Source organism: Rhizobium sp. BK251, from assembly GCF_004345245.1.
Classification (GTDB): Bacteria; Pseudomonadota; Alphaproteobacteria; order Rhizobiales; family Rhizobiaceae; genus Rhizobium.
Genome location: NZ_SLUQ01000007.1, coordinates 1 through 227,590, shown reverse-complemented (window position 1 = coordinate 227,590; position 227,590 = coordinate 1). Strand labels below are relative to the sequence as shown.

Annotated in this window: 222 protein-coding genes, 2 tRNA genes and 1 pseudogene; 131 read left to right on the top strand and 94 right to left on the bottom strand. The window is 61.7% G+C overall.

Features of this window, described 5'->3' with window-relative positions:
* Positions 1 to 5: 5 nt before the first annotated feature.
* Complete coding sequence (locus EV286_RS19095) at positions 6 to 836, bottom strand: enoyl-CoA hydratase (RefSeq protein WP_132958745.1); 831 nt, start codon at positions 834 to 836, stop codon at positions 6 to 8.
* 493 nt (positions 837 to 1,329) lie between these two features.
* Complete coding sequence (locus tag EV286_RS32015) at positions 1,330 to 1,536, bottom strand: hypothetical protein (RefSeq protein ID WP_165932880.1); 207 nt, start codon at positions 1,534 to 1,536, stop codon at positions 1,330 to 1,332.
* Between EV286_RS32015 and EV286_RS19085 the strand changes: the two genes are divergently transcribed.
* The 3 genes from EV286_RS19085 to rpsI all read left to right on the top strand — a co-directional run bounded on the left by EV286_RS19085 (position 1,504) and on the right by rpsI (position 3,099).
* Entirely contained in the window at positions 1,504 to 1,929 is a 426-nt protein-coding gene (locus EV286_RS19085) for a PaaI family thioesterase (protein ID WP_132958744.1), read from the top strand. The two genes, EV286_RS32015 and EV286_RS19085, sit on opposite strands and share 33 nt — an antisense overlap.
* Before the next feature lie 231 nt (positions 1,930 to 2,160).
* Positions 2,161 to 2,625, top strand: a complete 465-nt coding sequence (gene rplM, locus EV286_RS19080; RefSeq protein WP_132958743.1) for a 50S ribosomal protein L13 — start codon at positions 2,161 to 2,163, stop codon at positions 2,623 to 2,625.
* 3 nt (positions 2,626 to 2,628) lie between these two features.
* The gene (rpsI, locus tag EV286_RS19075) at positions 2,629 to 3,099 is read left to right on the top strand and encodes a 30S ribosomal protein S9 (protein WP_132958742.1); all 471 of its coding nucleotides are present in this window, start codon (positions 2,629 to 2,631) and stop codon (positions 3,097 to 3,099) included.
* Positions 3,100 to 3,173: 74 nt separating this feature from the next.
* Here rpsI and EV286_RS19070 read toward each other — a convergent pair whose 3' ends face one another.
* Positions 3,174 to 3,809, bottom strand: a complete 636-nt coding sequence (locus EV286_RS19070) for a DUF1109 domain-containing protein (protein WP_132958741.1) — start codon at positions 3,807 to 3,809, stop codon at positions 3,174 to 3,176.
* Positions 3,796 to 4,362, bottom strand: coding sequence for a sigma-70 family RNA polymerase sigma factor (locus tag EV286_RS19065; RefSeq protein ID WP_132958740.1), 567 nt, complete (start codon positions 4,360 to 4,362; stop codon positions 3,796 to 3,798). Before EV286_RS19065 ends, EV286_RS19070 begins: the two co-directional genes overlap by 14 nt.
* 225 nt (positions 4,363 to 4,587) lie before the next feature.
* Between EV286_RS19065 and EV286_RS19060 the strand changes: the two genes are divergently transcribed.
* The 5 genes from EV286_RS19060 to EV286_RS19040 all read left to right on the top strand — a co-directional run bounded on the left by EV286_RS19060 (position 4,588) and on the right by EV286_RS19040 (position 7,367).
* Positions 4,588 to 4,860, top strand: coding sequence for a DUF2282 domain-containing protein (locus EV286_RS19060; RefSeq protein ID WP_132958739.1), 273 nt, complete (start codon positions 4,588 to 4,590; stop codon positions 4,858 to 4,860).
* Positions 4,861 to 4,895: 35 nt separating this feature from the next.
* Positions 4,896 to 5,180, top strand: a complete 285-nt coding sequence (locus tag EV286_RS19055) for a DUF2282 domain-containing protein (RefSeq protein WP_132958738.1) — start codon at positions 4,896 to 4,898, stop codon at positions 5,178 to 5,180.
* Positions 5,181 to 5,252: 72 nt separating this feature from the next.
* A complete protein-coding gene (locus tag EV286_RS19050; protein WP_132958737.1) occupies positions 5,253 to 6,107 on the top strand; it encodes a DUF692 domain-containing protein in 855 nt (284 codons plus the stop codon).
* 8 nt (positions 6,108 to 6,115) lie between these two features.
* Entirely contained in the window at positions 6,116 to 6,892 is a 777-nt protein-coding gene (locus tag EV286_RS19045) for a DNA-binding domain-containing protein (protein ID WP_132958736.1), read from the top strand.
* Positions 6,885 to 7,367 carry a DoxX family protein gene (locus EV286_RS19040; protein WP_132958735.1) on the top strand — a complete coding sequence of 161 codons (483 nt, stop codon included), beginning with the start codon at positions 6,885 to 6,887 and terminating at the stop codon, positions 7,365 to 7,367. Before EV286_RS19045 ends, EV286_RS19040 begins: the two co-directional genes overlap by 8 nt.
* Before the next feature lie 190 nt (positions 7,368 to 7,557).
* Here the strand turns inward: EV286_RS19040 and EV286_RS19035 are convergent, their stop codons facing one another.
* Complete coding sequence (locus EV286_RS19035) at positions 7,558 to 9,534, bottom strand: acyltransferase family protein (protein ID WP_132958734.1); 1,977 nt, start codon at positions 9,532 to 9,534, stop codon at positions 7,558 to 7,560.
* A 334-nt stretch (positions 9,535 to 9,868) separates the two neighbouring features.
* On the opposite strand from EV286_RS19035, the gene speB reads away from it, so the two are divergent.
* Both speB and argC read left to right on the top strand, forming a co-directional pair.
* Positions 9,869 to 10,822, top strand: coding sequence for an agmatinase (gene speB, locus EV286_RS19030; RefSeq protein WP_132958733.1), 954 nt, complete (start codon positions 9,869 to 9,871; stop codon positions 10,820 to 10,822).
* A gap of 81 nt (positions 10,823 to 10,903) precedes the next feature.
* A complete protein-coding gene (gene argC / locus EV286_RS19025) occupies positions 10,904 to 11,827 on the top strand; it encodes an N-acetyl-gamma-glutamyl-phosphate reductase (RefSeq protein ID WP_132958732.1) in 924 nt (307 codons plus the stop codon).
* Positions 11,828 to 11,978: 151 nt separating this feature from the next.
* On the opposite strand, the gene EV286_RS19020 is transcribed toward argC, so the two are convergent.
* A complete protein-coding gene (locus EV286_RS19020) occupies positions 11,979 to 13,277 on the bottom strand; it encodes a condensation domain-containing protein (protein ID WP_165932886.1) in 1,299 nt (432 codons plus the stop codon).
* A 215-nt stretch (positions 13,278 to 13,492) separates the two neighbouring features.
* Between EV286_RS19020 and EV286_RS19015 the strand changes: the two genes are divergently transcribed.
* Positions 13,493 to 14,338, top strand: coding sequence for a methyltransferase domain-containing protein (locus EV286_RS19015; RefSeq protein ID WP_132958730.1), 846 nt, complete (start codon positions 13,493 to 13,495; stop codon positions 14,336 to 14,338).
* Positions 14,339 to 14,416: 78 nt separating this feature from the next.
* Here EV286_RS19015 and EV286_RS19010 read toward each other — a convergent pair whose 3' ends face one another.
* Positions 14,417 to 15,193 carry a pentapeptide repeat-containing protein gene (locus EV286_RS19010; protein WP_245500758.1) on the bottom strand — a complete coding sequence of 259 codons (777 nt, stop codon included), beginning with the start codon at positions 15,191 to 15,193 and terminating at the stop codon, positions 14,417 to 14,419.
* A 255-nt stretch (positions 15,194 to 15,448) separates the two neighbouring features.
* Between EV286_RS19010 and EV286_RS19005 the strand changes: the two genes are divergently transcribed.
* Positions 15,449 to 17,923 (top strand): glycosyl hydrolase family 28-related protein, encoded by a 2,475-nt coding sequence (locus EV286_RS19005; protein WP_132958729.1) that lies wholly within the window; start codon positions 15,449 to 15,451, stop codon positions 17,921 to 17,923.
* On the opposite strand, the gene EV286_RS19000 is transcribed toward EV286_RS19005, so the two are convergent.
* Positions 17,911 to 18,984, bottom strand: coding sequence for a diguanylate cyclase (locus EV286_RS19000; protein WP_132958728.1), 1,074 nt, complete (start codon positions 18,982 to 18,984; stop codon positions 17,911 to 17,913). The genes EV286_RS19005 and EV286_RS19000 overlap by 13 nt on opposite strands.
* 404 nt (positions 18,985 to 19,388) lie before the next feature.
* On the opposite strand from EV286_RS19000, the gene EV286_RS18995 reads away from it, so the two are divergent.
* Positions 19,389 to 20,180 carry a hypothetical protein gene (locus EV286_RS18995; RefSeq protein ID WP_207909888.1) on the top strand — a complete coding sequence of 264 codons (792 nt, stop codon included), beginning with the start codon at positions 19,389 to 19,391 and terminating at the stop codon, positions 20,178 to 20,180.
* 135 nt (positions 20,181 to 20,315) lie between these two features.
* On the opposite strand, the gene EV286_RS18990 is transcribed toward EV286_RS18995, so the two are convergent.
* Positions 20,316 to 21,419, bottom strand: coding sequence for a COX15/CtaA family protein (locus EV286_RS18990; protein ID WP_132958727.1), 1,104 nt, complete (start codon positions 21,417 to 21,419; stop codon positions 20,316 to 20,318).
* 128 nt (positions 21,420 to 21,547) lie between these two features.
* Here EV286_RS18990 and EV286_RS18985 point away from each other — a divergent pair, with 128 nt between their 5' ends.
* Positions 21,548 to 21,757: a DUF2842 domain-containing protein gene (locus EV286_RS18985; RefSeq protein WP_132958726.1), complete on the top strand. Its 210-nt coding sequence runs from the start codon at positions 21,548 to 21,550 to the stop codon at positions 21,755 to 21,757.
* Between the two features lie 134 nt (positions 21,758 to 21,891).
* A complete protein-coding gene (locus EV286_RS18980; RefSeq protein WP_132958725.1) occupies positions 21,892 to 23,154 on the top strand; it encodes a GNAT family N-acetyltransferase in 1,263 nt (420 codons plus the stop codon).
* 21 nt (positions 23,155 to 23,175) lie between these two features.
* On the opposite strand, the gene EV286_RS18975 is transcribed toward EV286_RS18980, so the two are convergent.
* On the bottom strand, positions 23,176 to 25,332 hold the full coding sequence (locus tag EV286_RS18975; RefSeq protein WP_132958724.1) for a Wzz/FepE/Etk N-terminal domain-containing protein: 2,157 nt from the start codon (positions 25,330 to 25,332) through the stop codon (positions 23,176 to 23,178).
* A 193-nt stretch (positions 25,333 to 25,525) separates the two neighbouring features.
* Between EV286_RS18975 and EV286_RS18970 the strand changes: the two genes are divergently transcribed.
* The 6 genes from EV286_RS18970 (at position 25,526) to EV286_RS32010 (ending at position 30,704) form a co-directional block, all read left to right on the top strand.
* Positions 25,526 to 26,101: a polysaccharide biosynthesis/export family protein gene (locus tag EV286_RS18970; RefSeq protein ID WP_132958723.1), complete on the top strand. Its 576-nt coding sequence runs from the start codon at positions 25,526 to 25,528 to the stop codon at positions 26,099 to 26,101.
* A 6-nt stretch (positions 26,102 to 26,107) separates the two neighbouring features.
* On the top strand, positions 26,108 to 27,259 hold the full coding sequence (locus EV286_RS18965; protein WP_132958722.1) for a glycosyltransferase family 4 protein: 1,152 nt from the start codon (positions 26,108 to 26,110) through the stop codon (positions 27,257 to 27,259).
* A gap of 76 nt (positions 27,260 to 27,335) precedes the next feature.
* Positions 27,336 to 28,904: an undecaprenyl-phosphate glucose phosphotransferase gene (locus EV286_RS18960; RefSeq protein ID WP_132958721.1), complete on the top strand. Its 1,569-nt coding sequence runs from the start codon at positions 27,336 to 27,338 to the stop codon at positions 28,902 to 28,904.
* Positions 28,901 to 30,151, top strand: coding sequence for an O-antigen ligase family protein (locus EV286_RS18955; protein WP_132958720.1), 1,251 nt, complete (start codon positions 28,901 to 28,903; stop codon positions 30,149 to 30,151). Before EV286_RS18960 ends, EV286_RS18955 begins: the two co-directional genes overlap by 4 nt.
* A 31-nt stretch (positions 30,152 to 30,182) precedes the next feature.
* Positions 30,183 to 30,476 (top strand): helix-turn-helix transcriptional regulator, encoded by a 294-nt coding sequence (locus tag EV286_RS18950; protein ID WP_132958719.1) that lies wholly within the window; start codon positions 30,183 to 30,185, stop codon positions 30,474 to 30,476.
* A gap of 78 nt (positions 30,477 to 30,554) precedes the next feature.
* Complete coding sequence (locus EV286_RS32010) at positions 30,555 to 30,704, top strand: hypothetical protein (RefSeq protein ID WP_165932885.1); 150 nt, start codon at positions 30,555 to 30,557, stop codon at positions 30,702 to 30,704.
* Between the two features lie 13 nt (positions 30,705 to 30,717).
* On the opposite strand, the gene EV286_RS18945 is transcribed toward EV286_RS32010, so the two are convergent.
* Positions 30,718 to 31,734 carry a PHB depolymerase family esterase gene (locus EV286_RS18945; protein ID WP_132958718.1) on the bottom strand — a complete coding sequence of 339 codons (1,017 nt, stop codon included), beginning with the start codon at positions 31,732 to 31,734 and terminating at the stop codon, positions 30,718 to 30,720.
* A gap of 298 nt (positions 31,735 to 32,032) precedes the next feature.
* Here EV286_RS18945 and EV286_RS18940 point away from each other — a divergent pair.
* Both EV286_RS18940 and EV286_RS18935 read left to right on the top strand, forming a co-directional pair.
* Positions 32,033 to 32,109 (top strand) — tRNA-Pro (locus EV286_RS18940).
* Positions 32,110 to 32,451: 342 nt separating this feature from the next.
* Complete coding sequence (locus tag EV286_RS18935; protein WP_132958717.1) at positions 32,452 to 33,894, top strand: amidohydrolase family protein; 1,443 nt, start codon at positions 32,452 to 32,454, stop codon at positions 33,892 to 33,894.
* Positions 33,895 to 34,041: 147 nt separating this feature from the next.
* Here the strand turns inward: EV286_RS18935 and EV286_RS18930 are convergent, their stop codons facing one another.
* Positions 34,042 to 35,577 (bottom strand): FAD-dependent oxidoreductase, encoded by a 1,536-nt coding sequence (locus tag EV286_RS18930; protein WP_348633563.1) that lies wholly within the window; start codon positions 35,575 to 35,577, stop codon positions 34,042 to 34,044.
* Positions 35,578 to 36,287: 710 nt separating this feature from the next.
* Here EV286_RS18930 and EV286_RS18925 point away from each other — a divergent pair.
* Positions 36,288 to 37,286, top strand: a complete 999-nt coding sequence (locus EV286_RS18925) for a glycosyltransferase family 2 protein (protein WP_132959039.1) — start codon at positions 36,288 to 36,290, stop codon at positions 37,284 to 37,286.
* A gap of 140 nt (positions 37,287 to 37,426) precedes the next feature.
* On the opposite strand, the gene EV286_RS18920 is transcribed toward EV286_RS18925, so the two are convergent.
* The 6 genes from EV286_RS18920 to EV286_RS18895 all read right to left on the bottom strand — a co-directional run bounded on the left by EV286_RS18920 (position 37,427) and on the right by EV286_RS18895 (position 44,473).
* Complete coding sequence (locus EV286_RS18920; RefSeq protein WP_132958715.1) at positions 37,427 to 38,194, bottom strand: SDR family oxidoreductase; 768 nt, start codon at positions 38,192 to 38,194, stop codon at positions 37,427 to 37,429.
* An 80-nt stretch (positions 38,195 to 38,274) separates the two neighbouring features.
* Complete coding sequence (locus EV286_RS18915) at positions 38,275 to 39,081, bottom strand: ATP-binding cassette domain-containing protein (protein WP_245500757.1); 807 nt, start codon at positions 39,079 to 39,081, stop codon at positions 38,275 to 38,277.
* Positions 39,078 to 40,100 (bottom strand): ABC transporter permease, encoded by a 1,023-nt coding sequence (locus EV286_RS18910; protein WP_207909885.1) that lies wholly within the window; start codon positions 40,098 to 40,100, stop codon positions 39,078 to 39,080. Before EV286_RS18910 ends, EV286_RS18915 begins: the two co-directional genes overlap by 4 nt.
* A gap of 1 nt (position 40,101) precedes the next feature.
* A complete protein-coding gene (locus EV286_RS18905; RefSeq protein WP_132958714.1) occupies positions 40,102 to 41,109 on the bottom strand; it encodes a substrate-binding domain-containing protein in 1,008 nt (335 codons plus the stop codon).
* A gap of 141 nt (positions 41,110 to 41,250) precedes the next feature.
* Positions 41,251 to 42,831: an FGGY-family carbohydrate kinase gene (locus EV286_RS18900; protein WP_132958713.1), complete on the bottom strand. Its 1,581-nt coding sequence runs from the start codon at positions 42,829 to 42,831 to the stop codon at positions 41,251 to 41,253.
* A gap of 4 nt (positions 42,832 to 42,835) precedes the next feature.
* Positions 42,836 to 44,473 (bottom strand): transketolase C-terminal domain-containing protein, encoded by a 1,638-nt coding sequence (locus EV286_RS18895; protein ID WP_132958712.1) that lies wholly within the window; start codon positions 44,471 to 44,473, stop codon positions 42,836 to 42,838.
* Between the two features lie 231 nt (positions 44,474 to 44,704).
* On the opposite strand from EV286_RS18895, the gene EV286_RS18890 reads away from it, so the two are divergent.
* Entirely contained in the window at positions 44,705 to 45,910 is a 1,206-nt protein-coding gene (locus EV286_RS18890; RefSeq protein WP_132958711.1) for an ROK family transcriptional regulator, read from the top strand.
* A gap of 127 nt (positions 45,911 to 46,037) precedes the next feature.
* Here EV286_RS18890 and cueO read toward each other — a convergent pair whose 3' ends face one another.
* A complete protein-coding gene (gene cueO, locus EV286_RS18885) occupies positions 46,038 to 47,609 on the bottom strand; it encodes a multicopper oxidase CueO (RefSeq protein WP_245500756.1) in 1,572 nt (523 codons plus the stop codon).
* Between the two features lie 362 nt (positions 47,610 to 47,971).
* Positions 47,972 to 49,048 (bottom strand): class I SAM-dependent methyltransferase, encoded by a 1,077-nt coding sequence (locus tag EV286_RS18880; protein ID WP_132958710.1) that lies wholly within the window; start codon positions 49,046 to 49,048, stop codon positions 47,972 to 47,974.
* 195 nt (positions 49,049 to 49,243) lie between these two features.
* Between EV286_RS18880 and EV286_RS18875 the strand changes: the two genes are divergently transcribed.
* The 3 genes from EV286_RS18875 (at position 49,244) to EV286_RS18865 (ending at position 51,043) form a co-directional block, all read left to right on the top strand.
* Positions 49,244 to 50,293: a helix-turn-helix domain-containing protein gene (locus EV286_RS18875; RefSeq protein ID WP_132958709.1), complete on the top strand. Its 1,050-nt coding sequence runs from the start codon at positions 49,244 to 49,246 to the stop codon at positions 50,291 to 50,293.
* A gap of 115 nt (positions 50,294 to 50,408) precedes the next feature.
* Positions 50,409 to 50,624 carry a hypothetical protein gene (locus tag EV286_RS18870; RefSeq protein ID WP_132958708.1) on the top strand — a complete coding sequence of 72 codons (216 nt, stop codon included), beginning with the start codon at positions 50,409 to 50,411 and terminating at the stop codon, positions 50,622 to 50,624.
* A gap of 206 nt (positions 50,625 to 50,830) precedes the next feature.
* Complete coding sequence (locus EV286_RS18865) at positions 50,831 to 51,043, top strand: hypothetical protein (RefSeq protein WP_132958707.1); 213 nt, start codon at positions 50,831 to 50,833, stop codon at positions 51,041 to 51,043.
* A gap of 36 nt (positions 51,044 to 51,079) precedes the next feature.
* Here the strand turns inward: EV286_RS18865 and EV286_RS18860 are convergent, their stop codons facing one another.
* On the bottom strand, positions 51,080 to 52,720 hold the full coding sequence (locus EV286_RS18860; RefSeq protein ID WP_132958706.1) for an ATP-binding protein: 1,641 nt from the start codon (positions 52,718 to 52,720) through the stop codon (positions 51,080 to 51,082).
* Between the two features lie 188 nt (positions 52,721 to 52,908).
* On the opposite strand from EV286_RS18860, the gene EV286_RS18855 reads away from it, so the two are divergent.
* Positions 52,909 to 53,268 (top strand): response regulator, encoded by a 360-nt coding sequence (locus EV286_RS18855; RefSeq protein WP_132959035.1) that lies wholly within the window; start codon positions 52,909 to 52,911, stop codon positions 53,266 to 53,268.
* On the opposite strand, the gene EV286_RS18850 is transcribed toward EV286_RS18855, so the two are convergent.
* From EV286_RS18850 to EV286_RS18825, 6 genes are all read right to left on the bottom strand, one after another.
* Positions 53,256 to 53,789 carry a MerR family transcriptional regulator gene (locus EV286_RS18850; RefSeq protein WP_132958705.1) on the bottom strand — a complete coding sequence of 178 codons (534 nt, stop codon included), beginning with the start codon at positions 53,787 to 53,789 and terminating at the stop codon, positions 53,256 to 53,258. The two genes, EV286_RS18855 and EV286_RS18850, sit on opposite strands and share 13 nt — an antisense overlap.
* A 198-nt stretch (positions 53,790 to 53,987) precedes the next feature.
* Complete coding sequence (locus EV286_RS18845; protein ID WP_132958704.1) at positions 53,988 to 54,326, bottom strand: integration host factor subunit alpha; 339 nt, start codon at positions 54,324 to 54,326, stop codon at positions 53,988 to 53,990.
* Between the two features lie 106 nt (positions 54,327 to 54,432).
* Positions 54,433 to 55,404, bottom strand: a complete 972-nt coding sequence (locus EV286_RS18840) for a beta-ketoacyl-ACP synthase III (RefSeq protein ID WP_132958703.1) — start codon at positions 55,402 to 55,404, stop codon at positions 54,433 to 54,435.
* 19 nt (positions 55,405 to 55,423) lie between these two features.
* Positions 55,424 to 56,470, bottom strand: coding sequence for a phosphate acyltransferase PlsX (gene plsX, locus EV286_RS18835; protein WP_132958702.1), 1,047 nt, complete (start codon positions 56,468 to 56,470; stop codon positions 55,424 to 55,426).
* 103 nt (positions 56,471 to 56,573) lie between these two features.
* Positions 56,574 to 57,134, bottom strand: a complete 561-nt coding sequence (locus EV286_RS18830; protein WP_132958701.1) for a DUF177 domain-containing protein — start codon at positions 57,132 to 57,134, stop codon at positions 56,574 to 56,576.
* Positions 57,131 to 57,796, bottom strand: coding sequence for a ubiquinol-cytochrome C chaperone family protein (locus tag EV286_RS18825; RefSeq protein WP_132959034.1), 666 nt, complete (start codon positions 57,794 to 57,796; stop codon positions 57,131 to 57,133). The genes EV286_RS18830 and EV286_RS18825 overlap by 4 nt, the downstream gene beginning before the upstream one ends.
* A gap of 167 nt (positions 57,797 to 57,963) precedes the next feature.
* Between EV286_RS18825 and EV286_RS18820 the strand changes: the two genes are divergently transcribed.
* Positions 57,964 to 58,470, top strand: coding sequence for an outer membrane protein assembly factor BamE (locus EV286_RS18820; protein WP_132958700.1), 507 nt, complete (start codon positions 57,964 to 57,966; stop codon positions 58,468 to 58,470).
* Positions 58,471 to 58,549: 79 nt separating this feature from the next.
* Here EV286_RS18820 and EV286_RS18815 read toward each other — a convergent pair whose 3' ends face one another.
* From EV286_RS18815 to ribH, 3 genes are all read right to left on the bottom strand, one after another.
* Entirely contained in the window at positions 58,550 to 60,685 is a 2,136-nt protein-coding gene (locus tag EV286_RS18815; protein ID WP_132958699.1) for a sodium-translocating pyrophosphatase, read from the bottom strand.
* A gap of 286 nt (positions 60,686 to 60,971) precedes the next feature.
* Positions 60,972 to 61,454, bottom strand: a complete 483-nt coding sequence (gene nusB / locus EV286_RS18810) for a transcription antitermination factor NusB (protein ID WP_132958698.1) — start codon at positions 61,452 to 61,454, stop codon at positions 60,972 to 60,974.
* 3 nt (positions 61,455 to 61,457) lie between these two features.
* Positions 61,458 to 61,913 carry a 6,7-dimethyl-8-ribityllumazine synthase gene (ribH, locus tag EV286_RS18805; RefSeq protein WP_132958697.1) on the bottom strand — a complete coding sequence of 152 codons (456 nt, stop codon included), beginning with the start codon at positions 61,911 to 61,913 and terminating at the stop codon, positions 61,458 to 61,460.
* A 187-nt stretch (positions 61,914 to 62,100) separates the two neighbouring features.
* Between ribH and EV286_RS18800 the strand changes: the two genes are divergently transcribed.
* Both EV286_RS18800 and EV286_RS18795 read left to right on the top strand, forming a co-directional pair.
* Positions 62,101 to 62,601: a cupin domain-containing protein gene (locus EV286_RS18800; protein WP_132958696.1), complete on the top strand. Its 501-nt coding sequence runs from the start codon at positions 62,101 to 62,103 to the stop codon at positions 62,599 to 62,601.
* 25 nt (positions 62,602 to 62,626) lie between these two features.
* Positions 62,627 to 63,160 (top strand): GNAT family N-acetyltransferase, encoded by a 534-nt coding sequence (locus EV286_RS18795; RefSeq protein ID WP_132958695.1) that lies wholly within the window; start codon positions 62,627 to 62,629, stop codon positions 63,158 to 63,160.
* On the opposite strand, the gene EV286_RS18790 is transcribed toward EV286_RS18795, so the two are convergent.
* The 8 genes from EV286_RS18790 to EV286_RS18755 all read right to left on the bottom strand — a co-directional run bounded on the left by EV286_RS18790 (position 63,123) and on the right by EV286_RS18755 (position 69,694).
* The gene (locus EV286_RS18790; protein WP_132958694.1) at positions 63,123 to 63,743 is read right to left on the bottom strand and encodes a riboflavin synthase; all 621 of its coding nucleotides are present in this window, start codon (positions 63,741 to 63,743) and stop codon (positions 63,123 to 63,125) included. The genes EV286_RS18795 and EV286_RS18790 overlap by 38 nt on opposite strands.
* Positions 63,743 to 64,927 (bottom strand): bifunctional diaminohydroxyphosphoribosylaminopyrimidine deaminase/5-amino-6-(5-phosphoribosylamino)uracil reductase RibD, encoded by a 1,185-nt coding sequence (ribD, locus tag EV286_RS18785; protein WP_132958693.1) that lies wholly within the window; start codon positions 64,925 to 64,927, stop codon positions 63,743 to 63,745. Before ribD ends, EV286_RS18790 begins: the two co-directional genes overlap by 1 nt.
* Positions 64,928 to 64,930: 3 nt before the next feature.
* On the bottom strand, positions 64,931 to 65,407 hold the full coding sequence (nrdR, locus tag EV286_RS18780; RefSeq protein ID WP_132958692.1) for a transcriptional regulator NrdR: 477 nt from the start codon (positions 65,405 to 65,407) through the stop codon (positions 64,931 to 64,933).
* A 3-nt stretch (positions 65,408 to 65,410) separates the two neighbouring features.
* A complete protein-coding gene (gene glyA / locus EV286_RS18775) occupies positions 65,411 to 66,709 on the bottom strand; it encodes a serine hydroxymethyltransferase (RefSeq protein WP_132958691.1) in 1,299 nt (432 codons plus the stop codon).
* 151 nt (positions 66,710 to 66,860) lie between these two features.
* Positions 66,861 to 68,159: a L,D-transpeptidase family protein gene (locus tag EV286_RS18770; RefSeq protein ID WP_132958690.1), complete on the bottom strand. Its 1,299-nt coding sequence runs from the start codon at positions 68,157 to 68,159 to the stop codon at positions 66,861 to 66,863.
* Positions 68,137 to 68,376 (bottom strand): hypothetical protein, encoded by a 240-nt coding sequence (locus EV286_RS18765; RefSeq protein WP_132958689.1) that lies wholly within the window; start codon positions 68,374 to 68,376, stop codon positions 68,137 to 68,139. The genes EV286_RS18770 and EV286_RS18765 overlap by 23 nt, the downstream gene beginning before the upstream one ends.
* A gap of 234 nt (positions 68,377 to 68,610) precedes the next feature.
* The gene (locus tag EV286_RS18760; protein ID WP_132958688.1) at positions 68,611 to 69,126 is read right to left on the bottom strand and encodes a MarR family winged helix-turn-helix transcriptional regulator; all 516 of its coding nucleotides are present in this window, start codon (positions 69,124 to 69,126) and stop codon (positions 68,611 to 68,613) included.
* A 130-nt stretch (positions 69,127 to 69,256) separates the two neighbouring features.
* The gene (locus EV286_RS18755; RefSeq protein WP_132958687.1) at positions 69,257 to 69,694 is read right to left on the bottom strand and encodes a DUF6163 family protein; all 438 of its coding nucleotides are present in this window, start codon (positions 69,692 to 69,694) and stop codon (positions 69,257 to 69,259) included.
* A gap of 137 nt (positions 69,695 to 69,831) precedes the next feature.
* Here EV286_RS18755 and hemB point away from each other — a divergent pair, with 137 nt between their 5' ends.
* The 6 genes from hemB to EV286_RS18725 all read left to right on the top strand — a co-directional run bounded on the left by hemB (position 69,832) and on the right by EV286_RS18725 (position 73,874).
* The gene (hemB, locus tag EV286_RS18750) at positions 69,832 to 70,848 is read left to right on the top strand and encodes a porphobilinogen synthase (protein ID WP_132958686.1); all 1,017 of its coding nucleotides are present in this window, start codon (positions 69,832 to 69,834) and stop codon (positions 70,846 to 70,848) included.
* A 70-nt stretch (positions 70,849 to 70,918) separates the two neighbouring features.
* Complete coding sequence (locus tag EV286_RS18745) at positions 70,919 to 71,377, top strand: RDD family protein (protein ID WP_132958685.1); 459 nt, start codon at positions 70,919 to 70,921, stop codon at positions 71,375 to 71,377.
* A 153-nt stretch (positions 71,378 to 71,530) separates the two neighbouring features.
* Positions 71,531 to 72,304, top strand: a complete 774-nt coding sequence (locus EV286_RS18740; protein WP_132958684.1) for an arginyltransferase — start codon at positions 71,531 to 71,533, stop codon at positions 72,302 to 72,304.
* A 2-nt stretch (positions 72,305 to 72,306) separates the two neighbouring features.
* Positions 72,307 to 73,194, top strand: coding sequence for a DMT family transporter (locus EV286_RS18735; protein WP_132958683.1), 888 nt, complete (start codon positions 72,307 to 72,309; stop codon positions 73,192 to 73,194).
* Between the two features lie 72 nt (positions 73,195 to 73,266).
* Positions 73,267 to 73,488, top strand: coding sequence for an AbrB/MazE/SpoVT family DNA-binding domain-containing protein (locus EV286_RS18730; protein WP_132958682.1), 222 nt, complete (start codon positions 73,267 to 73,269; stop codon positions 73,486 to 73,488).
* Positions 73,485 to 73,874: a type II toxin-antitoxin system death-on-curing family toxin gene (locus EV286_RS18725; RefSeq protein WP_281041094.1), complete on the top strand. Its 390-nt coding sequence runs from the start codon at positions 73,485 to 73,487 to the stop codon at positions 73,872 to 73,874. The genes EV286_RS18730 and EV286_RS18725 overlap by 4 nt, the downstream gene beginning before the upstream one ends.
* Positions 73,875 to 73,880: 6 nt before the next feature.
* Here EV286_RS18725 and EV286_RS18720 read toward each other — a convergent pair whose 3' ends face one another.
* From EV286_RS18720 to parC, 3 genes are all read right to left on the bottom strand, one after another.
* Complete coding sequence (locus EV286_RS18720; RefSeq protein ID WP_132958681.1) at positions 73,881 to 74,333, bottom strand: SRPBCC domain-containing protein; 453 nt, start codon at positions 74,331 to 74,333, stop codon at positions 73,881 to 73,883.
* Between the two features lie 138 nt (positions 74,334 to 74,471).
* On the bottom strand, positions 74,472 to 74,744 hold the full coding sequence (locus EV286_RS18715; protein WP_207909881.1) for a metalloregulator ArsR/SmtB family transcription factor: 273 nt from the start codon (positions 74,742 to 74,744) through the stop codon (positions 74,472 to 74,474).
* 174 nt (positions 74,745 to 74,918) lie between these two features.
* On the bottom strand, positions 74,919 to 77,174 hold the full coding sequence (gene parC / locus EV286_RS18710) for a DNA topoisomerase IV subunit A (protein WP_132958679.1): 2,256 nt from the start codon (positions 77,172 to 77,174) through the stop codon (positions 74,919 to 74,921).
* Positions 77,175 to 77,406: 232 nt separating this feature from the next.
* Here parC and EV286_RS18705 point away from each other — a divergent pair, with 232 nt between their 5' ends.
* Positions 77,407 to 78,603 carry a hypothetical protein gene (locus tag EV286_RS18705; protein ID WP_132958678.1) on the top strand — a complete coding sequence of 399 codons (1,197 nt, stop codon included), beginning with the start codon at positions 77,407 to 77,409 and terminating at the stop codon, positions 78,601 to 78,603.
* A 167-nt stretch (positions 78,604 to 78,770) separates the two neighbouring features.
* On the top strand, positions 78,771 to 79,025 hold the full coding sequence (locus EV286_RS18700) for a hypothetical protein (protein WP_132958677.1): 255 nt from the start codon (positions 78,771 to 78,773) through the stop codon (positions 79,023 to 79,025).
* An 89-nt stretch (positions 79,026 to 79,114) separates the two neighbouring features.
* Here EV286_RS18700 and aspS read toward each other — a convergent pair whose 3' ends face one another.
* Positions 79,115 to 80,905, bottom strand: coding sequence for an aspartate--tRNA ligase (aspS, locus tag EV286_RS18695; protein WP_132958676.1), 1,791 nt, complete (start codon positions 80,903 to 80,905; stop codon positions 79,115 to 79,117).
* 214 nt (positions 80,906 to 81,119) lie between these two features.
* Between aspS and EV286_RS18690 the strand changes: the two genes are divergently transcribed.
* The 5 genes from EV286_RS18690 to EV286_RS18665 all read left to right on the top strand — a co-directional run bounded on the left by EV286_RS18690 (position 81,120) and on the right by EV286_RS18665 (position 88,092).
* Entirely contained in the window at positions 81,120 to 82,355 is a 1,236-nt protein-coding gene (locus tag EV286_RS18690) for an MFS transporter (protein WP_132958675.1), read from the top strand.
* A 92-nt stretch (positions 82,356 to 82,447) separates the two neighbouring features.
* Positions 82,448 to 83,842: a multicopper oxidase family protein gene (locus EV286_RS18685; protein WP_132958674.1), complete on the top strand. Its 1,395-nt coding sequence runs from the start codon at positions 82,448 to 82,450 to the stop codon at positions 83,840 to 83,842.
* Positions 83,843 to 84,349: 507 nt separating this feature from the next.
* A complete protein-coding gene (gene rnd, locus EV286_RS18675; RefSeq protein ID WP_132958672.1) occupies positions 84,350 to 85,495 on the top strand; it encodes a ribonuclease D in 1,146 nt (381 codons plus the stop codon).
* A gap of 78 nt (positions 85,496 to 85,573) precedes the next feature.
* Positions 85,574 to 86,629 (top strand): adenylate/guanylate cyclase domain-containing protein, encoded by a 1,056-nt coding sequence (locus tag EV286_RS18670; protein ID WP_132958671.1) that lies wholly within the window; start codon positions 85,574 to 85,576, stop codon positions 86,627 to 86,629.
* 104 nt (positions 86,630 to 86,733) lie between these two features.
* The gene (locus EV286_RS18665) at positions 86,734 to 88,092 is read left to right on the top strand and encodes an esterase-like activity of phytase family protein (protein ID WP_132958670.1); all 1,359 of its coding nucleotides are present in this window, start codon (positions 86,734 to 86,736) and stop codon (positions 88,090 to 88,092) included.
* A gap of 358 nt (positions 88,093 to 88,450) precedes the next feature.
* Here the strand turns inward: EV286_RS18665 and ppx are convergent, their stop codons facing one another.
* The 5 genes from ppx to EV286_RS18640 all read right to left on the bottom strand — a co-directional run bounded on the left by ppx (position 88,451) and on the right by EV286_RS18640 (position 94,679).
* Positions 88,451 to 89,971, bottom strand: a complete 1,521-nt coding sequence (gene ppx / locus EV286_RS18660) for an exopolyphosphatase (protein ID WP_132958669.1) — start codon at positions 89,969 to 89,971, stop codon at positions 88,451 to 88,453.
* Between the two features lie 11 nt (positions 89,972 to 89,982).
* A complete protein-coding gene (locus EV286_RS18655; RefSeq protein WP_132958668.1) occupies positions 89,983 to 92,181 on the bottom strand; it encodes an RNA degradosome polyphosphate kinase in 2,199 nt (732 codons plus the stop codon).
* Positions 92,182 to 92,244: 63 nt separating this feature from the next.
* Positions 92,245 to 92,958, bottom strand: a complete 714-nt coding sequence (gene hdaA, locus EV286_RS18650) for a DnaA regulatory inactivator HdaA (protein ID WP_132958667.1) — start codon at positions 92,956 to 92,958, stop codon at positions 92,245 to 92,247.
* Between the two features lie 16 nt (positions 92,959 to 92,974).
* On the bottom strand, positions 92,975 to 94,099 hold the full coding sequence (locus tag EV286_RS18645; protein WP_132958666.1) for an AI-2E family transporter: 1,125 nt from the start codon (positions 94,097 to 94,099) through the stop codon (positions 92,975 to 92,977).
* 37 nt (positions 94,100 to 94,136) lie between these two features.
* A complete protein-coding gene (locus tag EV286_RS18640; protein ID WP_132958665.1) occupies positions 94,137 to 94,679 on the bottom strand; it encodes a CDP-alcohol phosphatidyltransferase family protein in 543 nt (180 codons plus the stop codon).
* A gap of 218 nt (positions 94,680 to 94,897) precedes the next feature.
* Between EV286_RS18640 and purM the strand changes: the two genes are divergently transcribed.
* The 3 genes from purM to EV286_RS18625 all read left to right on the top strand — a co-directional run bounded on the left by purM (position 94,898) and on the right by EV286_RS18625 (position 97,539).
* Positions 94,898 to 95,971 (top strand): phosphoribosylformylglycinamidine cyclo-ligase, encoded by a 1,074-nt coding sequence (gene purM, locus EV286_RS18635; protein ID WP_132958664.1) that lies wholly within the window; start codon positions 94,898 to 94,900, stop codon positions 95,969 to 95,971.
* Positions 95,968 to 96,639: a phosphoribosylglycinamide formyltransferase gene (purN, locus tag EV286_RS18630; RefSeq protein WP_132958663.1), complete on the top strand. Its 672-nt coding sequence runs from the start codon at positions 95,968 to 95,970 to the stop codon at positions 96,637 to 96,639. Before purM ends, purN begins: the two co-directional genes overlap by 4 nt.
* 420 nt (positions 96,640 to 97,059) lie before the next feature.
* Complete coding sequence (locus tag EV286_RS18625) at positions 97,060 to 97,539, top strand: DUF992 domain-containing protein (protein WP_165932884.1); 480 nt, start codon at positions 97,060 to 97,062, stop codon at positions 97,537 to 97,539.
* A gap of 79 nt (positions 97,540 to 97,618) precedes the next feature.
* On the opposite strand, the gene EV286_RS18620 is transcribed toward EV286_RS18625, so the two are convergent.
* Both EV286_RS18620 and EV286_RS18615 read right to left on the bottom strand, forming a co-directional pair.
* A complete protein-coding gene (locus EV286_RS18620; protein WP_132958661.1) occupies positions 97,619 to 98,215 on the bottom strand; it encodes an NUDIX domain-containing protein in 597 nt (198 codons plus the stop codon).
* Positions 98,212 to 100,401 carry a molybdopterin oxidoreductase family protein gene (locus tag EV286_RS18615; protein WP_132958660.1) on the bottom strand — a complete coding sequence of 730 codons (2,190 nt, stop codon included), beginning with the start codon at positions 100,399 to 100,401 and terminating at the stop codon, positions 98,212 to 98,214. Before EV286_RS18615 ends, EV286_RS18620 begins: the two co-directional genes overlap by 4 nt.
* Positions 100,402 to 100,417: 16 nt before the next feature.
* Here EV286_RS18615 and EV286_RS18610 point away from each other — a divergent pair, with 16 nt between their 5' ends.
* On the top strand, positions 100,418 to 101,269 hold the full coding sequence (locus tag EV286_RS18610) for a 23S rRNA (adenine(2030)-N(6))-methyltransferase RlmJ (RefSeq protein ID WP_132958659.1): 852 nt from the start codon (positions 100,418 to 100,420) through the stop codon (positions 101,267 to 101,269).
* 93 nt (positions 101,270 to 101,362) lie between these two features.
* Positions 101,363 to 101,958: pseudogene (locus tag EV286_RS18605) on the top strand (glutathione S-transferase).
* Between the two features lie 302 nt (positions 101,959 to 102,260).
* Here the strand turns inward: EV286_RS18605 and EV286_RS18600 are convergent.
* A complete protein-coding gene (locus EV286_RS18600) occupies positions 102,261 to 102,887 on the bottom strand; it encodes an outer membrane protein (RefSeq protein ID WP_132958658.1) in 627 nt (208 codons plus the stop codon).
* A 361-nt stretch (positions 102,888 to 103,248) separates the two neighbouring features.
* On the opposite strand from EV286_RS18600, the gene EV286_RS18595 reads away from it, so the two are divergent.
* The 5 genes from EV286_RS18595 to EV286_RS18575 all read left to right on the top strand — a co-directional run bounded on the left by EV286_RS18595 (position 103,249) and on the right by EV286_RS18575 (position 107,520).
* Positions 103,249 to 104,016, top strand: a complete 768-nt coding sequence (locus EV286_RS18595; RefSeq protein ID WP_132958657.1) for an SDR family oxidoreductase — start codon at positions 103,249 to 103,251, stop codon at positions 104,014 to 104,016.
* Positions 104,013 to 106,052, top strand: a complete 2,040-nt coding sequence (gene uvrC, locus EV286_RS18590) for an excinuclease ABC subunit UvrC (RefSeq protein ID WP_132958656.1) — start codon at positions 104,013 to 104,015, stop codon at positions 106,050 to 106,052. Before EV286_RS18595 ends, uvrC begins: the two co-directional genes overlap by 4 nt.
* A gap of 108 nt (positions 106,053 to 106,160) precedes the next feature.
* Entirely contained in the window at positions 106,161 to 106,748 is a 588-nt protein-coding gene (gene pgsA / locus EV286_RS18585; RefSeq protein ID WP_132958655.1) for a CDP-diacylglycerol--glycerol-3-phosphate 3-phosphatidyltransferase, read from the top strand.
* Entirely contained in the window at positions 106,748 to 107,002 is a 255-nt protein-coding gene (gene moaD, locus EV286_RS18580) for a molybdopterin converting factor subunit 1 (RefSeq protein WP_132959032.1), read from the top strand. The genes pgsA and moaD overlap by 1 nt, the downstream gene beginning before the upstream one ends.
* A gap of 32 nt (positions 107,003 to 107,034) precedes the next feature.
* Positions 107,035 to 107,520 (top strand): molybdenum cofactor biosynthesis protein MoaE, encoded by a 486-nt coding sequence (locus EV286_RS18575; protein ID WP_132958654.1) that lies wholly within the window; start codon positions 107,035 to 107,037, stop codon positions 107,518 to 107,520.
* Here EV286_RS18575 and EV286_RS18570 read toward each other — a convergent pair.
* Positions 107,510 to 108,406, bottom strand: a complete 897-nt coding sequence (locus EV286_RS18570) for a branched-chain amino acid ABC transporter permease (protein WP_132958653.1) — start codon at positions 108,404 to 108,406, stop codon at positions 107,510 to 107,512. The genes EV286_RS18575 and EV286_RS18570 overlap by 11 nt on opposite strands.
* A gap of 65 nt (positions 108,407 to 108,471) precedes the next feature.
* On the opposite strand from EV286_RS18570, the gene EV286_RS18565 reads away from it, so the two are divergent.
* Positions 108,472 to 109,023, top strand: a complete 552-nt coding sequence (locus EV286_RS18565) for a CGNR zinc finger domain-containing protein (protein WP_132958652.1) — start codon at positions 108,472 to 108,474, stop codon at positions 109,021 to 109,023.
* On the top strand, positions 109,020 to 109,529 hold the full coding sequence (locus EV286_RS18560) for a hypothetical protein (RefSeq protein ID WP_132958651.1): 510 nt from the start codon (positions 109,020 to 109,022) through the stop codon (positions 109,527 to 109,529). Before EV286_RS18565 ends, EV286_RS18560 begins: the two co-directional genes overlap by 4 nt.
* An 80-nt stretch (positions 109,530 to 109,609) precedes the next feature.
* On the opposite strand, the gene ndk is transcribed toward EV286_RS18560, so the two are convergent.
* Positions 109,610 to 110,032 carry a nucleoside-diphosphate kinase gene (gene ndk, locus EV286_RS18555; RefSeq protein ID WP_132958650.1) on the bottom strand — a complete coding sequence of 141 codons (423 nt, stop codon included), beginning with the start codon at positions 110,030 to 110,032 and terminating at the stop codon, positions 109,610 to 109,612.
* Positions 110,033 to 110,271: 239 nt separating this feature from the next.
* Here ndk and EV286_RS18550 point away from each other — a divergent pair, with 239 nt between their 5' ends.
* The 6 genes from EV286_RS18550 to EV286_RS18525 all read left to right on the top strand — a co-directional run bounded on the left by EV286_RS18550 (position 110,272) and on the right by EV286_RS18525 (position 116,614).
* A complete protein-coding gene (locus EV286_RS18550) occupies positions 110,272 to 110,784 on the top strand; it encodes a DinB family protein (RefSeq protein ID WP_132958649.1) in 513 nt (170 codons plus the stop codon).
* A 136-nt stretch (positions 110,785 to 110,920) separates the two neighbouring features.
* Complete coding sequence (locus EV286_RS18545; protein ID WP_132958648.1) at positions 110,921 to 111,967, top strand: GGDEF domain-containing protein; 1,047 nt, start codon at positions 110,921 to 110,923, stop codon at positions 111,965 to 111,967.
* Between the two features lie 118 nt (positions 111,968 to 112,085).
* A complete protein-coding gene (locus tag EV286_RS18540) occupies positions 112,086 to 113,969 on the top strand; it encodes an ABC-F family ATP-binding cassette domain-containing protein (protein ID WP_132958647.1) in 1,884 nt (627 codons plus the stop codon).
* Positions 113,970 to 114,054: 85 nt separating this feature from the next.
* Complete coding sequence (locus tag EV286_RS18535; RefSeq protein WP_132958646.1) at positions 114,055 to 115,011, top strand: endonuclease/exonuclease/phosphatase family protein; 957 nt, start codon at positions 114,055 to 114,057, stop codon at positions 115,009 to 115,011.
* Positions 115,012 to 115,094: 83 nt separating this feature from the next.
* Positions 115,095 to 116,021 (top strand): Gfo/Idh/MocA family oxidoreductase, encoded by a 927-nt coding sequence (locus EV286_RS18530; protein ID WP_132958645.1) that lies wholly within the window; start codon positions 115,095 to 115,097, stop codon positions 116,019 to 116,021.
* 44 nt (positions 116,022 to 116,065) lie between these two features.
* Positions 116,066 to 116,614, top strand: coding sequence for a GrpB family protein (locus tag EV286_RS18525; protein ID WP_132958644.1), 549 nt, complete (start codon positions 116,066 to 116,068; stop codon positions 116,612 to 116,614).
* A gap of 17 nt (positions 116,615 to 116,631) precedes the next feature.
* On the opposite strand, the gene EV286_RS18520 is transcribed toward EV286_RS18525, so the two are convergent.
* Positions 116,632 to 117,081 carry a DNA polymerase III subunit chi gene (locus tag EV286_RS18520; RefSeq protein WP_132958643.1) on the bottom strand — a complete coding sequence of 150 codons (450 nt, stop codon included), beginning with the start codon at positions 117,079 to 117,081 and terminating at the stop codon, positions 116,632 to 116,634.
* A 20-nt stretch (positions 117,082 to 117,101) separates the two neighbouring features.
* Positions 117,102 to 118,595, bottom strand: coding sequence for a leucyl aminopeptidase (locus EV286_RS18515; RefSeq protein WP_132958642.1), 1,494 nt, complete (start codon positions 118,593 to 118,595; stop codon positions 117,102 to 117,104).
* 223 nt (positions 118,596 to 118,818) lie between these two features.
* Here EV286_RS18515 and EV286_RS18510 point away from each other — a divergent pair, with 223 nt between their 5' ends.
* From EV286_RS18510 to rsmA, 7 genes are all read left to right on the top strand, one after another.
* Positions 118,819 to 119,601, top strand: a complete 783-nt coding sequence (locus EV286_RS18510) for a phosphatase PAP2 family protein (RefSeq protein WP_281041093.1) — start codon at positions 118,819 to 118,821, stop codon at positions 119,599 to 119,601.
* A 101-nt stretch (positions 119,602 to 119,702) separates the two neighbouring features.
* On the top strand, positions 119,703 to 120,881 hold the full coding sequence (gene lptF / locus EV286_RS18505) for an LPS export ABC transporter permease LptF (RefSeq protein WP_132958640.1): 1,179 nt from the start codon (positions 119,703 to 119,705) through the stop codon (positions 120,879 to 120,881).
* On the top strand, positions 120,878 to 121,969 hold the full coding sequence (gene lptG, locus EV286_RS18500) for an LPS export ABC transporter permease LptG (protein ID WP_132958639.1): 1,092 nt from the start codon (positions 120,878 to 120,880) through the stop codon (positions 121,967 to 121,969). The genes lptF and lptG overlap by 4 nt, the downstream gene beginning before the upstream one ends.
* A complete protein-coding gene (locus EV286_RS18495) occupies positions 121,970 to 124,342 on the top strand; it encodes an LPS-assembly protein LptD (protein WP_132958638.1) in 2,373 nt (790 codons plus the stop codon).
* A 243-nt stretch (positions 124,343 to 124,585) separates the two neighbouring features.
* Positions 124,586 to 125,533: a peptidylprolyl isomerase gene (locus EV286_RS18490; RefSeq protein ID WP_132958637.1), complete on the top strand. Its 948-nt coding sequence runs from the start codon at positions 124,586 to 124,588 to the stop codon at positions 125,531 to 125,533.
* 9 nt (positions 125,534 to 125,542) lie between these two features.
* Positions 125,543 to 126,568 (top strand): 4-hydroxythreonine-4-phosphate dehydrogenase PdxA, encoded by a 1,026-nt coding sequence (gene pdxA, locus EV286_RS18485; RefSeq protein ID WP_132958636.1) that lies wholly within the window; start codon positions 125,543 to 125,545, stop codon positions 126,566 to 126,568.
* Positions 126,568 to 127,395, top strand: coding sequence for a 16S rRNA (adenine(1518)-N(6)/adenine(1519)-N(6))-dimethyltransferase RsmA (rsmA, locus tag EV286_RS18480; RefSeq protein ID WP_132958635.1), 828 nt, complete (start codon positions 126,568 to 126,570; stop codon positions 127,393 to 127,395). Before pdxA ends, rsmA begins: the two co-directional genes overlap by 1 nt.
* 40 nt (positions 127,396 to 127,435) lie before the next feature.
* On the opposite strand, the gene gmk is transcribed toward rsmA, so the two are convergent.
* From gmk to fabD, 7 genes are all read right to left on the bottom strand, one after another.
* Entirely contained in the window at positions 127,436 to 128,098 is a 663-nt protein-coding gene (gene gmk, locus EV286_RS18475; RefSeq protein WP_132958634.1) for a guanylate kinase, read from the bottom strand.
* Between the two features lie 3 nt (positions 128,099 to 128,101).
* A complete protein-coding gene (locus EV286_RS18470; protein ID WP_132958633.1) occupies positions 128,102 to 128,989 on the bottom strand; it encodes a YicC/YloC family endoribonuclease in 888 nt (295 codons plus the stop codon).
* Between the two features lie 14 nt (positions 128,990 to 129,003).
* The gene (gene mltG, locus EV286_RS18465; protein ID WP_132958632.1) at positions 129,004 to 130,224 is read right to left on the bottom strand and encodes an endolytic transglycosylase MltG; all 1,221 of its coding nucleotides are present in this window, start codon (positions 130,222 to 130,224) and stop codon (positions 129,004 to 129,006) included.
* Between the two features lie 122 nt (positions 130,225 to 130,346).
* Complete coding sequence (fabF, locus tag EV286_RS18460; RefSeq protein ID WP_132958631.1) at positions 130,347 to 131,609, bottom strand: beta-ketoacyl-ACP synthase II; 1,263 nt, start codon at positions 131,607 to 131,609, stop codon at positions 130,347 to 130,349.
* Between the two features lie 111 nt (positions 131,610 to 131,720).
* The gene (locus EV286_RS18455) at positions 131,721 to 131,957 is read right to left on the bottom strand and encodes an acyl carrier protein (RefSeq protein ID WP_003547058.1); all 237 of its coding nucleotides are present in this window, start codon (positions 131,955 to 131,957) and stop codon (positions 131,721 to 131,723) included.
* A 289-nt stretch (positions 131,958 to 132,246) separates the two neighbouring features.
* Complete coding sequence (gene fabG / locus EV286_RS18450) at positions 132,247 to 132,984, bottom strand: 3-oxoacyl-[acyl-carrier-protein] reductase (RefSeq protein ID WP_132958630.1); 738 nt, start codon at positions 132,982 to 132,984, stop codon at positions 132,247 to 132,249.
* Positions 132,985 to 133,015: 31 nt separating this feature from the next.
* Complete coding sequence (fabD, locus tag EV286_RS18445; RefSeq protein ID WP_132958629.1) at positions 133,016 to 133,960, bottom strand: ACP S-malonyltransferase; 945 nt, start codon at positions 133,958 to 133,960, stop codon at positions 133,016 to 133,018.
* A 181-nt stretch (positions 133,961 to 134,141) separates the two neighbouring features.
* Between fabD and EV286_RS18440 the strand changes: the two genes are divergently transcribed.
* The 6 genes from EV286_RS18440 (at position 134,142) to rplI (ending at position 139,130) form a co-directional block, all read left to right on the top strand.
* Positions 134,142 to 135,185: an aldo/keto reductase gene (locus EV286_RS18440; protein ID WP_132958628.1), complete on the top strand. Its 1,044-nt coding sequence runs from the start codon at positions 134,142 to 134,144 to the stop codon at positions 135,183 to 135,185.
* A gap of 569 nt (positions 135,186 to 135,754) precedes the next feature.
* Entirely contained in the window at positions 135,755 to 136,369 is a 615-nt protein-coding gene (locus tag EV286_RS18435; RefSeq protein ID WP_165932883.1) for a DUF2272 domain-containing protein, read from the top strand.
* Between the two features lie 254 nt (positions 136,370 to 136,623).
* The gene (gene rpsF, locus EV286_RS18425; RefSeq protein ID WP_132958626.1) at positions 136,624 to 137,082 is read left to right on the top strand and encodes a 30S ribosomal protein S6; all 459 of its coding nucleotides are present in this window, start codon (positions 136,624 to 136,626) and stop codon (positions 137,080 to 137,082) included.
* 13 nt (positions 137,083 to 137,095) lie between these two features.
* Entirely contained in the window at positions 137,096 to 137,344 is a 249-nt protein-coding gene (gene rpsR, locus EV286_RS18420) for a 30S ribosomal protein S18 (RefSeq protein ID WP_034507767.1), read from the top strand.
* Positions 137,345 to 137,555: 211 nt separating this feature from the next.
* Positions 137,556 to 138,536 (top strand): DUF2232 domain-containing protein, encoded by a 981-nt coding sequence (locus EV286_RS18415; RefSeq protein WP_132958625.1) that lies wholly within the window; start codon positions 137,556 to 137,558, stop codon positions 138,534 to 138,536.
* Between the two features lie 18 nt (positions 138,537 to 138,554).
* A complete protein-coding gene (rplI, locus tag EV286_RS18410) occupies positions 138,555 to 139,130 on the top strand; it encodes a 50S ribosomal protein L9 (RefSeq protein ID WP_132958624.1) in 576 nt (191 codons plus the stop codon).
* Between the two features lie 99 nt (positions 139,131 to 139,229).
* On the opposite strand, the gene EV286_RS18405 is transcribed toward rplI, so the two are convergent.
* Positions 139,230 to 139,673: a MarR family transcriptional regulator gene (locus tag EV286_RS18405; RefSeq protein ID WP_132958623.1), complete on the bottom strand. Its 444-nt coding sequence runs from the start codon at positions 139,671 to 139,673 to the stop codon at positions 139,230 to 139,232.
* A 345-nt stretch (positions 139,674 to 140,018) separates the two neighbouring features.
* On the opposite strand from EV286_RS18405, the gene EV286_RS18400 reads away from it, so the two are divergent.
* Both EV286_RS18400 and alr read left to right on the top strand, forming a co-directional pair.
* The gene (locus EV286_RS18400) at positions 140,019 to 141,512 is read left to right on the top strand and encodes a replicative DNA helicase (RefSeq protein ID WP_132958622.1); all 1,494 of its coding nucleotides are present in this window, start codon (positions 140,019 to 140,021) and stop codon (positions 141,510 to 141,512) included.
* Between the two features lie 99 nt (positions 141,513 to 141,611).
* Positions 141,612 to 142,787, top strand: coding sequence for an alanine racemase (gene alr / locus EV286_RS18395; RefSeq protein WP_207909879.1), 1,176 nt, complete (start codon positions 141,612 to 141,614; stop codon positions 142,785 to 142,787).
* Here alr and EV286_RS18390 read toward each other — a convergent pair whose 3' ends face one another.
* Positions 142,788 to 143,423: a LysE family translocator gene (locus EV286_RS18390; protein WP_132958620.1), complete on the bottom strand. Its 636-nt coding sequence runs from the start codon at positions 143,421 to 143,423 to the stop codon at positions 142,788 to 142,790.
* Between the two features lie 235 nt (positions 143,424 to 143,658).
* On the opposite strand from EV286_RS18390, the gene radA reads away from it, so the two are divergent.
* The 4 genes from radA to EV286_RS18370 all read left to right on the top strand — a co-directional run bounded on the left by radA (position 143,659) and on the right by EV286_RS18370 (position 148,234).
* Positions 143,659 to 145,062, top strand: coding sequence for a DNA repair protein RadA (radA, locus tag EV286_RS18385; RefSeq protein WP_132958619.1), 1,404 nt, complete (start codon positions 143,659 to 143,661; stop codon positions 145,060 to 145,062).
* Positions 145,063 to 145,156: 94 nt separating this feature from the next.
* Positions 145,157 to 145,777: a CvpA family protein gene (locus EV286_RS18380; protein WP_132958618.1), complete on the top strand. Its 621-nt coding sequence runs from the start codon at positions 145,157 to 145,159 to the stop codon at positions 145,775 to 145,777.
* Positions 145,778 to 145,923: 146 nt separating this feature from the next.
* A complete protein-coding gene (gene purF / locus EV286_RS18375) occupies positions 145,924 to 147,414 on the top strand; it encodes an amidophosphoribosyltransferase (RefSeq protein ID WP_132958617.1) in 1,491 nt (496 codons plus the stop codon).
* 79 nt (positions 147,415 to 147,493) lie between these two features.
* Positions 147,494 to 148,234: an SDR family NAD(P)-dependent oxidoreductase gene (locus EV286_RS18370; RefSeq protein WP_132958616.1), complete on the top strand. Its 741-nt coding sequence runs from the start codon at positions 147,494 to 147,496 to the stop codon at positions 148,232 to 148,234.
* A 10-nt stretch (positions 148,235 to 148,244) separates the two neighbouring features.
* Here the strand turns inward: EV286_RS18370 and EV286_RS18365 are convergent, their stop codons facing one another.
* The gene (locus tag EV286_RS18365) at positions 148,245 to 148,991 is read right to left on the bottom strand and encodes a GH25 family lysozyme (protein WP_132958615.1); all 747 of its coding nucleotides are present in this window, start codon (positions 148,989 to 148,991) and stop codon (positions 148,245 to 148,247) included.
* Positions 148,992 to 149,333: 342 nt separating this feature from the next.
* Between EV286_RS18365 and cysS the strand changes: the two genes are divergently transcribed.
* The 7 genes from cysS to rarD all read left to right on the top strand — a co-directional run bounded on the left by cysS (position 149,334) and on the right by rarD (position 155,955).
* Positions 149,334 to 150,725, top strand: coding sequence for a cysteine--tRNA ligase (gene cysS / locus EV286_RS18360; RefSeq protein WP_132958614.1), 1,392 nt, complete (start codon positions 149,334 to 149,336; stop codon positions 150,723 to 150,725).
* 172 nt (positions 150,726 to 150,897) lie between these two features.
* Positions 150,898 to 151,371: a GFA family protein gene (locus tag EV286_RS18355; protein ID WP_132958613.1), complete on the top strand. Its 474-nt coding sequence runs from the start codon at positions 150,898 to 150,900 to the stop codon at positions 151,369 to 151,371.
* The gene (locus EV286_RS18350) at positions 151,371 to 151,856 is read left to right on the top strand and encodes a GFA family protein (RefSeq protein WP_132958612.1); all 486 of its coding nucleotides are present in this window, start codon (positions 151,371 to 151,373) and stop codon (positions 151,854 to 151,856) included. Before EV286_RS18355 ends, EV286_RS18350 begins: the two co-directional genes overlap by 1 nt.
* A complete protein-coding gene (locus EV286_RS18345; RefSeq protein ID WP_132958611.1) occupies positions 151,853 to 152,329 on the top strand; it encodes a GFA family protein in 477 nt (158 codons plus the stop codon). Before EV286_RS18350 ends, EV286_RS18345 begins: the two co-directional genes overlap by 4 nt.
* On the top strand, positions 152,326 to 153,285 hold the full coding sequence (pip, locus tag EV286_RS18340) for a prolyl aminopeptidase (protein WP_132958610.1): 960 nt from the start codon (positions 152,326 to 152,328) through the stop codon (positions 153,283 to 153,285). Before EV286_RS18345 ends, pip begins: the two co-directional genes overlap by 4 nt.
* Before the next feature lie 31 nt (positions 153,286 to 153,316).
* A complete protein-coding gene (gene cimA / locus EV286_RS18335) occupies positions 153,317 to 154,933 on the top strand; it encodes a citramalate synthase (RefSeq protein WP_132958609.1) in 1,617 nt (538 codons plus the stop codon).
* 110 nt (positions 154,934 to 155,043) lie between these two features.
* Positions 155,044 to 155,955 (top strand): EamA family transporter RarD, encoded by a 912-nt coding sequence (gene rarD / locus EV286_RS18330; RefSeq protein WP_132958608.1) that lies wholly within the window; start codon positions 155,044 to 155,046, stop codon positions 155,953 to 155,955.
* Between the two features lie 43 nt (positions 155,956 to 155,998).
* On the opposite strand, the gene EV286_RS18325 is transcribed toward rarD, so the two are convergent.
* Entirely contained in the window at positions 155,999 to 156,622 is a 624-nt protein-coding gene (locus tag EV286_RS18325) for a TIGR00730 family Rossman fold protein (RefSeq protein WP_132958607.1), read from the bottom strand.
* Between the two features lie 155 nt (positions 156,623 to 156,777).
* On the opposite strand from EV286_RS18325, the gene EV286_RS18320 reads away from it, so the two are divergent.
* From EV286_RS18320 to EV286_RS32005, 5 genes are all read left to right on the top strand, one after another.
* Complete coding sequence (locus EV286_RS18320) at positions 156,778 to 158,832, top strand: Ig-like domain-containing protein (protein WP_132959031.1); 2,055 nt, start codon at positions 156,778 to 156,780, stop codon at positions 158,830 to 158,832.
* A gap of 247 nt (positions 158,833 to 159,079) precedes the next feature.
* Positions 159,080 to 160,966, top strand: coding sequence for an ABC transporter ATP-binding protein/permease (locus EV286_RS18315; RefSeq protein WP_132958606.1), 1,887 nt, complete (start codon positions 159,080 to 159,082; stop codon positions 160,964 to 160,966).
* A 137-nt stretch (positions 160,967 to 161,103) separates the two neighbouring features.
* Complete coding sequence (locus tag EV286_RS18310) at positions 161,104 to 161,802, top strand: phosphatidylserine decarboxylase (protein ID WP_132958605.1); 699 nt, start codon at positions 161,104 to 161,106, stop codon at positions 161,800 to 161,802.
* Between the two features lie 14 nt (positions 161,803 to 161,816).
* Entirely contained in the window at positions 161,817 to 162,674 is an 858-nt protein-coding gene (gene pssA, locus EV286_RS18305) for a CDP-diacylglycerol--serine O-phosphatidyltransferase (RefSeq protein ID WP_132958604.1), read from the top strand.
* A gap of 273 nt (positions 162,675 to 162,947) precedes the next feature.
* A complete protein-coding gene (locus tag EV286_RS32005; RefSeq protein WP_165932879.1) occupies positions 162,948 to 163,091 on the top strand; it encodes a hypothetical protein in 144 nt (47 codons plus the stop codon).
* Here EV286_RS32005 and EV286_RS18300 read toward each other — a convergent pair.
* From EV286_RS18300 to EV286_RS18290, 3 genes are read right to left on the bottom strand one after another with little or no spacing between them, the layout of a single operon-like run.
* A complete protein-coding gene (locus EV286_RS18300; protein WP_207909904.1) occupies positions 163,088 to 163,705 on the bottom strand; it encodes a LysE/ArgO family amino acid transporter in 618 nt (205 codons plus the stop codon). The genes EV286_RS32005 and EV286_RS18300 overlap by 4 nt on opposite strands.
* Positions 163,706 to 163,748: 43 nt before the next feature.
* Entirely contained in the window at positions 163,749 to 164,513 is a 765-nt protein-coding gene (locus EV286_RS18295) for an SOS response-associated peptidase (RefSeq protein ID WP_132958602.1), read from the bottom strand.
* Positions 164,514 to 164,555: 42 nt separating this feature from the next.
* A complete protein-coding gene (locus EV286_RS18290; RefSeq protein WP_132958601.1) occupies positions 164,556 to 164,879 on the bottom strand; it encodes a YnfA family protein in 324 nt (107 codons plus the stop codon).
* Between the two features lie 130 nt (positions 164,880 to 165,009).
* Here EV286_RS18290 and EV286_RS18285 point away from each other — a divergent pair, with 130 nt between their 5' ends.
* The 8 genes from EV286_RS18285 to EV286_RS18250 all read left to right on the top strand — a co-directional run bounded on the left by EV286_RS18285 (position 165,010) and on the right by EV286_RS18250 (position 170,075).
* On the top strand, positions 165,010 to 165,429 hold the full coding sequence (locus tag EV286_RS18285; RefSeq protein ID WP_132959030.1) for an NUDIX hydrolase: 420 nt from the start codon (positions 165,010 to 165,012) through the stop codon (positions 165,427 to 165,429).
* A gap of 60 nt (positions 165,430 to 165,489) precedes the next feature.
* The gene (locus EV286_RS18280; RefSeq protein WP_132958600.1) at positions 165,490 to 165,933 is read left to right on the top strand and encodes a TIGR02301 family protein; all 444 of its coding nucleotides are present in this window, start codon (positions 165,490 to 165,492) and stop codon (positions 165,931 to 165,933) included.
* Between the two features lie 103 nt (positions 165,934 to 166,036).
* Positions 166,037 to 166,294, top strand: a complete 258-nt coding sequence (locus EV286_RS18275) for a hypothetical protein (protein WP_132958599.1) — start codon at positions 166,037 to 166,039, stop codon at positions 166,292 to 166,294.
* A gap of 51 nt (positions 166,295 to 166,345) precedes the next feature.
* Positions 166,346 to 167,059, top strand: a complete 714-nt coding sequence (locus tag EV286_RS18270; RefSeq protein WP_245500774.1) for a hypothetical protein — start codon at positions 166,346 to 166,348, stop codon at positions 167,057 to 167,059.
* A gap of 75 nt (positions 167,060 to 167,134) precedes the next feature.
* Positions 167,135 to 167,977: a folate-binding protein YgfZ gene (locus tag EV286_RS18265; RefSeq protein WP_132958597.1), complete on the top strand. Its 843-nt coding sequence runs from the start codon at positions 167,135 to 167,137 to the stop codon at positions 167,975 to 167,977.
* The gene (locus tag EV286_RS18260) at positions 167,974 to 168,594 is read left to right on the top strand and encodes an HD family hydrolase (RefSeq protein ID WP_132958596.1); all 621 of its coding nucleotides are present in this window, start codon (positions 167,974 to 167,976) and stop codon (positions 168,592 to 168,594) included. Before EV286_RS18265 ends, EV286_RS18260 begins: the two co-directional genes overlap by 4 nt.
* Positions 168,594 to 169,127, top strand: a complete 534-nt coding sequence (locus tag EV286_RS18255) for a tyrosine phosphatase family protein (protein WP_132958595.1) — start codon at positions 168,594 to 168,596, stop codon at positions 169,125 to 169,127. The genes EV286_RS18260 and EV286_RS18255 overlap by 1 nt, the downstream gene beginning before the upstream one ends.
* A 90-nt stretch (positions 169,128 to 169,217) precedes the next feature.
* Positions 169,218 to 170,075, top strand: a complete 858-nt coding sequence (locus EV286_RS18250; protein ID WP_132958594.1) for a mechanosensitive ion channel domain-containing protein — start codon at positions 169,218 to 169,220, stop codon at positions 170,073 to 170,075.
* Between the two features lie 33 nt (positions 170,076 to 170,108).
* On the opposite strand, the gene EV286_RS18245 is transcribed toward EV286_RS18250, so the two are convergent.
* Entirely contained in the window at positions 170,109 to 170,618 is a 510-nt protein-coding gene (locus EV286_RS18245; protein WP_132958593.1) for a superoxide dismutase family protein, read from the bottom strand.
* A 140-nt stretch (positions 170,619 to 170,758) separates the two neighbouring features.
* The gene (locus EV286_RS18240; RefSeq protein WP_132958592.1) at positions 170,759 to 171,103 is read right to left on the bottom strand and encodes a hypothetical protein; all 345 of its coding nucleotides are present in this window, start codon (positions 171,101 to 171,103) and stop codon (positions 170,759 to 170,761) included.
* A 544-nt stretch (positions 171,104 to 171,647) separates the two neighbouring features.
* On the opposite strand from EV286_RS18240, the gene EV286_RS18235 reads away from it, so the two are divergent.
* The 3 genes from EV286_RS18235 to EV286_RS18225 are packed head-to-tail and all read left to right on the top strand — an operon-like array spanning position 171,648 to position 175,154.
* Positions 171,648 to 173,579, top strand: coding sequence for an EAL domain-containing protein (locus tag EV286_RS18235; RefSeq protein WP_132958591.1), 1,932 nt, complete (start codon positions 171,648 to 171,650; stop codon positions 173,577 to 173,579).
* Positions 173,580 to 173,639: 60 nt separating this feature from the next.
* The gene (locus EV286_RS18230) at positions 173,640 to 174,293 is read left to right on the top strand and encodes an HD domain-containing protein (RefSeq protein WP_132958590.1); all 654 of its coding nucleotides are present in this window, start codon (positions 173,640 to 173,642) and stop codon (positions 174,291 to 174,293) included.
* A gap of 12 nt (positions 174,294 to 174,305) precedes the next feature.
* A complete protein-coding gene (locus tag EV286_RS18225; RefSeq protein WP_132958589.1) occupies positions 174,306 to 175,154 on the top strand; it encodes an MOSC domain-containing protein in 849 nt (282 codons plus the stop codon).
* On the opposite strand, the gene recO is transcribed toward EV286_RS18225, so the two are convergent.
* The 11 genes from recO to rpoZ form a co-directional block, all read right to left on the bottom strand.
* Positions 175,151 to 175,924, bottom strand: a complete 774-nt coding sequence (recO, locus tag EV286_RS18220; protein ID WP_132958588.1) for a DNA repair protein RecO — start codon at positions 175,922 to 175,924, stop codon at positions 175,151 to 175,153. The two genes, EV286_RS18225 and recO, sit on opposite strands and share 4 nt — an antisense overlap.
* A 76-nt stretch (positions 175,925 to 176,000) precedes the next feature.
* Positions 176,001 to 176,438, bottom strand: a complete 438-nt coding sequence (locus EV286_RS18215; RefSeq protein WP_245500755.1) for a response regulator — start codon at positions 176,436 to 176,438, stop codon at positions 176,001 to 176,003.
* Positions 176,439 to 176,601: 163 nt separating this feature from the next.
* Positions 176,602 to 177,354 carry a Crp/Fnr family transcriptional regulator gene (locus EV286_RS18210; RefSeq protein WP_132958586.1) on the bottom strand — a complete coding sequence of 251 codons (753 nt, stop codon included), beginning with the start codon at positions 177,352 to 177,354 and terminating at the stop codon, positions 176,602 to 176,604.
* A gap of 111 nt (positions 177,355 to 177,465) precedes the next feature.
* Positions 177,466 to 178,410 carry a GTPase Era gene (era, locus tag EV286_RS18205; protein ID WP_132958585.1) on the bottom strand — a complete coding sequence of 315 codons (945 nt, stop codon included), beginning with the start codon at positions 178,408 to 178,410 and terminating at the stop codon, positions 177,466 to 177,468.
* A gap of 8 nt (positions 178,411 to 178,418) precedes the next feature.
* The gene (gene rnc, locus EV286_RS18200) at positions 178,419 to 179,138 is read right to left on the bottom strand and encodes a ribonuclease III (protein WP_132958584.1); all 720 of its coding nucleotides are present in this window, start codon (positions 179,136 to 179,138) and stop codon (positions 178,419 to 178,421) included.
* Positions 179,135 to 179,878, bottom strand: coding sequence for a signal peptidase I (gene lepB, locus EV286_RS18195; RefSeq protein ID WP_132958583.1), 744 nt, complete (start codon positions 179,876 to 179,878; stop codon positions 179,135 to 179,137). The genes rnc and lepB overlap by 4 nt, the downstream gene beginning before the upstream one ends.
* Positions 179,879 to 179,991: 113 nt before the next feature.
* Positions 179,992 to 180,396, bottom strand: coding sequence for a holo-ACP synthase (gene acpS / locus EV286_RS18190; RefSeq protein WP_132958582.1), 405 nt, complete (start codon positions 180,394 to 180,396; stop codon positions 179,992 to 179,994).
* A gap of 43 nt (positions 180,397 to 180,439) precedes the next feature.
* Positions 180,440 to 181,027 (bottom strand): DUF2062 domain-containing protein, encoded by a 588-nt coding sequence (locus EV286_RS18185; RefSeq protein ID WP_132958581.1) that lies wholly within the window; start codon positions 181,025 to 181,027, stop codon positions 180,440 to 180,442.
* A gap of 141 nt (positions 181,028 to 181,168) precedes the next feature.
* Positions 181,169 to 181,318 (bottom strand): DUF3563 family protein, encoded by a 150-nt coding sequence (locus tag EV286_RS18180; RefSeq protein WP_132958580.1) that lies wholly within the window; start codon positions 181,316 to 181,318, stop codon positions 181,169 to 181,171.
* Between the two features lie 215 nt (positions 181,319 to 181,533).
* Positions 181,534 to 183,762 carry a bifunctional (p)ppGpp synthetase/guanosine-3',5'-bis(diphosphate) 3'-pyrophosphohydrolase gene (locus EV286_RS18175; protein ID WP_132958579.1) on the bottom strand — a complete coding sequence of 743 codons (2,229 nt, stop codon included), beginning with the start codon at positions 183,760 to 183,762 and terminating at the stop codon, positions 181,534 to 181,536.
* A gap of 97 nt (positions 183,763 to 183,859) precedes the next feature.
* Positions 183,860 to 184,264 carry a DNA-directed RNA polymerase subunit omega gene (gene rpoZ / locus EV286_RS18170; protein ID WP_132958578.1) on the bottom strand — a complete coding sequence of 135 codons (405 nt, stop codon included), beginning with the start codon at positions 184,262 to 184,264 and terminating at the stop codon, positions 183,860 to 183,862.
* A 299-nt stretch (positions 184,265 to 184,563) separates the two neighbouring features.
* Between rpoZ and EV286_RS18165 the strand changes: the two genes are divergently transcribed.
* Entirely contained in the window at positions 184,564 to 185,145 is a 582-nt protein-coding gene (locus EV286_RS18165) for an NYN domain-containing protein (protein ID WP_132958577.1), read from the top strand.
* Positions 185,146 to 185,260: 115 nt separating this feature from the next.
* Here the strand turns inward: EV286_RS18165 and smpB are convergent, their stop codons facing one another.
* A complete protein-coding gene (gene smpB / locus EV286_RS18160; RefSeq protein ID WP_132958576.1) occupies positions 185,261 to 185,740 on the bottom strand; it encodes an SsrA-binding protein SmpB in 480 nt (159 codons plus the stop codon).
* Between the two features lie 156 nt (positions 185,741 to 185,896).
* A complete protein-coding gene (gene dapA, locus EV286_RS18155; RefSeq protein WP_132958575.1) occupies positions 185,897 to 186,781 on the bottom strand; it encodes a 4-hydroxy-tetrahydrodipicolinate synthase in 885 nt (294 codons plus the stop codon).
* 219 nt (positions 186,782 to 187,000) lie between these two features.
* Here dapA and EV286_RS18150 point away from each other — a divergent pair, with 219 nt between their 5' ends.
* Entirely contained in the window at positions 187,001 to 189,073 is a 2,073-nt protein-coding gene (locus EV286_RS18150) for a lytic transglycosylase domain-containing protein (RefSeq protein ID WP_132958574.1), read from the top strand.
* 62 nt (positions 189,074 to 189,135) lie between these two features.
* Positions 189,136 to 190,032 (top strand): alpha/beta hydrolase, encoded by an 897-nt coding sequence (locus EV286_RS18145; protein ID WP_132958573.1) that lies wholly within the window; start codon positions 189,136 to 189,138, stop codon positions 190,030 to 190,032.
* 106 nt (positions 190,033 to 190,138) lie between these two features.
* On the opposite strand, the gene EV286_RS18140 is transcribed toward EV286_RS18145, so the two are convergent.
* Entirely contained in the window at positions 190,139 to 191,206 is a 1,068-nt protein-coding gene (locus EV286_RS18140) for a porin (RefSeq protein ID WP_132958572.1), read from the bottom strand.
* A 635-nt stretch (positions 191,207 to 191,841) separates the two neighbouring features.
* Between EV286_RS18140 and EV286_RS18135 the strand changes: the two genes are divergently transcribed.
* The 7 genes from EV286_RS18135 (at position 191,842) to EV286_RS18105 (ending at position 198,429) form a co-directional block, all read left to right on the top strand.
* On the top strand, positions 191,842 to 192,102 hold the full coding sequence (locus tag EV286_RS18135) for a CrpP-related protein (protein WP_132958571.1): 261 nt from the start codon (positions 191,842 to 191,844) through the stop codon (positions 192,100 to 192,102).
* Positions 192,103 to 192,355: 253 nt separating this feature from the next.
* Positions 192,356 to 193,024, top strand: a complete 669-nt coding sequence (locus EV286_RS18130) for a CerR family C-terminal domain-containing protein (RefSeq protein WP_245500754.1) — start codon at positions 192,356 to 192,358, stop codon at positions 193,022 to 193,024.
* Positions 193,021 to 194,037, top strand: coding sequence for a secretion protein HlyD (gene hlyD / locus EV286_RS18125; protein ID WP_132958569.1), 1,017 nt, complete (start codon positions 193,021 to 193,023; stop codon positions 194,035 to 194,037). The genes EV286_RS18130 and hlyD overlap by 4 nt, the downstream gene beginning before the upstream one ends.
* Positions 194,034 to 195,779, top strand: coding sequence for an ATP-binding cassette domain-containing protein (locus EV286_RS18120; RefSeq protein ID WP_132958568.1), 1,746 nt, complete (start codon positions 194,034 to 194,036; stop codon positions 195,777 to 195,779). The genes hlyD and EV286_RS18120 overlap by 4 nt, the downstream gene beginning before the upstream one ends.
* Positions 195,776 to 196,909: an ABC transporter permease gene (locus EV286_RS18115; RefSeq protein ID WP_132958567.1), complete on the top strand. Its 1,134-nt coding sequence runs from the start codon at positions 195,776 to 195,778 to the stop codon at positions 196,907 to 196,909. Before EV286_RS18120 ends, EV286_RS18115 begins: the two co-directional genes overlap by 4 nt.
* Positions 196,909 to 198,021 carry an ABC transporter permease gene (locus tag EV286_RS18110; protein ID WP_132958566.1) on the top strand — a complete coding sequence of 371 codons (1,113 nt, stop codon included), beginning with the start codon at positions 196,909 to 196,911 and terminating at the stop codon, positions 198,019 to 198,021. The genes EV286_RS18115 and EV286_RS18110 overlap by 1 nt, the downstream gene beginning before the upstream one ends.
* A gap of 153 nt (positions 198,022 to 198,174) precedes the next feature.
* On the top strand, positions 198,175 to 198,429 hold the full coding sequence (locus tag EV286_RS18105; protein ID WP_132958565.1) for a hypothetical protein: 255 nt from the start codon (positions 198,175 to 198,177) through the stop codon (positions 198,427 to 198,429).
* 42 nt (positions 198,430 to 198,471) lie between these two features.
* On the opposite strand, the gene EV286_RS18100 is transcribed toward EV286_RS18105, so the two are convergent.
* The 4 genes from EV286_RS18100 to EV286_RS18085 all read right to left on the bottom strand — a co-directional run bounded on the left by EV286_RS18100 (position 198,472) and on the right by EV286_RS18085 (position 204,203).
* Complete coding sequence (locus EV286_RS18100) at positions 198,472 to 199,479, bottom strand: tripartite tricarboxylate transporter substrate binding protein (protein ID WP_165932882.1); 1,008 nt, start codon at positions 199,477 to 199,479, stop codon at positions 198,472 to 198,474.
* Positions 199,480 to 199,580: 101 nt separating this feature from the next.
* Positions 199,581 to 202,448 carry a winged helix-turn-helix domain-containing protein gene (locus EV286_RS18095; protein ID WP_245500753.1) on the bottom strand — a complete coding sequence of 956 codons (2,868 nt, stop codon included), beginning with the start codon at positions 202,446 to 202,448 and terminating at the stop codon, positions 199,581 to 199,583.
* Positions 202,449 to 202,978: 530 nt separating this feature from the next.
* Positions 202,979 to 203,596, bottom strand: a complete 618-nt coding sequence (locus tag EV286_RS18090) for a pyridoxamine 5'-phosphate oxidase family protein (protein WP_132958563.1) — start codon at positions 203,594 to 203,596, stop codon at positions 202,979 to 202,981.
* Between the two features lie 52 nt (positions 203,597 to 203,648).
* Complete coding sequence (locus tag EV286_RS18085; protein ID WP_132958562.1) at positions 203,649 to 204,203, bottom strand: carboxymuconolactone decarboxylase family protein; 555 nt, start codon at positions 204,201 to 204,203, stop codon at positions 203,649 to 203,651.
* Positions 204,204 to 204,322: 119 nt separating this feature from the next.
* On the opposite strand from EV286_RS18085, the gene EV286_RS18080 reads away from it, so the two are divergent.
* The 7 genes from EV286_RS18080 (at position 204,323) to EV286_RS18050 (ending at position 210,980) form a co-directional block, all read left to right on the top strand.
* Entirely contained in the window at positions 204,323 to 205,243 is a 921-nt protein-coding gene (locus tag EV286_RS18080; RefSeq protein ID WP_132958561.1) for a LysR family transcriptional regulator, read from the top strand.
* Between the two features lie 139 nt (positions 205,244 to 205,382).
* Positions 205,383 to 205,874 carry a GAF domain-containing protein gene (locus EV286_RS18075; protein ID WP_132958560.1) on the top strand — a complete coding sequence of 164 codons (492 nt, stop codon included), beginning with the start codon at positions 205,383 to 205,385 and terminating at the stop codon, positions 205,872 to 205,874.
* A gap of 261 nt (positions 205,875 to 206,135) precedes the next feature.
* A complete protein-coding gene (locus EV286_RS18070) occupies positions 206,136 to 206,963 on the top strand; it encodes an oxidoreductase (protein WP_132958559.1) in 828 nt (275 codons plus the stop codon).
* A 371-nt stretch (positions 206,964 to 207,334) separates the two neighbouring features.
* Positions 207,335 to 208,030 carry an NAD(P)-binding domain-containing protein gene (locus EV286_RS18065; RefSeq protein ID WP_132958558.1) on the top strand — a complete coding sequence of 232 codons (696 nt, stop codon included), beginning with the start codon at positions 207,335 to 207,337 and terminating at the stop codon, positions 208,028 to 208,030.
* A gap of 152 nt (positions 208,031 to 208,182) precedes the next feature.
* Positions 208,183 to 208,953 (top strand): phosphate ABC transporter ATP-binding protein, encoded by a 771-nt coding sequence (locus EV286_RS18060; protein ID WP_132958557.1) that lies wholly within the window; start codon positions 208,183 to 208,185, stop codon positions 208,951 to 208,953.
* Positions 208,943 to 209,785, top strand: a complete 843-nt coding sequence (locus tag EV286_RS18055; RefSeq protein WP_132958556.1) for an ABC transporter permease — start codon at positions 208,943 to 208,945, stop codon at positions 209,783 to 209,785. Before EV286_RS18060 ends, EV286_RS18055 begins: the two co-directional genes overlap by 11 nt.
* Positions 209,786 to 210,071: 286 nt before the next feature.
* Positions 210,072 to 210,980: an aminoglycoside phosphotransferase family protein gene (locus EV286_RS18050; protein ID WP_245500752.1), complete on the top strand. Its 909-nt coding sequence runs from the start codon at positions 210,072 to 210,074 to the stop codon at positions 210,978 to 210,980.
* A 63-nt stretch (positions 210,981 to 211,043) separates the two neighbouring features.
* Here the strand turns inward: EV286_RS18050 and EV286_RS18045 are convergent, their stop codons facing one another.
* The 3 genes from EV286_RS18045 to EV286_RS18035 all read right to left on the bottom strand — a co-directional run bounded on the left by EV286_RS18045 (position 211,044) and on the right by EV286_RS18035 (position 213,263).
* Positions 211,044 to 212,357, bottom strand: coding sequence for a porin (locus EV286_RS18045; RefSeq protein WP_132958555.1), 1,314 nt, complete (start codon positions 212,355 to 212,357; stop codon positions 211,044 to 211,046).
* A 123-nt stretch (positions 212,358 to 212,480) separates the two neighbouring features.
* The gene (locus EV286_RS18040; protein WP_132958554.1) at positions 212,481 to 212,780 is read right to left on the bottom strand and encodes a hypothetical protein; all 300 of its coding nucleotides are present in this window, start codon (positions 212,778 to 212,780) and stop codon (positions 212,481 to 212,483) included.
* A gap of 392 nt (positions 212,781 to 213,172) precedes the next feature.
* A tRNA-Ser gene (locus EV286_RS18035) sits at positions 213,173 to 213,263 on the bottom strand.
* A gap of 415 nt (positions 213,264 to 213,678) precedes the next feature.
* On the opposite strand from EV286_RS18035, the gene EV286_RS18030 reads away from it, so the two are divergent.
* The 3 genes from EV286_RS18030 to EV286_RS18020 all read left to right on the top strand — a co-directional run bounded on the left by EV286_RS18030 (position 213,679) and on the right by EV286_RS18020 (position 216,416).
* Positions 213,679 to 214,431: an SDR family oxidoreductase gene (locus EV286_RS18030; protein ID WP_132958553.1), complete on the top strand. Its 753-nt coding sequence runs from the start codon at positions 213,679 to 213,681 to the stop codon at positions 214,429 to 214,431.
* A 56-nt stretch (positions 214,432 to 214,487) separates the two neighbouring features.
* Positions 214,488 to 214,901, top strand: coding sequence for a cupin domain-containing protein (locus EV286_RS18025; RefSeq protein WP_132958552.1), 414 nt, complete (start codon positions 214,488 to 214,490; stop codon positions 214,899 to 214,901).
* Between the two features lie 66 nt (positions 214,902 to 214,967).
* Complete coding sequence (locus tag EV286_RS18020) at positions 214,968 to 216,416, top strand: mechanosensitive ion channel family protein (protein WP_132958551.1); 1,449 nt, start codon at positions 214,968 to 214,970, stop codon at positions 216,414 to 216,416.
* A gap of 89 nt (positions 216,417 to 216,505) precedes the next feature.
* On the opposite strand, the gene EV286_RS18015 is transcribed toward EV286_RS18020, so the two are convergent.
* The 3 genes from EV286_RS18015 to EV286_RS18005 form a co-directional block, all read right to left on the bottom strand.
* The gene (locus tag EV286_RS18015; RefSeq protein WP_132958550.1) at positions 216,506 to 217,312 is read right to left on the bottom strand and encodes an HpcH/HpaI aldolase/citrate lyase family protein; all 807 of its coding nucleotides are present in this window, start codon (positions 217,310 to 217,312) and stop codon (positions 216,506 to 216,508) included.
* Positions 217,313 to 217,318: 6 nt separating this feature from the next.
* The gene (locus EV286_RS18010; RefSeq protein ID WP_132958549.1) at positions 217,319 to 218,536 is read right to left on the bottom strand and encodes an FAD-dependent oxidoreductase; all 1,218 of its coding nucleotides are present in this window, start codon (positions 218,534 to 218,536) and stop codon (positions 217,319 to 217,321) included.
* 158 nt (positions 218,537 to 218,694) lie between these two features.
* Positions 218,695 to 219,813, bottom strand: a complete 1,119-nt coding sequence (locus EV286_RS18005) for a Gfo/Idh/MocA family oxidoreductase (protein WP_132958548.1) — start codon at positions 219,811 to 219,813, stop codon at positions 218,695 to 218,697.
* Positions 219,814 to 220,037: 224 nt separating this feature from the next.
* On the opposite strand from EV286_RS18005, the gene EV286_RS18000 reads away from it, so the two are divergent.
* The 6 genes from EV286_RS18000 to EV286_RS17975 form a co-directional block, all read left to right on the top strand.
* The gene (locus tag EV286_RS18000; protein WP_132958547.1) at positions 220,038 to 220,913 is read left to right on the top strand and encodes a MurR/RpiR family transcriptional regulator; all 876 of its coding nucleotides are present in this window, start codon (positions 220,038 to 220,040) and stop codon (positions 220,911 to 220,913) included.
* Between the two features lie 187 nt (positions 220,914 to 221,100).
* Positions 221,101 to 223,035: a 5-dehydro-2-deoxygluconokinase gene (iolC, locus tag EV286_RS17995; protein WP_132958546.1), complete on the top strand. Its 1,935-nt coding sequence runs from the start codon at positions 221,101 to 221,103 to the stop codon at positions 223,033 to 223,035.
* A 24-nt stretch (positions 223,036 to 223,059) separates the two neighbouring features.
* Positions 223,060 to 224,910, top strand: a complete 1,851-nt coding sequence (iolD, locus tag EV286_RS17990; protein ID WP_132958545.1) for a 3D-(3,5/4)-trihydroxycyclohexane-1,2-dione acylhydrolase (decyclizing) — start codon at positions 223,060 to 223,062, stop codon at positions 224,908 to 224,910.
* 69 nt (positions 224,911 to 224,979) lie between these two features.
* A complete protein-coding gene (gene iolE, locus EV286_RS17985; protein ID WP_132958544.1) occupies positions 224,980 to 225,897 on the top strand; it encodes a myo-inosose-2 dehydratase in 918 nt (305 codons plus the stop codon).
* Positions 225,898 to 226,005: 108 nt separating this feature from the next.
* Entirely contained in the window at positions 226,006 to 226,803 is a 798-nt protein-coding gene (iolB, locus tag EV286_RS17980; protein ID WP_132958543.1) for a 5-deoxy-glucuronate isomerase, read from the top strand.
* A 161-nt stretch (positions 226,804 to 226,964) separates the two neighbouring features.
* On the top strand, positions 226,965 to 227,590 hold a 626-nt coding region (locus EV286_RS17975), incomplete at its 3' end, for a dihydroxy-acid dehydratase (protein ID WP_207909876.1).

The window sequence follows — 227,590 nt, the reverse complement described above, 5'->3', positions numbered from 1 at the left end:
GCGGCCTATTCTCCGGTCCACTCTGCGCGCCGCTTGCCAAGGAAGGCGCCGATACCCTCCTCGGCGTCCTTCGTCAGCATGTTTTCCACCATTACTCCGGCCGCATAGTCGTATGCGTCCTCGAGCGACATCTCGGCCTGCCTGTAGAAGGCCTGCTTGCCGATCTTCAGCGTCAGCGGCGATTTGCTCGCGATAACGGAAGCGTACTTCTGGACCACCTGCGTCAGATATTGCTTCGGCACGATGCGGTTCACGAGGCCGAAATCCTTGGCGGTGGACGCGTCGATCGTCTCGCCGGTCAGCAGCATCTCCATCGCCTGCTTGCGATGGGCGGCGCGCGATACGGCAACCGCAGGCGTCGAGCAGAAGAGCCCGATATTGACGCCCGGCGTGCAGAAGGTCGAGGTATCGGTGCAGATCGCAAGATCGCAGGAGGCAACGAGCTGGCAGCCGGCGGCCGTCGCCAGGCCGTCGATCTCGGCAATGACCGGCTTGGAGAGCCGGGTGATCTTCATCATGAGCTCGCCCGCCAGGCGGAAGGTAGTGTCGAAGAAGGCTCGGCCGCCATCCTCGTCGGCGCGGTGCGCGGTCAGCTCCTTCAGGTCGTGGCCGGCGGAAAAGACGGCACCGCTGGCGGCGATGATGATGACATGCACCTCGCTATCCGCCTCGGCCCTGTCGAGCCTGTCGCTCAGGGCCTGTTTCATGGCGATAGACAGCGTGTTGGCCGGCGGATTGTTGAGCGTCAGCCGCAGGACCTGGTCCTTCAGAGATGAAAGCACGATACCATGTTCATCCTTCGCCCCGTCCTTCCTGAAGGAAACAACCTCGGCCATCGTCTAACTCCCCCGCAGCAGCATTTGTGATAGTGCTTTTTGCCACAAAGCCGCTAGCAAGAGCAAACGCTTAGGGAGCCCGGATTTAAAGCCCACAAAACGCCACCGGCAACAATTGAGCTGGCACGTTTTGATATTCTCGAAAAGTCCGGGAAAACCTACTCGAACCCAAAGTGGTCTCGAAGAGCGTAGAAGAGTTGCCTTGCAGAATTTTCGTCAAACTGGAAAGTTTGCGAAACCTGCCCCGGCCTTTCTCTTCCTTCTCGACCATAGCTCGAAATTTGCAAGAGCCTACGGCCCTCGACTTCCTGCACGAAAATCGTCGCGTCGATCTCATCATGCAACTGCATGCGGTCCATATGACCGCGCTCAAAATTGACTACTCTAGCCATCGCCTATCTATTTCCATGCTCATGAAGTGTATTTTACGCAGCGCGTTAGATATCAACCAGTGCGCTATGAAATCAATCCACACACACCTTAAATAGGCAGTTCAACCTGGCAAGTTGGGGTCAGTATTAATTTCTGGCAAATCGGCAAATTTCGCCGACTTGTGAGTGAGTAGTATCCGCAGATCATCACCGCCCGCAGCAGCATTTGTGATAGTGCTTTTTGCCACAAAGCCGCTCACAAGAGCAAACGCCCGTCCATCGGAGTGCGCAAAAAAATGATGCCCGTCATGACGATCGATGAGGTTCACGCCTTCCTGGAAACCGATTTTCCGCAGATCCACACCGACGGGCGAGTCTTCTCGGTGACTGCGATCGAACCCGGGCGGATCGCCATGCAGCTCGATCCCTCGGACCGGCACCTGCGCCCGGGCGGCACGATCTCCGGCCCCACCCTCTTCACGCTTGCCGATGTCGCTGCCTATGTGGTCGTGCTCTCCCATATCGGGCCGGTGGCGCTTGCGGTCACCACCAGCCTCACCATCAATTTCCTGCGGCTGCCGCAGCCGAAGATGCTGACCTGCACCTGCCGGATCCTGAAACTCGGCAAGCGGCTTGCCGTCATCGAAGCCTCGATCTATCAGGACGATCCGGAGGAGATGGTCGCCCACGCGACGGCGACCTATTCGATCCCACCGCGCTGATTTTTTGTGGTATTATAATACCTCATATCTACGTATATGATTTTGCTTGGATATTTTTCAGACCGCCAACTTGGCCGATCTTGACCTTTAAAAGCTTCGCCCTTATAAGCCACCACGGATCGCAGCCTTTCCCGGCTGCTTTCTTTTTTGGCGCGGCTCCGGCCGGCTAAACCAAGCAACAAGAAACGCCCAAAAGCCTTCGGGCCAAGGGTCCAAAAGAGAGTAACAACAATGGCAACCTTCTCCCAGAAGCCTGCAGAGGTGGAGAAGAAGTGGGTTCTCATCGACGCCGAAGGTCTCGTCGTCGGCCGCCTCGCTTCTCTCATCGCCATGCGCCTGCGTGGCAAGCACAAGGCAACCTTCACGCCTCACGTTGACGACGGCGACAACGTCATCGTCATCAATGCCGACAAGGTCGTCTTCACCGGCAAGAAGTACGAAGACAAGGTCTATTACTGGCACACCGGTTATGCCGGCGGCATCAAGGAGCGCAGCGCGCGCCAGATCATCGAAGGCCGCTTCCCGGAGCGCGTCCTCGAGAAGGCCGTTGAGCGCATGGTTCCGCGTGGCCCGCTCGGCCGTCGCCAGATGAAGAACCTGCGTGTTTACGCCGGCTCCAACCATCCCCACGAAGCGCAGCAGCCGGCCGTCCTCGACGTCGCAAAGCTGAACAAGAAGAACGTAAGGAGCGCCTGATAAATGGCTGACCTCTCCTCCCTGAAGGAACTCGGCACCTCGACGGATGCTCCGGCCGCTCCGGTTCACGTCCGCAAGGTCGACGCCCAAGGCCGCTCCTACGCGACCGGCAAGCGCAAGAACGCCGTCGCCCGCGTCTGGGTCAAGCCGGGCTCCGGCAAGATCACCGTCAACGGCAAGGAATTCGCGACCTATTTCGCGCGTCCGGTTCTGCAGATGATCCTGCGCCAGCCGATCGTCGCAGTTGCCCGTGACGGCCAGTTCGACATCGACGCGACCGTTGCCGGCGGCGGCCTTTCCGGCCAGGCCGGTGCCGTTCGTCACGGCATCTCCAAGGCGCTCACCTACTTCGAGCCGGGCCTGCGCCCGGTCCTGAAGAAGGGCGGCTTCCTGACGCGCGACAGCCGCGTCGTCGAACGCAAGAAGTACGGCAAGGCCAAGGCCCGTCGTTCGTTCCAGTTCTCCAAGCGCTAATCGCTTACGGGAATACGGAAACCTTCAAGGCCGGGAGCAATCCCGGCCTTGTTTGTTGCCGGGTCGCGACAGGCCTACCAGCGCAGCGCCCGTCTTCCGATTAAGAAGCCCGCGACCGTCACGACGGCGATCGCCATTGCGTACCAGCTTGCCAGGAAAAGCGGACTGTCGTCGGGGCAGTGCCAGGCATAGATCGCGGCGGCGATGCCGCCCGCCGCCAGTCCGGCGACTGCGCCTGCAAGCCCCGGATTGCCGGGTGCGCCGTTGCGAAGCGCCAGCAGGAAACCCGCAAGCGGCGCCAGCGAAAGCACCGGAATGATCAGGAGGCAGTAGCCGGCATTGCGGCCGACCATGCTCGCGGCCCATTGCTGCTGGGGCACGACGATCAATTCTGCGCCGACACCGACGACCACCATGGCCGCAGGCAGGAGGAGTGCCATTGCCAGGGTTTTCAGCGGAACGCCGGGACGGCCGATCTGGAACACGAGGCGGCTGGCAGTGATCGCCAGGACAAGGGTCACGCAGATCTTGAAGAAGACGCGAGCGGTCTCGAAGACCGTCAGCATGTTGTGGCGGACGCCGATCGTCGAGATCATGAGCGCGGCAGAAACGCCGATGCCGATCAGCAGCGCCATCAGCATCATACGGCCGAGCCGCATGCGGACCGGGGCATCCTGCGCCATGAGATTGATCAGGTCATCCGTTTTCACTTCCGTCACTCCGATAAAGGGCCGCCAGCGATTTCAGCGCCCTGTGAAGGGCGACGCGCACCGCCCCTTCGCTCATCTTCAGCCGCTCGGCCGTCTCGCGCACACCGGCGCCCTGGATCGAGATCGAGCGTACGATATCGCGCTGCGGATCCTTGAGCCGCTCCAACATATGTTCGGCGTCCAGCCGATCCAAGGGGTCGACCTTCTCCTCGGCCTCCAGGGTTGCCACCACGTCCTCGATCGGAACGCTGACGTGGCGGCCGCGGCGCCTGAGGCTGTCGATCAGCTTGTTGCGCACGATGGTCGACAGCCACGGCCCGATCGGACGCGCCGGATCCCAGGTGCCGCGCTTCAAGTGAACGGCGAGCAGCACTTCCTGCACGACGTCCTCGGCTTCACTCGCCGGTGCTCCGAACTGGTCGCAGCGCCGGCGGGCCATGGCGCGCAGGTGCGGCGTGACCGCCGAAAGAAAGCGATGGTAGGCCTGCGTGTCGCCTTTCATGGCGCTGCGCATCCAGCCTGCCCATTCCTCTTCACGCGCCGAATGTTTCACCCGACATCATCCTCTACGCACGGGCACACATTTTTGTTACCGGCCCCGCGAAATTTATCGTCAGAGCGCGCAACGTCTTGCTTTGCAGGCTTTCTCACCCGCAGCGGCGACGACGGCAAGACCCATCCCGCAAAAAATAGATGAACTCGCTGTAACGAATCCAAATGTGCCTCCGTAGCCCCTGATGCAAGCCAATGACGGCTTCCCCGAAACGGAGACAGAACCATGAAGAACAGCATCGTCACCCTCGCCCTCGCCGGCTCTCTGGCATCTGCGCTTGCCGCTGTTGTCGCCGCACCAGCCTACGCCGCCGACGCGAAGGAAAAATGCTACGGCGTCGCACTCAAGGGCCAGAACGATTGTGCCGCCGGCAAGCATGACTGCGCCGGCAAGTCGATGACCGACTACGACAAGATGTCCTTCAAGCTCGTTCCCGCCGGCACCTGCACGTCCATGATGACGCCGGGCGGCGGTCATGGCTCGGCAACGCCCGCCTGAACCGCACTTCCTCGTTTCATCACCGGAGATCGAACATGACCATACGTTCCGCAACCGTCCTTGCTGCATCCGTCGCTACGGCGCTGACGCTGATCGGCAGCGTGCAGCCCTCGGCTGCCGCCGATGCGAAGGAGAAGTGCTACGGCATCGCGCTCAAGGGCCAGAACGATTGCGCCGCTGGTGCCGGCACCACCTGCGCCGGCACCGCAAAGATCGACTACCAGCAGAACTCCTGGAAGCTGGTTCCCGCCGGGACGTGCGAGGCTATGAAGACGCCGAACGGCCACGGCACTCTGATGCAGGGTCCGGCTCCCGCCTGAGCAGGCGACCGCCCCTGCATTCACGGACGGCGCATCCCCGGCGCCGTCCGTCCGACCTCAAGGAGATCCATCATGAAAGCGTCCGAACTGCCACGCCATGCCGGCGTCGGCTTCAAGCCCGAACATTTTGCCGAAATCATCAGCCAGCGGCAGCCGATCGGCTTCTTCGAAGTCCATGCCGAGAACTATATGGGCGCCGGCGGTCCGCCGCATGCCCAGCTCGGCAAGCTGCGCCAGGACTATGCGCTCTCCATCCACGGAGTCGGCCTTTCGATCGGCTCGATGCAACCGCTCGACAGAGAGCATCTCGCCCGGCTGAAGATCGTCTGCGACCGCTACGAGCCGGAAAGCTTCTCCGAGCATCTTGCATGGTCGACGCATGACAGCGTGTTCCTCAACGACCTCCTGCCGCTTCCCTATACCGAGGCCACGCTTGCCCGCGTCGCCGAACATGTCGACCAGGTGCAGGAGACGTTGAAGCGGCAGATGCTGCTCGAGAATCCCGCGACATACCTGCTCTTCGAGGAAAGCACGATCGAGGAGACCGAATTCCTCGCCGAAGTCTCCCGCCGCAGCGGCTGCGGCCTGCTGCTCGACGTCAACAACGTCTTCGTGGCCGCGACCAACCACCGCCTCGACCCAGCCGCCTATATCGCCCGCTTCCCGCTGGAAAAGGTCCGCGAAATCCATCTGAGCGGCCATTCCGAGACCGTCGACGATCTTGGCGCGCCGCTCCTGATCGACAGCCACGACACGCCGGTCAAAGATCCCGTCTGGGCGCTCTACGAAGACGTCATCGCGCGCACCGGTCCGGTCGCGAGCCTCGTCGAGTGGGACAACGACGTGCCAGAATGGACGGTCCTGCGCAGCGAGGCGGAGGCCGCCCAGTCCATCCTCGATGCCGCCGCTCGGCGGCGCGCCGCGTGAGGCTCGCCATGTCGGCCGATATACAGACACGCTTCGCCGCGGCGCTCGCGGATGCGGGGCTTCCCGTTCCGCCCGGCCTTGCGGCCTGGAACGGGCGCGAGCCGGAACGCCGCTTCGGCGTCTACCGCAACAATGTATCGACCGGCCTGACGGGCGCGATTGCATCGCGCTTCCCGGCCGCCGAACAGATCGTCGGGAAGGACTTCTTCGCGGCGATGGCACGGGCGTTCGTCCAGCTGCATCCGCCGCGCTCGCCGCTCCTTCTCTCCTATGGAGACAACTTCGCGGACTTCGTAGCAGGCTTCGAGCCGGCCCGGGCGCTCGCATACCTCCCCGACGTCATCCGGCTCGAGGCGGCACGGGGCCGCGCCTACCACGCGGCGGACGTCGAACCGCTCGATCCTGCAGAACTTGCGAAGGTCGGTCCGGGGGCGCTGGCCGGCCTTCGCCTGGTGCCGCACCCGTCACTGTCGATCCTGCATTCGACCCATCCCGTTGTCACCATCTGGGCAATGAATGCCGGAGAACTCGACGTTGCGCCGATCGATCCGTGGACGGGCGAAGATGCGCTGGTGGTTCGTCCCCACATGCTCGTCGAGGTCCACCGTCTTCCACCGGGCGGCGCTGCCTTCCTGCAGGCGCTTGCCAAGGGTGCGACGCTTGCCGCGGCCGCCGAAGGTGCTGTGCTCGCCGCTCCCGAATTCGACCTTTCGACCAATCTTGCCGGCCTCATCCAGTCCGGCGCCTTCACCACCATCCGCAAGGAAGGAGACACCGATGAATAGCGACATGAGCATGACCGTTCCCCCGCCGCGCACGACAGTCGAGCGTCTTCATGGCGCGCTCCGGCTCCTCGACCGCATCCCGCACGATTTCATCGCCCTGGTCTCCCGGTTTTCGATTGCCGCCGTCTTCTGGCAGTCCGGCCAGACGAAGGTGGACGGCTGGCACGTCACCGACAACGCCGTCTATCTCTTCGAGAACGAATACAAGGTGCCTTTCGTCGATCCCTGGCTCGCTGCCCACCTCGCGGCCTTCGCCGAGCATTTCTTCCCGGTCCTGCTCGTCATCGGCCTCGCAAGTCGCCTGTCGGCACTCGCCCTCCTGGGCATGACGCTGGTCATCGAGATTTTCGTCTATCCCGACGCCTGGCCGACGCACGGCACCTGGGCCGTCTGCTTCCTGGTCATCGCCGCCGGCGGCCCCGGTCGCCTCTCCCTCGACTATCTTATCGCACGTCGTTTCGGGCTCCTCGGCTGAGCGCCAGGCCCTTCGGGCCGAGAGCAATCCCGGCCTTTTGTTGCTTTGTGGGTCGCCGACGGAAGGCACCGACGCTCGACTATCTGATCGGCGCTCATTTCGAACGTCCCCGCCGACAGACGCGATCGTTTACGTGTTCCAAGATAAACGCCTGCAAATCAACGAATTTTCGGAGATCGCGGCGCAGTAGCTAGTTCATGACATGCGAAGGATCACCGAACGAGAGCTTCGTTGTCGGCGCCTCACTTTCGCGAATGCGTTCCATGATTTGCCCTGCGACGAGTTCCGCGCCGCCCGGCGTGAAATGCACCTCGTCGAAAACATATGCCCTGCCATCCCTTGCAAGATCACAGCGCCCGCTTTCGACTTGCCCGCAGAATGCCTCGGCCGGATGGATCCTGACGACGTCCTGCTCCCCGGGACCGTCGAGGTAGGCGTAGGCCTCCGATGCCTGCCTGCGAAACTCATCCGTCGAGATGGAAATCGTCGGCTTTGCAACGCCCTTGTGCATGAGCTTTGCCGCCTTGGCCACCACCGGACTGTCGCCGATCGGGTGCGGATAGACGATGATGACGCGGATACCCGCGGAGGTGAGCTCGTGAACGGTCTTGTCGAGGGCGGCCCGAAGTCTCGGACCGGCATCCGACCGCTCGGCTTCAGTTCCGTCGAAATCATATCCCTGCTGGCTGAAGAATGCCTGCCAGGAGGCCGCAAGCACGACTGTCTTCACGTCGCTGCGAACCAGCAGGTCGACTGCTTCCGCGTTGAAGGTGCCGCAATCGCTTGCACGGCGGTTGTGTATCGCAACGCCCATCAGCGGCGCACAGAAGCTGTGTGTGATCTGTTCCAGCGCAATGCCAGCGTCACCCAGTTGGTGGGCGAGCGCCGGTGTCAACGACGATGCGACGGAATCGCCGAGGATCGCGTATTTCTCTGTAAAGCCGCCATTGAAGATGCAGTCCTTGATCGGAAGCCTGTCCCAATTCGCGCGGTCAGCGACAAGGCAGTGCTTGCTCCATTCATTGCGGGCGACAAAATCGCTGATTGGGGACGGCAGCCGCCACGGAATGCCCCGCGTGTCGTGTCCATAGACGCCCAAGCTGATGAATAGCAAAAGTACAGCAGACGCTGAAACCACAACCCCGCGGAAGGACAGCCAGGCTCCTTTCCCACGGAACGGCTGCTCTACGAACCGCCAGGAAAAATATGCCAGAACGAGCGACAGGCAAGCGAGGAGGGCAATGGTGCTCGGCGGTGGAGCATCGAGGCTGCGGATCCTTGCAAATGCAAAGAGAGGCTGATGCCAAAGGTAGGCACTGTAGCTGATTTTGCCGATCCCTGATGGAATCCGCCCCGAAAGCAACCGGGCTACGCCGGTCCCCTGCCGCGCGAAGAGAAGAACCAGCATAGTACCGATAATGGGAACGAGGCCGAGGAGCGACGGAATGGGCGAAGCCTCGTCGAAGTGAAGGACCGAAAAGACGATGAGGGCAAGGCCCAACAGCGCAAGCAGGTCGTTACCGCGCCGCAATCGCCTCTCTTGCAGGATGCTGCAGATGGAGCCGGCAAGGAACTCCCATGCTCGCGAGGGCAGAAGATAGAAGTTGGCGGACGGATAGGCGCGTGACGCCCATTCACTGTAGAGGAGGCTTGTGCAGGCGATCGCGATGAGACAGAGCGGCAGACGGCGCGGCGCGAGCTTCGCCAAGAGGATGAGCAGCAACGGAAAAAGCATGTAGTACTGCTCTTCCACCGCAAGGCTCCAAGTATGAAGAAGGGGTATCTCCCCCGCCTCCGGAGCAAAATACCCGCTCTTAAACCAGAACAGGAAGTTTGCCCCCGAAAGACTGACGGCGACCAAACTGTCCGAAAAGGCGCGAAACTCTGCCGGCATGATCCAGAGCCAGGCGAACGGCAGACAGCACGCAACGACGAAAATGAGCGCCGGGAGGATGCGGCGCGCCCGCCTCTCGTAGAACTCCACAAGGGAGAAGCTGCCAGTGCGGATATCCTCGAGGAGGATCGTCGTGATGAGGAAACCGCTGATCACGAAGAAGACATCGACCCCAACGAACCCGCCGCCAAAGAAGGCAAAGCCGCCATGAAACAAAATTACGGAAACAACCGCCAAGGCCCTAAGGCCATCAATCTCTTTGCGATACGGCATAATATTCTATTAAGTTATTGATTTATAATATACTAATTTGATTTGGCGACAGTAATCGGTGGTTGATATGCAATCATTCCGCGAAACGCAATCGGCTTGTTGCACATCGCCGTGCGTGGCGTGCCTGCCGACCCAGTTGGCTGCTTGAAACACATCGAGCGTGAGATTCCCTGGCGCGCCGGGCGCAAGGCAACCGCCATGCAGGTCGGCTCAGCGCGGCACACTTGGCCTGTGCTTCGTTCGGGGCTTTGACTTTTGCGCCCTTCCTGTATTCGAATAGCACCGAAACTTTTGTCCCCCGGCTACGGTTTCACTGCAGAGGAAGGAACCTTTTTTGGCGAACAAGTCGATCGATCACGCCTTTACGGCGCAGAGTCTTACTTCGGCTGCCTCCGACCCGACCTTCGCGGGCGTGCTGTCCTTCATGCGTCGCCGCTTCACCAAGGACCTGGCAGGGGTCGATGCGGCTGTCTGGGGCGTCCCATTCGATGCGGCGACCTCGAACCGCCCGGGCACGCGCTTCGGACCGCAGGCGATCCGCCGCGCTTCGGCGATCTTCGACAATGATCCGCAATATCCCTTCAACCGCGATCTCTTCGCCGAAATGGCTGTTATCGACTATGGCGACTGCCTCCTCGACTACGGCAATCACCAGGAGACACCGGCAGCGATCGAGCGCCAGGCGAATGTCATTCTCGACAGCGGGGCGTTCCTGCTGACGCTCGGCGGCGACCACTACGTCACGTGGCCGCTGCTGAAGGCACATGCGGCGAGGCACGGGCCGCTCGCGCTGGTGCAGTTCGACGCGCATCAGGACACTTGGCTGGATGATGAGGGTCGGCTCGACCACGGATCCTTCGTGGCGCGCGCCGCACGTTCCGGCATCATCGATCCAGATCGGTCGATCCAGATCGGCATCCGTACCCATGCGCCGGAAGATTGCGGTATCCACATTCTCTACGGTCACCAGGTGGAGGAGATGCGCGCGGGCGATATCGCCTCGCTCATCGTTTCGCACACGAAGGGAGCGCCCGCCTACCTTACCTTCGACATCGATTGCCTCGATCCGGCCTATGCACCGGGCACCGGCACGCCCGTCGCCGGCGGCCCGTCGAGTGCGAAGATCCTCTCCGTGCTGCAGCACCTGCAACAGCTCGACATCAGAGGCGCGGACGTCGTCGAGGTCTCGCCGCCCTACGACCATGCCGACATCACCGCCATTGCCGGGGCGACGGTCGCGATGTATATGCTGGGCCTCCACGCCGAAAGGCGCGCAGCAGCGAAGTGATCAGCTGTTATCAAACTGATTCAACTTCATGGCAGAATGATTCCGGAAACGATCCGAACCTACTGAAAGCGCAGGACAATCATGACAGCAAAGATCTTCATCGATGGCGAGGCTGGAACGACGGGTCTGCAGATCCGTGAGCGTCTGGCCGAACGCCGCGATCTGAAGCTGCTGTCGATCCCGGCGGAGAGCCGCAAGGACACCGCCGTACGCGCCGCCCTCCTCAACGAGGCCGATGTCGCAATCCTCTGCCTGCCCGATGACGCCGCGAAGGAGAGCGTCAGCCTGATCGAGAACGATCGCACCAAGGTCATCGACGCCTCGACCGCCCATCGCGTTGCCGAAGGCTGGGCCTACGGCTTCCCGGAGATGAGCAAGGAACAAGCCGGCGTCATCGCGTCGGCCAAGCGCGTCGCCAATCCCGGCTGCTGGCCTCAGGGGCCGATCGCCATGCTGCGCCCGCTCGTCGAGGCTGGCCTGGTGCCGGCCGATTTCCCGGTCACGGTCAGCGGAATATCGGGCTATAGCGGCGGCGGCCGGACTATGATCGAGGATTACCAGGGCAAGGGCGAGGATGCGCCGGAATACATGCCCTATGGACTGACCTTCAAGCACAAGCACCTGCCCGAACTGCAGCGCTATGCCAAGCTCTCCCGCGTGCCGCTCTTCCAGCCGGTCGTCGGCAATTTCGCCCAGGGCATGGTCGTCAGCGTGCCGCTGCAGCTCTCGCATCTGCCGAAGGTGCCGAAGGGCGCAGAACTCCACGCTGCGATTGCCGACTACTATGCCGGCACGAAGGGCTTCGTCGAGGTCGCTCCCCTGGACACCACGGAGCGCACCGCGGAACTCGATCCGGAAATCTACAACAATACGAACCGCATGCGTCTGCACGTCTTCTTCAATGACGCAACGGCCCAAGCGGCTCTCGTCGCCGTCTACGACAATCTCGGCAAGGGTGCCTCGGGCGCGGCCGTCCAGAACCTGGACCTGATGCTCGTCTCCTAGGGCGCTTCAAACTTCGATCACGTTCGGCAGCAGAAATAAGGAAGGCCCGGCATCATGGGCAATGCCGGGCCCTGGCGCACTATGCGAAGACCGAGATGGATCTCCGGCGGCGTACGCCAATTCGATAGGTCGCCTCGTTAGAGGCGTGACGTCAGCCTTCAGCGCATTCGTGGACGAGCTTTCGGCGCATCAGGTCGAGAATGGACGGCGTGCCCGGAGGAACGGTCTCGGTCATGCGCAGCTGGCCGCCGACGCTCGCCAGGCTGATTGCCCGCGCGTCCGGGGCGCCGCCCCTGATGATGGGTCCCCAGAACGCTTTCAACCACACCGAGTTCAGGCTGGTCGGAAACGCGATCGAGCCAAGGTTGGAGGCGACGACGTCGTAGGAAACGCCCTTCCCCGGAACCGAAGGGCCACGGTGGGCGCCGCCCGGGAAATCGGCATTCATCGCACGTGTGGCCGCCAGGATACCATGCGGACTGCGCGACTGGGCGAGACCATCCGTCACCTGGCGGGCAAGCTGCCAGAATTCGGGCGTCGCACCGGGCATGAGATGAGCCGAGCTTACGCTGATCATCAGTGCGCAATCGCGCCTGTCGAGCCCGAACACCGTCCTGTGGCTGATGGGCGTCATGATCAGCAGGCCCTCTTTGGCCTCGATCTCGCCGGCAGCAAGAGCCATAGCCGCGCAGACGGCGCCGTGGAGGGTCGTTCCGTTCGCCCTGCAGGCACGACGCGCGACTGTCGCCAGCGCCTCGCCTATGGTGAGCGCCGTCACGACCCCGGGCAGACCCCGCGGCGGGGCCGTCTGCTCATCGCTGGCCGGCGCCGAAACGTCACTGGCATCCAGTGGTGGAGTCTCGTCCTCGTCGGCCTCGCCGGGCAGCGACAGGAGCTTCTCCGCTACCTCGTCGACCGAGGCAACCAGCGGCAGCGGCGACAGTGCCCGGCCGTCCAGCGCCTCCAGCAGGTCCTGCACGATATATGCTCCCGACAGGCCGTCGGACCCGACATGGTGCAAGGTGATGATGACGGTTGCCTGTGCCGCCGCGTGCAGGACGGTCACCCGCATCAGCGGCGCCTCGCTGTCCGAAAACGGTGTCGGCAGCTCCTGCTCGACGATGCGCCGCCAGTTGGGTTCCTGGGCTTGCGGAATGAAGGTTATCGGTATCTGTCGATCGGACCGCCGGAAGCGCAGCTCGCGGCCGGGCACATCCTCGACGAAAGCCGACAGCAGGGGATGCCGCCGCTGGACCATGTCGATCGCCGTCCGGTAATCTTCCGGGGACTTTGCTCCGACGATCTCGGCCACGACGCAGAAATGTCGCGGCACGCGGCTCGAGATATGGTGAAGCAGCCGCTCATGGGCGCCGAGCGCCCTCAGGTAACGGCCGTCCTGCTCTCTGGATTTCGCCTGCTCGTGCGTTGCATAGGAAAGATCGTTCGACACTTTTTTTCTCCTACCGGCTCTTTCAGGCAGGAGGTTCGATGCCTTGCGTTACGCTGTCGTTACGAGGAGAAGGCTTGCATGTTACGACCGTAGCCTGCCGGCGGCGCAAGCTCGACAAATCGGGCAAATGGCTTCCCGCCACGAATTTCATTGCAAGCTAATATTTAGTGTTCATAGTGTCTCGCCCAATAGAAGAAGGCTGGGAGGAGGCATGCATGTACGCGAACCTTGAGACGATCCACGAACAGCAGCGCAAGACTTGGGACCGGTTTTCCTCCGGCTGGAAGAAATGGGACGAACTGGTGCTCGACTGGATGGCACCGGTGAGCGAGGCCATGATCCGGCAGGCGCATCTGCGGGACGACGCCCGCGTTCTCGATGTTGCTGCCGGTACCGGCGAGCCCGGCCTTACTGCCGCAATTCAGGTCCCGCATGGCAGCGTCACGGCGACGGATCTTTCCGAACGGATGCTTGCAGTGGCGGAACAGAGCGCCAGGGAGCGCGGTCTCGATAACTACGATACCGAAGTCTGCGAGGCCGGCGACATTCCCTTCGAGGATGCGCGCTTCGACGCCATTCTCTGCCGTTTCGGCTTCATGTTCTTTCCCGACATCGACGCCGGCCTTCGCGAGTTCGTTCGGGTGGCAAAGCCCGGTGCACGGATTTGCGCGGCCGTCTGGTCGGAACCGGAGAAGAACCCCTGGGCGATGAAGATCATGAGCATCATCGCGCAGCACGTCGAGCTTCCGCCCTCGCCGCCGGGCTCACCCGGACTCTTTCGGTGCGCCCCCGCGGGCATGATGCGAACCGCCTTCGCTCAGGCCGGTCTGCGCGACATCGACGAGAGCGAGATAGTGCTCACGATGGTCCACAACGGCCCCGAACAGTACTGGGACTTCATGACCGACGTTGCGGCTCCCGTCGTTGCCGGGCTCGCCCAGGCCGACATGACCACGCAGAAGAGGATCAGGGACGAAGTGGTCGACTTCGCGCGCCAGTCGATGATTGGGGGCAAGGCGGAATTCGCCGGAGCCGCGAGGGTCATCGTCGGAACGCGCTAGCCGAGGTCGGCTGCGGATCGGCCCACCGGCCAGTGGGTGAAGTTCCAGATCCGGCCGCTCCGTGGCCGGCATCCTGGATCACTGCTCTTCCTTCTCCGCCGGGCAAGGCCAGTCGGAGGGCGCGGACAATCCGGGCGGCAGCTTCGTCGCCGAGTCGCCGCAGGCGAGTTCGATCTGCGCCTGCTCCAGGCCGGTCGCGGCCGAAAGATCGAGGCCCTCGATCCTTGTCAGGTAGAGAAAGGCGCGGTCCAGGGAGATCGGTCCCTCAAGGATTGCACCGCTCAGGTCGGCGCGCGACATGTTGGCAAGCGAAAAGCTCGCGCCGGTCAGCGTCGCCTTCTCGAAATCGGCACGCCCGAGCTCGGCCTTCTCGAAATTGGCCTTGACGAGGCGCGCACCGGCAAAACTCGCCCGCTGCAACTCTGCACCGACGAAGGAGGCGCCCTCCGCCACGATATTCTCGAAACTTGAACGATAGGCCTCGATCCGCGCGAAATTGGCCCCTTCGGCGCTTGCGCCAGCCAGCCAGGCGCGCACCAGCGTTGCCTTTTCGAAATTGGCCCATTTCAGGTTGGAATTGCTGAGGTCGGTGGCATCGAAATCGGTGCCCATCAATTTCGCGCCTTCCAGGTTGCTTCCCTGGAGTATGAGATTGCGCTTCTTGCAATCGCTCCAGTCCAGCCCTGCAGTCGGCATGCTGCCGCAATCCGCCGCTTCGGCTGCGCGGTGAACCGACCCCGCGGCGAATGCAGAAACGGCCAGGAGACCGGCAAGCACCACTCCCTTCGGCAATCCGCGCATCGGTGCCGTTCGGCGTTCGTTAAGGCAGTCGCGCTGGGCGCGCTTCGATGTCATTCCGGCCAATCCTCCCATTGGTTGGACGAGGTCCTTTTGCAATCGTCCCCGAACCGACTCGCGGTGGAGACATATCGTCCTGCTGTTTTCGCACAGCTTCCAGTCCAAGAAAAGGCGAAGGAACGGCAGCGCGTGTTTGCCGGCTCTCGTTCACAAGCGCGTGATTTCCCCGCCAACTACCGCTTTCGCATAAATGACGGCGGACGCCATCTTGTGCAATGATCCCCGGCGAACGCCATTGGGTTTGGGGGTTTCATGAGATGCGTTGCGTTTCTGGCCGCAGCATGCCTCACCCTGGTGGTCTTCGCCGGGGGCGGTCGCGCTGACCAGAATTCCGCCGGCGGCACGCCCTCCCCGGCCGTTGCCTCACCAGGCGTCGAAGCAACGCCGACAGCTCTCGGTTTTCCGGTGCCGAACCCGGAGCCGCCGCTGCCGGAGGGCGCCGACCCGTTCAACCCACCCGTTTTCCCTGTCGATGACGCCGCACCCGCGATTGCCGAGATATCGAGGACTGCCGACCGCGACGAGATCGTCTCCATGACCGGCGTCGACCTCGGCGGGGCAACATCCTTCGACATCTTCGCCCAGGCACCCTCGGCGGCAGCAGGATCCGTGGTGAGCACAAAGGCACTCGTTGCCGACGAGGCGGCGGCGACGGTCCTCATGCCCGCGTCCCTCCCCGCCTGGTCCATGTATCTCGTCTGGCCCCGGCGCGGCGACGCACATGGCCGCCCCTTCGCCATCAACCGCACCGAAGCCTGGTGGATCGGGCCGGACAAGGCCGTGGCGGGTGAGACGATTGCTGTCTATGGCCGCAACCTCTCGCGCTCGAACGGAACCTCGTCCTCCTCGATTTACATCAAGCCCGCGGGGGGCACCGGGCAATTTGTAACGCCGGTCGCCGTCAATCCGTTCAAGGTCGATTTCCGTATCCCCGACCTCGCACCTGGCACCTACGAAGTATGGGTGCATAACGGTCATGGCGGGCGTTTCGGCTGGAGCGGCCCGCTGCAACTCGGCGTGCTCGACCGCTCGCCATGGGCGGACCAGGACAAGCGCGTCGTCGAAGCCAAGAGCTTCGGGGCCGTGGGCGATGGCACCGCCGACGACACGCAGGCGATCAGGCTCGCGCTCGCCGCCGCCGGAAAGGCCGCCCCGGCGACCGTGCACTTCCCCGCGGGAACCTACCGCGTAACGGCGGAGCTGTCGGCACCGAACGACGTGCGCTGGCTTGGCGACGGCATGGACCTGAGTACGATCCGCCTGGACAAGCCAGTTTCCGGAAACATGATCGACGCCGCCGACCGCAATGGGCAGTTCGAGAGGCTGACGCTCGACGCCAATGGGCAGACGGGCACGCGTGCCCTTCTCCAGCTCTCGGATATTTCAGGCCTGCGCATCGAATCCGCACGCCTGCGAGCCTGGGGCGCTCCCGCCACTGAGGCATCCCGCGCGTCGGACATCTATGTCAACGCCTCCGAGCTGATCGAAAACGGCTCGTTCTATGGGGCAAGCCGGCAGGTCTTCATGACCGGCAACCGCTTTCGCATGACCGGCAACGGGGAATCCGTCGCCGCGCTCTGGGGCGGGCGAGACTTCGCCATGGTCGGCAACGACCTCGCAAATGCCGACGAGAGCCGCGACGACGGCCATGGCGTCGGCCGGTTCTTCGTTGCCCAGGCGCATTTCGGCAGCATGAAGAATCTCTACTGGGGCAACAACGTCTCCCACGACGCCGCGCCCAACGACTGCGACAAGGTCGACTGCAACAAGGGTGAGCAGATCTGCTTCGAGATCGTCGGCGGCGACGTCAGAGACGATTTCGTCGGCGCCACGCAGGACAGCATCACGTTCCGCAGCCTCGTTGCCCCCTCGCCGCAGGATAGGCCTGGCGGCCACGACGTCGTGGTCATCGGCGGTCGTGGCGCCGGCCAATACCGCCATATCCTCTCCGTCAGCAACGGGAAGGCGACACTCGACCGTCCGTGGAATGTGGTACCCGACGCTTCAAGCCGTTTCGCCGTTGCCAGCATCGCGTCGCAGGCGGTGGTCTACGACAACAGCTTCGAGGGACGTGCGACCTACAGCGAGCACGATTCGAACTCGACGGGCGTCCTCCTGTGGGGCAGCGTCTATGACGTCGTCGTCGACAGCAACAGGATCTCCCGGATGCGGCACGGCATGATGACAGTCGCGCCCCTCGCTCCCGGCGGCTTCTACCCCTATTTCCTGCAATATTCGCGAAACACGGTCACCGACAGCAACAGTGGCCTCTATATCGGCGTCGCCTTCAGCGACGCCGTGGCGAGCGGCACATGGGGCGGGCTCGGCAACATCTACCGGAAGAACAGCTTCGAGAACCTCGCGCACATCGGCGTGGAGTACGAGGGCTGGGACTATGCCGGTGCGGATTTCAACGGGACCGTCTTCGAAGGCAACAGCTTCACCGACCTGCCCTACGGCTTCATAGACGGCTACAAGCTGCTGTGGACCTATGACGGACGCTTCAAGATCCCACCGCCGTACAGTTCGAAGAAGATCAACACTGTGCTTTACCGGAACACATTCGAGCGTGGGTCTGCGCCGTTGGCCGGCAGCATCGGCTTCAGGACCCGCCAGCCCGCAAACAGCTGGCTCGACGTCGACACATCCTGGAGCGGGTTCGCCACGGGCAACGACGGTCCGCAGGCCGACCAGAGCGTGGACGGCTCGCCGGTTCAGGCGCGGTAGATCGACCAGTCCTTGCGCCCGCCGCCCGCGTCCTTCGCGGCGAAGAAGGCAACCTTCTCGTCCGCCGCATCGATCGCAGTCTCCAGCGCCTTTTCCGCATTGCGGATCAGGTCCGAGGCATTGTTAGCGTCGAAGGTCGTGCAGCAGCCGAAGCGGGGCATCACCACAGGCGTTCCCGGCCGTGGGGCGCCGAAGGCAGTCCTGCAGCCGTTGCGGATCTGGTCGGCGATGCGGCGGATCTCCGCCTCCGCGCTCGTCAGGACAATGATGCCGACCTGCGGCCGGTCGAGCCATGCTGCCGAATCCGTTGCCTGGATCACGTGCGAAGCTATCGAGCCGATGCGCTGCAATATGCTCTCTTTTAACTGGAGGAATTCCCTCTTCTCGAAGGGCTCCAATCCCACAAGGTTGCAAAAGAGGAGCGACGCTTCGGGATAGCGTTCGCCCATATAGAGTTCGGCGATCTTCTTGTTGAAAGCGCGCCGGTTACCGAGCCCCGTCGCCGCATGGGTGAACTTCATCTTCTCGAATTCGTCCACGTCGCTCGCAATGGCGGCAACGGCGGATATCTGCGTCGAGACGGTCTCCAGCATCTGGCTGCTCTTCGAGCGCTGCATCTCCGTTGCCTGCTGTATGGCCTGGAGCTGCGACTGGATCTTCTTGGGGTCGCTCGGATCGATCGAAGAAATGTGCCCGCTCGCCTGCCCCAGCATGTTGGTATAGCTCGTCAGCGAGTTCTGTCCGGATTGCAGCGACTCCTTCAGGGTCGTCAATTCGTTCTGGATCAGGTTTGTCGAGCGGTCGAAGACCGAGCCGCCGAAATGGTGCGGCAGATAGGTCCGCGCCAGGGCATCGAGATCCTCTTCCGTGATGTTCTTGCCGAGGCGGGCAAACTTCTCGCGCAGTTCCGGATTGTTACCGCTGATGATCTCGTACATGAGTTCGTAGTTGACTGGCGATGCGTCGATCTGCAACCGCGTCAGCGTGGCGAACACGTTATAGTAGAGCTCCCTGCGGCTCTGCTGGGCGTTTTGATTCGGGGTCGGATTCACGGATACCATGGTGCCCTTGATAGGAGCGTCGCCGGCATTGCCAGGAACGGTGTTGGATTGAGATGCGCACGAAACATCGGAGGGGAATCGTCGAAAGCTGATTCGCGCAGTGCGACCGAAACACGCGCCACTTGCGTGCGATCCTCCTAAATTCCCCACGCCTAACGTACGGGAAATCTCATTAAAAACCCGTGAACATGCCTGCGAGGCAGGCTCTGGTCCCCGGATTGCAGCGAAACGGGGAGGCTGTTGCCGTAATGCACTTGCACGCGCCGCTGGCTGCTGCGTAGGATGCGGGCGTTGCACTTCGCGTCGAAGTGGAAGACGGCCTGCCCCGCCGACCGTTGCAGTAGTCGGCGAAGGTCCATCGTTTTGGGCGGCCGAACTGATCGCAAACGCAGTGGGGGACTGCCATGCATATCTTTTCGATCCGGATCATACTGCCCGTCCTGGTGCTCGCAGCGAGCGCGCCGACCCATGCAGCCGACCTGATGCCGGCACTTGCCCCGCAACCTCAGGCTGCCGAGCAGGAGCCCGGCTGGGAATTCAACGTCGCGCCTTACTTCTGGATGGCTGGTCTGAACGGGGACGTGGGCGCGTTCGGTTTGCCCACTGTCCATGTGGACGAGAAGTTCAAGGACATCCTGTCGGATCTCGACTTTGGCTTCATGGCAGCAGGCGAAGCCCGCTACGACCGGTTCAGCCTCCTGGCCGACGTCATCTATGTCAAGGTGTCGACCAGTGACGCCACGCCCCGCGGCATCATCGCCTCGGAAGTCGATGTGGAGTCCAAGACCTTCACCGCGTTTCTCGGCGCAGGATACGCGGTGCTCGAGGATCCGAAAGGTCATCTCGACGTCGTCGGCGGCGCCAGGATCTGGTCCGGCGAGACGAAGATCTCCTTGACTGGCGGGATTCTCGACGGCGCGTCGAGAAGCGACAGTGCCACATGGGTAGATGCCGTGGGCGGCCTGAGAGGAACCTACTCGATAACGCCGGAAGTCTTTGTGACCGGTTGGGGATTGGTCGGCGCCGGTGGTGCGGATATCGACTGGGATGTGGCAGGAGCCATCGGCTACAATTTCAATGACCATATATCGGCCGTCGCCGGATATCGTGCCCTCGGCGTCAACTACAGCAGCGACGGTTTCGTCAACGATACCGTCATGAGCGGGCCGATACTCGGGGTGAATTTCCGCTTCTAGCGTCAGGCCAGTTAGGTTGCGCGAACGCTGCGCATCCTATTGCCAGGCACTCCACGTGCTCCAGCCGAAACCTTTTCAAGCCACGGGCCGAAAGGCCGAGTGAACGGCGTCGCGTCACCTCTGATTACCCTAACGTCAGTCCCTTACGTCAAGAGCGGTTTCATGGGCATACTCGCCGTGGAAAGCGCGCCAATTGGCCATGGCAAAGCCGAAGACGACCAGCGCGCCGGCCTGATGCAGCAGAGCCCAGTCAAGCGGCACCTGCAGGACGAGCGTGGTGATGCCAAGCCCGGCCTGCACCAGGACGAGCAGAGCGAGAAGGATGGAGCGGCGCGCATGGGTCGTTCGCGGCGCGGCGCGTAGCGAAATCACCATATTGATCAGCACCACGGCCAAAAGCACATAGGCGCCCAGCCGGTGCACGAACTGCACCGTTTTCGGGTTCTCGAAGAGGTTGATCCAGAACGGCTGCTGCACGAAGAGGCCGGAGGGCACGACGGCGCCGTCCATCAGCGGCCAGGTATTGTAGGAAAAGCCCGCATCGAGGCCGGCCACGAGAGCACCAAGATAGATCTGGAAAAGGGCAAGCACGGCGATCGTCGCAGCCATCGTCCGCGAGCCCGCCGTCGGCGCCGGATCGTTGGAATGCGGCGTCAGGCCGCGCATGATCCACATGCAGGCGGCGAAGATCAGGCAGGCAATGACGAGATGGGTCGCGAGCCGATACTGGCTGACGTCGGTGCGCACGGCAAGGCCGGAGGAAACCATCCACCAGCCGACGAAACCCTGGAAGCCGCCGAGCGCCAATATACCGACGAGCGGCAGCCGCAAGCGGCGCTCGATCCTTCCCGTCAGCCAGAAAAAGAGGAGCGGCAGGGCGAAGATGACCCCGATACCGCGCGCAATCAGCCGGTGCGCCCATTCCCACCAGAATATCTGCTTGAACTCGTCGACGGTCATGTCCTTGTTGAGCTGCTGGTATTCCGGGATGCGCTGGTAGAGCAGGAACTCCTCCTCCCATTCCGCCGCATTCAGGGGCGGTATCACTCCATGGATCGGCTTCCATTCGGTGATCGAGAGTCCGGAATTGGTAAGCCGCGTCGCACCGCCGACAAGCACCAGACAGAAGAGCGCCACGAGCACGAAGCCGAGCCATATGCGGATTGCACGTCGGTTGCGGTCCTGGCGGGCGATTTCCCTGAGAACCGTGTTTTCCGTTGTGGCATTCGCGACTGTCATGACCGCTCCCTCGTTGCGGCTGTTGATTTGCCTTACCGGCTCATGCAAAACAAGTCCCGCCGCTTTGCGGCATGCCGTCGCGCCGGGCCGTCGGGGCCTCGCTCGACCTCAAGTTCGAAAGATATCCGATGCCTGTCCGCCTTCGCAAATTCATCGGCACGATCCTCCTCGTGGTCCTCGTGCTTCTCTATGCGGTGCTGGCAAATACTGTAGCGGTTGCGACACTGGGCGCTTCGCCGTGGTGGGTGCATCTCATCTACTTCTCCACGACGGGCCTGCTCTGGGTCCTGCCGGCCATGCTCATCATAAAGTGGATGGCCGGGCCGAAGCAGCGCTGAGGCAAGGACTTGCGCCGGTTAACCGGCAGATAACCGTAACTTTCGGAAAAGCTGATATCGAACCGCCCGGTAAACCAAACCTATGCCGGGCATGGACTACTCTCCTGCGCGAATTCCGAAGCGGAGAAGTGACCTTGCAGACGCAGACACTTGATGACCGGCCATTGCAGGGCGGGCAGGCGAAAGAGCCGCCGCCCCTGCACGTCGTCGAGAACAAGGCGACGGAGGAACTCCAGTTGAGCCGCCTCAGCGCCATGGAGCCGCTGGAGGCCGAGTGGCGCCGTCTGGAAGAGGACGACCGCAACTCCCTCCATCAAGGCTACGACTGGTGCGCGGCCTGGACGAAGAACCAGGGCAGCGAGCTTGCCATCCTGTGGGGACGTATCGGCGAACGCACTGCCTTCATCCTGCCGCTGGAGGTCCGCCGCACCGGAGCAGGTCGCGTCGCCCGGTTCATCGCGACGGAGCACAGCAACATCAATACCGGCCTGTTCGACCGCGACTTTCTGGATGCCGCCGATCATTCGGTGCTGGCCGCCCTGCCCGGCAGGATCGCCGCTGCCCTCGATGGCGTGGCGGATATTCTGCTGCTGCAGAAGGTGCCGCTTGAATGGAGACGCAGGCAAAACCCGCTCTGCGCCCTGCCCCACTTCCCGAACCAGAATCGGGCCTACCAGCTGCCGCTTCTCGAGGGCTTCGAGGAAACGCTGAAACAGATCAATGCCAAGTCACGGCGCAAGAAGTTCCGCGTTCAGGAGAGGCGCTTCGAGGCCGTCGGCGGATACGAGCATGTCGTCGCCTCGACGCCGCAGGAACAGCATGCGCTGCTGGAGATATTGTTCCGGCAGAAGGCGGTCCGCTTCAGGACGCTTGGGCTTCCCGACGTCTTCGACGAGGCCGATGTCCGCGCCTTCTTTCACCAGATGCTCGATTCAGCAACGCCAGGCCACGACGCCTATCCGCTTCGCCTGCATGCGCTCCGTGTCGGAACGCCTGAGGAAGGTCGCATCGCAGCCGTCGCTGCCCTCTCGCGCAAGGGCGACCATGTCATCTGCCAGTTCTCGGCTTTCGACGACACGGTCGTCCCGGACACCAGCCCCGGCGAGATGCTCTTCCACCTGATGATTTCGCATCTTCATGGGCAGGGCGTGGCGCTCTTCGATTTCGGCATCGGCTACCAGCCGTACAAGCGTTCGTGGTGTCCGGTGGAAACCGTCCACTACGATCTCGCAATGCCGCTGACCGCCCGTGGCCGGCTTGCTGCTCTTCTGCAAAGGGCGGGAACGCGCGCCAAGATATTCATCAAGGCTCATCCCGGTCTTTATGGATTTCTGCAGCGCATCCGGGCGGGTTCCCGAAATGCACCGGCAGCTTTGGGCGAAGATACCGAGACGTGACCTGAGGGAGCGCCGCACCGATCAGGCGGCGCGAAGGCCGCCCTGGGCGTTATCGTCCCGCACGCCGGACATCAGGATCAACCGGTCATATCCGGCCTCGCCGAATTCGGTCATTGCGGCAACGAAGAGTTCCTCGTCCATGACCGGCATCGACAGGACGACCTCGATATCCTTGTCGCGCGTCAGCCGCGAAACGCTCGCCACGTCGGCGGGTCCGCATTCGACCAGCACGAGGTCATAGGCCGACGAAAGCGCGTCGAGGATAAGCGAGAGACGGTCGATGCCGCGCATCGCACGGCGCACGTCGCTCGTCCCCTGCGGGACAACATGTGCGTCCGAAAGCCGGTCGCCATGGATCGTTTCGGCGAAGGCGGCCTCGCCGCAGAGCAGGTCGGTGATGCCCGCAGCCTCGCGGTCGTCCGCCATCAACCGCGTCGGGCAGGCCGAGGCGGTCATGTCGACGAGAATGACGCGGCGGCCCGCATCGGCACTCATCCGCGCCAGCATCACGACGGCGGTCGAACCATTGTCGCCGGTCGGTGACACGGAAATCACGATCCGGCCTTCTTCTTCCGCAAGGTAGTCCGCGACCGACTGGATCGAATAGTCCTCATCGGCCTCCTGCCCGTCCCCGTCTGCCGAAATTGCGCTACCCTCCTTGTGGAGATCGCTCTCCGCCGCCTCCATCATCGCAGGAGTGACGGCCGGATCGCCATCGCGCGGAGGCTCGCCCGCAGTGCTCGCCTGCCGGTTTGCCGGCATCTCAACCTCGTTCACGGGACGCAGGGCACGGCCGCTGAAGAGTTCGGCGAGCATGACGAACACCGAACTCAGGACAAGGGAGGCGACAGCCGCGACGATCACGATCGGCACGACCTTCGGGAAATAGGGATCGATCGGCAGGACGGCCTTGGAAACGACGCGTGCGTCCGCCGGGCTGGAATTGCGGTCGGAGCGCGATGCAGCCTCGCGATAGCGGGAGAGATAGGTTTCGAGCAGTTGGCGCTGGGCGGCAGCTTCGCGTTCGAGCGCGTTCAGCCCGACCTGATCCTCACCGGCGCGCGCGCTGTTGGCCTTCAGCGTATTGGACTGCTGCACGAGCTGCTGCTCGCGCAGATCGGCGGTCCTCGCCTCGTTTTCGAGGCTGGCGAGGATCTTCTGCGTCTCGCGCTTGATCTGAGCGCGTATATCCGCAAGTTGGGCCCGCAGGCTCTTCATCCGTGGATGCCCGTCGAGCATCGACGTGGAAAGGTCGGATATCTGCGATTCCAGACCCGACTCGGTGGTCTTCAGCCGCTGGATCGATTCTGCGCCGACGACCTCGGGCAGCATGTCGGTCGGCCGACCCGACTTCAACGCCTCGCGCACCGCCTTCGCCTTCGCCTCGGCATTGGCCTTCTCGCCGCGGACGCGGGCAAGCTCGGCCGAAATATCGCCGAGCTGCCGCACCGGAAAAGTGGTCGTGTCGCCCGTCGGCAGGAGGCCGGAGGAGGCGCGATATTCGGCGACCTTCTTCTCCGCCTCGGTCACCTTCTCGCGGAGGTTCGCGATTTCGGGCTCCAGCCACCGCGTCGCCTCCGAATTGGAGTCGAGCTTTGCACCGCTCTGGATCGCGAGATAGGCATCAACGATAGCATTCGGCACCGCGGCAGCGAGCTTCGGATCCCTCGAGGTGAAGTTGATGCCGATCACGCGAGACGTATTGACCTGATAGACCTGCAGCCGCTCGACGAAGGCGTCGATGACGCGTTCCTCCGGCGCGTTGTCCAGCGGGCTCTTCTTCAAGCCAAGCGCAACCAGGATATCGGAAAGGGCGGACGCGTTGTTGGCCTGATCGAATTCCGGGAGATCATAAAGCTTGAGCTTGCCGATCACCTGCTTGATGAGGTCGGCCGACTGAAGGATCTGTACCTGGCTCGCGATGTTGAGCTCGTCGAGCAGCGGCCCCGTTCCCGGTTCGCTGGCCGCTGCGGTGGCGGCGAAGGCAGGTGCGCGCGGCTCGATGAGAATGCGCGTCTCGCTGCGATATTGCGGAGTGAGCACCTTTGCGGCGACGAAGGCAAGCCCGACGCAGACCGCCGTTGCCGCGAAAATCCGCAGGCGACGACGCCATATCGCCCGGACGAGCTGCCCGAGATCGATGTCCACATCCTGTTGATTGCCGCTGACGCCGGGCATGCCCCACTCCAAAAGATGACGTAAGGGGAGTTGTAAAGGACTATGGTAACCCAAGCGTTAATGGCATCCGGGCCGATTGGCCCCCGCCATTCTCCCAAGGTGAGGCAAATTCCTCGCGCTCTTTACCGGCCATTAACCCTAACGGAACGATAACACGGCAAGAGATTTCCATTCGTCCAGCGAGCGCCCGCAAATGCCCAGCCCAACGCCAAAATCCGTCCTGGCCCTGAGCCTTGCCGTCATTGCGGCTGCGGTTGCGGGTTGCACGACATATCAGCCGGCGCCGAAATCCTTCAACCAGGCCACCATCCAGCCCTACTCCCTCGACAGCGGTGATCGCCTGCGCGTAACCGTCTTCGAGCAGCCGAGCCTTACCAATACCTATACCGTGGACCAGGCGGGCTACATCGCCTTCCCGCTCGTCGGTCAGGTCGCTGCCCGCGGACGCACGCTGCAACAGCTCTCCGGCGACCTCGCCGGCAAGCTCAAGCAGGGATATCTGCGAGACCCGGACGTGACGATCGATGTCGACCGCTACCGCTCGGTCTTCGTCATGGGCGAAGTGGGCCAGCCGGGGCAATATTCCTACGTGCCGGGCATGACGGTGCAAAACGCGATCGCCGTTGCCGGCGGTTATTCCAGCCGCGCGAACCAGCGGACGGTCGATGTGACGCGCAAGATAAACGGCCAGGTTCTGACGGGACGGGTTAGAATCTCCGATCCGATCATTGCCGGAGACACCATCTACGTACGCGAACGGCTTTTCTGACGATCGATGGCGCCAGACAGACCGCTCCGCATTCTCCACTGCTTCAGGTCGCCCGTCGGCGGGATATTCCGCCATGTGCGCGACCTTGCTGAATCGCACAGCCGGGCCGGCCACGCGGTCGGGATCCTCTGCGACAGCACGACCGGCGGCGAACACGAGGACCGGCTTTTCGACGAGATCCGCCCCTATCTCTCGCTCGGCCTCGTGAGGCTGCCGATCCGACGCTCCGTCGGCCCGGCGGACATGGGCGCGCTCTGGGAAGCTTACAAGACAATCAAAAGTTTGCGGCCGGACGTGCTGCACGGGCACGGCGCCAAAGGCGGCGCGCTCGCACGCGTCATCGGCTCAGCTCTGCGGGTGAATAGGTATAGCGTAGCCCGCCTCTACACTGCGCATGGCGGAAGCCTGCACTATTCGCGCTCGTCGCCAAGCGGTCAGCTTGTGCTGCGCGTCGAGCGATTTCTGGAGCATCTGACGGACGCGCTCGTCTTCATCTGCGATTACGAGCGCGAGACCTACGAGCGCAAGGTCGGCAAACCCCGGACGCGAACCAGGCTGATCTACAACGGAATAGACGAGAAGGAATTCAGTCCGGTGCCGACGAGGTCGGACGCCGTCCACTTCGTCTATATCGGCATGCTGCGGGACCTGAAGGGTCCCGATCTTTTTGTGGACGCCTTCGCCAAGGCCGAACGCAAGCTCGGCCGGCCGCTGTCAGCCCTGATGATCGGAGACGGCCCCGACCGGGACAAGTATTACAGCATGATGGTCGAGCGCGGCCTCGGCAAACGTATCGGGATGCTGCCGCCCATGCAGGTTCGCGAAGCCTTCGCCATGTCCGAGAACGTCGTGGTGCCCTCCCGTGCGGAAGCCATGCCCTATATCGTGCTGGAGGCGCTGGCGGCAGAAAAGACCGTGATCGCCTCACGCGTCGGCGGCATACCCGAGGCGCTCGGCAGGGAGAGCGCCGCTCTTGCCGAGCCCGGGGATGCGGATGATCTGGCGCGGGTGATGGCCGAAGCGATCGGCAGAGCGGGCTGGCGCGATGAGGCCATGCCGAAGCCGGAGGCAATCCGATCGCGCTTTTCTGCTTCCGTCATGGCCCGGGATGTCCTGAAACTGTACTACGAGCTAATCGATTCACGTTCCGTACGCTGAGAAGCTTCCGTAACGTAAAACGTTTCTTAGTGCCTTGCTGATAAAGGGTTTTCGATAGTATCCGGATCGAAGCCCCATGAACAAGATCGACAAATCCGAACTGTTCGACATCGAGGCGCTGCGCAAGCAGGCGTCCGAAATCAGCCGACGCCAATCGAACGATCCCGGCGCGGAGGGCTCCGGCAACCCGGCCGACATGAATGACTTCGCCCGGCAGATCGCCGAGCAATTTCGCGATGGCACCCGCTCTCCAACGCTGGTCATAGGGCAGCTGCGGCTCTTCGAATTCTTCTCGCTTGTCGCGATAGGCCTCGCCGCATTCTATCTGCATTACGGCCCCTCCGCAGGCTCGCTCCTGGTTCGCGGACCGGTCGCGCTCGGCGGCGCCGCGCTTGCCGTGCTCTTCCTGCAGATCGCCGATACCTACCTGATCCCCTCCCTCAGGATGCCGCTGCGCACCTTGCACCGCATCGAGGCCGCGTGGGCCGCCTCCTTCGTGGTCGTGGCGATCGCGGTCCTGATATTTTTCGATAGCGAAAGTTCGCGGCTGCCCATGCTTGCATCATGGTTCATGGCCAGCGGGTTCTTCCTGACCGTCGAACGCATCCTCGTCGGTTACGGGATGCGCCATTGGGCGCGCAACGGTACGATGGAACGCCGCGCCGTGATCGTCGGCGGTGGAAAGCCCGCGAGGGATCTCATCCGCGCCCTCGAACAGCAGCCGGAAAACGACATCCGCATCTGCGGCATCTTCGATGATCGCGGCGAAGGACGCTCGCCGGCAGTCGTCGCCGGCTATCCCAAGCTCGGGACTGCTGCCGAGCTTGTGGAATTCGCGCGGCTAGCTCGCATCGACATGCTGATTATCTCGCTGCCGCTCAGCGCCGAGGACCGCATCCTCCAGCTTCTCAAGAAGCTGTGGGTGCTGCCGGTCGACATCCGCATCGCCGCACATGCAAACAGGCTGCGGTTCCGTCCGCGCGCCTACTCGCATGTCGGCGCGGTGCCGATGCTGGACGTCTTCCACAAGCCGATCCGCGACTGGGATTCCGTCGCCAAGCGCGTGTTCGACATCGTCTTCAGCATCGTTGCGCTCTGCCTGCTGTGGCCGGTGATGATCGGCACCGCCATTGCCGTGAAAGCGACCTCGAAGGGGCCTGTCTTCTTCACCCAGAAACGTCACGGCTTCAACAACGAGGTCATCAACGTCATCAAGTTCCGCTCGATGTATGCCGACCGGGCAGATCCGACCGCCCGCGACGCCGTGACGAAGAACGATCCTCGCGTGACGCCGGTCGGCCGCTTCATCCGCAAGACGTCGATCGATGAACTGCCGCAGCTCCTCAACGTGCTGCGCGGCGAGCTTTCGCTTGTCGGCCCGCGGCCGCATGCGGTGCTCGCCCAGACGCGCAACCGTGCCTATAGCGACATTGTGGAGGGCTATTTCGCCCGTCATCGCGTGAAGCCCGGCGTCACCGGCTGGGCGCAGATCAACGGCTGGCGCGGCGAAATCGACAATGACGAGAAGATCAAGTTCAGGACAGCCTACGACCTCTATTACATCGAGAACTGGTCGCTGCTCTTCGATCTCAAGATCCTGCTGCTGACACCCTACCGGTTGCTCAACACGGAAAACGCCTATTGAGCGCCGTCGACCACGCCTTTCCGCGGGTTGCGCAGCCCCAAAGGGCAACGCTTCGGCTTGTCGGGTCCGCCTTCGTGGCCTTCGGCGTGTTCCTCTCGGGTTTCGTCATCGACGAACCGGCGCCCTATGAGCTGTGGATCGCCGCGCTCGTCGCCATATGGTTCCTTCTCGGGCTGAAAATCTCGCGCGCCGTGGCGCCGCTGCTTTGCCTCCTGCTCGCCTTCAACGTCGGCGGAATGCTCTCCCTGACAACGATGTCGGATCTGACGGACGGCCCCATATACGTGGCCGTTTCAGCCTTTCTCGCGCTGTCGGCCGTCTTCTATGCCGCCATCATCGAGGACAACCACGCGCGGCTACGACTGATCTTCCATGCCTGGACTGCAGCGGCGGCGATCACCGCCCTGCTCGGCATCCTCGGCTACTTCCATGCCTTTCCGGGTGCAGCGGCATTCACGCTCTACGACCGAGCCAAGGGCGCCTTCCAGGATCCGAACGTGTTCGGCCCCTTCCTGGTCGCCCCGTCGCTTTACCTTATCTACGGCATGCTGGCGGGTGACTTCCGGAAAACGCCTCTCAGGGCCGCGATCCTCCTCGTGCTTGCCCTTGGCGTCTTCCTCTCGTTCTCTCGCGCCGCATGGGCGCTCTTCCTGTTCTGCGCCATGGCGCTCGTCTTCGTCATGCTGCTCAAGGAGCGGAGCGGTGCCTTCCGGCTGCGCATCCTCATCCTGGCACTGGCGGCGATCCTGCTGATGACGGTCGCACTCCTGATCGCCCTGCAATTCCCACAGGTGCGTGCGCTCTTCCTTGCCCGCGCCGAACTGGTGCAGGACTATGACGGCGGTCATCTCGGCCGTTTCGAGCGGCACAGGCTCGGCCTGCTGATGTCGATGGAACGGCCGCTCGGCATGGGACCGCTCGTCTTCGGCAAGATCTTTTCGGAGGACGAGCACAATATCTGGCTGAAGACGCTGACGAGCTATGGCTGGCTCGGCTTTTCCACCTATATCGCGATGCTGATCTGGACGCTCTGCATCGGCTTCCGGAACCTGCTCCGCGACCGGCCCTGGCAGCCTTACCTGATGATCGCGTGGATCACCGTCATCGGCCATGCGGCCATCGGCAACGTCATCGATACCGACCACTGGCGGCACTTCTACCTGCTCGTTGGTATAGTCTGGGGCTGCGGCGCGCTGGAGGCCCGCCTTTGGCGCAGGCAGCGGCTTTCCGCGGTCGCCGCTACTTGAGAACTTCACAAAAGGCACTAGAATTCGAATCATGATTACCGCAGCGCAAATACGCGGCGCTCGCGCCATGATAGGGCTGAGCCTCGAGGAACTGTCGACGGCAAGCAACCTCCCAGTTTCGGCGGTCGCGGCGGTCGAGACGGAGGATGCTGCGCCCGCATCCAATATCGTTCATGCATTGAAGGCCGCGCTCGAAGCGCATGGCATCGTGTTCCTGGCAAGCGGCAATCTTGACGCCGGCGGGCCGGGAATCAGGCTCAAGCTGCGCGACGACGAAGACGACGGCATCAGACCGGAAAACCTCAACTCCACCAACGACGACTGAACCGTTGCGGGCAGCCCCGGAACCAATTGCGCCTCGCGGCGTTATTGGTTCGAGATCAATGTCTTAAGGGGAAGTCACTTGAACCGCAGCAACAGTCTTTATCTCGTCGTTGGCGCCCTGCTCGTCGTTGTCGTGGGTCTTGGCGCCTACGTCTATCATGAGGAAACCAAGCCGAAGGGCATCGAAATGAGCATCGGCGAGAACGGCGTCCAGATCGAGGAGAAGTAGCGGCGGCAACGGCCTACTTCGAAGCGAGACCCCAGGCGCGGACGAGCTCTTCCGGCGCCGGCAGCGTCGACGGGGTCATGAAGCGATCGATATCGTTTGCAGCGGGCCTTGCCGGCGGCGATACCGGCAAGCCGTGATCGAACCCGTCCAGCAGATAGAGCGCAACGGCTACCCTGCCCTCAGCATCCCGCCATTCCGTGCGGGTGCCGCCTTCCATGCGCTGCTCCTTGCCCTCCCGGAGGGACAACCCCTTCAACCGGGTCCATTGGGCCGCGGACGCACGCGCGTTTTCCACCGAGACGATATGATCGACGGTGCCATGCCAGATGGAGACGGCGGGATAACGATCAACCTCTTCAGGCCCGGCTTGCCTTGCAAGCGCCGCCCATTCATCCGGCTCGCGCGAAGCACCGTTCTTCATTACCGACAGCGCCGTCATCGCATCGCGGGCAGCACCGAAAGGCAAGCCGGCGACGATCGATCCGGCGGCGAAAAGCTCGGGATAGCAGGCAAGCAGCGCGGCCGTCATTGCCCCGCCGGCAGAAAGCCCCATGACATAGATGCGGCTCTGGTCGATGGCATGGCGCTCGCAGATATTGGCAATCATCTCGCGGATCGAGGCAAGTTCACCGCGGTCGCGCGTTACCTGGCTCGGCCGGAACCAGTTGAAGCAAAGGTTCGAATTGTTGGAAGACGTCTGCTGCGGGTAGAGAACCGCAAAGCCATAGCGGCGCGCCAGAGATGTCCAGCCGCTGCCACGATCGAAACCAGCCGCGTCCTGCAGGCATCCGTGGAGAACGACAACGAGCGGCATGCTGCCTGCGCGGCCGGGCGGCACATATTCCAGCATGCGCAGATCGCCCGGATTGCGGCCAAAGGACCTGACCTCGACCAGCTTCCGCGGCTCAGGGGAAGACTTGCGGGATGGCGACGAATGCCCGGCCGGCAGCAGATCGAAGCCCGCAAGCTGCGGCAGGCCGGAAGGCTGCGACAGGATGCGCGCGATCTGGCGAGGAAACTTCAAATGCATGGTGCAACGTCCTTTTTGATTTCGACGCACTCCCACGCATCGGTAAACCGCTACCTCCCCCGGGCCTCACAGACAATAGTGTGCAGTGCAGCAATATCAAGGCAAGCAGGGCTTTTTCCGCCCTGGGGAGACTCAAACATGCGTGAGACGCCCGCGCGTGCGGATAACGCATCCGAGAGCATCGCCGGCCGGCCGCATCCCTCGAAGCAATACAGCTTCGTTTTCAACATGGAGCGGCCATTTTCCGCTTGCGCTCCCGGGCTCGAAAGTCTAATGGACACAAGCCGTTTCGGCAGGTCGGGGCGTAGCGCAGCCCGGTAGCGCACTTGACTGGGGGTCAAGGGGTCGCTGGTTCGAGTCCAGTCGCCCCGACCATTTAAATCAAAGACTTAGCCGCAATCCCCCATAGTGGCTATACCAAAAATACCTACATGATAGCCGCTTCCCGCGCGGGCGGCATGACGTCAGATTCTCAGATCACTAACATTACGACCGGATCGCTGACGGGGGTGGGCCAATCAACGCTCGCCCGTTTCGAAGAGCGACGTCTGCGACAATCGCCTCTTTCTCATCACCAAGACCGCCCATCCGGAAAGCGACATCATAGACTGTGGCGAGACAGCGATCTTTCAGGAACGACAGGTAATGGATTTGGTGCGGGCTGCATGTTAGGTTGTCAAAATATACTCCGACAGCCGCGTGTTTCAGGCGAGTGCCATGTTTCGATTGGGCAGGAAGTATCAGCATCTCGTTCATGGCGCCGGCTGCGGCTGCGCCAACCCACTTCTTCAACGAGCATCCGTTCGACTGGGCGAGTATTCGCGAAGGAGCTTCCTGGCAGGTATCGGATCGGCCGCCGTCACGGGCATGATGCCACAGGTTGCCGGAGCGCAGGCTGCTGCTACGCCCTCGAAGATCCTGCTGAGGCAAGCCCGCCTCTTTGACGGGAAGTCGGGTACGCTGCAACAGGGCGCCCAGGTCCTGATCGAAGCCAACAAGATCGTCTCGATCGATACAGCCAACAATCCCGCCCCCGCCGATGCAACCGTCATCGACTGCGGCGACCGGATCCTGATGCCGGGCATGATCGATGCGCATTGGCACACGATCTATGCTGCAGTGCCCCTGCCCGTTCTCCTGACGGGAGATCCCGGCATCATATTCGCGACCTCGACGGCTGAGGCCGAGCGCACCTTGATGCGCGGCTTCACTACAGTCCGCGACCTGGGGAGTCCGGTCTTCACGTTCAAGCAGGCGATCGACAATGGCCTCATTACCGGACCGCGCATATTCCCGGCAGGGGCAATGATCACGACCTCCGGCGGCCACGGCGACCTGCGAATGCCCTCGGAAATCCCGGCGCGGAATGGCCAGCTGAGCGTAAGCGAGCTGATGGGCGCATCGGCGATCGCCGATGATGTGGGCGATTTGAAGAGGAGCGTACGCGAGCAGCTTCTGCAGGGCGCCTCACAGATCAAGCTGGTAGGCGGTGGCGGTGTCTCCTCTCCGCGAAGTCCTCTCGACATGAGCACGTTCAGCGAGGACGAAATTCGAGCGGCTGTCGACGTGGCCAAAGACTGGAATACCTATGTGACCGTCCACGCCTATGCGTCCAACACGGTTCAGCGGGCCATTGCCGGAGGCGCGGCCTGCGTCGAACACGCCCATCTGATGGACGAGGAAACCGCCAGGAGCTTTGCGGACAAGGGCGTGTGGCTAAGCATGCAGCCCTTCCTGACGATGGAGGATGCCGCTTCGCAGACGGGGCCCGGAGCCGAACGAGCGAAACAGATCTTTGCCCATACGCCGCGGATTTACGGCTATGTGAAGAAGTACGGCATCAAGACGGCCTGGGGCTCGGATGTTCTTTTCTCTCCCCAGCTGACGCCTCGCCAGAACATCATGCTGACCCATCTGGCCAACTGGTACAGCAGCGCCGATGCACTCAAGATGGCAACATCGGTCAACGCCGAACTGCTCGCGCTTTCCAATCTGCGGACGCCCTATAGTGGAAAATTGGGCGTTATCGAAAAGGATGCCCTTGCCGATATGCTCGTCTGGGATGGCAATCCGCTTGAAACCCTTCAGTTGATTGAAGATCCTCAAAAAAATCTGGCCGTTATCATCAAGGACGGTCGTGTGTACAAGAACACCCTTTGATCCGGTTCCGGATCGTGGCGGCTGGCCGGGCGCCGAGACTCGTATTCAGTTTGCCCTTTCGCTTGCCGGGTTCGTTTAGCGAAGAATCGTCACCGTCTTAATTTGCGGGCGGCTTTCGTTTCAGCGCCACATGCGCATCGGTGCAGGTCATGGAGAACTACCCTCAAGGCCGACCTCTGCGCGCAGGCTTTCCAAATCACGCCCCACCGTCGCTACGGCAAGTTTGGTCCCGTCTTGCCAGTAAGTGACCGTGCAGTCGTGCGCCAAGGGATTGCCTGTTATCTCCTCGCGGTCCCAGCGTTCCGCGTGTCCCACGTATCTTACGGTGAGATCGTATTGCTGGGTCCAGAAGAACGGCACCGCATCAAAGCGCTGCCGATGGCCAAGGATGTTGCGCGCCGCGACGACACCCTGACGTTCCGCAACGACCCAATGCTCGATGCGCAGCATGTTCCGGGTCCGGGGATCCGGCCATCGCGCGATATCACCTGCCGCGTAGATGCGGGGAGCACTCGTCTGGAGGTATTCATCGACAACAACGCCGCGATCTTCCGTCAAACCGGCGTCCTTCGCGAGGGCCACGTTGGGACGAACTCCTATGCCGACAACGACCAACTCCGCGTCCAGCTTTTCATGGTTTGACAGCGTAACTTGGTTTGCATCAATTCCGACGACAGAGGCGCCTAGGTGGAAAACAACTCCATGGGCCTCATGGAGCTCACGGATCATGTCGCCTAGCTTTGCGCCGAGGACGTGTTCCAGGGGCCGCGCAGCGGGAGACACGACATGCACCGCCAACCCTCGCGACCGCAGCGCGGCCGCGCACTCGAGGCCGATGAAGCCGGCCCCTATGACAACGCACCGCTGAGCCGTTTGAGCATATTCGATCAGTTCATCGCAGTCGGCCCAGGTGCGGAGCATCCGCACATGCGGCAAATCCGAGCCGGGAATGTCCGGACGTATGGGATCAGCCCCTGTCGCGAGCAACAGGGCATCATAGCCGAGACGAGTGCCGTCCGACAGAACCAGCGTCCGTTCCGCCGGATTGATCTTGGTCACGCGGGTATCGGCGCGAAGGTCGATGCCATGCTCTTCGTAGAAGCTCTGCGATCTCAGCGGCATCCATTCCGGCTTGGCGGTACCGGCCAAATAGTCCTTTGATAAGTTTGGTCGATCGTATGGCAATGACCGATCAACACTCAGCATTGTGATTTGCCCTTGGTATCCTTCACGTCTGAGCGTCTCGGCGGCGGCATTGCCCGCTGCACCGCCTCCGACAATCACGACAGTTGCAGGCAGGTCCACGCCCGTCAGGTGTGCCGTCTGCGAGGTTAGCGGTTGCGCGCCGACAAAGGCCTTGCCGTCTCGGCATTCGACCGGCCATGCTCGCAGATCATTGAAGGCCGGTGGCCACATCACCTGCCCGGTCCGCAAGTTGAAGCAAGCATGGTGCAACGGACATCGGATCGTATCGTTGACCAGGAGCCCCTCGGCGAGCGCGCCGCCGTAGTGCGTGCAAGTTGCGCCGATCGCAAACAACTCGCCGCCTTGCGATACCAGCAGGGCCGGCTCGCCGGCAACATTTCCCGACACAACTTGGCCCTCGGGAATATCGGCAATCGGAAATCCCTTGGAAAAGTCTGAGCCAGGCGAGGATGACTTTGCATTCATTTGGACCACCACGAAAATATCCAGAGGTCATGATGCTGTGTCGCGCTCGACGCTTGGTGCAGATCGAGCGATCAGGCGAGGGACACGAACGCCTCGTTGTCGTCAACGTCCTTACCGAAATACATGGGTCAGTCGCGAGACTTTGAAAGGTCAGTGACGAGGCAAAAGTGCCGGCGGACAGAGACTGTCCGAAGGGCAGATCTTCCGTAGCAAGGCTTGCGACGAGACCGTCCGCAAGCCGCACCATGGCGATAGATCCTACTCGTGCATTATCAATCTCGGCCACGATGCAACCCGGCGCTCGCCGGTTCGTCAGGGCGCTCTTTGCCTTCCCGCCCCCAACTCCATCCCAGATAGCGTCTCAAGTCTAAACCCACTTGAGCGCGTAAATAAATCCGCCGTCCTATGACAACAGCAACAGTTTTCTGGCGATCTGAAATAAAGGCCAAGATCTATTGCTGCAAAAGTCACCATAGATTGACTTGGCAAATTTTGAGCCCTGTGCATCTGTTCAATCCTGCGCTTTGCGCAGTGCGGTCAAAAGTCCTTGACGAAGAAGCTTTGCCTCGACAGGAAGTAGTTCGCACGTAGTTGTTCGGCTCCTTTTTGGAGCGCTGGGATAAGACGAGCCATCGAGAGATGAAGTGGCATGCAGGGCAGCAACAACGGGGCTGGCCCAACATGGTGGTTTAGCCTGGACGTGGGAACCGCGCGGGAGAAAAATGGCGACGTTTACGATTATCATTCCCTTTTATCAGAAGCAGTCGGGAATTCTGAACCGGGCTTTTACTTCTATATTTGAACAGACGTTCCAAGATTTCGACATTCTTGTGGTCGACGACGAGTCTCCCGTATCCGTGGACGGCGACCTCAAGTCGCTGACCGAGGCGCAACGTTCGCGCATCAAGGTCATCCGCCAGAAGAACGCCGGGCCGGGTGGCGCGCGCAACACCGGCCTCGACAACATCCCGGCCTCGACGCGCTACGCGGCCTTCCTCGATTCCGACGACATCTGGACGCCGAACCACCTGCAGAATGCCTATGACGGCCTGACCCGTTTCGAGGCCGACTGCTATTTTGCCTCGATCGACGGGGGCGAGGAGTTCTACTATCACTCCTCAACGGCGGAGCTTGCCAACTCTGCAGGTGTCGTCCGGCTTTCTGAGACGCCGCTCTTGATGGAGGTTCCCGATATGGAGAGCGCACTGCTCAAGAGTTGGGGATCTTCCGATGTTTTTCTGCATCTTTCGTCCATGGCAATCGGTCGCGGGCTGTTTGAGAAAATTCGCTTCGAAGCCGAATTGCGCCTTGCCGCCGAAGACATGCTTTTTTTCTGCGACTGTCTGATGGCGGCAAAGCGCGTTCTGGTTTGCGGCGAACAGGGCGCCTCGCGCGGCATGGGGGTCAATATTTTCCACGGCATCGACAATGATTCCCCGCAGTTCCTGAAGCAGCAGTTCACCACCTGGGCCGCACTCAATTTGCTGGAATCGAAGTTCTCGCACCGGCCCGACGATGTGGCCTCAATCAGGGACTACAAGAACACTGTCCGCCGCACGGCTCTCTGGAGCCAGGCCCGGCAGATAAAGCACCGCAAAATGCCCCAACTCGGACTTCTGGCCCGCTGGGCCTGGCGCGATCCTGGATTGCTGAAGAGCGCAGCGCAGCTTGCTGTCGGCAAGCTCTGCGGCTTTGCCCGCAAGCGGGCCTCAGCGGATTGAAGACCGCCATGTCTTGAGCCGCCAGCGTATCTTCACCCTGCTGCGTTTAAAGCCTCGGGTTTTGAAGGCGCGGCCTGAGCAACCGGCGGAAACGCGAAGCTTTCGTCTTGCGCATCGTTGGAGCCGCTTGCCGCGCTTGCCTACCAGAGCGTATATCCACCGTCGGCCACGATGACCGAGCCGGTGATGAAGGATGAGGCGTCGCTGGCGAGCAGCAGCGCAATCGGGGCGATCTCCTCAGGTGTCGCGTAACGCTGCATGGGAACCTCGTCGCGCCAGTAGTGGCCATAGGCTTCGTACTCGTCGCTGGCGATCTCGGTCTTGACATAGCCCGGCGCTATGGCGTTGACCCGGACGCCCGACTGCGCCCATTCGGCCGCCAGCGATCTCGTGAGGTGGTGCACCGCCGCCTTGGCGATCCCATAGGGAGAGTGCCATTGCGGCCGGTTGACGATCAGGCCGGAGATCGATCCGATATTGATGATCGAGCCGCGGCCGTTGCTCACCATTCGTCGCCCGACGATCTGGCTCGCCTTCCAGACGCCTTCGAGATTGATCGCAAAAAGACGCTCCCACTCCTCGTCGGCCAAGGTCAGCGCATTGGCGTGCATTCCGATCCCCGCATTGTTGACGAGGACGTCGATCGGCCCCAGCGCACGGCCGACCTCTTCGGCCATCGCTTCCAGATCCTCCCGGTCTGAGACATCCGCCCTGATGCCGATTGCTTCAATCCCGAGCCGGCGCAATTCCTCGACGGCTTCCGCGGTCTGGTTTTCGTCCCGGGCGGCGATTGCGATGGCTGAGCCTGCTTCGGCGAGCCCGCGCGCAATCGCTCTTCCTATGCCTCGGTTTCCGCCGGTCACCACAGAGACCTTCCCGCGCATCGAGAACCGATCCATTATCGACATGCTCTTCCCTCCTCCCGGAATATCTGAACCCAAGCAATTCCAGCGAGCGTTTTCGCGATTCGAAGAAAAGCGGAAATGCTCTAGGACCTCGCAAGCACGGCCGAGCGCATGTCATCCGGCTTGAGTGCGCCCGTCATGATCGCGACCACATCGCTCATCGACGTCGTGCGCGGTTCCACGATGGCGACCCGTCGGCCGAGACGATGGACATGGATACGGTCGGCGATCTCGAAGACGTTCGGCATGTTATGGCTGATAAGCACGACGGAAAGGCCCTGGTCGCGGACCTTCAGGATGAGGTCGAGGACCTGCTTGGTCTCCCTGACGCCGAGAGCGGCGGTCGGTTCATCGAGGATGATGACCTTTCGTCCCCAGGCTGCGGCGCGCGCAACGGCGACCGCCTGCCGTTGACCGCCGGAAAGGGTCTCGACCTTCTGGCGGATGGATTGCACCCTTATGCCGAGGTTCTTCATGTGCTCGGCAGCCTGCCTGCGCATGCCCGCCTTGTCCAGTTGGCGGAAGACGTCGCCGAGCACGCCACGTTTTCTGAGCTCCCGGCCGAGAAACAGGTTCTGTGCGATGTCCAGCTCCGTCGCCACGGCGAGTTCTTGATAGACGGTTTCGATACCGGCGAGCCTGGCGTCGAGAGGACTGCGGAAGCGCACCTCCCTGCCATCGAGGAATACCTCCCCGCTGTCCGGGCTGATCGCCCCGGTGAGGGCCTTGATGAGACTGGACTTGCCTGCCCCATTGTCGCCGACGACGGCCAGTATCTCGCCCCGCGAGAGTTCGAAGTCGGTGCCGTCCATCGCCACGACATGGCCGTAGCGCTTGGTCAGGCCAGTCGCCTGAAGTACGAGGTCGGATGTTTCGCGACCGGGCGTCACGACCGTCGCCCCCGGCTGATATACTGGTCGGTACCGACGGCAAGCACAACGAGGATGCCGGTGGCGATCTGCTGATACAGCGAGTCGATGCCGGCCTGGGTCAGTCCGTTTTTCAGAACCGTGACGATGAGCGCGCCGACGAATGTTCCGGCGACGCCGCCGCGTCCGCCGAACAGGCTGGTGCCGCCGATCACCACCGCCGTGATGGCATCCAGGTTGGCCGTCTGGTAGCCGCTGGGATCGGCAATCGGCGTACGACCGAGCGCCTGCCAGGCGGCCAGGAAATAGAACAGGCCGGCGAAGGCGTAGACGCTGAAGGCGACCCGGCCGACATGGATGCCGTTCAGCCTCGCCGCACTTGGCGAATTGCCGATCGCGTAGACGCGAACGCCCCACGGCGTCTGGTTCAAGAGATAGCTGAGAACCAGTGTCAGGACGATCCACAGCATGCTGCCATAGGTGAATGTCACCAGCCCGCTTGTCGGCCCGGTACCGAGTATGGTCAGGAAATCCGATGAAATCGGATAGCTTTGCGATCGGGTGTAGAGACGCGACACCGCCGCAAGCACGGCCAGCGTCCCGAGCGTGACGATGAAGGGCGGCAAACGGAAGCGCGTTATGACGATACCGTTGATCGAGGCGGCGGCGAGACAGGCAAGCAGGCCGAGCGCCATGGCGAGCAGTTCGTTTTGCGCCGCCAAGCTGCCGATGACGACCGTACCGAAAACCAGGATTGCACCGCAGGCGAGATCGATGCCGGCGACCAGCACGATCAGCGTCTGGCCAAGGGCAAGGGTTCCGACGACGACCGATTGCTGGAACAGCAGCGAGAGGTTTCCAATGGTGAAAAAGGTCGAGGTCGTCAGCGAGAAGGTCAGGGTGATGATGATCAGCGCCGCGAGCGGGCCGGCCATCGGCTGCGCCATCAGTTCGTGCAGGAGAACGGCAATTCCGTTCGGGCGGCGGCCAGCTTCGCCGTCCACCGCCATTTCACCGCTCGAACCAGGCTCTGGGGTCACTTCATTCCCCCCAACAATTCTCCAGACCCCATTTGGTATCCTTGGACTCGATGCCCTCGACGGAATGGTCGGTGATCAGGATTGTGCCGGTATTATGGAAGCCACTCGGCTTCTCGCCGCCGTTGACCGCCTTGACCACGGCGTCGACCGCCATCTCGCCCATCCTTGACGGGAATTGCATCACCGTCGCGCCGATCGTGCCGTCGACTACGCTGCGAACGCCGGAACAGCTCCCGTCGATAGACGTCACGACGATGTCGCCTTTCCCCTTCTTGATCGCGAGGAAGGCGCCCTGTGCGGCCGGTTCATTGATCGTATAGAGCACATTGATGTCGGGATGCGCAGAGATCAGGTTTTCCATCGCGGCTTGCCCGGTCTCGACATTGCCCATCGTAAGGGCCGTCCCGGCAATTTCCGGCGAATCCTCGGTGAGACCAAAACCTTTCAGGAAGCCGTCGTGGCGCGCTTTTGCCGTCTTGTCCGAAAGATCGTAGTCGAGCATGGCAACCCGTGCCGGCGTCGCGCCGAGCTTAGCCTTTGCCCATTGGCCGATCAGCGTGCCGGCAGCGAGATTGTCGGTTTCGAACGAGGCGTCCGCGGCGGTCATCGGCCCGAGCGACGTGTTGGTGGTGACGACCACGATACCGGCATCGCGCGCCTTCTTGACGATCGGAACGAGTGCGAAGGCGTTGGCGGGGTCGAGGACGATGCCCTTCGCGCCGCGATTGATCATGTTCTCGATGGCTGCGATCTGTGTTGCCGAATCTCCGGCGACGGTGGCTTCGGCGGTCATGACTTCGAGCCCATGCTTCTTGGCGGCATCGACGGCCGCCTTCTGCAGCTTGCCGAAGAACGGATTTGCGAGCTGCAGTTCGACGATCCCGATCAGGAATTTCTCCTCGGCCTGGGCGACCTGCCCGAACGGCGCTATCAGCAAGCCCGCCAGCGCGATCGCCGCCGGAATGGTCGAGCGACGCAGATGGCGCCCGGTTTCATGGTGGTGTTTCATGGTCTCCTCCTCCAAGGATTTTATGCCGTTGACGCGACTTGAATGCCCTCATTTGCGTTTGCGGATGAAAACCTTTCTCCATTTCCCCTCCCGTTGCTGTGTCCCCTTCTAAATTGCTGTTCGGCCAACTCCGATCCTGTGTCAGCCGAATGCATGGTCCAGCTTCGCATTCAGGCCCGTCAGAGCCTGCATGGAGTGCCGGATAGTCTCGTCGGCGCTGAGCTTGCGATACGCGTGATAAAGAACGTCATAAGTTGCAGCGAATTTCGGGTTCGGCAGGTACACGTCGAAACGCCGCGCGCCGAACCGCGTCGTTCCTTCCGTGAAACTCGGCACAAGTTCGGCCGCAACTGCACCATGAATGGCGGCGCCCACCGCCGTCGAATGGGCGATATCGGGAACCTCCATCACGCGACCGAGCACATCTGCCATGATCTGCACCAGAAGCGGATTGTTCTGCGCCAATCCGCTTGTGAGTACGATGCGCTGGATCGCAAGTCCGCCAGCTTCGAAAAGATCGACAACAGTACGCGCGCCAAAGCACAATGACTCAATTATCGCCCGATAGATATCACTTGATGTCGTGACCGTGGTTAGACCGACCAGCAGGCCGGTGAGACCCGAATCCGCCAGTGGCACGCGGTTGCCATTCCACCAGTCGAGCGCCACGAGCCGGTTCGCGCCGGGCTCGATTCCTGCCGCGTCGCGATTGTAGTTGCTGAAGCTCTCCGAAGCGTCGGCCCCGCGCGGAAAGGCATCGACGAACCAGGCGAGCGTATCGCCAAAACCCGCCTGCCCCGCCTCGTAGCACCACAGGTCGCGAACCGAACCGTCCTTCGCAACGCCCTCGATGCCCGGTGGCAAAGGACGGAACTGCTCGTTGAGAAAGAGATAGACAGCCGAGGTCCCGAGTGCGCCGACGAGGCAGCCCGTCGAGACAGCGCCGACCGCCGGCAGAACCACATGGGAATCGATGACCGCGACCGCGACGACCGCCCGGCCCTTGATGCCGGTGCGCGAGCGCCACGCCTTGGAGAGACGCCCCGCGGCACTGCCGATGCGGTGGGGCACCGAGAGTCTTTCCGCAAGACCTGGCACGATCCCCTGCGGATAGCCGTCTGCCTTGGAATATTGAGCCTTGTAGGCCGCGAACCCGAGGCTTCGCATTTCGCGTCCGGTCAATTGCCATACGAGCCAATCGCCCGCCTCGATGAATCGATCGGTTGTGCTCCAGATATGCGGCGCTTCCTTCGCGATCTGGGCCGCCTTCGGAAGCAGCCATTCGCCGGATACCTTGCCGCCGAAATTCTTGAGGAAGATCCCGCCCTTTTCATTAATTGCGTCGGCATAGGGCTGAGCGGCGTGATGCTTCCACAGCTTGACGTAGGCGTGGGGCTCGCCGGGATGAATTTCGGAAAGGGCCGTGCCGTCGCGCGTGGCAGGCATGGGGGAACTTGCCGAGAAGCCGACGCCGATCGATTCTATGTGGCGGCCGCGCCCGAGTTCGCTCAGGATCTCTTCAGCCGCCTCGAGATAGTCGGCGGCGTTCTGGAGGGCCCAGGCTCGCGGCAGGGAGAGGCCATCCGGAAGGCTGCGCGTCATGACGCCATGGCGATAAGTGTGCGTGTGGCCGGCCAGCTGTTCGCCCGTAGCCACGTCGATCAGCACGCCACGTGCCGATCCCGTACCGTAGTCGAGGCCGATAATACAGCTGGCTGTCATGTGATTACCGCCAGGCGGCGATGCGATCGTATTTCTCAAGCGCCTCGCCCACCGCCTTTTCAACACGCGTTACATTGAGATTGAAATGCTCGGAGCGAAGTTCGGAAGGAGCGGTCTCGGGGAGCATGTCGATGCCGACGCATTGGCCATCGCGACCGACATATCTGCGCCAATAGTCGGTGCCTCCAACATCGATAGAAATGCGGGGAACATCGGCGGGCAGCACTCCCGCTCTGTAGTCGTCGTCCTGACGGTCGAAAGTATAAGGGGACGGCATCGAAACGACGCGGGCGCGAATGCCCTGCTTCGCCAGTCCTCTCAAAGCGCCGATTGCAACGGGCACCTCGGATCCGCAGGCGATGATGACGGCGTCCGGCTGGCCATGCTCTCGTCCGAGGACGTACCCACCCTTGCGCACCGCATCGATTTGCTCCTGCGTGCGAAGCTGGGTGGGGAGGCCCTCGTGGCACAGGACAAATCCGGTTCCTGTTGCCGTCTGCTCCAGCGCAATCTTCCAGGCGATTGCCGTTTCCACCGGATCGCAAGGCCGCCACACGTCCATTTCCGGCCTCAGCCTGAGCGCTTCCAACAACTCGAACGAGACGGATCGCGGGCCGAAGACCTGAATGGCGTTGCTTCCCTTGCGGGCGACAAGTCTGTTTTGCTGGCTGACCGCGCCGGCAGCCGACGCATGGCTTCCAGTGGGCGAATGAGCAGGAAGACGGCTCCCGTCAACGACGGTCGCCGCCTGCCTGCTCGGGAGATTGTGAGCGCCATGTATGCCTGATGGCATGTGGCGGGGCGTGTGCGGTGGGGCGAACACGAGCCGGCTCCGGTGTGTGTCACCGGCCGCCTGCGAAGTGTCCTGACGATCCGGGCTTGCAGCCTCCGCAGGGGCGCTATCGGCCGCCATCCTGCAGCAAATCAGTGTCGGACGCGTCGTTTCCGCCTTTGCCAGGAAAATGGCCCGCTCTACCGCTGCGAGATCGCTCCGGTCCACGGGTGATATGACCTGCCATCCATAATCGGCGAAACGCGCAGGCGTATCGTCGCAGGACGCGTCGTCGAGCTTGGCATCGGGAGGCACGCCGTAGTCGTCGTGGATCAGGATCAGCTTGTCCAGGCCTAGCGACCCTGCAAGGGAACACGCCTCGTGTGAAATGCGCGTCGTGAGGCAATCGCTGGTCGCCAGAACGAAGGTGTAGCGGCCGATACCATGATGACCGGGCCGACCGAATGTCGTGGCCAGCGTCTTGTCACCGATTGCCATGGAGACAGCGTTCGACAACCCCTGCCCGAGCGCCCCGGCCCTTATCTTGACGCCTGGTGCATCAGGTGCGTTTCCGATAATCTGCCTGAACACCTGCAGGTCCGCCGCCGAAACGTCATGGCCGGTAAGGTGCAGCAGGCTGTAGAGCAACATCGATCCATGGCTGCTGCTGAGGACGACGCGGTCATGTCCCGCGGGAGGATTGGACGCCAGGCGGAAGAGGTGCAGGTGGCGAAGCGCGACGGCGATGTCCGCCATTCCCTTGAGAATTCCGGGGTGGCCCTTCTTCGTGTCGTCGACAGCGTCGAGCGACATCACGCGAATGGCGTTCGCCAGAAGAGGTGCGGTCTGTTTCCTGGACTCCGGCAACATGTGCGAATCCACCCCATTTGGGTTTGATGAAAACAACAGCAACCCTGCGCAGGTCGAGCCCGCGGGTGGAGTTTCTGTTTTTCCGGCTATCCTAAATTAGCCACACAAATGTCTATAAGTCAATAAACTTTTGTCTATTTCAATACATAAGACGTACCAATTATTTGTGAATCGACTTTCAAATCCGATGATTTTATGTCTAAGCTACTGTAAAACTGTGGGTGCAGGGGCATGGCTAGGATAAATGGCGCAGGGGAGCACCCCGCGCTCGGGAACAGCAGAGAAATCCTCTCTCTCATTGCAACGGGTGCGGCCATGTCGCGCTCAGCGCTGCTGGACGCTTCCGGATTGTCCCGTGTGACGGTAACCCAGAGATTGAACGCCTTGATCGACTCCGGCATCGTCCGGGAGACGGCGGATACCCTGCCGAGCGGCGGGCGGCCGACGCGTGTTCTGAGAGTCAATGAAAAGGCAGGTCACCTGCTCGTCGCCAATATCGGCGAGACGTACATTCATCTCGCGGCCATGGATCTCGAACCCGCGATCATTGCGCAGAGTACGATACCGTTCAGCGCGGCGGACGGACCGGCTGTAACCCTCGGGCAGCTTGCCGACGAGTTCGACAAGCTTGCGGCGACCGCGGTCGCCGACAATGGCATTCTTTTCGGCGTCAGCCTCAGCCTGCCGACGCCGGTCGACTTCAAGCGCGGCTGCGTGGTCGGTCCCTCGGTCCTTCCCGGATGGGACGAATTCGACATCATCGGCTGGATGAGCCGCCGCTTCGACGCGCCGATCTACGTCGAGAACGACGTGAACCTGATGACGATCTACGAACACAGCCAGAATTTCCCCCATGTGGACGACATGTTCTTCATCAAGGCGGGAACGGGCATCGGCAGCGGCATCGTCACCGGCGGCAAAATCTTTCGCGGTGCGCAGGGCGCTGCGGGCGATATCGGCCACATACAGTTCAATTCCGACAACCCTCCATTGTGCCGCTGCGGCAAGCTCGGCTGCGTGGAGGCACGCGCCGGCGGCTGGGCGATTGCCCGCGATCTTTCCGCCAAGGGGTTCGCGGCGGAAAACGCCCGCGATGTCCTGTCGTTTGTGGAGCAGCAGAAGCCGGAGGCGCTGATGCTTCTTCGCAGTGCCGGACGGGTGATCGGCGAAGTCGCTTCCGATGTCGTCAGCATTCTCAACCCGAGCCTCATTGTCGTCGGTGGCACGCTGGCAAGGAGCGGAGAGTTCCTGCTGTCAGGCATCCGCGAACTGGTCTATCAGCGGTGCCTGCCACTCGCCACGCGCGAGCTGCACATCGTCCTTGCTCATCCGCGGAAGGACAGCGTGCTTTTCGGCGCTGCCTATCTCGCACGCCAGGATATCTTCAGCGACATGAAGGTCGGAGAACTGATCGACAGGCTCACCATCGACGCGTAGGCGACCCGCCGCGTGGCGCTTGTCGCCGCAAGGATCGAAGCGGGTCCGACGTTTGTCTGATTTGGGTGTCCACTGACAGGAAGCCCCCGGCGTGGCGGACTTCAATGCAGGCCAAGAACCCTGCTGCTCATGAGACGGTGAACTGGGCCATCATTCCGGAATCCTCGTGTTCCAGGATATGGCAGTGCGCCATGTATGGATCGTCTGCCGTCGCCACGTGAGGAAAGCGGACGAGGATCTCGCTGACGCCGCCGGACGAGATGGGAGCAACGTCCTTCCAGCCGGCACGCTCCGGCGTCGGCGGCTTGCCGTCGCTCGATATGATGCGGAACTGGCAGCCGTGGATGTGCACCGGGTGAAGCATCATGTCGGTGCCTTCGGAGATCCGCCAGCGCAAATCCTGGTTGCGGGCGGCGGAGAAATCGATTCTCCCGAGCGAGAACGGCTTTCCATTTACGCCGTTCGTGGAGAGCTGCTCCGCTTCCGGCAGCGCCGGGCCGTTGACGATGAGGTCGACGACGCGCGCGACCACCGCCGGATCCGTTTTCCCGCTCTTGACCATAGCCGGCAGCCCCGCATGTTCGAGCATCATCATGCCCTGCATGTCGCGAAACATATTCATGACCAGTTCCCGGCTTACCGGCGGAAGCTGCTGCGGCAGAGACGGCAAGACCGCGAGCGACGAGGGAAGTTGCCCGCCCCCCTCCGCACCGTCCGGCCTGAACGTGACGAGAGGCAGCGGTCCGTCAAAAGGCGGCAGCCGCATGACAGGTTCCGCGACCGGCAGCGTAACGAGGTCGAAAGCGCCACCGTTGCGCGCGTCGACCATCACCTCGAAGCGTTCCCCGGGGTGGATCAGCAGCTCCTTGAGCTCGACCGGGCTGGCGAGCAAGCCGCCATCCGACGCGATAGCGTAGAGCGAGCGGTTGTCCGAAGCCCCGAGCCTGTAGCTGCGCGCATTTGAGCCGTTGAGAATGCGCAACCGGATCCAGCCGCGTGCCGTTCGGGCTTCCGGATAAGATGCGCCGTTGACAAGCGCGACATCGCCGACATAGCCGTTCGCCACAGCCATCACGTTCATGCGCTCGAAAAACTGTCCGTCGGGCGTGAAACGGCGATCCTGAATGATCAGCGGGATGTCGTCGATGCCCCATCGGGACGGCAGCGGCAGACGCCCGGCCTCCTCGTCTTCGACAATCAGCAGGCCCGCGAGACCCATGATCACCTCCCGGGCAGTCGATGGATAGTAATGCGGGTGGAACCAGAGGGTCGCCGCCGGCTGGTCGATTGACAGTTTCGTCTGCCACCACTTGCCGGGCGCAATGACCTGATGCGGTCCGCCATCGGCCGAGCCGGGAATGATCAGACCGTGCCAATGAATGGTAATGTTTTCCGGAACGTTGTTGGTGACCTGCACGTTCACCGTCTCGCCCCGCCGCAGGCGGAGCGCAGGTCCGAGATAGGGACCATTAATGCCGTAAGTTGCCGTCTCTCGGCCGTCCAGAAACCGCATCGTGCCGGTGCGTGCATCGAGCTTGATCGTGCCTGCGGCATCTGCTCTCAGCTCTGGAGGAATTGGCAGGGACGGTCGCGTGCTCGCCTGGGCGTGGCCCACGCGCGGGGCCAACCCCGCCGCAGCGCAAGCGGCACCGGCGAGAAGTACCGTTCTGCGAGAGATCTGCACCATCATACCCACCATGACGTTTCGAGGTGCGCCCGTTCAAAACACGAGCTCCGTGGCGATGCCATCCACTCCCACGCCGACTTGCTCTGCAGGTTTAGCCACGAAGCAAATATGCGAGTTTGCTGGCCGGCTTCTGCACTGTGACGATCTGTTGTCCGCCCTGGAAATACAGCCTGTCCAGGGGGCGGCAGAAATGTCACCTTTCGAAAGGTAGCAGTCAATTCTCTTCTTGCCTTGATCCGCATCATGTACGCCTCCATCGCCTACATGAACTCGTTCGGATCCTCCCCGATCCCAAGGCGGGCCTCGGTCATGTGTTCGGGAACCGGCACCCTTTACCGACAAGCCGGCCGCGGCGACAACCGCGGCCGGCAATGTCAGAGCTTCGCCTCGAGAATGAGATTGAAGGGCGTCGCCATCGCACGGCGGAAGCGGGTGAAGCCTCCTTTGCGGAAGAGCTCCGCGAGCCGCGCCTGGCCGGCCTGCGCACCGAGCACCGTATGCCCGCCCTCGGAGATCGCATGGGCGCAGCAGATAGTCGTCGAGGCCGCGTAGTAGATCCGCCCGACCGGAGAGATGTTGTCCTCGACGCGATCATTGGCAAAGGGTTCTACGAGCATCACCGTGCCGTCGGGCGCGATCGCGCGTGCTGCGTGGGCCACCGCAGCGGCGGGATCGCCCATGTCGTGCAGGCAATCGAAGAAGCAGATCAGGTCGTATTCCTCACCCGGAAAATCCTCCGCACGCGCTGTCTTGAACGTGACCCGGTCCGATAAGCCCGCCTCGTCGGCGATCCTGCGCGCCTCGGCGACGGATTCCTCGTGCACATCGAAGCCGACGAAAGTGGAGGCCGGAAAGGCCTGCGCCATCAGCACCGTCGAATGTCCGTGGCCACATCCGACATCGGCGACGCGGGCGCCGGCATCGAGTCTCTGGACCACTCCCTCGAGGGCCGGCAGCCATTCAGCGACCAGGCTTGCCTTGTAGGCATTGCGGTAGAATGCAGCGACGCCGCAGAAGAGCCGTCCGTCATGATCGCCCCAGGCGATCCCCTGCCCGGTGCGGAATGCCTCCACGGCCTTGTCCTCGTCCGACCACATCGAGGCCGGTACCGCCCAGGCATTCGGGATGAAGAACGGGCTGTTCTCGTCTGCAAGCACCAGCGTCTGCTCGGGTGAGAGCTCATAGGTGTCGCTGATCGCATGATAGGTGACGTAGCCGCCGGCCACCTGCGAGCCGAGCCATTCGCGCACATAGCGCTCGCCGCAGCCGGTGCGGGTGGCAAGCTCGCGCGAGCTCAGCGGCCCGGCACCGGCCATTGCCTTGTAGAGGCCGAGCCGGTTTCCAATGCTCACCATCACGCCGCCGTAGCCCGCCGAGAGGTCGCCGATCGCGCGCGCGATCATGGCATCGAGCTTGGTATGGTCGATTCCGCGATGCTGGATATGTGTCATGTAGATGCCTCCATTTGTCCAAGGATTAGTCGATGGACGGAGGATCGCAGCTGAGGCGACGGAGCGTCAGTGACGGATTGTCCAGAATCGGTCCGTTTGGGCCAATCGGTTCCAAAGACACATGGAGCGACCACCAAAGGCGGCTGTGGTGGGAACGCAGGATGGACGCTATTCTGGCGGTTGGGGAGGATGGAGATGCCGCAAAAGACATTCGAGCACGGATCGACGCCGCTGCATGTGAGCCTCGTCGCCATACCGGAGGCCGCGGTCTCGACCCTGACCGGCATCTTCGATGTGATGAACGCCTTTGCGGTGATGCCGCCTTCCGGCGATCCAAGGCTGCAAGGCCCGCCCTTCAAGGTCGAGATCGTGGGCCTGCAGCCGGGTCCGCTGGAGCTTGCAAGTCATGTCCCCGTCACCGTCCAGCGCGGCGTCGCGACGGTCGATGCGACGGATATCGTCATCGTTCCCTCGATCCTGCTCAGCCCCGGCGGCTGGAACAAGGGCCGCTATCCGGAACTGATCGGCTGGGTCCGGGCCATGCACGCTCGCGGCGCGCTTGTCTGTTCGGCCTGCTCGGGCATCTTCCTGCTCGCGGAGACCGGACTTTTCGACGGCATCGATGCGACGGTGCATTTCGGCTACGGCGAGATCTTCGCAGCCAGCTATCCGCAGGTTCCGGTCCATCCCGAGCGCGTACTCATTGTTTCCGGGCGGCACGAGGAGTTGATCACGTCAGGCGCCTCCATGACCTGGCACGATCTGGTGCTCTACCTGATCGCCCGCCATGCGGGCGCGACCGCCGCACAGGCCGTCGCCCGCTTCTTCGCCCTGCAATGGCACCAGGATGGCCTGGCGCCCTACATCGTCTTCGAGGGACGAAAGGGTCATGGCGACCTCGCCATCCAATCGGCCCAGGACTGGATTGCGAGCCACTTCTCCGTCGCCAATCCGATGGAGGAGATGCTCCGTTGCACGGGGATGACGGAACGGACCTTCAAGCGCCGCTTCACGAGTGCGACCGGCCTCAGCCCCATCGCCTACGTGCAGCGCCTCAGGATAGAGGATGCCAAGCGCCGGCTGGAGCGGACCGAAACTCCCGTGGACGAGATCAGCTGGCAGGTGGGCTATGAGGAAGCCGCCTTCTTTCGCAGGCTTTTCAAGCGCTTCACCGGACTGACACCGGGAAACTATCGCCGCCGCTTCAGAATTCCGGATTATGCGCGCGCAAACCCGAACGGATGACAAGGGAATGTACCCGCCTGCGTTGCGCTGGTTGCGGAATGCCATCACGAAATAGTTACGCGGCGATATCGGCCCATCGGGTTAGTCTTCCTTCGCAAACTCGGAGGACATCGACATGAAAGCAGCCATTCTGATTGCCGCAGTTCTCGGTCTCTCTGCAACGACCGCAATGGCGGATTGCCTTGGACATTCCAAGGTCACGGCCTCGGCACCCGTTGACAAGGAAATGACAACCGCCAGCATCATTCCCGAGGCAAAGCCCCAGAGCGACGCCACGGTCATCCTTCCCGATGGCAGCAAGGCACCAGTGCCCGCCAAAGCAACGGAATAGTGCGCGACAAGCCTTGAACGTCCATTTCGCTGCCGCGCCTGGCGCGCGGCGGCGACGCGAGCGCGCTGTAGTACCTCGCATACGCGTCATCCCCGGGCTCAGTGCCGCCAGTTGCCAAGGGTAGCAAGCCGGAGCATTGTCGCTCCATCGCCGGCCAAACCGGGCCTTAGACGGCGATCGTGTTCTTGCCCGGCAGGAGTGATGCAATGCTTGATTCATCGCTTCGTCCCCATGACCTGCCGCTCTTCTCGGTCGATCTTGAGATTCTGCGCGGCGTTCTCCACGCCGTATGCCGCGAGCGCGGTTGGGAGCCCGGAAGCTCGCAGGCCGATCACATCGGACGGGTCATCATCGAGCTCTACCGGCGCGGCGTGAAGGACGACGCGAAGCTGCAGCAGCTGGCGCGGGCATATTTCTAAAGCCGCCCGCCCGCCCGACGAAATGTCGATAGCGCATCAGTCTTCGATCGGCTCCTCGGACGTCTTCAAGACCTCGCGAAGCTTGTGCGCAAGCTGCTCCAGGGTGAAGGGCTTGGTGAGGAGGAACACGCCGTGGTCCAGAACGCCGTTGTGGACGATGGCGTTGCGGGTATAGCCCGTCGTGTAAAGCACCTTCACCGCCGGCCACCTTTCCGCAACGACATCGGCAAGCTGGCGGCCGTTCATGCCGGCCATCACGATGTCGGTGAACAGGAGGTCTATCCCCGGGTGACGCTCCAGGTGCTCCAGGGCGCCGGCCGCGCTGTCGGCCTCGAGGACGGTGTAGCCGAGCTCCCGCAGGCTCTCGACGGTCATTGCGCGCACCTGTTCATCATCCTCCACGGCAAGGACGAGGTCGCTGGCGCTGCCCTGGGGAATGGCCGGAGCGATCCCCATGGCACCGACTGCCGTAGCGGTGCCTACGTGCCGCGGCAGATACATCTTCACGGTGGTTCCGCGGTCGACTTCCGAGTAGATCTTGATGTGGCCGCCACTCTGCTTGACGTAGCCGTAGACCTGGCTGAGGCCAAGACCTGTCCCCTTGCCCGGACCCTTCGTCGTGTAGAAGGGATCGAAGGCCCGGTCGATCACCTCCTGCGCCATCCCGCCGCCGGTATCGGTAATGCTGATCATCACGTACTGGCCGGCGACCACCTCCGAATGCATGCGGACGTAGCGGTCGTCGAGCTCGGTATTCGCCGTCTCGATCGTGAGATGGCCGCCTTGCGGCATGGCATCGCGCGCGTTGACCGAGAGATTGAGGATCGCATTTTCGAGTTGGCTCACATCCGCAAAGGTGGGCCACAGGCCTCCGGCCAGCACCGTCTCGATGCGCACCTGCTCGCCAAGCGTACGCCTGAGCAGGTCGGACATGCCGCTCACCAGCTTATTGGCGTCGATGACCTGCGGGGCCAGAGGCTGCTGCCTCGAAAAGGCGAGAAGCCTCGCGGTCAGCACCGAGGCGCGCTGGGCTCCGTCCCTGGCATTGTCGATAGCCGTGACGAGACGCGGATTTTCCGCTCCGCTAAGGCGCCGCTTCGCCATGTCGAGGCTGCCGATGATCACCGCCAGCATGTTGTTGAAATCGTGCGCAACACCGCCGGTGAGATGGCCGATCGTTTCCATCTTCTGCAACTGCCTGAGCTGCGTCTGCGCGGCTGCGTGCTCTCTCATCTCCTGCTTGAGCTTGTCGGTCCGTTCCGCGACCGTCCTTTCGAGCCTGCCGTTGAAGTCCTCCAGTTGCGCCTGGAGTTCCCTTTGGCGACGATAGGAAACAAGGATCGCCTGCATCAGGCCGACGATGATCATCGCATTGATGGCGAAGATGGAGAGGCCGACCCATTGGCTCGCGGTCACCGGCCAGACCGTGTCCACCGGATCGATGAAGAACTTCTGCACCAGATAGCCCGACAGGACCGCTGCCAACAGGCCCGGCCAGAGGCCGCCAAGCAGTCCCGAGATCAGGATGGCCGGCAGAAAACTGAGGAAGGGGAACCCTGACAGCGCGTCGCCGGCTGCGTGCCGCAACCCAAAGGTTATCGCGACTGTAGCGACGGCGAAGGGATAGCTGATCCACGGCCGCTGCCGAACAAAGTCGGTAGCAAGAAGAATATCCATTTCATGAAATCCCGAACGCCACGCAGCCCGAAAAGCGATCACGCACAAGAGCATTCGCACATCATTCAGGATCGGGCAATACGGCGCAAGTGATATTGGATTTCAACGGCTTCGCGTCTTGACCGAGCGCGTCCGAAACACAGATATAGCTGAAAAGAGAAGTTCGGGGGAACACCATGACAAGCGCAATCAGCAACATCTTCATCGTCGAGGACGATGCGTTGATCGCCATGCTTCTGGAAGACATGCTGGACGAGCTTGGGTACAAGGTTTCGTCCAGGGCGGCAAACCTGGAAGACGCGCTGGTGCTCGCAACCAAAGACGATTTCGATGCGGCAATCCTCGATGTCTCCCTTGCCGGGAAGAGCTCGCTGCCGGTCGCCCGCTACCTGGACGAGATCGGGATGCCCTATCTCTTTGCGACCGGCTACGGGACGGCGCCGGAGGGCGGAAGGAACGACCAGCCCGTGCTCAGCAAGCCGTATCAGCTGGAGCAGCTCGGCAAGGCGCTGACCGCGCTTGCGGCCGCAGCAAGTCAGCGGACCTGATCAAGCAGCCGCTTGCACTCAAGGAGATCGTAGAGCGCCTCCTGGAGAAGCGCCCTGTCCTCCTTGCCGACGCTGGACTTGCCGATCGAAACCTCCGGCGTATCGTCCTCGCCGCTCACGAAGTTCAGGAAACGCCTGCTGATCGGTGGCTTTGCGCGGCCGACGATCTGGTCATCGTCCGGATGGCCGACCTTCGGTTCGCCAGGGGATGGCTCCTGCGCGGCGGCAAGGGCCTCCACGCTCGCCAGATCCCCATGCCCGACTGCAATGACGAACTTGTTGCCGTTGGTCTTCAGGAGCTTCTGCACGCCCTTGATCGTGTAGCCGTGGTCGTAGAGGAGATGGCGGATGCCCTTGAGCAGGTCAACATCCTCGGGGCGGTAGTAACGCCTGCCGCCGCCGCGCTTCATCGGCTTTATCTGAGGAAAACGGGTTTCCCAGAAACGCAGGACATGCTGCGGTAGGTCCAGATCGTCTGCGACCTCACTTATCGTGCGAAAGGCATCCGGGCTCTTGTCCAACGTCCTACTCCTTCACGCGGCAGCATGGGAGACAACGACCCATGCATCGACTCACCATATTTCAACGGTTTGGAGCAGAGAATTCAAGTCATCTCTACGATGACCCACAAGGTTGAGCGCCGCGCCGGGTCAAATGCCCGGAAGTTCGATGCGACGGGAGCCGTGGCGCAGGACGGCGCCGGTTCCCGACAGCACCCGTCAGGCAACAGGGCTTTGCGGCTTTACCTTTATCTTGCGCGCCATGTGGGCCTTGAGAATGCGCTGCTTCAGCACGTTGGAGGCCTTGAAGGTCATCACGCGGCGGGGGGAAATCGGCACTTCCTCGCCCGTCTTCGGATTGCGCCCGATGCGCTCGTTCTTGTCACGCACCTGGAAGGTGGCAAAGGAGGAAAGCTTGACCGTTTCGCCACGCACGATGGCGTTGCAGATCTCGTCGATGACGGTTTCGACGAGTTCCGCGGATTCCGTACGCGACAGGCCAACTTTCCGGAACACCGACTCTGCCAGGTCCGCCCGAGTAACTGTCTTTCCGGTCATGGCTCCCCGCCCATTGCGTGAAATGTCTTCCTGAAGTTGACAAAGACTATTTGTCTTGCGCCTTACGGTCAAGCTCTTGTTTGCTGTCAGCTTTTTGGAATGAACATCACCAGCGCAGGAGCGCGGCACCCCATGTGAAGCCCCCACCCATGGCCTCGAGCATTACGAGGTCACCCTTCTTGATACGCCCGTCGCCGGCCGCCACCGCAAGTGCGAGCGGAATGGAGGCGGCCGAGGTGTTGCCATGGAGATCGACGGTAACAACAACCTTCTCGGGGGCAATGCCAAGCTTCTTCGCCGAGCCGTCGATGATCCGGCGGTTCGCCTGGTGCGGAACGAGCCAGTCAAGTTCCTCGGCGGTGGTGCCAGTCGATTCGAAGGCAGCCTCGATGACATCGGTGATCATGCCGACCGCATACTTGAAGACCTCGCGGCCCTCCATGCGCAGCAGGCCAACGGTTCCGGTCGAGGAAGGCCCTCCATCGACGTAGAGCTTGTCCTTGTGGGAACCGTCCGAGCGCAGATGCGCTGTCAGGACGCCGCGGTCCGCGGTCGTGCCCTTCCCTTCCGCCGCTTCCAGAATGAGCGCGCCGGCGCCGTCGCCGAAAAGCACGCAGGTCGTGCGGTCGGTCCAGTCGAGGATGCGGGAAAATGTCTCGGCGCCAATCACAAGCACGCGTTTCGCCAGCCCACCGCGAATATACGCATCCGCCGTGGTGACCGCATAGACGAAGCCGGTACAGACGGCCTGCACATCGAAAGCGAAACCGTGATGCATCCCAAGCCGGCTCTGGATGTTGACCGCCGTCGCCGGAAAGGTGTTATCCGGCGTCGACGTCGCAACGATGATGAGATCGATATCGTCGGGCGTGAGGCCGCCGTTGGCGAGTGCGGCGCGCGCCGCCTGCTCACCGAGCGAGGCGGTTGTTTCCCCCTCTCCGGCTATGTAGCGCTGACGTATCCCCGTCCGCTGGACGATCCACTCGTCCGAGGTGTCCACAAGCTTTTCCAAGTCGCGATTGGTCATGACGCGCTTCGGAAGCGCTGAACCAAAACCGCGAACCACTGAACGGATCATACTTACCTTATCCTATCGATCATGCCGCTTCCGGGCCCATGGGAGGCAGCCGCTTGGCATGGAATTTCTTGAGATCGTTTTCTATTTTCTGATTCAGGCCGTTTCGTGCCATGTCGTAGCCAACGTCGATGGCCGCCGCGAAGCCTTCAGCGTCGGTACCTCCATGGCTCTTGATGACAACGCCGTTCAGGCCCAGGAATACGCCGCCATTGACTTTTCGCGGATCGAGCTTTTCGCGCAGCAGATCGAAGGCGCCCTTGGCGAACACATAGCCGATCCGCGCCAGCAGGGTGCGCGACATGGCGGCCTTCAGATATTCCGCAATCTGGCGCGCCGTGCCCTCGGCGGTCTTCAGCGCGATGTTGCCGGAAAAGCCTTCCGTCACCACCACGTCAACCGTTCCCTTGCCGAGATCGTCGCCTTCGACGAAGCCGTAATATTCGAGCGAGTCGAGGTTGGCTTCACGCAGCATGCGGCCGGCTTCCTTGACGTCCTCCAGGCCCTTCACCTCCTCGACGCCGACATTCAGCAGGCCGACGGTCGGCCGCTCAATCTCGAAGAGGGCTCTTGCCATGGCACCGCCCATGAGAGCGAAATCCAGAAGCTGCTGCGAATCGGCGCCGATCGTCGCGCCCACGTCGAGGACGATGCTTTCCCCCTTGAGGGTCGGCCAGATCGCGGCGATCGCCGGGCGTTCGATATTCGCCATCGTGCGCAGGCAGAACTTGGCCATGGCCATCATCGCGCCGGTGTTGCCGGCCGAAACAGCGACATCGGCATGCCCCGTCTTGACCGCCTCAATCGTGCGCCACATCGTCGAGACGTAGCGGCCACGACGCAGGGCCTGACTCGGCTTTTCCTGCATCGTGACGGCCAGTTCGCAGTCGTGAAAGACAGATTTCTCTTTAAGTTTCGGATATTTATCGAGTATCGGCTGGCATTGGTCCTTGAGGCCGTACATCACGAATGTCGCGTCGGGATGCCTATCCAGCGCCTTTGCCGCGCCTGGGATGACAACCTGGGGACCAAAGTCGCCACCCATCAGGTCGAGAGAAATTCTGATCACGCGTCCCTAATCCTTCTCCTTCGCCGGGTGAGGCGAAAATTGGGGCCAAAATAGCGATTCCGCTGTCACTTACAACTGAATTATCTCACCTGCCCCAGCGCAATCACTCCTTCTTAAAGTCCTTCAAAGCAGCAAAAGGCGAAGGCTTGGCGTCGTTTTCCCCGGTGTCCTCGATATGGCCTTCGAACGCGACGCCGGGCTTTCTCGGATAGGGATCGATGGCGAGGGCGGCGAACTCCGCGGCGACTTCGCCGACATCGATCGTATCGCCGCCGAAGGTCTCCGGCAGGTCCGGGCCATCAGGATCGAGCACCATTTCGCCGACGTCTCCCGTCGGCAGGCGGGCGAGCTTTGAGTTCTCGGGCACGAAGATCTGCTCGATCTCCTCGTCGATCTCCGACTCCACCGGCTCGAGCGTCACCACGCAGGCCTGGACAACCGTCGCCTGGACCGTTCCCTTGACCCTGACACCGTCACGCTTCCAGCGGGCGAGCTTCAAGTCGGCATGCATGCGCTTGACCGCAAGCACATCCCAAATCGCCGCAAGTCTCTTGAGTTCATTGTCATCCGCATCGAGATGGACCTCGACGGGGTTCGTCGATATGTGGCCGACCTTCACGGGATAGGAAAAAGCTACGGCCTCGCCTGCTTTCGATCTCTTCATCGCCATTCTCCTTGTGCAGGCGCCGGCATCACCGCAGAGCCGGTAGCGATTTCGGCCTCGGTGACGGCCGCCAAAGACGCCTCCGCGCCCATCATCCAATCGGCGAGCCGGCGCATGTCGGGAGCATTTGCCTGCTGCTCCGGATAGATATTGCGTCGAAGCGCGGACGCAAGCCCCTCCGCATCGGCGCCATCCATCGCCGCCGAGTAAGATTCGAGCCGGCCGTAGAACATGCCGGCGAGCTTCTTCATGCGCTTCGGCACGCTGGTATCACCAATGCCCAGTTCGCGGATCGAATGGTCGATATCCTGAAAGAAGGCGTCGACAATTTCCTGGGCGATCTCCTGCCCGCTCACCTGCGAGGTCCTCGTCCGACGGAAGAACAGAATCATCACGATGGACAGCATCTCGAACCGGCCCATCACCGTGTCAGGTACGTTGAGATCGGTGTAGAAGACCGGCATGCGCGCCGTCGCCGTCAGCGCCGAATACTGCCTGTCGACGATCGCCTGATTATTGCTTCGTTTGCGAAAGAGCCCGAAGAGCATCAAAATTCCCGGAATCGGTCCATTCTGGACGCCTGCCGACGTCAGGCCTTGTTGCATGAATTCAAAAGCTGGTTTACCGAAGCATTCGCGAATTGCAATGCCGATTGTGGCCATCGAGGGGGACTCATCTCGACGTATCCTGTGCAAAAACGGACTCGACGCGAAGAACACCGCGGAAAGGCCACAATGGTTTTGCATGAGCGGCATCGGGTGGGCCAAGTGGCTGCGATATTGAACACTCTAGGGAGAGATTCCGCTGAGAGCGGTATTTCGGGTCTGACATGAAATTCTTCAGCAATGCTACCATCGCTCTCATGATTGCTTCCACGGCGCTTGCCAGCTGCCAGACGGGGGAAGTCCTGAACAGCGGCTATGTCGTCGACCAGCAGTCCCTCAACCTCGTGCCCGAGGGCTCGAGCCGCGAACAAGTGATGCTGTCGCTCGGCTCGCCCTCCACCACGGCGACATTCGACGGAGAAGTCTTCTACTACATTTCCCAGAAGCGGACGCGCTCCTACGCCTTCATGAAGCCCAAGCTCGTCGATCAGAGCGTCCTTGCGATTTACTTCGACAAGGAAGGCGTCGTCGCGCGGCGCGCCAACTACACGCTCCAGGACGGCAAGGTCTTCGACACCATCTCGCGCACGACACCCACTGGCGGCAACGACCTGACCTTCCTGCAGCAGGTTCTTACCGGCGGCAGCGCGGCGTCGGCTGCACGCAATGCGGCAGGCCAGCTCGGCGGCGGCACGAACAACAACAACAACCGGTTCACGGGCAACAACTAAACGCCCGACTGCTGGAAACAAAAGGAAACCCGCCGGTAATCAAACCGGCGGGTTTCTTCTTTTGGTCAACCGAAAGACGTCAGGCGAGGACTGCGAGCAGCAGCAGCGCAACGATGTTGGTGATCTTGATCGCCGGGTTGACGGCCGGACCGGCCGTGTCCTTGTAGGGATCGCCCACCGTATCGCCCGTGACGGATGCCTTGTGGGCTTCCGAACCCTTCATGTGACGCACGCCATCCTTGTCGACGAACCCATCCTCGAAGGACTTCTTCGCGTTGTCCCAGGCGCCACCGCCCGAGGTCATCGAGATCGCGACGAAGAGGCCGTTGATGATGACGCCGAGGAGCGATGCGCCAAGCGCTGCGAAAGCCGAGGCCTTGGAGCCGGAAATAAGGAGCACGCCGAAGTAGACGACAATCGGTGCCAGCACCGGCAACAGTGACGGCACGATCATTTCGCGGATCGCAGCCTTCGTCAGAAGGTCGACTGCGCGGCCGTAATCCGGCTTCTCGGTACCCTGCATGATGCCGGGCTTTGCCTTGAATTGACGACGCACTTCCTCGACGATCGCGCCCGCAGCACGCCCGACGGCAGTCATGGCGATGCCACCGAAGAGATAGGGAATGAGGCCGCCGAACAGCAACCCGGCCACGACATAGGGATTGGAAAGATCGAACGAGATCGTCCCGACGTCCGCGTAGTAGGGGTATTGATCGCCATGCGAGGCGAAGTACTGCAGGTCGTTCGAATAGGCCGCGAAGAGCACCAGAGCGCCAAGACCGGCGGAGCCGATGGCATAGCCCTTGGTGACGGCCTTGGTGGTGTTGCCGACCGCATCGAGCGCATCGGTCGACTTGCGAACCTCCGGCGGCAGATGCGACATCTCGGCGATGCCGCCGGCGTTGTCGGTGACAGGGCCGAAGGCGTCGAGCGCAACGATCATGCCGGCAAGACCGAGCATGGCCGTGACGGCGATGCCCGTGCCGAAAAGGCCACCGAGCTGGTAGGTGAAGATGATGCCGCCGACGATGACGATGGCCGGCAGCGCCGTCGATTCCAGCGAGACCGCGAGGCCCTGGATGACGTTGGTGCCATGCCCGGTCACTGACGCCTGGGCGATCGAATTGACCGGGCGCTTGTTGGTGCCCGTATAGTATTCCGTTATGACGACGATCAGCGCAGTCACGACGAGGCCGACGAGGCCGCAAATGAAGAGGTTCGTACCGGTAATGTCCGCGCCGGCAACCGTGCCGATCGAGCCCCAGCCGATCGTGAGCGAGGTCGCGGCACCAAGACCGATGATCGACAGGATACCCGTGGCGATCAGCCCCTTGTAGAGCGCGCCCATGATCGAGCCGCTCGGACCGAGCTTGACGAAGAAGGTGCCGATGATCGAGGTGATGATGCAGGCGCCGCAGATTGCCAGGGGATAGATCATGACCGAGGCAAGGATCGGCGTGCCGGCGAAGAAGATCGAGGCGAGCACCATGGTCGCGACGACGGAGACCGCATAGGTCTCGAACAGGTCGGCTGCCATGCCGGCGCAATCGCCTACATTGTCGCCCACGTTGTCTGCGATCGTCGCCGGATTGCGTGGATCATCCTCGGGAATGCCGGCTTCGACCTTGCCGACGAGGTCACCGCCGACGTCTGCGCCCTTGGTGAAGATGCCGCCGCCGAGACGGGCGAAGATCGAAATGAGCGAAGCGCCGAAGCCGAGCGCGACGAGCGCATCGACGACCTCGCGCGCACCGCTTTCATAGCCCATCACGCGGGTGAGGATGGCGTAGTAGATCGACACGCCGAGAAGGGCGAGACCGGCGACCAGCATGCCGGTGATCGCACCCGATTTGAAGGCGATATCAAGCCCTGCCGAAAGGCTGTGGGACGCTGCCTGCGCCGTACGCACATTGGCGCGGACCGACACATGCATGCCGATAAAGCCAGCGGCACCGGACAAGACGGCACCAATAAGGAAACCGATAGCCGCAGCACCCGACAGCAACAGCCAGGCTGCGATGAAAACAACGATCCCGACAATGGCAATGGTTCTGTACTGGCGCGTAAGATAGGCCTGTGCGCCCTCGCGAATATAGCCCGCGATCTCCTGCATGCGGGCATTGCCCTGATCGGCAGCAAGTACCGAGCGGGTCGCCCACACGGCATAAATCACCGAGAGCAGACCGCACGCGATAACGCCTAAAATAATAGTCATTTCGCCTTTTCCTCCCAAAGTGCCGGAGCACACTCCCTCCCCGGCCAGCAACGCAACCGGATCGCCCCCCATCTCCAAGGAAAACAAACCAATATGCCGGCGGAGATTGCGTGCAGGAAAACGTGCCGTCAAGACCGGCAAACAGCTAATCCAACGAGAGGTAGAAAGAAAACAAGGCGAGGCGCCGAAGGCACCTCGTGACGCCCTTTCAAGAGGGCCTCAGCCGCAACCGCGGGATGATTCAAAGCCGCTTGTCGCCGGTACCCGGACCGCGGCGAAGGAACAGTCAGCGATTAGATTCGCCGCGAACCTGCTTTGCGATGCGATCGAGAACGGCGTTGACGAGCTTGGGCTCCTCTTCGGCGAAGAAGGCCTGCGCGATCTCTACATACTCAGTCACGATGACGGCGACGGGGACATCCTTGCGGTCGAGGAGCTCGAAAGTGCCGGCACGCAGGATCGCACGCACCGTGCTGTCGACGCGCGAAAGCGCCCAGTCGTCCTGAAGCGCCGAGGCGATAAGCGGATCGAGACGTACCTGATCACGCACGACGCCCGAAACGATCGTACGGAACCATCCGGCATCCGCCTTCAGATAGGTTTCGCCGTCGATCTCCTGGCCGAGGCGATGCGCCTCGTATTCGGCGACGATCTCGAGCACGCCCGCACCGCCGATATCCATCTGGTAGAGAGCCTGAACGGCAGCAAGCCGCGCTGCGCCGCGCTGGTTCGCAGTCTTGGCCGGTCGCTCCATATCCTGCTTCGTCATCGATCAGGCACCCAGCTTTTTCTTCAACTCGATCATCGTCAGGGCAGCACGGGCGGCAAAGCCACCCTTGTCCTTGTCGTCGCGGCGGGCACGCGCCCATGCCTGATGGTCGTTCTCGACGGTCAGGATGCCGTTGCCGATCGCAATCGATTCACTGACGGCAAGATCCATCAGGGCACGCGAAGATTCATTCGCCACGATATCAAAGTGATAAGTCTCGCCGCGAATGACCAGGCCGAGCGCCACGAAACCATCATACTGCGTTCCGCCGTTGTCCGCACCATCGAGCGCCATCGCGATAGCGGCCGGAATCTCAAGCGCGCCGGGAACGGTAACGAGCTCATAGGTCGCTCCGGCTTCATCCAGAGCATACTTGGCGCCTTCGAGAAGGGCATCGGCCATATCGTCGTAGAAGCGAGCCTCAACGATCAGAATATGCGGATTGGAAGAGCTGGACATGCGTCACCTTCGGAGATTGGGGGGCGGGTAGCGCCGAACAAGCGGGGGTCAAACCACGGCGCATGACGCTTGGCAAGTGTTTTTCCGCCGGCAGGCCCGATTCAACGATTTTTGCTCCGGCGGGGATTGATTTTCGTGTCGAAGGAGGCTGTCTGGTGTGGCGTTGCGAGACCATCGGGAGGACAGCATGACAACCGCAAGCAGGCCGGTCATCAATACGGACGAGCTTGCGCTCGACCACTGGCAGCAGGGCGATCTCTACGAGAGCCGCGACACCTCCTTCGGCGCCCTGCTCGGCCTCAAGGGGCTTGGCATCAGCTACAACGAGGTCCCGCCCGGCAGGTCCGGCTGTCCCTTCCACAACCATCATGTCGAGGACGAGCTCTTCTACGTCATCGAGGGCACGGGCGAATATCGCTTCGGCGACAGCCGCCGACCGATCAGGAAGGGCGATGTTCTTGGCGCGCCCGCCGGTGGGCCGGAGACCGCCCACCAGATCATCAACACCGGCACCGGGCCGCTGGTCTATCTCGGGATTTCGACGAACTCGCCGACCGAGATCGTGGAATATCCGGATTCGGGCAAGTTCCTGGCGACGACACGGCGGAGCGACGTCGCGAAGCGCTTCCGCTATGTGGGACGGGAAGAAACCAACCTCGACTATTGGGACGGCGAGCCCGGCGCATGAGAAACCATCGAGGAAAGCAATATCCGTGACCACAATCCCGACATTCGAAACCGAGCGACTGCGTCTGCGCCCCCACACGGTCGCGGACTTCGAGGACTATGCCGAGTTCTGGGCGAACGAGGCGGTGACGCGCTTCATCGGCGGCGTGCCGTCGACGCGGGAACAGAGCTGGGGCCGCCTGCTGCGCACCGCGGGCATGTGGCATCATATGGGCTTCGGCTTCCTGGCGATCGAGGAGAAGGAGAGCGGGCGGTTCATCGGCGAGGCCGGCTTTCTCGACATGCACCGCGAGATGCAGCCCTCGATCACCGGGACGCTCGAAACCGGCTGGGCACTCACGCCTTCCGCGCACGGACGCGGCTACGCCACCGAAGCACTGCGAACCATGATTACGTGGGCGCAGAAGCACTTTCCGGAAAAGCGCATGACCTGCATCATCGATCCGGAGAACGCGCCATCACTTCGGGTTGCCCAAAGGCTCGGCTTCCGCGAGGTCACGCGGACCGACTACAATGGCGAGATCATTCTGCTCGAGCGGCGGGAAACTCGGCCAGCCTAGCAGCGTAGCGCGCCATGGTGTCGACTTCGAAATTGACGAAGTCGCCGGCCCTGCGTTCGCCCCAGGTCGTGACCTCCAGCGTGTGGCGGATCAGGAGCACGTCGAAATCCGTGCCATCGACGGCGTTGACCGTGAGCGAGGTGCCGTCAAGCGCGACCGAACCCTTCGGGGCGACGAATCTTGCGAGATGCGCGGGAGCGCGCAGGCGATAACGGGTCGCATCGCCCTCCTCGGTCATGGCGAGGATCTCGGCCTTGCCATCGATATGGCCGGACACGATGTGACCGCCGAGTTCATCGCCGATCTTCAGCGATCGCTCGAGGTTGATACGGGTCCCGGTCTTCCAGGTGCCGACCGTCGTCAGGCGCAGCGCTTCTTCCCAGGCTTCCACCTCGAACCAGCGGCCGTTGCTGCCCTCGTCCGGCAGCCCGGTGACCGTGAGGCAGATGCCGCCATGCGAGATCGATGCCCCCATGTCGATGGTCTTCGGATCGTAACTGGTGCCGACGCGCAGCCTGATGCCTTCCTTGAGCGGCGAGACCGCCTCGACCGTGCCGACATCGGTGACAATTCCGGTGAACATCAGGATCCTCTTTCAAATTCGTCGCAGCGATCGTCGCCGTAAAAACTGGTGCCCACATGGACAAAACCGGTTGGCATATCGTTGTTCGAGAGCGGCGATTCAATACCGCCCTCGCCGATTGCCTTCGGTCCCCGGAAGAGAAGGATGCGATCGACAAAGCCGGTGTCGAGGAAGGTACGTGCCGTCCTGGCTCCGCCTTCGACGAGCAGCGATGAAATCCCGCGGGAGGCCAGCGCCGGCAGCAGCACTTCGGGATGGTAGGGATTGCAGTGAAGGACCTCGACGCCGGCACTCTCCAGGACAGTCTGGCGCGAACGGACATCCTCGGCATCGGCGGACCTCGAGGGCGGATCGGCCTTGGCGCTTGCCGCAATCTCACCCGATTGAGGAAGGCCCTGGGCATCCGGGCCTGTGAGAGACAGGTCTTCGCCTGCCACGGCGATGACTGGCACCTTGCGTGCCGTCTGCACCAGCTTTCCCGCCACCGGGAGGTTCAGCACCGGATCGAGAACGATGCGGATCGGCGAGCGATCCTCCAGCCCCGGCGTGCGCACCGTTAATTCCGGATCATCCGCAATCGCGGTACCGATCCCGACCAGGATTGCGTCCGTCTCCGCGCGCAGCACCTGAACCTGGGCCCGTGATGCCGGCCCGGTTATCGCCACCTGCCCCTCGCCTCTCCTGCCGATCATGCCGTCGGAAGAAATCGCCAGCTTCAGAGTCACATAGGGCCGTTTGCTGGTCTGGCGCATGAGGTATCCGGCAAGCGAGCGGCGGCCGTCCGCCTCGAGGATACCTGTCTCAACTTCAATGCCGGCGTCCCGAAGCATCGCAAGGCCGCGGCCGGAGACGCGGACATCGGGATCGGTGACGCTGGCGACGACGCGGGCCACGCCATAGGCGATCAACGCGTCCGCGCAGGGCGGCGTCTTGCCGTGATGCGAGCAGGGTTCAAGCGTTACATAGGCCGTTGCGCCGCGTGCAAGCTCGCCCGCCTGGGCAAGCGCCTGGGTCTCGGCATGCGGCCGGCCGCCGAGCGCCGTGACCGCACGGCCGACAACGGCACCGTCCTTCACAATCACGCAACCGACGGAAGGATTGGTCGAGGTCAGCCCCGTGTGCCAGTGCGACAGTCTTATCGCCGAGGCCATGAAACGCTCGTCTTCGGCCCGGGATGTGGTCATTGTCTAGCTGTCCAGTGGATCGCGGGCGATCTTCGCGCTGATCTCGGAGATGATCTTCTCGAAGTCTTCCGCGTGGGAGAAATCGCGATAGACGGAAGCATAGCGGACGAAGGCGACATCATCGAGACCTTTCAGCGCCTCGAGCACCTGGAGGCCGATCTGCTCCGAACTGATCTCGGTCTCGCCGGAGCTCTCCAGCCTGCGCACGATGCCGGAAACCGCACGCTCGATGCGGTCGCGATCAACCGGACGCTTGCGCAGCGCGATCTCGAAGGAGCGCACCAGCTTGTCGCGGTCGAAGGCCACCTTGCGGCCGGTCTTCTTGACAACCATCAATTCGCGCAGCTGGACGCGCTCGAACGTCGTGAACCGGCCACCGCAATCCGGACAAATACGCCTGCGGCGGATGGACGTATTGTCCTCCGCCGGGCGCGAGTCCTTGACCTGCGTATCTTCCGAACCGCAATAGGGGCAGCGCATGCGTCAGCCCATGTAGTCGTACATCGGGAAACGGCCGGTGAGGTTCATGACCTTTCCGCGCACCGACGCTTCGACGGCCGCGTTGCCCTCGTCCGAATTGGCGACCTTGAGGCCGTCGAGCACTTCGATGATGAGATTGCCGATTTCCTTGAACTCCGCCTCCTTGAAGCCGCGCGTCGTGCCGGCCGGTGCACCGAGGCGAATACCGGAGGTGACGAAGGGCTTTTCCGGATCGAAGGGGATACCGTTCTTGTTGCAGGTGATGTAGGCGCGGCCGAGTGCCGCCTCGGCGCGCTTGCCGGTCGCATTCTTCTTGCGCAGGTCGACGAGCATGAGGTGGTTGTCGGTGCCGCCCGAGACGACGTCGACGCCGCCTGCCATCAGCGTTTCTGCAAGCGTCTTGGCGTTCTTGACGATCTGGGCTGCGTAGTCCTTGAATTCCGGCTGCAGCGCCTCGCCGAAGGCGACAGCCTTGGCGGCGATGATGTGCATCAGCGGTCCGCCCTGGAGGCCCGGGAAGACGGCGGAGTTGAACTTCTTGGCCAGATCCTCGTCATTCGTCAGGATGACGCCGCCGCGGGGACCGCGGAGCGACTTGTGGGTCGTGGTCGTTGCAACATGGCAATGCGGGAACGGCGACGGATGCTGGCCGCCGGCAACGAGGCCGGCGATGTGGGCCATGTCGACCATGAGGTATGCGCCGACGGAGTCGGCAATCTCGCGGAAACGCTTCCAGTCCCAGATGCGCGAATAGGCCGTGCCGCCGGCGATGATGAGCTTCGGCTTGGTTTCTTCGGCCTTGCGGGCGACTTCGTCCATGTCGAGCAGGTTGTCGCCTTCGCGCACGCCGTAGGAGACGACGTTGAACCACTTGCCAGACATGTTGACGGGCGAGCCATGCGTCAGGTGGCCGCCGGAATTGAGGTCAAGGCCCATGAAGGTGTCGCCCGGCTGCAGCAGCGCCAGGAAGACCGCCTGGTTCATCTGCGAACCGGAATTCGGCTGGACGTTGGCGAAGTTGACACCGAAGAGCTTCTTGGCGCGCTCGATCGCAAGCTCTTCCGCGATGTCGACGAACTGGCAGCCGCCGTAGTAGCGCTTGCCCGGATAGCCCTCCGCATACTTGTTGGTCATGATGGAGCCCTGGGCCTCGAGCACCGCCCGGGAGACGATATTCTCCGAGGCAATGAGTTCGATTTCATGCCGCTGGCGGCCGAGCTCCTTCCCGATCGCGCCGAAAATCTCCGGATCGGTATCGGCGAGCGAGCGGTTGAAGAAGGATTCGGTGGAAGCATTTGTCATGAGCGGGCTCCTCAAATTCAATGCGCGAAGGTATTAGCGTTCCGGCCCTTCGAGGGCAATACGAAGAACGACATTTGCTGGGCAATCTACGCGCAACGAAACGCCGCGCCCAGAGGACGCGGCGGCGTGAAAGCTAACTCTTTCGGCGGTGTTATTGAACGGGCTGCTCCGTGCCGGCTGTCGTATCCAGCGCAAGCTCGGCATTGCCATCCATCTGATAGATGTCGTCGCGGAACTGAACGACGCCGTCCGGCATGCCCCAGGCCGAGATGTAGACGAAATACACCGGGACCTCTTCGCCGAGCGTGATCGGCGTGTTGACGCGGCTTGCGATGACCTGTTCCATCTGCTGGCGGTTCCAGCCTGGCGTCTCGCGCAGCAGCCAGTTGGTAAGGTCACGCACGTTCTGGACACGAACACAGCCCGACGACTCGAAGCGCATGAGCTTGTTGAACAAGCCCTGCTGCGGCGTGTCATGCATGTATTCGTTGTTCTTGTTATGGAAATTGATCTTGGTCGACGCCATGGCGTTGATCTTGCCCGGATCCTGGCGGAACATCAGGTTCGGCGCTTCGCCATTCCAGTCGATGGTCTCCGGCGAGACTTCGTTGCCCTTGCCGTCGATCAGGCGAATGGCGTTCCTCTCGAGATAGGTCGGATCCTTGCGCATCAGCGGCATGATGTCCTTCTCGACGATCGAACGCGGCGACGTCCAGTAAGGATTGAGGATGACCTCGTAGATCTTCGAATTGATGATGTGCGTCGGACGGCTGATACGGCCAACAACCGCCGCATGGCGGGTCGCCACACTCCCGTCCTCGATCGCCTCGATGTAGGCAGCGGGAATATTGACCATGACGTGGCGGCGGCCGAGATCGGCCGGGAAGGTCTGAACGCGGATCATGTTCGTGTTCAGCTGCTGCAGGCGAACATCGGCCGGAATGTTCATCGCCTTCAGCGTGAATTCACCGATGACCCCGTCGGCGGGAAGCCCGTGGCGGGCCTGGAAACGCTTTACCGCACCGTCGACGTAGGAATCGAAGGCGCTCGACATGCCTGCTTCCTGCGGCAGGTCGCCCGATATGAAGAGGCGCTGGCGCAAGGTCTGGACCGACGTATCGACGACACCGAGTTGCAGCTTTACCGCGGAATTGACCTGGGGCCAGCCGCCGTTTGCCACGATCTGCTGATGCTGGGCGATTGCCATCTGCATGCTGCCAGCGGAATCAGGGCCGAGGATAGGCGTATTGGACACGACGCGCGTCGCCGTGCGGGACGCTGCCTTCGCATCGAACTGGTCATCCCAGGAGCCGCGGCGCGGCGCATTGATCAGATCGTCGAGAGCCGACTGGGCAAAGGCTGGAGCGGCAATCGCGGCAGCACCAACGGTTGCCGCCGAACGCAGAAAGGACCGGCGCGAGAGAGCTTCAATTCCGATTTTCTTCGACATTTTCCCTACCATTGAACGCCGCATCGCCTCCGCGACCACGGCCCATTGCGACAGCGCTGCCGACAAACGCATTCAATATCAGACAGTTGCCCCTCGTCACCACAAAACTTCGCTCAAAGCCCTCACGAAACCGCGAGCCATAAGCGCGGGTGCCTGACAAATCGATGTCCTGATAGCGCCGGTTGCCGCTCATCCGCTGCCATACCAATATGGCCAATTCGTGTCTCCCGGCATGATCCTTGCTTGTCCAAACAAGCCCGACCGCCGGATCGATCCGAACAACTACACCTGTGTTGGTTAATAACGGCTAAAATGCAGCCTGAACAAGGCTTGTCCACACATGAATGCGACGAGTTGCAAAGAAGACACGCGATATCACGCACCGAAACGGCCGAAACCGGGTGCGCAGGGAAGCACCCGGTTCGACTGACCCTGGAGGAGGTCTTGTCTCTTAGAGCCTGTAGAGGATCTGGTCGTTCCAGAAGCGGTCGAGGCGCTGGAGAAGCTTGTTCATCTGGTTGAACTCGTCGGTGCCGATGCCGCCGACCTTGTCGATCGAGGCGATATGGCGCTCATAGAGCCGGGCGACGGTCTCCGCGATGTCCTGACCCGGCTCCGTCAGGCTGATGCGAACCGAACGACGGTCGATGCGCGAGCGCTGGTGGTTGATGAGGCCGAGGTCGACCAGCTTCTTGACGTTGTAGGAAACGTTGGAGCCGAGATAGTAGCCGCGAGAACGAAGCTCGCCGGCGGTAAGCTCGGAATTGCCAATGTTGAAAAGGAGAAGCGCCTGGACGGCGTTGACGTCGCTGCGGCCCTGACGGTCGAATTCGTCCTTGATGACGTCGAGCAGTCGGCGGTGGAGGCGCTCCACGAGGTGGAGCGATTCCATGTAGAGAGAACGGATATCCTGGTCCTGCTGATTGAGGAGACCGGCTGCTGCCTGCGGCTTGATTTTCGTGTTCATGGTGACTGCCTCACTGTTTCGTTTGGCGGTGTTGGTTTTCTTCCCGCCTTGAGTGAGACCCTATCGAATACAAATAAAATTCTACTTAAACCGCAGGCTTAACAGCACCTTACCGTTTCTTCCTCTCGTCTCAGGGTAAATCAACCATTACCCTTTCGCGCTGGCGGCGCTTCTCCAGCCACAGCCCTATTCGGAAAATGCAGTAGAGAACGGCCACCAGAACATGCATCAGAATGATGAGAGGATTGCGGCCGAAAATCTCCGGCCATAGCCCGTGCATGAGGATCTGACCACCCGCGCCGAGCACCCAGATGACCGGCCCCCACGAGACCGTGAGCCACAGCCCGAGAGCCGCCACCGGAAAGACGACGGCAAGGCCCGCGGCCGCCACCTTCCATGGCAGGGCCAGGAGATCGAAGCGGCCCTCCCCTCCCAGCGAATAGCCGACGATCATGGCCCAGTATTGCAGACCGAACCAGAAGCAGGAGAGCGCAATCAGCCTGAGGAACAGGACGAAAAGGATGTCCGTGAGCGTTCGCCTGGGCAATGTCGAGGAATCAGCGTTCATGGCACGACCATAGTTGTGGGCTGCCGGCCCGACCAGAGCGATGTTGTGCCTGCGGCCTTTCGTCGGGTTTGGAAACGGAGAGGCAGCGTGATAAGGACGCGGCACGAAAAGCAGACGACCGAAGGAACGGCGGGACCATGCAGGACAAAACGCACCTCGTTGACGAGATCACCGGGCACCGCCGCATGCGGCGCAACCGCAAGGCGGACTGGACACGCCGCCTCGTCCAGGAAAACCGGCTCACCGTGGACGACCTGATCTGGCCGATCTTCATCATACCCGGCACTAATATCGTCGAGCCTATCGACGCCATGCCCGGTGTCAACCGGATGACGGTCGACAGGGCAGTGGAAGCGGCAAGGGAGGCGGCCGATCTCGGCATTCCGGCACTTGCGACCTTCCCGAACATCGAGATGGAGCTCCGCGACGAAACGGGATCGAACAGCCTCGAAGCCAACAATCTGATCAACCACGCGACGGCCGCCATCAAGAAGGCGGTGCCGAACATCGGCGTCATCACGGACGTTGCCCTAGATCCATTCACGAGCCACGGACATGACGGCATCCTGCGCGACGGCGAGATCGTCAACGACGAGACCGTCGAACAGGTGGCGCGCGCGGCAGTCCTGCAGGCGGACGCCGGCTCCGATATCATCGCGCCTTCGGAAATGATGGATGGGCGCGTCGGCGCAATCCGCAGGGCGCTCGATGCCGCCGGGCATCAGGACGTCGGCATCATGAGTTACGCCACGAAATTCGCTTCCGCCTTCTATGGCCCCTATCGCGAGGCGATCTCGACGGGCGGCCTGCTGAAGGGCGACAAGAAGACCTATTATATCGATCCCGCCAACGGCACGGAGGCGGTTCGCGATGCCGCACTCGACGTCGAGGAGGGAGCCGACATGCTGATGGTGAAGCCCGGCCTTCCCTATCTGGACATTTGCTGGCGCCTCAAGGAAGCCTTCGGCCTGCCGACCTTCGCCTATCAGGTCTCCGGCGAGTATACGCAGATCAAGGCGGCGGCCATGCACGGCTGGATCGACGGCGAGCGGGCGATGATGGAAACGCTGCTTGCTTTCAAGCGTGCAGGCTGTGACGGCATCCTCACTTACTTTGCACCAGAGGTGGCGCGACTTCTCGCAAGGAAGGGTTGAGGAGAGCGTTCTTGTATTTCAGGGCGTTCTCACCATATCTTTTGCAGAGCCTAACCACAGGAGAAACAGGATGACTCTCAACCCTAACCCGCTCTATGCCGCACCGGACGACTGGCGCGCCTACAGCGGCGTGTTGAGCCGGCGCATCTTCGCATTCATCCTCGACTACGTGATCGTGGCGCTGCTGTGCATCCCCGCCGCAATCGTCGTCTTCTTTCTTGGGGTCCTGACGCTGGGGCTTGGATTCTTCCTCTATCCCGTGCTCTTCGTGACCGTTGCCGGCCTCTATTTCGGCCTGACGCTCGGCGGCCCCCACCAGGCCTCCCTCGGCATGCGGGCGATGGGTCTCGCCATGGTCCGCCTTGACGGCCGGCCGCTCGATTTCCTGATCGCCATCGTGCACCTTGCGCTCTTCTGGATCCTGAACTCGGTGCTCACGCCGCTTATCCTTCTTGCCGGCCTCTTCATCGAGCGCAGCCGGTTAATCCACGACCTCCTGCTCGGCACGGTGGTGATCCGCACTGCCTGAGATAGCAAGCACAGTCGGAAGACGTAGCCGGTAACGCGACGTTTGGAAGAATTGATTGAATCCGTACCGCCACCCGCACAGCGCAGTTGACGTTTTCCAATCTTTAGCCATGCTTATGGTAGACCGCCGAAGGAAGGGATTGGCTAGCGGCAAATGAATACGCAGTCGACGCCATCACCCCAGTTCTACCTGACGGCTCCAGCTGCATGCCCGTACCTGCCGCACGAAATGGAGCGCAAGGTCTTTACGCACCTCGTCGGCCCGCGGGCGGCCGAGATGAACGACATCCTGACCCAGGGTGGGTTCCGCCGATCACAGAACATTGCCTACCGCCCGGCCTGCGAATCCTGCCGGGCCTGCGTTTCCGTGCGCATCCTCGCGCAGGAATTCGAGCCGACCCGTTCCATGAAGCGGGTGCTTGCCGCCAACGCGGACGTCGTTGCCACGGAATTTCCCGCCCAGCCCTCGAGCGAGCAATATTCCCTCTTTCGCCGCTATCTCGACTATCGCCACCAGCAGGGCGGCATGTCCGACATGACCGTGCTGGACTATGCGATCATGGTCGAAGACACGCACGTCAACACGCGCATCATCGAGTATCGCCGCCGCGAAGAAGGGGCCGGGTTCGAGCAGCGACCGAAGGGCGAACTGCTTGCCGCCGCGCTGACCGACACGATGAGCGACGGCCTCTCGATGGTCTATTCCTACTTCAACCCCGCACTCGACAGGCGCTCGCTTGGCAGCTTCATGATCCTCGACCACATCAGGCGCACGCGCGTCCTCGGGCTGCCGCATGTCTATCTCGGCTATTGGGTGCGGGGATCGCGGAAAATGGACTACAAGACGCGGTTCCAGCCTCAGGAACATCTGACGCCGCGCGGCTGGGAGCGCTATGACCAGGCCGCCGAGGAGGCCAGTCAGAAATAGGCATGCCGTTTCCCGCCCTTTCTCCACATAGAAAGGGGCTGCTGCTGACCACGATCGGCGGCTTGGCCCTGTCCATGGACATTCTGCTGATCCGCCTCGCGCACGGAGACGTCTGGTCGATCCTCGGTGTCCGCAGCATCGCGACGCTTCTCGTGACCGTCGTGATCGTCGCCGCGATGAACCGCTTCGCGCGGACGCGGCCGGTGCTCTTTCCGGGATGGCAGGGCGTGGTTGTCGGCTGCCTCTACGCGCTCTCGACGCTGACCTTCCTGATTGCGGTCTACAATACGGCCGCGGCGAACGTGGTCTTCATCCTCGCCTTCAACCCGATGTTTGCCGTCTTGCTTTCCTGGATATTCCTCAAGGAACGGCCCTCGCCCTCGACGCTCCTGACCATCCTTGCCATGGTCTTCGGCGTCAGCCTCATCGTCCGTGACGGCCTGTCGAGCGGGCATCTCTTCGGCGACCTGATGGCGCTTCTCTCCGCTTTGATCATCGCGGCCGCAATCACGATCGGGCGAGCGTCGCGCCGAGACATGGGCTTTGCCTCGCTTCTGTCGACCGTGGCACCGGTCGCCGTCGGATTCTGCCAAGTTCTGCCGGCGGGGCTTTCGATCGAACATCCGGCATGGATCGTCCTTGATGGCGCGGTCATGATGCCGGTCGCCTTTTGGTGCCTGGCGACGGGCACGCGCTTTCTTTCGGCACCCGAGGTCGGGATGTTCTACCTGCTCGAAACCATCCTGGCGCCGATCTGGGTCTGGCTGATCTTCCTCGAGGCGCCGAGCACGATGACGCTCGTCGGCGGCACGATCCTGATCGCGGCGCTATCGGCCCATTCGCTGTGGCAAGTGCGCGCGAATACGCTCAGGCAACCGGTCCTCGACTGACTTCAGTCTGTGAATTTGCCCGCAAAATTCCGACGTGTTATAACGCCGTTACTACACTGAAGGACGGAAGCTATGAACGTAACTATCCGCAAGATCGGCAATTCCGAGGGAATTATCATCCCAAAGGAGGTTCTGGACCGACTCGGCTTGAAGGCAGGCGACGCATTGGAGCTCAGCACCAACGGCGGCGGACTTCATTTGCAGCCACTCGAGGAAGATTTCTCGCGTCAGTTGGAGCATGCGCAGCGCTTCATGGACAAGTACAAGGTTGCACTGAAGAAGCTCGCAGAGTGACGAAATTCATCTTTCTAAGCAGGTCTGTTGTCGAGCGCCTTCACTCAATGCAGATCGAGCGTTTTGGAGGAGCATTCGGCCTGCGCGACGAAGGTGCCCTGGAATCCGCTCTCGCGCGGCCCATGAACAAGGCGCACTACGGCTGCGAGGACCTTATCGAACTCGCGGCGGCGTATTTGTTCGGTCTTGCGAGAAATCATGCGTTCATCGATGGAAACAAGCGCATCGCCATCGTGACGACAGCTGTCTTCCTTGCTGAGAACAACCACGCCATCGAAACCACCGATGCCACTCTTTTTTCCTTCGTTCTCGCGGTGGCGGCAGGCGAAATAGACGAAGAGGGCGCGACCCGCTTCCTGCGGGACTTCACCCTCCCCATCTCATGACAGAACTCAGGCGGCGGCTTGGTGGTCGACGACGCGGCCGAGATTCTCGATGATATTGGTCCAGCCTTGGCGCGTGCGGTCCTCGAACTCGGCCCATTCGGCGCACATTTCATGCGTCAAGGTCAGCCTGCAGCCGACGTCCAGAGACTCGATATCGATCTGGACCAGATCTGCACAATGGTCATGCTCTTCGAGCGATACACTGAAGACGATCTTGCGCGGCCGGTGAAGCTCCAGGAACATGCCGCTGTGGAACGCGTCGCCGGTAGGCCGACGATCGACGATCAGAAAGCGTCCACCGACCCGCGGGTCAATCTCTGCCCGGATGACCCTCCCATTGTCCGCGGCAAACAAAAAGGTCCGCGCCATCGCCGGATTGAGCCAGGCGTCAAAGACCTGGGCGGCGGAAGCGGCGTAGCTGTGCGTCACATGAACACGAATGGTGTTGCTGACGGTCATTATCTGTTCCTCCACGTATTTTTATCAGGTATCTGCGATCATCAGCACCCTCATCCGCCAGGGCGCAACGCGCGCTACAACTCGACATCACGCTGAACCCTCCCCTTGCAGGCGTGGCCCGGGGATCATGCGTCCCGTTCAGGATCGGTGGCCGTCTATCCAGTCGACGGCGGCATCCAACGGCCTCCGATCGGCCACCAGGATGTGTTCACGTCCCTCCTTGCGCCTATGCACCAGACCTGCCCGTTCGAGGATGCGGATATGCTTCGAAACGGAATTCAGGGAGATGTCGAAAGGCGACGCCACGTCAGTCACCCTCGCCTCGCATTTCAGCAACATCTGCAGGATTGCGCGCCGTGTAGGATCGGCAAGGGCGAGCATCGTGTCGTTCAGGCTCGCGACTGAACTCATCATATTCATCCTTTTGGGTGAACATCTAAATAGAATACCGCTTTCGGCCGTCAAGGTCGAACGTTAATATTTTATCAACCTCTTAAATTCACAGGTTTCCGAGCGCCAAAGCAAAGATGCGGCCCCCTGCGGAAGCCGCCTCCGATCGGTTCTCAGCCGGCGTCCAGCTTTATGTCAGCCGGAAAACTTGCCGCTACGCGGGAAGCCCTTCGGCACGGTGCGGCCGGCGCCTGCGCGATCGCCCATCCATTCGGCCAGTTCGTCCTTCGACTTCGTGAAGGTGCGGCCTGCGCTGTCCTCCCAAGTCAGCCCATCGGCGATCGAGAAGCAGCGCACATCCGAGATGCCGCCATCCTTGTAGCGCTGCAGGCGAACACCCTTGCCACGCGACATTTCCGGTATCTGTACGAGCGGGAAAACCAGCATCTTCCGGTTCTCACCGACCGCGGCAACGTGATCGCCCTGGACCGTGACGATCAGCTTGGCCTCGTCCGGCATCGAAACGTTCATGATCTGCTTGCCCTTGCGGGTGTTGGCGGCCAATTCCGCCTCCGGCACCACGAAGCCATTGCCGGCTGTGGAGACAATCAGCATCTTGCGGGTCGGGTCGTGCGCGAAGGCTGTCAGTACGTCCTGGTCGTTTTCCATGTCGACGATGATACGCAGCGGTTCGCCGTGGCCGCGACCGCCCGGCAGCTTGTCGCCGCCGAGGGTATAGGCCTTGCCGCCGGTGGTCACGATCAGGATCTTGTCCGTCGTCTGCGCCGGGAAAGCCACCTTCAGCGCATCGCCTTCCTTGAAGGTCAGCGTCGTGGTGTCGGAGATATGCCCCTTGAGCGCGCGAATCCAGCCCTTCTCCGAGACGACGACCGTGATCGGCTCCTTCTCGATCATCGCCTGCTGGATCGCCTCTTCGTCGGCGTCAGGCGCTTCGGCGAACTGGGTACGGCGGCGCCCGAGCTCGGTCGCCTTGGCGAACTTCTTCTTCACCTCGCCGATTTCCCAGGCAACCGTCTGCCATTGCTTGTCGTCGGAGGCGAGCAATGCCTCGATATCGGCCTTTTCCCTGCTGAGGTTGTCGAACTCGGTGCGGATCTCGAATTCTTCCAGCTTGCGCAAGGAGCGAAGCCGCATGTTGAGGATCGCCTCGACCTGATTGTCGGTGAGCGCCCATCGCGCGACCATGACGGGCTTCGGCTCGTCCTCCTCGCGGATGATGCGGATCACCTCGTCGATGTTGAGGTAGGCGATCAGCAGGCCGCCCAGGATCTCGAGGCGCTTGTCGATGGCCGCGAGGCGGAAGCGCGAGCGGCGCTGAAGCACCTCCCGGAGATGGTCCAGCCACTCCTTCAGCACCTCGTTCAGCGCCATCACCTTCGGGATGCGGCCCATCGACAGCACGTTCATGTTCAGCGGGAAGCGGCTTTCGAGCTCCGTCAGCTTGAACATGGATTCCATCAGGATCGTCGGATCGACGGTACGGCTCTTCGGCACGAGGACGACGCGGACGTCTTCGGCGGATTCGTCCCTGATGTCCTCGAGCAGAGGCAGCTTGCGGGCAAGCAGCAGCTCGGCGATCTTTTCGATCAGCCGTGACTTCTGCACCTGGAACGGGATTTCAGTGACGATGATCTGGTAGCCGCCGCGGCCGAGATCCTCGATCTGCCACTTGGCGCGCGTGCGGAAGCCGCCGCGGCCGGTCTTGTAGGCTTCGATGATGCTTTCGCGGCTGTCGATGATGAGGCCGCCGGTCGGGAAATCGGGGCCGGGAATGAAGGATTCGACCAGCGTCTCGACCGTGGCATCCGGATGCCTGATCAGGTGCAGCGCCGCGTCGCAAAGCTCATGGGCATTGTGCGACGGGATGGAGGTCGCCATGCCGACAGCGATGCCGGACGAGCCGTTGGCAAGCAGGTTCGGGAAGGCGCCCGGCAGGACGACCGGCTCCTCGTCTTCCTCGTTATAGGTCGGGCGGAAATCGACGGCGTCCTGATCGATGCCTTCCAGAAGCAGCGACGCGACCTCGGTCATGCGCGCTTCGGTGTAACGATAGGCGGCGGCGCTGTCGCCGTCGATATTGCCGAAATTGCCTTGCCCGTCGACGACGGGGTAACGCTGGGAAAAATCCTGCGCAAGACGCACCAGCGCATCATAGACGGACTGGTCGCCATGCGGATGGAACTTACCGATGACGTCGCCGACGATGCGGGCGCATTTCTTGAAGGAGGAGTTCGAGCGGATGCCCATCTCGCTCATCGCGTGGATGATGCGGCGGTGAACAGGCTTCAGGCCGTCGCGAACGTCCGGAAGGGCTCGGTGCATGATGGTCGAAAGCGCATAAGCGAGATAGCGCTCCTCGAGCGCCGCCTTGAGGTCGACCGGTAGAATATTATCGTCTCCGCCTGAGGGCGGCAAAATTTCTTGTCCCATGGCACTTGACTAGCCGAGAAGCAGATTCCGGGCAAGGAAACAGGCCTATCGCCCTGTGGATTAAGGCCCTTGCGCAGAAAAGGAACGAGCCGATTGTCGCACCTGCCTGAATTCGGACGTCATTTAGCGTGCATCTCAACGGAAATTTAGAGAAGCGTAAATATTAAAGCGTGCCGAACCATAGTAGATTGATACGCGATCTTCCCATGTCGCCAACGAGGGCTTACCGACAATGACATTCTACCGGACGACACGGCTGATGCTGTCCAGCGCCGCATTCCTGACCTTTGCCGGGAGCGCATTCGCGCTCGACGGGACCGATCTCCTGAAAAAGATCAACGCCGCCTATAACCTGCAGGGTGGCAGCATCACAGCCGAGAGCATCGACGTGGCCGGCACGACGGTGACGCTGAAGGGCGCCAGCTTCAAGCCCACCGACTCCGGCTCCGAAGGCTTCAAGCTCGGCGACATCGTCCTGACCGGCGTGGAAGAGGACGAGGACGGCAGTTACTACATCGAGGAGGCTGCCTTCCCCAACGTGAACACAACGCAGGAAGGCGTCACGATTTCGGCGCAGGACATGACGCTCGGCGGCATTTCCGTTCCTGCCGACGTGACGGCGCAAGGCCTGGATTCCATGCTCCTTTACGAGACGGCCCATTCCGGTCCCTTCAAGGTCACCAAGGACGGCGGAGAAGTCTTCTCGCTCAGCGAAACGAACGTAAACCTCACCTTACGTGAAGACGAATCCGGCTTCGATTTCGACGGCGCCTTCAAGGACCTCAAGGCGGACCTCAGCAAGACCGAGGATGCCGAGAGCAAGGAAGCGATCCAGAAGCTCGCACTCGAGCATGTGCAGGGCGATGTAACCACCAAGGGCAGCTGGGAACTCGCCCCCGGCACGATCAGCATCGACGAACTCGCACTCGACCTGGCCAATGTCGGACGGCTCAACATGAGCTTCAGCTTCTCGGGCTACACGCTGCAGTTCGTCAAATCCCTTCAGGACACGATCAAGGCCTCCGAGGCCAACCCGAACAAGGAAGAGGCCCAGCAGGCCGCCGGCATCGCAATGCTCGGCCTCATGCAGCAGCTCTCCTTCAACAAGGCGGCAATCCGTTTCGACGATGCGTCGATCACCCAGCGTGCATTGGATTATGCCGGTTCGAAGCAGGGCGTTTCAGGCAAGCAGATGAGCGATTCACTGAAGGCGCTGGCACCCCTCATGCTCGCCCAGCTCAACATTCCGGAGCTGCAGAATGCTGCTTCGGCGGCCATCAGCACCTATCTGGACAGCCCGAAGAACTTCACGGTGAGCGCGAAGCCGGCACAGCCTGTCCCCTTCCCGATGATTGCGGGTGCGGCGATGGGTGCACCGAACACCTTGCCGCAGGTGCTGGGCGTCACGGTTACGGCGAACAGCCAGTAAGAAACCATTGATATGACATCGGAAGCCGGCGACACAGCAGCTGCCGGCTTTTGCTTTCAAAGCCTCCACCACCCCGCCAAATTGCCGCCTGTCCTTGACCGCGTCGTCGCGAGCGTTATTTCAATCTCATCACCGCGAACACCGACCGATGAAGCACGGAGGCTGCCATGGGACTGAAGCACGCGGAGGTCACCGCAATTCTTGGCCCGATCGACGACATACTGCTTTCCGAAATCATAGCGACCGGCGCGTCGGCGCAGGAGCTGGCGGAAGCAACCGCCTGGATCAGCAACGACGAGGCACTGGTGGGGGATGGACGACATCTCAGCCGGCGGGTTGCGGCTCTGATCGACCTTCTGCTTCCCGATGAGGATGACGATTGGGATCCAGCCGAGGGCCTGATAAGCGGCACCCTGCATTGACATCTGCGTTCAGCGCTGCGCTGCCCGCACAGGCGGCAGCCGAGGCGCTGCCCGGCATCTGACTGCCGGGCGAGCGGAATTCCCGAAGCTTAGTCCTTCTTCTGCGGCGGGATCGGCCGCAAGGCAAGCTCGCGCAGTTGCGCGGTCGTCGCCGGAGTCGGTGCTCCCATCAGTAGGTCCTGGGCCTGCTGGTTCATCGGGAACAGCGAGATTTCGCGCAGGTTCTTCGCACCCACGAGCAGCATGACGATACGGTCGATGCCGAAGGCTGCGCCGCCGTGCGGAGGTGCGCCGTACTGGAAGGCGCGGTAGAGGCCGCCGAAGCGATCCTCGACGTCCTGCTGGCTGAGGCCGACCTTCTCGAAGGCGGCGACCATGGTTTCCGGCGACTGGTTACGGATCGAGCCGGAGGCAATTTCGAAGCCGTTGCAGACCGCATCGTACTGGAAGGCCTTGATCGTCAGCGGATCCTGGTTCTGCAGCGCTTCAAGACCACCCTGCGGCATCGAGAACGGGTTGTGGGCGAAATCGACCTTCTTCTCTTCCTCGCTCCATTCGAAGAACGGGAAGTCGACGATCCAGCAGAGTTCGAAACGGTCGCGGTCGACAAGGTTCAGTTCCTCGCCGGCCCTGGTGCGGGCTTCGCCTGCGAACTTGTAGAACTTGTCGGGATCGCCGGCGACGAAGAAGCAGGCATCGCCCTCTTCCAGGCCGAGCTGGGTGCGGATAGCTTCGGTGCGCTCCTCGCCGATGTTCTTGGCAAGCGGACCGGCGCCTTCCAGCACGGCGCCTTCCTGGCGCCAGAAGATGTAGCCGAGGCCCGGCTGGCCCGTCGACTGCGCCCAGGCGTTCATGCGGTCGCAGAAGGCGCGCGAACCACCGGTCTTGGCCGGGATCGCCCAGACCTGGACCTTCGGGTTGGACGCGATCATGTTGGCGAAGACCTTGAAGCCGGAACCGGCAAAATGGGTCGTCACCTCTTGCATGACGATGGGGTTGCGCAGGTCCGGCTTGTCGGAGCCGTACTTGCGGATCGCCTCGTCATAGGGAATGCGCGGCCATTCCTTGGTGACCGGCTTGCCTTCGGCAAATTCCTCGAAAATCTTCGTCATGAGCGGACCCATGGTGTTCCAGACGTCTTCCTGGGTCACGAAGCTCATTTCCAGGTCGAGCTGGTAGAACTCGCCCGGCAGGCGGTCGGCGCGCGGATCTTCGTCGCGGAAGCAGGGGGCGATCTGGAAATAGCGGTCAAAGCCCGCGACCATCAGAAGCTGCTTGTACTGCTGCGGCGCCTGCGGCAGCGCGTAGAAGGTGCCCGGATGGATGCGGCTCGGAACGAGGAAGTCGCGCGCGCCTTCCGGCGAGGACGCGGTCAGAATCGGCGTCGTGTATTCCGTGAAGCCGACATTGCCCATCTCGCGGCGCATCGAGGAAATGACCTGCGTGCGCTTGACGATGTTCTTGTGCAGCGTCTCGCGGCGCAGGTCGAGGAAACGGTACTTGAGGCGAACGTCTTCGGGATATTCCGGCTCGCCGAAGACCGGCAGAGGCAGTTCCTTGGCAGCAGAAAGGACTTCGATCTCCTGCGCGTACAACTCGATCTCGCCGGTCGGCATCGTCTTGTTGACCGTGTCTTCGGTGCGGGCCTTGACGAGGCCGTCGACACGGATCACCCACTCGCCGCGAACCGTCTCAGCAGCCTTGAAGGCCGGGCTGTCCGGATCGGCAACGATCTGCGTCATGCCGTAGTGGTCGCGAAGGTCGATGAAGAGCAGCCCGCCATGGTCGCGTACGCGATGGACCCAGCCGGAGATACGGACGGTCGATCCGACATCCGACGTGCGGAGGGCGGCGCATGTGTGGCTGCGATAGCGGTGCATCTTCATCATTCCTGGGCTAGTCAGAGACGGCAGCAAGGGCATCGAAACTGCCCTCAAGCGCCGACAAGAAAATCGGGCGGAAAAGCGCATGGACGCCTTGATTTGTCAAGGCTCGGACAGGGAGAGTCGCGTTTTAGGCTGTTTTTGTGACGCGAGCTTGTCTAGAAGATGAGCACGCCCGCTGAACCCCGCCCCGATGCAGCCCTTCCGCGCCATGAGCCATATCCGCCCCCTGATCCCCCTGCTTGTGACCGCCGGCATCCTTATCGGCGGCAACGGGCTACAGGCCACCTTCGTTTCCCTGCGTGCGCTCCGGGAGGGATTTTCGCCATCGACGATCGGCCTGGTCGGTACCGGCTACAATATCGGCTTCGCGATCGGCTGCATCTACGTGACGCGCATCATCCGGTCGATCGGCCATATCAGGACCTTTTCGGCGCTGGCGGCGATCGCCTCCGCCGCCTCGATTGCCATGGTGCTGTACATTCATCCTCTCTCCTGGTTCGCGATGCGGCTCATCCAGGGGCTCTGTTTCGCCGGCCTCTTCGCCGTCGTGGAGAGCTGGCTGAATGCGCGCGTGACCAATGCCAACCGCGCCCGCACGCTTTCGATCTACCGCTTCGTCGATCTCGGCTCGGTGACTTGCGCGCAATATCTGATACCGGCCGTCGGCATCGACGGCTTCCAGCTCTTTGCCATCATCTCCATGGCGCTGACGCTGTCGCTCGTCCCGATCTCGTTTGCCGACCGATCAAGCCCAGCCCCGCCCGAGGCAGTGCGTTTCGACATCCGTGCGCTCTGGAACATCTCGCCGCTCGCGACCGTCGGCTGCATCGTCGTAGGGCTCACCAATTCGACATTCCGATCGCTGGGACCGGTCTATGCCGAAGGGATCGGCATGTCCGTCACCGCGATTGCGACCTTCATGAGCGTCGGCATCTTCGCGGGCGTCGTGCTCCAATATCCGCTGGGACACTACTCCGACAAGCTGGACCGGCGGCTGATCATCCTGGTCGCCGCCCTCGGTTCCTTCATGGCGGGCCTCTTCATCGCGGTCGTGGCGGGTGCCAATGCCTGGCTGAACTTCGCCGGCATCTTCGCCTTCGGCGCCTTCGCGATGCCGCTCTATTCCCTTTGCTCCGCCCATGCCAACGACCACGCGGCGGAGGGCCAGCATGCACTCGTTTCGGCCGGGACGCTATTCTTCTGGTCGCTCGGCGCCGTCATCGGACCGCTCTTCGCCTCCTTCATGCTCGACATCTTCGGGCCGCGGGCACTCTTCTTCTACATGAGTGTCGTGCTGTTGCTCTTCATGCTCTACACCCTGCAGCGGATGACCGTCCGCGAGGGCGTGCCGGCGAAACAGCGCACGAGGCGCTTCCGCAACCTGCTTAGAACCTCCACCTTCTTCAACAAGCTCGCCGCTCCGCCGACAGAATCCGGCGACTGAACCGCTCGTGCGGCAGTTTGGCGTGCCAAGGCATATTGCTGAACGGCAATGTCAACTTTAAAAGGGGTGCGAAGACCACACCGAGCGCCCCAATGGCAGTCCTGACCCGCCGCAACCTTTTGAAGGCCTCCGCCCTTGCCGGCGCATACGGGGCCGGCATAGGCATTGCCAGCAGGTTCGGCCTGGCGGCAGCTGCACCCGAGCCGCTGATCCTGACAGCACAGACGACTGAAATGAAGTTGACGGACGCCGGGCCGACGAAGAACGTGTTGAGCTATGCCTCGCGCGAAATGCCGCCGACGATCCGCATGAAACAGGGCGAGCCCTTCGCCGCGCATCTCATCAACGTCATGGAAAACGAGCCGACGACAATCCATTGGCACGGCCTGCGGATCGACAACCGCATGGACGGCGTACCCTTCCTGACGCAGCCCTATGTCTACACGCAGGACAGTTTCGACTACAGCTTCACGCCGCCGGATGCCGGCACCTTCTGGTACCATCCGCATTGCAACACGCTGGCGCAGATGGGGCACGGCCTCACCGGCATGATCATTGTCGAAAGCCCGGACGATCCCGATTTCGACGCCGAAGTCACTCTCAACCTTCGTGACTGGCGGCTCGGCGGCGATGGCCAGTTCATCGCCCAGTTTCGTCCGCGCGATGCGGCGAAAGCCGGCACCTACGGCACCGTGCGCACGGCGAACTGGCAGCGGGAGCCGCAATATGACGCCCCGGCTGGCGGCCTCGTGCGGCTGCGGCTTGCGATCACCGATGTCACTCGCATCTACTCGCTCAAGGTCGAAGGGGCAGAGGCGACGGTAATCGCCATCGACGGAAATCCGGTGCCCGAGCGCTTTCCCCTCGACCTCCTGCTCTTGGGACCCGGCCAGCGGCTCGACCTTGCGCTGCGGATGCCCGACACGGAGGGAGCGGTAGCGACCATTGAAGACATCCGAGGAACGAACCCGACGACGATCGCGCGGTTACGCGCAGTCGGCCGCTCACTGAAGCGCGATACGGGCGACCTCGGCCGGCTGGCGGCCAATCCGATGGACAAAGCCGATATTTCCACCGCCGAGCAGATACCGCTCATTCTCAGCGCCACGGCGGAAAACGGCGCGGTCGACAGCATATGCGGATCGCTCGGCTACAGCTTCTGGGCGATCAACAAGGCGCCGTGGCCCGGCGACACGCCTGACCCGACGGCACCGCTTGCGGAGATGAAACTCGGCAAGAGCTATATCCTGAACGTCGAGAACGTCACGCCGCATACGCATCCGATCCATCTGCACGGCATGAGTTTCACCGTCCTCTCCTCCTCGACTCGGCAGGTCCCGCCGCTCGTCTCGGACACCTATCTCATCCAGCCGGACGAGAAGGTGCGGCTTGCGCTAGTTGCCGACAATCCCGGCGACTGGGTGTTCCATTGCCACATCATCGAACACCAGAAGACCGGGATGACCGGCTATTTCCGCGTTGTTTGAGTTTACGGGGCTTTCGGGTATCGTCCCGACGGTACGGGACAGTCGCGTCTGAAGGCAGCGGGCAAGTTGCGCGAGATCGAGCGAACCAAATATCTGGCGAACGCCATCGACAGGGCATCGACCTCGTGCCTGACGGTCGGTGTATTTGCGCCGATCGCCGCCGCACTCTATTCCGCAACCGGGACCGTCGCCCCGACATTCACATTCGTGATAGGCGCGTTCTGTTGGCTTTCCGCCGCGGTTGCATTACATTTGGCAGGAAGACGCGCACTTAAGGGGTTGCCCCCATGAACGGCATTCAGATATTCGCCTTTATAGTCCTACCTGCGATGGTCGCCATCGGAGGGTGGGTTGCCGTACTTGCAAACGAGCGCAGCAACCGCCGCAAACACCGCCTGCACCCCGGCGAATGAAACGCCCAAAGCCCAAGATATAATGGACATATTGACATATTGCCGGGAAAGGAGAAGGAAGGTTTATCCGCCTTTTTCCGACGAATGAATTGATATGATCAAGACAACTGCCGAACTGGATTTGGCCTGTAAAGAGCTGGCCAAATCGAAATTCATTACCATCGACACCGAATTCCTACGCGAAACCACCTTCTGGCCGGAACTCTGCTTGATTCAGATGGCAAGTCCGACGACGGAAGTGCTCGTCGATCCGCTTGCCAGTGGAATTGACCTTGCCCCCTTCTTTGAGCTGATGATCAACCCTTCGGTGCTGAAAGTCTTCCACGCGGCGCGCCAGGACATCGAAATCATCTTCAACCGCGGCAACCTCATCCCTCACCCGATTTTCGACACGCAGGTCGCCGCGATGGTCTGCGGTTTCGGCGACTCGGTGTCCTACGACCAGCTCGTAAGCCGCATCAAGGGCGTGCACATCGACAAGTCCTCGCGCTTCACGGACTGGAGCCGTCGTCCCCTCTCGGACAAGCAGCTCGACTACGCGCTGGCGGACGTCACGCATCTTCGCGACGTCTATCTCTTTCTCAGCGAGCAGCTGGAGCGCGAGGGGCGCGGCTCGTGGCTCGAGGAGGAGATGAACATTCTCGAGGCCCGCGAGACCTACGACATCCATCCGGACGACGCGTGGCAGCGGCTGAAGATGCGCCTGCGCAAGCCGCAGGAGCTCGCGATCGTGAAATATATCGCCGCCTGGCGCGAACGCGAGGCGCGCTCGCGCAACGTGCCGCGCTCACGCGTGCTCAAGGATGACGCAATCTACGAGATCGCCCAGCAGCAGCCGAAGGACTCCGAGGCGCTCAGCCGGCTACGTACGATCCCGAAGGGATGGGAACGCTCCGCGGCTGGCGGCGCGGTCCTCGAAGCGATCAACCAGGCGCTGTCGCTGCCAAAGGCTGAAATGCCGCAGGTGCCCCGCCACACGCAGGCGCCGGAAGGCGCTGCAGCAGCGGCCGAGCTTCTCAAGGTGCTCCTGAAGCTGATCGCCGAAAAGCACGGGGTCGCCGCCAAGGTCATCGCAAACAGCGAGGATCTCGACCGGATCGCGGCCGAGGGCGAAAAAGCCGAGGTGGCTGCCCTGACCGGCTGGCGCCGCGACCTCTTCGGGGAAACCGCACTGCAGCTGATCCGGGGCCAGGTCGCGCTGCGCTTCGTCGGCAAGAAAGTCGAGACGGTCGCACTCTAGCGATCTCTCGAAATCGCTTGACCATGCCACGACGCCTGAAAGAATGGCTCGACGCAACGTAACGGCCAGATTGGTGGAATGCGGGAAATAACTCCGGCCCAGAACTGGGCACTCATCGCGATCTTCATTGCAGGAAGCGGTGTCCTATACGACTTGCTGTTCGCATCCGGAACGCCGATCGTCGGGGCGATCTTCGCCCTTTTCATCGGCATGCCCATACTCGCCTTCGAGCGGAAGGTCTTCTTCCGCAAGCTTTCGAGGCGAATGCAGAAGCTGCCGACACTCGCCTACATCGCTGTCGAGCTGGTGGCCTACATCATTCTCATGAACATCGGCTTCACGCTTGCGGGGCTGTTGCTCTGGTTCGTCGGTCGCTTCGAGAAGGCAGTATGGACGGACTTCCTCATCCTTCCGTTCAACGTGCTGCTCTATTCGCTGGTGATGTGCGGCGTGCTGATCTTCATTCTTCGCGTGCGGGAGCTTCTCGGACGTGACGTCTTCCTGAGCATGATCGTCAGCCGCTACCGCAATCCGGTGAAGGAGGAGCGCATCTTCCTGTTCATCGATCTGGTCGGCTCGACGCCCTTTGCGGAGAGGTACGGCGACCTGCGCGCGCAGCAGTATCTGAGCGCCCTCTTCGCGGAGTTCGCGGAGCCGGTCCGGCACAGCAAGGGCACGATCGACGACTATGTCGGCGATGCGGCGATCATCACCTGGCCGTTGGAGCGCGGGATAAGGGACGCACGCTGCGTCAAATGCATCTTCGATATCCTGAATGCAATCGAGGACAATGCAGAAACCTGGTTGCAGAATTTCGGGCAAGTCCCGAGGCTGAGGGCCGCTCTGCACGGCGGCTTCGTCATCACCGCCGAAGTCGGCATCGACCATCACAAGATCAGCTTTTTCGGCGATACGGTGAACACGACCGCGAGGCTGGAGACACTCTGCCGGAGCCTGAACCGCCCCGTGCTGATTTCCACCGATCTTGCCAACCGCATGACCCTGCCGGATACGGTCCAGGGGGAGGATCTCGGCAGCCATGCGGTAAAGGGACGTGGACAGACGCTCGGCGTCATGGCGCTGACTTCCTCGGTTGCCGCGCTCAATGGCCCCGGCCGGCAACAGATCAAATAAAGACGAAGAACGGGCGTCACCAAAGCTTCACCGAAGCTTCAAGCGGCCGACATCAGTCACCTGCTAAGCGGGCATCCTCGCCAATCCTCCTGCAAGGTGACACGATGACGAAATTCCTTTTTGCTTCCACAGCGCTTTTTTTCATGATTGCAGCCTCCGCGCATGCCGATGAGACGGTCTTCACGGCAAAGCTCGCCGGCCAGGCCATAATTCCGGCCAACACAATGGTGCCGGCTCCGGCCGACGCGCCGGAATTCCTCAAGCATTCGGGCAAGTTCACCACGCCGGACCGCAAGCGCACCGAGGCGCTCGGCACGGTTCCCGGCAAGGACGGCGCGCGCGTCACCGACCTCAAGCTTCCCTTCGACGGCCAGCCGATCCAGGGCTTCTCCGGCATCAAGACGATGGCCGACGGCACCTTCTGGACGCTCTCCGACAACGGCTTCGGCTCGAAGGCAACCTCCAGCGATGCGATGCTGTTTCTCCATCAGATCAAGTTCGACTGGGAAGGCGGCAAGGCCGAGGTCGTCAAGAACCTCTTCCTCTCCGACCCCAACAGGATTGCACCCTTCCCGATCGTTCTCGAGGGCAGCGACAAGCGCTATCTGACCGGCGCGGACTTCGACATCGAATCCGTTCAGCCCGTCACCGACGGCTTCTGGCTCGGCGACGAGTTCGGGCCGTATCTCCTGAAGGTGGACACCGAAGGTCGCCTGACGGACGTCATCCCGACGACGCTCGACGGCAAGCCCGTCATGTCGCCGGACAATCCGGTCATCTCGACGCCGGCCAATCCGGCCGCGAAGATGGCCGCCTTCAACCTGAAGCGCTCCGGCGGATTCGAGGGCCTCGCCATGTCGAAGGACGGCTCGAAGCTCTACGGATTGCTCGAAGGCGCGATCTACCAGGATGACGGCAAGATGGAGACGGTCGACGGCCACACCGCGATCCGCGTCCTCGAATTCGACGTCGCTTCCAAGAAGTGGACCGGCCGCAGCTGGCTCTATCCCTTCGCCGACAAGGGCGCTTCGATCGGCGATTTCAACATGCTGGACGAGACGACAGCCCTCGTCATCGAGCGTGACAACGGCGCCGGCACGAAGGACAAGGCCTGCGCCGATCCCAAGCAGCCGAAGCCCGATTGCTTCGAGGCGCCGGCCGAGCTGAAACGCGTCTACAAGATCGAGTTTAACGATGCCAATGTCGGCAAGGCCGTGCGCAAGATCGGCTATATCGACCTGCTCAACATCCAGGATCCGGACAACAGGAAGAAGGCCGGAGCCAAGCCGGGCGTCTACGACATGCCGTTCGTCACGATCGAGAACGTCGACCGCGTCGACGCGACCCATATCGTCATCGGCAACGACAACAACCTGCCCTTCTCCGCCGGCCGTGCCGTCGACAAGGCCGACGACAACGAGTTCAGCCTTCTGGAAGTCGGCGAGTTCCTGAACGCGAAGTAATCCGACAACCTCCGGAAACTATGGAGGCGGTGCCTTGCACCGCCTCGAGACTGCCGACAAAGCCGTCGGCCCGATTAATTGTTTGGAGGGCGGCAATATACCCACCCCGTCATACCCGCCTTGAGCCGGTATCCAGCGCGATCAAGTCCTTGATCGCAAGAGGCTCTTTCGCCGCGCAGACGCGCGATCGGCTGGATTCCGGCTCAAGGCCGGAATGACGGAAAATCAAAGTGTGTCGAACCACAAGACGTTTGTCGGCAGACTGGGGACGGCGCAATGCGCCGTCTCTTTTCGTGAGGTGACGAAACCGGTCGGTCGCGTGAAGGGCATATACCGGCGATGGACTGTCGCCCGTCGCTTACTCGAACCGAAAGGCCAGGCGCTTGTTGGTGAGCTTCGCGAGCTGCTGGAGGCGGCCGTCGAGGCGCTCGCCGGCAAAGTCGCGATATTCCGGCGGAACGACGAATTCGAGGTCGAGATCGGGGCTCGACGCCCGGCGGAAGGTAAGGTCGCGCACGATGCCCGGCATCGAAGCCGAAAAGAGATAGACGACGCGCAGTATCCCGCCGAGCAGCTTCGCACGCTCGATGAACTGGGGGCCGGCAATGGTCGCAAGCGGCCCAGTCGCGCCGTCGTCATTCAGGCCCTCGAAACGGTAGTAGTTGGCAAGCGCGATAAACGCCCGTCCCGGATGGCTGATTCCGACGAAGGAGGAATGGGCGATGATGTTCAGCGCCTGCAGCCCTCGATAGTCCGGGTGCGCGCGCCAGCTGATATCGGCGAGCAGACAGGCTGCCTGGCGATAGCGGCTCTCCTCATCCGTTTCCTGAACGCCGAAGAGCGGCATCATTCGGCCAGTCCATTCGGCCAGCTCGCGCGCATGTTCGGGCGAACGCGCTCTCAGGATCGCGAGTTCACCGGCCGCCGAAAGCAAGGGATCGTGCCTCTGCTCGTGCTCGCTCAGCAGCGAATAGAGATAGCCTTCGCGAACCCCCTGCCCCGAAAACGAGATGACGGAGGGCTTCATCTCGCTCAGCACTTCCTTCATCGCGACTGCGCCGAAGGGCAGGAGCGAACGGCGATGCTTGGAGACAGCCTGGAGAGCAGGTTCCTTGGAATCCCGGCTTTCGGCGACCTGATCGAGGAACTGCATCATGGTGTCCAAGGGCACTTCATAGCCCTGCATCATATGCAGTGGATATTTGGTGATCTCCATGTGCAGCTTGGCGATGTTTCGCCAGGTGCCGCCAACCGCATAGAAAGTGCGTCCCGCGCCCTTCTCCAGGAGCTTGGCGGTCTTCACATGCCGACGCGCGAAGATGCGCGCCTTCTGCACAAGTCCGCCGGCATATTCCGACAGGCGCAGGCCGCCGAGCGGCAGGGTGATCCCCTTGCCCATCTCCTTGCCCTTGATGTCGATGAGTTCCAGCGAGCCGCCGCCGAGATCGCCGGCGATGCCATCCGGATTGAAGAAGCCGCTGATGATGCCGAGCGCCGAGAAGCGCGCTTCCTCCTCGCCCGAGAGTATGCGGATGTGGCGACCGAGGATCACCTCCGCCTGATGAATGAAGTCCGGGCCGTTGCTCGCCTCGCGCGCCGCGGCGGTCGCCAGCACGAACATGGTCGAGGCGCGCGCCTGGGTCGAGAGGGCCTTGAAGCGGTGGAGGGCAGCGAGCGCGCGCTTGACGCTCTCCTCGTCCATCTTGCCGGTCAGCGCGATACCCTTGCCGAGACCGCACAGAACCTTCTCGTTGAAGAGAATGGTGGGTGACCGGGACAGCCCCTCGTAGACGACCAGACGAATGGAATTCGATCCGATGTCGACAACGGACACCGGGGCTATTCCCGGAAGGCGCCCCTGGGCTTCTGATTCAACCATGCAATTCCAGTTTATTTGCTACGGCCGGAAAGCAGCCCGGCAATCAGTTTCGGCGCACTGGATTTCAATGCTTCACCACGGCCCGAAAGACTGGGATTCGTCATGAAGTAATGCTGCGCATTGAACGGTTCCTCTCCCTTGCGCACCTCGATGCGCCGGGACGTACCGTCGGGCAATATCTCGTAGCTCTGCTGATTGTCAATCAAGTTGCCCAGCATGATCTGTGAAAGAACCTGCTCGTGCACCGTCGGATTGATGAGGGGGACGAGCGTTTCGACGCGACGATCGAGGTTGCGCGGCATCATGTCGGCCGAGCCGATATAGACGAGCGCCTTGTCCGACGGCAGGCCGTGGCCATTGCCGAAGCAGAATATCCGGCTGTGTTCGAGGAACCGCCCGACGATCGACTTGACGCGGATATTGTCCGAAAGGCCCGGGATCTGCGGGCGCAGGCAGCATATGCCGCGAATGACGAGATCGATCTCAACGCCGGCGTGGCTGGCGGCATAGAGCGCGTCGATGATGTCCGGATCGACCAGCGCGTTCAACTTCATCCAGATCGCCGCCGGCGCACCCCGCTTCCGATGGGCAATCTCATCCTCGATATGCTTGAGGATGCGCGAACGCAGCGAATAGGGCGACACGGCGAGCTTCATGTCGCCCTCGGGCTCGCCATAACCGGTGATGAAGTTGAAGATGTTCGCCATGTCGTGGGCGATCTTCGGATTGCAGGTGAAGAAGGACAGGTCCGTATAGATCTTCGCCGTCACCGGATGGTAGTTGCCGGTGCCGAGATGGCAGTAGGTCCTGAGGCGGCCGTCCTCGCGGCGCACGACCATGGACATCTTCGCGTGGGTCTTGAGCTCGATGAAGCCGAAGACGACCTGCACGCCGGCGCGCTCAAGGTCGCGCGCCCAACGGATATTGGCTTCCTCGTCGAAACGCGCCTTGAGTTCCACGAGCGCCGTCACCGACTTGCCCATCTCGGCCGCGTCGATGAGCGCCCGCACGATCGGGCTGTCATTGGACGTGCGGTAGAGGGTTTGCTTTATCGCCACCACATCCGGGTCGCGCGCAGCCTGGAGCAGAAACTGGACCACCACGTCGAAGGATTCATAGGGATGGTGGACCACCATGTCCTTTTCGCGGATGGCAGCGAGGCAATCTCCGGCGTGTTCTCGGACGCGTTCGGGAAATCGCGCATTGTAGGGGGGAAATCGCAGGTCGTCGCGCGGTGCCTTGGTGATCTCCGACAGCGTGTTGAGCGCGAGGAGGCCAGGCAGGACGGCGACGCGGTTGTCCGGGACATTGAGGGCATGGACGACGAACTGCCGGAGAGAGGCCGGCATTTCCGAATCCGTCTCGATGCGGATCACCGACCCGCGGCGCCGCCGCTTGAGGGCCGTCTCGAAGAAGCGCACGAGGTCCTCGGCCTCTTCCTCGACTTCGATATCGCTGTCCCGGATGATGCGGAAGGTACCGGAACCCTTCACCTCATAGCCGGGATAGAGACGATGGATGAAGACATTCACCACGTCTTCGAGCGTGATGTAGCGAATGACATTCCTGTCGTCCGGCAGGCGGACGAAGCGATCCAGCGCCGGCGGAAGGCGCAGGAGCGCCGTCATCGGATCGCGGCCGCGCTTGCTGACCAGCTGCAGGCCGATCGAAAAGCCGAGGTTCGGTATGAACGGGAAAGGATGAGCCGGGTCGATGGAGAGCGGCGTCAGGACCGGGAAGATCGCCTGCTCGAACTCCTGCGCAAGCCATTGGCGCTCTGTTTCGGTCAGAGCGGCCGGCCGGACGATGAGGATATCTTCCTTGGCTAGATATTGCTGAAGCACGGCGAGCGAGGCCTGCTGCTCCATCTGCAGGTTGTCGATCTCGCGCAGGATGTCGTCGAGCTGTTCGGCGGGCGTCTTGCCGTCCGGGCTGCGCATGGCGATGTTCTGCCGAACCTGGCCCTCCAGGCCGGCGACCCGCACCATGAAGAATTCGTCGAGGTTTGCGGCGGAGATCGACAGGAAGCGAACGCGCTCCAGCAACGGGTGGGCCGTGTTCAGCGTTTCCTCAAGAACGCGACGGTTGAACTGCAGCCACGAGAATTCGCGGTTTACGAAGCGATCCGGGCTGCTGAACAGCGGGTTTTCGGCAGGAGCCTCGGCGGCTGTCCCGTTGGCTTCCTTCTGTTCCGTGAGTGCCGTATCCATCACCTGCCCGCCAACTTTCGTTCATTTGCCACGTATAACAGTTTCACGACGGAACTGTGACAGTCAATCGCCAGGACCGGAATTTCCCAATTCATTCAATACCTCGGCGGCGAGACTTCGGGTAATTTTCGTACCGCGGGACAGCGCCTGGCGGTCGAGCCTGTCGACGATGGTCTGGGCCGCGTTGAGCGACCTTTCCATGCGATTGACAATGTATTGGACCAGTTTGTCATCAATATAAAGCTGGCGGTCGGCAAAGAGCTTGACGATCACCTGGGACAGCAGCTCATCATCCGGCTCACCGATCTCCACGATGGTGGCCGCCTTCAGGCGCGAACGCAGGTCGGGCAATGTGACGGGCCAGGACATCGGCCAAAGGCGGCTCGTCATCAGAAGCGCCGTGCCGTTTTCCCGCACGCTGTTGATGACGTGGAAAAGCTCCGTGTCGTCGAAGCCCTCCCGGTCCACGTCCTCGAAGATTACCGGGCCATGGGCTGCCTCAACCGCCGCGTCCGATCCAGCCGTCGGACGGATGTAGGCCGCACCGCTGCGCTCTTTCCAAATGCTGGCGAGGTGCGATTTTCCCGAGCCCACCGGGCCGGCCAGGATCACCACGGGCGACGGCCAGTCCGGCCACGCATCCACGATCGCCACAGCCGCGCTCAGCCGGTTGGAGATCAGCAGATCGTCCCTTCCGGTCGCCGCGTCATGGGTAAAGACCAGGGGCAGCTGTTCGGCGCTGCGGCGCCTCTGATCAGCATTCTTCACGTCGCTCATTGATAGTCAGAACCTGTTATTCCGGGTTTGAGGCCTTTGCCTTTCGCACCGGTTCGCCGGGGGAGCGTCCATGATAAAGGTCACTCTGAAGGTATCGCGAAAGCGCGAAACGGACAAGGACGCCGACGGCCGCCGCTGCGGGCACCGCGATCAGGAGACCGACGAAACCGAAGAGCGCGCCGAAGGCGAAGAGGGCAAACATCAGCCAGACGGGATGCAGTCCGACGCTCGAGCCGACGAGTTTCGGCTGCAGGATATTGCCTTCGAGGAATTGGCCACTGAAGAAGACACCGGCCACGAGGACGATCCACCCGTAGTCCGGCCAGAACTGGACGCTCGCAACGCCGATCGCAAGCACGAGGCCGACCATCGACCCGACATAGGGGATGAAGCTGATCATGCCGGCAAACAGACCGATGAGCAGCCCGAAATTGAGGCCGACGAGCGACAGGCCGACGCCGTAATAGACGCCAAGGATGATGCAGAGCGAGCCCTGGCCACGAATGAACCCGGCGATCGCCTGATCCATCTCGCGGGCGATCTGGCGCACGGTCTGCACGTAGTCGCGTGGAACCCAGGCATCGACCTTGGCGATCATGCGGTCCCAATCGAGGAGGATGTAGAAGGCGACGACCGGGGTAACGATGAGCAGCGAAATGACGTCGACGATCGCCTTGCCCGAATTCCAGAGCTGCGCGAAGAGGCTGCCGATGAAGCCGACACCCTCCGTAAGTATGCTCGAGAAATTGTTCCTGATCGTATCCAGTTGGCTCTTTGCCCATTCCGGCAGGAACACGTTCTGCGAATTGGCGATGAATTCCTGCAGCTGGGTGATGTAGCCCGGCAGGCGTCCGGCAAAATCGTTGAACTGCGTGATCAGGATCGGGATCAGGATCACCAACGCCAGCGCAAAGACGACGACGAAGGCGATCAGGATGACGATGGTTGCCATGAGGCGGCTGAGGCCGCGCCTTTCGAGCCAGTCTGCAACCGGATCGAGGAAATAGGCGACCGCCATGCCGGCGACGAATGGCAGAAGGATCGCGCTGAACACATAGAGGAAGATGATGCAGAAGAGCAGCACAGCGAGCCAGAAGACCGCCTGACGCTTGAGACCCGCTCCGCTAAATTGCTGTGGCATCTTGCTCCTCGGTGGTCGATTTGTCGCCGGCGCCCATTTAGCCCTGCGAAGCGCCGTTCATGTGGCGCATCCATAAGAGGAAATAGGATGCGGCCGAGAGAATGGTCAAGCCTGCGGTGATAAGTATCAAGAGGCTCGTAAAGGCGCCGCCCTCAAAGCCGAAGGCCAGCATCGCCAGAACGAACACCGCCAGGAACACCTGCGCGGCCGTGTTCGCCTTGGATATGAACAGCGGCGAGATCTTCAACGGCTTGCCCATGAGGCTTGCCAGGAGAACGCCACTCACGATCAGCACGTCGCGCGAAACGATCAGAATGACCAGCCAATCCGGGAGGTGGCCGGTCACACCCAGCATGACGTAGGTCGTCACAAGCAGCAGCTTGTCGGCAATCGGATCGAGCCAGGCGCCAAGCCTGGACTGCTGGCGGAAGTGCCGGGCGATCACGCCATCCAGCCCGTCGGACAATCCCGCGAGCAGCACGATCCAGAATGCCGCCCCTGCCGAACCACGCAGCATGACGTAGACGAGAACCGGAACCGCCAGGAGGCGCGCAATGGTGATGATGTTGGGAATGGTCAATTTGTGTCGGCCCGTCTAATTTTCTTCCCTGCTTCGGGGCGACGGTCGCAAATTCTGCGCTGGCGGTAAATGGTCGCCGGTTGCGGGGGTTGAAACCGGCAAAAAAGCGGGGCTTCCTATGGCAACCGCTTGCATAGAGGCCCTTTGTCATGCAATGGCCACCGGCAATCAAGCCGAGCGGCGGAAGACGTGCCGTGGCAGCCATCGGAGACGAAAGCATGAGCCAGTCTGGAAAGAACGGTCTGACCTATAGCGACGCGGGCGTCGACATCGATGCCGGCAACCTGATGGTCGAGAAGATCAAGCCGGCGGTGCGCTCGACCCGTCGTCCCGGCGCCGACGGCGAGATCGGCGGCTTCGGAGGGCTGTTCGACCTCAAGGCGGCGGGCTTCACCGATCCGGTGCTGGTCGCAGCCAACGACGGCGTCGGCACCAAGCTGAAGATCGCGATCGATGCCGACTACCACGAGACCGTCGGCATCGACCTTGTGGCCATGTGCGTCAACGATCTCGTCGTTCAAGGCGCCGAGCCGCTGTTCTTCCTCGACTATTTCGCGACGGGCAAGCTCGACCCCGACCAGGGTGCGGCGATCGTCGGCGGCATTGCCTCGGGATGCCGCGAGGCAGGTTGCGCGCTGATCGGCGGCGAGACAGCCGAAATGCCGGGAATGTATTCGGACGGCGACTACGATCTCGCCGGCTTTGCAGTCGGCGCTGCCGAACGCGGCCAGCTCCTGCCTTCGGCCGATATCGCCGAAGGCGACGTCATCCTCGGCCTCGCATCGTCGGGCGTCCATTCGAACGGTTTTTCGCTGGTCCGCAAGATCGTGGCGCTTTCCGGGCTTGCCTGGGATGCCCCTGCTCCCTTCGCCGAAGGAAAGAAGCTTGGCGAGGCGCTGCTGACGCCGACGCGCATCTATGTGAAGCCGCTCCTCAAGGCGATCCGTGAGACCGGCGCCATCAAGGCTCTCGCTCACATCACCGGCGGCGGCTTTCCCGAGAACATTCCGCGCGTGCTGCCGAAGCAGTTGGCGGCCGAGATCGATCTCGGTGCCGTGCAGGTACCTCCGGTGTTCTCCTGGCTCGCCAAGACCGGTGGCGTCGAGGCCAAGGAGATGCTGCGCACCTTCAACTGCGGCGTCGGCATGATCGCCGTCGTCGCGTCCGAAAATGTCGAGGCGGTGACGAAGGCCCTCGAGGCGGAAGGTGAGAAGATCATCAGGCTTGGCCGCATGATCGCGCGTGCCGAAGGCGCAGCCGGTACCCATTACACGGGTACGCTTGCCATATGAGCACGCCGCGCAAACGCGTCGCCGTCTTCATTTCCGGTGGCGGCTCGAACATGATGGCCCTGGTCGGTGCGGCTGCAGGCGAAGGCTATCCGGCCGAAATCGTCGCGGTTCTCTCCGACAAGGCGGATGCCGGTGGACTTGCCAAGGCGGCGGCCGAGGGTATCCCGGCCTTCGCCTTCGTGCGCAAGGACTATGAAAGCAAGGAAGCGCACGAGGCGGCGATCCTCGCCGCGCTCGACGAGCTCTCGCCTGACATCATCTGCCTCGCCGGCTACATGCGCCTGCTTTCCGCCGCCTTCATCCGGCGCTGGGAGGGACGCATCATCAACATCCACCCTTCCCTGCTGCCGCTGTTTCCCGGCCTGCACACCCATCAGCGGGCTATCGATGCCGGCATGCGCATTGCCGGCTGCACGGTGCATTTCGTCACCGAAGGCATGGATGAAGGGCCGTCGATCGGCCAGGCGGCCGTGCCCATCCTCGCCGGCGACACGGCGGAAACGCTTGCCGCCCGCGTGCTCACGGTCGAGCATCAGCTTTACCCACAGGCGCTACGCCTCTTTGCCGAGGAGAAGGTGAAGATGGAGGGGAACAAGGCTGTCGGAACCGGAACGACAGAGCCGACCTTGGGCGGCCGGCTTATCTCCCTCATTGGCGACCGGGCCTGAACCTTAGGCGACCAACGCACACCGGATGAAGCGTGCCGTCATTGTAGACTGTGCGGCAGCCACGGAACATGGCGCGAACGCGGCTGACATCCCCCGTCTCGATTTCGCCGCGATCGGCACGCTGGCCGAACACGCCCTCCCTTGCAGTATCGAGCACGCCAGGATCGCCGGAGATCGCCCGGCGCAAAATTCCGCTGTACCGCTCTGGAGCGCCAGTCAAATTCCGGCGTCGTTTTGGTGAGTCCGACTACATTTGTTCAATCGCATCGCTGCAGCGCGCAAGTGCCTTGCTGGGAGGCGATGTCGCACTATCTCGAAACTCAGGCGGCAAGTTGTTGTTTTGGGGGGATATTCACGTCGAAGCGCAATTTGCAGGCCATATAGGTTCAATTCACCATGCAAACTCTTAGGGGTGTTCCCATGACAACGATTTCCAAGCTCTCCGTCGCCGCCCTCATGGTCTCCGGCGTTGCTCTCGGCACGCCAGTCTTTGCTGCCGACCACATCAAGACCGGCTCTCTCGAATGCACCGCCGGCGAGTCCGTCGGACTGGTCGTCGAGTCCACTCAGCAGCTCAAGTGTGACTATGTCCCGCTGGGTGGCGGATCGGTCGAGCGCTACAGCGGCAAACTTGAAACCGTCGGCCTCGACATCGGTGAGATGAAGAAGGAAAAAATGGTGTGGGCCGTTTTCGCCCCGGCCGAGCATACGGCAGGTGCACTGCAGGGCGACTATATCGGAGCTGATGCAGATGCCGGCCTCGGCCTCGGCGGCGGCGCCAAGGTTCTCGTCGGCGGCTCCCTCAAGTCGATCTCCCTGCAGCCCGTCTCGGTCGACGCCCAGAAGGGCATCGATCTGGTCGCCGGCATCTCCAACCTTCAGCTGACCCTCGACAAGTAGTCCGGCACGGACGGGATGCTGCGAAGACCTTGCGGTATCCCGTCTCGCAGCGCTTGGCGGCAGCAGATGCCGCCCGATCTTATTTCGTCAATCTATCCCTGTTCAGGATGGCCCACTGCAGCAGCATGATCGTCTTGGCGTCGTGGATCTCGCCGGTCTCGATCATGGCAACGGCCTCGGCGAGCGGCACTTCCAGAACTTCGATATCCTCGTGCTCATGCGCGACACCGCCGCCATCGGCCACCCGATCCGACACATCGATCGTGGCGGCGAAGAAATGGATGTATTCCGTCACCGAGCCGGGTGACGTGAGCGCCTTGAAGACCGGCAGCACGCTGCCCACCCGATAGCCCGTCTCCTCCATCGCCTCGCGGCGGATGGCCTCTTCCGGCTCTTCCCCGTCGAGGAGCCCGGCCGGCGTCTCGATCAGCCAGCCCGATCCGCCGTTCAGATGGTCCGGAAGGCGGAACTGACGGACGAGGACGACAACGTCGCGCTTCGGATCGTAGAGCAGGATCGTCGCGGCCGGGGTGCGGTGGTAGATCTCCCGCGTCAGGCGGTGGGTCTCGCCCTGCGAGTTCGTGTAGTCCAGAGTGAAGCGGCTGAGCCGCGTCCATTCGTCGGCAAGCGTCTCATCGCCGAGGATCTCGACCTTTGCCCTGTCGAAGCTCTTCATGCCGGTTCCTTGCGAAGCCAAACCTTGTTGTCATGGACGGCAGCGCCGCCATAGGGCGCCACCGGATCGGCGCCGGTCAAGACATTGATGCCCTCGCCGTCGACATGCGCCTTGTTCGGCCATAGGCCTTCGGCAATCAGCACGCCCGGCTTGACCTCTGTCGTCACCCGGGCGTGGATACGCAGGTCGCCGCGCGCATTGCCGATGCGGATGAGATCGCCATGGGCCACGCCGTGGGCCGCGGCATCGGCCGGGTTGATCATCACCTCCGGGCGACCTTCCTTCTGGCGCGAAGTCTTGGTCTCCGAGAAGCTCGAATTCAGGAAGTTGCGGGCGGGCGACGTGGCAAGCCGGAAGGGGTGCTGGGGATCGGCCACTTCGATGACGTCCACCTGGTCCGGGAAAGCCGGCAGCGCCTCGTGAGGACCGAGTGCACCGACGGATGCCGGCGGCCTGTTCGGCGCCTGACCGTTCACCCAGTCGGGGCGAAAATGGAACTTGCGGTCCGCATGGGCGAAACCGTTCAGGAAATGGGCCTCATCGAAGGCGGGCTGTCGATCGAACCATTTGTGCTCGAGGAAGTAGTCGTAGTCCGGAAGGCCGCTGCGCTCCAGGATGCGGTCGACCATCTCACGCGCCGTGAAACCGAAGCCCGGCCGGTCGGCGACCCCAAGGCGCTTGGCAAGCTCCTCGATGACGAAAAGGTTCGTGCGCACGGTCGGAGGCGGTTCGACGAGCTTTGGGCCAAGCAGGATATGGTTCTGCCCGCCGGCACGGTAGAGATCGTCGTGTTCGACGAACATCGTGGCCGGCAGGACGATATCGGCGATTTCGGCCGTTTCCGTCATGAACTGCTCGTGCACGGCAACGAAGAGATCATTGCGGGCAAAGCCGCGCCTCACCAGCCGCTGCTCGGGTGCGATATTCGCCGGGTTGGTATTCTGGATCAGCATCGCCGTCACCGGACCGCGGTGGCGTAGCGCTACGGCATCGCCCGTCAGCACGCGGCCGATCTGCGACTGGTCGAGCATGCGGATGTCGGGATCCTTCAACCCCTTGCCCGTAAGCTCGGAATTGTCCATGCGGAAGATATCGCTGTTGGAGTGGAAGGCGCCGCCGCCCTCATGCTGCCAGGAGCCCAGTACCGTCGCGACCGAGGCGGCCGCATGCATGGCGACTGCGCCGTTGCGCTGGCGCGTGAAGCCGTAGCCGAGGCGGAAGAACGTCTTCTTCGTCGTGCCGACGAGCTTGGCGAATGCCTCGATCTCATCAACGGAAAGCCCGGTGATCGCGGCCGCCCATTCCGGCGTCTTCGTCCTGAGATGCGCTTCGAGGCCGACAGGATCATCCGCATATTTCGCCATATAGGCCCGATCGGCATAGCCGTCGCGGAAGGCGACGTGCATGACGGCGCAGGCGAGCGCGGCATCGGTGCCGGGCTTCACGACGAGGGCGATATCGGCCTGCTTCATCGTCGGATTGTCGTAGATGTCGATGACGACGATCCGCGCGCCGCGTTCCTTGCGCGCCTTGATCGCGTGGGTCATCAAGTTGACCTGGGTGGAAACGGCGTTCGTGCCCCAGATGACCACGCAATCGGTGCGGTCGATCTCGCGCGGATCGGGGCCGCGCAGGGTGCCCGTCGCCATGGTGAAGCCGGTCCAGGCCGGGTTCGTGCAGATCGACGAAAAGAAGCCCGAATAGCGCTTGGCGTGCCGCAGGCGTTCGATCGAATCGCGCTGCACCCAGCCCATGGTGCCCGCATAGAAATAGGGCCAGATGGCCTCGCTGCCGTGCTTCACTTCCGCCTTGACGAAAGCCTCGGCGATCTCGTCCAGTGCGTCGTCCCATGACACCTGCTGCCACTGCCCTGCCCCTTTGGCACCGGCGCGCCGAAGCGGATGCATGAGCCGGTCCGGATGGTAGAGGCGTTCGGCGTAGCGGGCCACCTTGGCGCAAATGACACCCGATGTGTATGAGTTGTCGCCCGCACCACGCAGGCGGCCGATGCGGCCGTCCTCCGTGAGGTCTATCTCCAGCGCACAGGTGGAGGGACAGTCATGCGGGCAGGCCGTGTGGCCAACTCTTGATTTGGCGTGTATGGGGGTCGCAATATTCATGCGGCTTCTATATGCGAAGCGATGACCGCCCAAAAGGCACAAAAATCCACGATTGCGCGAATTCACACGGACATCAGCGAAAATGAACTACCGCCACATCTACCATGCGGGCAATTTTGCCGATGTGCTGAAACATGCGGTGCTGGCGCGGCTGATCCGCTACATGCAGAACAAGGACAAGGCTTTCCGCGTCCTCGACACACATGCCGGCATCGGGCTTTACGACCTGTCCTCCGAGGAGGCGCAGAAGACCGGGGAATGGCGTGACGGCATCGGCCGGCTCATGGAGGCGGATCTGCCCTCGCAGGCGAGCGACCTGCTCGAACCCTATCTTTCGGCCGTGCGTGCCCTCAACCCGGATGGCACCGTCAAGCTTTACCCCGGATCGCCGAAACTTGCGCGCATGCTGTTTCGCCCGCAGGACCGGCTCTCGGCCATGGAGCTTCACCCGGCCGACTTTGCCAGCCTGCACCGTCTCTTCGAGGGCGACCACCATGCGCGGGTCACCGAACTCGACGGCTGGCTGGCGCTCGGGGCGCATCTGCCACCCAAGGAGAAACGCGGCATCGTGCTGGTCGATCCGCCCTTCGAGGACGAGGGCGAATACGAGCGGCTGGCAGATGGTCTCGCCAGGGCCTATCGGCGCTTTCCCGGCGGCACCTACTGCCTGTGGTATCCGCTGAAGCGCAGCGCTCCCATCGCCGAGTTTCATGAAGCCCTGCAGGCGCTCGGCATCCCCAAGATGCTCTGCGCGGAACTCGTGGTGCGCAGTGATCGCGGTTTCACCGGACTGACCGGTTCGGGGCTCGTCATCGTCAACCCGCCCTTTACGCTGAAGGATGAGCTGCACGCGCTATTGCCCGCCCTCAAGGAACTGCTTGCCCAGGACCGGTTCGCCTCGAACCGCGCTTTCTGGCTGCGAGGCGAGCAATGAACCACGGAGCGGTCGGCGGGCGACGTTGACCGTTAGCGGCAAAGCGTGGTCAATACCGCCCGCACCCCTCGCAATTCTCCCGAAAGACATTCCATGAAGCTTCTCTGTTCGCCGGCATCGCCCTATTCCAGCAAGGTCAGGATGGCGGCCCGCTATCTCGACATCGAGCTCAACGAGATCCGTGTCGATACAAATGCCGGCCCCTCCTTGCTCGTCGACAACAATCCCCTCGGCAAGATCCCGACATTGCTTACCGATGACGGCCTTTCGATCTTCGACAGTATCGCCATCATGCATTATTTCCACCGCATGAAGGGCAAGAGGCTCTACCCCTCGAAGGACATCAAGCGGACGACTGCGGAGATCGTGGAAGCGCTCTGCGACGGAACGTGCGATTGCCTGCTCGCGATCGTCTACGAGCGCCGGCACCGGGAAGAGGAGAAGATCCACCAGCCTGGATCGATCGGCAGTGGGCAAAGGTGATACGCGCCCTCGACCACCTCAACGCCGAACCGCCCAAGCTTGGAAAGAAGCTCAACGGTGGGGATTTCGCCCTTGCCGCAACGCTCGGTTACCTCGACCTTCGCTTCAACGGACAGTGGGAGGACGGACGCGGCGGACTGATTGCCTGGGCACGGCAGTTCGAGAGGAAATTTCCTGCCTATGCGCAGCTGAAACCGTTGGGTTGAGGCCCGGCGCCAAAAGAAAAAGCCGGGGCAAGCCCCGGCTCGGACTGCTGGCAAACCTCTTGCGGTTCGACACAGCTTTATTCCCCGTCATTCCGGCCTTGAGCCGGAATCCAGCCGACGCGCGTCTGCGCAGCGGAAGAGCCTCTCGCGATCAAGGACCTGATCGCGCTGGATACCGGCTCAAGGCCGGTATGACGGCGGTGGGTATTTGGCGCGCTCCAAGCGATCAATCGGGTTGATGGCTTTGTCAGCAACCTGAGCCGGGGCGAACCCCGGCTCCTCGCATTCCTAAAGGCCTGCTATCAGAACTTGACGCCGATACCGAGTTTGACGCTGTTCTCGTCGTAGCCGCGCGAAACCGAGCCGCTGTCGAGGTTGTAGTCCTTGCTCTCGTAGTCGGTGAAGCGGTATTCGAGACGGGTCGTGATGTTGTTGGTCACGAAAGCCTCGACACCGGCGCCGACCGTGTAGCCCCAAGCGCCCTTGCTGTCGGAAGAGGTCGCATCGGAAGCCTTGTTCTCGGAGGCAGCCACACCAGCCGTTACGTAAGGCAGGAAGGGATTGAGATCGTAGCCGAGACGACCGCGAACCGAGCCGTTGATCTCGTTCTTGCTCTCGATGCCGTTGACCGTCTGGTCAGCGCCCGAATAGCCGATGTCGCCTTCGACGCCGTAGACGATCTTGCCGCTCTGCCAGTTGTAGCCACCATAGATCTGGCCACCGAAGGCGTTGGCACCGCTCCTGGCAAAGTTGCCTGCATTCCACGTGCCGGCGCCGCCGAGGTAGAAGCCCTGCCAGTTGGTGATTGCCATCGGCTCTTCAGCTACCGGGGCCTGGGGAACCTGATCGACGGCGTCAGCTGCCTGCGCAGCCGTGAAACCTACGATTGCCATGGCGGAAGCCATGAGTGCCGTCATGATTGTACGCATACTATTCTCCTTTCAGTCTCGCGCCGCCTGTCATTTGTCCCATGGCAACACAACGCGAGCAATTACCAGATGTCCCTCCCGGATCGACAATGAAATTGGAACTCAAATACGGATTTGAAAGAGCCAAAATGTGAAATCTTTGCGGCACCGACATGGCTGAATTTCGATGTTGCTTTGCAGCAACAGAGATTTTGTTAACCATAATGAGTGGTTAAAGCATGTATACTTAAAATTACGAAAATAATTCTCAACTTTTACATAGACATGCCGGTGCATCCCCGCTGAATTTACGGCTATTCATATGAACTCGTAGCACCCTATATATTCGCCAATTGGGTAACGCGAACCAGAAGGCAAGACATTGCAGCGTGAAAAACTAAAGAGAGCTCTAATTACAGGAGCGGCACGCAGAATAGGCAGGGCTATCGCGGAAGATTTGGCAGCCGACGGCTACGCCGTCGCCATTCACGCGAACAAATCCATCGACGAGGCTGAAGAACTGGCGGCGGAATTGCGGCAAGCGGGGAAGAACGCAATTGCGATTCGCGCCAATCTCACCGACATCGACGACGCGGCGCAGCTGATGGACAAGGCGGTCGCGGCGCTCGGACCGATCGATCTTCTCGTTAACAATGCATCGGAGTTTCACAACGATTCCGTGCGGGAATTCGATGCTGCCGTATGGGAAGCTCATTTTGCACTGCACATAAGAGCGCCGTCGATTCTTGCCGCAAAGTTTGCCGAGCAACTGCCGGAGACGACGGACGGTGTGATCGTCAACATCATCGACCAGCGCGTCTGGGCGCTACGGCCGAGCTTCTATTCCTACACGCTTTCGAAATCCGCACTCTGGACCGCGACGCAGACGATGGCGCAGGCGCTCGCTCCGCGGATTCGCGTCAATGCAATCGGACCCGGCCCCTCGATGCCGAGCGAGCGACAGTTACAGGAAGACTTCCAAGCGCAGGTCGCAGCCCTTATCTTGAAGCGGGGACCTGGGTTGGAAGAATTCGGCCGAACGATTCGTTTTCTGTTCGACACGCCTTCGATCACGGGTCAGATGATTGCACTCGACGGCGGCCAGCATCTCGCGTGGCAGACGCCGGATGTGCTGGAGATCAAGGAATGAATGCCAAGAAGCTGCCTGACGGCGGTGTTCTTTATGACGAAACCGACGAGAGCGACGACGATATCGAGGTGGAGGGCGATGCCTCCGCCGCGCCGATTTCTGCTACTATCGACTGGAACGAGGGTCGGCTTGAAGTAAGCGGTCTCAGCGGCGCCGATCTGATCGCAGAGTTCGTGAAGCGCCTTCCGAACAAGCCGGGCGTCTACCGCATGTTCAACGACGATGGCGATGTGCTCTATGTCGGCAAGGCGCGGAGCCTGAAGAAGCGCGTCGGCAATTATGCCGTGGGACGCGTCCACTCCAACCGTATCGCACAGATGGTGCGCCTGACGGCGAACATGGAGTTCGTCACGACGCGCACGGAGACGGAGGCGCTTCTTCTTGAAGCGAATCTTATCAAGCGCTTGCGGCCGCGATTTAACGTCCTGTTACGTGACGACAAGTCGTTTCCCTATATCCTGATCACGGGCGACCATCGCGCGCCGTCAATCTTCAAGCATCGCGGGGCGCGGGCTCGCAAGGGCGACTATTTCGGGCCCTTCGCTTCGGCGGGCGCCGTCGGCCGGACGATCAACTCGCTGCAGCGCGCCTTCCTCATCCGCACCTGTACCGACAGCGTCTTCGAGACACGCACGCGCCCCTGCCTGCTCTACCAGATCAAGCGCTGTTCCGCGCCCTGTACGCACGAGATCAGTGACGAGGGCTATGCAGAACTCGTGCAGGAAGCGAAGGACTTCCTTTCCGGCAAGAGCCAGAATGTGAAGGCGCACATGGCCGAGGAGATGAACGCGGCGGCCGAAGACCTCGACTTCGAGCGTGCAGCCATCTATCGCGACCGTCTGGCGGCGCTTTCGATGGTACAGAGCCACCAGGGCATCAACCCGGCCGGCGTCGAGGAGGCGGACGTCTTCGCCATCCACCACGAGGGCGGCATTTCGTGCATCCAGGTCTTCTTCTTCCGCACCGGGCAGAACTGGGGCAACCGTGCCTATTTTCCGAAGGCCGATCCGCAGCTTTCCAGCGCCGAGGTGCTGAACGCCTTCCTCGCCCAGTTCTATGACGACAAGCCGGTGCCGAAGCAGATCCTGCTTTCGGAAACTGTCGAAGAGATCGAACTGCTGGCGGCGGCTTTCAGCGAAAAGGCTAGCCACAAAGTGTCCATCCTCGTGCCCCAGCGCGGAGAGAAGAAGGACCTGGTGGACCATGTGGTCGCCAATGCCCGCGAGGCGCACGGACGCAAGCTTGCCGAAACGGCTTCTCAGTCACGCCTGCTGGAAGGGTTCAAGGAGACCTTCGCCCTGCCCTATGTGCCGCAGCGCATCGAGATCTACGACAACTCCCACATCATGGGCACGAACGCCGTCGGCGGCATGGTGGTCGCCGGGCCGGAAGGCTTCGTGAAGAACCAGTACCGCAAGTTCAACATCAAATCGACCGACATCACGCCCGGCGACGACTTCGGCATGATGCGCGAGGTCATGACCCGACGCTTCTCGCGCCTTCTCAAGGAGGAAGGCATCCCCGACCGCAACCAGCCCCTCGACACGGTGGATACGGCCGACATGCCCTTCCCTGCGTGGCCGGACGTCATCCTCATTGACGGCGGCCAGGGCCAGATGACCGCGGTTCGGACCATACTCGAGGAATTGGGGATCACCGACAGCGTGACGGCGATCGGCGTTGCGAAGGGTGTCGACCGCGATGCGGGCCGCGAACGCTTCTTTCCGCCCGGTCGCGAAAGCTTCACCCTGCCGCCGCGCGATCCCGTGCTCTACTTCATCCAGCGGCTGCGCGACGAGGCGCACCGCTTCGCCATCGGCTCCCACCGGGCACGGCGAAAGAAAGAGATGGTCAGGAACCCGCTCGACGAGATCGGCGGTATCGGCCCGTCGCGCAAGCGAGCGCTGCTGCAGCACTTCGGAACTGCAAAGGCGGTGTCCCGCGCCGGGCTCAGCGACCTCATGACCGTCGAGGGCATATCCGAGGCGGTCGCGCGCCAAGTCTACAATCACTTTCACGAGGACGGCGCGAAATAGCCCCACCCGGTCGCAAATGCCACGCAAAGGCTGCGAAAAAACAGAAACAATATTGACGGTGTCCGGTGGAAGCCGTCATCTACCCAGAGATTTCAGAGAAAAGAATCCATGGCTTCGCGCGCATACGGTATCCCCAACCTGCTGACCTATGGCCGCATTCTGGCGGTTCCGCTGATCGTCCTGTGCTTTTTCGTCGAAGGCAAACTGGCGAGTTCGGACTTTGCCCGGTGGGTGGCGCTGTGGATATTCATCATCGCCTCGCTGACGGATTTCCTCGACGGCTATCTTGCGCGCATCTGGAACCAGACCTCGAATATCGGGCGCATGCTGGATCCGATCGCCGACAAGCTGCTGGTCGCCTCCATCCTGCTGCTGGTTGCGGCGGACGGCACGATTGCCGGCTGGTCGCTCTGGGCTGCAATCATCATCCTCTGCCGCGAAATCCTGGTATCCGGCCTGCGCGAATATCTGGCAGCCCTCAAGGTCAGCGTGCCGGTGACGCGCATCGCCAAGTGGAAGACGACGGTGCAGATGGTGGCCATCGCCTTCCTGCTGGCGGGGCCTGCGGGCGATACGGTGGTGCCCTACACGACGCAAACGGGTATAGTGCTACTCTGGATCGCGGCGCTGCTGACGATCTACAGCGGCTACGACTATTTCCGTGCCGGCCTGAAGCATGTGGTGGATGAGGAATGATGACGAGGCTCGTCTATTTTGCCTGGGTGCGCGAACGCATCGGCAAGGCGGAAGAAGAGATCCGGCTTCCGCCGGCGGTCGTGACCGTTGGCGACCTCCTCGCACACCTGAAGACGCTCGGCGAAGAATATGAGGCGGCACTGCAGTTTCCCGAGGCTATCCGCGTGGCCATCAACCAGGAACATGTCGGGCACCGCGAGCCCCTCGCCGGCGCGCGCGAGATCGGCATATTCCCGCCGATGACCGGCGGCTGACGCGCGGAAGACCTTGCAGAGGATAGTGCCGCATGACCTCCGCCCCCACCATCCGCGTCCAGACACAGGATTTCGACCTACAGGCGGAGGTCGACCTTCTTTCGAAGAGTAGGCCGGAGATCGGTGCCGTCGTGACCTTCTCGGGCCTTTGCCGCGACGAGGGCGGGACGCTTTCCGCACTTGAGCTGGAGCACTATCCGGGCATGGCCGAAGCGGAGATGACCCGCATCGCCAGGATCGCCATCGAACGCTTCGACCTCCTCGGCCTCACGGCCATTCACCGCTACGGCAAGATCATGCCCGGCGAAAACATCGTGCTCGTCGTCGCTGCGGCCCCACACCGCCAGGCGGCATTCGACGGCGCCAATTTCGTCATGGACTTCCTCAAGACGTCCGCTCCCTTCTGGAAGAAGGAGCACGGCACCGATGGCAAGGCCGGAGACTGGGTCTCCGCAAAGGACGCGGACGATACCGCGCTCGGCAAGTGGGCCGAAGCCTCACGTTCCGTCACGGAATGACGCGCTCGCGCCGGCTCATGACCAGTAGCAGAACGAGCACCGAAAAGATCACCAGGTCACGCCAGAGAAGCGAGCCGTAAGCGCCCCAAAGCGTCTCGAAAAGGCCCAGCGCTGCCGCGCCGCCGGCCGATTTGAGTGGGTCGGAATAGCCGCCCACGGCCGCGATGATCAGCACTTTCAGGCCGAACATCAAGCCGGCGCCGAAATCCATCGTCCCGTAGTAGGAAGTCGCGAGAATGCCGCAGAAGGTAGCAACCGCGGTCGCCGCTCCATAGGCTACGAGAAACACCCGCCCGGCGCTTATCCCGCAGAGCTCGGCCGCACCGGCATCGTCAGTCACGGCACGCCACACCCTGCCCCAGCGGGTTCGTTTCAGCACAAAGGCACCCAGGCCGATCACGGCGCACATCAGCACCGTGTTGCCGAGCTGGATCTGTGTAAGCGTGACGTGAAAGCTGTCCACCGACCAGAAGACCACCGGAGCGTTGAGGAATGGCGGCAGCCAGATGGCGCGGGTGTTGGCTGCAAGCCGCGCCGTCTCCATGAGGACGATGGTCACTCCGAGCGCGGCAACGATCACCGCATTCGGCGTCGTGCCGGCAAGCGGCCGAATGATGACGCGGCCAATAAAGAGGCCGGCGGCGAGCGTATAGCCAATGGCGATCACGGCGCCCAGCGCGAATGCCGCCGGCAGGATGAGCCACAGGCGCGTGTAGCCGAAGTCGGTGAAAAGCAGCAACATCTGGCCGGAAAAGGCAAAGAGCGCGCCATAGGTGATGTCCGCCCGCTTCGTGACGCCGAAGGCGATCGAGTAACCGAAGGCCAGGGCAGCGTAGAGCGCAGCGAGTGGAACGGCGTTCGCCAGCTGCTGCAGAAAATAGCCCATAAACGCCCTCCCGATCATCAGAAATATAACTGGCAAAACTCATTTTACCAGTTATATTTTCTCCCATGACCTTTTCCTGGACCCCACACCGCTTTGCCGGCGGCGCGCTAGCCCTCGATGTCGCGAACAGCGTCATCCTGCGCCATGACGAGGAGCGGCGCATCGATCGTTTCGACGCGAGCGAACAGATGGAGAGCTTTGCCGCGGCGGCGAACGCCTTCTGCGCCGAACAGGCGCTTTTCGGTGACATTCAGCCGGTCCGGGAGGAGAATAGAGCGGGCTTCATCGCGCTGCGCGAGGCGATGGACGGATATTTCCGCGCCCGCACGCTTGGGGTCGAGACGGACGCGATGCTGGCGGAACTGCTGGCGGCGCTTGCCGAGACGCTGCGCGGGGCAACCTCCCCGAAGGGCCTCGACGCGGCAACCGTGCGCTCGGCGCTGCAGCTGATCGTCATGCCGGAAAAGGACCGCATGAAGATCTGTGGCAATTGCGGCTGGCTCTTTCTCGACCGCAGCAGGAACAGGAGCCGCACCTGGTGCGACATGGCCGTCTGCGGCAATCGCGCCAAGGCGAACCGGCACTATCGGCGCAGGAGGCAGGAGGAGGCATCATGAGAAGCAGAAATTTCGCCCTTGCGACCGTTGTGATGGCGGTCACGCTTGCAGGCTGCCAGCGACAGTCGGACGAGAAACTGGTGGAGCTTGCCGGGCGCATGTTCGTCTTCAACTATCGGGTAGCGACCGCAAACTACATGATCGTGTTGAAGAAGGTGGCGCCGATCCCCGAGGGGACCTTCGCCGTCGCGGAATTCCAGAACCCGAAGGGTGACGACCCGCTCGTCCTGCGCGAGAAGATCTACGCCCTCTCCGACAGGATCACATTGGCGAGCCCCTTCGTCCACTGCGTGCGCAAGGACCAGCCCTATGCAGTGTCCATCAGGCTCGTCGATAGCAGCGACAGGACGTTGCAGACAATCAAGACGGAGGTAACCTCCGACGTCGACCAGTCGGTGCTGCCGGCAAAGCCGCTGGTGCTCGGCCCGATCTATACGAAAAACCCGGAGGTCTTCCGTCCTGACGGCACGGCGGACTTCTCGCCGGAGGTCTGCCCCGCGACCTAGCCAAAACAAAAAGCCGGCGCGAGGGCGCCGGCTTTTCCGATTCAATTCAACGTCTTCGGCAGGGAAGCCGACAAATGGCCTCAGCCAACGATCTCGGTGTCGGAGAACCAGTACTTGATTTCCTGGGCAGCCGTTTCCGGAGCATCGGAGCCGTGAACGGAGTTTTCGCCGATCGAAAGCGCGTGGACCTTGCGGATCGTGCCTTCGTCAGCGTTCGCCGGGTTGGTCGCGCCCATGATTTCGCGGTTCTTGAGGATGGCGCCTTCGCCTTCGAGAACCTGGACGACGGTCGGGCCAGAGGTCATGCCTTCGACGAGCTCGCCGAAGAAGGGGCGCTCCTTATGGACGGCGTAGAAGCCTTCGGCTTCCCGCTTGCTCATCCATACGCGCTTGGAGGCGACGACGCGCAGGCCGGCATCTTCGAGCATCTTGGTGATGGCGCCCGTCAGATTGCGCTTCGTTGCATCCGGCTTGATCATCGAGAAGGTGCGTTCAATCGCCATGTCCATTGTCCTCTGTTTACTGAAAAGTGGGCGGTGTTTACCCGCCCCAAGGCCTGAAAACAAGGGGTGTCCGGCAATTTCACGCGGCTGTCACAGAGGCCAGCCACCGGTGCAAGTGGACACAGCAAGCACAAAGAGGCCCCTGCCTGGACCTCCGATCACGAAATTTCATGCGTTTCATACGCTACGTTTGAGCGCCCAGCAGATAAAGTGAGAGGCGCGTTGCGAGGGAGGGACACATGATCGAGCACTTCAGAATGTTTGCGCATTACAATCGCTGGGCCAACCGCCTGGTCTATGCCGCTGCCGGGGACCTCACCGACACCGAGTTCCGGGAGAACAGAGGCGCCTTCTTCGGCTCGCTGCAGCGGACGCTCAATCACCTGCTCGTCGCCGACCGCATCTGGCTTCACCGCTTCACGGGCGCCGGCCCCCTCCCGCCAAAGAACCTCGACGCGGTTCTCTTCGAAGACCTGCGACCACTTGCCGAGGCCCGCGCGGCGGAGGACCGGCGCATCATCGACTGGATCTATACGCTCGACGAGGAAGCGCTCTCGAAGAAGTTCACCTACACACCGATCAGCCGGCCGGTCGAGATCACCCAGCCGCTGGCTCCCGCCCTTTCGCATTTTTTCAATCACCAGGCCCATCATCGCGGCCAGTGTCACATGACGCTGACGGCGCTCGGCAAGCCCTCCCTCGTGCTCGATCTCGTCTATTTCCTTCGAGAGGAAGGAAAGGACTGGAATTAGCGTGCCCTTATTAACCGCATCGTCAGGTTCGCGTGCTATCTTGCCGCGAAATCAGTGGGTTCAGTGGCGATGCAGACGTCGACAGGCGCGCATCGCCGTGCCGGCGTTGATGCTGCCGGCCAATCGGGGAGAAGTCATGCAGAACGCAGCGCCGAACGCGCCAAAGGAGAACGGCAAGACGCCGGCAGGGGCGAGCGAGATCCAGAAGATCGCCCAGCACATGGCGCGTCTCAACGTGCCTTCCATTCCCCGCAATTACGAACTCTTCCACGAAGCTCTCTTCGCACCGAACGCGGAGCTTGCCCGCGAGATTGCAGCGCTCGGACCCCATCCTGGCCAGGCAATGCTCGACGAACTGGGGCTCAAGCACCGGCTTGTCACCCATTGCGGGCTGGTCACCGACAAATCGCAATCCGAGGCGGTGCAGGTGTTGCGCAATATCTCGGACCAGCTTGCCGACGGGCTGACCCAGAAGCAGACGTTCGTGCGCGCCGTCGAAAGCGTCGCGCACTCCATGGCCGAGGACCAAAACCAGAGCCTCGCAACCTTCGTGGCGGAGATGGAATTCCTGAACGCCTCGATAACGCAGCTCCTGCTTGCCGAAACCGAGCTCGCGTCAACGCTGCGGGAAGAGGCCGACAAACTCGACACGCTGGAAAAGGACGTTGCAGCGGTCCAGGCCGAGACACTTTCGGATCGCGTGACCGGGCTTCCGAACCGGATCGCCTTCACCAACCAGTTGATGTCGCTCTACGAGAGCCCAGATGGTTTTTCGAGCACCGCGATGATGCTGGTCGGCATCGACGATTTCGAGTCCTTCAACAAGAAGTTCGGCGGCCAGGTCTCGAGCCATATGCTGCGCAAACTCGGTGGCCTGTTCCGCAAGTCGATCAAGAAGAACGACTTCGTGGCGCGGCTGGAAGGCGATGCCTTCGCCTTCCTTTTCAGCAATGTCGGCACGCACGATGCCAAGGCGATCGCAGAACGCCTGCGCAGTTCCGTCAGTGACAGCCTGGTCTACGCCACGTCCGACAAGGCAGATCCCGGCAAGCTGACGATCTCGATCGGCGTGGTGATGAGCGCCGATGCTCATTCGCCGGGGCAGCTGCAATCGCGCGCCGAAGCCGCCCTTTCAGGCGCACGCAGCAACCGCCGCCAGCCGATCCAGTTCTTCGTGCGCTGATTTTCACGAAAGTGCCCGGACCCGTTTCACGGGCCGGGCGTGACCAAGCCGCCTGCGCCTGTGCGCGCCAACGTGCATGCTCTTGCCTTCGGCACGGACTTCGGCCAAAACCGCGGCCATGATCACCCTCAGCAACATATCCGTCCGCATCGCCGGCCGCCTTCTGATTGACCAGGCCAGCGTGGCACTCCCTGCGGGCACGAAGGCCGGCCTCGTCGGCCGAAACGGCGCCGGAAAATCGACGCTTTTCCGCCTGATCACCGGCGAATTGGCGCTGGAGAGCGGCTCCATTTCGATCCCGAAGAATGCGCGCATCGGCCAGGTCGCCCAGGAGGCACCGGGCACGGAAGAGCCGCTGCTCGAGATCGTGCTCAAGGCAGACAAGGAGCGGACCGCACTGATTGCCGAAGCGGAGACCGCAACCGACCCTCACCGGATCGCGGATATCCAGACGCGCCTTGCCGACATAGGCGCGCATTCGGCGGAAGCCCGCGCCGCGAGCATCCTTTCCGGCCTCGGCTTCGACCATGACGCACAGCGGCGCCCGGCCTCAAGCTTTTCCGGAGGCTGGCGGATGCGTGTCGCGCTCGCCGCCGTCCTCTTCTCCGAGCCCGACCTGCTGCTTCTCGACGAGCCGACGAACTATCTCGACCTCGAAGGCACGCTCTGGCTGGAGGAGTATATCCGGCGCTATCCGCATACGGTCATCATCATCAGCCACGACCGGGACCTGCTCAACACGGCGGTCAATGCAATCGTCCACCTGGATCAGCAGAAGCTTACATTCTATCGTGGCTCCTATGACCAATTCGAGCGCCAGCGCGCCGAAGCGATCGAGCTGCAGACGAAGGCGAAGGCGAAGAACGACGCGGCGCGCAAGCATCTTCAGAGCTTCATCGACCGCTTCAAGGCAAAGGCTTCCAAGGCGCGCCAGGCGCAGTCGCGCATCAAGGCCCTGGAACGCATGGGCACGGTCTCGGCGGTCATCGAAGATCATGTGCAGGGCTTCACATTCCCCGATCCGGAGAAGGAAGCGGCCTCCCCGATCATCGCAATCGAGAACGCCAGCGTCGGCTACACGGCGGGCAAGCCCATCCTGCAGCGCCTTTCGCTGCGCATCGATACCGACGACCGCATCGCCCTCCTCGGCTCGAACGGCAACGGCAAGTCGACCTTCGCCAAGCTTATCTCCGGCAAGCTGGAAGCGATGAGCGGTTCGGTCAAGACAGCCCCGGGGCTCAAGATCGGCTTCTTCGCCCAGCACCAGCTCGACGACCTCATTCCCGAGCAGAACGCAGTCGAGCACGTTCGCAGGCGCATGCCGGGCGCGCCGGAAGCGAAGGTGCGTGCCCGCGTGGCGCAGATGGGCCTTGCGACCGCCAAGATGGACACGCCCGCCAAGGACCTTTCCGGTGGGGAGAAGGCACGGCTGCTGATGGGGCTTGCAGCTTTCGACGCCCCGAACCTGCTGATCCTCGACGAGCCGACCAACCATCTCGACATCGACAGCCGCAATGCGTTGATCGAGGCGCTCAACGATTATACTGGTGCCGTCGTGCTCATCTCGCACGACCGGCATTTGATCGAGGCGACCGTCGACCGGCTATGGCTGGTCAAGGACGGTACCGTTTCCAACTATGACGGTGACCTCGAGGATTACCGAGACATCATCATCGCCTCCGGCAGGAAGAAGGACGAGAAGCAGCAGGCGTCCGATGAGCCGTCCTCGAAGGCCGACCAGCGCAGGCTGAATGCCGACAGGCGCGCCTCGCTGGCACCCTTGAGGAAAAAGATCAACGAAATCGAATCCTTGACGGGAAAGCTGGAGAAACAGATTCAGGTACTTGATGCCGAACTTGCTGATCCGGCGCTCTACGAGAAGGCACCGGCGAAGGCTGCCGAAAAAGCAAAGCAGCGCGGCGAAGCGGCCGCCAAGCTTGCAGCGGCCGAGGAACAGTGGCTGGAACTTTCGTCCGAATACGAAGAAGCGATGGCCAGTTGAGCCGCCGGCCCGTCACGACGGGTACGTTGCCCTGCATTGCAACCCTTGGTAACTTCCGAAAACGACAATCGGAAGGGGGGATGATATGTTTCACGGAAATGTTTCGCTCGAAATTGCACAAGGTCTCAAGACCCTGCAGGGCCGCATCGAAAAGGCCAAGATACCGGCCTCGAAGCTGGACGAAACACTGAACATTGCGACCTGGAACATCCGCGAACTGGGGAGGAGGAAGCGAAGCAAGGCGGCCATACACTATATCGCCGAGATCGTCGGCCAGTTCGACCTGGTCGCGATAGTCGAACTGCGTGACAACCTCGGTGATCTCCAACAGATTCTTCCGATTCTGGGACCCTATTGGGATGCTGTCTACTCGGATGCAATTCTCGATTTCGGAGGCAACCGCGAGCGCGTCTGCTACATTTTCGACCGGCGGGCAGTCATGTTCAACGGACTCGCTGCAGAAGCAAGCCCACCCCGCAAGAAGCGGGGGACGGAATATCTTCCAGAGACGAGCTGGTGGCGGGCACCCTATGTCGCCTCCTTCAAGTCCGGCAACTTCGACTTCCTGGCATTCACAACTCATGTTCGCTGGGGAGACGATGACGGCAAGCGCGAAGAGGAAATCCGGGGCCTGGCAAACTGGATCGATGCCAAGATGAACGAACCCAACGGGGAGGACAAGGACATCATCGTGATGGGTGACTTCAATATCCCCAGCCGCAGCGACCCGATGTTCAAGGCCCTGACGTCGCGGGGGTTGAAATTGCCGGCAGCGCTTATCGCCGATGAATTCGGTAGCAACCTTGCGCGCGACAAGCGCTATGACCAGATTCTGCACTCGCCGCGCATTCCCGATAATTTCGCCAATGCCGGCGGCGTCCTGGACTTCTACTGTGGCGACCACAAGCCATTGTTTGCCGGTCTAAGCAAGGCGGAGTTCACCTATCAGCTGTCGGACCATCTGCCGTTGTGGATGCAGGTCAAGACCGACATAGATGGCTTTGTCCTGGACCAGATCATTCAGAGGAAACGTGATAGGTAGGCGGTTGCCCGGTCGCCCAATTCTGGTAAAACGGGCCGCAATAAATCATACTTTTCGAACAACGCACCAACGCGAGCACTCCCATGTCAGCCATCAACCTTGCAATCGTCGGCGTCGGCAAGATCGTCCGCGACCAGCACCTCCCCTCCATCGCCAAGAACCCGGATTTCAATCTCGTGGCGACGGCGAGCCGGCATGGCACTGTCGAGGGAATTGCGGCCTACAAGTCGATCGACGAGATGCTCGATGCGGAACCTTCGATCGATGCCGTCTCGCTCTGCATGCCGCCGCAGTACCGCTATGAAGCGGCCTACAAGGCGCTCGCCGCCGGAAAACACGTCTTCCTGGAAAAGCCGCCTGGCGCGACGCTGAGCGAAGTTGCCGACCTGGAAGCGCTCGCCGCCAAGCAGGGCGCCTCGCTGTTTGCCAGCTGGCATTCACGCTATGCGCCGGCGGTCGAGGCTACGAAAGCCTTCCTCGCCTCGACGAAGATCAACAGCGTCCACGTCATCTGGAAGGAGGATGTCCGCCACTGGCATCCGAACCAGGAATGGATCTGGCAGGCGGGTGGCCTCGGCGTCTTCGATCCGGGCATCAACGCGCTGTCGATCGTCACGCACATCCTGCCGAAGGCGATCTTCCTGACCGGTGGTACGCTCGAATTTCCTGAGAACCGCGATTCGCCGATCGCGGCGGACCTGCACTTCCGCAACGTCGACTATGTTCCCGTGCATGCGGAATTCGACTGGCGCCAGACCGGCAAGCAGAGCTGGGACATCATCGCCGAGACCGAGACCGGACAGATGATTCTTTCCGAAGGCGGCGCGAAGCTTTCGATCAACGGCGAGCTGAAGTTCTCGGAGCCCGAGCAGGAATATCCTTCGCTCTACAAGCGCTTTGCCGAGATCATCAAGGCCGGCACGTCCGATGTCGACCTTTCGCCGCTTCGCCACGTTGCCGACGCCTTCATGCTCGGCAAGCGCAAGTTCGTCGACGCCTTCTACGATTGAGAAATTGCGGGCATCATCCGGCATGACCACCTCAGGAGGGTTGCATGGAGGATGATGCCTCGTTCGGATTGGGCCTCAAGCACAAGTCCGTCCGGCTCGCCGAGCCGAACGACCGCTGGCGCGAAGCCTTCAGCCGCGAGGAAATTGCGATCAGGCAGGTGCTGGGCACGATCGCACTTGACGTCCAGCATTTCGGAAGCACCGCCATTCCCGCGATCAGGGCGAAGCCGATCATCGACATCCTCGTCGGCGTCAGGCACTTCGACGACGGACTGGCCTGCGTCGCCCCGCTGGGGGCAATCGGCTACGATTATGCGGGGAGCGACATCGTTCCCGGCGACCATATCTTCGGCCGGGGCATCAAGGGCGAGACGCGGACGCATCTCGTCCACATCGTCGAACACGGCGGCTTCCACTGGCAGCGGAATATCCTGTTTCGCGACCGATTGCGCAATGACCCTTCGCTTGCGCGATCCTACGAGGAACTGAAGATCCAGCTCGCGCAGGCGCACGTGAATGATCGCGCCGCCTATACCGAGGCAAAGAAGGCGTTCATCGACAAGGTGGTGATGCAGGAAGATGCATCGCGATGAAAATGTGAGGGCCTGGCTCAGGCCTTCTTTTCCCAACGCCCTTCGCCGGATTGCTGCCAGTAGGTGAGGTTGTGCCCCTCGCCTTTCAGCTTCTTCCATTGGGCGCGCGCCGCCTCCAACTGCTCCTGGTCGTAACCATCGAACATGAAGACGACGCGAGCGTAGCCTTCGACCCCCGACGCATCGGCACCGTCCACGAAAAAGCGGACGGTGGCGTCATTGGCATTGTCGGCAGACGTGGTCAGCAGGACCGGTTGGCTCGCCGCCATGTCGCCCTCGTCCGTGCCGTGCGGCAGGAAGCTGTCTTCCCGAAACGTCCAGAGGTGCGCGTCGAGCAGGTCGCGGCGCGCGGCCTCCTTCGCCTGGACGACGACGCGCCAGCCGCGCTCGACGCTCTTGTCGAGAAGCGGCGGGAGCGCATCCTCCAGCTTGGATTCAGTCAGATGATAGAACAGAACCTCGGTCAAGGCAGGCGGTTATCCCTCGCTTACGATTCGTAGTTGGTGCGCACGAGTTCATCGAGCAGGCGCACGCCGAAACCGGAGCCCCACGACTGGTTGATATCGTTCAGCGGCGAACCCATCGCCGTTCCCGCGATATCGAGATGCGCCCAAGGCGTGTCCTGGACGAAACGCTTGAGGAAATGCGCAGCGGTGATCGATCCGGCCTGGCGCCCGCCGGTATTCTTCATGTCGGCGAACTTGCTGTCGATCATCTTGTCATATTCCTTGCCGAGCGGCATGCGCCAGACCTTTTCCTCCGTGGCGAGCCCGGCTGTCGTCAAGCGCTCCGCGAGTGCATCGTCGTTGGAGAACAGGCCGGCGTGGCTGTTGCCGAGGGCGACGATGATCGCGCCGGTGAGTGTGGCGAGATTGATCATGAACTGCGGCTTGAAGCGATCGTTGCAATACCAGAGGGCATCGCCGAGCACGAGGCGCCCCTCGGCATCCGTGTTGATCACCTCGATCGTCTGGCCCGACATCGAGGTGACGATATCACCGGGACGCTGCGCGTTCCCGTCCGGCATGTTCTCGACGAGGCCGATGATGCCGACGGCGTTGACACTCGCCTTGCGGGCGGCCAGCACGTGCATGAGGCCAGTCACGGCCGCTGCACCACCCATATCACCCTTCATGTCTTCCATGCCGGCGGCCGGCTTGATGGAAATGCCGCCCGTGTCAAAGACAACTCCCTTGCCGACGAAGGCGACCGGCTTTTCCTTCGCCTTGCCGCCCTTCCACTGCATGACAACCAGACGCGGAGGACGCGCCGAGCCCTGCGCCACACCGAGAAGCGCGCCCATGCCAAGCCGCCGCATTTCGCGTTCGGTCAGCACTTCCACCTCGACGCCGAGCTTTTCCAGTTCCTTCGCCTTGGCGGCGAATTCGACGGGACCCAGCACGTTCGCCGGCTCGTTGACGAGGTCGCGAGCCAGATTCACGCCCGTGGCGACGGCCTCGGAAACCGCAAAGAACTTCTTGGCCGCAGCGGCCTCGGCGGTGACGATCGTCACCTTCACATGCTTCGTCTTGGTCTGGTCGTCGTCGTCACTCTTCTTCGTCTTGTAGGTATCGAAGCTGTAGGCGCGCAGCAGAAGTCCAAGCGCGAAGTCGGCCGCCGCCTTGCCGTCAACCTCCACGCCGGGCGCGTCGACGAAGATAGTCACCTTGTCAGTGTCCCTGATCTTCGCCGTGGCGGCACCGCCCGCTTTCAGCCAGTCCTGCGTCGTGATTTCCGCAGCCTTTCCAAGGCCGAGCACAACGATACGGTCGACGGGAGAACCCTCCGGCGCAATGATATCCAGGGTCTTGCGGGCCTTGCCGGAAAACTGGGCGATCTTTGCAGCCTTGGCGAAAACATTTGCGGGATCGGCAGCTTCGGCTCCGGCGGGCAATTCGCTTCCGGAGGCCTTCAGCAGGATGGCCAGGCCGGCGCTCAGCCGAACCGACTTGGAAAATGAAACTTCGAACTTGGCTGACATCTTATCTCCATTGACATGCGGCAATATCCGGTCTGGCCGCAATCATTCCGGGTTCGAAGAATGAATACAAGCTTCCGGGGAGCGTTTCCCGGACAAAAGAAGGTGTACAGGGCCGACCGCCCGCCCCTCTTCAAAGAGAGGGAAAATAGTGCAATACGCGGAGCGAAGTCGGCCACCGGCAAGGTGATCGTTCTTGTTCGCCCTGCCTACAGGAATTCGTTCGTTGACAATAGTGTTCCGCAACCAAGAGCGCATGGCAAGCAAGAGGTGGCTTCGGCTACCGACAACGGCCGGCGGTGCATTCCTCCTTCTGTTCTGGACGTGGTGGGCCCTGCTCGGCCTCTTCGCCGCCTTTCCGCAGATCGACATCTTCGTCTCCCGGCTTTTCTTCCTGACCTCCGCGTGCCCGCCATCGGCGGGCCTGGGCCAGGTGTGCGGCGTCTTTCCCTACAGCAGCCAACCGATCTTCATCCTCATAAGGAAGATCTTCTTCGAGTTGCCGAACGTGACGGCACTCCTCCTGCTCTGCATGCTGTTCGTCTCCTATCAACAGCACGGCGCAACCTTCAAACCGATCAGGGCGAGAAACCTGAAGGTCGCGCTTGCCGCGCTCATCATCGGCCCGGGCCTCATCTCGAACATCATTCTCAAGCAATATTCCGGACGGCCGCGCCCTTACGAAACGGACATTTTCGGCGGCCACCTCCACTTCGTTCCGGCCGGCTCCTTCGCCGGCAAGTGTCTTAGCAACTGTTCCTTCATTTCCGGGGAAGCAGCCTCCGCGGGGTGGCTCTTTTGCCTCATCCTGATCCTTCCGCAGCCGGCAAGAACGGCTCTCGCGCTACCCCTTGCGGCTATCTCGCTCCTCATGCCGGCGCTCAGGGTCTCCTTCGGAGGCCATTATCTTTCGGACGTCGTGCTGGGCTGGCTGTCGTCGCTGGTTGTGTTCGTCGCATTGCTTTCGCTATCGCAAAGATCACACCCTCAAAAAAAATCCGGAATTTAGTTTAATTTTCGCCGGGCGCTTGTCGCAATAATCCCGCAAACGGCGTAGATGAAACTTTCCTCGGGGCGGCGTGCTACTGCGGATCGGACACTCAGAGCTGCATGAAGATACTCGAGACATATATCCTGCGACGCGTCGGACAGATGTTCCTTGTCGCACTTCTGCCCGTCCTCGCGATTATCTGGACGACGCAGGTGCTGGCTCGAATCAATCTCGTGACCGACAGCGGCCAGTCGATCGGCTCCTTCGCAAAGCTCGCAACCTTCATCCTGCCGTCGATCATTCCGATTGTACTGCCTTTCGCGCTGACGATCGGCATCACCCAGACGCTGACGGCGATGAACAACGATTCGGAGCTGACCGTCATCGATGCAGCCGGCGCGGACCGCGGCACGATCATTCGGCCCATCATGCTCCTGGCGGCCGTCATCAGTGTCTTCTCGTTCCTCGTCGACAACATCGTCGAGCCGAGGGCCAAGACCGAAGCTCGCCAGATGATCGCCGCGGCATATGCGGATCTCCTCTCCTCGGTCATCGAGGAGAAGACCTTCCGCAAGATCGAAGACGGGCTGTATGTCCAGATTTCCGAACGTCTCTCAGGCCGCATTCTCAAGGGCCTTTTCGTCGTCGATGAGCGCGATCCCGCATTTGAGCTCATCTATTACGCTCGCGAAGGAGCGGTCGACGAGAACGGCAATTCGCTGATCATGAAGGATGGCGAGGTTCATCGGAAAGCAGCGAACGGCGATGTTTCTGTCATCAAGTTCGATTCGTACTCCTTCGATCTTTCCGACCTCACGCAGAGCCGCGGCCAGGCGACCTTGCGCGCCAGCGACCGCGACCTGGCCTTCCTCCTTCACCCTGATACGAAGGATCCGGATTACGTCTACAAGCCGAGAAGCTATGTCGCGGAGTTGCACCGGCGGCTCACGGACTGGCTGCTGCCGATCGTCTTCGCCCTGATCTCCCTCGTCGCAGCAGGCGATGCGCGGTCTCACCGCGAGGCACGGCTGCATCCGATGGTCGTTGCGCTGGCGCTCGCCTTCGCGCTGCGCTGGGCCGCCTTCTACGCAGCCAACCAGATCGAGACGACGACGAGTTTCATTCCGGTGCTCTATGCGGTTCCGCTCGTCAGCGGCGGCATCGCGGCGCTTCTTCTCAAGCGCAACCGGAGAATCACCATGCCCGCGGCGATCCGCGGCCGGGTCGGCGACTTCTGGCAACGGCTGCAGGAGCGATACTCCACCGCCGACGACAGCTCGGCCGGAGGCAGTGCATGATCTTCAACACCCTCGGCCGCTACTTCTTCATGCGGTACGTGGTCACTACCTTCTGGTTCTTCCTAGGGGTGGCCGCCATCACATTCCTCGTCGACTTCAGCGAAACGGCGGGTCGCATGACCGGGCTTCCCGGCTATACGGTCACGGGAGGCCTGCTGTTGACGGCTTCGCGCCTGCCCTTGATCCTGCAGCAGACGGTTCCATTCATCGCCCTCTTTGCAGGCATGACCGTCCTCATCGGCCTCAACCGCCGATACGAACTGGTCGTGACCCGCTCGGCCGGGATTTCGGTATGGCAGTTCATGACGCCATTTGCCGTCGGCGCCTTCCTTCTCGGTCTCATGACCATGACGGTGCTCAATCCGCTGGCCGCCTGGGGACAAAGACAGGCGCTGCAACTCGAGTCCGGCTGGAAGGGCGAAAAGGCTGCATCCGCGAACAATTCGCAGTCGGTCCCGTGGATCCGGCAGATCAGCGGCGACGACGATGTCATCATCGGCGCCAAGTCGATTCTCGAGAACGGAACGCTGCTAGCAAACGCCGTATTCGTCCACTTCGATTCTGGCGGGCGGGTCACTCTGAGACAGGATGCCGCCTCGGCAAAGTTGGAAGATGGTTACTGGCAGCTTAACGATGTCAACGAGCGTCGCCCCGGCGAGGTCGCTACCCGTAAGGATAATGCACAGGTTAGTACCAATCTGACACGCGACTTCGTTCGCGAGCGGCTGACACAGCCTGAAACCATTGGCTTTTTCGATCTTTCCAAGCGAATCGAGATCGCGAAATCATACGGCGTGCCCACAAAGGCGCTGGAGACACAGTTCCACGCTCTTTTGGCCCAGCCGTTGCTGCTCGTGGCGATGACGCTCATTGCTGCAACAGTGTCCCTTAAATTCAGTAGATTCAACCAGTCACGCTCGGTGATTCTGGGTGGAATCCTCTCCGGCTTCGTGCTTTATGTTGTCACCGTGCTCGTAAAAGCATTTGGAAGCAGTGGAGTAGTTCCCCCCTTTGTGGCGACCTGGATTCCCGTGGTCGTCGCCCTGGCTCTCGGAGCGACGATACTGCTTCATCAGGAGGATGGCTAAGTGGCGGTAGGCGACCGCAAGAATACCGGTAGACACGTGGTTGCCCTGCTCATGGGCATTTCCATGTGCTCGTATACGGCAAGCGTACCTGCTGCTTTCGCGCAGCAGGGCAGTATAGGCATGCCTTCCCTGGAGCCGAAAATTTCCGAAGACGCCAAGCTGATGCTTTCGGCAAACCAGCTGCTCTACAACCGCGACACGGAGATCGTTTCGGCTGAAGGCGGGGTCCAGATAAACTACGCGGGCTACAAGATGGTGGCCCAGAAGGTGGAGTATAACCAGAAGACCGGTCGCATGATGGCGAGCGGCAACATCGAGCTCGTGGGTCCCGACGGCAACCGCATGTATGCCGACTCACTCGATGTCACGGACAATTTCGCCGAGGGTTTCGTCAATTCACTGCGAATCGAGACGGCGGACAACACGCGTCTTACGGCCGAAACCGGCGAACGCGTCAGCGGCACCCAGATGATCCTTCACAAGGGCGTCTATACCGCGTGTCTGCCCTGCACCGAGAATCCGGAGCATCCGCCTTTCTGGCAGGTCAAGGCTGAGCGCGTCGTGCAGAACGGCGAGACGCATACGATTCGCCTTGAGAAGGCGCGCTTTCAGCTGCTCGGCCAGTCATTGGCCTACGTTCCTTTCCTCGAGGTGCCTGATAACACGGTAAGGCGGAAATCCGGCTTCCTGTTTCCGACCTTCAGCACGTCGCAGAATCTCGGCTTCGGGCTGAGCGTTCCCTATTACTACGTCATCTCGCCCAGCATGGATGCGACCATCACGGGAACCGGCTACACCAGCCAGGGTTTCATGCTGGAAGGCGAGTTCCGTCAGCGCTTCGAAAACGGCACGCATATCCTGCGGGCCGCCGGCATCGACCAGGCTCAGCCGGATCTCTTCACGCCGAATACAAGCGACGCGGAGCACAAAGCCCGCGGCATGATCAACTCCAAGGCAGATTTCCAGATCAACCCCCGTTGGGCGTTTGGCTGGGATGTCATGGTGCAGAGCGATAATAATTTTTCGCGCACCTATGAGTTGCGGGGGCTCAACCAGTCGACCCATACCAATCAGGTCTATTTGACTGGCCTCGGCAAGCGCAACTATTTCGACATGCGTTCCTTCTACTTCGATGTGCAGGATGCTGATGATACCAGCGTGTCCGAGAAGAAGCAGGCGATCGTCTATCCCGTCATAGACTATCATTGGGTATCACCCGAATCTGTCGCAGGCGGGGAGCTGTCGGCCGACGTCAACTTTACCAATCTTTCGCGCACTCACGAAGACATCTACAACACGGTCAATGGAATTCCCGTCCAGGACCGCTTCCGCGGTTTGCCCGGGCAGACGTCCCGCTTGACCGGCGAACTGCAGTGGCAGCGCACTTTTACGGACGACAGCGGTCTGCTCTTCACGCCATTGCTTGCAGCGCGCGGCGATGGGCTTGCGCTCAACATGGACAGTGCAAATTCGTTCGGTCCGACATTTATCTACGACGGCAACTATGACGATGCCGGTGCCGCTGCACGCGGCATGGTCACCGCTGGCCTCGAACTGCGCTACCCGATCCTGGCGACGACGAACAACAGCAGCCACGTCTTCGAACCGATCGCCCAGCTCTATGTCCGCCCCGACGAACCGCTCGCCGGTCGCCTGCCAAACGAGGATGCGCAGAGCTTCGTTTTCGACGCGACGTCGCTCTTCGATCGCGACAAATTCTCGGGCTATGACCGCATCGAAGGCGGAACGCGCGCCAACCTCGGCATCCGCTATACCGGCACCTTCGACAGCGGCTACAAGCTCTCGGGCCTATTCGGCCAGTCATACCAGATTGCCGGACAGAACTCCTTCGCCAGGCCCGACCTTGTAAATGTGGGTGCCGAATCTGGCCTGGAGACCAGCCGTTCCGACTACGTGGGCATGGGCTCGGTCACGACGCCGCAGGGCGTTTCGCTGACTGGATCCTACCGGCTCGACGAAACGGACTTTTCGTTCCGCCGAGGAGACGCGAGCGCCGGCTACCAGAACGACCGGTTCAGCACATCGCTGGTCTACACCCATATCGCTGCCCAACCCGACTACGGCTCGCCGGTGCCCAATGACGAACTCCAGAGCTTCGCTTCACTGAAGTTCAAGGAATACTGGTCCGTCTTCGGCGGCGTCGCCTATGACCTCAACAACAGTTCGGTCAGCCGCCAGTCCATTGGCCTATCCTACGAAGACGAATGCACGATCTTCACGATCGCCTACAGCGAGAGACGCGACACCGTGAACGAGACGGCGAGCGACTGGTCAGTCGGCGCAAAGCTGACCTTCCGGACCCTGGGCGACATCAATCTGGGTTATGGCGGAGACGAGGGCTTGCCTAACTGACAAGAATAGGGTCGCGCGCTTGCGCGACCTTTCTTGGTTGGTGTTCCCACGGTCTCTTTCTGTCTGCCACGCCGAAGGTTTCGACTGTCATTGTTTTGCCTCAAGGATTGTGCAAAAGACAGTCTCTGCGGTAGATGTTAGGCAAGTTGGGCGCCGCATATTGCGATCGGCGGCCGGATGCACTTGCGAAGAGCTATGTTCACCAGGGTCGGGCGACATTGCACGAATGGGAAGGGGTAATTGATGCTTTCTGGTAGGTCAGCGATGCGGGCACTCGTTGCCGGTGCCGCCGCTTTAGCCTTTACGGCCGTGGTCGAACCGCTTGGTAGTACGGCGTATGCGGCAAGCGAGGTCAAGGCCGTCGTCAACAATGTTGCGATTACGAGCGGCGACGTGGCAAAGCGCGCGGCCTTCCTGCGGCTCCAGCACCAGAAGGCCGATGCCAAGACCGCCGAAGAGCAGCTCATTGATGAGACGCTCAAGCGCCAGGAGATTTCGCGCCTGCACATGTCCGTCAGCACCCAGGACGTAGATGCGGCCTACGCGCGCTTCGCGCAGAACAACAAGATGACCACGGAGCAGCTCAACAAGATTCTCGATCAGTCGGGCGTCACGCCGGACCATTTCAAGAACTATATCGCCGTCTCGATGAGCTGGCCGCGCGCGGTCAATGCGCGCTACGGCTCGGCGAACCGGCTCACTAGCGCTCAGCTCGTCGAGCGCATGAACCAGAACAAGGAGAAGCCGGTCACGACCGAGTATATCCTGCAGCAGGTCATCTTTGTCATTCCTGCCGCGAAGAAGAATGCCATCACGGCAAAGCGCAAGGCCGAGGCCGAGGCATCTCGAGCGAAGTATCCCGGTTGCGACCAAGCAAAGGTGTTTGCCGCGACAATGCGTGACGTGTCCATACGCGAACTTGGCCGCGTACTCGCTCCGGAGCTGCCGAGCGACTGGAAGGATCTCGTGCTCAGCGCGAAGGGAACGACGACCGGCACGCGCGTCACTGACCGGGGCGTGGAATATCTCGCCATCTGCAAGCAGCGCCAGGTGAATGACGACGTTGCCGCCGAGATGGTCTTCCGCGAGGAGGACCTTGGCAAGGAGAAGGGCAAGGCCGAACAGGGCAATCCGAACTCGGCGAAATATATCGAGGACCTGCGCAAGAAGGCGCAGATCCTTTACCGCTGATTCCCCGCCATGGCGTCATCTTCCCTGTGCCCGCTGGCGCTCAGCCAGGGCGACCCGGCTGGCATAGGCCCTGACATCACTCTTGCTGCATGGACGCGGCGCGACGAACTCGCGCTGCCTCCCTTCATTTTCATAGGCGATCCGGATGTGCTGGCCGCCCGTGCGCGCCTGCTCGACCTCGATGTGCCCCTGCGCGAGGCAGACTGCGATGAGGCCGCCTCCGTCTTTTCCCGAGCGCTGCCTATCTTGCCAGTTTCGGCAGGGGTTACAGTGGTGGCCGGCGAGCCTCATGTTGCGACCGCGGGCGGTACGATCGCGGCCATCGAGAAGGCCGTGGCGTTAGCAATGAATGGCGACGTCGCCGCAGTCGTTACGAACCCGATCGCGAAATCGGTTCTCTACGCTGCGGGGTTCAGCTTTCCCGGCCATACGGAATTCCTGGCCGATCTTGCGTCAAGGGCAACCGGAAGACCCGTCAGGCCCGTGATGATGCTCGCCGGGCCGAAGCTCAAGGCCATTCCGGTAACGATCCATATTCCGCTCAGTGAAGTTCCGCACGCGCTTACAGAGGATCTCATCGTCGAGACCTGCCGCATCGCCGATGCGGATCTCAGGCAGAACTTTGCGATTGCGCGGCCGCGGTTGGCGGTTGCGGGTCTCAATCCGCATGCAGGCGAAGAGGGTGCTATCGGCAAGGAGGATCAGCAGATCGTCCACCCGGCCATCCAGCGTCTCAGGGCGGAGGGGATCGACGCCATAGGTCCCCTGCCCGCAGATACCATGTTCCATGACGACGCCCGCAGGCGCTATGACGTCGCCATCTGCATGTATCACGACCAGGCGCTCATCCCGGCCAAGGCGCTGGGCTTCGACGAATCCGTCAATGTAACGCTCGGCCTGCCCTTCGTCCGCACTTCACCCGACCACGGAACCGCGTTCGCCATCGCCGGCAAGGGTATTGCGCGCGAGGCGAGCCTCGTTGCCGCACTGCGGCTCGCGGCCGAAGTCGGCCGCTCCGCAGGCAAAGGCAACTGATGGCGGCGCTCGATGGTCTGCCGCCCCTGCGCGACGTCATCCAGCGCCATGGGCTCGACGCCCGCAAGGCGCTCGGCCAGAACTTCCTCCTCGACCTCAACCTGACACAGAAGATCGCGCGGACGGCAGGTTCGCTCGAGGGCGTGACTGTCTTCGAGGTGGGGCCTGGTCCCGGCGGCCTTACAAGAGCCATCCTCGCGCTCGGCGCAAGCAAGGTGGTCGCAGTCGAAAGGGATTCGCGCTGCCTGCCGGCTCTTGCGGAGATCGGCGATCATTATCCCGGCCGGCTGGAGGTCATCGAAGGCGACGCGCTGAAGACCGATTTCGAAGCGCTCGCGCCCGGGGGGCCGGTCAAGATCATCGCCAACCTGCCCTACAATGTTGGCACGCAACTGTTGGTCAACTGGCTGTTGCCGAAGGCCTGGCCTCCATTCTGGCAGTCAATGACCCTGATGTTCCAGAAGGAAGTAGGAGAGCGTATCGTCGCTTCGGAGGACGACGACCACTACGGCCGTCTTGGCGTGCTCACAGGTTGGCGTACGGAGGCGCACATGGCCTTCGACGTGCCACCTCAGGCCTTCACGCCGCCGCCCAAGGTTACCTCGACAGTGGTGCATCTGACGCCAAGGGAGAATCCGATCCCTTGCGCGGTCGCAAATCTTGAGAGGGTGACGCAGGCCGCCTTCGGGCAGCGCCGCAAGATGTTGCGACAGAGCTTGAAGTCGCTTGGCGGAGAGAGCCTGCTCGTGAAAGCCGGCATCGATCCAGCGCGGCGCGCGGAGACGCTTTCGGTGGAAGAATTCTGCCGGCTCGCGAACTGCCTCTGACCAACCCAACCAGCGCCAGTCACGGCCAGGTGCAAACCGTCTAGAGCTTCGGGTTCTCTTCGACGAGACCGCGCACGAAGTCGAAAATGCCGTGACGCCGATCACGGCGCAGGCGCTCCGCCCTGACGATCGACCGCACGGCCTCGAATGCCGTATTCAGGTCGTCGTTGACAATGACATAGTCATATTCCCGCCAGTGCTCGATCTCCGCACGCGAGTTGGCCAGCCGTGTCGCGATCACTGCCTCGGAATCCTCGGCGCGACGATGCAGGCGCGATTGCAATTCCGTCATCGTCGGTGGAAGGATGAAGACGGAGACGACGTCGGCCGACATCTTTTCCTGAAGCTGCTGGGCGCCCTGCCAATCGATATCGAAAAGCATGTCGCGTCCCTCGGCCATGGCAGTTTCCACCGGCTCACGCGGCGTACCGTAGAAATTGCCGTGTACCTCTGCCCATTCCAGCAGCAGATCGGAATCCCGCAGGCGCTCGAACTCGCGGATGCCTTTGAAATGATAGTGGACGCCTTCGATCTCGCTTGGCCGGCGCTGACGCGTGGTCACGCTCACCGACAGGCTGATTTCCTTGTCCGTTTCCAGAAGCGTACGGGCAATCGTCGATTTTCCGGCGCCGGAGGGCGACGAAATCACGAGCATCAGGCCTCGACGGTCTATCTTGATCGGAGCGGCTGTCGCCGGGCTCATTTTCTACTCCAGATTCTGCACCTGTTCACGGAACTGGTCGATGACGACCTTGAGTTCGATCCCCGCGGTCGTCACGGCAGCGGCATTCGACTTGGAACAGATAGTATTCGATTCCCGGTTAAATTCCTGTGCAAGGAAATCAAGCTTCCGCCCGACCGGGCCACCCTTCGACAACAATTCGCGCGCAGCCGCGACGTGCGCCTTCAAACGATCGACCTCCTCCCGCAGGTCGGCCTTGGTTGCAAGCAACGCAGCCTCGGCGTGAAGTCGATCACGGTCCAATCCGGCCGTGCCATCCGTCAGCAGGGCAATTTGCGCCGCCAGCCGGACCGCGATCTCCTGAGGAGCGCGCGACGGATCACGTTCGACGACCTGCGTCAGCCTCTCGATCGTTGCGACATGGTCGAGCAATATCTGTTCAAGTGCCCGCCCCTCGCCCTGACGCATCTGCCTCAAGTCGTGAAGCGCGACCCGAACCCCCTCGAGGATCGACGCGTCGCGCGCAGCCATCGCTTCCTCGCTCTCCTCAGCCTCGCGAAATTCCACAAGGCCACGAACGCCGAGGAGCGTGTCGAGACGCAAAGGCGCAGGATCGATCAGACCACCGAGCTGGTCTCGCATGGCAAGTACCGCGGCAAGCGCTTCCTGATTCAACACCGCTTCGAAACGGCTCTCGCCGGCAGAGACGGAGAGCGTCGCCTGAAGATTGCCGCGGCTGAATTGTTCGGAGGCAAGACGCCGCACCTCGGCCTCAAGGCGCTCGAGCCCCGAGGGCAGGCGAAGGCGGAGGTCGAAGCCCTTGCCGTTCACAGAGCGCAATTCCCAGGCCCAGCGGTAACGGCCGCTCGTTCCCTCCTGCCGGGCAAACCCGGTCATGGACTGCAGTGCCATTGATGCCTCCGAGGTCAGTTCGTGCGCTTCTTCTTGATGACGGCGTTGTCGGGTTCGGCCTCCGGCTGGCCATCAACAGCGATATCCGGATTGGCGCCCTTTTCCGCCTCGAGCTTGCGCCAGCGCCGGACGTTGGCGTTGTGCTCTTCGAGCGTGGCGGCAAATACATGCCCGCCCGTTCCGTCCGCGACGAAGTAGAGATCCTGCGTCTTCCAGGGATTGGCGACAGCCTCCAGCGCATCCCGTCCCGGATTGGCAATAGGCGTCGGGGGAAGGCCCTTATTCATGTAGGTATTGTAGGGCGTGTCCTTCTTCAAATCCGACTGGTAGATCGGCCGATCGCTCGGCTTACCGTCGCCGCCGAAGAGGCCGTAGATGATCGTCGGGTCGGATTGCAGGCGCATGCCCTTGCCCAAGCGGTTCAGGAAGACGGAGGCGACATGCGCGCGCTCGTCCGGCACTCCGGTTTCCTTCTCGACGATCGACGCAAGGACCAGAAGTTCCGACTTGCTGGCCACCTGCAGGTCAGGATCACGCTTCTCCCAGATCTGGTCCAACAACCTCTCCTGCGCAGCCGCCATCTGCTGCACGATCTCCGCGCGCTTGGTGCCGCGGGAGAACTTGTAGGTGTCAGGACGCAGGCTGCCCTCGGCGGGCATCTGCGACGGCACGTCTCCCTCGAGCACCGGGTCGTTCGCGAGCCTGTTGAACATCTGCCGAACGGTCAGGCCCTCGGGAAACGAGACGGAGTACAGGATCGACTTGCCGGACTTCAGGAGTTCCATGATGTCATTCATGGAAGCCCCGGCCTTGATCTCGTACTCGCCCGCCTTGAGCGTTGCGCCATCCGCAAGATGCGTTGCCGTCAGGTAACGGAAAATCCGGGCGTCGCTAACGATGCCGTTCCGCTCCAGGTTCGTGGAAATTTCGGAAAGCCCGGCGCCGCTGCGCACGATGAAGTTGGTGTTTGTCGCCAGCGGACCCGGCGACCTATAGGTCGAAGTTGCGTAGTAGAAGCCGATGAGAGAAAGAGCGGTGACGAGCACAACAAGGCTCATCAGAAAATTGAGGAAGATGACGATCTGGCTGCGCGCTTTTTTCGAACGCTTCGGCGGCTCGGGCACCCGCTCCGGGCGCAACGCTTCATTGGCCGATTTTGGTATGATCGGCCCCTTCTGCGCGGCTTGGCCTTCCTGGCCGTTAGATAGCCCGCTGCTCTGGTTCGTATCGCTCACCGGCAATCCTTCTTAATCTTGGCATCGCATGCTCTTTTAACAAGCAATACGGCAAAAACAGGTACAGGAGACAATGCGCGACCCGGCAAGGTCTGCCGGATTCCACGAAACGGAAGCGTTGGTTACGCCTGATAGCGCCGCAATACCAGCGAAGCATTCGTGCCACCGAATCCGAATGAATTCGACAGTGCCACGTTTATCTCACGCTTGCGAGCTTGGTGCGGGACGAGATCGATTGCAGTTTCCCGCTCGGGATTGTCGAGGTTGAGCGTCGGCGGCGCGATGTTGTCGCGAATCGCAAGCGCAGAGAAGATCGCTTCGACCGCTCCGGCGGCGCCAAGAAGGTGACCTATCGCGGACTTCGTCGAAGACATGGAAATCTTCGAAGCAGCGTTGCCGACCAGGCGCTCAACAGCGCCGAGCTCGATCGTGTCGGCCATGGTCGAAGTGCCATGTGCATTGATGTAGTCGACGTCGGCAGGCGTAAGCCCTGCGCGCTTGAGGGCGGCGGTCATGCAGCGGAATGCGCCGTCGCCATCCTCCGAGGGAGCGGTGATGTGATAGGCGTCGCCGGAAAGTCCGTAGCCGACGATTTCGGCGTAGATCTTCGCGCCGCGCGCCTTGGCATGTTCGAGCTCTTCAAGAACGACGATGCCGGCGCCCTCGCCCATGACGAAACCGTCGCGGTCGCGGTCATAGGGGCGCGATGCCTTCGTGGGTTCGTCGTTGCGATCCGTGGACAGCGCCTTGCAGGCTGCGAAGCCCGCGAGCGAAATGCGGCTGACCGGAGACTCGGTGCCGCCCGCGACCATGACGTCCGCGTCGCCGAGCGCGATCAGACGTGACGCGTCACCGATGGCATGAGCACCGGTCGAGCATGCCGTCACGACTGAATGGTTCGGGCCGCGCAGCTTGTGCCGGATCGAAACCTGTCCCGACACGAGATTGATCAAGCGGCCGGGGATGAAGAAGGGGGAAATACGGCGCGGGCCCTTGTCGCGGAGCGTATAGCCCGCCTCGACAATACCCTCGATGCCGCCGATGCCGGATCCGATCAGGACGCCGGTGGCGATCTGGTCCTCGTCGCTCTCCGGATGCCAGCCGGCATCGTTGAGCGCCATATCAGCGGCCGCCATGCCGTAGATGATGAAGGGGTCTACCTTGCGCTGTTCCTTCGGCTCCATCCAATCGTCGGGATTGAAGGTGCCGTCGGTGCCATCGCCAACGGGAATGCGACACGCGATCTTCGCGGCAAGGTCCTCGACCTCGAATTCGGTAACGAGCCGGGCTCCGCTCTGACCCGCAAGCAAGCGCGACCAGGTCGCTTCCGTCCCGCATCCCAAAGGTGATACCATGCCGGTACCGGTGATAACGACACGTCTCATCGCCCGTAACCCCCGTCTATCATTCGCATCTGCATTATGGAAAAGCCAGTTCGCATGGGCGAACGAAAAAGGGCGGACTCCATGAGCCCGCCGCTTCTAAACCACCAGCTATTAAGCCTGGGCCTTTTCAATGAACTTCACAGCGTCGCCAACCGTCAGAATGGAGTCGGCAGCGTCATCGGGAATTTCAACACCGAATTCTTCTTCGAAGGCCATGACCAGTTCGACGGTATCGAGGGAGTCGGCACCGAGGTCGTCGATAAAGCTTGCGCTTTCAACAACCTTGTCGGCATCGACGCCAAGATGATCAATAACAATTTTCTTCACGCGTTCCGCGATATCGCTCATGTCGGTTTCCTCGACCTTATATCCTGATCAGAATGCCCTCTAGCATCCCTACCCTGTTGAAGCCTGCAGCGCCGCAAAAGCCCCGGCACCGCTGGCAAACCCGTTCAACCCGGCCTTGAGATGGCCCAGCCTAAATGGCTGATCGGCCCGTCTTCATATTCGGGACGACTGTTCACAGTCATGGCCCGCTTAACACGGTTTATCTCTGCCGCAAAGCCAGAAAATCAACCGTAAACGATTGCTCAACATGGTATTCGAACGAAAAACGACCGTGCCCGGTCTTTTCCGTTCAGATCATCGCCATGCCGCCGTTGACGTGCAGAGTCTGGCCCGTCATGTAGCCGGCCTCGCTTGAAGCAAGATAGGCAACCGCGGATGCCACTTCGGCGCCGGTTCCCATGCGCCGCATGGGAATTGCCCCCATGATCGCTTCTTTCTGCTTGTCGTTGAGTTTTCCGGTCATGGCGGATTCGATGAATCCCGGCGCCACGCAGTTGACGGTCACGTTGCGCGTCGCAATTTCCTGCGCCAGCGACTTGGTGAAACCGATCATGCCGGCCTTCGAGGCGCAATAGTTCGCCTGGCCGGGATTGCCGGTGACCGCGACCACGGACGTGATGCTGATGATGCGGCCATAGCGGCGGCGCATCATCGGATGCGTCAGTTCACGGGTCAGGCGGAAGGCGGATGTCAGGTTGACTTCCAGCACGTTGTCCCAATCCTCGTCGCTCATGCGCACGAAGAGACCGTCCTTAGTGATGCCGGCGTTGTTGACGAGGATATCCACGCCTTCGAGCTCGGCCTCGGCTTTGGCGCCGAGCGCCTTGACTTCGTCGCGATCCGAAAGGTTGGCCGGGAAGAGCTTGACGCGATCGCCCAGTTCATCGGCCAGCGCCTCCAGCTTCTCGACCCGGGTTCCGTGCAGGCCGACGATGGCTCCCTGCTTGTGCAGGAGGCGGACGATTTCCTCGCCGATCCCGCCAGTTGCCCCCGTCACGAGTGCCTTGCGGCCCGTCAAATCAAACATTTGAGTAGATCCTTGTTCCAAAAGTCCAGGCTCAACCGAGCAGGCTTGCTAGTGCAGCCTCGATATCGGCCGGTCCGTTGACTGCGATCCCGGTTACGGACTTGTCGATGCGGCGGGCAAGACCCGTCAGCACCTTGCCGGCACCGATTTCATACAATGTTGTCACATCGTTGGCGGCAAACCACTCCACGGTCTCGCGCCAGCGAACCTGGCCGGTCACCTGCTCGACGAGGAGCTCGGCGATTTCGGAACCGGCCGAGACCGGTGCTGCGCGCACGTTTGCGATCAGCGGCACGACAGGATCGGATTTCTTGACGCTCGCAAGCGCCTCCTTCATCGCGATAGCCGCCGGGGCCATCAGCGTCGAGTGGAAGGGTGCGGAGACGGGGAGAAGGATCGCCCGCTTGGCGCCCCTGTCGGTTGCGAGTGCCGCCGCCTGCTCGACCGCCGCCTTCTCGCCGGAGATCACAAGCTGGCCGCCGCCATTATCGTTGGCGATCTGGCAGGAGCCGAGCGCGGAGGCCTCTATGCAGACGGCTGCGACGTCGGCATGTTCGAGGCCGATGATGGCCGCCATCGCGCCCTTGCCGGCAGGCACCGCGGCCTGCATGGCGTTGCCGCGGATGCGCAACAGGCGCGCGGTATCGGCAAGCGAGAACGTGCCGGCGGCACAGAGCGCAGAATATTCGCCGAGGGAGTGCCCCGCCACGAAAGACACCTTGGCCTTCAGATCGAGGCCTCTTGCCTGCAGCACCCGGATCACGGCCATCGAAACCGCCATAAGCGCCGGCTGCGCGTTCGCCGTGAGCGTCAGGGGCTCTTCCGGACCGTTGAATATGATGTCGGAGAGCTTTTCGCCGAGCGCCTCATCCACCTCTTCGAAGACCGCTTTGGCCTCCGAAAAGGCATCCGCGAGATCCCTGCCCATGCCGACAGCCTGGCTGCCCTGGCCGGGAAATGTGAACGCAATGCTCATGGGTGTTTCGTCCCTCAGGCTGATTTTGTCTTCCAATTGACATTCTTTGCCGAGGAGTCAATAGCCGCAAAGCCTGCAATCCCAGCTTTCCGGATAGCGGAAAGCGCGGATTTTTCTGCTTGCGCTTGTTCAAATCCCGCATAAATTCGCGCGATACTCCCAAGCTCTTCAAGGTTCTCCCATGAAATATAACAGATTAGGCCGCACTGATATTGCCGTTTCACAAATCTGTCTTGGCACGATGACCTGGGGAACCCAGAACAGCGAAGCAGAAGCCCACGCGCAGATGGACTATGCCGTCGAAAAGGGCGTGAATTTCTTCGACACTGCTGAGCTCTATCCGACAACGCCGGTTTCGGCAGAAACTCAGGGGCGTACGGAGGAGTATATCGGCTCCTGGTTCCGCAAGACCGGCAGGCGCAACGACACTGTGCTCGCCACGAAGGTTGCAGGCTCCGGCCGCTCCTATATCCGCAATGGCCGGCCGACTGACGCGACAGGCATCCGCGAGGCGCTCGATGCGAGCCTGCGCCGCCTGCAGACCGATTATGTGGACCTCTACCAGATACACTGGCCCAATCGCGGCCACTTCCATTTCCGCCAGAACTGGACCTACGACCCATTTGGGCAGGACCGCGAAAGGGCGGTCGCCGAAATGACGGAGATCCTGGAAACGCTTGGCGAACTGGTGGCCGCCGGCAAGATCCGTGCGATCGGGCTTTCGAACGAGACCACCTGGGGAACGCAGAAGTATCTTTCTCTGGCCGAGACCAGGGGCTTGCCGCGCGTCGCCTCTATCCAGAACGAGTACAACCTCCTCGCCCGCCATTTCGATCTCGATCTCGCCGAACTGTCCCATCATGAGGATGTCGGGCTGCTCGCCTTTTCGCCGCTCGCCGGCGGCATTCTGACCGGCAAGTATCTGGGCGGCGCGAGGCCTGCGGGTTCGCGCGGTTCGATCAACCACGACATCGGCGGTCGCCTGCAGCCGCTGCAGGAGCCGGCGACGAAGGCCTATCTGCAGATCGCCGCGCGCTACGGCCTCGACCCCGCGGCGATGGCGCTTGCCTATTGCCTGACGAAGCCGTTCATGACCTCGGTCATCATCGGCGCCACGTCGATGGAGCAGCTCAGGGTCGACATCGGCGCTGCCGATGTCACCCTATCCGGCGACGTGCTTTCGGCGATCGAGGCCGTTCGCCGGCAATACCCAATGCCGATGTGAAGTGGTGTCGCGGTCTCCGGCCGCGCCCACAAGCGCCGAGTCCGGTGCGTGTTTCGCTCGCTCGACAAGGAGCCTGCGGAGGGCACCAGAACTGAGCCATGCCAGTTCACGATCTCGCCTACACATTTTAGTTGCTTAGCTATACATTTGCAACCTCACACAATCGCGCGTCGGTTGACGAAGCCGAGTACTAAGATATACTTTAGCGAGTACTTTTCAGCCAAAACATAGATACAGGCAGGGGATAGTCAATCTTCTGCCACCACATACTCGCGCTTGGACCTTCCCGGCGTCGCACATGCATGGCCTCCCGGAACCACCGGCACCGGCATCATGGCCGCGACGGCGAGGGAATGACTTGGCGAGGACAAGTGAGGCAACGAAAAGCGGCGACGCCTTCGGGGCGCCAGTTGCCATGGGCAACACCTGGTTGAACTGACGCAAGCAGGATCTACGCAAGACAATCAAGGCTGGCGAGACCTTCAGGGATAAGCGTTGAAGCGGCAACACGCAAGATTTCGCCCAGCACAACAGCGGGAGGGACGACGATGACGAAGACTATTTCCGATTTGCTCACGGTCGCCGCGGGCGAATGGCAGCATTGGGGAAACTCGACATGGCATTTGGTCACCGGAAAAGCGGACATAGGACACATCGACGATGAGGTCACTTTCGCAAACTATGTGATCCAGAACTATAATGCCGTCGGCGGCGGCTCCCCGACCGCCGATCAGATCGCCAAGGACAAATATCCGTGGTCGGCTGTCGGAATGTCGTACGTCTTCCACAGGGCGGGCTTCAATGCGAGCGAGTTCCCGTTTGCCCAAAGCCATTCGGTCTGGATCCGAAAATTCATTGCAGCGCGTATCAATGCGGACGCTAGCGCACTTTACCATGGATATCGCCTGACCGAGCCGCAGGCATCCCCCGAGGTCGGCGATCTGGTCGCCTATGCCCGTACGGGGAAGACCTTTGCGCAAGCTCAGAACTTCTTCAACGCAACCGGACCCTATATGTCGCATAGCGATATTGTTGTTCGCAGGCAGAACGGCACAATCGACGTCATCGGTTTCAATGTGCTCGACTCCGTGACCAAGAAAACGATACCGCTTGATGAAAATGGCTTGATTGCCGACAAGAAACACAAGTGGTTCGCGGTGCTGAAGGCCAATGCGCTGCACTGAGGGGTTGCCTTTCCCCACAAAATCCGTATAAGCGCGCTGTTCGCAACCCGGTCTTCTGGCTGGTGGCTGAACGGAGGGCCGGTTTCGCGTGGCGAGATCGTTCGGAACGGAAGCGTTCCAGCCTCCCGTGTCTCCGCTCTCGACCGTCTCGGATAAACGCTTTTCTTGCTTGGGTTCGCCCTTACAGGAGCAGTCGTTGAGGCTTAGCCGCTGGATCCCGGGTTCTGACTAACGCAAGAAAGGCAAAGCTATCCATGGCTCTTTATGAACATGTATTCCTTGCCCGACAGGATGTGACCCCGCAGCAGGTCGATGCCCTCGTAGAACAGTACAAGGGCGTGATCGAAGCAAACGGCGGCAAAGTCGGGCGTATCGAGAACTGGGGCCTCAAGTCCCTCACCTACCGCATCAAGAAGAACCGCAAGGCGCACTACGCCCTTATGGACATCGATGCACCGGCAGCTGCGATCCAGGAAATGGAACGCCAGATGCGCATCAACGAAGACGTCCTCCGCTACATGACGATCGCCGTCGAGAAGCATGAGGAAGGTCCGTCGGCCATGATGCAGAAGCGCGACCGCGACGATCGTCCGCGCCGCGATGGCGACGACCGCGGCCCGCGCCGCGAATTCGGCGACCGTCCGCCGCGCCGTGACGGTGGTTTCGACCGCGGCCCGCGCCCGGACCGCGGTCCCCGTGAAGACCGTGCATAAGGAGATATGAAAGATGTCTGAAGTTTCTTCCGCACCGGTCCGCCGCCCGTTCCATCGCCGCCGCAAGACCTGCCCGTTCTCGGGCGCGAACGCTCCGCGGATCGACTACAAGGACGTTCGCCTCCTGCAGCGCTACATTTCCGAGCGCGGCAAGATCGTTCCGTCCCGTATCACGGCCGTTTCCCAGAAGAAGCAGCGCGAACTCGCCCAGGCGATCAAGCGCGCCCGCTTCCTCGGCCTGCTGCCCTACGTTCTCGCCTAGTCCGGCGAAGACCTGAATACCCGGGAAGGCAGAGATGCCTTCCCATCCCTTCCACGGTGGGCGTGGATCGGAAATTCGATGCCGCAAGGCGGTGAAATCCGGCCAAGTGCCGAGACGCTGCCTTGAGGTGAAACCCCATGTTGGGGATCGCATTCTGAACCTTTGTCTCAGAGGCGTCCTCTAACTGCTTGAACGAAGCAGGACAGCGAACGTGCAAAAGCTGAACCAGAAAACGCTGCTGACCGGCGCCCTTGCCGGCATTACCGCCGCCCTGCTCGTGCTGGGTGCGAGCGCGCAGCCGTCTTTCAGCGCGGTTCTCTATGCCGCCTCCGCGCTTCCCATCCTGCTTGCCGGACTCGGCTGGGGCAATATGGCGGCGATCATCTCCGTGGTCGTTGCAGGCGGTCTCGGTGCAGTCGCAATCTCCCCATCCTTCGCCCTCGTCATGACGCTGGTGACGCTGGCTCCGGCCGCGTGGCTCAGCCACCTTGCCAATCTTGCGCGTCCGGCCTCCGAACTCGGCGGGCCCGAGCACCTGATGGCCTGGTATCCGCTTTCGGACATCCTGCTGCATCTCTGCGGCCTCGTGACTCTCGCCGTGATCGTAGTCGGCGTGATGATCGGCTACGGGCCGGAACTTACCGACCAGATGGTCGACGTGCTGATCAGTTCCGTGAGGGAACAGCAGCCGGCCTTTGTTCCAGATCCGGCGGCGACCGCTCAGACGAAGGCGCTCGTGCTCCTGATGCTTCCGGCCCTGCAGGGCGGGCTCTGGGTCATCATGCTCTTTGCGGCCTACCACCTTGCGACGCGCATCGTGACTGCATCGGGCCTCAACCTGCGCCCGCGCGAAGACATTCCGTCGGCGCTGCGCATGAACCGCAACGCCATTTTCATCTTCCTCGCCGGGCTCGTCGCCTGCTTTGCCGGCGGCGTTCCGGCCCTGGTCGGAGCAACCGTCCTCGGGGCCTTCGGCGCGGGGTTCCTCATGGCGGGCTTCGCAGCGCTCCACTACCGCACCCGCGGCAAGGACTGGCGCCTGCCCGCTCTCATCATCTGCTACCTGGCATGCACCATGGTGCTGCCTGCTGCCTTCATCCTTGTTCTCGGCCTCTCTGACACGCGCAAGGCAATCGCGCTGACGCCCAACAAGGATGGCAATGACTCAACACAACCAGACACGAAAATCTGAATCTGAAAGGAAAAGAAAATGGAAGTCATTCTCCTGGAACGCGTTCCGAAGCTCGGCCAGATGGGCGAAACTGTAAAGGTTCGCGACGGCTTTGCCCGCAACTACCTCCTGCCGCTCGGCAAGGCGCTGCGCGCCAACGAAGCCAACAAGAAGCGCTTCGAATCCGAGCGCGCTACGCTTGAAGCCCGTAACCTGGAGCGCAAGAGCGAAGCCCAGAAGGTTGCCGACGTTCTCGACGGCAAGTCCTTCATCGTCGTTCGCACCGCCGGCGAAACCGGCCAGCTCTACGGTTCTGTTGCTGCCCGCGACGTGATCGACGTGCTTGCGGCCGAAGGCTTCAACATCAACCGCAACCAGGTTCACCTCAACACGCCGATCAAGTCCATCGGCCTGCATAAGGTCGAGATCCAGCTCCACGCCGAAGTCGAAATCGCAGTCGTGCTGAACGTTGCCCGTTCGGCCGAAGAAGCCGAGCGTCAGTCCAAGGGCGAAAGCCTCACTTCGGTCGACGCCATCTACGGCGTTGACGAAGACGCGCTGCGTCCGGAAGACTTCTTTGATCCGGATGCCGACAACGAAGGCGACGAAGCCTAATTCCAGGCACGACCGTCCCGAATACGCGAAAGCCCGGATCGACGATCCGGGCTTTCGTCATTTTGCGGCCTATTTGCTCGTCCTGCGCGGGGCCGTCGCCTATTCCTTGCCGAGCTTCTGGAGATTGGCCGTCATGGCGCGAACGGTACGCAGCATCGCCGTCAGTTCCTCGGCGGAAATGCCTTCGACGATCTTCTCTCGCATCGTGCGTGCAACCTCATCGACTTCGGCCGCAACCTCCCTGCCCGCGGGAAGCAGGTAGACTTCCTTTGCGCGACGGTCCGCGTCCGCCTGTCGCCGTTCGAGGAAGCCCTGCGCTTCGAGGGAATCCAGAATGCGCACCAGAGTCGGCGTCTCTATTTCGAGCGATTCGGCGAGTTCCCGCTGGTTGATGCCTTCGCGTTTGCCAAGCGCGTACAACGCGCGGGCACGCGGCAAGGTCATGCCCTTTTCCCGCACCATCTGATAAAAGCTCGCCTTCATCTTCCGATAGAAAGCGGAGATATCTTCCGTAACCTCGCGACTGAGCGTGGATTTTGCCATATGACCTTCGCAATCGGTAGCACGCTAATTATTTCATACATATCTAATCAGCGCGGCCCGGATTTTCAACTCCGAATGTAGCTGCCGCCGATGCAAGTCGGCAAGGAAGGCGCTATCATCCGCGCCGCAAGCGAAGCCACAACTGAGTCGCACCTTTTGCCAGTGGCGCTTCTGCGACACCTGTTGTTTTTTAGGTATTTTTGCGTCGTGGCCTGTGGACGAGTTGAACAATGTGTATAGGCCGAAGCCACGACGACTGCGTCTGATGCTGTTGCCGCCACGCCCTTGACGCCGGCCTGCGCCGGCAGCAAACCGGGAACACCAAAAATACGAAACGGGAAGATAATGAACGACGCCGTTCGAAAGATTGCCGCCGTTGCCGCCACCGAGCAGCACTACCGCGAAGCGCCGAACAATATCGAAGCCGAGCAGGCCCTTCTCGGAGCCATCCTCGTCAACAACGACGCCTATTACCGCGTCTCCGATTTCCTGAAGCCGGTTCATCTCTACGAGCCCCTGCACCGCAAGATCTTCGAGGTTGCGGGCGACATCATCCGCATGGGCAAGACTGCCAATCCGGTGACGATCAAGACCTTTCTTCCGGCGGAAGAAAAAGTCGGCGACATGACGGTCGCGCAATATCTCGCGCGCCTTGCCGCCGAGGCGGTGTCGATCATCAATGCGGAAGACTACGGCCGCGGGATCTACGATCTGGCGTTGCGCCGCGCGCTGATCACCATCGGCGAGGACATGGTCAACATCGCCTTCGATGCGCCACTCGACATGCCGCCGCAGACGCAGATTGAGGACACCGAGCGCCGCCTGTTCGAGCTTGCGGAGAACGGCCGCTACGACGGCGGCTTTCAGTCCTTCAACGATGCCGTGGCGCTTGCAATCGACATGGCAGCCGTCGCCAAGGAGCGCGATGGCGGCCTTTCCGGCATTTCCACCGGCATCCATTCGCTTGACAGCAAGATGGGCGGGCTGCAGCGCTCGGACTTGATCGTGCTTGCCGGTCGTCCGGGTATGGGCAAGACCTCGCTCGCCACCAACATCGCCTACAACATTGCCGCTGCCTATGAGGGCGAAGTGCAGGCGGACGGCAGCATGAGGGCGAAGAACGGCGGCGTCGTCGGCTTCTACTCGCTCGAAATGTCCTCCGAACAGCTCGCCACCCGTATCATCTCCGAGCAGACGGAAGTCTCATCGTCAAAGATCCGCCGCGGCGACATCAACGATGCCGATTTCGAAAAGCTCGTCGCCTGCTCGATGATGATGCAGAAAGTCCCGCTCTATATCGACCAGACCGGTGGCATCTCGATCGCCCAGCTTTCCGCCCGAGCCCGCCGCCTGAAGCGCCAGCGCGGCCTCGACTGCCTCGTGGTGGACTATATCCAGCTGATGACCGGCGCCGGCAAGGGCGATAATCGCGTGCAGGAAATCACCCAGATCACCACAGGCCTGAAGGCGCTCGGAAAGGAACTGAACGTTCCCATCATCGCGCTCTCGCAGCTCTCCCGTCAGGTCGAAAGTCGCGACGACAAGCGTCCGCAGCTCTCCGACCTTCGCGAATCGGGCTCGATCGAGCAGGACGCCGACGTGGTGCTGTTCGTGTTCCGCGAGGAATATTACGTCAAGAACCTGGAGCCCCGCGATCCCGCCGATCCGAAATATGCGGAATGGGAAGCGCTGTTCGACAAGGTCAAGGGCACCGCGGACGTCATCATCGCCAAGCAGCGTCACGGACCGACAGGCACGGTGAAGCTCGCCTTCCAGTCGGAATTCACGCGCTTTGCCGATCTCGCCGATCCGTCGTTTACTCAATACGAGGAACACTGAGCGTTCGGTGCTTTCCGATGCCGGAACGCGGCGTCGGACTTTCTATTGCCGGACTTGGCTCCTAGACTGGCCGGAGAATCTTCTCCGGCTTTTTTACTGATGTGGATCATGAGCGAACCGACCGAACTCTATGACGAAGAAGACGCCTTCGAATCCGCAGGCTTGCGGCTGAGCGTCGACCTGTCGGCGCTCGCCGACAACTGGCGCGACATGGCCCGTCGTTCTGGGCGGGCGCGCGCCTCGGCGGTCGTCAAGGCGGATGCCTACGGCATGGGAATCGAGGATGCCGGCGAAGCGCTCTACCTTGCCGGTGCACGCGACTTCTTCGTTGCGACCGCCGACGAAGGCGCGACCTTGCGCTTGTTCGCGCCCGACGCTCGTATCTTCGTGCTTGCCGGCATCTGGCCGGGTCTTGAGCGGCGTTTCTTCGACAACGATCTCGTTCCGGTCGTCTCATCAGAAGAGCAGCTTGCCTTCTGGATGGGGACGCTTTCGAACTACGGCGACTATCCTTGCGCGCTGCACGTGGATACCGGCTTCAACCGCCTGGGCCTAGACACGGCCGACGCGTTGTTGCTGGCAAGCGATGTTTCGCGCCCGGCGAGCTTCTCCCCGGTGCTGGTGATGAGCCACCTTGCCTGCGGCGACGATCCCTCCTCGGCGATGAACAGGCAGCAGCTCGAGTCCTTTCAGGAAGTTAGCGCCGCTTTCGAAGGTATTGAATCCAGTCTTGCAGCCTCCGCAGGCATCTTCCTCGGACCGGAATACCACTTCGACCTGACGCGGCCGGGCATTGCTGTCTACGGAGCCGAGGCGGTCAAGGGCATGCCGAATCTGATGCGGCCGGTCGCAACGGCCGAGGCGCGTGTCGTGCAGGTCCGGACAGTCAGGGCGGGCGGAACCGTCAGCTATGGCGGCACGCTGTGCCTTGATCGCGACAGTCGCCTTGCAATCGTTTCGGCCGGCTATGCGGACGGATACCTGCGCAGCCTTTCCGGCGCGGGCGTTCCACTTCGCCAGGCTGTCACGGAAGGCGCCTGCGGCTTCATCGCCGGGCACAAGGTGCCGGTCGCGGGCCGCATCACCATGGACCTCACCATTTTCGACGTCACCGACGTTCCGGAAGGACTTGTCCGTGCCGGAGATTATGTCGAACTCTTCGGCAACAACATTCTCGTCGACGACGCCGCCCGTGCGGCGGGAACGATCGGCTATGAGATGCTGACGAGCGTCGGCCTGCGCCACGAGCGGCGCTACGTCGAGACCGAGGAATAGTCAGCGCTGGGTGAGCGCGAGGCGGATGCCGAGTGCGATGAAGAGCGTTCCGAGACCCCTGTCCAGCCAGAGGCCGAAGCGTCTGTTCTTCCGCAGGCCGTTCGCGATGCGGTTTCCAAGAAGGATGAGCGGCGGCTCGATGAAGGCGGCAACCACGATGATGAGCATACCGTGAAGCAGCAACTGCGCCCAGACCGGGCCGGCGCCTTCGACGACGAACTGCGGCAGGAAGGCGAGAAAGAAGATCGCCACCTTCGGGTTGAGCAGCGAGACAAAGATGCCCTGCCTGAAGACCTGCGTCAGACGCCGCTCGTTGCGCGCCTCGTCGATCCACGCCCCCTCGCCTCTTGAACGCAAAGCCTTGATGCCGAGCCAGATCAGGTAGGCGGCACCCACCCATTTGACGACGGAAAAGGCCAGGGCAGAGGCAGCGAGGATCGCCGACAGGCCAACGGCCGCCATCATCACATGAATGCAGGCACCGCTCCATATTCCGAAGAGCGCGGCAAAGCCCGCGTGCTTTCCGCTACGGATCGTGTGGCCGAGGATGAAGGCGATGTCCGGACCCGGCGAAATGTTCAGCAGCGTTGCGGCCGAAAGAAACGCAATCCAGTGCACAAGCGTATATTCGAACATCGCCGGCTGCTCCAAAACCGAAAGCTCTTCCGATTGGAGATGACACGAGCGGGCCTTATGTGGAAATCATTAGTTTTGATCGTTTCTGAAGCCGCTCTGAGAAGCTGAGGGAACATTATCGTTCTTCCCTCCGTCTTTTCCTCCCATTATGTGGCGGTCGGCCGTGATTCGCGCGGCGGCGAGATTTGGCCGCCCAGCGATCAGCGATGGCAGGCATATTCGAAAGCATGACCGGATGGCCAAAGCCAGGACCCAATTCATCTGCCAGAACTGCGGGGCGGTGCATAACCGCTGGGCCGGCAAGTGCGACGGCTGCGGCGCGTGGAATACGATCGTCGAGGAAGACCCGATGGGCGGCATCGGCGGCGGACCGTCGAAGACGCCGAGAAAGGGTCGTCCGGTCGCCCTGACGGCGCTTTCCGGCGAGATCGAGGAAGCCCCGCGCATCCACACCGGCATTTCGGAACTCGATCGGGCAACGGGCGGCGGTTTCGTGCGCGGCTCGGCCGTTCTCGTCGGCGGCGATCCCGGCATCGGAAAGTCGACGCTCCTCATGCAGGCGGCGGCAGAGCTTTCGCGGCGCGGACACAAGATCATCTACGTCTCGGGCGAAGAGGCGGTCGCCCAGGTGCGCCTCAGGGCCCAGCGCCTGAACGCAGCCGAAACGGACGTGATGCTCGCGGCAGAAACAAATGTCGAGGATATCCTCGCGACGCTCGCCGAGGGCAAACGGCCCGACCTTGTCATCATCGACTCCATCCAGACGCTCTGGAGCGAGCTTGCCGAATCCGCCCCAGGCACGGTGACGCAGGTGCGCACTGGAGTGCAGGCCATGATCCGCTTCGCCAAGCAGACGGGCGCGGCAATGGTCCTCGTCGGCCATGTCACCAAGGACGGCCAGATCGCCGGCCCGCGCGTCGTCGAGCACATGGTCGATGCCGTCCTCTATTTCGAGGGCGACCGCGGGCACCACTACCGCATCCTGCGCACGGTCAAGAACCGCTTCGGCCCGACCGACGAGATTGGCGTTTTCGAAATGTCGGACAAGGGCCTGCGCGAGGTTGCCAACCCATCCGAGCTCTTTCTCGGCGAACGCAATGCCAAGTCCCCCGGTGCAGCCGTCTTCGCCGGCATGGAGGGGACGCGACCCATCCTCGTGGAAGTGCAGGCGCTGGTCGCGCCGACCTCACTCGGCACGCCGCGGCGCGCGGTCGTCGGCTGGGACTCGGCCAGGCTCTCGATGATTCTCGCCGTTCTTGAGGCCCATTGCGGGGTCCGGCTCGGTCAGCACGACGTCTACCTCAACATTGCCGGCGGCTACCGCGTCAGCGAGCCGGCCGCGGATCTTGCCGTTGCATCGGCGCTCGTTTCCTCGCTTGCAGGTATTGCTCTTCCGGCCGATTGCGTCTATTTCGGCGAAGTCAGCCTATCGGGCGCTGTCCGGCCGGTTTCGCAAACTGCTCAACGGCTTAAAGAGGCCGAGAAGCTCGGTTTTTCCGCAGCGCTCCTTCCCGCTGCTTCTGCTGAGTTGCCGAAGGGCAATGGCGGTCGCTGGAACGAGATCGAAAGCCTTCCCGACCTTGTTGCGCGCATTGCCGGGTCGAAGGGCGCATTGCAGCGTGTGGAGGACGAGGTTTGACACCTTCATCACGCACGACGGTGATGCTATAGGAAGCGCCTGACGCAGCACGACGAAGCCATGGCGACATGGCAGGTCCTGGAGTTGAATTTATATGCCCATTACGATTTTCGACGGTATTGTCATCGGCGTCGTGCTTTTCTCCGCCGTTCTGGCAATGGTTCGGGGCTTCTCCCGCGAGGTTCTGTCGATAGCGAGCTGGGGTGGCTCCGCCGCCGCCGCCTATTACCTGTACCCCTACCTGGTGCCTTACGCGAAGCGCTATACCGATGACGACCGCATCGCCCTTATCGGCTCGGCGGCCGTCGTCTTCCTGATCGCGCTGATCGTCATCTCGTTCATCACGATGAAGATCGCGGACTTCATCATAGACAGCCGCATCGGCGCTCTCGACCGCACTTTGGGCTTTCTCTTCGGCGCGGCGCGCGGCATACTCCTGCTCGTGGTGGCCGTCGCCTTCTGGAACTGGCTCGTCGATGCCGATCATCGCCCGTCTTGGGTGAACAACGCAAAATCCAAGCCGTTCCTCGATTCTCTCGTGGTGAAGCTGCAGTCCGTATTGCCGGAGGAATTTGCCCAGATGGTCCGGGCAAGCATCTTCGACAAGGAACAGCAACCGGAAGGAACGGAAGGGGGCGCAAACGCGCCCGCAGGCGAGGCAACGCCATCGGAAGGAGTGCCGCCCGCCGGAGACGCGCAGGCGCCAGCGGATTGACACAGTGTTCAAGAGCTTGACCTGTCGAATGGCAATCGCCATTTGAGCGGGAAATGAACCCAAGTCCGGCCGGGCAACTGCTCCGCCGGACTTAAGCCATTTTTGGAATAGACGATCCAACCTCGTCAGAACAGAGGCCCGCAGCGATGAATGAATCCCATTCCTTTACGGTCGAGGACGATATCGATGGAGATACCCTGCACGAGGAGTGCGGCGTATTCGGCATTCTAGGCCATCCCGACGCGGCCACGCTGACGGCGCTCGGGCTGCACGCCCTGCAGCATCGCGGGCAAGAGGCGGCCGGCATCGTCACCTTCGACGGCAAGCAGTTCCATACCGAAAAGCACATGGGCCTGGTCGGAGACCACTATACGAACCCGGCGGTCCTGGCGAAGCTGCCCGGCTCTATCTCCATCGGCCATACGCGCTATTCCACGACGGGCGAAGTTGCCCTGCGCAACGTCCAGCCGCTCTTTGCCGAACTCGAAGTCGGCGGCATCGCGATTGCCCATAACGGCAACTTCACCAACGGCCTGACGCTGCGCCGCCAGATCATCGCGACCGGCGCCATCTGCCAGTCGACGTCGGACACGGAAGTCGTTCTCCACCTCATCGCTCGTTCGCGCCACACCTCAACCGCCGACCGCTTCATCGACGCCATCCGCCAGATGGAAGGTGGCTACGCGATGCTGGCCACCACTCGCACCAAGCTGATTGCCGCCCGCGACCCGATCGGCATTCGTCCGCTGGTCATGGGCGAGCTCGACGGCAAGCCGATCTTCTGTTCGGAGACCTGTGCGCTCGAAATCATCGGTGCGAAGTACATTCGTGACGTCGAGAACGGCGAAGTGATCATCTGCGAGATCCAGCCCGACGGCTCGATCACGATCGACGCCCGCAAGCCGGTCAATACGCAGCCCGAGCGGCTCTGCCTGTTCGAATATGTCTATTTCGCCCGCCCGGATTCGGTCGTCGGCGGTCGCAGCGTCTATGTCGCGCGCAAGAACATGGGCGTCAATCTCGCCAAGGAAGCGCCTGTCGACGCAGACGTCGTGGTGCCGGTGCCCGACGGCGGCACGCCGGCAGCGCTCGGATACGCACAGCAGAGTGGCATCCCCTTCGAATACGGCATCATCCGAAACCACTATGTCGGGCGGACATTCATCGAGCCGACCCAGCAGATCCGTGCGTTTGGCGTCAAGCTCAAGCACTCGGCCAACAGGGCGATGATCGAGGGCAAGCGCGTCGTGCTCGTCGACGATTCCATCGTGCGCGGCACCACTTCGCTCAAGATCGTGCAGATGATCCGCGATGCGGGCGCCAAGGAAGTGCACATCCGCGTGGCAAGCCCGATGATCTTCTATCCTGATTTCTACGGCATCGACACGCCTGATGCGGACAAGCTGCTCGCCAACCAGTACGCCGACACGGAAGCGATGGCGAAGTACATCGGCGCGGATTCGCTGGAGTTCCTCAGCATCAACGGCCTCTACCGAGCCGTCGGCGGCGAGGACCGCAATCCGGCCCGCCCGCAATTCACCGATCACTATTTTACCGGCGACTATCCGACCCGGCTGCTCGACAAGAACGGCGAGTCGATGGGCAACAAGATTTCCATGCTCGCCAGCAACGGCTGAACCGCATCGGCTTTGACATTCGCTTCCGAGGCGCCTATTGCGCCCCTCGATTTCATTGAGAATTCGGAGCCGAGGCAGAATGAACGTCAATCTGAAGGACAGGATCGCGCTGGTAACCGGTGCGTCGCGCGGCATCGGCTATTTCACGGCGCTGGAACTTGCCAAGGCCGGCGCTCATGTCATCGCTTGCGCCCGGACGGTCGGCGGTCTCGAGGAACTCGACGACGCGATCAAGGCCGTCGGCGGCAGCGCGACGCTCGTGCCCTTCGACCTTACCGACATGGGTGCGATCGACCGGCTCGGCGGCTCCATCTTCGAGCGTTGGGGCAAGCTCGACATCCTGGTCGCGAATGCCGGCATCCTTGGCGTGATCTCGCCGATCGGCCATGTCGAAGCCAAGGTCTTCGAGCGCGTCATGAACATCAACGTCAACGCCACATGGCGCCTGATCCGGTCGGTGGAGCCGCTGCTGCTGCGCTCGGACGCCGGACGCGCGCTCATTCTCTCCTCCGGCGTCGCCCACAGCTGTCGCCCGTTCTGGGGTCCGTATGCCGCCTCGAAAGCCGCGGTCGAAGTGCTCGCCCGTACATGGGCGGCGGAAACGCAGCGGACGCCACTTCGCATTCTCAGCGTCAACCCGGGCGCCACCCGCACGGCAATGCGCGCGCAGGCAGTGCCAGGCGAGGATCCAACGGCCCTGCCGCATCCTTCCGAGGTCGCCAAGTCGCTCGTCCCGCTCGTTTCCAGCGAGATGACCGAGACCGGAAAGCTTTATCTCGTGCGCAAGCAGAAGATGGTCGACTACAGGATGCCCGAATAGGCGCTTCCGATCAGCTTCCGACCAGCGTCGGGAAGAGATGGGAGAAGTCCGTTTCCGACGGACAGAACGCGTTGAGATCGACCGGCCCGTCTATGCCATCCAGCGTGCCGTTGTCGGCGAACTGCCATATGGACCAGTCGTGGCAATCGCCCGGTCGCGGCTCCTGCGCGATACTGCGCAGCCAGATGTAGTGATCCGGGAAACGGGCTTCGTTGCCCTTCAGATACTGATCGAAAAATTGCTGGTCCAGATAGAAGATCGGCTTGCCGGAATAGATGCCGTTCAGTTCGGCAAAGAACGCATTTATCTCCGCGCTCAATTCATCGAGCGTCGGGACCTTGCCGCAGTTTCCGGTAAATTCGAGGTCGATCGCGATCGGCAGCGCGTCCTGTTCGACCGGTACCGTCGAGATCACGTTCCACGCCTGCTCGCGACCCGGACGGCAGAAGGTGAAGAAGTGATAGGCGCCCCGCACGATGCCGGCGTCCCTTGCAGCCTTCCAATTCTCGGCAAAACGCGTGTCTCGGTGATCACCACCCTCCGTCGCCTTCATGATCGCGAAGCGGACGTTCGGCTGCGCAGCCAGGGCTCGCCAGTCTATGGCGCCCTGATGGTGACTGACATCGATTCCCTGAATGGGGTAGTCGGCAAGCGTGGGAGAAGTGAAAGGTGCCATCGCTCGATCGTATGCCAGATACAGGGCGACCGCGACGGCCAGAACCACGATTCCAAGGATGGTTCGATAGGTATTCAGCACGCGGTGTCCTTCGATCTGCCTTGGCGCGTTGTAGCAGAATTTCCCGGTGTCGCGGTGGATCGGGCTGCGGCGGGCCTATACTTTCGCTTCGGGCATTTCGCCGGTCCAAGCGATTTACGGGGGCGACTGTCCCCGCCCCCGCTGGAGCGCTTCTCAGCCCTTGACCAAAGCCCGCGGGCGGGCCATAAAGCGTGCCATGAGAACGGTTATCTGCATTATTTGCTGCAAGATTATTCGCTAGCGTTCGCGCTGGTCTGGCCGTTTTCGTCTCCCAAATAACCAAGATGACAAACGTCCCGGCCCGCCGGCGATGGTCTTTGGCTGATGCATCGGGAGATGAGAATGGGCACCGTGCCGCACTTGAGGTTCTACAACACGCTGACACGCAAGGAGGTCGACTTCGAGCCGATCGATGCGAAGAACGTGCGCATGTATGTCTGCGGCCCGACGGTCTACGATTTCGCCCATATCGGCAATGCCCGCCCGGTCATCGTCTTCGACGTGCTCTTCCGGCTCCTGCGGCATGTCTACGGTGCGCAGCACGTCATCTATGTGCGTAACATCACCGACCTGGACGACAAGATCAACGCGCGCGCTCTGCGCGACCATCCCGGCCTGCCGTTGAACGAGGCCATCCGCGCCGTCACGGGCACGACCGAGAAGCAGTTCCACGAGGACGCGAAGGCGCTCGGCTGCCTTAAGCCGACCGTCGAGCCACGCGCCACAGACAGCATTGCGCAGATGATCGAGCTCATCGAGAAGCTGCTGGCGAACGGCCATGCCTATCAGGCCGGCGGCGAGGTGCTCTTCGACACCAAATCCATGGCGGACTACGGCCAGCTTTCGAAGCGCAATCTCGAAGAGCAGCAGGCGGGCGCCCGCGTCGCCGTCGATGCGCACAAGAAGAACCCGGGCGACTTCGTGCTGTGGAAACTCTCGGACGAGAACGAACCCGGCTGGGAGAGCCCTTGGGGCCGCGGCCGTCCCGGCTGGCATATCGAATGCTCGGCGATGAGCGAGCGCTATCTCGGCGAGACCTTCGACATCCATGGCGGTGGGCTCGACCTGATTTTCCCGCACCATGAGAACGAGATCGCACAATCGCGTTGCGCCCACGGCACGAAGGCGATGGCGAATGTCTGGATGCACAACGGCTTCCTGCAGGTCGAGGGCCGCAAGATGTCGAAGTCGGAAGGCAACTTCGTCACCATCTACGAGCTGCTGGAGACGGAGAAGTTCGGCGGCCGCAAATGGCCGGGCGAAGTGCTGCGCCTTGCGATGCTGATGACGCACTATCGCGAGCCGATCGACTTCTCGGTGAAGCGACTGGAGGAAGCCGAGAGGCTGCTTGCGAAGTGGCCAGCGGCGGAACCGGGCAATTCGGCACCGGATGCCTCCGTGCTCGAGGCCCTTGCGAACGACCTCAACACGGTTGCCGCGGTACAGGCTTTGCATTCGCTGGCGCAGGCGGCCAACAGCGACAGGTCGGTCCTGCCGGTCTTTGCGGCAAGCGCCCAACTGCTCGGGGTCCTGCCGCAGAAGACCGAGGTCGACGCAGCCGTCGCATCGGAAATCGATGCGCGTGTCCGGGCGCGCCTCGAACTGTTGAAGGCGAGGAATTTCGCCGAAGCCGACGCAATCCGCGATACCCTGCTTGCCGAGGGCATCCAGCTGAAGGACGGCAAGGATGCCGCAACCGGCGAACGGGTGACGACCTGGGAGGTAAAGCGGTGAACTTCGCGGCGCGGACCGCCCCGTTCCGTCGCGTCGTGAGATCTTTCTCCATAAAGGGAAGATTGCTCACGCGTGACGCACGGGCGGTTTCGCGCTCCTGGGACTATGACATCCTGACGGATTTTGACGACGAGTGCGCCCATATTCCGCGCGTCATCGGAAGGGATCGATCATGACCAACACATATGCCGGCGGCTGCCAATGCGGCGCCATACGCTTTCGGGTTCGCGGCGAGCCCAGAGACTCGTCAATCTGTCATTGCCGTATGTGCCAGAAGGCCTTCGGTGCTTACTACGCGCCGTTCGTTTCCGTGCGCGGAACGGATTTCGAATGGACGCGCGGGCAGCGGAAGATATTCCGCTCCTCCAATTTCGTCGAACGCGGCTTCTGTGCGGATTGCGGCACGCCCCTGACCTATGAGGCACCTGATGGCATCGCCATCGCGGCCGGCACATTCGACGATCCCTCTGCATTTCCTCCGGTCGTCCAATACGGCATCGAGGCGAAGATCGACTTCGTCGACCATCTGCATGAATTGCCCGGCCACAGCACCGATGAAGACGCGGAAGCGGCGCCCTTCGTGCTCGAGATCGAGTCCTACCAGCATCCCGACCACGACACCGAAACCTGGCCAGAGGTGCGGTGATGACGGCGCTCCTTACACACAGCGGCGGTTGTCAGTGCGGCGCGGTTCGTTACCGGGCAAAAGGCGAGCTCGCCTATCCGCATATCTGTTATTGCCGTATGTGCCAGAAGGCTTCCGGCAATTATTTCATGCCTTTTGCCGGTGTCGCGCGGCAGGACTTCGAGATTACGCGGGGAGAGCCAAGCTGGTTCCAGTCCTCAGACATGGTGCGGCGGGGCTTTTGCAGCGCCTGCGGCACGCCGCTTTTCTACAATATTCCCGAGGCAGACTTTATAAATGTCACGCTCGGCTCGCTGGATAACCCGTCAGTGCTGCTTCCCGTCGCGCAGTCCAATCTCGACAGCAAGATGCCCTGGTTTCATCTGCTCGACGGCCTCGACCACGAACCGGCGGCGTCGACTGTGGAAAGGGCGAGGACCATCCAGCAATCCAATCACCAGCATCCCGACCGCGATACCGAAACATGGCCCGAGGAAAAATCATGAATGAAAAAATCCGAACCGGTGGCTGCCAGTGCGGCGCCGTTCGTTTCCGCATCCGAGGCGAGCTTGGCCGGCCCTCGATCTGCCATTGCCGCATGTGCCAGAAGCAATTCGGCAACTTCTTTTCCGCGCTCGTCACGGCACCGGAGGACGGTATCGAATGGACGCGCGGCGAGCCCAACTATTTCCAGTCGTCCGTGAACATCGCTCGCGGCTTCTGCCGGAACTGCGGCACGCCGCTCACCTATCGCCATCCCGGTGGGCTGGAGATCGCCATCGGCGCCTTCGACGAGCGCGACGACCTCGCACCGCGCATCCAGGTGAACTACGGGTCGCGCCTTTCCTGGGTCGAGACTATCTTCGACCAGCCGACGCTCGAGGATCCCGATTTCTACGTCCGCCAGGAAAGCATCATCTCTTTCCAGCACCCCGACCACGACACCGAAATGTGGCCCTCCGAAGGTTTGAAGATATGACCGAAGTGCTCCGTACCCTCTATCCCGAGATCGAACCCTATGCCTCCGGCCACCTCGATGTCGGCGACGGCCACGTCCTCTATTGGGAACGGGCCGGGACGCCCGGCGCGAAACCGGCAGTCTTCCTGCATGGCGGCCCGGGCGGGGGCATTTCGCCCGCCCATCGCGGCGCGTTCGACCCCAACCTCTACGACGTCATGCTGTTCGACCAGCGCGGCTGCGGCAAGTCCACCCCGCATGCGGACCTGAACGCCAATACGACCTGGCACCTCGTCGCCGACATCGAGCGGCTGCGGGAGATGGCTGGCGTCGAAAAATGGCTTGTCTTCGGCGGCTCCTGGGGCTCGACACTCGCGCTCGCCTATGCCGAGACCCACCCTGAACGGGTTTCCGAACTCGTCGTTCGCGGCATCTACACGCTGACCCGAGCCGAACTCGACTGGTACTATCAGTTCGGCGTCTCCGAAATGCACCCGGAAAAGTGGGAACGCTTTGTTGCCCCAATTCCCCCGGAGGAACGCCATGAGATGATGACCGCCTATAACCGTCGTCTCACCGGTCCGGACAGGGCCGTTGCGCTCGAGGCGGCACAGGCATGGAGCATCTGGGAAGGCGAGACGATCACGCTGATGCCGGAGCCTTCGACCAGCGGCAAGTTCGAGGAGGCCGAATTCGCCTACGCGTTTGCCCGCATCGAGAACCACTTCTTCGTGAACGCCGGCTGGATGGATGAAGGTCAGCTGCTGCGCGACGCCTACAAGCTGAAGGACATCCCGGGCGTCATCGTTCACGGCCGCTACGACATGCCCTGCCCGGCAAAATATGCATGGGCGCTGCACAAGGCGTGGCCGAAGGCGGAGTTTCACCTGATCGAGGGTGCGGGTCACGCCTTCTCCGAACCTGGCATCCTCGACAAGCTGATCCGCGCGACGGACAAGTTCGCCGGTAAACAATAAGGGTCTGCGGGCCGCGACGGGACGAAACACCATGACACGCGAAAAAATCTATCTCTTCGATACGACGCTTCGAGACGGGCAGCAGACGCCCGGCATCGACTTTTCCGTCGAGGACAAGATTGCTATCGCGAGCCTGCTGGACGAATTCGGCATCGACTACGTCGAGGGCGGGTATCCGGGTGCCAACCCGACGGATACCGCCTTCTTTTCGCAGAAGCGCACGCGACACTCGTCCTTCGTCGCCTTCGGCATGACGAAGCGCGCCGGGGTTTCCGCCTCCAACGACCCCGGGCTCGCCAGCCTCATCCAGGCAACGAGCGACGCCATCTGTTTCGTCGCCAAGAGCTGGGACTACCACGTCGAGGTCGCACTCGGCTGTACCAACGAGGAAAACCTCGAAAGCATCTCTGAAAGCGTCAAGGCCGCCGTTGCGGCCGGCAAGGAGGCGATGGTCGATTGCGAGCACTTCTTCGACGGCTACAAGGCGAACCCCGCCTATGCGGTCGCCTGCGCCCGCACGGCCTATGAGGCAGGTGCGCGATGGATCGTGCTCTGTGACACCAATGGCGGCACGCAGCCGCCGGAAATCCGCGCCATCGTGGAAGCGGTCATTGCAGATGGCGTTCCCGGAGATCACCTCGGCATCCATGCGCACAACGATACCGGTCAGGCGGTCGCCAACTCGCTCGCCGCCGTCGAGGCGGGCGTGCGCCAGATCCAGGGTACGCTGAACGGCATCGGCGAGCGCTGTGGCAACGCCAATCTCGTGACGCTCATCCCGACGCTGGCACTCAAGGACGCCTATCGCACGCGCTTCGAGACATCGATCGACGAGGAACGGCTGACCGGGCTCACGCGGCTTTCGCATGCCTTCGACGAATTGCTCAACCGCTCGCCGGATCACCAGGCGCCCTATGTCGGCGCATCGGCCTTTGCCACCAAGGCCGGCATCCATGCTTCCGCACTCCTCAAGGACCCGCGCACCTATGAGCATGTGCCGCCGGAAAGCGTCGGCAACCTCCGCAAGGTCATGGTATCGGACCAGGGCGGCAAGGCGAACTTCATCAACGCGCTGAAGCGGCGCGGCATCGAGGTCGGCAAGGACGATCCCAGGCTCGATCGGCTGATCTCCATCGTCAAGGAACGTGAGGCCTCGGGCTATGCCTATGAAGGAGCCGATGCGAGCTTCGAGCTCCTGGCGCGACGCACGCTCGGGACGATCCCGGAATTCTTCACCATCGAGGGATTCCGCGTCATGGTCGAACGTCGCTTCGATTCCCACGGGCGGGTGAAGATCGTCTCCGAAGCCGTCGTGAAGCTCGGGGTCGACGGGCAGACGCTGATGTCGGTTGCGGAAGGGGACGGCCCTGTCAACGCGCTCGACCTGGCACTGCGGAAGGACTTCGGCAAGTACCAGCACGAGATCGACGACCTCGTGCTCGCCGACTTCAAGGTGCGAATCCTGAACGGCGGTACCGAAGCCGTCACGCGCGTCCTCATCGAGTCCACAGACAGCAGCGGCGTGCGCTGGTGGACCGTCGGCGTGTCGGAAAACATCATCGACGCATCGTTCCAGGCGCTGATGGATTCGGTGATCTACAAGCTGATGAAAAACCGGCAGCTCGCCGGCAAGATCGCGGCGGAATAGGCGGCTACGAGGATCAATCGGGCTGAGCCGAGGTTCACCGAAATGAATTGGCCTATTCACGGCGCTTAAGCTAAGCGGGATCACAACGAGAACAAATATGGAAACATCCGATGTCCGCCGATACCGCTGCGCTGGCAAGCAAGAACGAAGATAGTCCACGCGGGTTCGCCTTCGCGCTGACGGCCTATCTGCTCTGGGGCTTCCTTCCGATCTACATGAAGGCGCTCGCGCACATTCCGCCCGCAGAAGTAATCGCCCACCGTATTATCTGGTCGCTGCCTCTGGCGGGCATCATCCTGCTCATTCTCGGCCGGACGGCGGATGTAAAGGCGGCGCTCCGTTCTCCCCGGACGCTGGCCATGGCGAGCCTCACGGCGGCGCTGATCACCGTCAACTGGGGTACCTATGTCTGGGCTATCGCGGCTGGTCATGCGCTGGATGCGGCGCTCGGTTATTTCATCAACCCGCTCTTCAGCATCCTCCTCGGTGCCATTCTGCTGAAGGAGAGGCTCGAGCCGCTGCAGATCGCCGCGATTGCCCTTGCAGCGATAGCCGTGGCCGTTCTGGCCTTCGACAGTGGCGGCGTTCCCTGGGTGGCGATCATCCTGACGGTCACCTGGGGCTTCTACGCCTTCTTCCGCAAGACGCTGCCCGTCGGTCCCAACCAGGGTTTCTTCCTGGAGGTGCTCCTGCTCAGCGTGCCGGCGCTCCTTTACGTTCTTTACCTGGAGTTCGCGGGCGTCGGCCATTTCGGCCATACGGGTCTCTCTGATACCGCACTCCTGTTCGGCTGCGGCGCAATCACAGCGGTGCCGCTGATGATCTATGCGAACGGCGCCAAGCTGCTGCGCCTCTCGACGATCGGGATCATGCAGTACATCGCCCCGACCATCATCTTCCTCATCGCGGTCTTCGTTTTCAAGGAGCCCGTGAGCACGGCGCGCATGATCGCCTTTCCGCTCATCTGGTCGGCGCTGCTGCTTTATAGCTGGTCAATGCTGAAGCAAAGCCGGCGGGCATAGAGCCCAAAGGCTTCCGCGTGGAGACGTCACGTCGTAATAGCGCTCACAGCTTCGATATGACGGCGTCTTCGCCGCCGCGATCGCCGGTCAGTTCGGCTGCCCTTGCGAGGATGGCCGGGATGATGCCCTCGACCTCCTCGACGACGAGCGGCTGGACGCGGTGGGCAGTGTGGATGAAGCCCTGCTCGGTCATGTGACGGAGCAGCTCCAGCATGGGATTCCAGAAGCCACCGATATTGGCGAAGAGCATCGGCTTTTCGTGACGCCCAAGTTGCGCCCACGTCATGACCTCGACGATCTCCTCCAGCGTTCCTATGCCGCCCGGCAGCGCGACAAAGGCGTCGGCACGCTCGAACATGGTGTGTTTGCGTGCATGCATGTCAGGGGTTATGATGAGTTCGTCCAACTGACCGAGGGAATGGCGCGTCGCTTCCATGTCGACGAGAAACTCAGGGATGATTCCGGTTACCTGACCACCGTTGGAAAGAACGCCGCTGGCCACCGCCCCCATGATGCCCTTAGTGCCGCCGCCATAGACAAGACGCAAGCCGTTCTCGGCAATTGCCTTGCCCAGGGCGCGAGCGGCAGCCATGTGGATCGGATCGCGTCCCGGGCGGGAACCACAATAAACACAGATGGATCGAATCGGCACAAATTGCTCGGTCATGGGTGCAAACAACTATTCTGCAAGTGCTCAGTCAAGGAAATTGAAGGAAAACCTGTTCGTCAAGGCCTGACTATAACCGAGAATGCTTGTGGAAAGCCTCGGGAATCGTTAGCAATTTTTGGAGTTGCGGCCAATTTGCCGCTTGGAGACGAATGATGATGAAAAACCGCGCGGGCCTGCTGGCCCTGCTGGTACTCGCAGCCGCAACCATCCTTATGGTCTTTTTCGTCCTGCCGCGTATCGGCCAGGAAGCAAAACCCGTAGGCGATGCCATCAACCAGGCTGGCGCGGAACTCAAGGACACCGTGGCCGAGGGTGCCAAGACAGCGCGCAACGCCGCCGAGGACGCAACAGCCACAGCCGAAAAGGTCGGACGACTTTCTTCGGACGCTGGCACAGCGCTAACGGAACTTAAGGCGCTTTTTGCCGACGGCAAGGGCCCCACGGCAGATGTTTTCGCAGGTGCCAAGGCAAAGGCAGAAGCCTCGCTCAAATCGATTGCCGATCTTGCAGCTCCAGAGGGAGCGGACGAGGCAACCAACGCCCTGGTCACCACGGCGCGCGACAGGGCCTCGAAGGCACTTGCGATCATTCATTCTCTCCCGGAAAACATCGTCGACGCACTGGCTGCGATCGCCAAGGCCGAGGCCTCCCTGACAGGGGCGCCGGAACCGCAGGTCGACGGACAGGCGCAGAACACGCCGCAGCAAAACGGCAGCACGATCCCCTCTTTCGACGTCCTTCGCGTCGAGCCCGACGGATCGACCGTCATTGCTGGATCGGCGGAAGCGGGCGCGAAGCTCGAGGTCCTCGACGGCCAGAACGTGATCACGACGACCAACGTCGGAGCGACCGGCGATTTCGCGGCCGTGCTCGACACCCCCCTGCCCGCCGGCGACCACCAGCTGGTCCTCAAGGCGACAGGCAAGGACGGCAAGAGCACGGTTTCGGAGGAAGTCGCCACCATCTCCGTTCCCAAGGACGGCAGCGGCACTGAACTTCTCGCCATGGTCTCCAAGCCCGGCGAAGCGAGCCGCATCATCACCGCGCCGCAGGCGAAACCGGCATCGGATGGATCCCAGGTCGCATCTGCAAACGCGCCCGTCGCGGGTTCCGCAGATACCGCTATAGCCGGCTCCACGACGGCGCCGCAGCCATCCGCACCCGCTGTCGAGACGTCGAGCGCTTCACCGGCGAACTCCACGACTTCCCAGCCTGAGGCTCCCGCTTCCGGCATCGCTCCGGCCGCAGCAGCACCCGATATCATGGTCAATGCCGTCGAGATCGAGCGCAACAAGATCTTCGTTGCCGGCGCGACCAAGCCGAACGCAAAGGTTCGCGCCTATGCCGACGACCAGCTTATCGGTGAAGCCAAGGCCGGCTCCGACGGCCACTTCGTCGTCGACGGCGTCATGGCGCTTGCCGTCGGGGATCACAAGATCCGCGTCGACGTGATCGACGACAGCGGCAAGACGCTGATGCGCGCCTCGGTCAACTTCAATCGCCCGGCGGGCGACCAGGTGACGGTTGCCGCGCAGTCGCCAGGCGTTGCGAAGGGCAATGACGGGACGATGGTTTCGCTCGACCAGGGCCAGCTCGACAAGCTGCGCGATGACGCCTCAAAAGCGTTCGGAATTCTGCAGGGTCTCTTCGCGAACGGCAATGTGCCGGGCGTGGAAGAGCTGGCAGCGGCCCGCTCCGCCACGGAATTCGCGCTGAAGGCGCTTTCGGAGTTCAGGCCTGCCGTGGACGCCGGCGAAGAGCTGAAGCAGGCCTCGACGGCGGCAAGCACGAACGCCGCTGCGGCCCTGACAGCGCTGCAGGCGCTCCCCAAGGACGCCAAGGGCCTGAACGCCGCGCTCGGCAAGCTCAACGATATGATCGGCTCGATCGGCGTCTCGGCAGCTGCGCCGACACCGACGGATGACGAGGTCGCCAGCGCAGGCGATGTCGAGCCGAAGACGATCGAACAGGCACCGCTGACGGCGACCAATTCCACGGTGATCATTCGCCGTGGCGACACGCTTTGGCAGATATCGCGCCGTATCTATGGGCAGGGCGTGCGCTACACCACGATCTATATGGCCAACGAGGACAAGATCTTGAACCCAGACCGGATCCTGCCGGGCCAGACCTTCGGCGTGCCGAAGGATGCGCTGCCGAACGCCGAGGAGCTGCACCGAAAGCGACTTTCGGGCAAGCACCTCTAGGTTCAGGCTCAAAACACCACAGCGGCCGGGCGAGACCATCGCCCGGCCTTTTCATTCGGCCCGAACGAAACTGTTGTATTCATTTCGTCGGCATCCTATCTGGCTGGTGCAATAACCGCGCTGGACCGCAACACGCTTCCCAATCGAAGAAACGCTTTGCCGCCCCGCCTGCCTGTTTCCGACGCGCTCTCGCGGCAGACGGCCGCGGAGGCGCGATTTGACGTGATGGGCACTTCTGGAGAAGAGCATGACACAGCCGACGAAGACAGTATCCGCGGAGTCCGGCAGGCTCGTTCAGACGCTGCTCAATCTCTGGCCCTACATGTGGCCAACCGGACGGGCGGACCTGAAGATGCGCGTCGTCTGGGCCACGTTCTACCTGTTCATCTCGAAGTTCGTGCTCCTGCTCGTCCCCTATTTCTTCAAGTGGTCGACGGATGCGCTGAACGGCAAGGTCGACATGGCAGGCGTGCTTCCGACATTCCTTCTCGGCGCCACCGCGCTCGTGATCGCCTACAATGTGACGCGCCTCCTCCAGCTCGGTCTCAACCAGCTGCGTGACGCCCTCTTTGCGAGCGTTGGCCAATATGCCGTGCGCCAGCTCGCCTTCCGCACCTTCGTGCACATGCACCGGCTTTCGCTGCGCTTTCACCTTGAACGCAAGACAGGCGGGCTTTCGCGCATCATCGAGCGGGGCACCAAGGGCATAGAGACGATCGTCCGCTTCACCATCCTCAACACGCTTCCGACGTTGCTCGAATTCCTGCTCACCGCCATCATCTTCTGGCGCGGCTACGGCTTTTCTTATCTTGCCGTCACCGCCTTCACGGTCTGGGCCTATATCTGGTTCACGATCCGGGCGAGCGACTGGCGCATCAGCATCCGCCGGTCCATGAACGACAGCGACACCGACGCGAACACGAAGGCGATCGACTCCCTCCTCAACTTCGAGACAGTCAAGTATTTCGGCAACGAGGAGATGGAGGCCCGGCGCTTCGACCAGTCCATGGAGCGCTACGAGAAGGCGGCAACCGATGTGTGGACCTCGCTCGGCTGGCTGAACTTCGGCCAGGGCCTGATCTTCGGGCTTGGCACCACCGCCATGCTCATCCTGTCGGCGCTTGCCGTGCAGCGCGGCGAGCAGACGGTCGGCGACTTCGTCTTCGTCAATTCGCTGCTGCTGCAGCTTTCCGTGCCGCTCAACTTCATCGGCTTCGTCTACCGTGAAATCCGCCAGGGGCTTACCGACATCGAACAGATGTTCGACCTCCTGGAAGTCGATGAAGAAGTGAAGGACGCGCCCGGCGCGACGGACCTCGTCGTGAGCCACGGCGCCATCTCCTTCAAGGACGTGCATTTTGCCTATGATGCCGCGCGGCCGATCCTCAAGGGCATTTCCTTCGAGGTGCCGGAGGGCAAGACCGTGGCCGTGGTCGGGCCTTCGGGTGCGGGAAAGTCGACGCTCTCCCGGCTTCTCTATCGCTTCTATGACATCCAGAGCGGCGAGATCACCATCGACGGGCAGGACATACGTCAGGTCACCCAGAAGAGCCTGAGATCGGCAATCGGCATGGTGCCGCAGGATACGGTGCTCTTCAACGACACGATCGCCTACAACATCCGCTACGGCCGCCCGTCGGCGAGCGAGACGGAGATTGCGGCGGCCGCCGAAGTAGCACAAATCGGCGGCTTCATCCGCCATCTCCCGGAAGGCTACGACACCAAGGTGGGCGAACGCGGGCTGAAGCTTTCGGGCGGCGAGAAGCAGCGCGTTGCGATCGCCCGCACCATCCTCAAGGCGCCTCCAATCCTGATCCTCGACGAGGCGACATCCGCACTCGACACGACGACGGAGCATGAGATCCAGACTGCGCTCGACGTTGTGTCGAAGAACCGCACCACGCTGGTGATCGCCCATCGCCTTTCAACCGTGATCGGCGCCGACGAGATAATCGTGCTGAAAAGCGGCGAGATCGCCGAGCGCGGGACACACACCGCGCTGTTGGCGAAGAACGGCCTCTATGCCTCGATGTGGAACCGCCAGCGCGAAGCCACGCAGGCCGAAGAGCACCTGAAGCAGGTTCGCGAAAGCGACGACATGGGCGTCGTCACGCGGCTGGAGCCGGCACGCTAAGCCGGCCGACAGCCTGACCAGCACCTCCCTGGCGGCGACAGAGCTGTGGTTTGCCCTGCAGGGGCGGCGCATACCATTGCTCCTCGCGCCGTTTAGCTGTAGTCAGCGAGACCTAGAATAATGGGGGATGTTTGCCGATGAGCCTGCTCAATACCGTTCGCAACACGATCGTTCCGGTCCACAAGGAGGGCTATCCCTTCGTACTGGGCTTCTTCGTCGCGTCGCTGGTTCTGGGCTGGATCTTCAAGCCTCTCTTCTGGATCGGCATGGTCCTCACGCTCTGGTGCGCCTATTTCTTCCGTGACCCGGAACGCAATGTGCCGCAGGACGACGATCTCGTGGTCTCGCCCGCCGACGGCAAGGTCTCTGCGATCCAGATGGTCTCGCCCCCGCTGGAACTCAATCTCGGCAGCGAGCCGATGCTGCGCATCTCCGTGTTCATGAATGTCTTCGACTGCCATGTGAACCGCTCGCCCATACGCGGCCGGATTCGCACGATCGCTTATCGCGAGGGCAGCTTCCTGAACGCGGAACTCGACAAGGCGAGCGAACAGAACGAGCGCAACGGCCTCGTCGTCGAAACCGGCCATGGCGAGATCGGCGTCGTGCAGATTGCCGGGCTCGTTGCAAGGCGCATCCTCTGCTTCGTACGGGAGAACGAGCCGATCGACGCCGGCGAGCGGATCGGCCTCATCCGCTTCGGCTCGCGCGTCGACGTCTTCCTTCCGGCGGGCGCGGCTTCTCGCGTTTCGGTCGGCCAGACGGCCATTGCCGGCGAAACCGTGATCGCCGAATTCGGCTCCGCAAAGGGCCCGGTCATAAGCCGCCGTAGCTGAGGTAGGGTCGGAACATGGAGACGCCTTTTCCGCCTTTCGAACCCAATGGCCCGAACGAGGAGGCGCGCGGCCCGCGTCTGCGGCAGATTCCGCTTCGCCTGATCGTTCCCAATCTCATCACGGTCCTCGCCATATGCGCGGGCCTGACGGGTATCCGCCTCGCCTTCGAGAACCGCTATGAACTCGCGGTCGCGATGGTGCTGCTTGCGGCATTCCTGGACGGCATCGACGGCCGCATAGCACGACTGATGAAGGCGACATCGAAGTTCGGCGCGCAGATGGATTCGCTTGCCGACATCGTGAATTTCGGCGTCGCGCCGGCCCTCGTCGTCTATGTCTTCGCGTTGGACCAGGCCCGCTCGCTCGGGTGGATCGCAGCTCTCATCTATGCGATTGCCGCCGGCCTGCGGCTCGCCCGCTTCAACGTCATGGCGGAGCGCGAGAACAAGGCAAGCTGGCAGTCGGAATACTTCGTCGGCGTGCCGGCACCCGCAGGCGCGATGCTCGTGCTGCTGCCTGTCTATCTCGGCTTCCTGGGCCTGACGCCGGACCGTACGTTTGCCTATGGCTCGGCGATATACACCGTCTGCATCGCCTTCCTGCTGGTCAGCCGCTTGCCGGTCTGGTCCGGAAAATCCGGCAGCCGCATCCGCCGCGACCTCGTCCTGCCGATCATGCTTGCCGTCGTTCTCTACGTGGCGCTGCTGATGAGCTATACGTGGGAAGTGATGGTGGTGACGGTCGCCGTCTACCTGGTTTCGCTGCCATTCGGAGCCCGCTCATGGCAGCGGAAATATGGCACATATACGATCGCAGGCCCCACCGAAGCCGAGGTTGGCGAGGGTGAGGACGACATCGGCCGGCATATCTGAGCCTCCGGTCGACCCATTCACCGCTCGTCCAGCCGGCGCGGAGCGTCATGGATCTAAGATTTTGAATCTGCAAGCAATCCAGGCCTAATGCGCTGCGCGCGTTCGGCCCTTCCAGCACGTTAGAAAGCCCTTACAAACGCAGGCTTCACACCAGCCTCGCGAATTATGGTGGTCGTTCACAAATCATGATTGAAACGCCGCCGTTTCGTCATGATTTACGACAAAAGAACGCTGATTATACAAAGCTCTAGAGACGCACGTAAGGAGAGTATCGTGACCTCGAAGACAAATGAGAAAACAGAGGCCCCAGTAAAGACTGATCTCAGCGCGCAGTATCGCCCGGTCGGCCTGAAGGCCGTGCTTGCCGCGTATCTGATGCTGAAGAGTAAGCCGAAGCTGACCGAAAAGCCCGCCTAAGCGCCTACGAAGAAGCGCAGGACGAGGCTGAGCGCCAGCAGGCCCATGACGACTCCAATGATGCCATCCAGAGCCCGCCAGGCTGCGGGCTTTGCAAATACCGGCTCAAGCAGCCTTGCGCCATAGCCAAGGCCAAAGAACCAGATGAACGACGCCAGGGATGCACCGGCACTGTAGGCAACGCGTGCAATCCCATGATGGGTTGCCGACAGGCTGCCGATCAGCACCACCATATCCAGATAGACATGCGGGTTGAGGAAGGTGAAGGCAAGGCAGGTCGCGACGGCCGCCTTCAGCGTCATGCGTTCCGGCTTGACTGCCTCCATTCCATGGGGATGAAACGCCCGACGGAACGCCAGCAAGGAATAGGCGCCGAGAAACAGCGCCCCGCCCAGCGTCACGACCGATAGCAGCATTGGCGAGCCTGCAACAAGCGTCCCGAGCCCGGCCACGCCCGCCGCAATCAGCAGCGTATCCGACACCGCGCAGATCAGGCACAGGATAAACACATGCGAACGCAGCAGTCCCTGGCGCAGGATGAAAGCGTTCTGGGCGCCGATTGCGATGATGAGGGACGCGCCGAGGAGAAGGCCCGAGAGGGCAGCGGACAAGATTGGCACCGGGGAGATTCCTGAAGATAGCAAAGAGCGAAAAAATTCAGAGCAGGCTAAGTTGCCCGTCATCCGGCCCGGATTTCTTGGGAGGGGCCTGCGGTTTGCTCGCTACGACAGGTGTCTGCAGATCCGGCCCCATATTTGCGACCTTGTTCACCTGATCCGAGACAGGAATCGCCTCGAAGAGTTCCTCCTGCGCCGGAACCATCAGGTCCGCAACATCGCGCGGTTCCTGCGTCTTGCAATCCAGCCAGCGAGAGAAATCTTCCGGCCTGATGACGACCGGCATCCGATCATGGATTGCCGAAACGGTCTGGTTGGCCGGAACCGTGAGGATTGCGCCGGTATCGATCTCCGACCCATCGGCGGAAGACCAGGTTTCCATAAGCCCGGCAAAGGCGATCATTCCACCGTTCTTTGGCCTTACCCAGTAAGCCTGTGACTTTTCGCGGCTTCCCTTCGGCGGCCGGTGCCATTCGTAGAAGCCGGAAGCGGGCACGAGAATACGGCGGTGGCGCATCGCCGCGCGGAAGGTGGCCTTACCGATCGCCGTCTCGGCGCGGGCATTGATGAGAAGCGGGAAGCTTTTCGGGTCCTTGACCCAGGAGGGTGTGAAGCCCCAGCGAACCAGCAAGGCGCGGCGGTCAGGCAGGTTGCTGCCCCTCTCCTGCCCCTCGCCGGCAATGACGATCAGGATCGGCTGTGTCGGCGCGATGTTGTAGCGCGCTGGAAAATCCTCGATGTCCAAGAGGCCAAGGATCTCGCGCACTTCTTCCGGGGTTGCCGTCAATGCAAATCGTCCGCACATCGACCTGTCTTTGCACCGTGAACCGGCAAGGTCAATATGCGATCAGCCGCGGGGGCCGAGGAGAATGACCGCAGCACCGACAAGACTGAGCGCCGCGCCGGAAAGATCCCAGCGATCGGGCGCGCGTCCCTCGACAATCCAGAGCCAGAGCAGCGAGGCGGCGATGTAGACGCCGCCATAAGCGGCAAAGGTCCGACCGGCAGCCTCGCTCGGGACGAGCGTCAGCAGCCAGGCGAAGAGCGCGAGCGAGATCATTCCCGGCGCGAGCCACCAGGCAGGTTTTCCGAGCTTGAGCCAGGCCCAAAACGCAAAGCAGCCGGCGATTTCGAAGAGCGCTGCGAAGGAATAAGCAAGCAAGTTGCGCATCGGACGTTTTCCGTTTGCCGAATCGGACGAGAAACCGAAGATTAGATCAGATATGTTCGCAATGACCACGATCGGCCATGGGCAGGCAATGCCGTCTAAGGCCGGGTCACTGAAGCTGGCAGCCGATTCTATGACCGCTCTTCCTCAGCCCGCCTCCTCGGCAATCCTCGAAAGGGACGGTCGCTTCCTGCTGGTGCTTCGGCGCAATCCACCCTCGGCGGACATGTATGCCTTTCCCGGCGGCAAGGCCGAGCCCGGCGAAACGCCCGAAGAGACGGCTCTGCGCGAATTTGCCGAGGAGACGGGCGTTACGGCCCGCAGCCCGCGCTTCCTTGCGGCCTACGATCTCAAGTCTCATTCCGAAGACGGAAGCCTGCGCAGCCACTTCCATCTTTCGGTCTTCGTGGTCGAGGCCGATGCAGACGCAATGCCCCTGGCAGCCGACGACGCCGCCGATCTTGGGTGGTTCACTCTCGATGAGATTCGCCGGCTGCCGGTGCCCCAGAGTGTCCTCGAATGCGCAGAGCGCCTCAGCCTTGAGAGACAATAAGGGGTGGAAACATCCGCCGCCGCCTTGTTCCGGTCATGCTTCCGGGTATCAAATGTCTCCATGAACCATCGTGGGAGTCTTCTGTCGGTGCTTTTGCTGTCGGCTTCCTGGCTTGCAGCGGCTTCGGCATTGGCTCAACCGAGCGGTGCTGCCCTTTCGACGGAAGAGCCACCGGCCGCGGCCAACGCTTCGCCCGACGCGACGCCCTATGATGACAGGCTGGCGCGACTCGCGGAGCTCCTCGGATCGGTGCACTACCTGCGCAATCTTTGCACGCATTCGGGTGGCGATGACTGGAGGGTAAGCATGCAGCAGCTCCTCGATTCGGAGACCCGCGACGAACCGAAACGCAGGGAAAAACTGACGGCCGCCTTCAATCGCGGCTACCGCACTTTTGCCTCCGTTTACACAGATTGCACGGCAGCAGCCATCGTGGCAGAAGAGCGGTACCGTAACGAAGGTGCAACACTTGCCACAGAAATAACATCACGGTTTGGAAATTGAGGATTTATTAACCCCTTTTGGCTGGCAGCCGTGTCGTTTTAGGAAAAGGCTGCTAAAGTTATTAACTGAGTAGTAAGCGCGTGCACGTTTCGAGGAAGCAGAGATGGAACCAAGCCTCAACGACATCGACGACATGATCGTCCACGAAAAGATGCAGGCGGCTCTGGAATACCAGAACGAAGCTTGGGCCGACGGCATGGCTGACGGAATCGAACCCGAGATCATCGCCGACGCAGCTATTGCCCACGCAATCCGTGAAACGATTCGCATCCACGGAGAAGACAGCGCAGCAGCACTACTCGACACGCTGCGCGAACGCATGCTCGCAGGTGAATTTTCGCCTAACCGCACCCTGCAATAAGGTACAGAGTTCTTCATGCACACCGAGAAGGGCAATGCTTTGCGGCGCTCGATGCTGTTAAGTGTTACGGTTGCCATTTTAGCCGGCAGCAGCGCTTTAGTCCCCCTTCCAGCACTCGCGCTTTCCGAGCTGCACAAAATTCCCGGTCAGACCGATGCCCAGAATGCGGAAGACCCGCAGGCCGCACCCGAAGACGGTGACGCGGGCTCGTCGTCGGGTCTCCCGATGCCAGACCCGCTCGTCAACAACGAACAGCAATCCGGCGACAAGACGCCTGGCGCCCAGGAAAGCTCCGAGCCCGTCGAGGTGATCTACGACATCAACAAGGCGCCGGCGCCCGTGCGCCGCATCCGCGAGATGATCGTGGAGGCTGCGGCCTCCGGCGATATCGAACGCTTGCGTCCGCTCCTCAATCCGGGCCCGAACCAGACGCAGGTCACGGTCGGCGAGCCGAGCGACGATCCGGTCGCCACGCTCAAGGATCTCTCCGGCGACCCCGACGGCGTCGAGATTCTCTCGATCATTCTCGACATCATTTCCACGGGCTTTGTCCATGTGGGACAGGGAACGCCGAACGAGATGTATGTCTGGCCCTATTTCGCGGAAAAGGACCTCAAGACGTTGACGCCGCCCGAAAAGGTCGAGCTGTTGCGCATCGTTACTGCGGGCGATCTCTCGGACATGATGGAGTTCGGCGGGTACAACTTCTACCGGATCGGCATCACGCCCAGCGGCGAGTGGAAATTCTTCACGGCCGGCGATTGACACCGCAGAAGAATCTTGCGGTTCCGGCAGAGGCAACCTACCTCTGATCGACAAACACACGCGATAGGCCACCCGATGCCAGCCGTATTCCTCGAAGATCGCTCCCTGATTCATGTCGGCGGGGTCGAAGCGCAAGCTTTTCTGCACAATCTGATCACGACGGACCTCGTCTCGCTACCGTCGCAGGAGGCGCGCCCCGGCGCATTGCTGACGCCGCAGGGCAAGATCCTCTTCGACTTCATGATCTGGCGCGAGGGCGACGGATTCGTCATCGAAACGGCGGCCGAACAGCGCGAGGCGCTGCTCAAGCGCCTGACGATGTACAAGCTGCGCGCGGTTGTCGATCTCGTGTCGGGCTCAGAGGAAGGTGTCACCGTTTCCTGGGGCGAAGAGACCGATTCTGCCGGAGCAGTGGACATCCGTTTCGCCAAGGCGGGTGTCGCGCTTGGCCGACGGTCCGGCAATCACGGCCGGGACAGCGCGGAATTATACCGTGCCCTGCGCATCGAAAGCGGTATTGCCGTTTCCGGCGAGGATTTTGCGTTGCAGGACGCGTTTCCGCATGACGTGCTGATGGACCTCAATGGCGGTCTCTCCTTCCGAAAGGGATGCTACGTCGGCCAGGAAGTCATTTCCCGCATGCAGCACCGGGGGACGGCCCGCCGCCGCGTTGTGATCGTTTCGGCAGATTCGCCACTGCCGCTGGCAGGCGCGGAGATAACGGTGAACGGCAAGCCCGCCGGCACGCTCGGCTCTGTTGTCGGAAACAAGGGGCTTGCCATCGTCCGCATCGACCGCGTCGGTGAGGCGATCGCGAATGCTACGCCTGTTGTCGCGGGCGAAGTGCCCGTTTCGGCCTCGCTGCCCGTGTGGTCGGGGCTGGTCTTTCCCTCAACGACGGACGAGGCCTCGGCGTGACGGCCGGCAAGATTCCGCGCGCCTGGCAGCGCATGCTCTCCGGCCGCAGGCTGGATCTGCTCGATCCCTCGCCTCTTGACGTCGAGCTCTCCGATATCGCGCACGGGCTCGCGCGCGTTGCCCGCTGGAACGGGCAGACGGTCGGCGATCATGCGTTTTCAGTCGCCCAGCACAGCCTTCTCGTCGAGGATATCTTTCGCAGGACCAACGCACCAACGCCGGACGAGATGATGGCCGCGCTGCTGCACGACGCACCTGAGTATGTCATCGGCGACATGATCTCCCCCTTCAAATCGGTCGTCGGCGGCGGTTACAAAGCAGTCGAGAAACGGCTGGAGGCGGCGATCCACCTGCGTTTTGGTCTCCCGCCGCATCCCGCGCGCGAACTCAAGGACCGCATCAAGAGAGCCGACACCGTGGCGGCTTACTTCGAGGCGACGGTTCTTGCCGGCTTCAGCATGAGCGAAGCGCAGAAGTTCTTCGGTCAGCCACGGGGGATCACCCCGGAGATGCTGCGGATCGAGCCGATGCCTGCCACGGAAGCCCAGCGGCTCTTTTGCGAGCGCTTTGCGGCGATCGAGACCCAACGCGCCGCACTCGTGAAAGAATCGCTCTGATGCCGGCCATCATCGTCTCGCCGCTTTCCCGGATCGCCGAAGTGGCGGTCAAGCACCGTGCGCGCGAGATGGTCAGCCTCGTCGCCCGCGGACAGGCCTTTCATCGGCCCGCCGTCATCCGCGCGGACCGTCACCTGCTGCTCGGGATGAACGATATCGCCTTTGCCGGTACGGGCGACCTTGTCGCGCCGCAAGAGGATCACATCCGCGAACTCATCGACTTCGTACGCGACTGGGACCGAAGCGCGCCGCTGCTCGTGCATTGCTGGATGGGCGTGTCGCGTTCGCCGGCCGCAGCCGTCATCGCAGCCCTTTGCGTTCATCCCGAAGAGGACGACCTGGCGCTGGCCCGCCGGCTGCGCGCCGCCTCGCCCTTCGCTACGCCCAATCCACGGCTCATCGAAATCGGCGACGAGGTGCTTGGCCGCAAGGGAAGACTTGTCGATGCGATCCGTGCGATCGGCAGGGGCGCCGATGCCGATGGGAACGCGCCCTTCGTGCTGGCGCTTTCACCCGATGGGGAGAGCCACTAAGGCTGCGGCGCGGGGTCTAGACCGTTGACGCGTCGGCCGTCCGCCCCATCTAGCCGCGGATAGGAACTGCAGGGGACCTAGAGGGGAAACATGGAAGAGCAGGCAAACGAATTGATCGAGGCGACACAAGCCGCGATCAACCAGGCAAGCGAACTCGCGGTAGAATATGCCTTTTCGGTTCTCGGGGCGATTGTCCTGCTCGTGCTCGGCTGGGCGCTCGCGCGTTTTGTCAGCCGATGGGCCTATGAGGGCATTTCCCACCTGAAGGGTGTCGACGAGACCCTGGCGCGCTTCTTCGCCAATATGCTGCGCTATGTGCTGTTGGTCCTCGTCGTCGTCACTGTCCTGGGGCAGTTCGGCGTTCAGACCGCGTCCATCATCGCAGCTCTCGGCGCCGCCGGCCTCGCCGTTGGTCTCGCACTGCAGGGAACGCTCCAGAACATCGCCGCAGGGATCATGCTGCTTGTCCTGAGACCCTTCCGTGTTGGCGAATACATTGACAACGGCACGGTCTCGGGAACCGTGCTGGAGGTCGGCCTTTTCGCCACCGAGCTCAAGACCGGGGACGGGCTCTACCGGATGGCGCCGAACTCCACGCTCTGGAATACGCCGATCACCAACTACAGCCGGCGCTCCACGCGCCAGAACGAAGTTTCGATCGGCATCGGCTACAGCGATGATATCGACCTTGCCCTCCGGACCCTCATCGAGCTTGCGCAGGCCGATCCCCGGGTGCAAAGCGAGCCCAAGCCGGAAGCATTCGTCAATACGATCGGGCCGAGTTCGGTGAGCGTGACTTTGCGCTACTGGGCGAAGAACGAGGATTGGTGGAGCACGAGCCGCGACATGATACGGCTCGTCAAGCAACGCCTCGAGGAGAAAGGCTTTTCGATACCCTATCCGCAGGTCATCTATAATCCCACTGCTGCTCGCGGTGGGCCGGGCTAGGTTTTCCCGGTGGCTCAGAAACCAATCATTCCGCTACTTGATGATCGCGCAGGCGATGCGGTCGCCAGCGCCGCCTGACGGCTGGCTGCGGTAATCGTCGGAGCCGGCGTGAATTACCAGCGCGCGGCCACGGATGCCATCATCCTTTCCGTCAAGGGTCACAGCAGTCTCGAAAAGCTGGCCCCTCAGAAAGCCGTCCGAAGCGACGTACTGATTGGGCATGTCACCGGCATGCGGGCCGTTTGCCGCAAGAAGGCCATGCTCGCTCTTGCCGGAATTGAAATGCGCCCCAGCAGACGCGAACCCTCCGGCCGCATCGCAGCTGCCGTTTTCATGGACATGGAAGGCGAGCCACTTGTTTGCGGGAAGGCCCGAGACTTCCAGCTCGATGACGACGCCTTCCTTGGCCACCGTCAACGCGGCGCGCCCGGCCCCCTTCCCGTCCCTGTCGATGAAATCCGCCGTCGCCGTCTGCTTGTCCTGCGCGGCAAGTGGTGGAGCGATGGCCAGCATCAAGGCTCCGGTAACGAGGATCGCTTTCATGAAATTCTCCCTGCGCTAATTATCTAGACGCAACGCGCAAGGCTCTGAGCGGTTCCGGGAGAATTGAAGGCGCGGGATATGCCAAAAAGCCGCGCCATGCGCGCGGCAATCCATCGGGAGCGGGACGGCTCTACAGAAGGCTAGTCGGCCTCGTACTGTCCGTAGGTATTGCGGTACAGATCGGAAGCGGAGCTTGCCTGCGTTACGCCGGCAGATGCCTCGGCATCCGTCGCCGCCAACGTGGCCGGCTGGGGCAAACCGCCGTTTCGACCCGCCTCTTCGCGGAGGTCCATGAGCTTGGCGATCAGGCCGCCATAGGGGCTTGTGCCCGCCACGTCATCCTCTCCGGTCTCCCGGAGAATGCCGGGCCGCTGGGCGGCCGCGACTTCACCGCGGCTCAGTACGCCGTCACCGTTCTGGTCGAGACGGGAAAGCGTGCCACGGTAGGGGTAAGAACTATCAGAAACCGATGAAATGCCAGCCATACAAACCTCCGGTCACCCGGCAACGCCGTGGGTGATGTCTGTACGCAATACGTCTTTGGATTGAACTTATGTCGGTGGTTAAACTGATTTGCGCAGTGCGTCAATTGCCATTTTAACCTTGCGTTAACCGCTGGCGTGAAATGTGTGGCATTGTGACGACCCCGCCGCAGCAGGTATTTTTCTTGAGAAATGTGCCGCTTTGAAGCGTTGCCAGTATACTACTCCCGCGCGAAAATGTTATTCCATGTTGATATCCCGCGCAAAAATATGCGTGTATTACATATAAAAATCGCTATATTTTCTTGCGGTGCAACCGATTGTTAATCTGCGGGAGACAAAGTCTTCAGCTGGAACTTCTGGTAGTACTAATCGTTATAAATAGTGAAATGTTTATTTTCATTGCGTTTTTTTGAAAGGTCTTTGACCATGTCCGCAGTGCGGCTTGCCAGCAGTGAGCCACTACAAAAACCGTCTGCCCTCCGTGGTGGGAGAGCGGCGCGGCGCGAAGACATGCATAGCGTGAAATATTCCGGAGCAGTATCCCATGGCGAAAGCTGAGGCACTCTTCCGGACGCAATGCGCCGAAGCGGTCGACGCGCAAGGTGTGGTGGACGCCGCCCAGCTCATGGACCTCGTCGTCCAGACATATCGTCGCCACCTTGCCGATCTCACGCATGTCACCGGCCGCATACAGACATTGGAGCTTTGCAACGGCAAACTCGCGGAAGAGCTGAGATCAACGGCAGCGACTCTCGGCAGCCGGGATAAGCTCTTCGACATAATCCTGCACAACATGCCCCTGGGTCTCAGCGTCTTCGATGCGGAGCAGCGGTTGACGCTGAGCAACATGCGTTTCCGGCAGCTTTTTGGGCTGACCGACGAGGAGGTCATTCCGGGCGCCGCGCTTGCTTCGCTCATGGCACGCGTAAGAGGAACCGAGTCCTCCGGCAGGAGACGCCTCTCCGCGCGCGACGGAAGCGAGCGGCTTCCGAAAGGCAGCAAGATCCGGCGCCGCGAGTGGTCCATGGAAGACGGCCGCACGATCCAGAGTATCGTCACCGTGCTTGGAGACGGCAGCAATGTTGCCATCCATGCCGACATCACGGAGGACCGGCGAGCCGCCGAACGCATCGCCTACCTCGCACATCACGATCCGCTGACGGGCCTGCCGAACCGGATAAGCTTTCATGAGCAGGTCGAGGCTGCGCTTGCGCGTCGTCAGCCGGATGAACAGATCGCCCTCGTCCACCTCAATCTCGACCGCTTCAAGTCGGTCAACAATACGCTTGGCGTCTCGACCGGCGATGCGATACTTCGGCAGGTCGCCGAACGCCTTCGCACATCGGCCGGCAGCGGCAACATTCTCGCACGACTGGGCTCCGACGAGTTCGCCATTCTCCAATGCGAGCGGCAGCAGCCGCTGAATGTCATGGCTCTCGTCGACCGGATAAGTCGCGAGCTTGCCGAGCCTTTCTTCCGCGGCGAGAAACAGATCGAGCTCAGCGTGTCCATGGGCATCGCCGTCGCCCCGCAAGACGGCAACGATACGGACGTGCTGCTCAAGCATGCCGGCGTGGCGCTCTTGCACGCAAAATCGGAAGGGCGAGGCCGTCACCGGTTCTTCACGAGCGAGATGGAAGCGCAGATCCAGGAGCGGCACGCCCTGGAAGCCGATCTCCGCCGGGCGGTGCAGAACGAGGAGTTCGAGCTGCAATACCAGCCGCTCTACGACATCGCCCGCGACCGGATCGTAGGCATGGAGGCGCTGGTGCGCTGGAATCATCCAACGCGCGGGCGTGTTGCGCCGATGGATTTCATTCCTCTCGCCGAGGAATTGGGGCTCGTCGTCGACATAGGCAGATGGGTGCTGAACCGCGCCTGCCGCGATGCCGCGGAATGGCCCGCCGAGATCAAGATTGCGGTGAACGTCTCCGCCATCCAGTTCCAGAACAGCGATCTTCCCGGCGACGTCATGGCCGCGATTGCCGCAGCCGAACTCTCGCCGTCCCGGCTCGAGCTGGAGATCACCGAAAGCCTACTGATGCGCAATCTCGACGAGACCTTGCCCATACTCCACCAGTTGAAGGCTCTCGGCATACGTGTCTCGATGGACGATTTCGGTACCGGCTATTCGTCGCTCAGCTATCTGCGCAGCTTCCCCTTCGACAAGATCAAGATCGACAAGTCCTTCGTCAACGACATTGCAGAAAACAAGGAAGCGCGCGCCATCATGCGTGCGATCATCATGCTCGGCGATGCGCTCGGCATGCGAGTGACTGTCGAGGGCGTGGAGAGGGAAAGCCAGGTCCTGCTCCTGGAAAAGGAAGGCTGTGACGAAATACAGGGCTACTATGTGAGCCCTCCGAAGCACGCCGCCGAAGTGCCGTTTCTTCTGTCGATGAAGCTCAAGCGCAACCAGACACCGCCGGAGTCGTCCCAGCCCCGGAAAGCAAGGCTCGTGATGAGCCGCGACTGATTGCGCCGTGCTGCGACACCGTCTAAGACTCGGCTCCGGATTCGAGGATGGCGGACGCGCATGCTGCAGAATTTCACCGCTCAGGTCTTTTCCCCGCACGAGGTACTGGCGGCGCAACTCGCGCCCTTCGCGACCGAGGGCGACGATGGATCGCACGACCTGGCCCATATCCTGCGCGTCTTCAAGAACGCGATGCGCATCCAGGCGTCGGAGGGCGGTGACACGCGAATTCTGACCGCGGCCGTGCTGCTTCACGATTGCGTCGCCGTCGAAAAGAATTCACCCATGCGGGCGCAGGCATCGACGCTTGCCGCGCGCAAGGCTTCCGGCATCCTGAAAGATCTGGGATGGAACGCGGACGACATTTCGGCCGCTGCGCACGCGATTGCTGCTCACAGCTTCTCGGCCAATATCCAGCCTGCGACGCTTGAGGCCAGGATCCTCCAGGATGCCGACCGGCTCGATGCGATCGGCATGGTGGGTGCCGCCCGCTGCTTCTACATCGCGGGGCGTCTCGGTTCGGGTCTTTACGACCCGATCGATCCCAAGGCAGAGAACCGCGCCCTGGATGACAAGCTTTTCGCCATCGACCACTTCCACACGAAACTGTTCAAGCTCGCCGACGGCTTCCAGACGACGACCGGCCGCAGGCTTGCCCGCGAACGCCACGATCGGCTCGAGCAAGTCCTTGAAATGTTCATCGACGAAATTTGAAAGAGGGTTTCAATGCGCGTCAGCGATCTTTTCGTCTATCCGCTCAAGAGCGCGCGCGGCATCGCGATCCCCGCCGGCTCGGTCAATGCATTCGGGTTCAGCGGCGACCGCCGCGCCATGATCACCGATCCGGAGGGGCAGTTCATCACCCAGCGCGAACTGCCCGATCTCGCCAGGATCGAGGTGCAGCCCGGTGCGACGGCGCTGCGGCTCTTGATGGAGGGCAAGGCCGATATCCTCGTTCCCCCGCCTCTGCCGGAGAACCGGATGGACGTGATCGTCTGGAAATCGCCCGTCAGCGCCGCGGTCGCCGACAGGGAGACGAACCGGCAGCTCTCGGACTGGTTCGGGCGTGATATCCGACTGGTCTTCTTCGACGACCGCGCCGAACGCGTCGCAAATCCCACCTGGGCGGGCGAAGACACTCCTGTCACCTTTGCCGACGGCTACCAGATTCTCGTCACGACGACCGGCTCCCTGAAGGCGCTGAACGACGACATGCTTGACCATGGCGAAGGCTCTGTCGGCATGGAGCGCTTCCGGCCCAACATAGTCATCGACGCCGACGAGGCCTGGCCGGAGGACCGCTGGGAGGCGATCGAGATCGGCGGTATCAGGCTCGATCTCGTGAAGCCTTGCGCCCGATGCATCATGACGACTCAGGACCAGAAGACGGGCTCTCGCGAGGTCGCGAACCCGATGCCGGCGATGGGCCGCATCCGCATGTCAGCCGACCGGCGCGTGCCGGGTCCGCTTTTCGGCTGGAACGCAACGCCGCGCGGCGCGGGAACGATCACCATCGGCGATACGGTCAGCATCATATCGGAGCGCTCCGAGGGCTGGGCCTTCAAAAGACGCTAGCCGGACAGGCGATCGTCGGCACTCGGTGCATGGAGGCGCGGCTCCCTCAACGCCTTCAAGGCCGCCTGGACGAAGCCATCCCGCGCGGCAGCCGCCTCGATCCCGCGGGGCTCGTAGACATGCCGGTGCAGGAAGAAGCCTGTCAGACGGAATCCTGCCGCGAGGCTGTCGCTGTCGGCTGCACGCTTTCCGCTCGCGTTGAGAAAGGCCGGCAATGCGAGCATCTTGTCGGCCCAGGGCGCACCGGCAGTGCGGCAGACGGCACGTCCCGATTTCGGTGAGACATAGACGAGTTCGTCACTTACGCCGGTCGCCGCGCATTCGTTGAGGTCAAGCCCGAAACCGAGATCGTTCAGTACTGCGAGCTCGAAGCGGACGAACAGTTCACCGGCGTCGGCCGGATCATGCAGGTTCTCCAGGATGATTTGAAGCGCCTCATAGAGATGGGGATGGGGGTCGCGCTCCGGCAGGAGGCGTAGCAGCGCACCCATGGCCTGGACACCGTAGACGGCAGTCGCCGTTTCCATCAGCCGTGCGGCGCGCAGCTGCACCGGCTCCAACCGAAACTCGCCGAGATGCTCGTCGAGCCGCGCTCGCCAGGTCACCTCGACTTCATTGCCCGGCTGGAGAACGGGCTGCATGGTGCGCGATCGCCCGGAGCGGACAAGGCCGAGATGGCGGCCGCGTTCACGCGTCATCACCTCTGCGATGACGCTCGTCTCGCCATGGCGCTTGACGCCCAATATGATGGCCTGATCATGCCACTGCATGAGCCGCGTTATCCTCTCGCCAGTCTCGAATCCATTCTAGAGCATCCGGAGCGGAAGCGTTAGGTGCTTGCCGGGATCAACCCGCCGAGGAGAAGAAGGCACGCAGGAAATCGTGCATCGCCGTGTCGTCGAACGGCTTCACAAGAAGCGGCGTCTGCTGCAGGTCGTCGGGAAAATCCCCCGTATCCGAATAGCCGCTCACGAAGCCGAAAGGAATGTCGCGCGCCCTCAGAATACGAGCAAAATCGAAGCTCATTGCCTCGCCGAGGTTGACGTCGAGCAGCGCAAAATCGGGCTGTTGGGTATCAAGCGCCTTGGCCGCCTCATCGAGGTTCGCCACCATCTCAACATGCTCGACGCCGATGGAGCGAAGAATTTCCTCAACCTCCATCGCGATGATAAGGCTGTCTTCAAGGATGAGGACACTTTTTGGTTTCACGGCCGCCCTACCTCGAAACACGTATATTCGCCGGATCGACCCGACAACTCCAACATTAATCGCCTCCGCGGCCACCGCAAGGGTCGTCCCAGAAAGTACCGTTCCACCAAAACAATCACTTAGCCATTTCCTTCGCCACGGTCGACTATAGGGCGAACCCGGCCAAAATTGACCTGGCGTTCTATCTACGCTCATTCGGGTGGGATCGGCATTTAAAAAAGACATAGATCGCAAAAGTTCATATGAAGGGTCTAAGGTTTCCGTCCTGCCCTTCCCACCCTGCGAGCGTCGACAGGCCCTCCCCATCCAGCACGTCGCATCCGCGCTCCTGCCATCGGATCAATCCGCGCTCCGCGAGTTTTTTCAAGGTCTTGTTGGTGTGGACGATCGAGAGGCCGAGAGTGTCGGCAATGTGCTGCTGCGTGACCGGCAGAAAGCTGCGACCGTTAAAAAGCTTGAGGACGCGTGCGCGTTCATAGAGATAGGCGATGAGGTAGGCCGCCCGCTCAAGCGCCGAACGACGGCCGACGCTCAGGAGATGCTCGTCCAGGATCCTCTCCTCGCGCGCAGCAATCCAGGTGATATCAAAGGCAAGGGACGCATGCCTGTTGTAGAGCGTCATCAGGCTGTCGCGCTCGAAAACACACAGCGAAACCGGCGAAAGGGCCTCGATGGAATGCTGCATCTCGCCCATGACCGTGCCTTGCAGCCCGATCAGGTCGCCCGGCATAACGTAATTGAGGATCTGCCTGCGGCCGTCCTCCAGCGTCTTGTAGCGAAAACCCCAGCCGGTGAGTACCGTGAAGAGGTGGGCGCTGTGAGCCCCTTCCACGAGGATGGTCGCACCGGCGTCGACCGCGAGCTCCCCCTTCTTGAAGCGAGAAACGAATTCAAGCTCTTCCCGGCTGAACTCCCGGAAATGCGGCAATCCCCTCAGCGGACAGTCCTCGCAGGGGGTCTTCATCGCGTGAACGGTCTTTGCTGTCGCCATCCCTACCCTTGCCCTCCTGATCTGCCCGACAAATCAACACCTTAATACGCGAAGGCGCGATTTGTTCCGTTCGAGCACAACCATGGAGCGGCAAGAGGACTTGCGTGGCGCTTATTTCGAGAAATCCAGGCCCATTTCCCGGAACCGCTCCGGATCGTCTCCCCAGTTTTCGCGGACCTTGACGAACAGGAACAAGTGCACCGGCTGCTCGAGAATCTCGGACAGTTCCTTGCGGGAGGCCGTCGAAATCGCCTTGATCGTCTCGCCGCCCTTGCCGAGTGCGATCTTCTTCTGGCTGTCACGCTCTACGTAGATCACCTGTTCGATACGAACGGAACCGTCCTTCCGTTCTTCCCACTTCTCGGTTTCGACATGCGAGGAATAGGGTAATTCCTGATGCAGGCGCAGGAAGAGTTTTTCGCGGGTAATTTCTGCTGCGAGCTGCCGCATCGGCAGATCCGAGATCTGGTCCTCCGGGTAATACCATGGGCCTTCCGGCAGGGTGGCTGCCAGGTAATCCATGACGTCTTCGCAGCCTGAGCCGTTCTCTGCTGAAATCATGAAGGTACGCTCGAAAGCGATCTTCTCGTTGGCGGCGGAGGCAAGCTTCAGGAGATCCTCGCGCTGCACCCGATCGATCTTATTGAGGACAAGGAGCTTCGGCTGCGGCACTTCCTTGAGGCCTTCCAGGATTGCCTCGGCGTCGCCGCGAAGCCCGCGCTCGCTGTCGATCAGCAGCATGACGAAATCGGCATCCTTCGCGCCACCCCATGCGGACGTCACCATGGCGCGGTCAAGCCGTCGACGCGGCTTGAAAATGCCCGGAGTATCCATGAACACGATCTGCGCATTGTTGTGGATCGCGATGCCGCGCACGACCGCACGCGTTGTCTGCACCTTGTGGCTGACAATCGATACTTTCGCCCCCACAAGCCGGTTCACCAGCGTCGACTTGCCGGCATTGGTCGGCCCGATCAGGGCGACAAAGCCCGAATGCGTAACGCCAACAGCTTCGGGCTGGCCGTCAGCGGCCGCCATCTCGTTTTCTTCCGTCATTTTTCCCGTCAATTTCCGGCAGACGCTTTCTGCCAAATTCCTTCGCGCTCGAGTATTCGCGTTGCCGCCACCTGTTCGGCAGCACGCTTCGAGCGCTCTATCCCCGTCTCCGGCGCGATCCCCGCGATCTGTACCGTGACCGTGAAGCGGGGATCATGATCCGGTCCGCTTCGATCTTCAATCCTGTAAACGGGCGTGACGCCGAATTTCGCGTGCGCCCACTCCTGCAGTTCCGTCTTGGCGTCCCGCTTTGCGCCGTCCGCCCGTACCGCTCGTCCTTCCCAATATCGCAGGATGAACTGGCGCGCGATCTCGAGCCCGCCATCGAGATAGAGAGCCGCTATCAGGCTCTCCACCACGTCGGCGCGAACGTTCATCATGCGCTTGCCGGTCAGTCTTTTCACGTCCGAGCCGGTGCGGATATAGAGATGCAGCTTCAGCTCGTCGGCCACCTGCGCGCAGGTCTCGGCACTTACAAGCTGGTTCAGACGTACGGAAAGCTCGCCTTCGGAGGCGGCCCCGAAGGTCTTGAACAAAAGTTCTGCCACGCAAAGGCCGAGTACGCGGTCGCCTAGGAATTCCAGGCGTTCGTAATTGCCGCCGCGCTCCGTACGCGAACTCGCATGCGTAAGCGCACGGTCGAGGCGCTCCTTCGAGGCGAACTCGTGGCCAATCGCGGCTTCAAGCCTGGCACGGTCCGCCGCTGAGAGCGTCTGCGCCTTGCTCATTCGACAACCTTAAAGAGGCGGTCCCAACGCATGTTTGCCGGCCATTTCCAGAACTCGCGGAACGAGGTGTCGTTGCCGAGCGAGAAGAAGATGATGCTGGCGCGACCGACAAGGTTCTCCGCGGGGACGAAGCCGACGTCGAAGCGGCTGTCGAGCGAATTGTCGCGGTTGTCACCCATCATGAAATAATGGCCCTCGGGCACGATGAACTCGCGCGTGTTGTCCGCGCGGGAATTGGGCGACTGGTCGAGCGTGTCATAGGTCACGCCATCGTCCAGCGTTTCGCGATAGACCGGGACGTCTTCGCCCGGATCAAGCCGGTAGTCAGATGTGAAGGTACCGTCGGGTACGCGCGGAACGGCCTGTCCGTTGATGTAGAGTATCCCTTCCTTCACCTGGATATGGTCGCCCGGAAGGCCGACGAGGCGCTTGATGTAATCGATCTGCGGGTTCGGCGGGAAACGGAAGACGACGATGTCGCCGCGCTTCGGCTCACTTGAGAAGATTCGGCCGCTGAAGAGATCGGGGGAGAACGGCAGGGAGTACTTGGAATAGCCGTATGCGAACTTGTTGACGAAGATGTAGTCGCCCACCAGGAGCGTCGGCATCATGGAGCCGGACGGAATGGTGAAGGGCTGGAAGAAAACAGTTCGAATGACCATCGCCAGGAGCAGCGCCTGTATGATGACCTTGATGTTTTCCCAGAGGGCGTTCTGCTTCTTTTCGACTTTCTCAGACACGCAGTCTTATCCTTGTATACGCGGCGGCGGCGCAAATTTCTTCGAGCTTCTCTCTAGCGAGTTCGGTCCATCGCGGCAATGGCGCGAACATTAAAAGCGAGACACAAGCCCGTTCATGCGCCGTCCGGCAGGGCTTCTATGATCACAAAGGCTTGAGCCAGCGGATGGTCGTCGGTTATCGTCAAATGGATGGCGGCCCTGTGACCGGGCGGCAGCATCGCCTGCAATCTTTCCGCGGCGCCCCCTGTCAGCATCATCGTGGGCTTGCCGCTCGGCAAGTTGACAACACCCATGTCCTTCCAGAAAACTCCCTGGGAAAGACCGGTGCCGAGCGCTTTCGAGCACGCCTCTTTTGCCGCAAAGCGCTTGGCGTAGGATGCCGCGCGGTTCTTGCGGCGGTCCGATTTCGCCCTCTCGATCTCCGTGAAGCAGCGATGAGTGAAACGCTCGCCGAAGCGCTCGATCGACTTCTCCACACGACGGATGTCGATGAGATCGCTGCCGATGCCGATGATCATCAATGGAACCCTTTGGAAAAGAGCGGGCGCCGTGCTTGCGCCGTCATGTGGTTGGAGTGCTCTCTGCCGCGCCATCTGGCAGCGCGCGCAGGCGCTCGCTTAACCGCATCCTACGACGCGTCTGGAATTCACGGACAGCATAGAAGGTGATGGTGTAGACGACGACGCCGGTGATGAGCGCGAGCGGGATCGCGCCGATGAGCATGGGCTCAAGAACCGGTTTCCAAAGCTGGGAAATCTCGAGCTTCTTCAGCATCTCGGCGAGGTCGATGCCGGTAGCCGGCAATGCCTTCTCCCTTCCGAGAAGGATATGGCCGAGCTCCCAGCTCGTCGCCCAGATAAAGGGAAAGGTTATCGGATTGCCGATGGTCGTGCCAAGCACGGCCGCCACCACGCTGGCCGCACTGAGGTAGGCCAAAGCGATGGCAATGATGACATGCAAGCCGAGAAGCGGCGTCCACGAGATCGCCACGCCGATCGCGACACCCATCGCCACGGAATAGGGCGAAGCCGCAAGGCGCAACACACGCATCCGATAATAGCGAAGAGGTCGGAGCGGGCCTTTGCGGGGCCAGATCAATGACCGCAATTTTTCGCGGAACCTGGGGGGCTTTCTACGGCGAAACAGCATGGCGCGAATTTAGCGTATAACGCCGCCATGACAATAGCCGCTGATGGTATCCTATCCAAAGACAGGATTCGCAGAGCTTGTACTTTCCATCGGGGCGCACAGAACAGGACGCCCCTTCCTCATTCAAGTATAAATGCAAGCTTATCGGAAACGGAACAGTCCGCGGTCGACCTGACGCTGGCGATACTCAAGATCGATCCGGTCATGCGAGCCATTCAGATAAGCCATCTCGCGTTCTTCTACAGTCGGAGCACGCAAAGCGCGGGCGAATTTCCTGATCGGGGTAAACATTGTCTTGCCTCATCTCTGGTTTCAATTTCCTGATGACCAGAAGATAAGAGCAGCGGGCCTCAATTACCACAGCGCTAACATAGAACCAGTCATGCGGCTGGTGCATACCTATGCCGGAAACGAGGCAAGCCATACCCGAAAGCGGCTATAAATTATGCAACATTGCCGGCCGGCGGCTCAGACGGAGCGATCGGGCACCTCGTGGCACCCGTCGCTCATTCGTAGAGACGCTTTACGGTCGCTATGCAGTCGAGCTCCTTGAGCTGCGCCAGGAGCTGGTTGAGCTGGCGCAAATCCCAGACCTCGACATCAAGGGCCATCTCCGTGAAGTCAGCGGCAACGCTGACCGTGTTCATCACCCGGATGTTGACGTCCAGCCCTGCGACGGTCTGCGCGACCTTTGCAAGCGTGCCCGGCTCGTTGAGGGCATTGATGAGGATTCGCGCCATGAAGCGAGACTTGTTCGCCTCGTCGAGATCCCAGCGAACGTCGATCCAGCGGTCCGGCTGGTCGTCGAAGCGCTGCAGCGCCGGCGACTGGATCGGGTAGATCGTGATCCCCTTCTTTCTCTCCATGATGCCGACGATGCGGTCGCCGGGAACTGCGCCCGTGGAGGCGAAGTTGACCTCGACGTCGCCCGAAAGCCCGCGGATAGGCGAAGTCTCCATGTCGTCGCCCGCCCTGGGGGCATCGAGATCCGCCTTGGTCTTGCCGGGTATCTTGAAGATCATGCCGGCAGCGCTGCGGACATTGAACCAGCCCTCGTCGCCGGCAGGCCTGACGGTCACGCGCTCGTCTTGGTGGTCGGGGTATACGGCGCGCAGGACATCCAGAGACGACATCTCGCCGCGGCCAACGGCGGCGATCACGTCCTCGACATCCTTCTGGCCAAGGCGATGCAGGGCCGGCTTCATGGCCTCGCGCGAGAAGATCTTGCCCGCCCGGTCGAACGTGCGCTCAAGGATGCGGTGGCCGAGGCCGGCATACTGCTTGCGGATTGCCATGCGCGTGGCACGACGGATCGCCGCACGCGCCTTGCCGGTCACGACGATCTCCTCCCAGGCAGCCGGCGGCACCTGAACGCCGGAGCGGATGATCTCCACCTCATCGCCGTTGTTCAGGCGGGTAACGAGCGGCATGATGCGGCCGTTGATCTTCGCACCGACGGTCGTGTCACCGATATTGGTGTGCACCGCATAGGCGAAGTCGATCGGTGTGGCGCCGCGCGGAAGCGCGATCAGCTTCCCCTTCGGGGTAAAGCAGAACACCTGGTCCTGGAAGAGTTCCAGCTTGGTATGCTCGAGGAACTCCTCCGGGCTGTCGCCTTCCGCCAGGGCCTCGATCGTGTGGCGCAGCCAGGAATAGGCATTGGATTCGCGCGAGAGTATCTCGCCGTCGGGGCTGGTGGCGCCATCCTTGTAAAGCGCATGTGCCGCGATGCCGTACTCGGCGATCTCGTGCATGCGCTTGGTTCGGATCTGCAGCTCGATGCGCTGGCTGGAAGGGCCGATGATCGTAGTGTGCAGCGAGCGATAGTCGTTCTGCTTCGGCGTCGAGATATAGTCCTTGAAGCGGCCGGGCACGACGCGCCAGCGCGTATGGACGATGCCCAGCGCGCGATAGCAGGCAGGGATGTCTTCCACGATGATGCGGAAGCCATAGACGTCCGACAGCTGCTCGAAGGAAAGCGATTTCGACTGCATCTTGCGGAAGACCGAATAGGGCTTCTTCTGTCGTCCCTTGACCACCGGGTGGGCAAGGCCGTTGGCGATCAGGAGATCACGCAGCTCCGTCTCGATCTTCTTGACGATGCCTTCGTTGCGCCGCGACAGCTCTTCGAGCCGCTTGGTGACGGTCTCATGCGCTTCCGGGTTGATGTAGCGAAAGGCGAGCTCCTCGAACTCGTCGCGCATATCCTGCATACCCATGCGTCCGGCGAGCGGCGCATAGATATCCATGGTCTCTTCGGAGATGCGCGCGCGCTTTTCCGGCGACATGTGCTCCAGCGTGCGCATGTTGTGCAGCCGGTCGGCAAGCTTGACCAGAAGGACGCGGACGTCATCCGAAATGGCGAGCAGCAGCTTTCGCAGGTTTTCTGCCTGCTTGGCCTTGCGCGTCACGAGATCGAGCTTCTTGATCTTCGTCAGCCCTTCGACGAGACGCCCGATATCCTCGCCGAAAAGTTCGTCGATCTCGGCGCGCGTTGCTGTCGTGTCCTCGATCGTGTCGTGGAGAAGTGCGACCGCGATCGTCGATTCATCGAGGCGCATGTCCGTGAGGATGGCGGCGACTTCGAGGGGGTGGGAAATGTAGGGATCGCCGCTCGCGCGCTTTTGCTGGCCATGCTTCTGCATGGCATAGACGTAGGCTTTGTTCAGGAGGGCTTCGTTGGCGTCGGGCTTGTATTTCTGAACGCGCTCAACGAGCTCGTATTGCCGCATCATACAAAGCTACTCCGATAAAACAAAAGCGCGCCAATCAACGACTGGCGCACATAATGAGCAATAATATGCTTTCGGAATACAGGAGCAAGGTTGACGATTAGTAATCGTCGCTTTTTTCCGGCGGAACGAGGCCTTCGATACCGGCAAGCAGGTCCTCTTCCGACATCTGGTCGAAAGTGATCGTTTCCGGCAGGTCCTCTTCTTCCTCGCGCTCGGATGCCGCGGTCGTGCCGGTGGCGATCAGGCTCGACGGATCGGGCTCGGGCTCGTCCACCTCGACATGCTTCTGCAGCGAGTGGATGAGGTCTTCCTTGAGGTCATCGGGAGACAGCCTTTCGTCGGCAATCTCGCGCAGAGCCACGACCGGATTCTTGTCGTTGTCGCGGTCGACGGTGATGGAAGCGCCCTGCGAAATCAGTCGCGCACGATGGCTGGCAAGCAGAACGAGCTCGAAGCGGTTCTCAACTTTATCAATGCAATCTTCTACTGTGACACGGGCCATTGCCTGTCCTTCATGAGCTGAATGTCGTGGGTTGGATGCCCGATACAATTAAAACAAGGCAAATTCAAGTTTTTCCTGCTCCGGTGCTCCAACCCCCCGATCTTATTAGACTAAATTTCTCCGACGAACAGACAAATTCCACCGCAGGTTGCTTGGAATATAGCGATTCGTGCCCTAAATCTTTCTTATATGAATAATTCATAAAGTACTCGAATTATTCTGTTCGCGCCACGCAAAGCGTTGTTTTAGCTAACTTTTGCTGAAAGTGACTGCATTTGATAACAATGGATAAACCAGCGATGTTTGACCCTCGCGAAAAAATCGCACTCTTTATCGACGGAGCCAATCTTTACGCCGCTTCCAAGAGCCTTGGTTTTGACATCGATTACCGCAAGCTTCTCAAAGCTTTCCAGAAGCGCGGCTATCTCCTTCGGGCCTATTACTACACTGCACTGATCGAAGACCAGGAGTATTCCTCGATCCGTCCGCTGATCGACTGGCTCGACTACAACGGATACAAGGTCATTACCAAGCCCGCCAAGGAGTTTACCGACTCCATGGGGCGCCGCAAGATAAAGGGTAACATGGACATCGAGCTCGCAATCGATGCCATGGAGCAGTCTGAAACCGTCGATCACCTGGTGATCTTCTCCGGCGACGGCGACTTTACGACGCTTGTGGAAGCCCTGCAGCGCAAGGGCCGGAAGGTCTCGGTCATCTCGACCATGTCGACCCAGCCGCCAATGATCGCCGACGACCTGCGCCGCCAGGCCGACCATTTCATCGACCTGCTGTCGCTGAAGGGCGAAATCGGCCGCGATCCCTCCGAGCGTCCCGCCCGCCAGGTCGAAACGGCGCCCGCGAGCGACGCCAACGAGTGAAGCGGGTGACCAGCCGGTTTCCGAAGACCGCGGCAGCGCGGTCTTCATGTTAGCGAGCCTTTCGCTCGCATAAAAAATCAACCCAGAATAGATTATTTCTAAGAACTGGCGATCTTCAGCCATTGTCCTTCAGAAGACGGCTCTTCTGACGGTTCCAGTCGCGCTCCTTTTCCGCTTCCCGCTTGTCGTGGATCTTCTTGCCCTTGGCGAGTGCGAGTTCAAGCTTGGCCCGGCCGCTGTCGTTGAAGTAGATCCGAAGCGGGATGAGCGTCATGCCTTCGCGGTTGATGGCAGCACGCAAGCGGCTGATCTCCCTGCCCGACAGGAGCAACTTGCGGCGGCGGCGCGGCTCGTGATTGAAGCGGTTCGCCTGCAGGTATTCGGGCAGGTAGGAATTGATCAGCCAGATTTCGCCGCCCTCATCGGATGCATAGGACTCGGCGATATTGGCCTTGCCTTCGCGCAGCGACTTGACCTCGGTGCCCTTCAGCACGAGACCAGTCTCGTATGTGTCGATGATTTCGTAGTTGAAGCGGGCCTTGCGGTTTTCCGCCACGACCTTTTTCACCACGCGCTGGCTGCCTTTTGGTGCCATGGCTGGATTTCCGTCCTACTGCGTTGGCGGCCACGACGAGTGATCCGACCGGTTCCAATCGGTTCCTCTAAAGGAACGACGCAGCTTTGTGAAGGTATTGGGCACCGATCTGTCAACAGGCCACGCCTGCTCGACAAAGCGATGCCCGGAATTTGCTCAGTTCAAGAGGCCGGCGTGGCGCATGGCGGCGTCGATCGCGGCCTCGGTGCCCGGCTCAAGCGTCGACAGCAAAGGCAGGCGCGCATTCCGGCTCATCCGCCCAAGGCGGAACAGGCCATACTTGGCTCCGCAGAGGCCGGGCTCGAGGAAAATCGCCTTGTGCAGCGGCATCAGTCGATCCTGATATTCGAGCGCCTTGGCGAAATCGCCGGCAAGCGTTGCCGCCTGAAACTCCGCACAGAGACGCGGCGCGATATTGGCTGTCACTGAAATGCAGCCCGAACCGCCATGGACGTTGAAGCCGAGGGCGGTCGCATCCTCGCCGGAAAGCTGGCGGAAGTCCGTCCCGCAGGTGATGCGCTGCTCGGAAACGCGCTCGATCTTGCCGGTCGCGTCCTTGACGCCCACGATATTCGAATGGGCCTTGGCAAGGGCACCCATCGTTTCCGGCGACATGTCCACGACCGAACGACCAGGAATATTGTAGATATAAATGGGTAGCCTGATGCTTTCGGCGACGGCCGAGAAATGCGCGAACAGACCCTTTTGCGTCGGCTTGTTGTAGTAGGGCGTGACGACCAGGACGGCGTCGGCGCCAACCTTTTCGGCGTGTTGGGCGAGCTCGATGGCTTCGCGGGTATTGTTGGACCCCGCACCCGCCATGACCGGCACCCGCCGCCCAGCCGTCTCTATGCAGAGCTCGACAACACGCTTGTGCTCCTCATGGGAAAGCGTCGGCGACTCACCGGTGGTGCCGACCGGCACAAGCCCATTGCTGCCCTCCTTTATCTGCCAGTCGACATGCGCGGCGAACGAGGCTTCGTCCACCTTGCCGGCATCGGTAAAGGGGGTAACGAGGGCGGGAATAGATCCCTTGAACATGCACGACGCTCCTCCGGCCGCTCATTCATGCTTCGGCCGCATTCCATGATTACGAGTTTGCGCACCATAGAGCGGGGCAATGACCTCGACAAGCGCGCAGATACTCGTTGTGGGCAAATTCCATTCGCACAAATAGACGAATTTTAGCGCTTCCGGTAAGGTTTCGTTAAGACTGCTCTTGGCAAATGGAGAAGGCCTGTTTCCTTGCGAGTATCCCGGATGAAGAAGCCTCTCTTGATCCTGTCTGCCATCGGCATCACCGTTGCCGCCTGGGGGAGTGTTGCGTCGCCGCTGCCGGCGGAAGACATCCCCGTCCCCGACGCCAAGCCGCTCGGCTTTGTTCCCGAGGTCACGTCTCCGGCATCGCTCATCACCGGCTCGATTCCGCGCAGCGCGCCGGTGGCGCCCGTGAGCGGCGACCTTAAGGCGGGGCTGGACGCGCTTTCAAGCAAGGACGCGCAAAGGGCGCTCGCCGTGCGGGATGGAATGCGGCCCGGCACGCTCGACCGCCACATTCTCACCTGGGCGATTGCCGTCTCCGGCCAGAGCGGCGTTCCATCAGTTGAAATCGCCGCGGCCGCAAACGAGCTCAAAGGATGGCCGGGTCTCTCCAACCTGCGCGCCTATTCAGAGCGAGCTCTCTACAACGAGAACCCACCCGCTTCCGCCGTTCTCGCAGCATTCGGCACTACCGCGGCCGAAACGCCGGAGGGCGCGATCGTGCTCACCCGCGCATTGATGACGACCGGCGCGACTCCGCAGGCAGCGAAATCGATTCGCAAGGTCTGGCGCAGCGAAGCGCTCGACAAGGACCGCGAGGACAAGATCCTCTCCGAGTTTTCAAGTCTCCTGACCATCGCCGACCACAAGGCTCGCATGGAGTATCTGCTCTACAAGGGTCGGACTGCGCAGGCCAAACGCTTTGGCGACCTCGGCCAGGCCCAATCGCTCTACAACGGCTGGAGCGCTGTTCTGACACGGGCGGGCAATGCCGGCGCGCTGCTCAAGACCATCGACGCAAAATGGACGACCGACCCCGGCTATCTCTTCGCTCGCGTGGAATATCTTCGGCGCGAGGACAAATATGTCGAAGCGGCCAATCTCCTACAACAGATGCCGCGTGACCGCGAAGCGCTCATCAATCCCAGCGAATGGTGGAACGAACAGCGCATCGTCAGCCGTGGGCTCGTGGATCAGGGACAGTTCAAGGCGGCTTACCGAGTGGCGGCAAACCACGCCGCAACTAGCGCCGCCGATGTCGTCGACGCCGAGTTCCATGCCGGTTGGTACGCCCTCCGCGGACTTCAGGACCCAACGACCGCGGAGGCGCACTTCCGCAAGATATTGCAGGTGTCGAATGGACCGATCTCGGTCTCTCGCGCCTGGTACTGGCTCGGCCGGGCGGCGGAAGCCGGAGGACCGGGCAAAGCATCCGAGTTCTACGCCAAGGCGGCAACCTATCCCGGCACGTTCTACGGCCAGCTCGCCGCCGAGCAGATGGGCCGCAAGGCGCTGAATGTTTCTTATCCCGCGCCGACGGCTGCCGATAGACAGGCGTTCCAATCTCGCGAGGCGGTGCAGGCTATATCGAGGCTGGAAGCCGCAGGCCACGGCTGGCGTGCCGACAGCCTCTATCGCGCTCTGGCCGAGCAGTTGCAGAGCCCCGGGGAGCTCGCCATCCTCTCGGCTCAGGCGGAAAAATCCGACAATCACAGCCTGTCGCTGCAGATCGGCAAGATTGCCTATGGTCGCGGCATCGACGTCGCCGCCCTCGCATTCCCGATCGGCGTCATCCCCGGGGATGCGAACATTTCGGGCTCCGGCAAAGCGCTTGCCTATGCCATCGCCCGGCAGGAGAGTGCTTTCAATCCCGCCGCAGTGTCGGCCGCGAATGCGCGCGGTCTGCTGCAACTGCTTCCGGGAACGGCAAAGGCCGTCGCAACCCGCCACGGCATTTCCTATTCCAAGGACAAGCTGACCTCTGACGCCGGTTACAACGCGACGCTTGGAGCGCACTATCTCGGCGAACAGATCGACACTTTCGGCGGATCATATATCCTCACCTTCATTGCCTATAACGCGGGGCCGAAGCGCGTTCCCGAATGGATCAGCCGATACGGCGATCCGCGTGGCAAGTCGATCAACGAAGTGGTCGATTGGATCGAGCGCATCCCCTTCCCCGAGACGCGCAACTATGTCCAGCGCGTCATGGAAAACTATCAGGTCTACAAGGCGCGCCTCGGACAGTCCACGGATATCGAGCGCGACCTGATCTACGGCCGCTCCTCCTGATCGGTTGCCGCGGGAAAAAAGGCGGTTAGACTTGGCCTCATCTGCGATGGGAGGAGCAAGGCATGACCGGTCCGCGGGATGATGATGGTTTTCAGTCTCGATATTTTGACGGGCCGGATGGTCTGCGGCTCCACGCCCGGGACTACGGCGCCGACAATCCTCGGAGTGCCGACCACCTTCCGGTGATATGCCTTCCCGGACTTACGCGGAACTCACGCGACTTTCACCAGCTTGCGCTGCTTCTTTCGAACGACGCAAGAAAACCGCGGCGGGTCATTGCGCTCGACTATCGCGGCCGCGGACTGTCGGCTTGGGATACGGACAGGAGCCACTACAATCTCGTCGTCGAGGCAAGCGACGTTCTTGCCACAGCAGCAGCGTTCGAAGTTCCGCAAGCCGCCTTTATCGGCACGTCGCGCGGCGGACTCATTCTGCATATTCTCGCGGCGCAGCGTCCGGATCTTCTTGCGGCGGTCGTCCTCAACGATATCGGGCCCGTCGTCGAGCTCGAGGGTCTGATCCAGATCCGCGACTATCTGGGCAATGGCCGTCTCCCGGAGAACTGGGAAGAAGCGGCGGATATCCTGAGAGACATCCACGGCGCCAGTTTTACGGCGCTCGCCGCCGAGGACTGGCGGGACATGGCCTATGCTCTCTACCGCAAGATCGACGGCAAGATCGTCGCCGATTTCGACCCCGCAATTGCGGAAATGACAAGGTCGATGGATCTTTCGAAACTGGCGCCTGACTTCTGGCCTCAGTTCGCGAAGTTAACAACTGTGCCACTCATGGTCGTGCGCGGGGAGAACTCCGCCTTGCTATCGGCCGAGACCCTGACTGAAATGGCCAAACGGCATCCCCAGATGACCGCGCTCACTGTACCGGGCCAGGGCCATGCCCCCCTGCTTCATCTCGGGGCTATTCCCGTTGCCATCGAGGCCTTCATCTCTGCTACCTAAGCTTCTCGGAAGCCAACTGCCAAGCGTCTACAACGTCGCCCAGAACTATACGCAAAAAGCCCGGCTCGAGAGCCGGGCTTTCCTGACTGACCGAAGTCAGACCAGATTAGAACGTGCGCTGCAGGCGGAAGAAGCCTGATACGCTGTCGTCGTCGGAGTCGCCGAGGTCGTTGTACTGAACCGAGATCTTCGAGGTCAGGCCCTCGGTGATACGGTAGTCGACCGTGACACCAGCATCCCAAGTATCGCCACCTTCGAACGAGCCGTCGTCATCCAGGCTGGACTGCCAGAAGTACTGACCACCAGGGGTGATCGTCAGCTTGTCGTTGACCTTGTAAGCGTACGATGCAGCGAGCGACCATTCAGATTCGTCGAAGTAGACGTTCTGGCCAGAAGCCCACATCAGAGCAGCCTGGAGAGTGCCCGGGCCGAGTTCAGCAGACATAAGGGCGCGGATAGCGCCTTCTTCGTTGAAGTTGTCGTAAGAACCGAGAAGGTCGAACGAAACGCCACCGAAGGTAGCCGTGATGAGGCCTTCGAAGCCGTAGTCGATGCCGTCGAAGCTATCTTCAACAACGACGTTGGAGTCGTTGATCGGGTCGCCAGGTGCGAAGACGGTGCTCAGACCATCGCGGTCGAGTTCGTCAACAGCACCGCCGATGGAGAAGTTGTCGGTTTCGTAGGTGTACGAAACGGATACCCACTCGTTACCACCGGAGTTCAGCGTGTCCTGCTCGCCGTTGATGCCCTTATCCCACCAGTTGTAGAACCAGCCGGCCTTGAAGCCGCCGAGCTGCAGGTAGGCTTCGTCGAAGTACGGGTTGACCGAGGCGTCCTGGCCGGATACGTCGCCTTCAACAGCGATGAAGCCCGTCAGCGTGCCGTATTCGGTGTCGTTCTTCGTCTGCAGGTAGAAGTAGCCACGGCCGCTCGAGTTGGCGTCGGAGCCTTCAGCGATGTCACGACCGTAGTTTACCTGGAAACGAACCCAACCGCCGATCTGGAGGCAGGTTTCGGTGCCCGGAATGTAGAAATAGCCGGTGCCGTAGGCGTCGCAAACGCGAACGTACTCAACCGGTTCCGGCTCAGCAGCGACGATGGCGTCGGCAGCCTGAGCACCGGATACTACTGCGAGAGCAGCAGCGGAGCCGAGAAGAAGGCTCTTGATGTTCATATTGACCTCCAATTCAAAGTTTCGATCGGGTCTGGGATTTTTCGCCGTGAGCAGCGTTCCCTGCCCCATCCCCATATTTCAAGAAGTCGGACGATCAACCGCCCTCGCTTCCGAAGTTGAAAATACAAGACGGCGGCGGTCACGCAATCTCGATCTTGCCCGAATGTGGTATTTACCGGAGCCTTACCCACACGCTGTTGCCGAAAGGACACAAGTCGCCTATGCGGCCGTGGCGGTTATTTATACTTTGTTAAGAAAATTCTTTTTCTGCGGGTACTTACACCACCGGAAGCGGCTCTCCCGTGGGTGGATACCAGCACATTTTCACGGGCGATTCCACTGGCGATCAGCCTCCGGTTCGTTTGCAGCGCCGATACCGGCGGGTGGCTCCAGCGGTCGCGACCGGGCGGGCGACGCTCCAATTGGTGGGTGCGGACATCTCCGAGAGCTGATTCTGCGGGAGCCTGATTCGTTGAAATGTCGTGATCCGGACCCCGTCGATTCATCCCGTTGGCCATTTTCGATACACTTCCTCTCGGTGTGCGCGCGAGCTGAAACAGCGACTTGTTAATTAGATATCACTTCAATAACGTAGGAACTTCAGTCGGTTCATCGTCGAGTAGGGGTTTGAGTGAATGACGATCGAAGAGATGATAGACCTGCAAGAACGAGGAGCCCGCGCCCGCGCAATCGGACTGGCCCTTTCAGACAATCCGTTCCTTACAGCAGGACACATGCCAGTGCACGGCCGCGAGCCGACGGCCGATTGGCTCGCGCGTCACGACGCCTGGAAGTTCGGCTGGGAGGCGGAGCATGCAAGCCGCGAAGGCAAGCTGCCGATCCATTCCACCTATCACACCCCGGTCGTCTTTCGCTCTCGCACGGCTCGGCACTAGCACCCCATTGACTGCCGGCTGACGACTGTCCCGCCGGACATCAGCGCAAGTCGCGTCGCCGATCCACGGCCGCACGAACCGTCGCGGACCATCAGCAATCAACCATTAGTCGGCGCCAAACGACGCGCTCGGCGGTTCTGCCACGAGATAATCGTCCCGTAATTGATCGTCAGCGACTTGAAATCAATCGATTGACTTATTTTAATGTTACCGTATACTGAAATAAAGAAACCGATAAGAGATGGAGAAAAACGTGCTCCGCAGCGATGTGACTCGCGAGAAACTACTTACCGCTTCCCTCGATGTTTTCGGCCGCTACGGGTTTGACGGCGCATCGACGCGCAAGCTCGCCGATAGCGCGGGCGTCAACCTGCAGGCCATTCCGTATTATTTCGGAAGCAAGGAAGGTCTGTATGTCGCGACTGCAGAATACCTGACATCCATCATTGGCGAGCATGTCGGCGAGCTCAGGCAGAAGATCGGCGCCCGCCTCGTCGAGCTTGACTCCCGGGGCGAACCTCTGGCGGAGACCGAGGCTCGGAACTTCCTGACGGAGATCGTGCAGACGATGGTGGTGCTGTTCGTCAGCCGCCAATCGGAATCCTGGGCGCGCTTCCTGATCCGCGAACAGATGGAACCCACGGAGGCCTTCGCGCGCGTCTACGAAGGCGTGATGCGCCCCATGATCGAAATCGGCAGAAGGCTGATCGGTGCGATCATCCGCGAAGACCCGGGCTCCGAGCACGTGAAGCTGCGCACGCTTTCCTTCGTCGGCAGTCTCCTTGTCTTTCGCATGGCGCATGCGGCGGTGCTTGCCCAGATGGAGTGGGAGGTCATCGGCCAGGAGCAGGTGGAGATCGTGCGCAGCCTCGCCGCCGAGCTCGTCGCAGTCCTTGGTCCGCTCGAAGGGCATGCGGCATGAGGAAGCAAGTCATCATTCCCGCTATCGGAATTCTAGTCGCTGCCGGCTTCGGCGCGTGGTGGTATGATCTTCCCGTCAAGCTGGGATTGCGCCCGGAAGCACAGAAAGAGTTCGTGCTCTACGGCAATGTCGATATTCGCCAGGTCTCGCTGGGTTTCCGCGTCAGTGGCCGCATCGATGAACTGGTCGTCGATGAAGGCGACGTCGTGAAGGCGGGCCAGATCCTCGCGAAACTGGACGCCGTCCCTTATGAACATGCAGCCCGCTCCGCAGAGGCCGATGCCGCCGCCCTCAGCGCAACGCTGGACAAGCTGGTGGCCGGCCCGAGGAAGGCCGAAATCGACAAGGCTCGGGCCGACTATAATGAAAGCCTGGCTGATCTCGAGAATGCAGATCTCGCACTCGAGCGGGCCGTGCAACTGCGTCCGCAGGGCAACATATCCCAGGCGAACCTCGATCAGGCCACGGCGCGCAAGGCAATGGCGGCGGCACGCGCGCAGTCTGCCAATGAAGCGCTGAAGTTGCTCGAGGAAGGCAGCCGCGCCGAAGACATCGCCACCGCGAAGGCACAGTTTCAAGCCTCGGAGGCGGCGCTCGCATCGGCGCGCACATCACTTGCCGACACGCAACTGAAGGCGCCGAGCGACGGGATCGTTCTCTCGAGGGTCCGGGAACAGGGGGCGATCGTGGCGCCATCCGACATCGTATATGTGGTCTCGCTTGTTCAGCCGGTCTGGGTGCGCGCCTATGTAGCGGAGCCCGACCTCGGCCGCGTCCACCCCGGTATGAAGGTCAGGGTCGCATCGGATACGAGGCCCGATGAAGCCTACGAAGGGACAATCGGCTTCATTTCGCCGGTCGCAGAATTCACGCCGAAATCCGTCGAGACGCCAGAACTGCGCACCGATCTTGTCTATCGCCTGCGGATCGTCATCGACCACCCGGGTCCCGACCTGCGCCAGGGCATGCCCGTCACCATCAGCCTTCCTGAAACGACGGCGAGCACACGATGACAGACGCCACTGAAAGTCGGTCCCAGGATGCCCTGGTGCGCCTCTCCAACGTCACGAAGCGGTTCGGCGATGGCGCACCGGCGCTCGATGCGGTTTCCGGCGAGGTTTTCGCAGGCGCGATCACCGGTCTCGTCGGCCCCGACGGCGCCGGCAAGACAACGCTGATCCGGCTGATGACGGGGCTCATGCTTCCCGAACACGGCAACGTCGAGGTGCTGGGCATGGATACGGCGAAGGGTGCCGCCGGGATCCAGGCCGCGATCGGCTACATGCCGCAGCGCTTCGGACTCTATGAAGATCTTACCGTCCAGGAGAACCTCGACCTCTACGCAGACCTCAGGAGCCTGGCGAAAAGCGAACGGCCGGCCGCCTACGAGGAGTTGCTGACATTCACCGACCTCAAACGCTTCACTGGCCGGCTGGCAGGCAAGCTTTCCGGGGGGATGAAGCAGAAGCTGGGCCTTGCCTGCGCCTTGCTGAAGAAGCCGCGCCTGCTGCTGCTCGACGAGCCCGGCGTCGGCGTGGATCCCATCTCGCGCCGCGACCTGTGGAAGATGGTGGAGAACCTCACAAGGGAAGGCATCGGTGTTCTCTGGTCCACGGCCTATCTGGACGAGGCGGAGGCCTGCGATCGCGTGCTGCTTTTCAACCAGGGCAGGCTCCTCTTTGCCGGCAAGCCGGACGAAATGACCGGCCGCGTCAGTGATCGCGTCTTCCGCGTATCGGGAGCCAAGGGACGCAGGAGACAAGTTCTCGCCCGTCTCCTCGACGAGGGCGGCGTCGTCGATGGCGTCATCCAGGGAGAGGCGATCCGGCTCGTGACGAGAGAAGGAGCCGAAACCGGGAAGCTGACGGACGTCGCGGGCGGCGAGATAGCGGCCACCTCGCCGCGGTTCGAGGATGCCTTTGTCGACATGCTCGGCGGCGGTCCCGGCGGCCGCTCAAGACTTGCCGAAGCACAGCAGCCGCTTGCGGTGGTGGACGATCGTCCGGTGATCCAGGCCAAGGGGCTGACGAAGCGCTTCGGGGATTTTACCGCGGCGGACGACATCACCTTCGATATCCGCCGGGGCGAGATCTTCGGTCTCCTCGGTCCGAACGGCGCCGGCAAGTCCACCACCTTCAAGATGCTCTGCGGTCTTCTGAAGCCGACGGGTGGTGAAGGAAGAGTGGCGGGCTTCGACCTTCGCCGCGACGCGGCCGAGGCACGCAACCGGCTCGGCTACATGGCACAGAAATTCTCGCTCTACGGCGACCTCACGGTCGCCCAGAACCTCGACTTCTTCGCGGGCGTCTATGGCCTGCGCGGCGGGCGCCGCAGCGATCGTATCGCCCTGATGAACGAGATCTTCGCTTTCGGCAGCTATGGCAACCGTCCCGCCAAGGACCTGCCGCTCGGCTTGAAGCAGCGCCTCGCGCTTGCCTGCGCCGTCATGCACGAACCGGAAGCGCTGTTTCTCGACGAGCCGACATCCGGCGTCGATCCGATCACCCGACGCGAATTCTGGACCCATATCAACGGCCTCGTCGAGAAGGGCGTGACCGTGCTGGTGACGACACATTTCATGGACGAGGCTGAATATTGCGATCGCATCTCGCTGATCTATCGGGGACGGTCGATCGCGCTTGGCTCGCCGGACGAGCTCAAGGCTCGCGTCGCGACGAAGAAGACGCCCGACCCCACGATGGAGGACGCGTTCATCGCTCTCGTGCAGGGCTCAGGGGAAAGGCAAGCGGCATGAGAAGCGAGAGGAGGCAGGCCCGGCTCCGTCGCTTCGCCGCACTCGTGCGGAAGGAGAGCTTCCAGGCCGTGCGCGATCCAAGCACGATCCTGATCGCTTTCGTCCTGCCGGTGATCCTTCTCTTCCTGTTCGGCTACGGCGTGTCGCTCGATACGACCAGTACGCGCGTCGGCCTTGCCATCGAGGAATCGACGCCCATCACTCGTGATCTCGCGGCAAGCTTCCAGGCATCGCGCTATTTCTCGGTGAGGACGGGAAACGACCGGCGGGAATTCGCTGACGACCTCGTCTCGGGCCGTCTTCGAGGCATCCTCGTCATTCCCGCCAACTTCACAAAGGACCACGGGGCCGGCAATCATCCTCAGATCCAGGTGATCGTCGACGGCTCGGATCCGAATACGGCAAACTTCGTCCAGAATTACGCGCAAGGCGCGGTGTCGAACTGGGAGCGGCAACGCCAAGCGGAAATGTCGCGTCCCGGCCCCGCGATCTCGGTCTCGGCGCGCTTCTGGTTCAATCCAGAGCTTGCGAGCCGCAATTTCCTCGTGCCCGGCTCGATCGCCATCGTCATGACGCTCGTCGGAACGCTGCTCACCTCTCTCGTGGTCGCGCGCGAATGGGAGCGCGGCACGATGGAGGCGATGATGGCGACGCCGGTCACGGCAGCAGAACTCCTCGCAGGCAAGATACTGCCCTATTTCATACTCGGCCTCACCGCGATGACCCTTTGCGTTCTGCTTGCAGTCTTTCTGTTCGGCGTACCTTTCCGAGGCTCTGTCAGCGCGCTCTATGCGCTGTCGGCGACCTTTCTGGTGCCCGCGCTCGGTCAAGGGCTACTGATCTCGGCAGCGACGAAAAACCAATTCCTGGCCTCGCAACTTGCTCTCATCACCGCCTTCCTGCCGGCCTTCCTGCTCTCCGGCTTCCTTTTCGAGATCAACTCGATGCCGACCGTCATCCAGTGGATCACCTTCATCGTGCCAGCGCGCTACCTGATTCCCAGCCTGCAGACGGTCTTCCTCGCAGGCGATATCTGGCCGATGTTCCTGCGTTCGATGGCCGTCATGCTGCTGATGGGTTCCATCCTGTTCGTCCTTGCGGCCCGCAGCACGCGAAAGAGGATCGGCTGATGTGGTGGACGAGGCTCAGGGCGCTCATCGTCAAGGAACTGCTTGCCATCATGCGCGACCCAAAGGGCCGTGCGATCCTGATCGGCCCTCCGATCATACAGCTTCTCGTCTTTTCCTATGCGGCAACCCTTGAGGTGCGCAATGTCGACATCGTGCTGCTGAACCGCGACAGCGGCCATTGGGGCCAGGAATTCGTTCGGCGCATAGAGGGGTCGCCCACCTTCACCGGGATCGAGATCGTCGAAACGCCGGCCCAGATACGGGACGCCATCGACAATCAGCGCGCGCTTGCCGCCGTCGAGATCGGGCCGGATTTCTCGCGCGATATCGAGGCGGGGAAGCCCGCAGACCTCCAATTCATTCTCGATGGGAGGCGCTCGAATGCCTCGCAGATCGTTTCGGGATATCTGACGCAGATCGCCGCCAGGCTTTCGATGGAAACGCCGGCCGGCCGTCGCGCAGCAGACGAACAGACGATCACTGTCCCGCGGAACTGGTTCAACCCGAACCTCATCTTTCAATGGTTCATGGTGCCTAACCTAATTGCGAGCATCGCGTTGCTGATCGGGCTCATCGTGACCGCCCTCTCCATCGCCCGCGAGCGCGAACTCGGCACCTTCGATCAGCTGATGGTATCGCCGTTGCGGGTCCACGAGATCCTGATCGGCAAGCTGCTTCCCCCGATGATGATCGGCCTCTTCCACATCACGGTCTATATACTTGCAGCGATCTTCATCTTCGGCATTCCGCTGCGTGGATCGCTGCTGCTGCTTTACGGCAGCTCGATCTTCTACCTCGCTTCCGTCGCGGGGCTGGGACTCTTCATATCCGCGCTTTCGATGACGCAACAGCAGGCGATCCTCGGCGCCTTCCTGTTCATGGTCCCCGCCATGCTTCTCTCGGGTTTTGCGACGCCGATCGAAAACATGCCGCAATGGCTGCAGCCGGTGACACTCATCAATCCGTTGCGCTATTTCCTGGTCATCGTGAAGGGCGTCTTTCTGAAGGACGTGCCAGTGAACGAGGTCGTGCAGCAGACGATACCGCTGTTCGCCATTGCGGTTGTGACCCTTACGACCGCGGCCTGGCTGTTCCGCCGCCGCCTCGAATAGGTCCCCGCGGCGCAAACAAGCGCCTCTCACGGAAACGCCAATCCGCCAATGGGAAATGTCACGCATTGTTTTCCAAGGCGTGACGCACAAGCACTGGTCGCAGTTTCCGCTCCAACTATGTCCCGCTGATCAGACCAGGTTATGTGAGACGCCATGCTTCAGAGACTGGAAATTTATCAACTCATCGGCCGCGCCCTATCGCGCCGCCTTCCTCATACGGACGACGCCGAGATCGGCCGAGACAGCAACAAGCTCTACTTCAGGATGCGAAGCCAGGTCTTCGCGGTGACCGTAGAAGAAAGAGAGCAACTCAAGAGGGTGAGAGATCCCGAAGCCGCCGCGAAGGATTTCATGGCTGCCCTCCCCTACCCATGGCCGAGGGACGACGCCGCCCCCGACGATGTTTGACGAACCACCTGCACGGCGGGCCTGCCTGCACCGAGATCAAGCTCATTCGAGCGTTACACCAGCCTCCCTTATCACCGCCTGCCACTTCGGAACGTCCGCCTCGATGACCGCCGAGAATTCCTCGGGCGAATTGCCGATCGCTTCCATGCTCAGGTCGGCAAGGCGCTTGCGCATTTCGGGCAGCTGAACGACCTTCACAACGTCGCGATGCAGCCTTTGGATCACCGCGGGCGGCGTGCCGGACGGCGCGAGCAGTCCCCACCAGACCACCATTTCGAAGCCTGGAAATCCGGATTCGTCCATGGTCGGTAACTGGGGCGCGAAGGCGAAGCGGCTTCTGGAGGTGACGGCGAGCGCTTTGACCTCACCGGCGCGGGCCGCAGGCAGCATGTTGGACGGCAGGCCGAAGTACACATCGATGCGACCGGCGAACAAATCCGTCACGAGGTTGACGCCGCCTGCATATGGCACATGGACGAGTTCGATCCCTGCCATCGAGTCCAGCATTGCGGCAGCCAGATGAGAGGAGGTCCCGGGACCGGCAGAAGCAAATGTCAGCTTTCCGGGACGTTCTCGGGCAAGCGCCACGAGCTCCTCCACGCTGTTGGCCGGCACGTTCTTGTGGACCACGAGAACCGTCGGATAGGAGCAGACAATGGAAATCGGCGCGAGATCCCGGACGGGATCGAAGGTCATATTCCGGTAGAGGCTCTGGTTCATTACGATGCCGGAGTTGGCGCCAAAGAGCAGGGTGTAGCCATCCGGCTCGGCCTTCGCCACATGGTCACCGGCTATGTTGCCGCCCGCACCGACCAGATTCTCGATCACCACAGGCTGGCCCCAGAGTGTCGAAAGCTCGTGGCTGATTGCCCGAAGCGCGACATCGGGCGGAGTGCCGGCGCCGGCGCCGATAACGATACGAACCGGATGTGACGGGTAGTCCCCTTGCGCCATCGCCACGCCCGAAAGCAACAACAGCGGCAGGAGGCAAGCCAGAGACCTGCAACAGGCGGCGACTGCCGTCAATGCGCGTGCCACCGGGTTTCGCATCGCCCTCTCCCCTATTCCAACCCTGTTCGTCAGTTGCCAGGCGCCTCGGACAACCATGTTCACGGAGCGCGGACCACACATCAGAAATGCGCCTTCGCGACCTAGTCGTGGTCGACAACCTTCCCCAGTTCGTTCAGCAGCAGCCTTGCCGAGACGAGGTCGGCCGTTCGAAACCCCTCCCGGAAGCGTCCGTAAGTCGCTGCCAGCAGTTGGTGCGCTTCCTCGCCACGCGCCTGCCGCAGGCGCAAGCGCGCAAAGCTCGTTGCCGTCCGCAATTGCCAGGACAATGCCGATTGCGCTTCGGCGAGCACCATCGAGCGCGCGAAGCACTCCTCGGCCTGTTTCTCATCTCCGACCCGCATCAGCAGGTCACCGCGCACGCGAAGCAGTTCGGGCATGTTGAACGCCTCGCCCCTCGAGGCTACGGCCGCGAGGATATCATCCATCGTCGCGAGGGCTTCGTCGAAGCGCCCGATCTGGGCGAGACCATCCGCCAAGGCGCACGTAAATTGCGGCATGTAGAGATCGTAGCGGTCGGAACGCAGGCCCATGAGGGATCCGCGCAGGAGGTCCACGCCGCGATCCACCTCCCCGCGCCTGACGAAAGTCTCGCCCTTGAGACCGGAGCCGACGGCCAGGTACGATCCCAGGGAATGACGGCTGGCATGGGCGATCAGGCGCTCGGTGTATTCCTCGACGGTTTCCCAATCGCCAATCCAGCAATAGGTGCTGACACCCCACACCAGAGCTATGCAGAAAGTCACGTGATCCCTGATCTCGACCGTTTCCGCCGAGAGTTGCTCGGCCATCTGAACCGCCTGGTCGGGGCAACCCTTGAGCCACAGGGTTCGCGACAGCGCGATCCGTGGCGTCCGGTGGAAGGCAAAATGCTTCGGACTGATCGAGAGATATGCCGCTGGCCGCTGCAGGGATGCCTCCAGATGCCGGCAGGCTTCCACCTGATGGCCGATGGCATGATGGGCGGCGCCGAGCAGTGCCTGGGCAGCGAGCATCCCGACGGGATCCCCTAGTTGCTCGGCCACCGTCGCAGCCTGTTCTGCCGCCGCCAACTGCTTGCCGAAATAGCCGGTCCGCAAATAATACATGTGGAGGCGGCCCAATATTCTGAACTGGTTGAAACGATCGCCAAGCTGGCCGGCGATCTCCAGGCTTCTTGCAAGCGCATCGTGGGCCTGGTCGCTGTTGCCTCGCGTGAACATGAGGGCATGGCCAAGTGCCGCCTGCAATTCCATCTCGATACGCGTTCCCCGCGTCTCGTCATCGAGGACGGCAAGCGCCTGCTCGGCCCGGTCACGGCATTCGCTGAGCAAGGAAAGCCCTATGAAGAGCCGCATCGCAGCGGCCGCGAGCTCTATGCCGAGCGGCAGATCCTGCTGTGACGAAAAACACCAATCCAGGGCCACGCGCACATTGCCAAGATGCTTTGCATCGACGGACCGGTCCTGATCCTTCGGGCCGCTCGGCTCGTCGGCATTGGCATGTTCCAGCAGCTCCTTATAGTAAAGAGCGTGTCGCCGTGCGATGGGCTCGACCTCCTCGCAGTCGATCAGCTTGGTATGGGCATAGGTGCGCGTCGCATCGAGGAGGCGGTACCACATCACCATGCCCTCGGATCGCGCGGACACGAGGGACTTGGCAACGAGCTGGCCCAGTCCCTCAATGACCGCGGCCGCTCCGATGCCGCTGTCGGCCACCACGGCCTGCGCCGCCTGGAGCGAGAAGGTGCCGACGAAAATCGCGAGCCGGCGCAGAATCGTCTGCTCCGTCTCGGTGACCAGATTGTAGCTCCAATCCAGTGTCGCGCTCAGCGTCTGGTGTCGCGGCAAGGCGGTACGGCGCCCTTGCCAGACGAGCCCGAGCCGATTGTCAAGAAGCTGCGCGGTCTCGCGCAGGCCATGGAGGCCGGCGCGGCCGGCCGCGAGCTCGATCGCCAGCGCGATTCCATCCAGCTTCTCGCAGATGTCGGCGACAACAGGCGCATCGGCATCGGTCGGTTCGAACCGATAGCCGCTCGCGGCCGCACGTTCGAAGAAGAGGTGGGCGGCCGGAAAGGCAAGAACCTCCGCCATGGTCTGCCCGGCGCCCTTGCGGGGGGTGGCGAGCGGAGGCAGCTGATAGACGCGCTCTCCCTCGACGCGCAGCGGCTCGCGACTGGTGGCAAGGATGCTTACGTTGGGAGCCCGCTGAAAGATCGTCTCGGAAATTATCGCCGCGGCCTCGATGACATGCTCGCAGTTGTCGAGGATGAGAAGCATCCTCCGCTCGCTGAGAAAATTGACGATTGCCGGTGTGGGATCGCTGGACTGGACCATCAGCCCGAGAGTGGAAGCAATGGCGCTCGGCAAAAGATGCGGGCTGCTGAGGGCTCCGAGATCGAAAAAGCGAAGCCCGTCCTCGAACTCCGGACGCAAGGCGTGGCCGACGGCCACTGCGACCGTCGTCTTTCCTATGCCTCCGGGGCCGTGAAGCGTGACGAAGCGGTGATCGCCGAATTCCATCGAGAGTGCCCGAACAGCCTCGTCTCGTCCGACTATGCGGGCCAAGAGCGGTGGCAACCCATCGTTCGCGTCAGCAGTTGTGCGGACTTCGGCCTGGGGCCCTACCGGACGCGACAGCCGTGCCACCGGCGCGACGAAACAGTAGCCACGCCCGGTAACATTGGTGACGTACTGGTCGCCGGTTTCCCCCTCGCCGAGTGCTTTGCGAAGGGCTGCGATATGGACTCGCAGGACGCCTTCATCCACTGCCATCTTGGGCCAGACACGGGAGAAGAGGTCGTCCTTGCTCGTCACCTCGCCAGCGCGCTCAACCAGAAGGATCAGGATATCGAGCGCGCGACTGCCAAGCTTGAGAGAGACGCCGTCCTTTTCGAGGAGACGCTCTGCTGGCACGAGACGGAACGGGCCGAACCTGGCCTCATGCTGGTGAACTGCCCCCTGATCCATCATGAGCCACTCGAATTGCCGACCGTACGCTCTTTGCGAAACTATAGAACATCCGCCAGAAGCCGCCTAGCACCCGTGGCCAGTGGCGGCCTCGCTGCTACCTACACTGGGATGGCCGGCAAATCGGCCTGCGATGAGATTGTCATCCCAAGAGGTGCGCGCGTTTGCCGGCACGCTGCAAGAATTACGCAATCGACCGCAAGAAGCGAGTCTAGCGTTGTAAAGAAGCGTAAATATTACCGGCCTGCGCGGGAAGAAAAAAAGAGGGCCACCGGTGTGACCGGGGCCCTATAGGTTTGAAGGTCAAGAACCTCCAGAGGGGAACAGCTGCTGCGGTGGAACTGGGAGAGAAGCCACCATATGCATCAGCTGTACTCAATATGGGGCGCGTCGGCGCCGGCGGCAATGTCTGGCGAACAGATAAAAGCAGGAAACGAACTTCAAATGAAATCCTCCGGTTTCACCTGCAAGCACAAGGCCTTGGGCCGACAGAGATTCAGAGTAAAACGGCAATTCGTGCCCTGTAGCCGCAACTATGTGTCGAGAACACCGAGCCTTGCTCTCAAGTTCCTGTTTTCCGCTTCAAGCTCGGCGATCTTCTGCTGCAGGCTCGTCACCCCTTCCTGGATTTCGGCCACGGTGAATCGGGGCGTGATGTGCTGCGGGCAGTTCCAGTCGAAGGCTTCCAGGCGGAACACAAGCGCTCGTTCGACCTTCGCCCGGTAGCCCGGTATGGAGACTGCAGCAACCATGTCCGGATCTTCGGAGATTTCGGCATGCGCGAAGATTTTCAGCCGCCGACGTGCCGCATAGTCCACGAGAATGAGCGACACCCGGTCGTCCGCGCCGAGGTTACCGACGGAGATATACTGCCGGTTTCCGCGGAAGTCCGCACTGGCGAGCGTCTTTTCATCCAGGACCTTGAGGAAACCCGGAGGACCACCCCGGTGCTGCACATAGGGCCACCCGCTTTCGGAGACGGTGGCCATGTAGAAGCTGTCGCGCGCGGCGATGTATTCCCGCTCGGCAGCACTGAACCGATCAAAAGTACGCTCCTTGCCCGCGACCGACCATAGATCCAGGGCACCATTGGCCTCCTGCGCAGCCTTCACCGAAGGCGTCGAGGCAATATCGAGATAGCTGTAGGTCATGGCATTTTCTCTCACTGCTTTAGGAGACGGGTTGGCCGCTCGAGGCCGGCGGTCAGGCGAGCTGACGGAGCGCCCCGGCGGAGACGATCGGAAAGTCCATGTCGGTATCCGCGACCTTGTTGACCAGGTTGGTGAAGAAGTTCTCTGCGACGACGCCGATTATCTCGATCACCTGCGCGTCGGTGTAACCGGCTGCGCGGACCGCCTCCAACTCGTCATCTTCCACTTGTCCGCGCGTCTCGGCGACGCGCGCAGCAAAATGCACCGCAGCGTTGGCTTTCCGATCGCCGGAAGCGCCGCTGCGGTTCAGAAGGAGTTCCTCCTGATCGAGCTTGTTGAGGTTGAGGCCGATGTAGCTGTGGGCCGACAGGCAATAGTCGCAGCTATTGGCCTGTGCGACGGCAAGCGCGATCCGCGTCCTTGTCTTGGCATCAAGCGTCTTGCCGAGCGCACCGCTGAGGCCCGTGAGGGCGGAGAGAGCGGCCGGGCTGATCGAAACGAGGCGAAACAGGTTCGGCACGGAGCCGAGCTGGCGCTCTACGGCATCGAGAATGGGCTGCGACGCAGCGGGAACGGCGTCGCGAGAAGGAATGGCGATGCGGGACATTGCGAGATCCTTTCTTCTGTGAGGCGAGCTTGACTTGCCGTGTGAACGTATTCACTTTCTCCTGACAAAATAATCCTGTATTCTTGATAGGCATTATCTCAATAGGCGAAAGAGTAGCTATGGATCGTTTGGAAGCGATGGCGATCTTTGTAGCGGTGGTGGAGACGGGCGGCTTTACGGCGGCGAGTAGAAGGCTGGGCGTTCCCCTGCCAACGGTCAGCCGCAAGGTTGGTGAACTTGAGGCCCATATCGGCACTCGCCTTCTCGTTCGCTCGACCCGCCGACTGGCGCTGACGGACGCCGGCAGCGCTTATTTCCAGTCCTGCAAGCGCATCCTCGACGAGGTGAATGAAGCCGAGAACACAGCTTCGGGCGAACAAAGCGCCCCCAAGGGCGAGCTGGTGGTGACCGCGCCGATCGCGTTCGGCCGTCTTCACGTCCTGCCGCTGGTTACGGAATTCCTTGGCCTTTACACGGATATCGACGTCCGCATGCTGCTTTCAGACCGCAACGCACATCTACTGGAGGACCAGATCGACCTTGCCGTGCGCATCGGCGAACTCCCCGACAGCTCGATGATCGGAACACGCGTCGGCTCCCTGCGGCGCGTGGTCTGCGGCAGCCCCCCCTATTTCGAAAGACACGGCACGCCGTCCAATCCGGACGATCTCGTCGGCCTGCCCTGCGTCACTTTCGAAATGCCGGGCTCAAGGACCTCATGGAGTTTCACCAGCGGATCGAAAGGCCGGGGCCATACCGTGGAAGTGAATTCGCGCCTTTCGGTCAATACTGCGGAAGCCGCGCTTGACGCTGCAGCAGCCGGCGTCGGCATCACGCGCGTCCTGTCCTATCAGGCAGCGAATGCCGTGGCGCAGGGTGCGCTTCGGGTTGTCCTGGAGGCCTTCGAACCGGACCCGATCCCAGTTTACCTGCTGCATCAGGCACAAGGCACGCTGCCGCTCAAGATGCGCAGCTTCCTCGACTTTGCAGCCCCTCGCCTGCGCAATCGGCTCGTGAAGATATCACTCGCCGATCTCTAGCATCTGAAAGCCCGACGCAGCAGCTTTCGCGGCAACGACGCCTCGATCCGGCGAGTACCGGTTGGCTGCGAGGGACGATTGCGAAAGCCAGCACCGCGCCTTAGATAGATGGAAGGCGATACCGGAGGCGAGTGAAGCGATGTTTGAACAGGCTACGATCGAAGCGGACAACAAGGCGGAGTTTTACGATGAACTTGGCCGGCAGTTGGAGGGTCTGCTTGCAGGCGAGCATAACCTGGTCGCGAATGCGAGCAATTGCGCCGCACTGATCTTCCACGCCATGCCCGACCTGAACTGGGCCGGGTTCTATTTTCTGGATGGCGGCGACGAGCTGGTACTCGGTCCGTTTCAGGGCAAGCCTGCCTGTGTGAGGATCCCGGTCGGCCGGGGCGTATGTGGCTCCGCCGTGGCCCGCGAAACATCGATCCTCGTCGAGGACGTGCACGCTTTCCCCGGCCATATAGCTTGCGATGCCGCTTCCCGATCAGAACTGGTCGTGCCCGTTCGCCGCAATGGGCGGATCATCGGCGTGATCGATCTCGACAGCCCGCGCGTATCCCGCTTCGATGGCGATGACCAGGCCGGCATCGAGCGCCTGGCTGAAATATTCGCAGCTTCCACGGCATCGTAGTCCGTTGACACCCAGCCGCACGGCGGGAGATTGGGCGCTTAGGTGACGGTGGACGATCACCCGCCGCAGAGTAATCGATACGTTCCGATATTGCGCGGCGATCAACAATGATTGTGGTGCCGGGTGGCGGTGGAAGCGCTGCCGCAAAAGCCAAGGAATAGCCGGGCGAAAGGGGAATTTCCGCCGCCAGTTGAAGCGCAGGACGCGCCGCCCAAATAAGATGGGGGCCGGTTCGCCGTCAAAGCTGAATGGAGATTGATCATGAAGACTTGGTTCATCACAGGTGCATCTCGCGGCTTTGGAAGCCGGATCGCAGAACTCGCGCTGGCCCAGGGAGACAATGTTGTCGCGACCGCCCGCCACGCCGCAGCTATAATCGAGAAGCTCGGAAGCAATCCGAACCTTCTGGCCCTTACGCTCGACGTTACCAACGACCAGCAGGCGCGCGAGGCCGCCGCCAGCGCGGTCGACAGATTTGGCCGCATTGACGTGCTCCTCAACAATGCGGGTTTTGGTCTGCTCGGTGCCGTGGAGGAGGCGACGGCCGATGAGATCGAGGCGATCTATCGCACCAATGTCTTCGGGCTGCTTGGCGTCACCCGTGCCGTCCTGCCGCATATGCGCGCGCAGCGTTCCGGCAGGATCATCAACATATCGTCCATCGGCGGCTATCGCGGCACGCCGGGCTTCGGCGTCTATGCCTCGACCAAGTTCGCTGTCGAAGGTCTGTCCGAGGCACTCCATGGCGAATTGGCGCCGCTCGGAATCCATGTCACCGTCGTGGAGCCGGGCTACTTCCGGACAGACTTCCTCGATTCGACATCGCTTTCAGTGAGCGGCGGGCGGATCGACGATTACAACGCAACAGCGGGCGCGGTGCGAGATCGCGCATCGAAGCTCAACCACAGCCAGCCTGGCGATCCGGAGAAACTGGCCCACGTGCTCGTCGCCTTCGCCGACGCCCCAAATCCGCCCGTTCGCCTGCCGCTCGGGAGTGACACTGTCGCAGCCATTGAAGCCAAACACGTGTCCGACGCCGCCATTATCGCCGAGTGGCGCCCTGTTTCCATATCGACCGACTTTACCTAGCCTGGCATTGCAGCTGGATTAGGAGCACGGGAGCGCGCCTCAGAGAACGCGGGAAAAACCGGCGCTTTCCAGCATGCCCTGCCCGCGATCCGACAAGAGGAAATCCCGCAGCTGGCGTGCCTGTTGCGCAGCGCCCTATCGAAGCGCCAGGCCATATTCGACCTTCGGCGAGAATTTCGCCGGGATCTCGGTAACGCTGAAGGCGGGGTCGGCCGCCAGCGTGATATTCGGACCGTACACGACAGCATTGTATTTTGTGAGATATATTGATCGTTGATGAACGGTCCCAAGACCAGCTGCATTCTGGCCAAGCGAACAAAGCTGCCCATATTCCCGGTTGCATAGCCACTCACAGGTTCGAGGACGAAGGTATGAACATAGGAATCATCGGGGCCGGCAACATCGGCGCCACACTCACACGTCGTCTTTCGGCGCTGGGCCACACGGTCTTCATCGCCAATTCACGGGGTCCGGCCTCGCTCGGAGATCTCGCGGCCGAGACCGGCGCAACGGCGGTTACCGTCCGCGAGGCGGCCCGCCGCGGCGACGTGGTGATCGTCACCATTCCGGAGTCGAAAATTCCAGGCCTGCCGAAAGAGCTTTTCGATGGCGTCGGTGCCGACGCGGTGGTGGTCGATACCGGCAACTATTACCCGCGGCAGCGCGACGGCAAGATTGCGGCGATCGAGAATGGCTTGCCCGAAAGCCGCTGGGTGGAAACCCAGCTTGGACGACCCGTGCTGAAGGCCTTCAACACCATCAACTGGCGCAACCTTCTGAGCGATGGCAAGCCTGCCGGCACGCCCGGTCGCATAGCGCTGCCGGTCGCCGGCGACGATGCCGCTGCCAAGGCAAAGCTCATTCAACTTATCGATGAACTGGGCTTCGACGGCGTCGATGCCGGCGGGCTCGACGAATCCTGGCGACAGCAACCTGCAACGCCTGTCTACGGCGCCAATCTCGACGCCGACGGCGCCCGACGGGCTCTTGCCGCAGCCAGCCCACTACGCAGGCCCGAGTGGTTCGCCACGCCCGATGGCCCCGCGACGACCAACCGGCCGGCCTGAGCGCCGGAAGCACTCTCAGGAGGGTGCCTTCGCTCGCCGGCCTGCCTCGTGGCATGCCGTTTAGGGCGTTTGCCTACAAGCTCCGCGTCGCCGGATGACATAGATCGGCAAGAGATTGCCGATGATGGGATCCTGAGCGAGTGGAGAGACAAATGGCGACTGCGCCACCGGAAACACAGCCAGCCAACGCTTCGTCGCTCCGCGATGAGCCTGCGGCCGGCAACGTGCGGCCACAGGCGGTAACGCCGGAGACCTACCTCGACCTGCAGAAGCTGACGCGGAAGGTCGATGGACGCATCCTTGTAGACGATGTCAGCTTCAAGGTTGCCAAGGCCGAGATACTCGCGATCATCGGGCCAAGCGGAGCCGGAAAATCATCGCTTCTGCGCCTGATCAACCGGCTGGACGAGCCGACCAGCGGGACGGTGCTGCTGAGGGGTTCCGACTATCGCCAGATCCCTCCGACCACGCTGCGCCGTCGCGTTGGAATGGTGATGCAGAGCGCCTTCCTGTTCCCCGGAACCGTTGCGTCCAACCTCTCCTTCGGTCCGGCACAGCGCAAGGAGGAATTCGCAGCGGACCAGATCGAGGCGCTGCTCGCTCAAGTCGGTCTCGGTGGATATGGCGATCACGACGTTGCGACGCTGTCTGGAGGAGAAGCGCAGCGTGTTTCCCTGGCTCGCGTTCTTGCCAACCGACCGGACGTCCTGCTGCTGGACGAGCCGACCTCCGCTCTCGATGAACAGTCCACCCGCGAGGTCGAGCAGCTCGTCACGAAAATCAGTGATCAACGCCAGATGCCGTGCGTGATCGTGACACATAACTCGAGCCAGGCGGCGCGGATCGCTCACCGCGCCATGTACCTGGCAAAGGGAAGATTGGTCGCCATCGGGCTTGCCAAGGAGATCGTCGATGCCTACTGATCTTTTCACCGGCCAGGTCCTCCTCGGCTTCGCACAGGCGGCTGCTGCCATTGTTCTCTGTCTCGCCGTCGCGGCCCTCTGCCTTCATTTCCAGGTGCGCGTTGGAAGAGAAGCGGCCGTTTCCCTTCTGCGCGGTCTGGTGCAGATGTCGTTTGTCGGCGTGGTGCTCGGGCTCTTACTGAAGGGCAATCTGCTCATCGGCATGCTCATTCTCCTCGGCATGGTCGCCGCTGCCGCCGCGACCGCCTCGCGACGCTTCGCCGAGCTGCCGTATGCGTTTCAAATTTCGCTGTATTCGATCGGCGCGGGCGCAGGCACGGTCATCGTATTCATGCTGTTCACGAAGTCGCTCGACACAAACATCGCCGTTCTCGTGCCCGTCGGCAGCATGATCATCGCCAACTGCATGAATGCCTGCGCGCAGGCGATGGAGCGTTTCAAGGCCGACGTTCTTGCCCATGTCGGACAGATCGAAGCCGCACTCTGTCTCGGAGCCGAGCCGGCCGTCAGCGTCGCCCCTTATGTCCAGACCTCAGTCTATGCCAGCCTGCTGCCGCGACTGGACATGCTGAAATCGCTCGGCCTGGTGTGGATACCCGGCGTGATGGCGGGAATGATGGTTTCGGGCGCCAGTCCGTTATATGCCGGCCTCTATCAGTTCGTGGTCGTGGCGATGATCCTCGCCGCATCGGGAATATCCGGGATGGGCGTGACCACCTTGATGCGCAGACGCGCATTCTCGGCCGCCGGGCAATTGCTCCTGCGCCCCAGCATCGCCACCGCACCTGCCCCTCGGCCTTTCCTGTCCTGGTTTGCTCAACGGGCAGGTTAGCATCCGCAAAGTGTATGCACTTTGATTGCCGTCATGAAGCGAGAGGCGGTTTGATCCGGCCCTCGCCCGCGCGGTCTTGCCGGCGACCGAGCGATTTTGATGATGGCTTCGCGCGCCAACTCCGGATCTTTGCAATCGGTGTGAGCACAGCGACCGTTTCTGGTGGCAAAGAAGCAAAGCTCGTGACCATACTTTGGGCCGCTGGCGGAAATGGTCCACAACGAAGATGACAACCCAACTCGACATTGAGACCGTTCAACGGCTCGTTCAAAGCCTTGACCCTACCTTGGTCGCCAGCGGCTTCGGTCGCCTCCAGGGCGGCAGCACCGAGGTCTACGGGATCGATATCGCAGGTTCCGGTCGCGGTCCGCTGGTCCTGAAGATTTATCCGGACGAGCCAGAATGGGGACCGTCGAAGGAGAGACTCGTGGCGGGCTGGCTGAAGGGACTGACGCCGCCCGTTCCTGAGTGGTTGCGGGTCGACGAGTCACGCGCTGTCCTGCCCCAGCGCATTGCATTGCTGACGCTGTTGCCCGGTCGCTCGCTCCGCCACTGGATGGCCGAGCCAGATATCGACCACGCCTATCGCCAAATGGGCGAGCTTCTCAGACGTGTGCACGATGTGCCAATGCCCGCATATGGCTACGTGCGCGGCCATGGCATCGATAGGCCGAGATCCTCAAACGCGGACTATATGACGGCGGCGTTCGAAGATGTATTTCGGCGTTTCCGCGATCTTGGCGGCGACACGGACCTGGGGCGCAACTTGCAGCGCCTCGCAGAGGGAAGCTTCCATCTGCTCAATGAAAGCCATGGTCCCGTGCTCTGCCACGACGACTTCCATCAGGGCAATGTACTCGCGGCGCGCGATGCGGGCGGACTCCACCTGAGTGGGCTTATCGATTTCGGAAACGCACGCGCAGCGGACAGGCTCTTCGACCTGGCCAAGGCCCTGTTCTGTTCTTCGCACGAAGACCCGCGAAGCCGTCAGCCCATTCTTGAGGGCTACGGCGAGGTCGATCACCCGGATACAGGGCGAGCGCTTTGGCTCTACACCCTTTTCCATCGGATCAGCATGTGGTGCTGGCTGACCAAGCTGGGCATGGATGCCGCCAGTGAGGATGGGCCTGGCGGACTTATCCGAGATCTGCGCGAGATGAGTTTTCCTCGATTGAACCGCGCGGATTGCCCGTGAAATTGCGGCCGGTTTGGCCGGAAGCGGCCATTCAACCCCGTCTGCGAGAAGGTCGAGGCGTTCTCAAAACGCGACCTGCAACCGCATCTGGAAGATATCCGCGTTTCCGTCGTCACCGCCCAGGCTGCCGGCCGTCGGGTCGGCCCATGCGTGGACGTAGTTCGCCATCACGCGGGCGAAAGGCTCAGGATACCAGTTCAGGCCCAGCGTGACGTCTTGCTGGAAGCCTCCCTGAATATCGTGGCTATCGAGGTCGATGGCGGAGTAGCGGGCGACGGCTTCGAATACCCCTGTCCCGCCTTGTGTCACCCGCTGGTCCTTGCTGGGCTGCACACGCTTGAATATGCCGATCTCGGTCGCCGTATCGGCCTGCAGCACGTAGGGCGCTGCATTGCCGTTGATGACCCAGCCTCCCTGTACATATCCCCCCTGGAAGAAGGCGTCGGGTTTCGTGTCCCGATCGACCTGGGTTGCGATGTATTCGCTCTGAATTCGGAAGGGACCGTTTGCCCAGGCGAACTCCAGTCCCAGGCGGCCGATCGAGTTCGCATCCTTGATGTTGCCAGTCTTGACGAGATCGGCATCGAAAAGAAAGCTTTCCGGCGTGGTCGAGAACGAAGCGCCGACATCGTTGGCGAGCGAGTGATAGTTGGCGGAAACACCGAAGTGGACAACCTCGTGGCTGGTCAGGATCGGTGCATAGGTCGCACGGATCGTCCCCTCGATGCCGACACCGTCGACGCTGTGGTTTATGTTGCCTCCGAAGACGCCCCCGGCAAGTGTCCAATTGTCGCCATGCGTGCCGATGGCTGCACCCGTGTTACGCCCTGCGGGCCCGGACGCAAAGGCGGTGGGAAGCGAGCGCTCCATGAACATGATGTCATTGTTGGCCGTGAGCACATCGAGGCTGAATGGCTCCTTGAAATTACCGAGCGTGATGGTGAATGCAGAAAAGCCCTTGTAGGTCGCGATCAGGTTGTCGACTGGAGTCGTGTCGCTGCTGAAGTCGTACTGCAGGGCGAAGATCAGGTCGTCATAGATCGTCAGTTTCGGCTCGAGCCAAGCCCGCCGAATAGCGGCATGCTTGGGAAACTCGTCCGTCACCGCCGAGCTGCCTCCAGACCCAAAATCACCTTGCAGACGACCACCGAGGTGTAATTTGATGCCGCCGTCAGGAGATTGCACGGTGAAACCGTGGTCGTCGACCGTCACCAGACGGTCCCCCTTTTTCGCCTGAGTGGCTTCCTGTGCAATTGCCGGACTGCCCAAGATCGAAATGGCGGCGCTGGCCCACAGCGCCCGCGAAAGGCAATGAGCTTTTCTCACAACTCCCCCGTCGGCTCGTGTTCTGAAAGCGACTTCATCATCACAATACATTGATTCGATCAATGCTGCCCATTTGGGTGTCAGACAATAAGGCGATTGATTGGGTGTCGAGGGTTCGAAGGCAAGAAGCCCGGCCGGCTCGCTTGCTCGACCGGGCGGAAATATGGAAGTCCGCTACTTTGTGGCGTGGATGATTATCTTTCCCATGGATACCCTAGGTGGATCGACGCCAATGTGTGCCGCGTTCTTTGCGATCCAGTCCTTCGCCATGCGTACACTCTCGTCGATGCCTACCTTGTCCTGACAGACCGTCATCGACAGCCCGCCGTCACTTTCACTACTCCGGGCGAGCGTATAGCTCACAAACCCTTTCGTTTGGCGCAAAAGCTTCTCAACCTCGTCCTTGCGCTCCTCCAGCAATGAAAACAGCTCCTTCGAGCCCTTACCTGTGTAAGTTCTCACAACGACGTCCATGATGGATTCCCCCGTCTGTGCGTAGGCATTCAATGCATCTTGGCGAGCATCGATCCAAGCCGACGGCCCCGGTCCTGCTGACCAACCTGCCTAGCATTCCCTTTATAACCCATTCATGGATCGGCCACGAGTTGAAGTTGGCGCGGTCACCCGGCAATCGGCCTTCCGACCGACGGGCTGAAATGTGCAAGCCACCCGAGTCGGCGGGCTCGCAGGCTTCTTCCGCCCCGGTGCGTTCTGGACTTGCACGTCTGTCGGAATTTTCAGCCCTCTTGGAAATACCCGGTCGCGTGCCTCTTTTTTCAAGGGAATGAGCCGGTGAGACAGCGGGAAAAAAACGCTGACTTTATAAATAGCCGCAGGCTCTAGCGAGACTGGTATATAAGGGAAGATGGCGGAGAGGAAGGGATTCGAACCCTCGATACGCTTTTGACGTATACTCCCTTAGCAGGGGAGCGCCTTCGACCACTCGGCCACCTCTCCGGTGGGAGCCTGAGTATGTCGCGACGCCTGTGATTGCAAGGATTTTTTGTGATGGCCCGAGAAAAAATGCGGGATGTCGCAAAACGGAAAAGATACGGGAACGAACGCGAACAAAGCCTACTCTCTGCGAGCGTACGGCAAACTTTCCGCAGAGTCTGATCACCCTTCGTTCACCGTCCAAGCAGGCGGTCCCTCCTGCTTGGACGCACAGTTGCTATTCAGGAGCCCCGCTCGTCCTTCTGGCGAGCATCACCGATGAGTTCTGGAATGCCCTACCCCGTGGCGTCCCCTGACCAAATTGGCAGGCGGGACGGAGTCCCTGACGATGCTTGCGGCCGGGTGTATAGTCCAACCCGCACCTTCGCCTGCCCATCGTGTAGCGAGGTGCGAGCAGACGCCATGAATGGAGGAGTTCATGAAAATCGTCATCATTGGCGGAACCGGTCTGATCGGTTCCAAGACGGCCGACCGTTTGCGCAAACACGGTCATGAAGTAATCGCCGCCTCTCCAAACACCGGAGTGAATACGATAACCGGCGAAGGGCTCGCAGCCGCGTTGGCGGGTGCCGAGGTAGTGCTCGATCTCTCAAACTCGCCGTCCTTCGCGGACAAGGACGCGATGGAGTTCTTCGAGACCTCCGGTCGCAATCTGCTTGCGGCCGAAAAGGCCGCCGGCGTGAAGCGCCATATCGCACTTTCCGTCGTAGGCACGGAACGGCTACAGGAAAGCGGCTACTTCCGCGCCAAGCTCGCCCAGGAAAAGTTGATCAAGGCCTCGGGCATCCCCTACACCATCGTGCATTCGACGCAGTTCATGGAATTCGTGAACGGTATCGCGCAATCGGGAACCGTCGGAGATACCGTCACCCTCTCGCCTGCCTATGTGCAGCCGATCGCGTCCGACGACGTGGCCGATGCCATGACCCAGGTCACTCTTTCCGCTCCGGTCAACGGGACGATTGAGATTGCAGGTCCGGAGCGCTTTCGTCTGAGCGACCTTGTCGGCCGCTATCTGAAGGCCAAGGGCGATACACGGCGGGTGGTTGCCGATCGGGAAGCGCGCTATTTTGGCGTTCGGCTCGAGGACGGTTCACTCGTTTCCGATAACAGTCCGCGTCTCGGTCGCATCACCTTCGATGAATGGTTCGCAGTCGCCGAAAGAAAGTAGCGCCTAACCGTGCCGCCGTGCTCGACGGTACTTTCCCCCTCAAATGGAGTTGCAAGATGATCAGGAATTTTTCCATCGCCGTGACTTTGGCCGGCGCATTCTTCGCCTTCGGGGTCCAGGCTTTCGCCGCCGAAAACCGCAAGATCACGGTCGTCTATGACCACGAGCTGCCAACCGTGCCGGGCAAGAGTGTCCGCGGCGTGCTTGTCGAATATGGACCCGGAGGCTCGTCGGAGGCCCATACGCATCCGAGTTCGGCATTTATCTATGCGACCGTTCTGGAGGGCGCGATCCGCAGCCAGGTCAATGACGGCCCGGCCAAGGTTTATCATGCGGGAGAGAACTGGACTGAGGTGCCAGGCGACAAGCATCTCGTAAGCGCCAACGCCAGTGACACCGAGCCGGCGAAACTGCTCGCCGTCTTCATCGTCGACACCAAGGAGAAGGACATTGTCATCCCGATGAAATAAAGAGCGTTGGCCGGGCCCGCAAATCAGGACCCGGCCCCGCTGCCCGGCCTTCAGGAGACACCCGCCATGCAAGATCTGTTTGCCTCGCCACTTTTCCAGATTGTTGCGCTGGGTGTTGCAGGCATCATCGTCTGGCATCTGCAAGGGCGTGGCCGTCCGAACGCACGTCTTGTGGTCCAGATCGCCTTCTTCCTGGCCATGACGGCACTTCTCTTCGGAAACGGCATCTCCCCGTACAAGTTCGAGCCGATGGGGGACGGCGGCGGCATGCTTATCGCGGCCAAACTCCTCTGGTGGGTGCATCTGGCCTGGGCCGTGATCGGCTTTGTCCGCATCTACATTGTCCTCGACGGGCGACCGCGCGAAGCCCGGTTGCTACAGGACCTGATCATCGCGATGGTCTATCTCGGGGTCACGCTCTCGGTCCTGTCCATGTTTGGCTTTGCGATAGGAACCCTCCTTGCGACGTCAGGCGTCATCGCGATCATCCTCGGGCTTGCCCTGCAGAGCACGCTCAACGATGTCTTTTCGGGGCTCGCGCTCACACTGGGACGTCCCTACGGAATCGGTGACTGGATCATACTTTCCGACGGCACCGAGGGACGGGTCGTTGAGAGCAATTGGCGCTCGACCTACATGCTGACAGCGAGCAACAACATCGTCGTGTTGCCGAACAGCTATCTGGCCAAGATCGGACTGACAAATACCAGTCGCCCCGACGAGACGCGCCAAGTGGCCCTGAGCCTTCGCGTCAAGCCGACGCGCACTCCGAACTTCGTCGCAGAGGCGATGCGCCAAGCAATGGTTGGGGCAAACAACATCGTCCATGAGCCCGCGCCCGTCGTCGCGCTGAAGGGCGTCGATGCATTTGCCATCGAAATCGAACTGCAATTCCGCGTCAGACATCCCGCCGCTACTACCATCGCCAGAAACGAGCTTATTGATCTCGTCTACCGGCAGTGCAAGGCGACCGGCATAGATCTCGCCCCGCCGGTGGCCGCCTCCATCGTCCTTGTCGAGAAGCACGACCCAGGTCATGCCTCTCCCGAGACACTGCAGGAGCTCCTCCAATCCAATCCGATCTTTGCGGACGTGGAACAGGATGAACTGCCGACGCTCGAAGCGTCCGCGAGACTGCGGCATTACCGGGCCGGAGACATCCTCCTCGATGGGTTGGATAGTTTGCCGAGCCTCATGGTCGTACGATCGGGAACTGCCGCTGCAGTGTGTGATGGCGGGGAAGTTGTGCGATTTGCACCGGGCGCCATCTTCGGCCGGATCGATGGCGTCCTCCCCCAGGCCACCAGGTATGAAGCTCTGACCGCACTCGAAGCCTATGAGATCGCGGGGCAGACCCTGGCATCGCTGTTGGGTGGTTACCCCCAAATCCAGGACAAGCTTTCCCTGCAGCTTTCCAGCCTCGCGAGCGACCTGTCGGCGACAGGCGGTCACCCCGCGCATGGCAGGCACGTGTCCGACATCCTCCGCACGGTTCACGGCCTGCTAGGTCGATGATTTGGGAAGGGCTTGCGAAGGCCGGCGGCCTTGGTGTGAGTTGCGTTTCGCGCCGAAAGCCTAGACGAGCGAACGTCCGGCGAGCGCACTCAATAGCCGGTTGAGGGTTCGCCGTCCGCAGCGGCGGATCCTTCCTTGTATCGGCGGCTGAGCCTGGCGAGAGCGCTCGAGAATTCGGTCACGTCAGCGCCAACAGCCACGAAGGTAGCACCGAGCGCCATATAGTGTCGGTTCAGCGCCTCGTTGAAGGTCAGAATGCCGGCGGGCTTGCCGGCGGCGCGGATCGTCGCGATTCCCTTCTCTATCGCCGACTGGACTTCGGGGGCTTCGAGATTTCCCGGAAAGCCCATGTCTGCGGCCAGGTCCGACGGGCCGATGAAGATGCCGTCGATGCCTTCCACGGCCGCGATCCTTTCGAGATCGGCCATCGCCGCCCGGCTCTCGGCCTGGACAAGCAGGCAGATCTCGTCGCTCGCCCGCGCGGCATAGTCGGTGATCGTATTGAAGCGCGACGCGCGGGCAATCGCGGCCCCCATCCCGCGGACACCATGCGGCGGATAGCATACGGCCTGCACGAGTTCCGCGGCCTGTTCGGCCGAATCGACCATCGGGATCAGCAGCGTACGGGCGCCGATGTCGAGAAGCTGCTTGATCATCCACTTTTCGCCGACCGGCGCGCGCACCACCACCTCCGATGGCGAAGTCGCCAACGCCTGGAGCTGCTCGAGAATGCTGCGCAGATCATTCGGGCCGTGCTCGCCATCGACGACCAGCCAGTCGAAGCCAGCATGACCGGCGATCTCGGCGGCATAGCCGTTTGCCATGGCAAGCCAGAGACCGATCTGGACACGGTTGTCGCGGAGGGCAGCCTTGAAGCCGTTCGGGGGAAGATGCATCGAATGCTAGCCCAGCAGTTGTTTGAGGTCGGAATTCTGGTCGGCGAGGACGGCCCTGTCGGGATTGATGCCGCTTTCCAGCAGCTTCTTGCCGGTGACATAGGCCTTCGCGTCGTTGATGGCGTCGACCGCGATGAACTGGTGATCCTTGAAATACCAGATGGAGCAGGATCCCTCGCGGGTGCCATGGCGCAGCATCGTCTCGTCGTAGCCGAGGTTGAAGCCGGCGATCTGCAGCTTCACGTCATACTGGTCGGACCAGAACCAGGGGTTCGGATCATAGGCCTCGCTGCCGCCGGCAATGACGGCTGCCACCGCCTCGGCCTGGTCGACGGCGTTTTGCACCGATTCCAGGCGGATGCGGCCACCCTTCCACGGCAGGACCGCACAATCGCCCATGGCGTAGATCGATGGATCGGACGTGCGCCCGAACTCGTCGACCTCGATGCCGTTTGTGACCTCCAGCCCCGCCTCCTTGGCGAGCTGGTCGTTCGGCACCACGCCGATCCCGACGATTACGAAATCCACTTCGAGCGTCGAACCATCGGAAAGCTCCGCGGCGACGACACGACCTTGCCGTCCGACGAGCTGCTTCAGCCCGGTCTTCTCGCGGATGACGACGTCACGGTCCTGATGGATGACGCGCATGATGTCGGCCGTTTCCTTGGCGGCAACGCGCTGCAGGATCCGGTCCGCCATCTCGATCACCGTCACCTCAAGGCCGCGGTGGCGGGCGACAGCGGCCGCTTCAAGGCCGATATAGCCGCCGCCGATGATGAGCACCCGGCGTCCGGCGCGCATTTCGTCGGCCAGCATGTCGGCGTCGCGCTTGTCGCGGGCGACATAGACGCCATCGAGATCACCGCCGATCGTGGCCGGCAGGCGCCGCGGCGTCGAGCCCGTCGTCAAGGCGAGCGTTCCATAGTCAAGCACGCCGCCGTCCTGCGTCAGCAGCTGCTTCGTGTCGCGATGGATCTGCTCGGCCCAGGTCGAAAGCCTGATTTCGACGTCGTTGTCGTGGTACCAATGCTCGGGGCGGAACAGCAGGCGATCGAACTCCATCTCGCCCAGCAGGTATTTCTTGGTGAGCGGCGGCCGCTGATAGGGAAGACATTCTTCCGCGCCGACGATGGTGATAGGCCGGGTGTCCTTCAGTGCGCGAAGCTTCGCGGCGAGCGCGAAACCGGCCTGTCCGGCTCCAACAATGACCAATCTGTCCGTCACGACGACCCTCCAGATCAAACGGGAGGCCGGATGCAAACGCGGCCCGGCTGCTCCTCGCTATGGGCAGGGGTAACGCCTGCTCCATGCCGCGTCAACACCGGCTTACCGGCCGGGCGGTACTGGAAGGCGATCGTGATCGGCGCTCGCGGCAAGATGCCTCAGCCTTCGACCTCCACCCAGCGTCGTTCGCTAAAGGAGCGGGCCATGGCATGCACCGTGCGTTCGATCCGCAGGCCGTCGGTGAAGTCGATCGCCGAGCTGGGCTCCCCGGAGATTGCCCGGATCACCTCCCGGCATTCGATGATTTTCAGATCGTTGAAGCCCAGGCCGTGGCCGGGAGCCGGAATGAAGCGATCGTAGGGTGCGTGGGCCGGTGCGGCGAGGACGCGGCGGAAGCCCGCCTCGGTGTCCCTGCCGCCCGCCTGGTAGAGCTCGAACTCGTTCATGCGCTCCTGATCGTAGAGGATCGATCCCTGGGAGCCGTAGATCTGCAGCGCGATGCGGCCCTTGCGGCCCCAGGCGGCGCGATTGGCCATCAGCACGCCGGAAATGCCGCCACCCAATCGCATCAGCACATTGGCGCCGTCGTGATTCTCGACCGCCCTGCGCCCTCCCTCCTTCAGAGGACGGTCGGCATAGGGCTTCACCATATCGTTGATGACGGCCTCGACGTGGCCGAAGAGGAACCAGAGCAGGGACAGCGGGTGAACGGCGAAGTCGTCGAGCGCACCATAGCCGGCAGCGATCTCGCTCTTCCAGTAGAAGAAGACTTCCGGATCGGCCATGAAGTCTTCGTCCATTTCCACGCGGACGTGGTTGACCGTACCGATCGCTCCCTCGGAGAGAAGCGTCTTGATATGCCGCATCACCGGGTTCTGGATGTAGTTGTATCCCATGATCGCAGCCTTGCCGGAGGCCTTTGCGGCCGCGAGCATCCGCTCGGCATCCGCAAACGTCGGCGCCATCGGCTTTTCGCACCAGACGTGCTTGCCGGCCTCCAGCGCGGCGATTGCCATCGGTGCGTGAAACTGGTTGGGAGTCGTTACCGAGACGACGTCGATCTCCGGATCGGCGATCAATTCGTGCCAGTCGGCAGTCCACTTCTCGAAGCCGAACTCGGAGGCGCGCGAGCGTGCGAGGTCGGGATTGGCCTCCGCAAGATGCACGAGGCGCGGACGTTCGACGTCACCGAACACAGTCTTGACCGCATTCCACGCAAGAGCGTGGCATTTACCCATGTAGCCGGTTCCGATCAGTCCTACGCCCAGAGGCTTCATGTTGGCTCCTCCCAAGTGCTCCACCAGAAGTTTTTGGAATATTTCGACCGTTTTTGCAAGCCGCTCCCGATGCATCGTTTTGTCGCTACGTGCTCGAAATCGGACAAAACCCTTGAATTTCATCAGATTAAAAAAGCATGTTCTCCGATTCCGAAATCGGTTATGCTGGCAAAATATGGAATGTTTATTTCATTGACCGACGATCGCGCCGCGAAAGGCCCAGTATGGACGACGACGTTACGACACGGATGAAAGTACCGCGCGACTTCGAGAGCCTGCGCAGCATCATCATCGAGCGCAAGAGTAACATGCCGAAGCGTCTCGCCCAGGTGGCGGCCTTTGCGCTCAACAATCCCGACGAGATCGCCTTCGGTACCACGGCCAGCATCGCCGCCGCCTCCGACGTGCAGCCTTCGACGCTCGTGCGGCTTGCCCACCACCTCGGCTATGAGGGCTTTTCGGACCTGCAGAGCATCTTCCGCGCGCGCCTTCGCGACCGGACGCTCAGCTATGAGGAAAGGCTCATCACACTGGAGCAGTCGAGCACGGAGGATGAGGATGCCAGTATTCTCTCCGGCTTTATTTCCGCTGCAAGCCAGTCCGTGAACCGCCTCGCCGCGACCATTCAGACCGATGAATTCGTGAAGTCCGTGGATATCCTCGCGGCGGCAGAGACGATCTATCTGATCGCCAAGCGGCGCTCCTATCCGCTGACGGCACACATGACCTATGCCTTTTCCAAGCTCAATATCCGCCATCAGATCGTCGCCTCGCCGAACGGGGTCGATCCGGAACTCGTGCAGTTCGCAACGCCGCGCGACGCGGCAATCGCAGCGAGCTTCTCGCCCTACGCTGCCGAGAGCCTGACCCAGAGCCAGGAACTGGCGGATCGAGGCGTGCCGGTGATCGCGATCACCGATTCGGCCTTCTCCCCGCTTGCCTCCTGCGCGACCCATTGGTTCGAGGTGGCAGAGGCCGATTTCGCCGGCTTCCGTTCGCTTTCGGCGTCGATGGCCCTTATCATGGCTTTTCCCGTCGCAATCGCCGAGCGGCGGCGAAAATTCACCTCGACAAAATCAACAAATGGGAAAATGGAATAAACATTCCGAATTGACAAAATATCGGAACCAATGTTTCATTATGGCCATCACCGCGGTCGCCAGATACATGCAGCCATATTCGATGTCGTGCAGGGGCGGACCGGAAGCACGATAGACCAGAGATTGCGCATGGACCCCGTCCGCCAGGACGAGTAGTTGTGGACCACGCGCCAGACGGGAGGACGTCATGGTAGAAATGAAGCCCGGTTCGCAGCCGGAGACGACACTTGACGTGATCACCATCGGCCGCTCTTCGGTGGACCTCTATGGCCAGCAGATCGGCTCCCGCCTGGAGGATATTACCTCCTTCGCCAAATCAGTCGGCGGCTGCCCCGCCAATATCGCGATCGGCACGGCTCGTCTCGGCCTGAAGTCAGCCCTCATCACCCGTGTCGGTAACGAGCAGATGGGCCGCTTCATCATCGAACAGTCGGCGCGCGAGGGCGTCGAGACCAAAGGCATCAAGACCGACAAGGAGCGGTTGACGGCGCTCGTGCTCCTCGCCGTGGAGGCCGAAGGCGTCTCGCCGATGATTTTCTACCGCTCGGATTGCGCCGACATGGCGCTCGACGAGGGTGACATCGACGAGAACTTCATCAAGTCGTCGCGCGCAGTGCTCGTTTCCGGAACGCATTTCTCCCGGCCCAACACGGAGGCTGCCCAGCGCAAGGCGATCCGCATCGCCAAGGCGAACGGCCGCAAGGTGATCTTCGACATCGACTACCGGCCGAACCTCTGGGGCCTTGCCGGCCACGCCGAAGGTTTCGAGCGCTACGTGAAGTCGGATCGCGTCTCCTCCAAGATGAAGGAGACGCTGCCGGATTGCGACCTGATCGTCGGTACGGAAGAGGAGATTCTGATCGCCTCCGGCGCCGACGACGTGCTCGGCGCGCTCAAGGAGATCCGCCGTCTCTCGGCGGCAACCATCGTACTGAAGCGTGGTGCGATGGGCTGTATCGTCTATGACGGGCCGATCAGTGACAATCTCGAGGATGGCATCGTCGGCGAAGGTTTCCCGATCGAAGTCTTCAACGTGCTCGGCGCCGGCGATGCCTTCATGTCGGGGCTCCTGCGCGGCTGGCTGAAAGACGAGCCGCTGAAGACCTGCGCCACCTGGGCGAATGCCTGCGGCGCTTTTGCGGTCTCCCGCCTCCTCTGCTCGCCGGAATATCCGACCTGGGCCGAGCTGGACTTCTTCCTGAAACACGGCAGCAAGTACCGCGCGCTGCGCAAGGACGAGGCGATCAACCACATTCACTGGGCCTCCACGCGAAAGGGCGACATCCCGCTTCTGATGGCGCTTGCCATCGACCACCGCTCGCAGCTGACGAGCGTCTGCGACGAACTCGGCGTGGACTACAAGAAGATCGTCGCCTTCAAGCGGCTCGCCGTGGAAGCGGCAGCACAGGTCGCCAATGGCCGCCAGGGCTACGGCATGCTGATCGACGAGCGGTTCGGACGCGACGCATTCTTCGACGCGGCAACAAAGGATTTCACCTGGATCGGACGGCCGGTGGAACTACCGGGCTCGAAGCCGCTGCGTTTCGAGTTCAGCCAGGACATCGGCTCGCAGCTTGTCGAATGGCCGCTCGATCACTGCATCAAATGCCTTTGCTTCTATCACCCCGACGATCCGGCGGAGCTGAAGACCGAGCAGCAGGAAAAGCTGCGCACGCTTTTCGAGGCTGCGCGCAAGGTCGGTCGCGAGCTGCTAATCGAAATCATATCGAGCAAGAACGGCCCCTTGACGGACGACACGGTCTCCACCGCGTTGGAAGAGCTCTATGCGCTCGGCATCAAGCCGGACTGGTGGAAGCTCGAACCCCAGGCATCGACGGCCGCCTGGAAGAAGATCGATGCCGTGATCGCCAAAAATGATCCATGGTGCCGCGGTATAGTGCTTCTTGGCCTGGAAGCGCCGGCCGATGAACTGCTCAGGGGCTTCGAGGCGACGCTGGCTGCGCCGTCGGTCAAGGGCTTCGCCGTCGGCCGCACGATCTTTGCCGATGCGGCGCGTGCCTGGCTTTCGGGCAAGATGGACGACAGGCAAGCGATCGCCGACATGGCCGGCCGCTTCCGGCAACTGACAGAGGCGTGGCTGAAAACGCGCGGCCTCAATTGATAGCTTGAATTTGGGAGGCGCCCGATGGGCAAGACAATCAGACTGACGATGGCGCAGGCCGTCGCGCACTACCTGAAGAAGCAGATGACCGTCATCGACGGCAAGACGGTGCCGATCTTCGGCGGCGTCTGGGCGATCTTCGGCCACGGCAATGTCGCCGGCATGGGCGAAGCGCTCTATCAGGTGCGCGAGGAACTGCCGACCTTCCGCGCCCACAACGAGCAGGGCATGGCGCACGCGGCGGTCGCCTATGCCAAGGCGAGCTTCCGCCAGCGCTTCATGGCGTGCACGACATCGATCGGTCCCGGCGCGCTGAACATGATCACGGCCGCCGGCGTCGCACATGTAAACCGCCTGCCGGTGCTCTTTCTGCCCGGCGACGTCTTCGCCAACCGGGCGCCGGACCCGGTTCTGCAGCAGATCGAGGATTTCGCGGACGGCACGGTATCGGCCAACGACGCCTTCCGCCCGGTCTCGCGCTATTTCGACCGCATCACCCGGCCCGAGCAGATCATGTCGGCGCTCAGGCGCGCCATGCAGGTGCTGACCGATCCCGTCGACTGCGGGCCTGTCACGCTGGCCCTTTGCCAGGACGTGCAGGCTGAGGCCTTCGACTATCCGGAGAGCTTCTTCGAGGAGCGGGTCTGGACGCACCGGCGTCCTCTGCCCGACGCTGACGAGCTGGCGAATGCGGTCGCGCTGATCCGCAAGGCGCAGAACCCGATCATCATCGCCGGCGGCGGCGTGCTCTATTCGCAGGCGACCAAGGAACTGAAGGACTTCGCCGAAGCGCACGGAATTCCCGTCGCCGTCACCCAGGCCGGCAAGTCTGCGATCGACGAAACGCTTCCGCTGGCGCTCGGCTCGATCGGCGTTACCGGTACGTCCGCTTCCAACGCGATTGCAGAGAATGCGGACGTCGTGATTGCGGTCGGCACGCGCTGCCAGGACTTCACGACCGGTTCATGGGCGCTCTTCAAGAACGACAATCTGCAGATGATCGGCCTCAACATCGCCGGCCCCGACGCGATGAAGCATGACAGTCACCCACTGGTGACAGATGCGCGCGAGGGCCTGAAGGCACTGTCGGCCGCCCTTGCCGGCTGGCGCGCGCCGGCATCGCTTGCCGAGCAGGCAACGCGCGAAAAGAAGGTCTGGATGGAGGCGGCGGCCAAGGCGATGGCAACGACCAATGCCGCTCTTCCCTCCGACGCACAGGTCATCGGCGCGGTTTCCCGGACGATCGGCGGAGCGAACACGATCCTCCTCTGCGCCGCAGGCGGCCTTCCGGGCGAGCTGCACAAGCTCTGGCCGGCGACTGCACCGGGCAGTTATCACATGGAATACGGCTTCTCCTGCATGGGCTATGAGATCGCAGGTGGCCTCGGCGCCAAGATGGCGCGGCCAGACAAGGACGTCGTCGTCATGGTCGGCGACGGCTCGTACATGATGATGAATTCCGAGCTGGCGACCTCGGTCATGCTTGGCCTCAAGCTCACGATCGTCGTCCTCGACAATCGCGGCTACGGCTGCATCAACCGGCTGCAGATGGGCACGGGCGGCGCGAACTTCAACAACCTCCTGAAGGACACCCGCCACGAGGTGATGCCGGAGATCGACTTCCGGGCGCATGCCGAGAGCATGGGCGCTGCGGCGGTGAAGGTCTCCTCCATTGCCGAGCTCGAACAGGCGATCGAAGCCTCCAAGAAGAACGACCGGACCTCGGTCATCGTCATCGACACCGATCCGCTGATCACCACCGACGAAGGCGGTCACTGGTGGGATGTTGCCGTGCCGGAGGTCAGCCCCCGCGAGCAGGTCAAGAAGGCGCGCGCCGCCTACGAGAAAGCCCGCGCCGCCCAGCGCATCGGCTGATCGATCGCTGTCTTTTTTCTGGAGGAGCGGTCGCCGCTCCTCCAAACAATGCCTTTAAGGAGAATTTTGATGAAGGCCAAACTCGGCATGTCGCCCATCGCCTGGTGGAACGACGATCTTTCTGAGCTCAGCGACGACGTGTCCCTCGAGGAATGCCTGCGGCAATCGCGCAGCGCGGGCTTTACCGGCATGGAACAGGGTCGCCGCTTCCCCAAGGATCCGAAGGAGATGCTGCCCATCCTGCGCGCCGCCGACGTGACGCTCTGCGGTGGCTGGTTCTCAGGAACCTTGGTCGACGAGGAGCTTGCCGCCAACAAGGACCGCATCGCGCCGATGATCGAGCTGTTCAAGGCAGTCGATGCGCCCTGCATCGTCTACGGCGAGGTCGGCCGCTCCATCCAGGGCGACCGCTCCAAGCCGCTCGCCACCAAGCCGCGCCTCTCGGACGGCGAGATGAAGACCTATGCGCGCCGCGTCACCGAGTTCGGGGAATGGTGCGCCGACCAGGGCATGCCGCTTTCCTATCACCATCACATGGCCGCCGTGGTCGAGACCGAACCGGAGCTCGATGCGTTCATGCGCAACTCCGGCGAAGGCATCCCGCTTCTGCTGGATGCTGGGCATTTGGCGTTCGCCGGCGGCGACGTGTTGCGCGCCATCGACAACCACCACGCCCGCATCAACCACGTTCACGTCAAGGACATCCGCAAGACCGTCGTGGATGGGCTGGACCGGAGCCGGCAATCCTTCCTCGATGCGGTGGCGCTTGGCGCCTTCACCGTGCCGGGCGACGGCTCGCTCGACTTCGGCGCCATCGTCCAGCGCCTGGCCGATCACGGATACGAGGGCTGGTTCGTTGTCGAGGCCGAGCAGGATCCGCGTAAAGCGCCCCCGCAGAAGATGGCCGAGGTCGGCTATGCCGAATTGATGCGGGTCATGACGGCGGCAGGCTATACCGTCGAAACGGAAGGCTTCCCCAAGGGATAGCATGCCGCCGGTAAGAGCGCGTTGACGACTGCGTTTCTTCTGGCCCGAACCCTTCCCGAGAGGTGAGCGGTTCGGGAGAGGAAAGCCAGGACATCAGGGAGAACTATAATGCCAAACCTCAAGGTGAAACCGTCCGGCACGAATGGCCGCGTCACGCATGTCACGGCGGAAAGTGCCGGCTGGGGCTATGTCGGCTTCGATATGTACCGCCTGAAGCCCGGCGAAACGGCCTCGGGCGAGACGGGGACGCGCGAGGTCTGCCTCGTCTGGGTCAGCGGCAAGGGCAAGGCATCTTCGGGAACGCGCGATTTCGGTACGCTCGGCGAACGCATGAGCCCCTTCGACGGCGCGCCGCACGCGCTCTACATTCCAATGGAATCGGCCTGGTCGGTGACAGCGGAAACCGACCTTGAGCTCGCCGTCTGCTCGGCACCGGGCGGCGGCAGCTATGAGGCGAAAGCCATCCCCCCCGGCACGCACCCGCCCCTCACCCGCGGCAAGGGCACGAATGTGCGCTACGTCAACAACATCATGCCGGAGGACGACAGCTCGGCCCACTCGTTGCTCGTCGTCGAGGTCATCACGCCGGGCGGCCATACCTCCTCGTACCCGCCGCACAAGCATGACCAGGATAATCTCCCGAACGAGAGCTTCCTGGAAGAGACCTATTACCATCGCCTGAACCCGCCGCAGGGCTTCGCCTTCCAACGCGTCTACACGGACGACCGCTCGCTCGACGAAAGCATGGCGGTCGAGGACGGCGACGTGACGCTGGTGCCGAAGGGCTACCATCCCTGCGCCGCCTGCCACGGCTACGATCTCTACTATCTCAATGTGATGGCTGGACCGAAGCGCATCTGGAAATTCTACAATGCCCCGGAGCACGAATGGCTGCTGAAGGCATGAGGACGGCGCGCGGCTGCCCCTGAGGCGGCCGCCAGTTCCAAGGGCTATGCCGCTCGCTGGCTCATGCCAGTCCGACGGGCCGCCGAAGGGAAAGCGGCTTCTTGTGATCTATGGTATGACTTCACCTAGTCCCCTCGCTCAACCAAAGCCGGAGCCGTGCGATGCCTTTCAACGATAGGTCAAAGCATATTACCGAGGGCGTGGCACGCTCACCTAATCGCGCCATGTACTACGCGCTCGGTTATGAGAAGGCTGATTTCGAAAAGCCAATGATCGGCATTGCAAATGGGCACTCCACGATCACCCCCTGCAATGCCGGGCTGCAGCCGCTGGCGGATGCGGCTATCGCATCGATCAAGGCCGCAGGTGCAAATCCCCAGGTCTTCGGCACGCCGACGATATCTGATGGTATGTCCATGGGCACCGAGGGCATGAAGTATTCCCTGGTTTCCCGTGAGGTGATCGCAGATTGCATCGAGACTGCGGTCCAGGGGCAATGGATGGACGGAGTGCTTGTCATCGGCGGCTGCGACAAGAATATGCCAGGTGGGATGATCGGCATTCTTCGAGCAAACGTTCCAGCAATCTATGTCTACGGCGGGACGATCAAACCAGGTAGATGGAAAGGGCAAGAGCTGTCCATAGTTTCCTCCTTCGAGGCTGTTGGTGCGTTCATGGCGGGAAACATGAGCGAGGAGGATTTTGTCGGGATCGAACGCAATGCCTGCCCCTCGACGGGTTCGTGCGGCGGAATGTACACGGCGAACACCATGAGTTCGTCGTTCGA

Bases quoted from the DNA above. Each gene is read 5' to 3' on its own strand.
- EV286_RS18350 (WP_132958612.1), top strand. From the start codon at position 151,371: ATGACGGCGCTCCTTACACACAGCGGCGGTTGTCAGTGCGGCGCGGTT.
- EV286_RS18075 (WP_132958560.1), top strand. From the start codon at position 205,383: ATGTTTGAACAGGCTACGATCGAAGCGGACAACAAGGCGGAGTTTTAC.
- EV286_RS18625 (WP_165932884.1), top strand. From the start codon at position 97,060: ATGACAACGATTTCCAAGCTCTCCGTCGCCGCCCTCATGGTCTCCGGC.
- EV286_RS18275 (WP_132958599.1), top strand. From the start codon at position 166,037: ATGGAACCAAGCCTCAACGACATCGACGACATGATCGTCCACGAAAAG.
- EV286_RS18355 (WP_132958613.1), top strand. From the start codon at position 150,898: ATGACCAACACATATGCCGGCGGCTGCCAATGCGGCGCCATACGCTTT.
- EV286_RS18655 (WP_132958668.1), bottom strand. From the start codon at position 92,181: ATGGATACGGCACTCACGGAACAGAAGGAAGCCAACGGGACAGCCGCC.
- rnc (WP_132958584.1), bottom strand. From the start codon at position 179,138: ATGAGCAAGGCGCAGACGCTCTCAGCGGCGGACCGTGCCAGGCTTGAA.
- EV286_RS18685 (WP_132958674.1), top strand. From the start codon at position 82,448: ATGGCAGTCCTGACCCGCCGCAACCTTTTGAAGGCCTCCGCCCTTGCC.
- EV286_RS18905 (WP_132958714.1), bottom strand. From the start codon at position 41,109: ATGAAACACCACCATGAAACCGGGCGCCATCTGCGTCGCTCGACCATT.
- EV286_RS18715 (WP_207909881.1), bottom strand. From the start codon at position 74,744: ATGAGTTCAGTCGCGAGCCTGAACGACACGATGCTCGCCCTTGCCGAT.
- EV286_RS18140 (WP_132958572.1), bottom strand. From the start codon at position 191,206: ATGAACATCAAGAGCCTTCTTCTCGGCTCCGCTGCTGCTCTCGCAGTA.
- EV286_RS18470 (WP_132958633.1), bottom strand. From the start codon at position 128,989: ATGGCACTGCAGTCCATGACCGGGTTTGCCCGGCAGGAGGGAACGAGC.
- glyA (WP_132958691.1), bottom strand. From the start codon at position 66,709: ATGACAAATGCTTCCACCGAATCCTTCTTCAACCGCTCGCTCGCCGAT.
- hlyD (WP_132958569.1), top strand. From the start codon at position 193,021: ATGAGGAAGCAAGTCATCATTCCCGCTATCGGAATTCTAGTCGCTGCC.
- EV286_RS18880 (WP_132958710.1), bottom strand. From the start codon at position 49,048: ATGACACATATCCAGCATCGCGGAATCGACCATACCAAGCTCGATGCC.
- EV286_RS18230 (WP_132958590.1), top strand. From the start codon at position 173,640: ATGCTGCAGAATTTCACCGCTCAGGTCTTTTCCCCGCACGAGGTACTG.
- EV286_RS18180 (WP_132958580.1), bottom strand. From the start codon at position 181,318: ATGTTTACCCCGATCAGGAAATTCGCCCGCGCTTTGCGTGCTCCGACT.
- EV286_RS18530 (WP_132958645.1), top strand. From the start codon at position 115,095: ATGTCAGCCATCAACCTTGCAATCGTCGGCGTCGGCAAGATCGTCCGC.
- EV286_RS18005 (WP_132958548.1), bottom strand. From the start codon at position 219,813: ATGAAGCCTCTGGGCGTAGGACTGATCGGAACCGGCTACATGGGTAAA.
- ribD (WP_132958693.1), bottom strand. From the start codon at position 64,927: ATGACCACATCCCGGGCCGAAGACGAGCGTTTCATGGCCTCGGCGATA.
- EV286_RS18380 (WP_132958618.1), top strand. From the start codon at position 145,157: ATGCCCATTACGATTTTCGACGGTATTGTCATCGGCGTCGTGCTTTTC.
- EV286_RS18950 (WP_132958719.1), top strand. From the start codon at position 30,183: ATGATTACCGCAGCGCAAATACGCGGCGCTCGCGCCATGATAGGGCTG.
- nrdR (WP_132958692.1), bottom strand. From the start codon at position 65,407: ATGCGCTGCCCCTATTGCGGTTCGGAAGATACGCAGGTCAAGGACTCG.
- EV286_RS19085 (WP_132958744.1), top strand. From the start codon at position 1,504: ATGATGCCCGTCATGACGATCGATGAGGTTCACGCCTTCCTGGAAACC.
- EV286_RS18935 (WP_132958717.1), top strand. From the start codon at position 32,452: ATGTTTCGATTGGGCAGGAAGTATCAGCATCTCGTTCATGGCGCCGGC.
- EV286_RS18705 (WP_132958678.1), top strand. From the start codon at position 77,407: ATGACATTCTACCGGACGACACGGCTGATGCTGTCCAGCGCCGCATTC.
- EV286_RS18490 (WP_132958637.1), top strand. From the start codon at position 124,586: ATGCTTTCTGGTAGGTCAGCGATGCGGGCACTCGTTGCCGGTGCCGCC.
- EV286_RS18015 (WP_132958550.1), bottom strand. From the start codon at position 217,312: ATGCATCTTCCCCCGAACGGCTTCAAGGCTGCCCTCCGCGACAACCGT.
- EV286_RS18145 (WP_132958573.1), top strand. From the start codon at position 189,136: ATGACCGGTCCGCGGGATGATGATGGTTTTCAGTCTCGATATTTTGAC.
- EV286_RS18165 (WP_132958577.1), top strand. From the start codon at position 184,564: ATGTTTGACCCTCGCGAAAAAATCGCACTCTTTATCGACGGAGCCAAT.
- EV286_RS18670 (WP_132958671.1), top strand. From the start codon at position 85,574: ATGCGGGAAATAACTCCGGCCCAGAACTGGGCACTCATCGCGATCTTC.
- EV286_RS18570 (WP_132958653.1), bottom strand. From the start codon at position 108,406: ATGGGCTATTTTCTGCAGCAGCTGGCGAACGCCGTTCCACTCGCTGCG.
- EV286_RS19000 (WP_132958728.1), bottom strand. From the start codon at position 18,984: ATGGTATCCGTGAATCCGACCCCGAATCAAAACGCCCAGCAGAGCCGC.
- EV286_RS18060 (WP_132958557.1), top strand. From the start codon at position 208,183: ATGGCGACTGCGCCACCGGAAACACAGCCAGCCAACGCTTCGTCGCTC.
- EV286_RS18995 (WP_207909888.1), top strand. From the start codon at position 19,389: ATGCATATCTTTTCGATCCGGATCATACTGCCCGTCCTGGTGCTCGCA.
- purM (WP_132958664.1), top strand. From the start codon at position 94,898: ATGAGCCAGTCTGGAAAGAACGGTCTGACCTATAGCGACGCGGGCGTC.
- EV286_RS18040 (WP_132958554.1), bottom strand. From the start codon at position 212,780: ATGGACGTCGTTGTGAGAACTTACACAGGTAAGGGCTCGAAGGAGCTG.
- EV286_RS18825 (WP_132959034.1), bottom strand. From the start codon at position 57,796: ATGGCCACAATCGGCATTGCAATTCGCGAATGCTTCGGTAAACCAGCT.
- EV286_RS18565 (WP_132958652.1), top strand. From the start codon at position 108,472: ATGACCTTTTCCTGGACCCCACACCGCTTTGCCGGCGGCGCGCTAGCC.
- EV286_RS18645 (WP_132958666.1), bottom strand. From the start codon at position 94,099: ATGCCACAGCAATTTAGCGGAGCGGGTCTCAAGCGTCAGGCGGTCTTC.
- EV286_RS18550 (WP_132958649.1), top strand. From the start codon at position 110,272: ATGATCGAGCACTTCAGAATGTTTGCGCATTACAATCGCTGGGCCAAC.
- EV286_RS18000 (WP_132958547.1), top strand. From the start codon at position 220,038: ATGGACGACGACGTTACGACACGGATGAAAGTACCGCGCGACTTCGAG.
- EV286_RS18320 (WP_132959031.1), top strand. From the start codon at position 156,778: ATGATGAAAAACCGCGCGGGCCTGCTGGCCCTGCTGGTACTCGCAGCC.
- EV286_RS18115 (WP_132958567.1), top strand. From the start codon at position 195,776: ATGAGAAGCGAGAGGAGGCAGGCCCGGCTCCGTCGCTTCGCCGCACTC.
- hdaA (WP_132958667.1), bottom strand. From the start codon at position 92,958: ATGAGCGACGTGAAGAATGCTGATCAGAGGCGCCGCAGCGCCGAACAG.
- ndk (WP_132958650.1), bottom strand. From the start codon at position 110,032: ATGGCGATTGAACGCACCTTCTCGATGATCAAGCCGGATGCAACGAAG.
- ppx (WP_132958669.1), bottom strand. From the start codon at position 89,971: ATGGTTGAATCAGAAGCCCAGGGGCGCCTTCCGGGAATAGCCCCGGTG.
- EV286_RS18830 (WP_132958701.1), bottom strand. From the start codon at position 57,134: ATGAAGAGATCGAAAGCAGGCGAGGCCGTAGCTTTTTCCTATCCCGTG.
- rarD (WP_132958608.1), top strand. From the start codon at position 155,044: ATGTCCGCCGATACCGCTGCGCTGGCAAGCAAGAACGAAGATAGTCCA.
- EV286_RS18515 (WP_132958642.1), bottom strand. From the start codon at position 118,595: ATGTCAGCCAAGTTCGAAGTTTCATTTTCCAAGTCGGTTCGGCTGAGC.
- EV286_RS18455 (WP_003547058.1), bottom strand. From the start codon at position 131,957: ATGAGCGATATCGCGGAACGCGTGAAGAAAATTGTTATTGATCATCTT.
- dapA (WP_132958575.1), bottom strand. From the start codon at position 186,781: ATGTTCAAGGGATCTATTCCCGCCCTCGTTACCCCCTTTACCGATGCC.
- EV286_RS18325 (WP_132958607.1), bottom strand. From the start codon at position 156,622: ATGACCGAGCAATTTGTGCCGATTCGATCCATCTGTGTTTATTGTGGT.
- lptF (WP_132958640.1), top strand. From the start codon at position 119,703: ATGAAGATACTCGAGACATATATCCTGCGACGCGTCGGACAGATGTTC.
- EV286_RS18985 (WP_132958726.1), top strand. From the start codon at position 21,548: ATGCCTGTCCGCCTTCGCAAATTCATCGGCACGATCCTCCTCGTGGTC.
- fabD (WP_132958629.1), bottom strand. From the start codon at position 133,960: ATGAGCATTGCGTTCACATTTCCCGGCCAGGGCAGCCAGGCTGTCGGC.
- cueO (WP_245500756.1), bottom strand. From the start codon at position 47,609: ATGGTGGGTATGATGGTGCAGATCTCTCGCAGAACGGTACTTCTCGCC.
- EV286_RS18295 (WP_132958602.1), bottom strand. From the start codon at position 164,513: ATGTGCGGACGATTTGCATTGACGGCAACCCCGGAAGAAGTGCGCGAG.
- EV286_RS18730 (WP_132958682.1), top strand. From the start codon at position 73,267: ATGAACGTAACTATCCGCAAGATCGGCAATTCCGAGGGAATTATCATC.
- EV286_RS18370 (WP_132958616.1), top strand. From the start codon at position 147,494: ATGAACGTCAATCTGAAGGACAGGATCGCGCTGGTAACCGGTGCGTCG.
- moaD (WP_132959032.1), top strand. From the start codon at position 106,748: ATGACGAGGCTCGTCTATTTTGCCTGGGTGCGCGAACGCATCGGCAAG.
- smpB (WP_132958576.1), bottom strand. From the start codon at position 185,740: ATGGCACCAAAAGGCAGCCAGCGCGTGGTGAAAAAGGTCGTGGCGGAA.
- iolB (WP_132958543.1), top strand. From the start codon at position 226,006: ATGCCAAACCTCAAGGTGAAACCGTCCGGCACGAATGGCCGCGTCACG.
- hemB (WP_132958686.1), top strand. From the start codon at position 69,832: ATGCAGGACAAAACGCACCTCGTTGACGAGATCACCGGGCACCGCCGC.
- EV286_RS18290 (WP_132958601.1), bottom strand. From the start codon at position 164,879: ATGCGCAACTTGCTTGCTTATTCCTTCGCAGCGCTCTTCGAAATCGCC.
- argC (WP_132958732.1), top strand. From the start codon at position 10,904: ATGACAGCAAAGATCTTCATCGATGGCGAGGCTGGAACGACGGGTCTG.
- EV286_RS19015 (WP_132958730.1), top strand. From the start codon at position 13,493: ATGTACGCGAACCTTGAGACGATCCACGAACAGCAGCGCAAGACTTGG.
- EV286_RS18255 (WP_132958595.1), top strand. From the start codon at position 168,594: ATGCCGGCCATCATCGTCTCGCCGCTTTCCCGGATCGCCGAAGTGGCG.
- fabG (WP_132958630.1), bottom strand. From the start codon at position 132,984: ATGTTTGATTTGACGGGCCGCAAGGCACTCGTGACGGGGGCAACTGGC.
- EV286_RS18690 (WP_132958675.1), top strand. From the start codon at position 81,120: ATGAGCCATATCCGCCCCCTGATCCCCCTGCTTGTGACCGCCGGCATC.
- gmk (WP_132958634.1), bottom strand. From the start codon at position 128,098: ATGAGCCCGGCGACAGCCGCTCCGATCAAGATAGACCGTCGAGGCCTG.
- EV286_RS18025 (WP_132958552.1), top strand. From the start codon at position 214,488: ATGATCAGGAATTTTTCCATCGCCGTGACTTTGGCCGGCGCATTCTTC.
- EV286_RS18560 (WP_132958651.1), top strand. From the start codon at position 109,020: ATGAGAAGCAGAAATTTCGCCCTTGCGACCGTTGTGATGGCGGTCACG.
- EV286_RS18960 (WP_132958721.1), top strand. From the start codon at position 27,336: ATGAACAAGATCGACAAATCCGAACTGTTCGACATCGAGGCGCTGCGC.
- cysS (WP_132958614.1), top strand. From the start codon at position 149,334: ATGGGCACCGTGCCGCACTTGAGGTTCTACAACACGCTGACACGCAAG.
- EV286_RS18080 (WP_132958561.1), top strand. From the start codon at position 204,323: ATGGATCGTTTGGAAGCGATGGCGATCTTTGTAGCGGTGGTGGAGACG.
- EV286_RS18975 (WP_132958724.1), bottom strand. From the start codon at position 25,332: ATGCCCGGCGTCAGCGGCAATCAACAGGATGTGGACATCGATCTCGGG.
- EV286_RS18665 (WP_132958670.1), top strand. From the start codon at position 86,734: ATGACGAAATTCCTTTTTGCTTCCACAGCGCTTTTTTTCATGATTGCA.
- EV286_RS18135 (WP_132958571.1), top strand. From the start codon at position 191,842: ATGACGATCGAAGAGATGATAGACCTGCAAGAACGAGGAGCCCGCGCC.
- EV286_RS18545 (WP_132958648.1), top strand. From the start codon at position 110,921: ATGCAGAACGCAGCGCCGAACGCGCCAAAGGAGAACGGCAAGACGCCG.
- EV286_RS18890 (WP_132958711.1), top strand. From the start codon at position 44,705: ATGGCTAGGATAAATGGCGCAGGGGAGCACCCCGCGCTCGGGAACAGC.
- pdxA (WP_132958636.1), top strand. From the start codon at position 125,543: ATGGCGTCATCTTCCCTGTGCCCGCTGGCGCTCAGCCAGGGCGACCCG.
- EV286_RS18875 (WP_132958709.1), top strand. From the start codon at position 49,244: ATGCCGCAAAAGACATTCGAGCACGGATCGACGCCGCTGCATGTGAGC.
- EV286_RS18045 (WP_132958555.1), bottom strand. From the start codon at position 212,357: ATGTATTGTGATGATGAAGTCGCTTTCAGAACACGAGCCGACGGGGGA.
- EV286_RS18270 (WP_245500774.1), top strand. From the start codon at position 166,346: ATGCTGTTAAGTGTTACGGTTGCCATTTTAGCCGGCAGCAGCGCTTTA.
- EV286_RS18070 (WP_132958559.1), top strand. From the start codon at position 206,136: ATGAAGACTTGGTTCATCACAGGTGCATCTCGCGGCTTTGGAAGCCGG.
- EV286_RS18085 (WP_132958562.1), bottom strand. From the start codon at position 204,203: ATGTCCCGCATCGCCATTCCTTCTCGCGACGCCGTTCCCGCTGCGTCG.
- EV286_RS18095 (WP_245500753.1), bottom strand. From the start codon at position 202,448: ATGATGGATCAGGGGGCAGTTCACCAGCATGAGGCCAGGTTCGGCCCG.
- fabF (WP_132958631.1), bottom strand. From the start codon at position 131,609: ATGAGACGTGTCGTTATCACCGGTACCGGCATGGTATCACCTTTGGGA.
- EV286_RS18610 (WP_132958659.1), top strand. From the start codon at position 100,418: ATGAACTACCGCCACATCTACCATGCGGGCAATTTTGCCGATGTGCTG.
- rnd (WP_132958672.1), top strand. From the start codon at position 84,350: ATGATCAAGACAACTGCCGAACTGGATTTGGCCTGTAAAGAGCTGGCC.
- EV286_RS18310 (WP_132958605.1), top strand. From the start codon at position 161,104: ATGAGCCTGCTCAATACCGTTCGCAACACGATCGTTCCGGTCCACAAG.
- era (WP_132958585.1), bottom strand. From the start codon at position 178,410: ATGACGGAAGAAAACGAGATGGCGGCCGCTGACGGCCAGCCCGAAGCT.
- EV286_RS18525 (WP_132958644.1), top strand. From the start codon at position 116,066: ATGGAGGATGATGCCTCGTTCGGATTGGGCCTCAAGCACAAGTCCGTC.
- purF (WP_132958617.1), top strand. From the start codon at position 145,924: ATGAATGAATCCCATTCCTTTACGGTCGAGGACGATATCGATGGAGAT.
- EV286_RS18895 (WP_132958712.1), bottom strand. From the start codon at position 44,473: ATGTTGCCGGAGTCCAGGAAACAGACCGCACCTCTTCTGGCGAACGCC.
- EV286_RS18770 (WP_132958690.1), bottom strand. From the start codon at position 68,159: ATGTCGAAGAAAATCGGAATTGAAGCTCTCTCGCGCCGGTCCTTTCTG.
- EV286_RS18800 (WP_132958696.1), top strand. From the start codon at position 62,101: ATGACAACCGCAAGCAGGCCGGTCATCAATACGGACGAGCTTGCGCTC.
- EV286_RS18740 (WP_132958684.1), top strand. From the start codon at position 71,531: ATGAATACGCAGTCGACGCCATCACCCCAGTTCTACCTGACGGCTCCA.
- lptG (WP_132958639.1), top strand. From the start codon at position 120,878: ATGATCTTCAACACCCTCGGCCGCTACTTCTTCATGCGGTACGTGGTC.
- EV286_RS18860 (WP_132958706.1), bottom strand. From the start codon at position 52,720: ATGGATATTCTTCTTGCTACCGACTTTGTTCGGCAGCGGCCGTGGATC.
- rsmA (WP_132958635.1), top strand. From the start codon at position 126,568: ATGGCGGCGCTCGATGGTCTGCCGCCCCTGCGCGACGTCATCCAGCGC.
- EV286_RS18390 (WP_132958620.1), bottom strand. From the start codon at position 143,423: ATGTTCGAATATACGCTTGTGCACTGGATTGCGTTTCTTTCGGCCGCA.
- pip (WP_132958610.1), top strand. From the start codon at position 152,326: ATGACCGAAGTGCTCCGTACCCTCTATCCCGAGATCGAACCCTATGCC.
- alr (WP_207909879.1), top strand. From the start codon at position 141,612: ATGTGGATCATGAGCGAACCGACCGAACTCTATGACGAAGAAGACGCC.
- EV286_RS18175 (WP_132958579.1), bottom strand. From the start codon at position 183,762: ATGATGCGGCAATACGAGCTCGTTGAGCGCGTTCAGAAATACAAGCCC.
- EV286_RS18345 (WP_132958611.1), top strand. From the start codon at position 151,853: ATGAATGAAAAAATCCGAACCGGTGGCTGCCAGTGCGGCGCCGTTCGT.
- acpS (WP_132958582.1), bottom strand. From the start codon at position 180,396: ATGATCATCGGCATCGGCAGCGATCTCATCGACATCCGTCGTGTGGAG.
- EV286_RS18105 (WP_132958565.1), top strand. From the start codon at position 198,175: ATGCTTCAGAGACTGGAAATTTATCAACTCATCGGCCGCGCCCTATCG.
- EV286_RS18245 (WP_132958593.1), bottom strand. From the start codon at position 170,618: ATGAAAGCGATCCTCGTTACCGGAGCCTTGATGCTGGCCATCGCTCCA.
- EV286_RS18405 (WP_132958623.1), bottom strand. From the start codon at position 139,673: ATGGCAAAATCCACGCTCAGTCGCGAGGTTACGGAAGATATCTCCGCT.
- EV286_RS18735 (WP_132958683.1), top strand. From the start codon at position 72,307: ATGCCGTTTCCCGCCCTTTCTCCACATAGAAAGGGGCTGCTGCTGACC.
- iolC (WP_132958546.1), top strand. From the start codon at position 221,101: ATGGTAGAAATGAAGCCCGGTTCGCAGCCGGAGACGACACTTGACGTG.
- EV286_RS19035 (WP_132958734.1), bottom strand. From the start codon at position 9,534: ATGCCGTATCGCAAAGAGATTGATGGCCTTAGGGCCTTGGCGGTTGTT.
- EV286_RS18720 (WP_132958681.1), bottom strand. From the start codon at position 74,333: ATGACCGTCAGCAACACCATTCGTGTTCATGTGACGCACAGCTACGCC.
- parC (WP_132958679.1), bottom strand. From the start codon at position 77,174: ATGGGACAAGAAATTTTGCCGCCCTCAGGCGGAGACGATAATATTCTA.
- EV286_RS18755 (WP_132958687.1), bottom strand. From the start codon at position 69,694: ATGAACGCTGATTCCTCGACATTGCCCAGGCGAACGCTCACGGACATC.
- EV286_RS18185 (WP_132958581.1), bottom strand. From the start codon at position 181,027: ATGCTGTTTCGCCGTAGAAAGCCCCCCAGGTTCCGCGAAAAATTGCGG.
- EV286_RS18845 (WP_132958704.1), bottom strand. From the start codon at position 54,326: ATGACCGGAAAGACAGTTACTCGGGCGGACCTGGCAGAGTCGGTGTTC.
- cimA (WP_132958609.1), top strand. From the start codon at position 153,317: ATGACACGCGAAAAAATCTATCTCTTCGATACGACGCTTCGAGACGGG.
- rpsF (WP_132958626.1), top strand. From the start codon at position 136,624: ATGGCTCTTTATGAACATGTATTCCTTGCCCGACAGGATGTGACCCCG.
- EV286_RS18235 (WP_132958591.1), top strand. From the start codon at position 171,648: ATGGCGAAAGCTGAGGCACTCTTCCGGACGCAATGCGCCGAAGCGGTC.
- EV286_RS18540 (WP_132958647.1), top strand. From the start codon at position 112,086: ATGATCACCCTCAGCAACATATCCGTCCGCATCGCCGGCCGCCTTCTG.
- radA (WP_132958619.1), top strand. From the start codon at position 143,659: ATGGCCAAAGCCAGGACCCAATTCATCTGCCAGAACTGCGGGGCGGTG.
- EV286_RS18990 (WP_132958727.1), bottom strand. From the start codon at position 21,419: ATGACAGTCGCGAATGCCACAACGGAAAACACGGTTCTCAGGGAAATC.
- EV286_RS18925 (WP_132959039.1), top strand. From the start codon at position 36,288: ATGGCGACGTTTACGATTATCATTCCCTTTTATCAGAAGCAGTCGGGA.
- EV286_RS19005 (WP_132958729.1), top strand. From the start codon at position 15,449: ATGAGATGCGTTGCGTTTCTGGCCGCAGCATGCCTCACCCTGGTGGTC.
- EV286_RS19060 (WP_132958739.1), top strand. From the start codon at position 4,588: ATGAAGAACAGCATCGTCACCCTCGCCCTCGCCGGCTCTCTGGCATCT.
- EV286_RS18620 (WP_132958661.1), bottom strand. From the start codon at position 98,215: ATGAAGAGCTTCGACAGGGCAAAGGTCGAGATCCTCGGCGATGAGACG.
- EV286_RS19045 (WP_132958736.1), top strand. From the start codon at position 6,116: ATGTCGGCCGATATACAGACACGCTTCGCCGCGGCGCTCGCGGATGCG.
- EV286_RS18210 (WP_132958586.1), bottom strand. From the start codon at position 177,354: ATGGCGACAGCAAAGACCGTTCACGCGATGAAGACCCCCTGCGAGGAC.
- nusB (WP_132958698.1), bottom strand. From the start codon at position 61,454: ATGACGAAGCAGGATATGGAGCGACCGGCCAAGACTGCGAACCAGCGC.
- ribH (WP_132958697.1), bottom strand. From the start codon at position 61,913: ATGTCCAGCTCTTCCAATCCGCATATTCTGATCGTTGAGGCTCGCTTC.
- EV286_RS18400 (WP_132958622.1), top strand. From the start codon at position 140,019: ATGAACGACGCCGTTCGAAAGATTGCCGCCGTTGCCGCCACCGAGCAG.
- EV286_RS18920 (WP_132958715.1), bottom strand. From the start codon at position 38,194: ATGTCGATAATGGATCGGTTCTCGATGCGCGGGAAGGTCTCTGTGGTG.
- uvrC (WP_132958656.1), top strand. From the start codon at position 104,013: ATGAATGCCAAGAAGCTGCCTGACGGCGGTGTTCTTTATGACGAAACC.
- purN (WP_132958663.1), top strand. From the start codon at position 95,968: ATGAGCACGCCGCGCAAACGCGTCGCCGTCTTCATTTCCGGTGGCGGC.
- pssA (WP_132958604.1), top strand. From the start codon at position 161,817: ATGGAGACGCCTTTTCCGCCTTTCGAACCCAATGGCCCGAACGAGGAG.
- EV286_RS18120 (WP_132958568.1), top strand. From the start codon at position 194,034: ATGACAGACGCCACTGAAAGTCGGTCCCAGGATGCCCTGGTGCGCCTC.
- rplM (WP_132958743.1), top strand. From the start codon at position 2,161: ATGGCAACCTTCTCCCAGAAGCCTGCAGAGGTGGAGAAGAAGTGGGTT.
- recO (WP_132958588.1), bottom strand. From the start codon at position 175,924: ATGCAGTGGCATGATCAGGCCATCATATTGGGCGTCAAGCGCCATGGC.
- EV286_RS19050 (WP_132958737.1), top strand. From the start codon at position 5,253: ATGAAAGCGTCCGAACTGCCACGCCATGCCGGCGTCGGCTTCAAGCCC.
- EV286_RS19040 (WP_132958735.1), top strand. From the start codon at position 6,885: ATGAATAGCGACATGAGCATGACCGTTCCCCCGCCGCGCACGACAGTC.
- EV286_RS18265 (WP_132958597.1), top strand. From the start codon at position 167,135: ATGCCAGCCGTATTCCTCGAAGATCGCTCCCTGATTCATGTCGGCGGG.
- EV286_RS18575 (WP_132958654.1), top strand. From the start codon at position 107,035: ATGACCTCCGCCCCCACCATCCGCGTCCAGACACAGGATTTCGACCTA.
- EV286_RS18900 (WP_132958713.1), bottom strand. From the start codon at position 42,831: ATGACAGCCAGCTGTATTATCGGCCTCGACTACGGTACGGGATCGGCA.
- iolD (WP_132958545.1), top strand. From the start codon at position 223,060: ATGGGCAAGACAATCAGACTGACGATGGCGCAGGCCGTCGCGCACTAC.
- EV286_RS18790 (WP_132958694.1), bottom strand. From the start codon at position 63,743: ATGTTCACCGGAATTGTCACCGATGTCGGCACGGTCGAGGCGGTCTCG.
- rplI (WP_132958624.1), top strand. From the start codon at position 138,555: ATGGAAGTCATTCTCCTGGAACGCGTTCCGAAGCTCGGCCAGATGGGC.
- EV286_RS18020 (WP_132958551.1), top strand. From the start codon at position 214,968: ATGCAAGATCTGTTTGCCTCGCCACTTTTCCAGATTGTTGCGCTGGGT.
- EV286_RS18110 (WP_132958566.1), top strand. From the start codon at position 196,909: ATGTGGTGGACGAGGCTCAGGGCGCTCATCGTCAAGGAACTGCTTGCC.
- EV286_RS18100 (WP_165932882.1), bottom strand. From the start codon at position 199,479: ATGCGAAACCCGGTGGCACGCGCATTGACGGCAGTCGCCGCCTGTTGC.
- EV286_RS18280 (WP_132958600.1), top strand. From the start codon at position 165,490: ATGAACCATCGTGGGAGTCTTCTGTCGGTGCTTTTGCTGTCGGCTTCC.
- rpsR (WP_034507767.1), top strand. From the start codon at position 137,096: ATGTCTGAAGTTTCTTCCGCACCGGTCCGCCGCCCGTTCCATCGCCGC.
- EV286_RS18030 (WP_132958553.1), top strand. From the start codon at position 213,679: ATGAAAATCGTCATCATTGGCGGAACCGGTCTGATCGGTTCCAAGACG.
- EV286_RS18250 (WP_132958594.1), top strand. From the start codon at position 169,218: ATGGAAGAGCAGGCAAACGAATTGATCGAGGCGACACAAGCCGCGATC.
- EV286_RS18970 (WP_132958723.1), top strand. From the start codon at position 25,526: ATGCCCAGCCCAACGCCAAAATCCGTCCTGGCCCTGAGCCTTGCCGTC.
- pgsA (WP_132958655.1), top strand. From the start codon at position 106,161: ATGGCTTCGCGCGCATACGGTATCCCCAACCTGCTGACCTATGGCCGC.
- EV286_RS18815 (WP_132958699.1), bottom strand. From the start codon at position 60,685: ATGACTATTATTTTAGGCGTTATCGCGTGCGGTCTGCTCTCGGTGATT.
- rpsI (WP_132958742.1), top strand. From the start codon at position 2,629: ATGGCTGACCTCTCCTCCCTGAAGGAACTCGGCACCTCGACGGATGCT.
- iolE (WP_132958544.1), top strand. From the start codon at position 224,980: ATGAAGGCCAAACTCGGCATGTCGCCCATCGCCTGGTGGAACGACGAT.
- EV286_RS18315 (WP_132958606.1), top strand. From the start codon at position 159,080: ATGACACAGCCGACGAAGACAGTATCCGCGGAGTCCGGCAGGCTCGTT.
- EV286_RS18150 (WP_132958574.1), top strand. From the start codon at position 187,001: ATGAAGAAGCCTCTCTTGATCCTGTCTGCCATCGGCATCACCGTTGCC.
- EV286_RS18600 (WP_132958658.1), bottom strand. From the start codon at position 102,887: ATGCGTACAATCATGACGGCACTCATGGCTTCCGCCATGGCAATCGTA.
- EV286_RS18820 (WP_132958700.1), top strand. From the start codon at position 57,964: ATGAAATTCTTCAGCAATGCTACCATCGCTCTCATGATTGCTTCCACG.
- EV286_RS18065 (WP_132958558.1), top strand. From the start codon at position 207,335: ATGAACATAGGAATCATCGGGGCCGGCAACATCGGCGCCACACTCACA.
- EV286_RS18535 (WP_132958646.1), top strand. From the start codon at position 114,055: ATGTTTCACGGAAATGTTTCGCTCGAAATTGCACAAGGTCTCAAGACC.
- EV286_RS18945 (WP_132958718.1), bottom strand. From the start codon at position 31,734: ATGCATTTGAAGTTTCCTCGCCAGATCGCGCGCATCCTGTCGCAGCCT.
- EV286_RS18055 (WP_132958556.1), top strand. From the start codon at position 208,943: ATGCCTACTGATCTTTTCACCGGCCAGGTCCTCCTCGGCTTCGCACAG.
- rpoZ (WP_132958578.1), bottom strand. From the start codon at position 184,264: ATGGCCCGTGTCACAGTAGAAGATTGCATTGATAAAGTTGAGAACCGC.
- EV286_RS18225 (WP_132958589.1), top strand. From the start codon at position 174,306: ATGCGCGTCAGCGATCTTTTCGTCTATCCGCTCAAGAGCGCGCGCGGC.
- EV286_RS18700 (WP_132958677.1), top strand. From the start codon at position 78,771: ATGGGACTGAAGCACGCGGAGGTCACCGCAATTCTTGGCCCGATCGAC.
- EV286_RS18240 (WP_132958592.1), bottom strand. From the start codon at position 171,103: ATGGCTGGCATTTCATCGGTTTCTGATAGTTCTTACCCCTACCGTGGC.
- EV286_RS18865 (WP_132958707.1), top strand. From the start codon at position 50,831: ATGCTTGATTCATCGCTTCGTCCCCATGACCTGCCGCTCTTCTCGGTC.
- EV286_RS18440 (WP_132958628.1), top strand. From the start codon at position 134,142: ATGAAATATAACAGATTAGGCCGCACTGATATTGCCGTTTCACAAATC.
- EV286_RS18745 (WP_132958685.1), top strand. From the start codon at position 70,919: ATGACTCTCAACCCTAACCCGCTCTATGCCGCACCGGACGACTGGCGC.
- EV286_RS18285 (WP_132959030.1), top strand. From the start codon at position 165,010: ATGACCGCTCTTCCTCAGCCCGCCTCCTCGGCAATCCTCGAAAGGGAC.
- EV286_RS18090 (WP_132958563.1), bottom strand. From the start codon at position 203,596: ATGACCTACAGCTATCTCGATATTGCCTCGACGCCTTCGGTGAAGGCT.
- EV286_RS19055 (WP_132958738.1), top strand. From the start codon at position 4,896: ATGACCATACGTTCCGCAACCGTCCTTGCTGCATCCGTCGCTACGGCG.
- EV286_RS18760 (WP_132958688.1), bottom strand. From the start codon at position 69,126: ATGAACACGAAAATCAAGCCGCAGGCAGCAGCCGGTCTCCTCAATCAG.
- aspS (WP_132958676.1), bottom strand. From the start codon at position 80,905: ATGCACCGCTATCGCAGCCACACATGCGCCGCCCTCCGCACGTCGGAT.
- EV286_RS18840 (WP_132958703.1), bottom strand. From the start codon at position 55,404: ATGATCCGTTCAGTGGTTCGCGGTTTTGGTTCAGCGCTTCCGAAGCGC.
- EV286_RS18870 (WP_132958708.1), top strand. From the start codon at position 50,409: ATGAAAGCAGCCATTCTGATTGCCGCAGTTCTCGGTCTCTCTGCAACG.
- EV286_RS19010 (WP_245500758.1), bottom strand. From the start codon at position 15,193: ATGACATCGAAGCGCGCCCAGCGCGACTGCCTTAACGAACGCCGAACG.
- EV286_RS19095 (WP_132958745.1), bottom strand. From the start codon at position 836: ATGGCCGAGGTTGTTTCCTTCAGGAAGGACGGGGCGAAGGATGAACAT.
- EV286_RS18965 (WP_132958722.1), top strand. From the start codon at position 26,108: ATGGCGCCAGACAGACCGCTCCGCATTCTCCACTGCTTCAGGTCGCCC.